Consider the following 230,686-nt stretch of genomic DNA (forward strand, 5'->3'; position numbering starts at 1 on the left):
GCTGGCCGGTAACAAAATAGGGGACGGAGAAATCTATTACCTGCGACCGCTCAGGCGTGATCGTGATATCCGCAACGATTAAATCGGCTTTACCAGATTGTAATAACGGAATTCGGTTTGCCGGATTGGTCGCCACCAGTTCCAGTTTTACACCAAGAGATTTAGCCAGCGCTTCGGCAAAATCGACGTCGTAGCCGACAATCTTATGCGTTTTGGCATCGATGGAGCCAAACGGCGGGTTCGCGTCAAATGTTGCGACTTTTACTACGCCTGCGGCTTTGATATCGGCCAGTTGGTCGGCCTGAGCCTGTGAGACGCTAATGCCTGATGCCAGCAGGATGCCGAGTGCCAGCAGTGTTTTTTTCGCGCTGTGAGTTTTTGTTACCATCATTTTGTAAGTCCCTGTCGTTTTTTTTGGTTTGTGCTTTTTACGCTCCCATAACTCAGGTTCAGGACAAAATAAGAAAAAATTCTTATCTATTTACAAAATGTTATTAGTGAAAAAGGTGTTAACAATGGGTAAACGCAATGCGATATGTAGCCAGGCGAGAGGGCATAGCCAGGAGGTAAAAAAAAACCGGCATTGCGCCGGTTCGGAAATCAGATTTTGCAGGCGTCACCGCAATCATTATCAGCAATAATTTCTTGCGCTTTCTTGTCTGCATCTTCCAGACGTTCAGCGTTACGCTCTTGCGCTTCTTCCAGTCCATCAAAGACCAGATTATCGAGATCAATTTCCATCATTCACCTGCTCAGGTTCAGCGTTTAACATCACGTTATTATATTGCAAAAATGTTGCTTAACAGCAGCGATTCTTGCTACTTAGCATCGAACGCAATCCGCTGTGCGTATTTATCCGCCAAAGTGGCCCACGGTTCGCAATTGCTAAAGAATTGTTGGTTGTAAATACCGCAAAATTCTCGCTCTCTCTACCGTTTTATTCCCACTTTTTCATTAACGTGATGCGCGATCATTTTTAACAAATCTGCGACAAAATCACTATACATATAACTTAATATCTTTTATACATTAATTGTTCAACCCTGCGACTATTCCACAAAAGAGAAAGCTATATGGAACAGACACCTGATAAGAAAAACAATAATTTTCAAAAAGATGGCAAAGAACAGTTCAATAGATCGATCGGTTTAATTTCAAACTTTGCGTTGGGTTTTACCTACCTGTCGCCGCTTACCGCCGTCTACTCGCTGTTTGCGCTGGCCGTAACGCTGGCGGGGCCGCCTGCAGTATGGTGGATTTTAATCGTCGCATGTGGGCAACTTTTGGTGGCGCTGGTGTTTGGTGAGGTCGCTTCCCAGTATCCGATAACCGGCGGGCTTTACCCTTGGGCCAGAAGGTTGTGGGGCAAGAAATATGCGTGGATCGCCGCCTGGATCTACCTGTGGGCACTGGTGGTCACCATTACGTCGATCGCGGAATATACATCAACGTTTGTTGAATCACTCTTCCATTATGGTCAGACTCCAGCCACGATGTTGGTGACTTCCGTTCTGCTGCTGCTGTTGATGATGGCGGTTAATATGTCCGGGACTAAAAATCTGGCCCGGGTGGCGAAAATTGGTTTCTGGTGTGAAATTGTTAGCGTGATCGCGCTGGGGATTTATCTGCTGATTTTCCACCGTTCGCAGCCGTTCTCTGTAATTTTTGACTCGATGGGTGTGCTGGCTCATGACGGCAGCTATTCCACCGCATTTATGTCTGCTGCGCTGATGGGACTGTTTATGTTCTTTGGCTTTGAGGCCTGCGGTAACGTTGCGGAAGAGGTGCAGAATCCCAGTAAAAAGATCCCAGTGGCGATGATTTTAAGCATCGTATTCGGCGCGATTTCCGCCATTATTTCTGTTATGGGTTATCTGCTGGCTTCACCGAATCTGGTCAGCATCGTGAATGGCAAAACGTCCGATCCGATCCCGGCAATCCTTAATGAAGCTCTGGGTGAAACCGGCGCGACTGTCTTTATCGTCGTCGCGATTATCGCCATGTTGTCGTGCATTTTGTCTCTCCAGGCTGCGTTAAGCCGTCTTATCTTTTCTTTCTCCCGCGACAGAATGCTGCCGGGAAGTGAATGGATGGCCAAAATCTCTAAAAATGGTGTTCCGGATAATGCCATGGTCGTCAGTTGCCTACTGCCAGTGATCATCTGTGTTTGGGTTTATTTCCAGCCAGATAACCTGTCGCGTATCACCGCGTTTGCTGTTATCGGGATTTACATCTCGTTCCAGATGGTTGTGCTGGCCGCGCTGCGTCAGCGCCTGAAAGGCTGGAAACCGGCGGGGGAGTGGACCATTGGCGGTTGGGGCGTAATCGTGAATGTGCTGGCGTTAGCTTACGGATTGTGCGGGATCTGGTTACTGGCGCAACCGGCAGACAGCAGCGACTTCATTGACCGTTGGACGGTCCTGTTCGGCCTGGCGATTGTCGTTGGCTCGGGACTTATTTATATGTTCCTGACCCGTCCGTTTGGTCGTTCAGCGGCGCCGGAAAACGACGCCATTGCGTACGCCAGTAAGCTCAATATGAGGCAGGATAACTAAAAACTAAGGGCCTTCGGGCCCTTAGTTTTGATAGTGATAAAGGATAAAGTAGTCGCTCTGATACACCACGGTACTATTTGCAGGTGCCAGCAATTCACCCACGCGAAAACGTGGCCAACTGGAGAAAATGATCCTGTTTTCCAGATTGGTCAGAATCACATAATCAGGATGAGCGCAGGAGAGCAGTTCGGCTTCTATCTGACTGACCAGCAAATCGACCGCGGCAACACCGAGAAACTGGTCGTTGTAGTAGACCGGGACGGCTGACGTTAGGGTATAGGAGGTATTGCAAATATAGTCGACGTAGGGACCGTGGATATAGGCTTTGCCAGCCGGAGGAGAATGCTTAAACCACTCAAAGGTTCTGAAATCCAGTCGTTGTTGTGTGGCCTGATCCAAATCCAGATGCGCCTGGCTCAAACCATTATCTTTCTTATACCACCACTCCAGCAACCAGTACTCTTTTGTGTTTGCGGTGCTCTCAATATGGCTGGCGAATCCCGCCCCTGAACAGTAATGGTTGTCACTGAGCGTGCGCTTGATGTGCTGTTGAACGGTGGATCTTACTGATGGGTCGAGAACGACCTCGGCTGAGGCCTTTTGTACCCCTGAAATCGCCTCATGGATGCTCCTCGCTAGCGCAACGGTAGAATCTACGGTAGAAACAGTAATGTCATCAATTTTACGGATTAATGCGCTTAGGGATGTCGAAGAGCTCATTGTCTGTCCTGCCTTCACTGATTGTCAGTTCGAGTTATATTTCAGCTTTTTTTCAATAAGGTAGTAGGTAAACGTGTCGATGATCCGTGTGGCAAACTGTACTGACTCTGCCTCGTTGTGAGCAGCCAGTGCATCGGCCAGCGCTGAATAAAGCGCGATAATTTCCGCATGAATACTGTCTGTGCGATAAAGTATCGCCACAAGTGATGCCCATTCAGCCTGAACTTGCAGCTCCTGATTGGCCAGTCGCGCTGAATGCGAACTGGCAGCAATCGCCAGCAGACAACGCATATCGGCCTGGGTCATCAGCTCAGGTGAGTTTGCCTTTCTGAGAACCTCGACAAACTCGCGAAATTTGGCGATATCCGCACCGGTCATCCGTCGGGAAGCCAGCCTCGCGCTATGGCTAATAATGGCGCAATGCATTTCACCCAGATCAGACAGATAATCCGTACTGATCGCTTTGAACGGGTGCAGGGCGCTATTTTTGCCATCGATATTTTCGCAAACGAAGCTCCCGCCATTACGACCGCGAACCGTATGGATAAGATTATTAGCCCGAAGCGTGTTTAGCGCTTCTCTGATAGTGATATGTGAGACACCCATCATTTTTGCCAAATCAGTTTCGTTGGGAAGCTGTTCTTTTGGCTCCAGCAACCCCGTGATAATGGCATTTGAAAGGCGCTGGACTATCTGGTCTGAACGACTGACCTGCCCGATAGGCGCAAATATGACCGCGTGAGTAATCATAATCTTTTCTGTACTCAATTCCCTGAAACAACGACCATTTTTAACACATGCCCGTCGGGCAAGGAAGGTAAGAATGGCCGAGTTATTTTACATGCCTGGGCGCAACGTCACTGCACAAGCGGATGTGTGTCCCGATAACCTCATGATGAGCTGAGCATAACGCGTCAGCTGGCAATGAAAAGCCTTACCTTGCAAATGTGAAAATTAAGTTAAAAATGCGAGGCTTATCATAGTGTCAATGTTGCGCATTTGAAAAAATTTTACAATATATATATTACATAAGATTCTTTATGTATTAATTGACAGGAGACAAGCATGAAAACCCTGAAGCATTTTATTAATGGGCACTATGTAGCAGGCAGCAGCGAAGATAGCTTCGAACTGGTGAGTCCGGTTGACGGTGAAACATACGCAATTTCTCCCAACGCTAACGAGGTGGAGGTAGAGCAAGCCTACTCAGCAGCGGAGGCGGCGTTTAGCATCTGGAGAAAATCGACGCCAGCACAGCGGCAAAAGGCGTTATTGCTGCTGGCCGACGAGATTGAACGCAACGTTGAGCGACTGGTAACCGCGCAGAGTCAGGAAACCGGTCAGCTTCGCCATTTTATTGAGAAAGAGGAGATTGCGGCATCCTGCGATGCCATCCGCTTTTTTGCTGGCGCGGCGCGCTGTCTTGAAGGGAAGGCGGCGGGAGAATATTCCGCCGGGTTTACATCGACCATCCGTCGTGAACCGCTGGGTATCGTTGGGCAAGTTACGCCGTGGAACTACCCGTTCATGATGGCGGTGTGGAAGATTGCACCAGCGCTGGCGGCAGGCAACACGATCGTGTTAAAGCCAAGCGACACCACACCAGTCAGTACGCTGCTGTTGGCTGAACTGGCAGCACCATTGTTCCCGAGAGGGGCGTTTAACGTCGTGTTGGGCAAAGCCAGCACCGGTTCGCTGGTGGTTTCAAATCCGAAGGCTTCACTGGTTTCGATTACCGGTTCGGTCCGCGCGGGCTTGCAGGTTGCGGCATCAGCAGCGGCGAATCTGACTAAAGCACATCTGGAATTGGGCGGGAAAGCGCCTGCAGTCGTGTTCGCCGATGCGGATATGGACAAGGCGATTGCGACAATCACTACGGCAGGCTTTTTCAATGCCGGGCAGGATTGCACAGCGGCTACGCGGATCCTGGTAGAGCAATCCATCTATGCTGAGTTTCTGGAAAAACTGATCCAGAAAACAAAAAGTATCAAATTTGGGCCGCCAGAAGATCAGAATGCGCTGTACGGCGCATTGAATAGCCGGAATCAACTGGAGCAGGTGAAAGGTTTTATTGAGCGTTTACCGGCACATGCAAAAATTGAAACCGGTGGGCGCGCCGGGCCAGGTCCGGGCTTCTATTTTGAGCCGACGATTGTCTCCGGATTGCATCAAAATGATGAAGCTATTCAGCATGAAGTATTTGGTCCGGTAATGACCATTCAGTCGTTTTCTACTGACGAAGAGGCACTACACAAAGCGAATGATGTGGAGTATGGTCTTGCCGCCAGCGTCTGGACCAGTAACCATGGTCGCGCGCAGCGCTTCAGCATTGACCTCGATTTTGGCACGGTGTGGATTAACAATCACATTCCTCTGTGCGCCGAAATGCCGCACGGCGGGTTCAAAAAATCGGGTTATGGCAAAGATCTCTCATCCTATTCGCTCGAAGAATACACTCGGGTGAAACATATCATGTGTGACATTTCTGAATAGAGAGGATTACGATGAAAACATTAAGAATTGCGGTTCTTTCATTAGTGATGCTCTCTGGCTATAGCCTTGCAGAAAGTACATCGCTGAATACCGTAAAAGAATATATGGCGGCGTGGAATGCGCATGATGTTTCACGAGCCGCTCAATATCTTGCGGATGATGCGGTTTATTATGATGCCGCCGCGGGTGAACCGGTAAACGGGAGAGAAAAAGCGGAAAAAGAGGTTATCGGCGCTTTTATTAAGGCGGTGCCAGATCTGAACTGGAAAATGGTTGGCAAACCCGTCTACGACGAAGACACCGTGGCATTCCGTTGGGAATTTTCAGGCAAAAATAGTGGTGAATGGGCAGGGAGTCCGCCGACAAATAATCCGATCAAATTTGAAGGCGTAAGCTATATTCATGTTAAAGCAGGAAAAATCACCTGGCAGGGTGATTATTATGATTCTAAAAAACTGGATGAAGAGTTAAAGCCAGTGAAGTAGTCGGTTGTACCCCTTTATAAATAAGAAGGGGGTATTTCTCTTATTTGTGTCGTATTAAAGGCAGTGTGTAGCAATAAGGAAAAAAGTTAATGGCAATTACCAGACGTGATTTTCTCAACGGCGTCGCGGTGACTATTGCGGCGGGACTTACCCCGCTGGAGTGGGTCAGGGCGACAGGAAAGGGAAACGCATTTATAGATGGAAATTATTATCCTCCTGCGCTGACAGGGCTGCGGGGTAATCATCCTGGATCATTTGAAATGGCGCATGCGCTAGGCCGCGAGCAGAAGCATTTTGATTTAAACGCTCTGCCCGTTGAGGAAGAGTACGATCTGGTGATTGTTGGGGGCGGGATTAGCGGGTTAGCTGCCGGTTGTTTTTGGCGTCAAGTTGCCGGGCAAAATAGCCGGATCCTGATCCTCGATAACCATGACGATTTTGGCGGACACGCCAAACGTAATGAATTTACCAGCTCGGGCAAGAAATTACTCGGTTATGGCGGCAGCGAAGCATTCCAGTCACCCGCGCATAATTTCAGCCCTGAAGTACAAAAACTGATGGAAACCGTGGGCGTCAGCGTCACGCGGTTAAAAGAGAGTTTTGACGTAAACTTCTACCCCGACTGGCAGCTCAGTCGCGGGGTTTTTTTCGACAAGAAGAATTTTGGCGTAACAAAAATCGTCAGCGGCGATCCGGGCCGCGCGGTATCTGATGATATTCCGCCGGACAGGCTCAATGGCCGTAAAATTGAAGACTTTATCAATGATTTTCCGCTAGGTGAGAACGACAGAAAAGCGCTGATCGACCTGCATGTACGCCCTGGCGATTACCTTCCGGGGATGACGGTCGATGAGAAAATGGAATGGCTGGATACCCACAGCTACAGTGAATTTTTAGCAACAAAAGTGGGTTTGAGCAAAATGGCGCTGCTCTATTTTCAGCAGCGTTCCAATGACTTCTTTGCCATCGGCATTGAAGGCATCTCCTGCAGCGATGCCAGGGCGTGCGCCTTACCCGGCATGGAAGGGATGGGGTTACCGCCGTTGGACGGAGAGTCGCTGGCCGACCTCGAAGAGCCGTATGTTTACCATTTCCCGGACGGTAACGCCGGTCTGGCCCGACTGTTAGTCAGGTATATGCTGCCGGATGCGCTACCGGGTAACACGATGGAAGACTCTGTTCTCGCCAGATTACATTATGAAAAGCTGGATCTACCAGAAAACACCACGCGCCTGCGCCTGAACAGCACAGTGATTAATGCGGCCAACGTGCAGGATGGCGTTGTGGTGACCTACCTGCGTGACGGTAAAATGCACCGTGTGCGCGGTAAGAACACCATCATGGCAGGCTATAACATGATGATCCCGTATCTGGTGCCTGAGATGCCGGAACAGCAGCAGGCGGATCTCAAACTGAACGTCAAGGCTCCGCTGGTGTACACCAACGTGGTGGTAAAAAACTGGCAGGCGTTCAAACAGCTTGGCGTACATGAAATTTATTCTCCAGCGGCACCTTACAGCCGGGTTAAGCTCGACTATCCGGTCAGTATTGGTGGGTATCAGCATCCGGCCTCCCCGGACGATCCGATGGTCATTCACATGGTCTATGTGCCGACCTACCCGGGCAGTAACCTATCGGCCAGAGAGCAGTTCCGCCTGGGACGAGCCTATTTGCTGGGGACCACTTTTGCGGCGCATGAGGAGATGATTCGCTCCCAGTTGCAGGAGATGTTTGGCTCAACAGGCTTTGATAATCAACGCGATATCTCCGCCATTACCGTTAACCGCTGGGCGCATGGCTATGCGTACTACGCCAATTCACTGTTCGATGATATGGATAAAATGCCAGAAATTATCGAGCGGGCGCGTCAGCCAGTCGGTCGCATTGCCATCGCTAACTCCGATTCTGACTGGAGTGCTTATGCCCACACGGCAATCGATCAGGCATGGCGTGCGGTTAATGAACTCAAGGATATGGGGTGATCTATGCGTAACGTAACCATTCTCGCCGCCTGTTTATTTACCGCTTCGGTAAGCGCTGCTGAATCTAACGGTGAATACATCGCGCGAATTTCAGACTGCGTCGCCTGTCATACCGCTGAAGGTGGTGCGGCGATGGCGGGGGGCAAAAAGTTTCCTACTCCGGTGGGGGATATTTATTCGACCAACATTACCCCGGACAAGGCACAGGGTATTGGTAATTACTCATACGAGGATTTTGAAAAGGCGGTACGCCAGGGAATTGCCAAAGACGGTCACCCGCTCTATCCGGCCATGCCTTATCCCTCTTATGCAAAACTTTCTGACGAGGATGTTCAGGCGCTGTATCGCTATTTTATGCATGATGTCACACCGTCTGCGCAACCCAATAAAGAGAATGCCATTCCGTGGCTACTCTCCGCCCGCTGGCCACTGCATATCTGGAACTGGCTGTTTACCGACGCGCCAGCGACGACAGTAGATAGCGCGAAACCAGATGACAACACAGCTCTGATAAAACGGGGCGCTTATCTGGTGGAAGGTCCCGGACACTGCGGTTCATGCCATACACCGAGAGGTATGGCGATGAATGAAAAAGCTTATACCCATGCTGATGCCGAGTACCTGAGTGGCGCGATGATTGACGGCTGGTATGCACCTTCGCTGCGGGGCAGCGGAATGTCTGAGCAGGCGTTAAAATCGCTGTTGCTGACCGGTAAGAGCAAGCATGCTGCGGTTTCAGGTTCGATGGCTGAAGTCGTCACGCAGAGTACACAGTATCTGACCGACGAAGATGCCACGGCGATCGCCCAATATCTGCTGAGTCTGAAAAGCGCGAAGCCTGAAACGGTGCGTGCTGCTGCGACTACAGCATCCTGGTCGAATTCACCTGAGGCGGGCAAAGTGACCTATAACCGTTACTGTTCAACTTGTCACGGTCTGGAAGGGAAAGGTACGGATGATAACGCACCTTCTTTGGTCAACAATCCGCTGGTCATGGTTGATGACCCGGCGCCGCTGTTCAGAGTGATTGCCCACGGCGCAGAAACACCGACAACGCGCGGCAGCGTCTCCTTCAAGATGCCCGCCTACGGAGGCATGTTAAGTGACAACGAAATGCGCGACGTGATTAATTACGTGCGTAAGACCTGGGGTGAAGGGAATGGCGAAGTAAGCCATGAAGATCTGGCTGGGATTAAAAAAGCGTCACATTAAACAGTATGCCGGATAAGGTGCTTGCACCACCATCCGGCAGTGCTTACACGGTGTTTACCCTGATAATATCCGCGAGTCGGGTAAACGCCGCCGGCATTTCATGCTCTTCAATACTTGCAAACCCCAGCAACAGGCCGCTGCGTTTCTCTTCATTCACGTAATAGCGTGATAACGGGCGCACCAACAACCCTTGCGCATTCGCTTGTTGGGCAATGACCGCGTCATCGCTCCCTGCGGGTAACTGTAAGATCATATGCAGCCCGGCGTTGCTGCTGAAGGAACCAAGATAATGTTCACCAAGCTGGCGGCTGATAAGCTCTACCAGCATCTGGCGACGACGACTGTATAGTTGGCGCATTTTCCGAATGTGCGCTGCGTAATAACCCTCGCGAATAAACTCCGCCAGCGCGGTCTGAATCAACAGATGTCCACCACGGTAGAGGTCGTTATGAACCTTTTTCAGCGGAGCGGCTAACGATTTAGGTAGCACGACATACCCGAGTCGAAGTGCGGGATAGAGTGTCTTACTGAATGTCCCGATGTAGATGACCGGTGTCTCTTCTTCCAGCCCCTGCAAAGAGGGGATCGGCTGGCCGGAAAAGCGGAACTCACTGTCGTAATCATCTTCCACTATCCAACTTCGCGTTTCACGTGCGCGAAAGATAAGTTGCCGGCGGCGATTGAGGCTCATCACCGAACCGAGAGGGTATTGATGTGACGGTGTCACAAAAATAAGTTTTGGCGGTGTTTCGCCTGCCTCCGGCGGGACCATACCTTGTTCATCAACAGGAATAGCCGAAAAATTCACCGCATTGATACGCAGAATATTTTTGATTCCCCAGTAGCCCGGCTCCTCAATCCAGGCGTGATCGCCCGGGTTGCATAACGTTCGGGTCACCAGATCCAGCGCCTGGTGAATACCTTCGGTAATCAGAATTTGCTCCGGCGAACACCGCACGCCGCGAGCGGTGCGCAGATAGTCTGCCAGCGCTTCTTTCAGCTCATTCACACCGCCTGCGGCATCGTAAGTGAGAAACTCCGGGCGCAATCGTCTTGCCAGCCTGTCCTGAATTTTTTTGAGCACCCGGTGCGGAAAATGCTCTACATCAGGTACGCCTGGAATAAACGCGCCCCACTGACAGGGACTGGCGCTGGCATTACCTAACAGCTCAAGGCAGCGGGCAGATAAGCGGGTGTGATCCTCCAGAGCGGCAGCAACAGGTTCTTTATTGGGACGCAGGTTGAGATTGTCCAGCACGCTGTCAGTGACAAATGTGCCGCTACTGGTACGCGCAGAAATATAACCTTCGGCCTGCAACTGCTCGTAAACCCGCAGGACGGTATTGCGCGATAGCATCAGCTCTCCTGCCAGGTCACGCGACGGAGGCATTCGGGTAGCCGGTTTCAGGCTACCTTCGAGGATGCAACTACAAATGGCGGCATACAGGCGGCGATGTAGTTTTTCGTCAGTCTGCTGACTAAATGCATGCTTGATCACATCTCCGGCAAGTGAACGCATTTGGATCCTTAAAATAAAACGATTTGGCTCTCGATTAAAGTACCAGACGGCGTCTAAATTTAAAGGGTAATTCAACCGAAATGTATTAATGGACAAGGTGTAGAGAATGAACAATAAAAACCTGCAACAACGTCGTCTGGATGCCACCCCGCGTGGCGTGGGTGTGATGTGTGATTTTTATGCCCAGTCGGCAGAAAACAGCACGATTACCGATATCGAAGGCAATCAGTACATTGATTTTGCCGCCGGGATTGCCGTGCTGAACACCGGACACCGCCATCCTCGCCTGGTGCAGGCAGTCGAAGCGCAACTTCAGGCTTTTACCCATACGGCTTATCAGATTGTCCCGTACGAAAGCTATGTGTCTTTGGCTGAGAAAATCAACGCCGTCGCGCCAATCGATGGCAAGCGTAAAACCACATTCTTCACCACCGGGGCTGAAGCGGTAGAAAACGCGGTGAAAATTGCACGCGCACATACCGGGCGTCCTGGCGTTATCGCATTTGGCGGTGGTTTTCATGGTCGTACTTACATGACGATGGCGTTAACCGGCAAGGTGGCACCCTATAAAAAAGGTTTCGGTCCGTTCCCTGGCTCTGTTTACCATGCTCCGTATCCTTCTGAATTGCAGGGTATTTCCACGGAGGATTCCCTAAAAGCGATTGAGCGTCTGTTTAAAGCCGATATCGATCCAACCCAGGTTGCGGCGATTATCTTCGAACCCGTCCAGGGCGAAGGGGGCTTCGTGGTGGCACCGCCGGAATTTGTGGCTGCCATCCGCCGTATTTGCGACGAGCATGGCATCGTGATGATCGCCGATGAAGTACAAAGCGGGTTTGCCCGTACGGGCCAGCTGTTTGCGATGGATCATTACGCCGATAAAGCGGACCTGATGACCATGGCGAAAAGCCTCGCGGGCGGTATGCCGCTGTCTGGCGTCGTGGGCAAAGCCGAAATCATGGATGCACCTGCGCCTGGTGGTCTGGGTGGAACTTACGCCGGGAACCCGCTGTCGATCGCGGCGGCCCATGCAGTACTGGACATTATTCATGATGAACAGCTGTGCCAGCGTGCGGCGGCCCTCGGCGAACAGCTGCGCGCCGCTCTGACAGATGCGCAAGCAGGGTGTCCTGAACTGGCCGAAGTGCGTGGTTTAGGTTCTATGATTGCTGCTGAATTCTGTGATCCAGTGACAGGGGAACCCAACGCTTCCGCCGCACAACGCGTGCAGAAGAAAGCCCTTGAGCAAGGGCTGCTGCTGCTGACCTGCGGTCAGTATGGCAACGTTATTCGTTTCCTTTACCCGCTTACGATTCCGCAGGATCAGTTCGCCAAAGCGCTTCAGGTCATCAAAGCGGCGACGAAATAGTCCCGTATACCGCAGAAAAGACATAAAGCCGACGGTTGTCATCACCGTCGGCTTTATTATTGCCGGCATAAATTGATCTTCCTCGTGTGTAGTGCGGTATTTATCGCGAATGGGTTGCCAGTTATTGCGTTATATAATTTAATGCATATCGTTTTTACTCCTCTATTCAGATGGTATCCCATGTTAACTTTCCGCTCTTTTGTGCTGGTATGCGCCAGCATGTTGTTTGCGTTTTCTGCTCAGGCTGACCGAACGATCACCGATCAGCTTGGTCGACAGGTCACGATTCCTGACCATGTGGACAAAGTCGTCGTGCTGCAACACCAGACGTTGAATATTCTGGTCCAGCTCAATGCCCAGCAGGACATTGTTGGCGTTATGTCGAGCTGGAAAAAACAGCTCGGGCCTGAATTTGCGCGCTTTATGCCGACGATTACTACATTGCCGACGCCGGGTGATCTCACCAGCGTGAACATCGAAAGCCTGCTGGCAATTCATCCACAGGTGGTGTTTGTCGCCAACTATGCGCCCGCGGAGATGATCCAGCAGATTCAGAACGCCGGTATTCCGGTCGTGGCTATCTCATTGCGCAAAGATGCCGACGGGCAACAGAATAAAATGAACCCGACTATGGCCAATGAAGAGCAGGTCTACAACGAAGGGTTGAAGCAGGGTATTCGCCTGATTGCGGATGTCGTGGGGCGTAAACCGCAGGCTGAAACGTTAATCGACTACGTTTTTGCGGCACGAGCAAAATTCAATGCGCCAGTCGCAAACATCCCGGATGCGCAAAAAGTCCGTATTTATATGGCTAACCCCGACCTGATGACTTACGGCTCCGGGAAGTACACAGGACTGATGATGCAGCACGCGGGGGGATTAAACGTGGCGGCTGCCAGTGTGAAAGGGGCCCGTCAGGTTGCGCTGGAGCAGGTATTAGCGTGGAACCCGCAGGTGATTTTTGTCCAGGATCGCTATCCGCAGGTGGTAACTCAGATCCAAAACGATCCGAACTGGCAGGGGATTGATGCGGTGAAAAATCATCGTGTCTGGTTGATGCCTGAATACGCCAAAGCCTGGGGCTATCCGATGCCGGAGGCGTTGGCGATCGGTGAACTGTGGATGGCCAAAAAACTGTATCCGGATGCCTATAAAGATGTGGACGTTGATGCGCAGGCGCAAGATTACTATCAGCGTTTTTATCGTGTGAACTGGCAGTCTGATGCAGCTAAGTAACCGTTTTTTGTCCCAGCAACCGCTCTTAATCGTTGTGGTCCTGTTGCTGGGCGTCAGTTCGCTATGCCTCGGACAATATCCGCTGTCGTTAAGTGAGGTATTTTACCACCTGACGCACTATAGCGACGCTGGGGGAATAGCCAGCCAGGTGATCTGGACGGTCAGATTACCGCGTATTCTGATGGCGCTGCTGGCGGGGGGCGCGCTGGGGTTATGCGGGGCGACGTTGCAAGGAGTATTTCATAATCCGCTGGTCGACCCGCATATTATCGGTGTGACGTCGGGGGCGGCCTTTGGAGGAACGCTGGCCATCCTGCTCGGTCTTTCACCCTTGCTGATGATGGGGTCAACGTTTTTCTTCGGTCTGACGGCATTGATCCTGGTGTATGTCATTGCTGCGTTACAGGGGCTGGAGAATACGCTGGTGTTGATCCTGTCAGGTATCATTTTGAGCGGCTTTTTTGCCGCGCTGGTGAGCCTGATCCAATATCAGGCTGATACCGAAGAGACGTTACCTAATATTGTGTTCTGGCTGCTGGGCAGCTTCGCGACGGCCAACTGGAATAAAGTACTGCTATTGGCGGTTCCGGTCGGTATCGCCGCGACGGTTTTGTTCCAGCTACGCTGGCGGATAAACCTGTTATCGCTCAATGACAAAGATGCCAGAGCACTGGGTGTGGCGGTGGTTCCTCTGCGACGCAGCGTTTTGGTGTGCTGCGCATTTTTGGTCGCCGCTCAGGTGGCGGTCAGCGGCAGTATTGCCTGGGTTGGGTTGGTTATTCCGCATCTGGCGCGTTTGCTGGTGGGCGTTGATCATCGTCGTCTACTGCCGTGTGCCTTCTGGTTGGGGGGCGGTTTTATGATTGTCGTGGATGATATTGCCCGCACCCTGATGCACGCGGAGATACCGCTGGGGATCATCACCGCATTGTTCGGTGCGCCGTTGTTTGCTTTCTTGCTCATTCGTACCAGCCGTCGGGAGAAATCATGATACCTGCCGCACTGCGCGTAAATCAGCTTTCTTATGGGTATCGCGCGCCGCTATTTGAGCCGCTAACGTTCTGTTGCCAGAAAGGTGATATCTGGGCCGTGCTTGGACGTAACGGTCTGGGTAAAAGTACGCTGCTTGATACGCTAACCGGCACGCTGCCTGCTTTAGGCGGGAGTATTGAAAATAACGGTGGGATAGGAATTGTGGCACAGCATAGCCATCTACCGTTTCCTTATACGGTCAGCGACGTGGTATTGATGGGGCGGGCACAGCACGTGAAGCTTTTTGCGCAACCCAGCCAGCAGGATCAACAAAGAGCAATGCAGGCATTAGAGCAGTTGAGTATTGCGCATCTTGCCTCCAGCTCATTTGGCTCACTTTCTGGCGGGCAGCAACAGTTAGTGATGATTGCCCGGGCTCTGGTGACTGAGTGTCAAACGTTGTTACTTGATGAACCGTGTTCCGCGCTGGATCTCGCCAATCAGCAGGTGGTGCTCCAGCTCATCAGCGATTTGGCCCATCAACAGGGATGCAGCATTCTCTTTTCGACCCACGATCCGCTTCATGCGTTACAGGTTGCTTCCCATACTTTGCTGCTACTCCCTGAAGGTAAATGGCGGGCAGGGCCAACGGACAGCATTGTGACCGAAGAGAATCTGTTTCTGGCCTATGGCTTACCGCTGCGAAAACTTAGCGTGGAGAATCACCCTACGCCATTTATCGCACCGTTGTTTTCTATTCGTCGTTAAGCGGTAAGAATCCTGCGGCGGTAAGGAACGCCTGACCGCTGCGGGAAAGTATGAATTCAACCAGCGCCATGACTTCTTTGGAGGCTTCAAGCACCGCCAGTTGGTATTCGCAGCGAATATTGTGCTCGTCCGGAATAGCCACGTAATGTACGTCGGTCATCGCGTGCAGCGCGTGTGCGTAATGCGCGTAACCGATAAACAGATCGGCCAGCCCCTGGCGCAGGATCCAGGCGCTCGCCAGTTCTCCTTGCGGGATTTTTATCGTATCACGGCCACCAACCAGTGGGATAGCGCGCGCCCGAAGTTGCCGCCCGAGTCCTGGTTCCAGTACATCCATATTGTCGAAAAATGCCCAGGTATAGTCTCCGGAAGGGTCGCAGCCGGGCGTTGATGTACCTGGTCGCAGCGTTGGGTCGCGGAGTAAATCCAGCCAGGTTCCGATTCGGTTGCTGACAAGGCTCAGTTTGTTCCAGCAAAAGGTGTGCGTTGAGACGGCTTTATTACGTACCAGCAGGTTTTGCGGATGTTCCCGGTTGGCGGAGGCAAAGAGCGCACACGGTTCACCCGCTTCAATACGCTCGCGCAGTAAACCGGCCGGACCATATTCAACCTTGACGTCTATTCCACTCATGCGCGTGAACTGGCTTATCAGCGGGGTAAATGCTGGGCGTAAACTGCCCGCGGCGAACAGGAGGATGGAAGAGGGCATGGTATCCGGGCTCTGACGAAAGACATTATACGAAGAATATGAATGATACGCGTTGAGCATGGAATTTAGAATGATTTAACGCATTGCTATTGTAGCAACGTAGGAAATGATAAAACCGAAGATAAAACGATAGTTTTGAAGTGAAATAGCACCAAATCGAAGAGATGATTTGGTGCGTCCGAGTGGACTCGAACCACCGACCCCCACCATGTCAAGGTGGTGCTCTAACCAACTGAGCTACGGACGCAAGATGGTGCGTTCAATTGGACTCGAACCAACGACCCCCACCATGTCAAGGTGGTGCTCTAACCAACTGAGCTATGAACGCAACGTTGTAGGTGACAACGGGGACGAATATTAGCGGCACAGACCGAATGAGGCAAGAGGGAAATGGCATTTTTCTTCCTGATCTCACGCGATTGCAGAGTAATTAAGCAAGTTGACTATATTTTGTTGATTTTGCAGCGTGTTTTTTATTCATGCAGCAGGCAGGGGCATAATGGGAACGGTTTGAATGACATGAGCACTCAGTCTTTTAGCGTTGCAAGGATCGTGGCTTCTATTTTCTCTTGAGTCGTGTAGGGGGCAAAACGCTTAAGCGGCTTACCGTCGCGCCCGATCAGGAATTTAGTGAAGTTCCACTTGATCCACCCAGCACGCCGGGTAATTCATCTTTCAGGAAACGAAACACCGGATGCGTCCCAGCGCCGTTGACGTCCACTTTCTCAAACATCGGGAAGCTCACACCGTAGTCGATGTGACAGGTTTGTGCGATTTCATCGGCTCCACCAGGTTCCTGTTTACCGAACTGGTTGCAGGGGAAACCCAGCACCGCCAGACCCTGTGCGGCGTACTTCTTATAGAGCACTTTGAGGCCTGCTATTGTGGCGTGAATCCACAATGACTGGCGGTATTAACCACCAGCACCAGTTTTCCAGCGTAATCGGCCATCGAGATGGGTTGGCCATTGAGACTGGTGGCAGTAAGTTGATGAAAGGTGGTCATACCGGAATCCTCAATTAAGTTCACATTACTCATATTGCCTGCGGGTTATAGGCTTCGCTTAGTGACTTTTTATTATGGTAGCAACCGTAAGATTAATAAAATGACTAAGTTGAGAGGAATTGCTCCGCCATCAAACTCACATTTAATCTGCCGTGGCAGAGTTAAAAAATCCACGCCAGGCGTGGATTTTAAGAGGGCGTGGGAAGCAGGAGTTAGCGCTCGTTTTTTGCCATTAACAGCGCCAGGTCGACGAGCCGATTGGAGAATCCCCATTCGTTATCGTACCAGGCGAGAATTTTGACCATATTGCCACCAATTAGCAACGTTGACAGGCCGTCGATAATGGATGAACGCGGGTCACCCTGGTAGTCGCTTGAAACGAGCGGTTCATCGCTATAGCCCAGGATCCCTTTCAGCGGCCCCGTCGCGGCGGCGTTACGAAATGCATTATTGACTTCTTCTTCCGTTACATCCCGCTCAAGCGTGACGGTCAGGTCGACAATTGACACTACCGGAACTGGTACGCGCAGCGAATAACCGGTTAAGCGACCATCCAGCTCAGGGATGACTTTGCCAAGCGCCTTTGCAGCACCGCTTGAGTAGGGCACTATCGACAATGCAGCGGCGCGGGCGCCACGAAGATCTTTTTCCGGTTGGTCGTGCAGCGCCTGGCTGTTGGTGTAGGCATGGGTGGTGTTCATCAGACCATGCTTAATACCGAAATGTTGGTGCAAAACCTGCGCGGCAGGTGCCAGACCGTTGGTGGTGCAGCTACCGTTGCTGACGACAAAGTGTTTATCCGCCGAGTAGAGATGATCGTTAACGCCCATCACGATGGTTAAATCATCGTTTTTACCTGGAGCAGAGATAATTACGCGCTTTGCGCCACCGCTGTGGATATGTACTGCCGCCTTGTCTCGTTCAGTGAAGAAGCCGGTTGCTTCAATGACAATATCGACTTCACGTTGACGCCAGGGGATTTTGGCTGGGTCGCGTTCGCTAAAAACAGTAATGGAATTACCGTTAACGACCAGTTGCCCCTCACTGGCGGCGACGTCGGCATCGAGTTTACCCAGCAGCGAATCGTATTTCAGCAGGTGCGCCAATGTTTTACTGTCGGTCAGATCGTTGATTGCCACAATCTGAATATCCGAGTTACCCAGTGCAGCACGCAGTACGTTACGTCCGATACGGCCAAAACCGTTAATACCGACCTTTACCATGATCAACTCCTTATCTGTTGTCTCTGGCATAAATTTAGGCCGATCACTGCTTGGCGTAAACGACAAAAAAGGATCACTTTAGGCCATTTTACGACAATGAAAACGCTGGCGATATTCGCCCGGGGTCAGGTGAAGCTGTTTTTCGAATAGTCGTCGCAGGTTGATGCTGCTGCCGAATCCCGTTTGTTCGGCAATACGCTCCAGCGTCTCGTTGGTCTGCTCCAGACGCTGCCGGGCGGCGGCCAGACGAGCTTCAGCTACATAGCGCGCCGGTGAAGCTCCTGTTTCCCGGGTAAACACGCGGGTGAAGTTACGTGGACTCATGGCGACTTTTTCCGCCAGTTTATCCACGCTGAGGTCGGCGGTGAGGTTCTCAAGCAGCCAGACCAGCAGATCGTTAATCGAGCCCAGAGTACTGGTATGCTGAAGGTTGTAGCGGCTAAACTGCAGCTGGCCCCCAGGACGGCGCAGGTACATGACGAAGTCTTGAGCGACGTCGCGCGCCAGACTGAAACCATAATCCTCTTCAACCAGCGCTAGCGTTAGATCAAAGCCGGAGCTCACGCCACCCGATGTCCAGATGTGTTCGTCCTGAATATAAAGCGGACCGCTTTCGACGCGCACCTGAGGGAATTCTGCCTGCATGGTTTCAAGTAGTTTCCAGTGGGTGGTGGCTCGTCTGCCGTCCAGCAGCCCGGTTTGTGCCAGCAGCATCGCACCGCCGCAAATGGATGCAATGCGGCGGGCATGGGGAGCGGCAAGGCGCAGCCAGTCAACCACAGCAATTCCTTCCTGCGGATTTTGACCTCTGCCGGTGATAATGATGGTATCGAGAGGTTCGCGAGGATCTATCTCATGCAGGCGATGATCTGCCAGTAGGTTCAGGCCGGACTGACCATGGATCACCTGATGTGGTTGCGTTGTGGCTAACTGAACCTGATAACAGGTTTCCGTAGCGCTTTTGGGATGCAGGCGGTTGGCCTGCATCATGATGTCGGCAATACCGGCGGATTCAAACAGCATGCCGCCATCGGGAACAATGATGAGTATCTTCTTCATGTCCTGAAAAGTAGTCTTTTTACAAAATAAGTCAACAGACATGTGTTGCGGGATACTATTCTTGTCCCAATATTACAAATAAATCAGGCTGATTGTGGCCTCGCCCTGTAACTCAGTCTCATCCTGTAAGCTCAGGCCATCGGAGGCAATGGCGGCAGAGATCCTGAGGGGGATTGTCAACTGACGAATTGCCACGGGATTATTTTTCGCATCCACCGGAGTCAGTCTCATGATGCCTGAAATCAGTGTTAGTGCTGTCCCGGCTGATTGCCACATGCTCCGTTCTTGTTCCCCCGTCTGATACCCCCATGACGCGATATCGCCTTCCACGGCGCTCTCCCCGGCTAATGCGGTTATCAGGTAACCACCAATCGGTTTTTGACCTGAGGTAACACCCAGTCCAAAGAGGGTGTCAGATGAATGCCGACCAGATGTCTTATCATCGTGAGAGTCAATTATCAGGTTACGGACCCGGGTTTCCGCTTTTTCATCATTGACCATCCATGCCACCTGTCGCAGGCTCTCGCACTGTATATGCAAGCCGATAACACGTGGCGTCAACAGATAGGGAGATGAAGAACGGATCGATGAGAGACTCAGCGTACCGTAATCCACAGTGCCGCCATTATCCAGCGATACCCGGCATGCCGCCGGGATCATTTCAGCTGAAAAGCTCACATCCACCGTATTTTCCGCATACGCCTTCGTAATCAACAGGCAAAATATCCCCCCGGCACAACAAAGCCACCGATGTATCCGGCTTTTAATAAGCGAAATCAGGCGCATCTTTCCTGTAACACTTGACTGGTGGTATATAACACGCTGAAAAATTTCCTTGAACCAAAATGAAATCATCGAGTTATTCTCTCTCTGGTACGGTCATACGTAATGACAATGTTGACGCCTGCTGATCTGAAACCTGAAAGCTGCGGGCCTGTACACGGGGAATAACCGTAAGCAGGAAAGTGGCCGACATCCCGTTCACGGGCTGATGATGCTGCTGGAGCTCAACTGTGTCTCCGTTGAGAACAGCAATAGGGGTCTGCGACTGTGATTCAGACGATTTATTAAGCTCGTGGTGAACAACGAACTGGCTGCTCTTATTATCGACAAACGCTTCACTGAACATCACCGTTGCCCGTCCCTCCTCACCGAAACTGAAGTCGAGTCCTCGACGGTCATTGTCATCAAACCGGATATGTATGGGTTGAGGAACATCACACCGCACCTGTACCTGTACCTGGCGGGCGGGCAACTGCTGCCATTGTACCTGCCCGGTGGGCTCAGTATCCTGAAACCGGACTTTGCCGTATTCGTGGCGCAACTGGCTGGCAATAATATTGCACTGCGCTTGAACGACCGGACTGACAATAAAAAAGATGCCGCAACACAATGATATTAAACGAATCATTCGCATACTCCCGTTAACTCTTCATATAAACCATCCTGAGGTGGTGTTGGGGGCAGGGAATACTGTAGCTGACACATGGGGCTACCGTTGTCATCCCCCACAAAGAACGACTCACCGGGCTGCAGGTTGCTAAAGAAAACCAGGCCTTTTTCCAGAGAATTCGTCACGTACTGCCCATCGCTGTCTACGATCCCTTTTCCTTTAGACAGAAGCTTTCCGTCAATACGTCTGACTGTCATGAGTACCCTGCGGGTGTCTGATACCCTGAATTGTGTGAATGCGACGGCTCCTCGCGAAACGGTAAGCTCCGCGGCACCATTGGTTAAGTCGACATGTCTGGGCAACGTTTTAACATCAATATTGAGACGAGAGGGCTGCCACGGTGTTAAGCCGGGAACCAGCGCTTTGCCGCGATAATCAGTCCAGACGGGGCCCTGCGGGGTAGATACTTTGATCCCGGAAAGCGGAGAATTTAATGAAAGCGTGCCGTATGATTCCTGAATCGCATAAGGTGAAAAAAGTATCCCTTCCTGATTAACGGAAATCCCACCGCTTAGCGAACCGCCATACCCCCAATAATTGGCGGTCTGGCTGGCATACCCACTCATCTGGGCATAATGCAAATTCTGCCCAAAACTGCCGCTGATGGTATTTTGGGCATTTTGCCAGTCCCGTCCTGCCGATAGCGAATATGACATATCGTCCCATTGTCCGCTGGTCTGAACATCGTTATAAGTCCGGGAGCCCTGTCGACGAAGGGACAGATTTACGCGCTCGTGTCCCAGAGGCAGCCCAAGTCGGATATAAAAAACATCATCGTCACGTTGCGTACTCGTCCGGGAGCCAGAAACACGTTGCCATGTGGCCGAAAGGTTAATCTGACCATGTCCAGCCCAGCGCCAGTTTTTTGACCATGAGGCATACCATGATTTCGGTGTGGCGGCATGGTCACGCGCGGAGGAGGTCGAGTAACTCAGCGAAAACAGACCTAAATGTTCATGAGCCCAGTTACCTCCCACATTGTAGTAACTGTTCGCGGTGGAAGTCGTATGATTTACAGCGTCGCTGAGCTCACGAAATCCCGCAGATGTTGTGGTCCAGGCCGCCTGAATACTGGCGGAAGGGTTAAGCTGGTAGCGGAGACTGAGGCTTTCCTTGCTGCCCGCATGATGCGTGTACTGTTCCTGTGCCATCGTGGTTTGCAGCGACAGTGACCATGCCGGTATCGGAATAAAACTCAGGGATGCCGCCGCGGATTGATACTGTGCTGAGGCCAGAGCGCTACCGCTTAGCGTTGCCTGTCGGGAAATCCGCATTCCCTGACTTCCGGTAATGAGCCAGGGGGCCGATTCATCGCTGGCAACTGTCTCGCGCACTTTACCGAGTGCCACAGAACCATAAAGGGGAGCGTCGGCCGGAGTTTGTAAGGCCGTGACAGGTACTGAAAACGTTGTTAACTGACCATCCTGTTCCGTCACTTTCACATCCAGCGGAAACTGCGTGCTGAGCATGGAAATGTTATCTAATGAAAACGGTCCTTCAGGAACCTGTGTTGCCTCGATTAACTGTCCGTTTTGATAAACCTCAACACGAGCCTGCGCGGAACGCGCTATTCCCTGAACAGAAACGCCGCTACGAGCAGGACGCAGTGCACTATCAGGAAACAGTTGAAGTCCCGTTAATCCAGGAATGGCGAGTAGCGTCTGACGAGCGTATATCTCTCCTGCCTGAAAGGTCTGTTGTAGCGACTGAAACGTCTTCTGGACATAAGTATATAGTCGCTGAGAACGACGTGTTCCGTCACTGTACGATACCGTATGACGACTGCGAAGCAGCCAGTCATTCAGATTCAGTCCTGATTCAAATAGTCCCAGTTGATAAGTTTCGTGCTTTCCGGACTGAACTGTGGTTGACGACTGCAGATTATAATTAAGCAGCCCCGATGTGCCTCCCTGAATAATATCCTTCCGTAATAAGATGCTTTCTGGCGTCAGCGCAGATGTCGGAACTGTAAAACTAATCTGATTTTTATACGGGTCTGCCGTTAACTGTGCTGTGGGATAAAGCGTCTGATAATCCAGACATCCTTGATTAAACTCATACGCAAGTCCGAGATTTCGGGATGTTTCAGGGGTTATACAGGGTTCGCCCTGCGCATTAAATCGCGTCATAAGCTGACGTTTATTGCGCCCGTTAATCACCCAACTAACAGGATATTCGCCTGGTGAAAAACGTGCGGCGTGAGAAAAATAATGACTCAGACCAGCATCCAGTCCACGGTTTTTTAATCTTCCGTCATCAAATAGTAAAGGTTCGGCGGATAACATCATACTGTAACTACCAAGTAGACCGAGAAATAAATAATATGCATACCTGTGAACAGGCAATGTTCTGATTAAATTAAAGGGCATTTATTAACCTTATAGCTATCCTTGCAGGAGCTCGGATATAAATCGTTCTGATGCGAAATAGGTTTTTATAATAAATATTCAGCGTTGAAACCTGACATCCGGTCTGGCGCTAAAGTTTCTTTCAATTTAGCGAAGCAATAAACTCCGACACCTGAACACCGTAACGGCTGACTGGAACAAAACGTACTTCGTTATCAGCCGTAAGCGAGGATGCTGATGATAAGGTTATATGCTGGCCCGGCAGTAAATACGTTCTCCCGAGGTCAAATTGTGTCTTCGACGGTAGTGTGACAAACTGCTGGGCCAGGCGGACGACATAGGGGCCTGGATTAGTAACTTTCAGCTGATTGCCTTCTTTATGCCATGTAAGTAACGTCCAGGGATCTTTTCGTTCCGGTAATCCTTCTGGATGAATAAGTACGGGTAAATTCTGACGTATCGTAATACCAATTTTGTTACTACCGGGGATTTTTGGGGGGATACCTTCGAAAATGACACGTTTAAGATGCTCAGTAATTAGCGGCTTTTTCGTTTTAAGAATAAATCGAACTTGCTGAGTCTTACCTCCTTCAACCCGGACTACCGGCTGAGTCGGCAGGAGTTTAATCGTGTCATCCTCACCGTCAACATTAATGACCTGTGTGTAAAGCAGGGAAGGGATATTGTCTGTATTGGTGACATTCATGCTGCCTCCACTTTCCTTTTCCTGGATCAGTAAAAGGGAACTGTCAGGCTGCATTCCGGTGGCCATACTGACCTGTGGGATGCAAATCAGGAAAAGTGAAAGAATGAAAAGAACTTTCCAGAAGAAAAATGGCTGACGCATTGTAGTTATTCCAGTATATTTACCGGACCATTAGAACATGGCCCGGTAATAAACAGAGTCGATAAAATTAATTTTTTCGTATTAATTTACGGGAGATTATCAGAGATAAACCAGAGAAATCGTTGCCTCACCGTCGAGATTCGTTTCATCCGTAATCTTAAGGTCTTCCCCTTTGCGAAGAACTCCTTTAATAGATAATGGAATTTTCAATTCAGAGAAAGCTGCCGGGGTTAATGTATCAGGATTTCCTAAGGTGTGTAATCTGGCCGCAACATCCACGCCGTTTACGGTGCTGCCAGAAGTCGTGCGTGACCAGTCGTCGCTGTTACCTTTACTTCCGATAAACACCAGATTGTCAGCGCTACCCGAATAAGTCATATCAGGGAACCAGTTAATAACAGTATATGCCCCCAGTCTTGCTTCACCGTCGTTCGTAAGCCCCAGACCAAATTGATTGCTGCTTGCGGGTATATCGCTGCCATCAACGGTGGCATTTTTAATCACACCATTATAAAGAGAATCTCTACGTTCATCATGAAGGGTATACGCAACAAGTCGTTCGGAATTGCATTTAATACCCATATTAATACGTTTTTCCGGCAGTTGATTGTCTTCAGTTGCAGACAGGTTCGTCATTAACATTGTTCCGTAGTCAACAATACCGGCGTTATCCAGATTGACGGCGCATGCGCCCGGCACTAATTTTCCTGTGACTTTAAGCGTGGCCGTGTCTCCACCTGCCGCAAGGACTGAGCCGGAAATAAAAGTAAGTGATAAAGCAACCAGTAGTTTATTTAATTTCATTTAAGTAATATTCCTAATTATGGATTTAAAAATACAACGCCTGTGCATCGCCATGTTCACTTTATTCAAGTAAACATGGCGATGCGGAGCATGACTTTCTTCACGTAGCAGGTTTTAGATATTCACACCTGGTAAAAATTAGAGAAATACAAAAGCAATATGTTGTATTTAGTTTCTCTTGAAGAATATTGTCCAGTAAATGCTGTTTTTAAAAAATCAAGCTCGTTAATTAATGGTCTTAGTCATTGAATTGTTTTGGATAATGTTTCTGGCCTTGCTAAATACCTGTGAATCCTCATAGAAAACTTCACTGACAAGATGACTCAGTCTTATGTTAAAAACGTTCAGAATTCGCAGAATAAACTCTAACGTAAAAGCGCACTGCCCCCGTTCAAACCGTGATACATGCTGCTGACATATATTTAACTCAACAGCTAACTCTTCTGCGCTCATATTCATTTTTTGTCGGTTGCTACGAACGAATCGACCGATTCTGGCGTTAACGTTAGATATATTGTATTTCAAGTGCATTAGCGACTCCGTTTACTATTTGTTTATGTTGATTTATTTGTTGACATATATTTCGGCCATAAAAGTATTGCAAACATCCTTTACTCTTAAAACAAGTTAATATCGATCGGTCAGTAAATCATCAATAGAATAAAGCTATCAAAACAGGTTAAACGATTGTTTCAATAAATTAAATGAATTTGAGGTTTGGTTGTATATTCATGAAATATAAAGATAATATATGATAACGATCTACTTATCTCACAGTCATGAATACACTAATAGTTTCACGCGCAATCATAATTGCTATTATTTGGTTACTCCGTGAAATATATAGTTACACGTTACACCAATAAGGAGTAAATTACAGATGTGTTCTATAAATATCAGCGGGTATCTGGTGCTGAAAATTAGAAATAAAGCCTGAAATGACCATTGTCAGGTCTCAACAATAATATTGATGATTAAAGGGGACTCATAATTTATAGTTCAGAGTAAAAATTGCGGTGATATCTGCCCGTTGCCTGAATTCACTCACACCCACAGCACGATATACTATCCGAACAGCTTTACGGATGTTTTGTAATGATGCTTTGCGGTTCCATGTCCACATCGCGCGATGCGTAAGGATATCCATAGTTGGCTCCAGTGTACCGCGCCTGAGTGGACATAGGACGGGCGGCTTTTCCGCTTCTTTCCGGATCGTGTCGTTGATTTCATCCCCCACAGATCCCCCGCAGTTGGTCGGAGTCCGTGGCCTTTCCGACACAGTATTGCCGGCGACAAAAGCGATGAATGGCTACAACCCACCTGCAATGAGATGAAATGTGTCCTCAAAACAGACGCACTGATGAACGCATTACGAACTTAGCGCGGTATCAGACCTTGGGGCAGTTCAACTTAGCCATCTACACTTGCTTTGTACTAAGATGCTTATCTAATAGATGCTTTAAGAAATCGTCTCAGGATCATGATGGATTTATCACTATGACTAGAACAGAAAGGCTTCTCGAATTACTACAGATATTAAGGGCACAAAGATATCCGATCACTGCATCCACACTCTCAGAAAGATTAGGGATAAGTGTGCGTTCCCTTTACAGAGATATAAAAACGCTACAGCATCAAGGGGTATGCATTGAAGGTGGTGCTGGAATTGGTTATATCGTTAAATCTGATTTTCATTTGCCACCCTTAAACCTGTCTCATGAAGAAGTCAATGCTATTACGCTTGGATTGAATTGGGTCTCTCATAATACGGACCATGATTTCAAAATTATCGCTAAGAATGCACTTGCCAAAATACATACCGTCATTTCCGGTGAGTTGAAAAATCTTATTGAAAGTCAATCCTATCTGATTGGTCCTTCAGAAAAAAATGAGATGTTTTTTGAAGATATTCGCAATGCTATTAAAAAGCGAAAGAGAATCAAAATAAAGTATTGTGATAAGAAAGACTCTTACTCTTCTCGAGTCATATGGCCCATTGGGTTGGTATACATGGAGTCATGTTGGCTTTTGGTTGCATGGTGTGAGATGAGAAACGATTTTCGCCACTTTAGGACTGACAAAATTAAGGAAATTGAGCAACTGGATTCCTTTTATAGTGAAAGCAGGGCGGTTTTATTGAAAAAATGGAGAGTAAAAGAAGGGATTAGCGAGGAGAAAGAGTACTGACAAAAACTGTCACAGCTCATTTGTATACTAACCCAGATGAAAGGTTCAATTCTACATCTTTGGGGGGAGTATGAATTTCCAAAATAAAATTGCTGTGATAACAGGAAGCACTACAGGAATAGGTGAGGCCGTCGCAAAGCAATTACACATACATGGTGCTAAGGTCATTATTGTCGCCCGTTCGTCAGAGCAGGCTAAACAAAAAGCGAAACAATTATCTTCACAGGGTCAACAAGCGATGGGGATCGGATGTGATGTATCACAGCCCGAACAAGTACGACAAATGATCGATGAGGTTATCGAACGCTTCGGCAGACTTGATTATGCTGTAAATAATGCAGGCTTAACAGGTGATCATGGTAAAAACATAACAGAGCAAACAGTTGAGAACTGGGATAAGGTTATTGCCACCTCATTGAGCGGAGTTTTTTACTGCCTAAAATATGAAATACCTCAGATGATGAAGTTTGGTGGCTCAATAGTGAATTTATCTGCCGTAAATGGCCTGGTTGGCATTCCTGGATTAGCGCCTTACACCGTGGCTAAGCATGGTATAATTGGTTTAACCCAAACCGCAGCGCTAGAATTTGCATGTCAAGGAATTCGAGTAAATGCAGTCGCTCCTGGTTATGTCCAGACCCCGCGAATGAGTGCACTTCCTGAAAATATCGTACATAGCTTCGCCAATAGCCACCCTATGAAAAGGATGGCAAAAATGCAAGAAATAGCAGACTTCATCTTGTTTTTGCTATCAGACAAATCCGCATTCTGTACCGGAGGAGTTTATCCAATTGATGGTGGATATTTAGCCGAGTAAATTTCTCTAACGTTTTAAACTATAAGCATTACCTAACCAAAGCGGTAGGTTCAATAGGAGCGTTATAATATATTTAATGCTCCTATTATAGGGGTAATGATAACAGCATCTCCAGTTTGAACTAATATGAGAATAAATGATCGACTTTCCATTGGTTTAACTCACATTGAAAAACGGGCATCTTTGTCTGTAGATACAGATGAAATGCTTCCTTTTGCCACTCGTTGAGTAGCATAGTCTCTTCGGCGACAATCCATGCCTTTTCTCAGAGGGGCCATCGCCTGAAATGAGGTTTTGATTTCGAAATAAAACATTAGTGCATTTTGCTGATAAAACGTGGGGAAGATTCTGAAAGCTCCCGGCGAAGGTAACTCGTTGGGAGCTGTCTTTATTTATTGGGCCGACTGTAATAGGTCGAGTTCAGAACACCGGCAAACCCAGCCCTTGCTTCACTTCTCTTAATGTCTGCTGCGTGATCTCGTGCGCCTGTTCGCTGCCTTTTTTGAGCATCGCCATCAGCATGCCTTTATCCTGAATGTAGGTGGCCCGCAGCTCGCGCATTGGGGCGATGAGTTCCTGCAAGCACACCTCCAGCTCGTTTTTGCATGTCCGGTCACCCAGTCCACCCCGTTGGTAATGCGCTTTCATCTCCGCCACTTTTGCTTTATCCGGATGAAAAGCGTCGAGGTAAGTGAATACCATATTGCCGTCGATTTGCCCCGGGTCGGATACTTTCAGATGATTGGGGTCGGTGTACATTGCGCTGACCGCGTGATGAATGGTTTCTTCGCTGGCTGACAGGAGCAATGTGTTACCAAGCGATTTTGACATTTTGGCATTCCCGTCGATCCCTGGTAGGCGGCTGGTTTCACTCAGCAGCGCTTTGCAGTGCGATAAGACGGGGGCCGATAACAGGCTATTCATCTTGTGCACGATTTCATTAGTCTGTTCAATCATTGGCAACTGATCGTCGCCGACGGGAACCACTTCGGCTTTGAAGGCCGTAATATCTGCCGCCTGACTGATGGGATAAACCAGAAAACCAACCGGTAACGAGCGGGCAAACCCTTTCTGCGCAATTTCGTTTTTAACCGTAGGATTACGCTCTACGCGAGCCACGGTGACGATATTCATATAAAGTGCGGTCAATTCCGCAAGGGCAGGCAGGGCCGATTGCAAACAAATAGTGGTCAGTGAAAGATCTATTCCTGCGGCAAGATAGTCGGCAAGTACCTCGGGAATATTGTCGCGGATCTTTTGCGGTGTGCTGCCGTTATCGGTTAGTCCTTGCAGGTCAGCCACCAATATAAACTGCCGATAATCATGTTGCAGCGCGGCGCGCTGGCGCAATGACCCCACATAATGGCCAAGATGCAGCGGGCCGGTGGGACGATCGCCAGTGAGGATGATGGTTTTATTGTTCATGTAAGACTCCTTAGTCATAAAACCGAAAGGGGTCTCTAAATGCAAATAACCGCCTTTCGGCGGTTATCTAAAAATGGGAAAAACACATTCTGACCGCCTTTAAGAAGGCAGCCACCACAGGTTGTAATTAAAAGCGGTGATATCGTGTTTTGTGTTCATTGAATTAACATATCACCGCCTGGCGTTGAGGTAAAGCCATGTTCAACTGGCCTCCAGCATGCCAAAGCTCACGATGCGCGAACGTCCCAGCTCTTTAGCGCGATACAGCGCCACGTCTGCAGCACGCAGCAGGTTGTCGCTCTGGGCGTGCTGCGGATAGCTGGCTACGCCAATAGAGACATCGACGTGACCAATTTCAGAGACGCCAAAGCGCAGCGACAGTTCGCGTACGCCGTTATAAATATCCGTCGCAAGGCGGTTGGCGGCCTGTTCATCCGTATTGGCCAGCAGCACCAGAAACTCCTCACCGCCATAGCGGAAGGCCATGCCGCTGTCGTGAACCACGCGCTGAATGGTGGCGGCGATACTTTTTATCACGCTGTCTCCCGCCTCGTGACCAAAGCGATCATTAATATTTTTAAAATGGTCAATATCGATCATCAGGCAACTGATCGGCTCCTTGTTGCGTACGGCCTGGCTCATCTGAGTGCGTAAGGTATCTTCCAGATGATGACGGTTACGCAGACCAGTTAGCGGATCGTAGAGCGCTTTCTCCAGCAGGGCGTCACGCAGACGCTGGTTGGCTAATGCGAGGCCGAGTGCTTCTGCCATTAGCTCCAGATACGCACGAGAAGGGGTGGAATCATCGCTAAGGTTCTGGAATGAGAGCAGACCGATGGCTTCTCCTTGGGCAATCAGCGGAACGCACAGGGTATGTTGCTGGCATGAATCCGGCAGATGGTAGCAGGCGATATCGGGTTCACCTTGTACCGGAGGGTGGCTCTGGCCGCGGCGCACAGCCCAGCATTCGTCCGGGTGGAACGCATCCGCTTTACCCTGCGGTGAGAGCCATTGTGCAACGCAGCGCATTTGCCAGGGTTCCCGGTCCAGTATGTAAAGCCGCCCGGCAATACCTGGGGCAATATTCGGTGCAAACAGTTCCGCCACATTGATGACATCGGCAAAATTCTCGCAGCCCTGCAGGCGCTGCGTCATACGTGCCAGCAGATCGCGGATTGCCCAGTCGGCATCTCGCTCCTTCTCCAGTCTCTGACGAGCCAGACCGTTCTCGCGGAAGATCCGGATCGCCTGTGCCATGTCGCCTATTTCGTCTATCTGGTTAAAGCTGGGCGTCTCAACGGCATAATCCTGCGATGCGAGACGGTTTACGACATCGCTCAAACGCACGACGGGGCGCAGGACACGACGCTTTAAAATGAAACCGAGAACGAATAAAAACAGCAGCGCCGTCAGACCGACCATCACTTCGGAAGCCGTCCGCAGCATGCGGGATGACTGGGTTGCATCTTCAATCGTGTTGCGTACGCGGCTATCGAGTAACTGGCGGAAATGATCTATACGGTCCTGGGCTCGCTCCAGTTCCTGTTCATAGGCTTTCCCGTACAGCAGGGTGATGGCCTGCGACTCTTCTCCACGCGCGACGCTGGCAAGCGCCTCGGCCTGCTCATCCTGCAGAGCATCCACAATCTGCAGCCCTTCGTGCAATAGCGCCAGCTCTTCATCCGTTGCACCAAGGTCTTTGAGCTTCGACAGACGATGCTCAACGGCTTTCATCGACGCTTCTTTCTGACGGTAGGCGTTGAGCACCTCAGGATCTTTTGCAATAACATAGTCGCGCGCCAAGTCGGACAGCGACCAGGCATCGAGTTCGACTTCTTCGGTAAGTTGATCGAATTGATAACGCTGCTCTACCACCTGGCGTTCGGTGTTATCGGCGCTGGATGCCATCAGCATGACAATACCGGAGGCGATGGTCAGACATACCGTCGCGCTATAGGCCCAGTTGGTGATTGTGGCAATTCGCACTAATTAGTTCCTTCTGCGACGATTAATGAATACGCATGATTGAAATTATAGAAAACGTATGATTTTGCGTGAAAATAAAAAAGGCGGTCCGAAGACCGCCTTTTGTTATCGTCCGGCCATCACAGATCTGGAGGATTTTTTCCTTCTTCCATAAAGGCTTCGTCAATTCCTTCCACGTTACCTTCATGGTCACGCCCGGAAAACAGGTTCCAGCAGGTAATGAATAGCGCGGCAATCAGTGGGCCAATCACAAAGCCGTTGATACCGTAGATCTCCATTCCACCGAGGGTGCTTATCAGGATCAGGTAATCAGGCATTTTGGTGTCTTTACCTACCAGCAGCGGGCGCAGGATATTGTCCACAAGCCCAACGATAATCACAAAGAAGCCAACGATAAACAGCCCTTGCCATAGCTGATGGGTGGCGAACAGAAATATTGCTGCTGGTACCCAGACGATCGCTGAACCGACGGCGGGCACGAGGGAGAGAAACGCCATCAACGCGCCCCACAGAACGCTACCGTCGATATCTACAATCGCAAACGCGATGCCGCCAAGAATACCCTGAACCAAAGCGACGACCGCCGTGCCCTTGACTGTTGCCCGCGTCACGCCGACGAATTTTGCAAACAGGTGCTGTTTGGCAAAATCAGAAAGCGGTAATGAGTCCAGAATCTGGCGCACCAGGTACGGTCCGTCCTTCAGTAAGAAGAACAGTAGATACAGCATGATGCCGAAGCTAATAGCAAAGCCGAATGTTCCTTTACCAATCAGGAACGCGCTGCCGGCGAGGTACTGTCCACCCTGCAGCACGACATCGGACAGTTTTTTCTGGATCTGCGCGACATCATCCAGATTGTGTTCTGCCAGAAAACCTCTGGCCCAGTCAGGAAGATACGAAAGAACAGAAGCGACGACCTCCGGGAACTGCGTGTCATTCTGTTGCAGTTTGGTGTACACCACGTTCAGTTCAATGGCCAGCGATGACAGGATTACCATCAGCGGGATAAAGACAATCAGACAGATAATGACGATGGTAATCAACGATGCCAGTCCGTTGCGTTCGCCAAGCGCGCTGCGCAGTCTGTTTTTTACCGGGTTAAAGATAGTCGTTAATATCGCGGCCCACAAAATGGCGGAAAAGTAGGGGGACAGCACATCGAAGAATGCCCAGGTCACGAGGGCAAGTATGAAAATGAAGAAACCTTTAGTCAGTCCGTTAAATCGCATTAGTAAACCCTGTAATGAAAAGCAGTCCCGACTATAGAACCGTTCAGAGGATTTACCAACTTTAGCTGAAGATTGCCGCTTATTTTGGCTAATACGGTGACTTACTGAAGATAAAAACCAATGAATATCCACAGTGTTAATGTGATATTTGAATGACAGCAACCATTAGATTTTTAGTGCATCAAAGATGACGGTTTCTATTTTTTCTGGAGTGGTGAAGGGGGCAAAACGCTTAAGCGGTTTTCCGTCGCGTCCGACCAGAAATTTAGTGAAGTTCCACTTGATCCTCCCACCCAGTATGCCGGGTAATTCATCTTTCAGGTAACGAAATACCGGGTGTGTAGCGGCACCGTTAACCTCCACTTTCTCAAACATTGGAAAACTCACGCCGTAGTTGACGTAGCAGGTCTGCGCGATTTCGTCGGCCCCACCGGGTTCCTGCTTACCAAACTGGTTGCAGGGGAAACCAAGCACCACCAGGCCCTGTGTGTCGTATTTCTTATACAGTGCTTCAAGGCCCGCATATTGTGGCGTAAAGCCACAATGGCTGGCGGTATTAACCACCAGTACCAGTTTGCCTGCATAGTCGGCCATTGAAATAAGCTGACCATTCAGGCTGGTGGCGGTAAGTTGATGAAAAATGTTCATTTTTTAAGCCTCAGGTCAGGGTGAGTTTAGCGTCGACATTGCCACTCAGCGCGTTACGGGCAGTTGAAGCCTGATAGAAAATCTTCATGGCATCGTTTTTCTGTTGTTTATTGGCACAACTTGACCATTTCTGATTTCCTCATTGACACAAGGTTGAGGTTTACCAAACAGATATCCTTGGGCGAAATCGCAGCCCAGCGCCTGAAGGCTTTTTAGTTGCTCCTGAGTTTCAACACCTTCAGCAACAGCCTTCATATTGAGTGATTTCGCCATGCCCGTGATCAGTTTGATGATATTAAGCGCATCTTCATGTGTGGATATTGAATGCACAAAAGATTTGTCTATTTTAATTTTATCGAAGGCAAGCTTGCTCAGGCGCGAAAGAGAAGAATATCCGGTACCAAAATCATCGATGGAGATTTTTACGCCCAGGGCTCTGAGTTTATTAAGCGTATTCATCGGTGTCGTACTCTCAGTGAAGAGAGAGGACTCTGTTACTTCCAGTTCAAGACGATCGGCTGGGAGTCCAGTTTCTTTCAGAATAGACAGTACGATACCGACAAAGGCTTTGCTGCTTAGCTGGACAGGAGAGACATTTACTGAAATTTTAGCAGGAACCGCCCAACAAGCCGCTTCCCTGCAGGCAATTTCAAGCACTGCTTTCCCCATCTCATTAATCATTCCGGTTTTTTCAGCAACAGGAATAAAGTTATCCGGCGACAGGAGGCCCTTCAGAGGATGGAGCCAACGAATTAGGGCTTCATAGCTATAAATTTCCTGGCTGAAGGAGTCAACAATGGGCTGGTAATAAACCACGAATTCTTTGTTCACTATTGCCAATGCCATATCATGCTCAAGCGTTCTGCTTTCTTGTAGCTTTTCTAACATTCGTTGTCGGAAGACTTTTATCTTACCTGAGCCTTCACCTTTGGCTTCATAAAGGGCCAGATCGGCAAATTTATAAAGATAGTCGGAACGACGTTCAGTGTCTGAGATAACAATGCCAACACAGGTGGTTATGTTGATAATCGTGTTATAAATAGTGTAGGGCTGGCTGATAAATTCACATATTTTCTGGGCCCGCGAAACGGCGTGGCTTTCTGTCAGGCCACTTGAGAGAAACGCAAATTCATCTCCACCCAGGCGATACAGCGTATCCGAAGTAAGACTCATTGAAACCAGTCGGTCTGATATCTGGCGTAGCAACATATCACCGGCATCATGACCATACGTATCATTTACCTCTTTGAATCGATCTAAATCAAACAACATCACAGTCACAGAATCGTGATTTTTTTCTGCTATCTCAATTGTTTTATTTAAATCGCTCCAGAATAGTTGACGATTATTCATCTCGGTAAGAGAGTCATGGTAGACGTCATATTCCAGTTTAGCATTCTGGATTTGCAGCTTTTCTTTAGATTTCTGCAGTTCTTCGGCAAGACTCTTGACCTGCAGGTGCGCCCGCAGAATATTTCTGTTTTGATAGAAAATGAGCACTCCCAGAATCGCACTCAGTATTATCAGCAGCACCGAGGTTGCTGAGTAAATATAGTACAGCGTTTGAATTTTTTGGTTGGCGTTATTGATCGAGTTAACATCTTTGTTTAACGCGCCAGATGAAAGACGACCCAGTGGCGCATCCAGAGTATGCATTTTTTTCAGATAAGCCTGGAGTGCTGAACGGTTCATTTTCTCTAGATTAACATCCAGAAAACTAAGGGTGTTTTCAAGTTTTACCGCCAGCTCACGGTGGGCTATATTGCTTTCTATGTAGCGCCCCAGGTCACCTTCTTTTATTAAATCACTCTGGCTGAGCATAATGTCGAGGCGCATGCGTACATCATCTAGATTCATCGTGTCATCGATAGTGTAAAGACCCAGCAATGACTCGAATCGGTAATATTGTGATACCAGCTGAGCAGCAGACCAGGAATCGGTGTAGTGAGTCAGTTTCTGTAACTCTTGTTGCCGTTCATGCACGAGGAAAGAGATATATCCGGTAGATATAAAAAGAAAAAAGATGATGCCAGCCAGTATTCTGTTCATGATGTTCCTCTGAACGTTTACTCAATATCCATACTACTGACCTGCCATGCAGACCTTGAATAATAAATCTGATTATTCAGTTCCGGCATGCTGTCATAGGGGTACACAATGAATAAAGGACCTTTATCACGGATGCGCATATATTTTCCGTTGATTTTTAACGCAAGGATGGCATTGTATTTTTTGAAATCACTGAGAGGGATTACGGTGGTGTAGTCATTGAGCGCAGTGACCTTTACAACCGAGCCGCTCGCGCCGACGTAATCCATGAGCTTTTGTAGTGGAATACCCGTAAAGGTAGTGCGTCCATTATACCAGGGGGAGGTGGTCTGGAAACTGACCATGCCCAGCTTCTCAAGGCTGGCGGTATCAAAAACGGCTTTCCCGTCTGCATTTGTATTTTCAATATTACCGGACAGCGTCAAAAGAACTGTACCGGAAGGCTGGGGAAGTTCACCCGCCCAGAGCTGGGTGGTGAGCACAAAGCTTACTAACATGACGATTAACCGCATTCTTACCTCACCAATCAGCCGGATGTAAAAGAATTATAATTTAGATATCACTCTATTTATATATATTGCATAGGTATTATTGACGCAATAAAATCAACTTTATTTTTATTCCTCTAAATCAATGGGTTAGATTTTGTTTGTTTTATTATGATGTTTAATCAATGCTGATGGTGTTATTTGAGGAAAACGTAATCTCACTATGTATGTACAAAAATAAATCATTTATTGACCCAGTGCCAATAAATACCTACGAAAATAAAGGTTTATTTTTTTCCCTGCGGCGGGCGTTGTTTACTGGTTGATGGCTATATCGGATACGAAGCGGGCCAAAGTATAGCGGGAGCGCTTCGTGTCGGTAATCAAGAACAGACTTTTTATACTGCGGCTGGTGCGGTTCAACAGAACCCGTTTATTCACCCGCCTGAACTGACTGGCGGGCATACAGGTAGGCGGTGGCCCTCGATACGCCCAGATGCTGCGCCACCGTATCCATAGATTTGCGTACGTTGAGCAAACCGTCCTGGCGTAATTGTTGAATCAGCAGCTTACGGTCTTGAGGTTTAAGGGCTCGGGCCGTCGTAGCGCGTTTAGCGGCAAAGTCATCAATACGCTGGCGGATGACTTCGTTACTGCCGGGATCGATATGTTCCTTAATGGGGGAGTTTTCGGTTTCAGTAAAACGCGCAAGAGCACTCTGCATACCACGAAACAGTGTCATATCTACATTCAGACAGAGAGCTGCTACGTATCTGCCTTCTTCGTCCTTGATGCCAATTGAGGTACTTTTCACCGGGCGACCATCGGCAAACTGATTACTGTAGTTCGCAATGATGCTGGGAAAGTCAGGCGATGCGATTCTCGCCAGGCCAAGCTCGGTTGCTGGCTGGCCGGGTTGACGTCCGGACAGATTATTATGGATGGATAAAATGGCATGTTCAGGATTTTTGAGGTCATGAACCACCACTTCGCAAAACGGAGAGAAGGTCTCACTCAATCCCCTGGCGATAGTATCAATTTGGCTGAGAAGCGAGTTATTGTCGGTTTTTGGCATGCCAGTCTCCTGCGGTGATGCCTGTTGCCATGATTGCGAGCAGTTTACAGTGACCTGGGATCGTTTTTCCAGACGGCAATGTACAGACAGTAACATTAGGGTATCTGCATGACAGATACCCTGTTTATCATCCGGCCAGAAATTCACTGTAGCGGCTGATATCCACGTTTCCGCCGCTGATGATAATGCCGACTTTTTTGCCGCGAAGTTCAGCTTTGCGCGCTCTGGCGGCAGCAAAACCCAAACACCCGGTCGGTTCTACGACGATTTTCATGCGTTCAGCGATAAATTTCATTGAGGTGATTAATTCAGCGTCTGAAACCGTCAGAATATCGTTCACGTTTTGCTGGATAATCTGAAACGTATAGTTCCCGAGATGTTGGGTCTGAGCACCGTCAGCAATGGTTTTGGGCGTATCGATATGAACAATTTTTCCGCTACGAAACGACTGTTGACCATCGTTACCCGCCTCAGGTTCAACACCATAGACGATGCAGTCAGGAGACAGATGTCTGGCCGCCAGAGCGGATCCTGAGAGCAGGCCGCCACCGCCCAGACAAACGAAAAGGGCGTCTAACTGACCCACTTCTTCAATCAGCTCTTTTGTGGCGGTGCCCTGGCCTGCAATCACGTGCGGATGGTCGTAAGGGGGGATCAGCGTTAACCCCTGTTTCTCTGCCAGGTCCCGACCAATTTTTTCACGATCTTCAGTATAGCGATCGTAAGTTACCACTTTTCCGCCATAGCCTTTTGTTGCTGCAACTTTAGCTACCGGAGCATCATGCGGCATGATAATTGTTGCTGGAATCCCCAATAATTTTGCCGACAGTGCAATGGCCTGCGCATGGTTACCGGAAGAAAACGTCACGACACCCGCAGCACGTTGTTGTGGTGTGAACTGGCGTAGCGCATTCATAGCGCCGCGAAATTTGAAGGCACCCATTCTCTGGAAGTTTTCGCACTTAAAGAAGACTTCCGCGCCAAATTCTTCATTAACCGTTCGGGATGTCATCACCGGCGTTTTGTTAGCATAATCTGCGATGCGCTCTGCCGCAGCGGCAACATCGTTATAATCAGGCAGTGTCATTTCAGTCATTGTTGTTCACCTGTATGTTGTTAAATGTCACGCTTGCGGGGCCAGCGCCATAGCTTCAACTTCCAGCGCAAAACCATAATGAAGTTCCGCAACACCGGCTACTGCACGGGATGGACGGAAATCACCGATCCACTCCCCATAGATTTTGTTAAACGTCGGCCACTGATTCATATCCGTCACATATACGCGAACTGACACCAGATGCTGGCGGGAAACTCCAGCACCTGCCAGACAAGCATCAATATTCTGTAGCACCAGCCGGGTTTGATCTTCAAAAGAGGCATCCGCTTTTTTCTCACCGTCGAAAGTGACCGGCAATTGCCCGGAAATGAAGACGAAACCGCCAGCCGTTGTACTGTGCGAGTAATGACCTGCTGGCGGGAAGCTTCCAGCAGATGAGTTCAGTGTAATGTCCGCGGACATAATAAACCTCCAGTAGCTGATGATTCATTTTGTATAAAATAATACGATTTGTATTATTTTATACGCCTTTATGCCACATTCGGCTAGAGATAATTTTCGCGGGTGATGATTTTGTGAACTATTGCAAATGTGGCTAACGTAAATAGCTAACCTGGGTAGGAACGAAGAGGGGAAGGCAGGAGAGTGAAGAAACGCCCCGGGCGGGGCGTCTAAGGCAAAATACTAGCCGATGTGACCGTGGTTAATTTTAGTTAACGGTTCATTGATATCGAAGATTTTGAACGTCACGTCTTCCACACCCAGATGCTTCAGACGGGCGGTATGCTTTTTGATATAGGCCTGAGCGGTGTCTTCGTCCCGGAACAGGTAGATGCCACCCGCTTCGTGATTTGCTTCGTTCTCGGTCCAGATTTTCCAGATGAACCCCGGCTCCTGGTTGATTGATTCGGCCAGTTCAACGAGCTGACTCGACATCTCAGCCCCAAACGGACCATGAAAATCAAAGTGTATCTGCACGAGTTTGTTCGACATAAATCCTCCATGGATTGGTTATTTCGGGTAAGGCTGCTAGCGCAGCAGCACTTTACCGGTCAGATAAGTTATTGCCTGTCCACTGATATAAACACGCGTTCCTGCTAACTGACAGCGTAAATCCCCGCCGCGCTCAGAGACCTGGCGCGCCAGCATCTGTGTTTTATTCAGTTTTGCAGCCCAGTAAGGGATCAGCATGCTATGTGCCGAGCCTGTGACCGGGTCTTCCGCGACGGCTTCACCCGGGCAGAAGAAACGGCTGACAAAATCGTATTCCCCGTCACCCGGCGCGGTGATGCATACCATTTTCCCCAGCGGAAGCATGGCGTGGATGTTTGGGCGAACAGCCTCAACCTGCTGTTGATTTTCCAACACCACCATGTAATCGCGTGCCACGCGCATCTCCTTGTATTCGGTGATGCCTAATGTTTCCAGCAGTAAAGTGGGCGGCATGGCAGATTCGCTTTGCCAGGCTGGAAAATCGAGCGTCAGCCATGCACCGCTGCGCGTGACCGTCAGCGGTCCCACAAAGCGGGTAGCAAAATGGATTTTTGTATCCGGGTAATCCAGATGTTCAAAGATGACATGCGCGGCGGCAAGCGTGGCATGCCCACACAGATTGATTTCACCCTGAGTGGTAAACCAACGCAGCTCAAAACCATTTTCATTGGCGACAAAAAAAGCGGTTTCTGACTGGTTATGCTGCTGCGCCATCTTTAATAATGTTTCATCGGGCAACCAGTCCGTGAGCGGACAGACTGCTGCGGCATTACCGCCAAACGTCGTGGTGGTAAAAGCATCCACCATGTAAAAATCGATTTGTTGCACAGAATAACCCTCTCATCGCACTCAGGATAAATCACACTCTACCATGCCAGCCATTGGGTCAGCGCTCCGATTCGCCACTGCGGTGAAAATTCGTTATCATCCGTCCCCACACCTCATTCTGGCCGCCTGATGTCTACGATCCTCGATACCTTTATTGCCCCGCCTTGTCATGACGAGATAGAGATCCTCTATCGGGACGAGCATCTGGTGCTAATCAATAAACCCAGCGGGTTACTTAGCTTGTCGGGCAAAAATCCGCAGAATCTCGATTCGGTACATCATCGGCTGGTACAGATTTACCCTGGCTGCACGCTGGTACATCGGCTTGATTTCGGCACTTCTGGACTGATGGTGGTCGCCCGTAACAAGGCTATCAACGCTGCGCTTTGCCAGCAGTTCAGCCAGCGTACGGTCACTAAGGTGTACAGCGCGCTGTTATGCGGGCATCTGGAAAACGACGAAGGAGTTATCGATGCAGCGATTGCCAAAGACCCGTCGCTGTTTCCATTAATGTCAATTTGTGCACTCAACGGCAAACCCGCACGTTCGCGCTATCAGGTTGTCGAGCGCTTTTATCATCGTCAGGAAAAGGGGGCGTTGCTCCCCTTGACGCGGGTACAACTGATGCCTGAAACCGGGCGGACCCACCAACTGCGGATCCACTGTCAGCTGTTGGGACATCCGATTTTAGGCTGTGATTTGTATGGCGGGCGTCTGCTGCCTGGCACTGAAAGGGTGCCGCGACTGATGCTGCATGCCAGTGAACTGCATTTCAGGCATCCCATTAGTGAAGCGTGGATGAACGCCCAAAACGCCAGCCCGTTCTGAGGATGTAAAAAAAGCCGCCAGACGGCGGCTATTTGGGCATTATCGTGCAGCTCGTTGCAATATAACCGCTGACGGCTGGCGTTGCAGAAAGCGCATCCGCAGCATCATCAGCACCGCCGCAGAGGTCAGGCCGATAATAAAGCCCATCCAGAATCCTGCTGGCCCCATTCGGTCAACCACCAGATCGGTCAGCGCCAGAATATAGCCGCTCGGCAGACCCAGCACCCAGTAGGCTGTAAAGGTTATAAAGAAAATGGAACGCGTATCTTTATAACCACGCAGGATCCCGCTGCCAATAACCTGGATAGAGTCCGATATTTGATACACCGCGGCCAGTAACATGAGCTGCGCGGCCAGGGCGACGACTTCCGGATTATTGTTGTAGAGCAGGGCAATATGCTCGCGGAATGTCACGGTGAAAATCGCCGTTACGACCGCCATGCAGACACCGACACCCAGACCCGTTCTGGCTGCAGTTTGTGCATCCAGCGTGGAGCCCTGGCCCAGACGATAACCGACACGAATGGTGACGGCAGCAGCCAGAGACATCGGCAGGACGAACATTAACGAACTGAAGTTCAGTGCGATCTGGTGTCCGGCCACGTCGACAATCCCCAGCGGGGAAACCAGCAGAGCGACCACCGCAAACAGCGTTACCTCGAAAAATAACGCCAGCGCGATAGGTAAACCCAGTTGCACCAGACGCTTCATTACTGCGGTGTCAGGTTTCTGGAAACCACGCTCATTACGGATATCGCGCATTGAGCGCGCACGTTTGATGTAAGAGAGCATGGCGATAAACATCACCCAGTAAACAGCCGCCGTAGCCACGCCGCAGCCTACGCCGCCCAGTTCCGGCATGCCTAAATGTCCATAAATGAATACGTAGTTCACCGGAATGTTCACCAGCAGGCCGAGAAAGCCCATCACCATCGCTGGTTTAGTTTTGGCTAATCCTTCGCACTGGTTACGGGCTACCTGGAAGAACAAATACCCCGGAGCGCCCCACAGCAAGGCACGCAGGTAGCCAACGGCTTTATCCGCCAGCGCCGGGTCAATGTTATGCATGGAGCGAATAATGTACCCTGCGTTCCATAGCACAACCATAATCAGCACGGAGACGCTGCCCGCCAGCCAGAATCCCTGACGTATTTGATGGGCGATACGGTCGCGGCGTCCGGAACCATTGAGTTGCGCAATGACAGGCGTCAAAGCCAGCAGTAGTCCATGACCAAACAGAATGGCAGGTAACCAGATGGAGGTACCAATGGCGACTGCCGCCATATCAGTAGCGCTGTATCCGCCCGCCATGACGGTATCAACGAATCCCATTGCGGTTTGAGCGATTTGCGCAAGAATCACCGGTATTGCCAGAGCTAATAACTGACGCGCTTCACTTACATACTTTTGCACGTGTACACCACTATATTGTTGTTATTTGAGAGACTAAAAAAGCCGCCTTATATGGCAGCAAGGAGAAAAAGCAGGGGAAATTTCAGTCTATTGTAGCGAGGAATACGTAATTCTCCAGTGAAAAAACAGGCAGGCGCGGCGCATTGCTGGCAACCTGAATTTCCACCTGCTATTGTGCTGTGCAGAGATGTCTTAATTGAGTTCAGGAGTAGGGAGTATGTTTACGGGTATTGTGCAGGGCACCGCAAAATTGGTGTCCATTGATGAAAAACCAAATTTTCGTACGCATGTTGTGGAGTTGCCTGAATATATGCTGGATGCGCTGGAGACCGGCGCATCGGTTGCCCACAATGGGTGCTGCCTGACGGTCACCGAAATTAACGGGAACCAGATAAGCTTTGACCTGATGAAAGAAACGCTGCGTATCACCAATCTGGGCGAACTGAAGGTCGGTGATTTGGTTAACGTTGAGCGTGCGGCAAAATTCAGTGATGAGATTGGCGGACATTTAATGTCGGGCCATATTATGACCACTGCCGAAGTGTCGAAAATTCTGACCTCGGAGAATAACCGCCAGGTATGGTTTAAAGTCCAGGACCCGTCGCTGATGAAATATATCCTGTACAAAGGATTTATTGGTATTGACGGTATCAGTCTGACGGTCGGTGAAGTGACGCCGACGCGTTTCTGTGTACACTTGATCCCGGAAACGCTGGAGCGTACGACGCTTGGCAAGAAAAAGCTGGGCGCAAGGGTTAATATCGAAATCGATCCCCAAACGCAGGCGGTGGTTGATACTGTTGAGCGTGTGCTGGCGGCGCGTGAAAGCGCCATCAGCAACATAACGGGAGAAGCGGGAGCCTAAGCCTGAGAGTTAAGCCCTCGTTGATACGGGGGCGATAACGATTAACGGGGAACGCGCAGGCCGTGTTCAACGCCGCGAGAAAATACCACCTGCCATAACTGAATATCGCGAGCTCGAAACGCTCCGGCACAGGCGTTCAGATAATAGCTGAACATCCGTTTGAAACGTTCGGTATAGTTATCGGCGATTTCAGGCCAGGAGTTAATGAAACGTTCGTGCCAGGCCATCAGCGTCGTGTCGTAATCCGCGCCAAAATTATGCCAGTCTTCCATTACAAAATGTGGCTCGCTGGCGTTGGCAATCTGGCGAACTGATGGTAAACAGCCGTTCGGGAAGATATATTTATTGATCCACGGATCAACGTTATTGTCGGTCTTTTTGGAGCCGATGCTATGCAGTAAAAAGAGACCATCCGGTTTTAAATTGCGATCGACCACGTCAAAATAGGTGGCGTAGTTTTTCGGCCCTACATGCTCAAACATGCCGACGGAAACAATACGATCGAATTTGTCATTCAGGTCACGATAATCCTGCAGCAAAATTGTGACATCAAGCCCCGCACACCGTGACTGCGCCATTTTCTGCTGTTCTGCCGAAATGGTTACACCCACCACGCTGACGCCATATTCTGATGCCATAAACTGGGATAAGCCGCCCCAGCCGCAGCCTATATCGAGCACCCGCATCCCTGGCTTCAACTGCAGCTTTTCAGCAATCATTTTTAGCTTCGCCTGCTGGGCAGATTCCAGGGTATCGGCATCTTTCCAGTAGGCGCAGGAATACTGCATATAGGGGTCCAGCATGCGAGTAAAGAGATCGTTGCCTAAATCGTAATGTTCTTTGCCGACAACCCATGCACGCTTTTTGGTCTGCAAATTGAACAAGCGAGCAGCGGCAATTCGTAACGTATCTTTGAAGTGGCGGGGGAGTTGGTTTTCAAGACCGGCGCGTAGGACTTTACTAAAAAACATATCCAGCCGGTCGCATTCCCACCAGCCATCCATATAACTTTCACCTAACCCTAACGATCCTTCCTGCAATACTCGTTTGAAAAAATCGGGGTTCTTTACGCGAATATCCGCCGGTGCCGGGCCATTAATGGTAATGCCTGCACGGCTCAATAATTCATTGGTGATGCGGTACCAGTCATCATCCGGTACTCTGACGTCTTCTATACACGATGAACTCATAGCTTCTCCATCACTGGTCGGTGATCAGAACCTTAAAACAGCGTAGACGCTTTTTTGGGCTTTGTGAGAAATCTCACGGAATTAATCCGTGAATCTATAATCCGACGTAGAACAGAGGAAGGGAGGAACCCTTGCCGAAAAGACCATCCGTGGGAATACGGGAACATTCTTGTTCCCGCTAACACATAAAAATTATCGTTTTTTTAACATCCGGAAATCAGTATAGGCCTGAACTTTTGACGATTCAACCGATAATTCTTAGCGGGCTAATTAATTGCCCGCGACAATTATTAGTGAGACTCTCCATGGGCAATTTGCGCGCGGTCATCTGTTTGCGGGGCGTCAGTTTTCTGCGATTGCATTTTGTAACCTACAGCAGCCAGCAATACCGTGGTCAGCATAACGCTGGTAGTGGTGAGCAGCGGGGTAGCAATCAACCAGGAAACGACAAGGCTTGCCAGGAAGCATAAACCCAGTTGCAGCGTATTCTGCAATGCGGCAGCGCGTCCAGTGGCCTGTGGGAAAGGGCGTAATGCCTGCGCGACAACGATAGGGTAGATTGCGCCGTTCGCAATCGCCATAACGCAGAATGGGATCAGGATTTCAGCCAATGCGACATGATGAATAAAGCCGGTCGCCCAGGTGCCTACAACGCTGAAGGCATACAGAATGAGTAACCAGGGCAGCAGCTGACGACCCTGCCATTTTTGCAGCGCAGCACGACAGCCGTAACCACCGATTAAAAAGGCGATAGTTTGCGGAACATAGCTCAGACCAATTACCGCTGGGCTATAACCCATTTCGCTAAGGATGAACGGGGAACCCGTCAGCCATGCAAAAAAGCTCGCGGAACAGGCGGCATAAATCAGCACGTTTCCACGGTAAGTTTTCGAGCGCAGCAAGGTGGTGAAAGTCAGTTTATCCTGGCTGTCATCGCGTGCTTTAGCTGTAGGCTTTAAACGCAGCGCCGGAAGCATCAGAATCAGAGTAATGGCGAATAGGGTGGCAAAAATGGCCTGCCAGGAAAAATGTACCAGGATCCAACTACCTAATAACGGGGCGAGGGCAGGTGATAACCCGACCAGCGGCATAATGGTGGCAAAGATGCGGTTTACTTTTTGTGAAGGATAATAGTCGGTAACCAGCGCTTGCCAGATAACCGATGCTGCACAGACGCCAACGGCCTGAACAAATCGCAGTACCAGCAGGCCTGTGGCGTTTTCAACCCACAGCATGCCCAGACTGCCCAGTGCGAAAATAGATAAACCCAGCAGCAAAATAGGCTTGCGACCATAGTGGTCAGAGAGCGGTCCCCACAGCAGTTGTGCGACGGCAAAACCGGCTAAGAACAAGCTCAGGCTAGCGCTGACGGCAGATGCAGGCGTTTGCAGATCGGACTGAATTGCGGCGAAGGCGGGCAGATACATATCTGTTGCCAGAAAGCCGAGCACGCTAAGGCCCGCTAGCCAGACTAAAAACCCTTTCCCAGGTTGCATCATTATTTCTCTTTTTTTAGCAATAGAACAATGCCGCTGAGTGTAGTGAGTGTAATTCTCGCTGTGAAACGCTAATATTTGCTTACTGATTTCAAAATTTTTGCAGGCAGAATATGTGGTCGGAATATTCACTTGAAGTGGTTGATGCGGTTGCGCGTAACGGTAGCTTTAGTTCAGCCGCACAGGAGCTACACCGTGTACCTTCGGCGGTAAGCTACACTGTGCGCCAACTGGAAGAGTGGCTGGCGGTACCACTTTTTGAGCGACGCCATCGGGATGTGGAATTAACGCCTGCCGGGGCATGGTTTTTAAAAGAAGGTCGCTCTGTTATCAAAAAAATGCAGATCACGCGCCAGCAATGCCAGCAAATTGCCAACGGCTGGCGCGGGCAGCTGGCGATCGCAGTCGATAACATTGTCCGCCCGGATCGTACCCGACAGATGATCGTGGATTTCTACCGTCACTTTGATGATGTGGAGTTGTTAGTTTTTCAGGAAGTGTTTAACGGCGTATGGGACGCGCTGTCCGATGGACGCGTGGAGCTGGCCATCGGCGCCACACAGGCGATTCCGGTAGGGGGACGCTATACCTTCCGCGATATGGGAATGCTGAGCTGGAGCTGCGTGGTAGCCAGCCATCATCCACTGGCGTCAATGCCCGGACCGCTAAGTGATGATACGTTGCGCAACTGGCCGTCACTGGTACGCGAAGATACCTCCCGTACGCTGCCAAAGCGTATTACCTGGCTGCTGGATAACCAAAAACGCGTCGTCGTGCCCGACTGGGAATCTTCTGCGACCTGTTTGTCCGCGGGATTATGCGTGGGCATGGTACCGACGCATTTTGCCAAGCCGTGGATCGATAGCGGCAAGTGGGTTGCGCTGCAACTGGAGAACCCCTTTCCTGATGCTGCATGCTGTCTGACATGGCAGCAGAACGATACGTCACCGGCATTGAGGTGGCTGCTGGACTATTTAGGGGATAGTGAAACGTTGAACAAGGAATGGCTGCGGGAGCCAGATGAGACTCCCGCACAACAGGCTTAACGGCGGTAATCGCGGAACGGACCGTCGGCAACGGAGCGACGCTCAACCAGACGTGGATGCACCTCGATAGACTGTGACTCTTCACGTTTATTCACGATACGGTCTAACAGCATGTTGAAGGCCGTTTCACCTAGTGAATCCTTCGGCTGGTGAATAGTCGTTAAGGCCGGCGTGAAGAAGCGGGCGTTGCGCACGTTGTCGTAGCCGATGAGTGAGACATCCTGTGGCACGCGCAGACCCATTTCGTCAGCGGCGCACAGCGCACCCATCGCCATAATATCGCCACCGCAGAAGACAGCGGTCGGACGATGCGACTGCGACAGAATTTGCTGCATGGCGCGATAGCCGGACTCAGGCTCGAAATCGCCCTGGACAATCCAGTTATCAGGCACTTTAATCAGCGCTTCTTCCATCGCTTTCATAAAGCCCGCCAGACGCCCGGCCCCGGTGTTACGTTCCATTGGACCTGGGATCACGCCAATTTCACGATGACCGCGTTCTACCAGATACCGACCCGCCATGTAACCGCCTTCGAAGGCGTTATCAATGACCGTATCGGTAAAGTCGGCTTTAGCTTCGCCCCAGTCCATGACGACCATCGGAATATGGCGATACTCTTCGAGCATCGAAAGCAGCGACTCCGGATACTCAGAACACATCACCAGCAGACCATCAACGCGCTTTTGCGCCATCATCGACAGATAGGCCTGCTGCTTTTCGAGACTGTTCCATGCGTTACCCAGAATCAGCGTATAGCCTTTCTGGAAACAGTTTTTCTCCACGGCTTCGATAATTTCTGCGAAATAGGCCGCTTCGCTGCTGGTCGCCAGCAAGCCAATAGACTTGGTGTGATTCACCTTCAGGCTGCGGGCAACTGCGCTCGGAGAATAGTGCAGTTCTTTGATCGCTGCCCAGACAGCATTACGCGTTTCTTCCGCGACAAAGCGCGTCTTGTTAATTACGTGTGATACGGTTGTAGTGGAAACGTTTGCTCGCTTCGCTACATCTTTAATTGTTGCCATTACATCTCACTCCAGACCATATCCTAAGCTCCTGAGAATACTCCAGGTAAACGTTTGCCTTTACACACCCTTAGCGCAACGTAAGGGTTGCGGCACGCCGGGAAAACGACACGGAACGTCAGGAAGGGGTCAATGGCCGGTACGCTAATCAAGTAAGCGTGGAATTTTGTCTGATCTTAACGAAAAGGGGAAGAGTTAAAAGCAGTTATCAATATAAATCGTGAGAGATTTTTGCTTTCAAGTGTGTAAAAATGCGCAATATCACTTTTTGTGTGGGAATAAAAAGGAGAAAACTTGATGAGCACCGATCTGAAATTTTCGTTAGTGACTACCATTATTGTTCTGGGTTTGATCGTCGCGGGTGGCCTGACCGCAGCGCTGCATTGATTTCCCCGAGGGAGTTAGCTCTCCCTCACTCTTTCCGCTCGTCTATCTCTTCTATTGTTTGCGAATAAGCAAAAGTCTTTTGCAATTTTGTTAACTTTATTAATTTTGCGATCAATGTCATGCTTTTGACTCTTATTTTATGTCGCGCCACGGCTCGACGTTACGGAGTCGCAATATGAAACTCAATTATCCTTTACTGGCGCTGGCGATCGGAGCGTTTGGCATAGGCACCACCGAATTTTCGCCAATGGGATTATTGCCCGTCATAGCCAAAGGTGTGGATGTCTCGATTCCGGCGGCCGGCATGCTGATCAGCGCCTATGCGGTAGGTGTGATGGTAGGTGCACCGCTGATGACATTGCTGCTGTCTCATCGCGCGCGACGTAATGCTTTGATATTCCTGATGGCGATTTTCACGCTGGGTAATGTGCTTTCGGCTATCTCGCCGGATTACACCACGCTAATGCTATCGCGTATTTTGACCAGTCTTAACCATGGGGCCTTTTTTGGTCTCGGTTCAGTGGTTGCTGCCAGTGTTGTACCCAAACATAAGCAGGCCAGCGCCGTAGCAACGATGTTTATGGGGTTAACCATCGCCAATATTGGTGGCGTTCCGGCGGCGACATGGCTTGGTGAAACCATCGGTTGGCGCATGTCATTTATGGCCACTGCGGGTCTGGGCGTCATTGCTATGGTCAGCCTGTTCTTCTCCTTACCCAAGGGTGGAGCCGGAGAGCGCCCGGATGTTCGCAGCGAACTGGCGGTACTTATGCGCCCACAGGTGTTGTCGGCGTTACTGACTACTGTACTGGGTGCTGGGGCGATGTTCACGCTTTATACCTACATCTCGCCAGTTCTGCATACTATCACTCATGCCACTCCGGCATTTGTTACCGGGATGCTGGTGTTGATAGGCATTGGTTTCTCGATCGGTAACTACTTTGGTGGCAAGTTTGCTGACCGTTCAGTCAACGGTACGTTGAAAGGCTTTTTACTGCTGCTGATGGTTATTATGCTGGCCATTCCTTTCCTTGCGCGTAATGAGCTGGGTGCGGCGATCAGTATGGTGGTCTGGGGCGCGGCGACGTTCGCGGTCGTTCCACCGTTGCAGATGCGTGTGATGCGCGTTGCCAGTGAAGCGCCTGGAATATCATCGTCAGTCAATATTGGCGCGTTTAATCTGGGGAACGCTCTGGGTGCAGCGGCCGGTGGGGCGGTGATATCAGGCGGCCTAGGCTACAGTTTTGTGCCAGTGATGGGGGCGATTGTGGCGGGTCTTGCGCTGCTGCTGGTGTTTATTTCCGCAAGAAGACAGCCAGAAGAGGCTTTCACGACCGCGAATTAATGCAAAAACGCAGAAGGAAGCCCTTCTGCGTTATCTTTTTTATGCTGCGAAGTTCTTCGCAACAAATTCCCAGTTCACCAGCGCCCAGAAATGTTCCAGGTAGCCAGGACGGGCATTGCGATAGTCGATGTAGTAGGCGTGTTCCCATACGTCAACGGTCATCAGCGGCGTCGCGTCGGTAGTCAGCGGAGTACCTGCGTTGGAGGTGGAGACGATAGCCAGTTTGCCATCAGTTCCTTTAACCAGCCAGGTCCAGCCAGAACCGAAGTTTTTGATAGCGGCATCGGTGAACTGCGCTTTGAAATCTGCAAAGCTGCCAAAGGAGGCGGCAATTGCATCGGCCAGTTTACCGGTTGGTTCGCCACCTGCGTTTGGTGCCAGGCAGTTCCAGTAGAACGTGTGGTTCCATACTTGTGCTGCGTTATTGAAAACACCGCCTTCAGAGCTACGAACGATCTCTTCCAGTGATTTGCCTTCAAACGCCGTGCCTTTAATCAGATTGTTCAGATTGGTCACGTAGGTTTGATGGTGTTTGCCATAGTGATATTCCAGCGTTTCGGCAGAAATGTGCGGTGCCAGAGCATCTTTGGCATACGGTAATGCAGGTAATTCAAACGACATTGCTTCTCTCCTTATTATTTATATTGAGTACACACAATAGCCTCATTGTGAGTAAGGATAGGGTAGCAAATTGAAAGGTTATGCAAAAGAAGAACTTACCCTACAGCATGTTCTGTAGGGTAAGTTTTTAGCGAATTGTTTTTGGCGTCATTACCCGACGAGCGCCCACATAGTGGCGCTGCCAGTAATCTTCGCTCAGAGAGGTGATTTGAATTTCCTGCCCGCTACGCGGTGACTGAATAAACTTACCGTTTCCGACGTAGACGCCGACGTGATCGGCTGTTCCGCGACCCTGGGTACGAAAGAAGACCAGATCGCCATTTTTCAGTTCGCCACGTTCAATCGGTGCGGCATCACGCAGATGATACATTTCGTTCGCGGTACGCGGAATGCGGAACTTCACCAGATCTTTATAGGCGTAATAAACCAGACCGCTGCAGTCAAACCCGGTTCTTGGCGAGGAGCCGCCCCAACGATAAGGTTTACCGATTTGGTTCATCAAGGTGGACATAGCGGTTTTAGTCGCTTTCTGCACTTTCACTTTATGGGCGTCAGCAAGCGTAGTTGGTGCAGTGGTTTTCACCTTCACGCAGCGTGGTTTATGACCTTTGCGCGGTGTGCATTTTTCAGTCCAGGTAACGGCTGCGGTTTGTGCTACGGCAGTTTTACCACGACGATTTGCAGTTTTAGTCGACTTTGCCGGAGTGGCAGTGCGTTTTTTAGAAGAGGAAGCGGTTTTGGTGCTGGTTTTATTGGTGGTTTTTGTCGCCGTTTTCTTGCTGGTCTTTGTTGTTTTTTGGCTGGTTGTTGCGCTTTTCTTTTTATCTACCGTTTTGATGGTGTGAGAATTGGTAGGTGTCGTCCTGGCCTGCTTGGAAGCATGAGCCATAGGCGTAAAGGGCAATGTAGTAAAAAGTAAAGCACAGAGCGTGATCGAGATTCGGTTTATCCGCGCCACTGAGCAGTCCTCTGGTAAGGCAGGTCTATCGTGCCTGCGTGTGATTTTCAAAACTTGACGATTCTAATCTATAGAAAGAGGGAAAGTTAATAGCTTTTTTTGTTTAAAACTATGTTTCGTAACCGACCGCAAAAAAAAACATCAATTAACGTTGGAGTTGGTGAACAGATAATCAAATCCACATGTTTGAAGGGGATAAATGAGATTATGAATGCAACTTTTAGCGTCAGGGGATAAAATAATAACGCGTAATGAAAATGTTATTTTCCGTTGCCTGTCTGACCCGTTACAATGTCAGACTACTGCCGTAAAAGAAGTTTAAGGAAGCAAGATAATGAGCACCACTATCGAAAAAATCCAGCGCCAGATCGCTGAAAACCCGATTCTCCTGTACATGAAAGGTTCTCCTAAACTGCCAAGCTGCGGTTTCTCCGCTCAGGCTGTGCAGGCGCTGTCAGCCTGTGGTGAACGCTTTGCTTACGTTGATATTCTGCAGAACCCGGATATTCGCGCCGAACTGCCGAAATACGCAAACTGGCCAACTTTCCCACAACTGTGGGTTGATGGTGAGCTGGTTGGTGGTTGTGACATTTTGATAGAAATGTACCAGCGCGGTGAGTTGCAGCAGCTGATTAAAGAAACAGCTGCGAAATACAAAACCGAAGAGCCGGACGCTGAGTAATATCAGCAGAAGTAAAAAAGCGACCTGAAATGGTCGCTTTTTTTATGTCGCCGTTATGCTTCTTCAGGCACGGGAAGAGGCCAACCACCGAGACGTTTCCAGCGGTTAACGATTTCGCAAAACAGCACGGCCGTACGTTCGGTGTCATACAGTGCCGAGTGTGCCTGATTCCCGTCAAACTCCATTCCCGCCGCCAGGCACGCTTTTGACAACACCGTTTGCCCCAATGACAGACCGCTTAATGCCGCTGTATCAAAGGTTACAAATGGATGAAACGGATTCCGTTTCAGCGAGGCGCGTTCTGCTGCTGCCATCATGAAACTGTGGTCGAACGTAGCGTTATGCGCCACCATGATTGCCCGATTGCAGCCGCTGTCTTTAATGCCTTTACGCACCATTTTGAAGATGGCATGCAGAGCGTCATATTCGCTGACCGCGCCGCGTAGCGGATTGTTCGGATCAATACCGTTAAAGGCGAGGGCCTCCGGCTGCAGATTCGCGCCTTCAAACGGCTCTACGTGGAAATGTAACGTCGTGTCCGGCATCAGCCAGCCTTGTTCATCCATTTTCAGTGTGATGGCTGCAATCTCAAGCAGCGCATCGGTTTTGGCATTGAACCCTGCGGTTTCGACATCAATGACGACAGGATAAAAACCACGAAAACGGTCACACAGACCGGAAAGTTGAGCGTTATCGGACATCTGGGTCTCTTAATACGGGAAAATTGCAGCGCGTATTATGGCAAAATGATGAGTATAAAACTACGGGCACAGACGATCTGCGCCCGAGGGGAGGTTAGTCGCCCAGGCCGCGCCCGGCGTCTTTCTCTTCGATCAGCTCAATTTTATAGCCGTCCGGATCTTCAACGAACGCAATCACTGTAGTGCCGCCTTTTACCGGACCCGCTTCACGCGTTACGTTACCGCCATTCTGGCGAATACGTTCACAGGCTTCAGCCGCGTTGTCTACGCTCAGGGCGATATGGCCATAGGCAGTACCCAGCTCATACTTGTCGACACCCCAGTTATAGGTCAGTTCGATTACGGCTTCACTGGTTTCAGGACCGTAGCCGACAAAAGCCAGAGAGTACTTGTATTCAGGGTTTTCGCTGGTACGCAGCAGCTTCATGCCCAGCACGTTGGTATAAAACTCGATGGAACGCTGCAGGTCACCCACGCGCAGCATGGTATGGAGTAAACGCATCTTTTTCCCCTTCGAAAATGGCTAATACATTCAAAATGTTGTTTTAGTATAGCGGCGTTGTTACGCCGCTATCAATGGCAGAACGGAGATTGTGACGTTAGAGGGTAGGATAGTCGGTGTAACCTTCCGCGCCGCCACCGTAGAAGCTCTCAGCACGTTGTGGATTCAGCTCCGCTTTGCGTTGCAGACGCGCCACCAGATCCGGGTTAGCAATATAGGCACGACCAAAAGCAACGGCGTCGATCAGACCTTTCTCGATCAACGCTTCTGCCTTTTCAGGGGTGTAGGCACCAGCACCAATGATAGGACCGTGGAAGCGCGCGCGAACTTTTTCGCGGAACGCATCGGAATACGGCTCGCCACCGGCCCAGTCCGGCTCAGACATGTGCAGGTAAGCGATTCCACGCTTGCCCAATTGTTCAATCAGATACAGCGCATCGGCTTCTTCGTTCGGACCGTTGTCAACGTTCTGGAATGAGCCAATCGGGGAGACGCGAATACCAATACGATCGGCACCCCATTCTTTAATACCGGCATCAACCACTTCCAGCACAAGACGCGCACGATTTTCGACGCTACCGCCGTACTGATCGGTACGCTGATTAGAGGTTGGCGACAGGAACTGGTGCAGCAGGTAGCCGTGGGCAGAGTGCAGTTCAACCATGTCGAAACCCGCTTCGCGCGCGTTGGCTATCGCCTGACGGAAGTCATTAACGATGCCCGGAATCTCTTCGGTTTCCAGCGCACGTGGCATTGAGGTATCGGCACGCGTTGCCAGACCATTTTCATCGCGCAGCGAGGTGCGGGTTCCAGCACTAATCGCGGAAGGTGCAACTGGAGCTTGACCATTTGGTTGCAGACTCGCGTGAGAGATGCGTCCGGTGTGCCACAACTGGACAGCAATATGACCTTGCTCAGCGTGTACGGCAGCGGTGATTTTCTTCCATGCGGCAATTTGCGCTTCGCTGTGTAAGCCGGGTGCTCCGGCATAGCCTTTCGCCTGTGCGGAAATCTGCGTCGCTTCGCTGATAATAAGACCCGCGCTGGCGCGTTGACGGTAATACTCGGCCATCAGCGGAGTAGGGATGTCGCCAGGCTCAATACTGCGCAGACGCGTCAGTGGCGCCATGAATACGCGGTTTGCTGCCGTAATGGCACCCACTTTCAGTGGGGAAAACAGTTTTTCAGATGACATGTGGCACTCCTGAATAGACCGGTCGTCTAGTGATAAAAGAAATAAAAACGCCTGTTAAACGGCAGGCGTTGTGATGATGTTTTTAACGTGCGCCAGCGCATTTTCCAGCGGAGTAGCGCTACGAGAAATCTTGGCCTGTAGGTTGGCGCCAAGCCACAGCGCATACAGTACTTGCGCCTGCTGTAACGGCTCGCCAACAAAGGACAGACAATGGCTGGCCTGACCTTTCTCCAGTGCCTGCGCTAACAGCACAATAATGTGCCGCGCGCCTTTATCCATCGCTGTGCGCATATCTTCTGACAGATCGCACACTTCGGCAGACAGTTTTACAGTTAAACAGCCGCTAATAATGCCGTGCTGGCTAAACTGGTTCAGGGTTTCCTGATAGTAGGCCAGAATGCGGTCGCGGTAGTTTCCCGCACCCGTATCAAAGTGCGTAGCCAGTCGCTGATGATAGGCCGCATAGTGGCGTTCCAGCATCGCGACACCGAACGCTTCTTTAGAGCGAAAATAATGATAAAACGAACCTTTGGGCACTTCAGCGGTTTTCAGTAGTTCGCTTAAACCCATGCCGGTGAAGCCGCGCTGCATACACAGCAGTTCGCCAGTCGCCAGTAGATGTTCGCGTGTATCGTGTTCAGTGATTTTGTTCATGAACAGGAGTGTAATAGACCAGTCGGTCTAATGCAATAGCGCTTGCGAGAAATTCAGTTAACGTCTTCAATAAGTATATCAATCTTACTAAAGGAGGGGATGTGGCCGAACAGCTGGAGTTTTTCCCCGTCCAGAGCCCATGCCGTGGAATATGTCAGTCTGACGAACGCGGATTTTGCCGTGGCTGTTTTCGCAGTCGGGATGAACGTTTTAACTGGCAAAAGATGAGTGATGCCCAAAAGCAGGAAGTGCTACGGCTTTGTCGTCAGCGCCTGATGCGTAAATTACGAGCGAACAAAGCCAACCCTTCGGAAGAACCGCAACAACCTTCACTCTTTTAAAAGCGTAATTGCGTATACTCGAGGCACATTCACTTAAAAGGAAGCTGCTATGGTTCAGCGTATTACTATTGCGCCGCAAGGCCCGGAATTTTCTCGCTTTGTGATGGGGTACTGGCGCCTGATGGACTGGAATATGTCCGCGCGCCAGCTAGTCAGCTTTATTGAAGAGCATCTGGATCTGGGCGTGACCACCGTCGATCACGCCGATATCTACGGTGGATACCAGTGTGAAGCGGCGTTTGGTGAGGCAATAAAACTGGCTCCGCATTTGCGTGAAAAAATGCAGATTGTGACCAAATGCGGGATCGCGACGACGGCGCGCGCGGAAAATGCGCTGGGCCATTACATCACCGACAGCGCGCATATTATTGCCAGTGCGGAAGAATCGCTGAAGCTGCTGGCGACCGATCATATTGATCTGTTGCTCATCCACCGTCCCGATCCGCTTATGGATGCTGACGACGTCGCCGACGCTTTCAAAAAATTGCACCACAGTGGCAAAGTGCGTCACTTTGGTGTCTCTAATTTCACCCCGGCACAGTTCTCATTGTTGCAATCGCGTCTGCCGTTTACGCTGGCGACCAACCAGGTTGAAATCTCTCCGGTACATCAGCCGCTCCTGCTGGATGGCACTTTAGATCAACTGCAACAGTTGCGTATTCGTCCAATGGCCTGGTCCTGCCTCGGCGGCGGTCGCTTGTTTAATGACGATGCGTTCCAGCCATTACGAAATGAACTTGCCGCGATCGCAGAAGAGTTAAACGCGCAGTCTATTGAGCAGGTGGTGTACGCCTGGATTTTACGTTTGCCGTCTCAGCCGCTGCCGATTATTGGCTCAGGAAAAATAGAGCGCGTACGCGCCGCCATTGAGTCTGAGACGCTGAACATGTCTCGCCAGCAATGGTTCCGCATTCGTAAAGCTGCACTGGGTTACGACGTACCTTAATCGTGTTTTTGGTGCATCTCCGTTCAAAATTGCGTCACTGGTTTACACTTAACAATCAGACACCTTTTGGACGGAGGTCTTATGAAGCGTTTGAGTTTGGCCATCATCACTCTACTCGCCTGTGCAGGTGCGCAGGCTGCCATTGAAGAAAAAGTGACGATGAATCTGGTCACGTCGCAAGGCGTTGGCCAGGCGATTGGTACGGTCACTATTGCTGAAACCGCAATGGGGCTGGAGTTTTCGCCCGATCTGAAAGCGTTGCCGCCGGGAGAACATGGCTTCCATGTGCATATGAACGGCAGCTGCCAACCGGCGATTAAAGAAGGGAAAGCCTCAGCCGCGGAATCGGCTGGAGGCCATTATGATCCGCACCAAACCGGCAAACACGAAGGCCCGGAAGGCGCAGGTCATATGGGTGACCTGCCGCTGCTGGTGGTGAATAACGACGGAAACGCCACAACACCGGTCATTGCGCCGCGCCTCAAAACCCTCGATGAGGTTAAAGGCAAAGCGCTGATGATCCATGTGGGCGGCGATAATATGTCCGATCAACCGAAACCGCTTGGCGGTGGCGGAGCGCGCTACGCCTGTGGTGTTATCAAATAATCAACTACTGAGAGTGCCCGGCGGTGGCGCCTGTTCGAGTTGTGAAAGCGAGCAGTGTAGCCGCCAGACCAATGCCGATAACTCCTGTGCAGCAGGTTGATGATGGTGGGCAAGCGTATCGCAGATGCGTTGTAGCTCACTCAGCGTGGCATTCAGTGGTCGTTGCTGGACGCCACGTTCGCTCATTACATCGCGCAGCAGAGAGATACACACGTCCCTGACGCGAGCCAGCGGATCCGAACGCGCCTCCCAGGTGCGCAGTTGCCACACCACGTGCGAGCAGTTCAGCAATACGACCCCCCAACGTAATAACCAGCGTCGAGCCAGCGCATCCTGACTGCTGCTGAGTTGGCTGACGTGATGATAGGTCAGCGATTCAAATTCGTTTTCACTGAGTGATGGGTGTCGGCTGAGCTGATCGACAAAATCCCGGCGCAGGGCGCGAATATGGCGGCGACTTTTCCGTGCATCCGATCCGGGCCGCAGAATGGCGAAGGCCAGCCATGACAGCGCCACACCAGTTATTTTCGCCATATTGTCATTCAGGAAATCAGCAAAATCATATACCGGCGGATTGGTCACCGCGATAAACGAACCCATAAATACAATCAGTTGCCCCCAAAGACCTGCCAGGGCTGGCATTTGCAGCTTTAACAGTTGCATGGTGGCGAGTAGCGGGAAGAGAAAAAGAATGAATTGCCAGAGGTCGGAAATTTGCACCATCAGGCCAAACTTAACCACAAAGCTAAACAGCGACAGCAGAACCAGTGTGCGCATCAGCAAAGAAAGCGACTTGAACGGCGTGGCAACGGCGGAATACAGCACGCTGCTGATGGCGGCGAGCGTGAGGGCGCCAGAGCCTGATTCCCATTGTGCGCCAATGCTCCATGCGCCGATAAGCATCAAAGTGCAGAACGTACGTAACCCGCTCCAGATAGCTTCCGCATTATCGGTATGACGGGCAAGCCCCGGCGTGCGGACGATATTAATACGCTCGGCGGTAACGCCATTTTCCAGTAAATGCAGATAATGACTGCTGCGCAGGTAGAGCCGACAAAAATAACGCAGTCGTTGCCAGAAGGCGACGTGTCGATAGTCGCGTGCATCGACGGGTCGCAGTGGGGCAATAATACGTGCAACGGTGTAGCTATTAGCATTGGATTTTATCAGTTCGCTGAGCAACTGCTCGATAATTTCCCGGGTATTGGAAGGGGGATTAGGCCAGTTCAACAGCATCCTGCGCAGACTGGAAATCACGCTGGTCATCCTTAACTGTTGATGCAACAGCGAATTGAGCAAAGCATTTTGTCGGCGAAAACGGTAGTGGCTCCAGAACGCCTGAATACGCAGCAGGTTCATGGTAAGAATCTGACCGATAACACCTTCATGGGCTGTGCGAATGGCGTCCGTGGTTTCTGGTTGCCAGAGTAGGCTGGCATGTTCCAGTAAACGTGAATGCATGTTTTTCAAAGCAGTCAGTAACGTGATGCCATCGGAGGTGCTGGGCAGGATCATCATCATCACACCGCCACACAAGATACCGACGATGACTTCACACACGCGTGCCTGCGCGATATCCCATAACTGCGTAATTTCCACGGTATTGACCATGGGAAACGCAATGATCGCCGCCGTATAACCCGCCAGTTGAAAGGCGTAGGCAACGTTATTGGTGAAATGCGCACAGGCCCAGGTACAAAAGCCGATCCACACCGACATGCTCAGCAAGAACAACCACGGCTCATTAAGGGTATGACCGGCAATAATCAATGCGGCGGTGGCACCCAGTAAGCTCCCCGCCACGCGACCCAGACTTTTGCTGATAACCCCGCCAACGGTGGGAAAACTGACCACCGCCGCAGAGGTCATCGCCCAATAGGGTTCGTCCAGATTCAGATAATAAGCAAAAGTTAACGCCAGACACATCGCAATGGTGTTACGCAGCGCATAACGCCACTGTGCCGCCGTGGCTTTAAACCACGGCAAATTGCCAGGTGTCAGGCGGGGTAGTTTCATTTACGCTGGCCGATGGATACGCTGCAGGTTGTACCTGATACCAGCGTGACATCCCGCGGCAGGGCGTCGAATTCGATGCGTACCGGGATACGCTGCGCCAGACGCACCCACGGCACGTTGGGCTTGATATCTGGAATCAGGCCGGAATCACTTTCCACACTTTGATCGTAGATAGCACGACCAATACTGGAAACGTGACCCTGTAACTTTATATCACCGCTGTAGAGCGTGATGAGGGCAGGTGCACCTTCGCGAATGTGGCGCAACTTAGTTTCTTCAAAATACCCCATTACATAAAAAGAGTGACTGTCGACGAGAGCAAACAGAGGTTTCCCGGTTGAAGCGTAGTCTCCGGGACGGGTTGAAAGATTGGTGACCCAGCCCGCTACGGGGGCTTTGACCACCGTTTGCGTCAATTGCCACTGTGCCTGACGCAGACTGGCCTCTGCTGCTTCAACACTCGCCTGCATGGCTTTCACGTTGAGATTTGCGGTATCCAGATCCTCGGCTGAGATGTAATTTTGCGATAAATGACGGCGGCGGTTGGCTTCGTTATTGGCTTTCGCCAGGTCAGACTGCGCTTTTGCAAGTTGCGCTTGCGCATTCAGTTCAGCAATGTGAAATGGTGTCTTGTCGATAATAAAAAGGACATCGCCTTTATTCACAAACTGGTTATCTTTTATATAGAGTTCGCTAATGCTACCTGACACCTGTGGCGTAATGCTGACCTGCTCAGCTCGCACTTTGCCATCACGTGTCCAGGGCGATTGCATATAGTAATTCCACATCCACCATCCGGCGAAAACTGCGATTGCAGCGACTATAATAGTGGAGAAGTATTTAACGGTTTTAAGCGACATAATCACCACGCTATCAGCATAACAAAGGCCAGACATACGCAAAGCGTAAAGAGTGACAGATCCATTAACAAGGGATGCCAGATTTCGCCAGAGTAAATCCAGTCGCGCAGTAGGCGATGAACAACCAACCAGAGAATAAAGCCTGCTACAATCGCCTTGAAAACAGGAGGGAAGTAGACAGATGCGCCGATCATTAAATCTTGTAGGGGCAATCCTGTTGCATTAAACATAAACTTCACGGGCAAAATCCTTGGCGGAAGAGAGCATTGCTATAGGTTTAGCAAAAAAGAGACAATGAGTCTCCGTAACGCATGATGTCTGAAAAAATGTCAGCCGGTAAGCAAATTTGGCAATACATTTGTTTTGGGAATACAAATGCTGCACACTATTCTAAAATCAGCACAATAACTTAGCAAGCTAATTATAAGGAGATGAAATTGGAATCGCCATTAGGTTCTGATCTGGCACGGTTGGTGCGCATTTGGCGTGCTCTGATTGACCATCGCCTGAAACCTCTGGAGTTGACGCAGACGCATTGGGTTACGCTGCACAACATTCATCAGTTGCCGCCGGATCAATCGCAGATTCAGTTGGCTAAAGCGATTGGCATCGAGCAACCTTCGTTGGTACGTACGCTTGACCAGTTAGAGGAAAAGGGACTCATTTCACGACAGACTTGCGCCAGCGATCGTCGGGCAAAGAGAATTAAACTGACAGAAAAAGCAGAGCCGCTGATCGCTGATATGGAAGCGGTTATCAACAAGACGCGTGGAGAAATTTTGGAAGGGATTTCAGCTGAGGAAATTGATCTGCTGATTAAACTGGTCGCCAGGCTGGAACACAATATTATTGAGCTGCAGTCACAGGGCTGAAGCAAAAAAATGACGTGTGGCCAGAGTCTGACCACACGTGAATTTGATTAGCGTGGAGACACGGTAACCTGGCTGCCGTTGTTAGCCATAACAACGCGCTGGCCGGCTGAAAACTTGGTCGCACCCTGTTTCTGAACCACCATGATGGTATTACCATCATCCTTACGGATTTCCAGTTCCACACCCTGGGTTTTATTCATCGCACCTTGTACGCCTTGACCCGCTACGCCACCGGCAACTGCGCCTGCAGCCGTCGCTAATGAACGACCCGTACCGCCGCCGACGGTGTTACCGAGGAACCCGCCGAGTACCGCACCACCAATAGCACCAATCACGTTTGCGTCATCGCCACCCTGGATTTGCACCGGACGAACATGAACAATCGTACCGTAGGTAACGTTCTGAACTTGTTTCGCTTCGGATGCGGTATACACGTCACCTGAAAGGCTATCATTGTTAACGCAACCCGCTAAAGATACGCCCATTAATGAAACAATCAGCACACGTTTAATCATTTACAAATCTCCTTTGTCACCACGAAACGCTAATAAAGCACCCTTCATGGTTAAATTATATGGCATTTGTGAGCCTAAGATCACATGTTCTACTGGAACAATATGAAAATCTTAACCGAAATCGGATCAACCGAGTATAAACGAATCATTCATGTAATTGATGTAATTAAACGATCATTGTAATGATTAGCCACCAAAAATCATTAAGGAAGCATGGCATTAGTCGACACTTTATGGTTGAGTGTCAAGGCTAATTTGCTTAAAAGGATGACCTATGAAATCGGGCCGTTTTATCGGTGTAATGTCTGGAACCAGCCTTGATGGCGTCGATGTTGTGCTGGCGACAATAGATGAAACGATGGTTGCGCAGCAGGCGAGTCTGACCTGGCCCATCCCCATTCATGTTAAACAAGCGATTCTGGATATCTGCCAGGGGCAGCAGCTTACACTTTCTCAGTTTGGTCAGTTGGACGCACAGCTCGGTTATTTATTTGCTGAGGCAGTGAATGCGTTATTGGCGCAAGAAAAATTGAAACCGCAGGATATCGTTGCGATTGGTTGCCATGGGCAAACCGTGTGGCATGAACCGAACGGTGCTGCGCCACACACGCTGCAAATTGGCGATAACAACCAGATTGTTGCGCGTACAGGGATAACCGTAGTCGGCGATTTTCGTCGACGTGATATTGCCCTTGGCGGGCAGGGTGCACCGCTCGTTCCCGCGTTTCATCAGGCACTGCTGGCACATCCAACGGAACGGCGGATGGTGTTAAACATCGGCGGGATTGCCAATCTCTCTCTGCTTATTCCGCAACAACCCGTTCGCGGATACGACACCGGGCCGGGCAATATGCTGATGGATGCCTGGATCTGGCGGCAATGCGGTCAACCTTACGACAAAGATGCGCAGTGGGCCATTTCGGGAATGGTTATCCTGCCGTTACTGCAAAATATGCTTAACGACCCTTATTTCTCCGCGCCTGCGCCGAAAAGCACTGGTCGTGAGTATTTTAATTATGGCTGGATAGAACGTCATCTGGTGCAGTTCCCGGGGATTAGTCCGCGGGATGTGCAGGCGACGCTTGCCGAACTGACCGCGGTGACCATTTCAGAGCAGGTCTTGCTAAGCGGCGGTTGTGAACGGCTCATGGTCTGCGGTGGAGGAAGCCGTAATCCGCTGCTGATGATGCGTCTGGCGGCACTATTGCCGGGAACAGAGGTCACCTCAACTGATGAAGCCGGGATCAGCGGCGATGATATGGAAGCGTTAGCCTTTGCCTGGCTTGCGTGGCGGACACTGGCTGGATTACCTGGAAATCTGCCTTCTGTGACTGGCGCATCAGAGCCGAGCGTTTTAGGGGCGATTTATCCTGCTAACCCACGAACTCAGAGTTAACTGAAATTATTCAGCACCGTATGCCGGTAAACTAGGGATATTAGGGAGGGTGCCATTACCCTCCGGGACCAGGAAAGTCTTCAGGATATGGCTATGAAAAAACTATTGTTAGTGTGTCTGCCGGTACTGCTTAGCGGGTGTAGCGTGTACAACCAATTTGTTGAGCGTATGCAAACGGATACGCTCGAATACCGCTGCGACGAAAAACCACTTACCGTCAAGCTGAACAATACCCGCCAGACGGCAAGCTTTGTTTATGATAATCAGCTATTGAACCTCAAACAGGGCATGTCGGCATCAGGTGCGCGCTATACCGATGGGATCTACGTTTTCTGGTCTAAAGGCGACGAGGCAACGGTCTATAAACGAGACAGAATTGTGCTAAATAACTGTCAGTTACAGAACCCGAAGCGTTGAGATTTTCACCTGGGCGGCGCACAATAGCGTCACCCACTGACAATCCGTAGCCCAACATCATGTCTGATAACGACGAATTGCAGCAAATCGCGCATCTGCGCCGTGAATACACGAAAGGCGGTCTTCGCCGCCGCGATCTTCCCGCCGAACCCCTTGCGCTGTTTGAGCGCTGGCTGGGGCAAGCCTGTGACGCCAAACTGGCCGATCCCACCGCGATGGTCGTTGCGACCGTCGATGAAAATGGCCAGCCGTATCAGCGTATCGTGTTACTCAAACATTTTGATGACAAAGGGCTGGTGTTCTATACCAACCTTGGCAGCCGTAAGGCGCATCAGATCGAGAAAAATCCACGCATCAGCCTTTTATTTCCCTGGCATACGCTGGAACGGCAGGTGATGGTGATCGGCAAGGCTGAGCGTCTCTCCACGTTAGAAGTAGTGAAATACTTCCACAGTCGCCCACGCGACAGCCAGATTGGCGCCTGGGTCTCTAAGCAATCCAGCAGGATCTCAGCTCGTGGTATTCTCGAAAGTAAATTTCTCGAACTGAAGCAGAAGTTTCAACAAGGAGAAGTTCCACTGCCCAGTTTCTGGGGCGGCTTTCGCGTGAGTATTGAGCAAATGGAGTTCTGGCAAGGTGGTGAAAACCGTTTACACGATCGTTTTTTATACCAACGCGAAGATAACGCGTGGAAAATTGATCGCCTGGCCCCCTAAAGATGCAAATTTCTTGTTTTAAGCGCTGGTGCTGATCAATCCGGCGCTTTATTCTATGTTTCTTTCGCATCAGGCGAAAAGTCGTGTACCGGCAAAGGTGCAGTCGTTTTATACATGGAGATTTTGATGGCAAGCAGTAACTTGATTAAACAATTGCAAGAGCGGGGGCTGGTGGCCCAGGTGACGGACGAGGAAGCGTTAGCAGAGCGACTGGCGCAAGGCCCGATCGCGCTCTATTGCGGCTTCGATCCTACCGCTGACAGCTTGCATTTGGGGCATCTGGTTCCATTGTTATGCCTGAAACGCTTCCAGCAGGCAGGCCATAAGCCTGTCGCACTGGTAGGTGGCGCAACCGGTCTGATTGGTGACCCGAGCTTTAAAGCCGCCGAGCGTAAACTGAATACCGAAGACACTGTGCAGGAGTGGGTGGATAAAATCCGCAAACAGGTTGCACCGTTCCTCGATTTCGACTGTGGCGACAACTCGGCGATTGCTGCGAACAACTACGACTGGTTTGGCAGTATGAACGTACTGACTTTCCTGCGTGATATCGGCAAACACTTCTCCGTCAACCAGATGATCAACAAAGAAGCGGTTAAGCAGCGTCTGAACCGTGACGATCAGGGGATCTCCTTTACCGAGTTTTCTTACAACCTGCTGCAAGGTTATGACTTTGCCTGCCTGAATAAGCTGCACGGCGTGGCACTGCAGATTGGTGGTTCTGACCAGTGGGGTAACATTACTTCGGGTATCGATTTGACCCGTCGTCTGCACCAGAATCAGGTGTTTGGTCTGACCGTTCCGCTGATTACTAAAGCTGATGGCACCAAGTTCGGTAAGACGGAAGGCGGCGCAGTGTGGCTGGATCCGAAGAAAACCAGTCCGTATAAATTCTACCAGTTCTGGATTAACACCGCAGATGCGGACGTTTATCGCTTCCTGAAATTCTTCACTTTCATGGACATTGAAGAGATCAATGCGCTGGAAGAAGAAGATAAAAACAGCGGTAAAGCGCCGCGTGCCCAGTATGTTCTGGCCGAACAGGTTACGCGTCTGGTTCACGGTGAAGAAGGTCTGGTCGCGGCAAAACGCATTACCGAAAGCTTGTTCAACGGCAATCTCAGCGATTTGAGTGAAGCAGATTTCGAACAGCTGGCGCAGGATGGCGTGCCGATGATCGAGATGGACAAAGGTGCCGATTTGATGCAGGCGCTGGTGGACTCCGAGCTGCAACCTTCTCGCGGTCAGGCCCGTAAGACCATTGCGTCTAACGCAGTGACCATCAACGGTGAGAAGCAGTCCGATCCGGAATATTTCTTCCAGGAGAGTGATATCCTGTTCGGGCGCTATACCTTACTGCGCCGTGGCAAGAAGAACTATTGTCTGATTTGCTGGAAGTAAGATTGAGTTAGCAGGGGCGTGGGAAACTACGCCCCTTTATTTTTTCAGGGTTGTGATAAGTAAAATGAAGAATATCCTCGCCATCCAGTCCCACGTTGTTTTTGGCCATGCGGGCAACAGTGCAGCAGAATTCCCGATGCGTCGTCTTGGCGCAAACGTCTGGCCGTTGAATACCGTCCAGTTTTCAAACCACACGCAGTATGGCAAATGGACCGGTTGCGTTATGCCGCCGAGCCACCTGACTGAAATTGTCCAGGGCATTGCTGATATTGATAAACTCCAGACCTGTGACGCAGTACTGAGCGGCTATCTTGGCTCCGCTGAACAGGGCGAGCATATTCTGGGTATTGTACGTAAAGTAAAAGCGGCCAACCCGCAGGCAAAATACTTTTGCGATCCGGTGATGGGACACCCTGAAAAGGGGTGTATCGTAGCTCCGGGTGTGGCGGAATTTCATGTACGTCATGCGCTTCCGGCTAGTGACATTATTGCCCCGAATTTGGTTGAGCTCGAAATTCTGTGCGAGCATGCGGTGAACAATGTTGATGAGGCTGTTGCGGCGGCGCGTGAACTGATCGCTCAGGGACCTGAAATTGTACTGGTGAAGCATCTGGCACGCGCAGGTATTAGCACCGACCGTTTCGAGATGCTGCTGGTCACCGCTGAACAGGCGTGGCATATCAGTCGCCCGCTGGTCGATTTTGGCGCACGTCAACCGGTTGGTGTGGGTGATGTTACCAGTGGCTTGTTGCTGGTGAAACTGTTGCAGGGCGCGTCTTTACAGCAGGCGCTTGAGCATGTGACTGCGGCAGTGTACGAAGTGATGATCGCCACTGAAGAGATGCACGAGTATGAGCTGCAGGTGGTGGCCGCGCAGGATCGCATCGCCAAGCCTGAACACTACTTCAGCGCAACGCAGCTGTAATCAATGCCCGATGGCGTTCACGCTTATCGGGCATATTTTTAGCTGTAGGCCGGGCAAGCGCAAGCACCACCCGGCAACAACAATTAATTTAACCCTTCTGCTTTAAGCGCCGCGGCAACCGCCGGGCGTTCAGCCATACGCGCCATATACGCGTCGATATGGCTTAATCCTGCCATATTCAGCTTAACCGCATAGGCCCAACGCAGTACGGTAAACAGGTAGGCATCGGCGATGCTGAAGCGCGGGCCGCAGATCCATTGGTTATCTTTTAGCGAGTCGTTCACATACTGCATTTTTTTCTCCAGCAGCGCGCGAACGGTTGGCTTGAAGTCTTCCGGCGTATCGGGACGGAACAGTGGCGTAAAGCCTTTATGCAGTTCTGTCGCAATGTAGTTAAGCCATTCGATGGTTTTGTAACGGGAGAGGCTGCTGGTAGGGGCAAGGAGCTGACGGTCTGGCACGCTGTCCGCCAGATATTGCATGATGGCGACACCCTCGGTAAGTAGCGTACCGTCATCCAGCAGCAGTGCGGGAACTTGCCCTTTTGGGTTTACCGCGAAAAAATCATCGCCATTTTCCAGACGTTTCTTCATCAGATCAACACCATCCAGCGTGAAATCTTTACCGCTCTCACGAAGTGTGATGTGGGAAGCAAGAGAACAAGCGCCCGGTTTGTAGAACAGTTTCATCGGTAACTCCTTTTGGCTGAGGTATATCGTATGGTAGTGCTACCTCATGCAAAAAAAAAGCCGCTAACAACAGTTAGCGGCCTGAAAATGAGTTTCCCTGAGAATTACGCTGTCGCGGCCTTAGCGGCTTTCTCATCGGCTTCGTCATCCTGAGTCATACGGTTCAGTTTCGGAGCCGTCAGCAGCATCAGAACAGCGATAACAGCCGTCGCAACACCAATCTGCAGGAACACACGACCGTAGACTTCAAGGGACATCAGCGGGTCAGTCACATTCTCTGGTACAGCCATCATGTTAGCGACGTAGCCACCGATGATGTTTGCACCGGCAGTGGTCAGGAACCAGCTACCCATGATGAAGCCCATCAGGCGTTGCGGAACCAGCTGTGCCACCATTGCCAGACCCAGACCGGAGATCATCAGCTCACCGATACTTTGCAGGCCATAGCAGATAATCAGCCAGTTAACGGAAACGATGCCCGCATCGGTAGCGAATTTCGCGCCCAGCGGCAGGATCAGGAATGCACCGGAACACAGAACCATACCAATCGCAAACTTGGTCGGCATCGGCAGGGTATCGCCCATCTTGTTATAGATAGCGGCGAGGATTGGGCTACCAATGATGATCCAGAACGGGTTCAGCGCCTGGTACTGTTCAGGTTCGAAAGCAATGCCAAGAATAGAGTGCTCAACGTTACGAATCGCAAAGAAGTTCAGTGAGGTCGGCATCTGGCTGTACAGCACGAAGAAGATAATCGCTTCCAGCATCAGAATGAAGGCGACGATCATTTTACGACGTGCAGCGCCTTTCATGGTGAAGGCTTCTTTACCGAAGATAAACACGATACCGATAGCAATTACACCCAGAACCATACGTGCGATCTGCTGGTTGTGCAGCAGCCAGGTCGCAATCGCGATCAGAACCACAACGCCAACGATAGTCAGCAGCAGGTTACGGAAGTTGATTGGTTCAAAGTCAGGTTTAGAACCGTATTGTTTAACCCAGCGCTGACAGAATGCGAAGTTAACAACGGTAATCAGCATACCCACGACGCTCAGCGCAAACGCGGTGCTCCAGCCGTAACGCGCAGCTAACCATGGCGTTGCCAGCATAGAGAAGAATGAACCGATGTTGACGGACATGTAGTACATGGTAAATGCACCATCAAGACGCGGGTCATCTTTGGCATAGCAGGTAGAGAGCAGGGAGGATGGGTTTGCTTTAAACAGGCCGTTACCGACCGCGATAGCCGCCATGCCCATATAAACGATACCCGCATCGTGACCGGACCATGCTACCAGCGCATAACCAATGGCCAGGACAACGGCACCCAGCATAATGACGCGTTTTGTACCCAGAACTTTATCACCTAACCAGCCGCCAATCGCAACCAGGCCATATACCAGGGCGCTAAAGGACGAGAAAAGGGTGATGGAATCCGCTTCTGACATGCCCAGTTGTTTAACCAGGTAGACGGCCATGATCCCTTGCAGGCCGTAATAACCAAAACGTTCCCACAGCTCAATAGAGAAAATGAGATAGAACGCTTTTGGTTGTTTGAAGGCGTTTAAACTTACGCTTTCTGTTGGTTTATTGTTTGCAGTAGACACTTTTACCTCTTTTTTTACATCCCATATCAACGGGGGTGTTCAGGTACGTGATGAGTCAAGTTCATCCGTCCGATTGTTATAGTGGGAGGGGAAACGGCAAGTAATGTTCACTATCTTGACCATTCAGACAAGTGGTTTGTAATAATCTGTTACATATATCATGACTGGTGAAATCGTCGGGGCTGCGAAATGTTATCTAGCGTTAAATTTCTTCATTTGTAAAATGGCAGATTTTTACACTGTTTAATCACCGCTAAAACCGGAATGTGGCGATATGTTCTGCTATTTAAGGTTGAATCCAGTGATATAGGCCATTATCTGAAAAATAGGCAGTGTAATGTTTTGTTTATAAACTGTGCAGTTAGGTCATCTAATTGTCACCTTAACTAAAAAATAAAAACTTATTAACATTGTGTTAGCTGGATGATCTGGATCACGTATAGATAGAAATTTCTTTTGCTAAAAAAACGATTAACCTGCTCAGGTGTTAATTAACAAGAATATTGCATTAGATTTGAGCAATTGAATGGCATCATTGTCGGGAAAAGAAACTTTGGGGGGTGCATAACTAAACGTTATGTATGTATGGGGCAAAGAGGATGCCCCGGCAGCATTAGATATCGACTTTCTCTTTGAATTCGCAGAGATCTTCGATGATACAGGAACCACAACGTGGCTTTCTGGCTATACAGGTGTAGCGGCCATGAAGAATTAACCAGTGGTGGCAATCGACTTTAAATTCACTGGGTACGACTTTCAGTAGCTTTTCTTCTACCTGCTCGACGTTTTTACCTGGGGCGAATTGTGTCCGGTTACATACCCGGAAAATGTGGGTATCTACGGCAATAGTGGGCCAGCCAAAGGCGGTATTTAACACCACATTAGCCGTCTTGCGCCCAACGCCGGGGAGAGCTTCTAACGCAGCACGGTCTTCAGGCACTTCACCATTATGTTGTTCCAGCAGAATGCGGCAGGTTTTAATTACGTTTTCCGCTTTGCTGTTAAACAAACCGATTGTCTTGATGTAGGACTTAACACCTTCAACTCCGAGCTCCAGCATCGCAGCAGGCGTATTGGCGACGGGGTATAGTTTAGCCGTCGCTTTATTGACGCTGACATCGGTGGCCTGAGCGGATAGCAAGACCGAAATCAGCAGTTCAAACGGCGATGTAAAATTAAGCTCGGTTGTCGGATGCGGGTTGTTATCCCGCAGGCGAGTCAGTATTTCCAGACGTTTTGCTTTGTTCATGAGACATTCCCTGTTTCACCAGCTGGACTGTCCGCAACAGCCGCTTCGGCACGACGTTTCTTCATTCTCTCATCAATCAGGTACTTAACTGCCAGCATCAAGCCCAGACCAATAAACGCGCCTGGTGGCAGCATGGCCAGCAGAAACGGCGTATCAGTATGGAAGATCTCAACGCGCAATACTTTGGCCCAGTTACCCAACAAACCGTCTGCGCCATCAAACAGTGTACCGTTACCAATTATTTCACGCAGCGAGCCCAGAACAAACATGGCGCCGGTCGCCCCCATACCGATGGAAAAACCATCGAGTGCGGATAATGCAGGGCCTTTTTTGGCGGCGAAGGCTTCTGCGCGGCCAACAACAATACAGTTGGTCACAATCAGCGGGATAAAGATGCCCAGAGACTGATACAGGCCAAAGGCATAGGCATTGATCAGCATCTGCACCGCACTCACCACGGAGGCGATGATCATGACATAAATTGGAATACGGATTTCAGGCGGAGTCCAGCGACGAAGGGCCGAAATCGTAAGGTTGGTCAGCGTCAGAACGAGCGTCGTCGCGAGCCCCAGTCCCAGCGCGTTAGTGGCGGTAGAGGTAACAGCCAACAGCGGACACATCCCGAGTAGCTGCACAAGCGCGGAGTTATTTTTCCATAACCCCTGGACTATAACGTCTTTAATTTCGCTCATGGTTTATTCTCCACAGGCGCTAAGTTGAGGAAGCTGCGCGGGTAGCGTCTGCGCATACAAACCGGCGCGTTTTACTGCGTTCACTACCGCCCGCGGCGTAATGGTTGCACCAGTAAACTGGTCAAAGTCGCCGCCGTCTTTTTTCACAGCCCAGTGGGCATCGTTACCCGTAGCGATCGTTTTGCCGCTAAAGTGGGTGATCCAGTCGGACAGTCGCAGTTCGATTTTATCGCCCAGTCCCGGGGTTTCATGATGTTCGGTTACCCGCGTACCCAACACGGTACCCGTAAAATCGACACCGACCAGCAGTTGAATCGCCCCGGAATACCCATCTGGCGCCGTAGCTTCAAGAATTGCTGCAACGGGACGGTCGTCCTGGCGGGCAATATACACGCGGTGAGTACCTTTGCCCAATGCCTGCGCATTGACCAGATAACAGCTCTCAGACAAGTTATTATTGTAGCGATCGCCAGGTAGCACCTGATCGAACAGTGCTTTTTGCTGCAGCGCGGCCTGTTCATCAATGGTGGACTTGGTTAATTGATTGATTGCCGCGGTTAATCCCGTTGAACCAGCAGCAAACAGTGCCAGCGTAATACCGTGTTTACGAATCGTTTTCAGCATTGGGAGTCCTTAGCGATGTCCGTACACGCGAGGGCGGGTGTAATAATCAATCAGGGGAACCGTGATATTTGCCAGTAATACAGCAAAGGCTACACCGTCAGGATAACCGCCAAAACTGCGAATCAACCATACTAACAACCCCGCAAGTGCGCCAAAAATCAGGCGGCCGCGGTTAGTTGTCGAGGCCGTAACGGGGTCGGTAAGAATAAAAAATGCACCCAGCATGGTTGCGCCGGAAAGCAGGTGTAACTGAGGAGACGCGAGTGACTCAGGTGAGAACAACCATCCCAGAGTGGCGCAAACGGCGAGCGACAGCAGGAAGCTAACCGGGATATGCCAGCGAATTGCCCCCTGCCATAACAGAACGATACCACCCGCCAACCAGGCAAGATTAACCCACTGCCAGCCCGCGCCTGCCAGCACACCGCTGTAAATCGGGTATTGCATCACCTGTTCAACGGTATGCCCGGCATGCAGTGATGTCTTAAAGGTATCGAGAGGCGTTGCCTGGCTGATACCATCAATGCCCATACGCAGTGTATTCATATCCCCACCGCTGACGGTATGGCCGCTAAGGATAACGTTCAGCGCGTCAAAGAACCCAGGCACTGTAGCCGCAATTTCGTGCGGCGGCAGCCAACTGGTCATCTGTACTGGAAATGAGATTAGCAGCACGACGTAACCAATCATGGCAGGGTTAAACGGGTTCTGACCGAGACCGCCATACAGCTGTTTCGCAATGATAACCGCGAATACCGTGCCCAATACCACCATCCACCAGGGGGCGAGCGGGGGAATACTCACGGCCAGCAGCAACCCGGTGAGTAACGCAGAGTTGTCTTTTAAAATCGGCACAATGGGTTGTTTACGCAGTTTAAGCACGCCCGCTTCGGCTGCGATAGCGCTGATGGCGGCCAGAATTATCTGGAACAACGTACCCCAGCCGAAGAACCACAGCTGTGCGGCGATTCCCGGCAATGCCGCAAGTAACACCAACATCATGATACGTGATGTCTGGCGCTGGTTATGGGTATAAGGGGAGCTTGCTATTCTGAATACCATTTATTCCTCGTTAACAACCTGCTGCTGTGCGGCTTTCTTTGCCTGAGCGCGTGCGATAGCGGCCGCGACGGCGGCTTTGCGTGGATCAACCGGCTCGGCTGTTTCCGGTACCGCCTGCTGTTCGAGCTTGCGGGCCTTGGCGCGGGCGATGGCCGCTTCCACGGCGGCTTTACGCGGATCAACCGATTCGGCTGTTTCCGGTACCTCCTGCTGCTCGAGCTTGCGGGCCTTGGCGCGGGCGATGGCCGCTTCCACGGCGGCTTTACGCGGATCAACCGATTCGGCTGTTTCCGGTACCACCTGCTGCTCGAGCTTGCGGGCCTTAGCGCGGGCGATGGCCGCTTCCACGGCGGCTTTGCGTGGATCAACCGGTTCGGATGTTTCCGGTACCGCCTGCTGCTCGAGCTTGCGGGCTTTGGCGCGAGCAATTGCCGCTTCGACGGCAGCTTTACGCGGATCTGTACCCGTGCTGCTGCCTTCACTTTGCGGCGAATTTTCCTTATGGGAAGCACGAGCTTGCGCCTTACGCGCCTCGCGTGCGGCAATCACTGCGCTATTGTCAGGTTTTTCACCTGCCTGAATTACTACCGGCTGCAGCGCCTGAGCCTGTTTTTCTTTTACGCGAGCCAGCGCGGCGGCAATGGCATCATGGTCTTTGGCCGCCGGTTGAGCAGCGGCGCTCTTATGGCGTTCAAGACGCGCTGCTTTTTCACGTTCAAGGCGCGCCTGTCGGGCTTCAAACCGTGCTTTCGCTTCAGCGGCTCGTTTTTCTTCCTGGCTAATGGCGTAAATCTCGGCTTTTTCCTGGCGGAAATACTGCACCAGCGGAATATTGCTTGGGCATACCCAGGCGCAGGCACCGCATTCAATGCAGTCGGCGATATTGTGGGCCGTTGCTTTGTCGTGCTGTTGCCCTTTACTGAACCAATAAAGCTGTTGTGGCAGGAGATCCGCCGGACAGGCATCGGCGCATGCGCTACAGCGAATGCAGCCTTTCTCTTCCGGCGTTTCACCCATTTCACTGGCAGAGGGGGCCAGAAGACAGTTGGTAATCTTCACCACCGGGACATCCAGCCATGGCAGCGTAAACCCCATCAGCGGTCCGCCCATAATCACCATCTGGTCGGCGGAAGGGCAGAAGCCCGCGTCGTTGAGCAGATGACGAACCGGCGTGCCCAAACGCGCCCAGACGTTGCCCGGACGGCTGACGGCTTCACCGGTAAGCGTCACGACACGTTCGGTGATCGGCTCACCGTCAATTACTGCACGTTTAATTGCATAGGCGGTACCGACGTTTTGCATCAATACCCCGATATCTGAGGAGCGTCCACCGTGGGGAACCTGCTTGCCAGTCAGGATTTGTGTTAACTGTTTAGCCCCGCCGGAAGGGTACTTGGTGGGGATCACGCGCAAACTGATGTCGTGTGAATCAGCCAGCACCGCGCGCAGCATAGATATTGCCTGCGGTTTGTTATCTTCTATGCCGAGGAGGATCTCGCGTGGCTGAAGAATGTGCGCCAGGATGCGGATTCCTTCGACGACCTGCGCCGCACAGTCCTGCATCAGGCGGTCATCTGCTGTAATGTACGGCTCGCATTCAGCGGCGTTAATGATCAGCGTTTCAATTTTATCTCCGCCGCCCTGCAGTTTAACGCCGGTGGGAAAACCTGCGCCACCCAGCCCGGCGACGCCGAACTGATGAATACGCGCAATCAGCTCTTCCCGGCTGTGGGAGCGGTAATCGGTCCAGCCGTCTCGCTCAATCCAGCGGTCTTCGCCATCGGCGTCTATGATAACGCTCAACTCAGCCAGTGCCGAAGGATGTGCGGTGGAGTGCGGGGCAATGGCAACCACGGTACCTGATGTTGGCGCATGGACTGGAAGCATTTTGCCACGCCCGCGGGTTAATGCCTGACCACGCAGCACGGTGTCACCCACGTTTACGCACAGTTCACCCTCCGCACCAATATGTTGTTTCAGCGGAATAACGAAACGCGGTGCCAGCGGAACCTGTCGCAACGGTGTTCCGTTTGACTGGGTTTTCATTTCTGGTGGATGAATGCCACCATCAAAGTCCCAGATTTTATTTTTTCTGAATGCAGAGAATAACTTAAACATGTTGTTCCACGGGAATGATGCGCACAGGGATGGTGTTTAAATCCCATTTCCAGCTATCGGGGGTCTCGGCTACCGGGCGTAATTCAATGCATTGCGTCGGGCACGGGTCAACACACAGGTTGCACCCAGTGCAGAGATCGCTCATTACCGTGTGCATGGCGCGGGTCGCGCCCACGATCGCATCGACCGGGCAGGCCTGAATACACTTAGTGCACCCGATACAGTTATTTTCATCAATGACCGCCAGCATACGCACCGGCGTAACGTCTTGTTCATCACCATCAATAGGCTGCGGATCGACGTTCAGCAGGGCGGCAATTTTTAACATCACCGCTTCGCCACCGGGGGCGCAACGGTTAATTTTTTCACCCTGAGAGCCGATCGCTTCAGCGTAAGGATGACAGCCCGGATAGCCGCACTGCCCACACTGGCTTTGCGGGAGAATTTCATCAATTTTCTCCACGACCGGATCATCTTCAACGGCAAAACGTCGTGAGGCGTACCCCAAAATAGCGCCGAACGCCAGACCCAGTACACTCACTGCGGCAACGGCAATCCAGATAGCATTCATTACAACTTCACCAAACCACTAAAGCCCATAAAGGCCAATGACATTAAACCAGCGGTAATCAGCGCAATCGCATTCCCGCGAAACGGCGCCGGGACGTCCGCCACAGCGAGGCGTTCGCGGATCGCGGCGAACAGTACCATCACCAGCGAGAAGCCGACGGCGGCGGAAAAACCGTATAGCGCCGACTGTAAAAAGTTATGGCCGAGGTTGATGTTCAGCAGCGCCACACCTAACACTGCGCAGTTAGTCGTAATCAGCGGTAGGAAGATCCCCAGCAGGCGGTACAGCGCAGGGCTGGTTTTGCGCACAACCATTTCGGTAAACTGCACGACGACGGCGATAACCAGAATAAAAGCCAGCGTGCGCAGATAGATGAGATTGAGCGGGATTAGGATCCAGGTATCAATCAGCCATGCGCAGATGGATGCCAGTGTCATGACAAACGTCGTGGCAAGGCCCATACCCATTGCGGTTTCCAGTTTTTTGGAAACGCCCATAAACGGGCAGAGGCCCAGAAACTTGACCAGTACAAAGTTATTGACCAGTACAGTTCCGACAAACAGCAGCAGGTAATCAGTCATTTTTCGGCCTGAAATAAAAAAGCCGCCTATTATCTGACAATCTACAACAGGCGACAACAGGTTAACTGTAGGGTTATTACGGGTTCACAAACGTCGATTTAACGCGCTGCGATCGCTTGAAGTAGGGCACCAACAGTGCTGCGGCCAGTAATGGGAACAGCAGTTGGCGCACCGCAAAAGCGTCTGGGACAGGTGAAAACGCAAACGCTTTAATCGCCAGCAACACGGAGATCAGCAGCCACAGAATGTAATGCTTGGGCACACAGGCTCTGCGTTTGAAAAACGCAATTGTCAGCCACAGTGTGTAATACCACATGGCGATCGCGGTAACAAAGGAGACGCCCCATAACAGCAAATTTGCTGTACTTTGCTCACCCAGCGTTTTGAAGGTTTGCGGTGTTGCCAGCGCAGTGACATAAAGTAATAACGCCAGCGAAGCGCTCAACAACGCGACTAACAGCCAGGCCAGTGGCCCAAGTAGCCAGCCTCCGATACGTTGTGCCGGTGTGGTAGTCATCTCTTCTCCAGTTTTACGCGCGCAATCAATCATGCCATTCATTTTGGGGCGATTATTATAAAGCTTTTAACGTTGAGCGCTACTTTCTTCTCTATTGCACGTAATGCCAGACTGATTTAGGTACCTGACCAACATCAAACAGACGGCCTCCGGATATAAGCTCCGCACGGCGATGGTCTGCGGCACGGTACATATTGATCATGTCGCTATCGTCGGTGAGCGTGTAGTTTAAATGGTCGAAAAGTTTTTCCAGACTTTCGAGTGAACTGATTTTGCGGAATTTTAATAAGTAATCCTGAACAGTCATAAATGCAGATCCATATTAATAAAATAATACCAACGGAGTAGAAAATATAAAAATAAACAACGTGCACAGGTAAAAGCGGATTTACGTGCAAATGTAAGAAGAGTGTTCATACCTGTGAAAAAGCAGGCGCTATGCGCGTCTTCGGCAAGGGTAACGCGCTTAGCGATCGCTGGCAATATGCAGCGGAGCGGGATGCGGCATAATTCGCTTTTTTTGACAGAAAGCGATCTTTTACCGGCAAACCCTGCAACTACCAATGTTAATTGCCGGGCAATAAAAGGTTGCGGATGCTTATTTCTTCTGCACTGCCGCAACGGGCTCTGGCGGCTGGTAATTGTCAATATGATTGGCAACACCCAGCAGGATCACGGAGACGGCGAGAACAATCCAACCTGTTAATTCAATAAGACGATTCATTACTGATGACATTTGCTTTGATTTATCCATAAACACAGGCTGCAAATGTTACTAATCTCTCATTAATACAGCAAGATGGTTGGGAACGATTTCTCCCTCTTTTTCGCTGCAAGTTAAGCATAAGTGGCATATGTTTGACTTAAGTTAAAAACAACCTTTGTAGCGCAAAGGTTATTAAACTATTGAGACGTTGCAAGGTATGGTGTGAAATAGGTCAGTCCTGAATTGAGAGGCAATAACATGAGTGACAACATCCGCGTTGGGCTAATTGGCTATGGTTATGCCAGTAAAACCTTCCATGCCCCCCTGATTGTGGGCACGCCGGGCCTGGAACTGGCTGCAGTTTCCAGTAGTGATGAAGCAAAAGTGAAGGCAGACTGGCCTACGGTGGCGGTTGTTGCTGAGCCTAAGCATCTTTTTAACGATCCAAATATCGACCTGATTGTGATCCCCACGCCTAATGACACACACTTTCCATTAGCGAAAGCTGCGCTGGAAGCGGGCAAACATGTGGTTGTTGATAAGCCTTTTACTGTGACACTGTCACAAGCTCGTGAGCTGGATACGCTGGCGCGCAGCCTCGGGCGCGTGCTGTCTGTGTTCCATAACCGTCGCTGGGACAGTGATTTTCTGACGCTGAAAGCTCTGCTGGCGGATGGTGTTTTGGGAGAGGTGGCGTATTTCGAATCCCATTTCGATCGTTTCCGCCCGCAGGTTCGTGACCGTTGGCGTGAACAGGGCGGTCCGGGAAGCGGTATCTGGTACGATTTAGCACCTCATCTTTTGGATCAGGCGATTAATCTGTTTGGTTTGCCCGTCAGCCTGACGGTAGACCTGGCCCAGTTGCGTCCAGGCGCGCAGGCGACGGATTACTTCCATGCCATCCTGACGTATCCGCAGCGTCGTGTGATCCTGCATGGCACCATGCTCGCTGCCGCAGAATCGGCCCGTTATATTGTGCACGGATCGCGTGGCAGCTATGTGAAGTATGGTCTTGACCCGCAGGAAGAGCGTCTGAAAAATGGCGAGCGACTACCACAGGAAGACTGGGGTTATGATATGCGCGATGGCGTTTTGACGCGAGTAGAAGGCGAAGAGCAGGTTGAAGAAACCTGGCTTACTGTACCAGGCAACTATCCGGCGTACTATGCTGGCATTCGTGATGCGCTAAACGGTAACGGTGAAAACCCGGTACCGGCGAGACAGGCTATCCAAATTATGGAGCTGATTGAGCTGGGTATCGAATCTGCGAAACATCGTTCGACGCTGTGCCTTGCTTGATTGGACTAATGCCGGATGGAGATGCTCAGGCATCTTATCCGGCCTACAATGAAAACCAACGTAGGCCGGATAAGCGTTAGCGCCATTCAGCACTTTACCCGTTACGCTGCGGCGACTTTCTCGCGCAAGGCTTGTTTTTCTTCGTTACTCAGGAATGCCATTTCCAGACCGTTGATTTGCGCCTGGCGGATCTGTTCGCGCGTTAGGCCTGCAGCTGGTGCGGCAATGGTGTACTCGTGAATAATATCCACACCCTGAACAGCCGGGTCGTCCGTATTCAAACTGGCAATAACGCCATGCTCAAGGAACGTTTTCAGCGGATGGTTCGCTAGTGAGGCAACGGTGCTGGTCTGAATGTTTGATGTCAGGCAGGATTCGATGCCGATACGATGCTCGGCGAGGTAATCCATCAACGCACGATCTTCAACGGCTTTAACGCCGTGACCAATACGCTCAGCGCCCAGCTCTTTAATGGCCTGCCAGATGCTTTCTGGTCCCGCGGCTTCGCCCGCATGCACGGTAATATGCCAGCCGGCGTCGCGTGCATGGTTGAAATGGGACAGGAACAGACTGCCAGGGAATCCCAGTTCGTCACCGGCTAGATCCAGTGCCGTAATATGTTCTCGGTGGGCTAACAGCGCATCCAGTTCCTGCAGACAGGCGGCTTCGCCAAAAGTACGGCTCATAATGCCAATTAAGCGTGCTTCGACGCCAAAGGTCTTGCAGCCCTCGCGCACGCCTGCGATGACGGCTTCAACCACACCTGCCACCGGGAGTTGATGCGCCATCGCCATATAGCCTGGTGAAAAACGTAATTCTACATAGTGCAGACCGTTACGTGCTGCATCCTCAATATTTTCAAATGCTACGCGGCGACAGGCATCCAGCGAGGCCAGTACCTTCACGCCCCAGTCGAGCTTGGATAAAAAACTCACTAAATCTGGCTCAGTGGATGTCACTTGCACATGAGGGATCAGCGTTTCCAACGTTTGTGCCGGGAGCGTTAAATTGAACTGACGACCCAGTTCCAGAATCGTTTGGGCACGGATGTTACCATCAAGGTGGCGATGGACGTCGGTCAATGGGAGGGAAGTATCAATCATGGTCGCACTCGTGTATTTAGGTAAAGTGCGTCGTATTATAAGAAAAAATCGGGATAAAAATCTATGTTGCGCAATGACTAATTTCATTGCGCAAACTTTATTAGCGTACAGAACGTATGCCGTTAATCAACCCCTGAACGCCTTTTTCAAGTTTGGATCGTGGACATCCGGCATTCAGGCGCACAAAACCGCGTCCTTCTTCGCCGTATGTGTATCCGGGCATGATGGCGACTTTCTGCTGGTGGATGAGCGCTTCCTGCAATGCGTGCTCATCAATGTTGAGCGGACGCAGGTCAATCCATGCCAGATAGGTGGATTGCGGAACCTGCCAGTTCAGTTCGGGGAATGCGGCATTAAGCTCGCGGGCGACGTAATGCAGATTGCTGGTAAGGTAATCCCGCAGCGCATCAAGCCAGCTTGCGCCCTGATGATAGGCGGCAATATGTGCGCTCAGCGCGAGAACTGCTGGTGAGGAAAGACCATCGCGACCTTTTAATGCGCTGAGATAATCGTTACGGCTTTGAGCGTCTTCAATAATTCCGTAAGCCCCGGTCAGTGCCGGAATATTAAAACTTTTTGAGCCGGAAGTGAGCAGCGCCCAGCTGTCACGCGCGACGTTACTCCAGGGGATATGTGGGTGATCCCCCCATACCATATCCATATGGATCTCATCGGAAATAACTTTTACACCATGGCGCTGACACAGTTCTGCCATGGTTTCCAGCTCATCACGCGTCCACACTTTGCCCGTCGGATTTTGTGGGCTACAGAGCAGAAGAATTTTGCTCTCTGGACGAGACAGGGCATTCTCCAGCGCGGCCATGTCGCAGTACCAACCGTCAGTGCGTTTTTCCAGTTCGACAGCACGCACCACGCGCTGATTACCTTCAATTGCTTTGTAAAACGCGTCGTACGCCGGCGTATGAATCACCACCGCATCACCCGCAGAAGACCACTGGCGGATCAGCTCCGATACCATATAGATAACCGAGGGGCCATAAACCAGCGACTGAGGATCGATTTGGGTATTATGACGCGATAGAAACCAGTGACTAATCGCCGCAAGAAATTCATCATTTTTCCAGCGACTGTAACCCAACACGCCATGTGACAGGCGCTGAGTCAGCGCCTCCAGAATACAGGGTGCGGTGGCAAAATCCATATCGGAGATGGTGAATGGCAGCAGGTCGGCTGAACCAAAACGGTCGGCAACGTAATCCCACTGAGTACACCAGGTACCATGCCTGTCCACAACCTTTGAAAAATCAAACATGTCATTGTCCTTAAGCTTGTACGGTGTTCATCAGAACTGCGATCTCGTCTTTCACTGACTGGACCTGTGGGCCAATAACGACCTGAAGATTATGCTGATTGAGTTGCACTACGCCAATGGCGCGATTGTCCTTCAGTGCCTGTACATTCACTAGAGACATATCCTTCACTGACAAACGCAGACGGGTAATACAGTTATCCAGGCTAACGATGTTTTCCGCACCGCCAAGCGCCGACAGAATGGCAGGGACGTTGTAACCGGATTTACCCGGCGCTCCAGCCATTACTTTTTCGATATTGCTGGCAATTTCGACGTCTCGACCTGGTGTCTTCAAATTGAAGCGTGTGATGGCGAAACGGAAGATGACGTAGTACACCGCGAACCAGATCGCCGCCACAACAGGGACCAGATACCACTTGGTAGAGAGTCCATGCAGGATGCCGAACACCACGAAGTCAATCAGGTTACCGTCGGTGTTACCGATGGTGACGCCAAGCACTGCCATCACAGTGAAGCCAAGACCGGTCAGCAGGGCGTGGATCACATACAGAACTGGGGCAACGAACAGGAATAAGAACTCAAGGGGCTCGGTGGTACCGCCGATCACACAGGCAATAAGACCGGAAATTAATAACCCTTTAATTTTATGACGATTTTCAGGGCGAGCACAGTGGTACATAGCGAGCGCTGCCCCCGGTAAACCACCAAGGAACGCAGGCATTTTGCCCTGCGACAGGAAGCGGGTTGCGCTTTCAGAGAAACCTTGTGTTGTCGGGCAGCTCAGTTGGGCCTGGAAAATAGTCAGTGCGCCGCTCACGCTGTGACCGCAGACTTCTTGCGTGCCGCCAGCCTCGGTGAAGCGAATGAGCGCCACCAGAATATGATGCAGACCAAACGGCAGCAGCAGACGTTCGCCGGTACCAAACAGCATTGGGCCAAATTCTCCCGCGCTGTTGATGATGTGGCCGAGCCCGGTAATGCCCATAGCGAAAACCGGCCAGATCAGGGGAATTACCAGCCCGACCAGCCCCATCACCACCGAGGAGATGATAGGCACAAAGCGGGTGCCGCCGAAGAAAGCCAGCGCATCCGGCAGACGAATGTTGTGGAAACGTTCATGCAGCATCCAGACGATGATCCCGGCAATAACAGCACCGAGGATCCCAGTGTCGATCGACTGGATCCCCAGGATATTCTGCACGTTGTTGGCCTTCAGGATCGCGGCATCCGTGGTAGGTAAGATACCTTTCGCGGTTAACCAGAAGTTGACGGCAAGGTTCATGACCGCATAACCAACAAAACCGGCAAATGCCGCTACGCCTTTGTTCTCGCGAGCAAGGCCGAGAGGTATGGCAATACAGAACATCACCGGTAAGAAACTAAACGCAAATGAGCCTACTTTGCTCATCCAGGTAAAGATGGCCTGCAGTACCGGATTACCCAATGCCGGGATCAGTGTTAAGACATCATGGCTGCTTAACGAGCTGCCGATCCCCAACATGATCCCGCAAAATGAGAGTAGCGCTACGGGGAGCATAAAGGTTTTGCCCAACTGCTGGAAAAATTCCCATAACGTTATTTTTGGTGTAGTTCTCGTCGTCATCAAACGACTCCTCGTAAAAGCTAGCTGACTAATGATGGCGAGAAGATAAAACGTTTTACCTAATTTTAGTGCGGTGTAAATCACATTATCGAACGATAATAGGGCGTATAAATATAAGTGATTGATAAAACGTTTTATCCGTCACGTTATCAGGGAGTTTTCCGTTTTTATGGCTATAGCCAAAAAAATAACCATCCATGATGTTGCGCTGGCCGCGGGCGTTTCGGTCAGTACTGTCTCATTGGTGCTTAGTGGAAAAGGTCGTATTTCATCCGCGACAGGCGAACGCGTGAATGCCGCTATTGAGCAACTCGGGTTTGTGCGTAATCGCCAGGCATCGGCGCTGCGTGGCGGGCAGAGCGGGGTCATTGGTTTGATTGTGCGCGATCTTTCTACGCCGTTTTACGCCGAGTTGACGGCGGGTCTGACGGAAGCATTAGAAACGCAGGGGCGCATGGTCTTTTTATTACATGGTGGCAAAGATGGCGAACAGCTCGCGCAGCGTTTCGCTATGTTGCTAAATCAAGGGGTTGATGGTGTGGTGATCGCCGGGGCTGCCGGCAGTAGCGACGACCTACAACAACTGGCCGCCGATAAGGGGATACCGGTGGTGTTTGCTTCTCGGGCAAGCTACCTGGATGATGTCGACACCGTCAGACCTGACAACATGCAGGCTTCGCAATTGCTGGTTGAACATCTTATCCGCCACGGACATCAGCGAATAGCGTGGTTGGGGGGGCAGAGTTCCTCATTGACTCGCGCAGAGCGTGTCGGCGGCTATTGTACGACGTTGCTAAAGTATGGTTTACCGTTTCATAGCGACTGGGTGCTGGAGTGTTCATCCAGCCAGAAGCAGGCCGCAGAGGAGGTAACCGCGCTGTTACGTCGTAACCCAACGATCAACGCAGTGGTGTGCTACAACGAAACCATTGCCGTTGGCGCCTGGTTTGGCCTGATGAGAGCGGGGCGTCAGAGTGGTGAAATTGGCGTAGATCGCTATTTCGAACAGCAGATCTCCTTAGCGGGATTTGCCGATGTAGCGGAAAATGCACTGGACGATATCCCCATTATTTGGGCCTGCACGCCTGCGCGTGAAATGGGATATACCCTTGCTGAGCGCATGCTGCAGCGCATTGGGCACGATGATGGTCATTCGCGTAACCTGACGCTTTCCGCCCGTCTGGTGGTGGCCAAATAAAAAAGGCCCGATAAACACACGGTTATCGGGCCTGTTGTCACGCGTATTTACTGTTGCGGGATAGCCGGGGCATCCGGTTCGCCGAGAGAAGGCATACCGAACATGCCAACAAACTCATCCAGCGGCATTTTTTGTCCGTTTAACGTAACCTGTCCGTTTGCGTATTGCAGGCTGGAGCCGATGACGTTGTCCTGCATCGTTGTAATACGGAACATCTGACCCATTGCCGCCAAGCCATTCACTTGTTGCTTCGCAAGATCGGCCGCTTGCTCCTGCTGATAGCCTTCAATTTTGGCGATCTGCGTCATGAACTCAGTCGCCATATCGACCGGAATCGTCAGCTTGGCATCCAGTGATTTGACCGAACGATCCACTTCCTGAGCCAGCGTTTGTGGTTCCTCAGTATTTGCTGTCGGATCTTTTAGCAGCAGTGACAGATTAAATGCGGTTTCACCTTTCGCATTTTTCCAGCTCAGCGGGGCAATGGTGATAACCGGCTCGCCTTTCATCAGTATCGGCAGCGCATTGAAGAAAGCTTCGGTGACTTTTTGCTGATAAAGCTCAGGATTTTGTACCACATCGATCTGCGCCATCAGCGCCTTGGTTTGGGCGCTATACTGCTGACTGAACTGATGCAGGGCTTCACCGTCAATCTGGGCAACTTTCAGCGTCAGCTTACCGCTACCCATATCCTGGCCCTGCAATTTAAGGCTGTTCAGCGTGTAATCCAGCTGACTGTTGACAGTTTTACCGTCGTTAACCAGATCGGATTTGCCATCGATACCCATGCCCTCCAGAACCGCCAACTCTTTACCCTCGACCGAGATCGACAGTTTTTCGAGTGACAATTTCTGGTCGCCGATGCGCTCACCAAAGCTGGCAATACTGCTGGAACCCTCAGTCTTCAGATTATTGAAAGTCATTTGTACTTTCTGGTCATACTCGTTGACCGCATTGACCACGCCGCTTTGCGCATTGCCTGTCAGCGAGACAGCGTTACCTTCTTTGTCTGCTGTAAACTGGAATTCCCCGCCGCTGAAGGCTACTTTTTCGTCGCCTTTCTCGTAGTTCAGTGGTTTAAGGGAAAGATCGGAACGGGTATCGCCGCTGTAGCTGATACGGGAGTTAATGACAAATGGCGACTCACCCTTGGCAATATCAAACAGCGGTTTGGTAACGTCGTTATTCACCAGCGTCGTTTTCACGGAGGCCATAGCCGGAACCAGATTCAGTGACTTCAGTTGGGCCAGTGGGAAGGGACCGTGATCCACCGTTTCATCCAGGACAATACTTTGCCCCGGTTTCAGCCAGGAATCTGCCTGCCCGGCTATTGGTTTCACCACCAATTGCAGTTGGCTATTGAACACCCCGCGCTGGTAGTTTTGATAACTCAGTTCAATACCCGCCTCAGGGGAGAAACGTTTTAACTGATCGTTTGCCTGCGTCACCATCTCGGCGAGATGCGTTTCGAGTTTCTTTCCTGTGTACCAGGCGCCGCCCGTCCAGACGATACCCAGCGCAACCACCACACCCGCAGCTACCAGCGATTTTTTCATTTTGATATCCATAAAATAAAACCAGGCGTTTGAAGACGCCTGGAGGAGTGACATGTCTTTAACTTACTACAGCTTAGCAAGAGTTGTTAAAAATATCAGTATCTTGCTAAAGCTTGTTATAAACCCGGGCTAAACGACCTGCGCCACTGATGTTAACCGGAGATTCATTCGCGCCAATAAAGGCCGATTCACCCGGTCGCAGAACCAGACGTTGCTCGCCTTTGCTCAGTACAGCTTCACCTTCTATGCAGAACAAAATGGCCGCACTTTGCTGGCTGATATCTGCGCCACTGGTAGTAAGCTCATGCAGGGAGAACGCAAAATCGTCAACCGGGATCGGGAAGTCCAGTTCGCCATCAGACTTAACCGGCGTGTTCAGTAACTGGTTTGCTGGCTTGGCGACAAACTGTACGTTGGCGACCAGTTCCGGGATATCAATATATTTTGGCGTCAGTCCGGCACGCAGCACGTTGTCCGAGTTAGCCATCACCTCAAGCGCCACACCTTGCAGGTAAGCATGCGGGGTTTCGGCAAATAAGAACATAGCTTCGCCTGGATTGAGTTTCACCACATTGAGCAGCAGCGGGGAGAAGAGCCCACTGTCGTTCGGGTAGACGTCGGCGATCAGACGGATGGTTTGCCAGGGTTCACCCTGCTGGCTGTTCAGCGCTGATTTCAGGATCGCCAACGCATGGGATTTCTCCTCAGCCTGCATATTCAGCAAGCTGGCGAAAAGATAGCTCAGACGTTCTGCACTCGGCTCTTCCAGGAAATGCGCAATAGCCGGATGTGCGGCGGAGACGGGTTGTAACAATGCAACAATGTCAGAGAACTCGCGGAATGCGTTCATCGCCAGGAAAGGCGTCAAAGCAAAAACCAGTTCCGGTTTGTGGTTAGGATCTTTGTAGTTGCGCTCAGCCGCATCCATCGGGATCCCTGCGGCGTTTTCTTTGGCAAATCCAATTTCAGAGTTGTGCTTGTTAGGATGAACCTGAATCGAAAGCGGTTGTGCAGCGCAGAGCACTTTAAACAGGAAGGGCAGCTCACCAAAACGCTGCGCAACGGCATCGCCCAGCAGGGCGGATTTATCGTGCTCGATAACGTCGCGCAGAGCAACCGTCTGGCCGTCAGCGCCCAGAACCTGCGAACTGCTTTTCGGATGCGCACCCATCCACAGCTCAGCCATCGGTTGCTGAGTGGGGTTGGCAATGCCATAGAGTTCCGTTAACGCCGTTTTACTTCCCCAGGCGTAGTTTTGCACTGAGTTGATGAGTTTTTGCATTATCAAGCCCTGTTTCAATGTTGAATTTTCTACGGCTATTAAACCAAGAAACCCTGAGGGAAGTAACCTGCACATGTAAAAAGTCGTACTTGTCTCAGTTTTTGTTAAAAAAATGTGTAGGATATGGAGACTCGCTTTTAATACCCTGAGTGATTCCGGTTGCAGAAAGCCCTTCCTTCTACAACCGGATCTGCGGCAGGGAAGCAGGGCAACGGAACATCTGCCCAGAGAATAACCAGACCGAGCAGTAAGTGAGAGCACAATGTCAAACAAACCCTTTCATTATCAGCATCCTTTCCCCCTCAAAAAGGATGATACCGAATACTATCTGCTGACCAGCGACTATGTCTCTGTTGCCGAATTTGAAGGGCAGGAGATTGTTAAAGTCGCGCCACAAGCTTTAACCCTGTTGGCTCGTCAGGCCTTTCATGATGCGTCGTTTATGCTGCGTCCCGCACATCAACAGCAGGTAGCCGATATTCTGCGCGACCCAGAGGCCAGCGAAAACGACAAGTATGTGGCCCTGCAATTTCTGCGTAACTCTGACATCGCGGCAAAAGGCATTTTGCCGACCTGTCAGGACACCGGAACCGCGATTATCGTGGGTAAAAAAGGTCAGCGTGTCTGGACCGGTGGTGGCGATGAGGAGGCGCTGGCTCGAGGCGTCTATAACACCTACATCGAAGACAACCTGCGCTATTCACAAAACGCAGCGCTGGATATGTATAAAGAGGTGAACACCGGCACCAACCTGCCAGCACAGATTGATTTGTATACCGTCGACGGCGATGAATACAAATTCCTGTGTATTGCCAAAGGTGGCGGTTCGGCGAACAAAACCTATCTGTACCAGGAAACCAAAGCGCTGCTCACGCCGGGCAAATTAAAAAATTACCTGGTTGAAAAGATGCGTACGCTGGGTACTGCGGCTTGTCCGCCGTATCACATTGCGTTTGTGATCGGCGGAACGTCAGCGGAAGCTACGCTGAAAACGGTGAAACTGGCTTCGGCTAAATACTACGATGAGCTGCCGACCGAAGGTAACGAACATGGGCAGGCATTCCGTGATGTGGAGCTGGAAAAAGAGCTGCTGATTGAAGCGCAGAATTTGGGGCTGGGCGCGCAGTTTGGCGGGAAGTACTTCGCGCATGATATCCGCGTGATCCGCCTGCCGCGTCACGGCGCGTCGTGTCCGGTTGGTATGGGCGTCTCTTGTTCTGCTGACCGTAATATCAAAGCCAAAATCAACCGTGAAGGTATCTGGATCGAAAAACTGGAACATAATCCAGGTAAGTACATTCCAGAAGAGTTGCGTCAGGCGGGAGAGGGCGAAGCGGTGCGCGTTGATCTCAATCGTCCGATGAAAGAGATCCTGGCCCAGCTGTCGCAGTATCCGGTCTCTACGCGTTTGTCACTCAACGGTACAATTATTGTTGGCCGTGATATTGCGCATGCGAAACTGAAAGAACGTCTGGATAACGGTGAAAGTTTGCCGCAGTATGTTAAAGATCACCCGATCTATTACGCCGGTCCGGCAAAAACGCCGGAAGGCTACGCCTCTGGTTCGCTTGGCCCAACCACGGCCGGACGTATGGACTCGTATGTTGACCAGCTTCAGGCCGCTGGTGGGAGCATGATTATGCTGGCGAAAGGCAACCGTAGCCAGCAGGTGACCGATGCTTGCCATAAACATGGCGGCTTCTATTTAGGCAGTATTGGCGGCCCTGCCGCGGTGCTGGCCCAGGGCAGTATCAAGAGTCTGGAGTGCGTGGAATACCCGGAACTCGGGATGGAAGCCATCTGGAAAATTGAAGTGGAAGATTTCCCGGCGTTTATCCTGGTGGATGACAAAGGCAATGATTTCTTCCAGCAAATTCAGACGTCGCAGTGCGCACGCTGCGTTAAGTAACGTCAACCGCCCTTCGGGGCGGTTTTTTTTACCGCACGAACCACCAAACGACAGTTTTATCCTCGTTAATACTCATAAGACCAACGCAAGTGGGCAATGTCGAAACATAACCTAATCAATTGTTAATGTAAGGAGCAGGTAATGGTAACGGTACGCCGCGAGAATGATTCAATGGGGGCGATTGATGTTCCTGCCGATAAGCTTTGGGGTGCGCAAACCCAACGTTCACTGGAGCATTTTCGTATCTCTACGGAGAAAATGCCGGTCTCGTTGATCCATGCGCTGGCGCTGACGAAACGCGCCGCAGCAAAGGTTAACCAGGATCTTGGGCTGCTGGCGGAGGATAAAGCCAGGGCTATTATGCAGGCTGCAGATGAGGTGTTGGCAGATAAACACCGCGATGAGTTCCCGCTGGCCATCTGGCAAACTGGGTCCGGCACGCAAAGCAATATGAACATGAACGAGGTGTTGGCAAACCGGGCCAGCGAGTTGCTGGGCGGCGTGCGGGGGATGGAGCGAAAAGTACATCCCAACGATGATGTCAATAAAAGCCAAAGCTCGAACGATGTCTTCCCGACTGCAATGCACGTTGCCGCACTGCTGGCGCTGCGTAAATCACTGATCCCTCAATTAAATGTGCTGACCAAAACGCTCAGTGATAAGTCCCACGCTTTCGCCGATATCGTTAAAATTGGTCGTACACATCTGCAAGATGCAACTCCACTTACGCTTGGCCAGGAGATTTCCGGCTGGGTAGCAATGCTAGAACATAACCTCAGACACATTGAAAACAGCTTACCGCACGTGGCAGAGCTGGCGTTGGGGGGAACCGCAGTAGGTACCGGACTGAACACTCATCCCGAATACGCCCGCCGGGTTGCGGATGAACTGCGGGTCATCACCTGTGCGCCGTTCGTTACCGCACCGAATAAATTTGAAGCGCTCGCCACCTGCGATGCCCTGGTTCATGCTCACGGCGCGCTAAAAGGACTGGCAGCGTCGCTGATGAAAATCGCCAACGATGTACGCTGGCTGGCATCCGGTCCCCGGTGTGGTATTGGCGAAATTTCAATTCCGGAAAACGAACCGGGCAGCTCGATCATGCCGGGCAAGGTCAATCCAACCCAGTGTGAAGCGCTGACTATGCTTTGCTGCCAGGTGATGGGCAACGATGTCGCCATCAACATGGGCGGGGCGTCAGGTAACTTTGAGCTCAACGTTTATCGACCAATGGTCATCCACAACTTCCTGCAATCGGTACGCCTGCTGGCGGACGGTATGGAAAGCTTCAATGAACATTGCGCGACGGGGATTGAGCCTAATCGTGAACGAATCGATCAACTGCTCAACGAGTCGCTAATGCTGGTGACCGCGCTCAATACCCATATCGGTTACGATAAAGCGGCTGAAATTGCCAAAAAAGCTCATAAAGAAGGGTTGACCTTAAAAGCCTCCGCTCTGGCGCTGGGATATCTAACCGAAGCGGAGTTCGACAGCTGGGTACGCCCGGAGCTGATGGTTGGCAGCATGCGGCCAGGCAGTTAATCCGCAACGTACAGGTGCAGCCGGGGAATAATCAATCTCAACGGCTGCGCCTGAGGTTTAAAACGATGCTGAACGTTTTCGGCATCATAATTCAGTAGCTCACCGATATCCGGTACGGTCATACCGTTGTCGTTATTAAGCAAAGCAATCAGCGGCGTCGGGCAGGCATATTGCACCTGTTTTTGCTCTCCTTTGTACCAGACACGGGCTATAGGCTGCACTTTTACCGGCCTTTTGATCTTCAGGCGGGCCTGCTGCGGTAAGGCGGCGATATCCTGATATTCGCGTTCAAGCTTCGCCTGCCATTCTTCACGTGTCCAGGGATGTACGCTGCGCGGTGACGTCAGGCTTTTTTCCAGTTGCTGCAGTACTTCATCGCGTTTCAGGTTTTTAATGATGTGCTTATTAGCCCAGCCAAATCGTAGGGTGGCAGGATCGCGGACTACGGTTAGCGTGCGATAGGCATTCAGAGTAATCAGCCCTGGCAGATGACGATGCACCCATTCGAAACGTGCTGCCGGCGCCAGCCCTGATTCCACTGTAACAATGCGCTCGAAGGTGGTTTTCAACTGGTTTATACGTTGGATTTGTTCTTCCAGAGTACATTGCGCCGCGTTATCAACCTGATAGCACAATACACCTGGTAGGCGGACGGCTGCTTTGCTGCTGCGGTTTTCGGACTGCTGCTGAATAAACAGGTGACGGTAATGGAGCAGTGCCAGCGCTTCAGCCTCTTTGCCTAAATGCTGCTTAACATTAATGCTCTGCAGAGGGGCATGCTCTGCCTCTTTAACCACTTCCGGTAACGAGAATACGCGCGCAATCAGCAGCGTCTGCTGCAACAGGTTTTCGTTCAAAAGTGCCAGTTCTTGTTCCATCTGGCGAAAGGTGCCGTTCAGGCGGTCAACAATATCGTAACGGGCCATAAGTTTACCATTTTAGTTACAACATACTTTTTTATAGCACAACCTCCACCGCCTGACCACCGAGCTGAAGAGGTCAGGCAGCTGAAATTTCGGGAATGTTATGCCAGACGGGCCAACGGAAAGTAAATCGGGCGCCGCCAAGTTCACTTTCATCACAGACGACCGTCCCCCCCATAGCCAAAGCAATTGAGTGGACGATGGCTAACCCAAGCCCACAACCCCCGGTTGCCCGGTCACGGCTGGGGTCAAGGCGTACAAACGGTTCAAAAACCTGTTCGCGAGCGTCTGGTGCAATACCGGGACCGTCGTCTTCCACTACCAGCGTGGCTTGATTGCCGTTCAGCAGCAGACTGGCTTGCACTGTAGACTGGCAATAGCGCAGGGCATTGTTCAGCAAATTATCCAGGACCCGCTCCATCAGGCGCATATCCAACGCGCCGTAGTCGCCAGTTTCGAGATGACGTAAGTGCACCGTACGGCCAGGATTCACGCTTTGCACATCCTCCAGATGGGTTGTCAACCAAACAGGCAGGTCAGGTACACTGAGCTTCAGTTCATTTTGCGGGCGATCCAGGCGGGCGTAGGTCAGTAACTCTTCGATCAACGCTTCCAGTTGGCCGATATCACGATTAAGCGCCTGAGATTCCTGCCCGGTGAGGTTATCACTCATTTCCAGCCGGTAACGTAAACGTACCAGCGGAGTACGAAGCTCATGGGCAATACCATCGATGAGCTGTTTTTTACTGGCGATCAGCGCATTGATATTGTCGGCCATTTGGTTAAACGCTACGCCCAGGCGCTCAAAGCTGGAACCGTTGTCAAAATGAAGGCGTTCACTCAGATGTCCTTCACCAAAACGTTGTGCGGCGGATTCGAGTCTTAGCATTTCTTGCCAGTGTGGACGCATCCAGATCAGTACCGGGAAGGCCAGTGAGATAGCAATAAACGCCATCAGCGCGATGTCCAGCAGGCGCATTTGATGAAGAAAATAAAGGTAAGGAACCGGGCCGACGGCCAACACATAATGGCTGCGAGGAATGCGTTGAATAAAGGTGTATTGATCGTCAAGAGCCACAATATCGCCTTCGCGCAAACGCTGCATGGTTGGGGCATCCAGTGTGTACTTATTCAGCGGTTCAACACGCAGGTCAAATGAGAGGTTTAAGTCCATCTCCTTCAGCGTCTTACCCCAATCGCGTGGCGGGATTTCGCGTAGTTCACTGCGCATCAGGTACAACGAGCTTTTCATCAAATCGTCGAGCGACTGTCTGCCTGCGCGTTCTGCGGTGAATTTGTATACCAGGCCGACCAACAGGGTCATCACCAAAAAGCAGACAAACAGCAGGAGGTAAAACTGCACAAACAGTTTCTTCATAAAAATCACCGAACGCTCAATAAGTTAGCGAGTTCTCGTGTCCCTCAGGGGAAAAGGGGCACAGCAGTATCCGCCGATGCGTCGGATCAGAAAGGTTATCTGATCACCATCTGGCGTGTTTATCCAGGCAGAGTACACTGTATAACTCTTTTCTGCATTCTTATGGCCCCTACGGGGGCGAAATGACCTTTCGCTTGATAACGCATTGCTTTGTACGCGGCAAGTTAATCAAAATCGGGATGGGGTTGTTCTGGCGTATGTTACGACCGCACCTAAAAGGTTACTTCGTTTCTCAACGTAGATTGTGTTGTTATATTCGTAGTTACCTTCGGGATAGCAAATTCTGATGTTAGTCCCGAGATCCGGATCGTCAACATCAGCCCCCGAACAGCTTTTAGAACTTCCTGTAGAGTAGGTGTATGGAGCGGTATAGGACGAGGGGACACCTGGAATGAACCAGGTTATCGCCATAACTGTGATCACTGAAAACAGCACCATGACAATGCTGATGCTACCAAATAATTTCAGATAAGTTTGGAAGGGACTTTTTTTCATTATCCCATTACCTACCAGAAATAAGGTAATTAAAAATGACACTGCCAGAGAAATAAGTATGAGGTATTTGGATGTGAGCGGGTAGAGAAAAGTCGCTCTGTATATCGTTACCTTCCACCAGTAAAAAAGAAAAATTGCGCCGAGAGATAATACGGTGACAAAAAACAAATATGGATATGAGTATTTTCTCATCCCTGCGACTCCAGAACAATTTTTCCATTTGGGTTTAATAAATTATCATTTGTTCAGAATAATGAAAACGGTTCTCTTGTTTGAATTGTTAGGTACGCCGCAGACCAGAGAATTTCCGCTATTTCTGGGGATGTAGGCATAATAATAAAAGGGGTATTCTCACCCGTGGCAGGGATGACTGACCTTGCGTATAATGCGTGACGAAACTTCCTGAAAAGTGCCGTGACTGAAAATATGAATCTCAATCGCTGTTGTTATTTGCTACTCATTTTTGCAGCGATCGGCTGCATTTTCACCGCTCACCCTCTTGTCATATGGTTTCTACTCGCCAACATACTGACGTTGCTGTTATACGGCGTGGACAAAATGGCGGCACGCAAGGACTGGCGTAGAGTGCCGGAATCCACATTGCTGGTGTTTGGCGTTGTGGGCGGATGGGGTGGCGCGATAGCGGGTCAACAAATCTTTCGCCATAAAACACAAAAGCAGCCTTTCAAAACCTACTTCATTATCAGTGTGATAGTGAGTATTTCTGTGATGGGCGTGGTTTATCAGTTCTATCCATTTTTACCTTCCTGAGTCTGGTTGGTGAATAAACTGCCGGTTTATCTGAGGCAGGAAATATACTTTTCACCTGAACGCCGCACAATTTCATCGGCATTTTGCGTAATATCTTTTCCTGCAAATGCGCCGTAAAGTTGCTTAAATTTCACTGTACTCAGTCTCTGGGTAATGTTGCTGACCGTTGCAGCTGGCAACGGTAGCATATTAGGGTAGCTCCACATAAAGGAGACGGCATGCGCACCTGGCGTAACCTGGACGATGTCGCCGGAAAGCACCACGCCTTCGTCACGCGCCCAGTGCAGGACGCAGCCTCCAGCAAAGTGTCCGCCGAGACGTATCACCGTGACGTCACGGGTTAACTCGATGGTATCGCCATCCCAGAATCTAATCCACGGGCTGTCGCGCATTACCCACCTTCTGTCGCTGGCATGAAGGTAAATCGGCGCGTTAAATTCTGCAGCCCAGTCCTGCATGGTGGTGTAGTAATGAGGATGCGATATCGCGATAGCCTTAAGCCCGCCAAGGGACGTTATTAGCGTTTTTGTGGCATCGTCGAGCGAGGCAATGCAGTCCCATAAAATATTGCCTTCAGAGGTACGCAGAATAAACGCGCGCTGATCAATTGCAAAATCAGGAACGGTGCGGATGCTGAGGAGAGTACTATCGTGTTGCTTCCACTTATTTGTATGCGATGCACACAGGGCGGTAAAATCGACCCATTCCTGTCCGCTCGCAGGGACATACTGGCGTTCATCCTGGCAGATATCGCACTGTTCCGGATGGGCGCCAGTTACCTCATAGGATGTTCCACAGGTTTTGCATAACGTGATCATCGTGTCCTCCTTATTTACCGAACACAGTCAGCATGGCACACAGATACACAAGGATGTGCCTGTTAGTGCTCTGCCCGATAAGTCAGTGATGAGGGAAGTGGGAGGTTGTAGCTCAACCAAAAGAAAACAGGAATAATGCCGACACGGATCCTTTTGGTTACCATTTTCCAGAGAAAAATGAGGATATTGTTTGGAAAGTCGCCTGTTCAACACCTGGCTCAACCGTTGGGGACTCACTCCAGATGGTGAACCGGTTGAAACACACACATCACAGCTTTTGCTTGTAGTGGTCATCAGGGACGGTCAGAAAGCCATACTTAAAATCACTGACGATGACAGTGAACGGATCGGTTATGAACTCATGGTCTGGTGGAACGGAAATGGCGCAGCGAAAGTACTTGCTCATGCAGCAGGGGCGATTCTGCTGGAACGTGCGACAGGGACAGGGTCTTTAGCGGACATGTCCTGGACTGGTAACGATGCGCAGGCTTGTCGCATTATTTGCCATGCTGCCAGTAGACTCCATTTCTCCCGGAATGCGTCTACGCCAGCGTTAACACCTCTGCACCATTGGTTTTGCGATCTGGCTCCTGCCGCGAAAAAGCATGGCGGTATCCTGACGCGTTGTGCAGCGGTGGCAAATGTACTGCTATCTTCACCCCATGATGAAGTCGTATTACACGGTGACCTACACCACGGCAATATTCTTGATTTCGGAACAAGAGGATGGCTGGCTATCGATCCCAAAGGGCTGCTAGGCGAGCGTGGCTTTGATTACGCCAATATTTTTACTAACCCTGATCTTGCCGAACCCACCAGACCTGTTGCCATTGAGCCGGAAACATTCACACAACGAGTCAACATTGTGTCTGAAATCGCAAGAATTGAACGGCAACGTTTGCTGATGTGGATTGTTGCCTGGTGTGGGTTGTCGTCCGTCTGGTTTCTGCAAGAGGGGACAGCGCAACGGTACCTCTGCGTATCGCGGAGCTAGCGATGGCGGAACTTGCTTCAGGTGATAATCAACTTTGATCTACGACACTGGGTTAGTAATTCTTAAGAGTTATCATTAGCCTGATCAACGTTATATTAATTAATCAGTGAGTGGTGGTGTGTTGTTTAGCTCAAATTTAATTGGCGGGAAACAATGAACGCATTGTTTTCATTATTTAAAAAACGCCCGAATATTCTTTTGTTGATGGTCTTACTCATCGGGGCAAACATCGTGGCGTGGCTGTGGGCTTTCACCGCGTTTAGTAACAACACGTCATTGCTTGCACTGAGTCTGATTGCGTGGTGCTACGGTTTGCGCCATGCTGTCGATGCCGATCATATCGCCGCGATAGACAGCGCTACACGTAAACTCATGCAGCAGAAAAAACGCGCCCTGACGACGGGAGCCTGGTTTTCTTTGGGGCACTCCACCATTGTGGTACTGGCAAGCATTGGCATTGCACTGACCACCAGCGTGTTTAAGCAACATATGGCATGGTTTCAGAATGTCGGCGGTCTGATAGGAACTACGGTTTCTGCCGTGTTTTTGCTGATTCTGGCTACCATTAATCTCATTATTTTCTGCCAGGTCTGGAAGGCATTCCGCCATCTTAAACGCACCGGTACTTACGATGGCACCACGGAAGACATTACAGTTTCAGGTCCTCTGAACTGGCTTTTCCGCTCAGCGTTTCGGTTGGTAGGCAAAGACTGGCATATGTATTTTGTCGGTTTTCTTTTTGGTCTGGGTTTTGATACCGCCACTGAAATTTCTTTGCTGGGAATTTCTGCTTCAAGCGCGTCCAGTGGCATGTCGGTTTGGTCAATTCTCGTGTTCCCGGCGCTGTTTACCTGCGGTATGGCGTTAATTGATTGTCTCGACAGTATTCTGATGGTTGAGGCCTACGGATGGGCGTTCAATAAGCCGCAACGCAAGCTCTATTACAATATGACCATTACCGGGACTTCCGTGATTGTAGCGCTATTTATTGGCGGACTGGAGGCGCTGGGGCTTCTCTCTGACGCGTTTTCGCTCCAGGGTGGTTTGTGGGATACCGTCAGCAATTTAAGTGACCATATGGGGAATGTCGGTTTTGCGATTATTGGCGTCTTTATCGGCTGCTGGATTATCTCTGCCGTAAATTACCGTTGGAAAAAATACGACGGGCTGACGTTTAGTTGACACAAAAGAAAGCCTTCCAGCAACAGGAAGGCTTTGATCTTTTTAGGGCTGACTAATTCGCGTTCACGGGTTGTGGTTTTTCAGCACTCTTTTTCAGGAGCCTGTTAGCCAGCACGCCAGACATCATCGAACCGTTCACGTTTAATGCCGTTCTGGCCATATCGACGACAGGCTCGATAGCAATGAAAATCCCCACCAGCGCGACCGGGAAGTTCAGTGTTGAAAGGACGATCAGCGCAGCAAATGTTCCGCCACCGCCTACACCCGCCACCCCAATAGAACCCAGCGCAATCGCAGGTAGCATAGCGAGCAAAAAATGTACTGATAGCGGATCAATCCCAATTGTTGGAGCAATCATCGCCACCATAATAGCCGGATAGATCCCGGCACAGCCATTTTGACCCATGCTGGAGCCGAATGAAGCCGCAATATTGGCAATGGTGTTTTGCACGCCAAATTTTTCTTGTGCGGAAATAGCTAGTGGAATAGATGCTGCACTGCTGCGTGAAACAAATGCAAAGGTTAAAACTGGCCAGACAGTTTTAAAATAGTGAACGGGATTATTACCGCTCAGAACCAGTATCAGTGCGTGGACGATAAACATCATCAGAATCGCAAGGTAACAGGCAGCAATAAAGCCTAACAGACTGGCAAATTGTTCAAATCGATACGCGGAAAATACGCCAGCCATTAATGCCATCACACCATAAGGGGTGAGAGCAATAACGATACGCACCATTTTCATCACCCAAATCTGGATAGCGTTAATGCCAGCACTTAATTTTTCACCTTCTTGCGGGGCGTCCTGTTTGACCTTTAATAATGCCACGCCGGCAAGTAGGGTGAAGATAACAATGCCAATGACGGAAACGCTTCTTGCCCCTGTTAGATCGAGGAAGATATTCGTGGGGATCAGAGATGTAACCAGTTTAGGCAGTGAAATGGCGGCTGTTTTATTTACATCGTCTGCCGTCAGCGTGGACTGCATATGAACAAACGCACTGGCGTCCAGGCCTAATACATGCGCAGTCAACAGCCCAATAAAACCGGCAACCATTACCAGACAGAGCATGCATCCGACGATGGTTAACGACATTTTCCCAATGCCAGCGCTGTTCTCGAGCTTATTAATGGCTGAGAGAATAGAGATGAAAATCAGCGGTACCGCAACCAGCTTCAGTAAATTTACATAGCCGTTGCCGATAACATTGTACCAGTCGATAACTGTTTTTCTTTCGTCAGCAGCAATGAGATGCAGGGATAAACCGATAACGGCACCCGTAAAAATAGCGATGAAGACGCTTTTTGAAAGAGAGTGACTTTTTTGGTTGATTCTGAAAATTGCCCATGAACAAACCAAAAAGAACGCGATATACGCGAGCGAAACGAACATATTGTAGCCTCTTGCCTCATTCAGCACCTGAAATGCCGGAAAGAGTTTTGTTAGTGCGAAAAAAAATGATGAACCATAAGGGTTCAGGACCGCGACGGATTATAGGGAGGGGGGAGGGTAACAGCCACACAAAAAGTGTGGAACGGCGTCGGATGGTGTTTGTATGCCTGTTCTGTAGACGATTTTAAGTGACAGTGTAACGTATTGTGAATAATCCAGCCGATCAATGAGATCGGCCCGATGGCATTACTTCTGTGGCTCGTCGTCCCAGGCGTGAGGTGCAAAGAGATAACCTTTGTTGCGCACTGTTTTGATTCGATAAGGTTCAGTCGCATTATCGAGCAGTTTTTTGCGTAACCGGGAAATCGCGACATCTACGCTGCGATCCATGCCGTCATAGCTTACGCCACGTAGGTTCTTAAGTAACGCATCGCGGTCCATAATCTGCCCGGCATGGGTTGCCAACTCCCACAGTAATTCAAAATCAGCGGTGGAAAGAGAAACTTGCTCGCCGCCGAGCAGCACGGAGCGGTTGGTTGGGTCGATAGTGAGTGTGCCGAAGCGCAGCGTTGTGTGCGGTGTGATGGTCGCCGATTGAATGCCTTTAGACTGGGTTGAGTGCTCATTCTGACGCAGGTGCAGACGCAGGCGAGCCAGCAGCACCGCTGGCGGCGTGGTTTTCAGAATATAGTCACAGGCGCCCATTTCCAGTGCCAGGATATGGTTCATGTCGCTATCCAGCGAGGTGAGCAGGACAATCGGGCCTTGCCAGCGTCCGCGTAAATCTCGGCAGATAGTCATCCCGTCTTTGCCCGGCAGCATGATATCTAATAACACCAGATCGGGTTGAACGTGCAGGATTTTCTCCTCGGCCAAATCACCACGAGGTTCAAGGATAACCTCAATATCATGCCGGGCCAAATAGGCTGCAATCAGTGAGCCAACTTCGGGATCATCTTCAACAAATACGATGGTGTTCATATCATTAATTTTTGAATATAAAACGCCAACATACACCGCCCTGGTTTTTCCTTCCATTAATCTTTTCTAAACAAGAACGCTTCCGTTATGCTAGGGGCTGATGTTATTGATGTGTTAAGGCAGAGTGATGGGACTCGTTATAAAAGCGGCGCTCGGTGCGCTGGTGGTGGTGTTGATTGGCTTGCTGGCGAAAACAAAGAATTACTACATTGCCGGATTAATTCCGTTATTCCCGACGTTTGCGTTGATTGCCCACTATATCGTGGCCAGTGAACGCGGGATCGAGGCCTTACGTACAACCATCATATTCAGCATGTGGTCGATTATTCCCTATTTTGTCTACCTCGTTTCACTGTGGTATTTCACCGGATTTATGCGCTTACCCGTTGCGCTCGGCGGATCAGTGGTGTGCTGGGGCCTGAGCGCGTGGTTGCTGATCTTTTGTTGGATCAAACTGCACTAACGCAGATGACGCCCACCATCAAGGGCAAAACTACGTCCGGTGACAAAACAGCTGGTTAACAGATAGTCAATTAAATCAATGACCTCTTTTTCACCTGGCGCGGTTTTCATCAGTGATTTGTTCAGTGCCTGCTGGCGATACTCTGCATCATCACCCTCGTTAAACAGGATAAGTGAAGGGGCAATCGCGTTCACTTTCACTTCCGGTGCCAGTTTGCGCGCGAACGAGCGGGTCATATTATCCAGCGCCGCTTTGCTGGCAGCATAAGCAATGTGCTTGTCGCTGCCGCGTTCCACAACATAATCAGTAAAATGGATTATATCGCTGGCCGCGTGTCCATGACCGCGTAGCAATCCTTCCAGTGCGTGGTTGAGCAGGTAGGGCGTATTGACATGAATCTGCATCATGGCTGACAGCACATCGGTCAGCGGTGTACCAGGCTTTTCTGCAAGCCAGGCACTGGCATTATGCACAATAGCGCGCAAGCCATCCGTCTGAGCTTTGACCTCATCAGCAAAGGCCAGCACGCCTTCATCCGTGGAAAAGTCAGCAGGGATACAAATCGCGCCCGCTTCTCGCAGGCCATCAATGGCAGGATAGTGCGTACGGTAGCTGACGATAACTGGCTGTTTTTGGTTCAGAAAGTGCCATGCGACGGCGAGGCCGATACGACGACCACCTCCGGTGATAAGAATTGGCAAAGGGTTTTTTTTACCCATCGTAATCTCCATATGTCGCGAACGATGGGTATAACGTTACCCCATCAGCATCCAGGTAGCCGGCACAGCAGCAACAAGCAGCAGGCCGATCAGCGCCATCTCCTGGCGTTTTAATACGTTTTCATGCGCGTGCGTTTTACGGGCATAAAGGAAAACCAGCAGTCCTGGCGCATACAGCACTACGGACAGCAGCAGGTGCATCGGACCTGACGCATACAATAACCATATGCCATAAATACTCGCCCCGATACCGACAGCCTTATGAATCGGACGGGTAGCAATTTTTAACAGAAATGCGCCGACCAGCAAATAGGGCACCAGAATCATCTCTGAGGCGATAGTCAATAACGTATTGTAGTCGGAACCAGTAAGCCAGATCAGCACCAGGCAGAGCTGTACGCAGATGTTGGTCAGCCATAGCGACGCCGATGGCGCGCCTTGCGCGTTCTGTCGCGCAAAAATGCGCGGAAACGCTTTGTGCGTGGAGGCGAGGAACGGCACTTCCGCCGCCATAATCGTCCAGCTTAGATAGGCACCACACACGGAAACAATCAGACCTGCGGCAATAATAATTTCGCCCCATGATCCCATCATTTTAACCATCAGACCGGCCATTGACGGGTTACGGATCTCCGCCAGTTCGGGACGTGCGACAACGCCCAGAGACAGCAGGGTGACCAGCAGGTAAACGCCCAGTGCGGCAAGTACCGCCAGCAGCGTGGCGCGTCCGACATCGCGTTTGTTTCTGGCACGGGCAGAAACCACCACCGCGCCTTCCACACCGATGAATACCCACAAGGTGATGAGCATGGTGTTTTTGACCTGCTCCCAGACGGGAACGCCCAATGCTACGCCGGTAAAATCGAGAGTAAAGGTGTCGAGCTTAAACAGCATGAACGCCAGCACGATAAACAGACCCAGCGGCAGTAATTTCGCCAGCGTCGCGACCAGGTTAATACTGGCTGCCGTTTGCACACCACGCAGCACAAGGAAGTGTACGATCCACAGCAGCATCGATGCGCCCACAATCGACTGCCAGGTATTACCGTCGCCAAACAGACGTAACTCAGGCGTGTCGGTAAAGAAGCTGAGTGCAGAGAAGACAATGACCAGATACGAAACGTTAGCGATAACGGCACACAGCCAGTATCCCCACGCGGAGCAGAAGCCAATCAGCTCGCCAAAACCTTCACGCGCATAGGTAAAAATACCGCCATCCAGTTCAGGACGGATACGCGTCAGGATCAGCATGGCAAAGGCGAGCAAAAGAATACCCGCACCGGTAATCGCCCAACCAATCAGTAATGCAGCCGGGCTGGCTACTGCCGCCATATTTTGTGGCAGGCTGAAAACGCCAGCGCCGAGCATTGAGCTTAAAACCAGCGCGGTCAGTGCGCTCAGACCCAATTTCTTTTCCATTTGTATCCAGTTACAAAAACGAGAGTGAGAGAATAATTATTTTGGCAAACCGCATAAAAATGGTGAAAGCCACTAAGGCGCGGGATTTTACGGAGAGAAGAGAATGCATGCAATGGGGATAGAAAGATTTGTGACTAATAGTGTGAAAAGTTGTCTTAATACTGCTGTTTTTGTTTTGTCTGGGAGCAGAACTGCGCGAAATTATCAGGTCTACAAGGACTGTAGACCTGATAATACATTGGGTATTACTTATACAGATCGGCGCTGATTGTCACGTTGTTACCACGTTCTGACCACTGGCGGGTGATGTGATAATACTTCGCGCCTTTTTTCGCTGCGCGTTTTGCTACCTGATAAGAAACTTCCGTCATGTTGCCGTAGTTACCGGTGAACTTGATGCTGTCGAACGGTACCATCATGGCGGCGGTCGCTTTGTTTAGTTCTTCAACTTTGGTTCCATCCGGTAGCGTGACAGTGTAACGTCCGCCTTTGGTGGATTGCGTTTCGAAGAAGCGACCGACTTCAGCACTCGGAGAAGCGGTAGTTGCAACGCCTGGGATCTCAACTTTCTTCGCGGCTTCGCCACCTGCTGCTAATGCGGCGCGTCCGGCATCAGAATCTGCTGGGATCGCATCAGGGCTTTGCACTACGCGTTTTTTCGCATCAGCTTTGTAGATGAATGCGGTAATACGCTGGTTGCCGCCCTGGTTGGCATCGACCTGGCGCACGATATAGAAGGAATATGCACCTTTCTCTCTCGCAGCTTTGGTGATTGCATCGTTTACTTCAGGCTGGCTACGGTAGAAACCCTGTACCGTAACGGTATCGTAAGGTTCAATCAGAACGGCCTGATCTTTAGGCAATTCCATAACGCCGTTAATGATACGGTTTTTTGACGCTTCCGCTTTTTCAGCGTCAGCTTTATAGACGTCGGCAACAACGCGCCAGTTACCGCCGCTGCCAAAATCTGAAGTATCAACAACATAAAAGGAGGCTGCACCGTCTTTATCTGCACGGCGTGATACGGCAGCAACTGCATCACCGATAGCATTAAAACGACCGGTGACCACAATGCGGTCATAGGGTTTCAGGGCAGCCGCTTGCTCCGGCGTCAATTCTGTCGCTGCATTGACAGAAAAAGCAGTCGCAGAAATAAGTGCGGACGCCAGGAGAGTGTTCTTAAGCTTCATAAAAATAATCCTTCGCCTTGCGCAAACCAGGTACTGGTATTGTTATTGACTAGAAACGTCGCTGATTATTGCATTTAAATTGCGTCAGTGTCTGCGTCATTTTTCACTCATCGTGCCACCTGGCTTAACAACATCGATAACATTTTGTGATATGCCGAAAAATTCGGCGTTTGGTGACCAAAACTGATAAAGCAGTTGAATTTCATAAGTTAATTTAATGTTAATTAATTGTTTTTTGCAGATACGTAATCATGTTTTGCCGCTTCGCTTAAGCGAATTATCAGCCTTTGTGGGCTATTTTTAGGGCATTTTATCTGTCTGAGGTTCGATTCATCTCTATTTTGCGAATTTCATAATAAATACTGTTTTTTGGCGCTAGATCACAGGCGTCATTTTCAGTAGGTTATACAGAGTTTGTTACTGTTTTATTTTATTGAGGTAACACTGACCTCTCTCGAGAGTGCGCGCATGCCTCGTGCGAACATTGATAAACCATCATCATAATTACAGATGGAAGGGAACATTATGCGAATTGGCATACCAAGAGAACGGTTAACCAATGAAACCCGCGTTGCAGCCACGCCGAAGACGGTTGAGCAGCTGCTTAAGTTAGGTTTCAGCGTCGTGGTTGAAAGCGGTGCAGGTCAACTGGCGAGTTTTGACGATAAGGCGTTTGTACAAGCAGGCGCAGAAATTGTTGATGGAAATGCAGTCTGGCAGTCAGAGATCATCCTGAAGGTCAATGCGCCGGAGGAGGCGGAAATTCCGTTACTCAATCCGGGCACGACGCTGGTGAGTTTTCTTTGGCCCGCGCAAAACCCTGAACTGTTGCAAAAGCTTGCAGAGCGAAACGTGACAGTTATGGCGATGGACTCCGTGCCGCGTATTTCGCGCGCACAGTCGCTGGATGCTTTGAGCTCAATGGCGAACATCGCCGGGTATCGCGCTATTGTTGAAGCTGCACATGAATTCGGTCGCTTCTTCACCGGCCAGATCACCGCCGCAGGCAAGGTTCCACCTGCCAAGGTCATGGTGATTGGTGCGGGTGTAGCAGGTCTTGCGGCGATCGGTGCGGCAAACAGCCTGGGCGCTATCGTGCGTGCTTTTGATACCCGTCCGGAAGTGAAGGAACAAGTGCAGAGTATGGGCGCCGAGTTCCTTGAACTGGACTTTAAAGAAGAAGCGGGCAGCGGTGATGGCTATGCCAAAGTGATGTCCGAGGCGTTCATCAAAGCCGAAATGGAACTTTTCGCTGCACAGGCGAAAGACGTCGACATTATTGTTACCACTGCGCTGATCCCGGGCAAACCGGCCCCGAAACTGATTACCCGTGAAATGGTCGATTCGATGAAAGCGGGCAGCGTAATTGTCGATCTTGCCGCGCAAAACGGCGGTAACTGCGAATATACCGTGCCTAATCAGGTGACAACCACCGAGAACGGGGTGAAGGTTATCGGCTATACCGACCTGCCTGGCCGTTTGCCAACGCAATCTTCCCAGCTTTACGGCACCAACCTCGTCAACCTGCTCAAACTGTTGTGCAAAGAGAAAGACGGCAATATCACCGTCGATTTTGACGACGTGGTTGTTCGCGGTGTCACGGTGGTTCGCGAGGGTGAAATCACCTGGCCTGCGCCACCTATCCAGGTTTCTGCTCAGCCGCAGGCTGCGCCAAAAGCCGCACCTGCACCAAAAGAAGAGAAAAAACCTGTCTCTCCGTGGCGCAAATATGCACTGATGGCGCTGGTGGTGATTTTGTTTGGCTGGCTCGCCGACGTTGCGCCGAAAGAGTTCCTTGGTCACTTTACGGTGTTCGCGCTTTCCTGCGTGGTGGGTTACTACGTGGTCTGGAATGTGTCACATGCGTTGCATACTCCGCTGATGTCTGTGACTAACGCTATCTCAGGGATTATCGTGGTTGGGGCGTTATTGCAAATTGGCCAGGGTGGCTGGGTGAGTTTCCTGAGCTTTATCGCGGTGCTTATTGCCAGCATTAATATTTTCGGTGGCTTCACCGTGACTCAGCGCATGCTGAAAATGTTCCGGAAAAACTAAGGGGTAACATATGTCTGGAGGATTAGTTACAGCTGCATACATTGTTGCCGCTATCCTGTTTATTTTTAGTCTGGCGGGGCTTTCGAAACACGAAACCTCTCAGCAGGGTAACAACTACGGTATCGCCGGGATGGCGATTGCGCTGATTGCCACGATTTTTGGCCCGGATACCGGCAACGTTGCGTGGATCCTGGTGGCGATGATCATCGGCGGCGCGATTGGTATTCGTCTGGCGAAGAAAGTTGAGATGACCGAGATGCCGGAGCTGGTGGCAATTCTGCACAGCTTCGTTGGTCTGGCAGCGGTACTGGTGGGCTTCAACAGCTACCTGTATCACGACACGGGCCTGGAGCCGATTCTGGTGAACATTCACCTGACGGAAGTGTTCCTCGGTATCTTCATCGGTGCGGTAACCTTTACTGGTTCTGTGGTGGCCTTTGGCAAACTGCGCGGCAAGATCTCCTCTAAACCGCTGATGCTGCCGAATCGTCACAAAATGAATCTGGCGGCGCTGGTTGTTTCTTTCCTGCTGCTGGTGGTATTTGTCCGTACCGAAAGCATGGGCCTGCAGGTTCTGGCGCTGCTGGTGATGACCATAATTGCACTGGCTTTTGGCTGGCATCTGGTGGCCTCCATTGGTGGTGCGGATATGCCGGTGGTCGTTTCAATGCTCAACTCCTATTCAGGATGGGCTGCGGCGGCGGCGGGCTTTATGCTGAGCAACGATCTGCTGATCGTTACCGGTGCGCTGGTCGGTTCTTCTGGTGCGATCCTGTCTTACATTATGTGTAAGGCGATGAACCGTTCATTTTTCAGCGTTATTGCAGGTGGCTTTGGTTCTGACGGTTCTTCTACTGGATCAGATGAAGAAGTCGGTGAGCACCGTGAGATTACTGCGGAAGACACAGCAGAAATGCTGAAGAACTCGCACTCCGTGATCATCACCCCGGGCTACGGCATGGCAGTGGCTCAGGCACAGTATCCGGTCGCGGAAATCACTGAGAAACTGCGCGCACGCGGCATCAAAGTGCGCTTCGGTATTCACCCAGTAGCAGGGCGTTTGCCCGGTCATATGAACGTACTGCTGGCGGAAGCCAAAGTCCCTTATGACATCGTGCTGGAAATGGACGAGATCAACGATGATTTCGCCGATACCGATACCGTGCTGGTGATTGGTGCCAACGATACGGTAAACCCGGCGGCGCAGGATGACCCGAACAGCCCGATCGCCGGTATGCCGGTGCTTGAAGTATGGAAAGCGCAGAACGTCATCGTGTTCAAACGTTCGATGAACACGGGCTATGCTGGTGTGCAGAACCCGCTGTTCTTTAAAGAAAACACTCATATGCTGTTTGGCGATGCCAAAGCCAGCGTGGATGCGATTCTGAAAGCGTTGTAATCGTCAGTGAAAACTAAGACGGCCTCTGCGGAGGCCGTTTTGCATTTTACTCTTTGTTGAGATCGCTCAGTAACACCGCAATGCTTTGACCGCCATTGGTCTGCTCTAGCGCGATTTTCACAATAATGGTTAGCGGAACAGAAAGCAGCATCCCAACAGGGCCGAGCAGCCAGCCCCAGAAGATTAACGACAAAAAAACCACCAGCGTAGACAGTCCAAGTCCACGCCCCATGATCCGCGGCTCGAGGATATTCCCGAATACCAGGTTGATGACCAGATAGCCTGCCAGAACCACCAGCGCATCGTAAAGGCCGCTAAATACCAGCACCTGAGCAATAGGGGGAATGGCCGCCAATACCGAACCGATATTAGGGATGTAGTTCAGGGCGAAGGCCAGTAATCCCCAGACAAAGGCAAAGCGCACATCCAATGCAGCAAGCATGCCCCAGGCGACCAACCCGGTCACAATGCTGATTGCCGTTTTAAGCACCAGATAGTGAGATACGCTGTCGATGGCGCGTTGAATGGCCGCCATACCTTCAATGGGGCGACTCATCATTTGTTTTAGTTTGTTGGGCAGTTGCGGTACTTCCAGCAGCGTAAAAACTACCGTCAGTAGCAGTAAAAAGATCGATGACATAGCATTCGAAAGCTGCGCCAGCAAATTGGTCACCAGCGTCATTGCCGCGTTTGGATCGATATATTTGACGAGCTCATCCACGGAAACGCCGATCCCTGCGCGTTGTAACCATGGTTCAAGATTTTTTAGTGGAATAACCAGTGAAGAGCGATATTGCGGTAGCGTACGCGCAAGCTCATTTAAGGATGTGCCTAAATACGCTAACAGCAGTACCATTAGCATTACAATAATAACGATGAGCAATGACACCGCAAATACGCGCGGTATGCGAAGCTTGACCATCCGCTGCACCACGGGGTTCAGCACAACGGCTATAAATAACGCCAGAATAAAGGGGACGATGATATCTGCGGCAAAGCGAATGCCGCTCAGGATGATAACCAGCATGCCCAGCATAATGACTATTTTTAGACCGTTAAGCGTGATGATCGGTTTCGCCATGTGTATTCCTGCGTTTTTGATTTTTGAATCTGAATAATAGTGTGATTTGCGTCGAGCCGTTATAACAAAAATCAAACGGGGCAGGTAAAGAAGTGAAAAGACTTTGAGTTCGTATTGAAGCTATGATACAAATCATCTGTGTTTAACTACCGAGGACAATTATCATCCGCGATGATGAGAAGCAACACTGCGGATAATTGTAATATTATGGACAATATGTTCAGGATGTTTTTGCGTTTACCTTCACTTCTTCGTACCTCTTCCACTTTCTTGCTTGCGGGTGAGCAACACTGGCGCAACGCGCTTTAGTCCCTTCTTCTGCCTGAGCTGGCGCTGTGCGCTGAGCTAACTAATTTTATTTTTTGGTTTACTGCATGCAGTAGGCCCAAAGGACTATATTCTCAAGCAGGAGAAGCATCATGTTTTACTGGATATTATTAGGTCTGGCCATCGCGGCTGAAATTACTGGTACGCTTTCAATGAAATGGGCAAGCGTCGGCCATGGTAATTCGGGCTTTATTTTAATGCTGGTAATGATCGCCTTATCGTATATTTTTCTCAGTTTTGCCGTTAAAAAAATTGCCCTTGGTGTGGCCTATGCCCTGTGGGAAGGGATCGGTATTTTATTTATTACGCTGTTTAGCGTGCTGTTATTTGACGAAACCTTGTCCACATTGAAGGTGGCAGGACTGGCTTCACTGGTGGTCGGCATTGTGCTGATTAAATCCGGCACCCGAAAGCCTGTTAAACCAGGCAAAGAGGTGACCCATGCAACAGTTTGAATGGGTTCACGGTGCCTGGCTGGGTATGGCCATCGTGCTGGAAATCGTCGCTAACGTCTTTTTGAAATTTTCCGATGGTTTTCGCCGCAAGATTTATGGCGTGCTGTCGTTAGCTGCCGTGTTAGCAGCCTTTAGCGCGCTGTCGCAAGCGGTAAAAGGTATCGATCTTTCGGTGGCTTATGCCCTGTGGGGCGGATTCGGTATTGCCGCGACGTTAGCGGCAGGTTGGGTGCTGTTTGGTCAGCGCCTGAATAACAAGGGCTGGATCGGCGTGATACTGCTGCTGGCCGGAATGATAATGATAAAACTTGCCTGATATCCATGCTGCCCGTTAATGCGGGCAGCATGTGTTATTCCTGCGCTAACGCTTCCAGCTTCTCGCGAAAACCGGTCACGGATATGGCGCGATTATCTGCCCGCCAGCGATCTTTGGCTGCTGGAGCGGAGCTTTGCACACCAATCAACTGCCAGCCAGACTCTGTCTGCAACATCAATGGCGAACCGCTGTCGCCCGGGAGCGTGTCGCACTGGTGTGACAAGACGGTATTCTGCGCCCAGCCGGTCACCACACAATCCTGATGTGTGTACAGGTCGTCCAGATGATCTTCAGGATAGCCCGACTGCGTGACTTTACGATCTGCAGTTTTTAGCGCCGCGGTTAACGCGTCCTTGTCGCCATCAAACAGTGGCAGCGGTGTGATGCCAGACGGCGGATTACGCAGCACCACCAGACCAAAATCCCACGGGGCTGCGGCAGGCGGCACTATCCAGCCATCACCATCGGCTTTTAAACGTTTGGCAAGTGAGGGCGCAACCCGGCCTTCAATGTCGTGGATTTCATAGCGCCAGAGACCCTTTTTAGACACGAAGCGCAATGCGACGGCTTTGTCCGGCTTACCTTTCGGGGGGGTGAGTAAACAGTGTCCGGCCGTCAGGGCCAGATGTGGCGAAATGAGCGTGGCGGTACACAGGTTACCGCTGGCGGTTTCCAGTTGCCCGATAGCGTCCCACGGCGATTGTGTAGGGTCAGTCACCTTTATGCGATCGTCATGACCAAAAAACAGCGTTTTTATATTTTCTGCTTCAGCGCTGTCCGTTGCAGGCTTGTCCGCATGCGCAACGACAGGAAGTAAACAAAGTGAACCCAGTAATACAGCAATGGTTTTATGCATATCACGCTCTGGTGGGGAATTATGATTATTAACAGCAAACCCTCAGTTAATACTATAGACGGGACGACGTGAAAGTGGGAGTAAAATCAGATAACTACATTCAGGCAAGATAAAAACGCATGGCGATGATGGCGCAAATTATCAGCGTAATAAGAATTAACTCAAAGCGGTAATGTGACACCATTTTACCCTCCGAAAGGCGGCGCTACATCAGGTCGATCTAGCGCCGTATGCTATGGCGTGGGGGACGCCATAGTGACTACAAATGCGTTATGCTGCAGGTTGAGCTGCTGGTTTAGCAGTGTCGTGTTTTACTGCTTTTTTGGTGTGTTTTTTAGCGGCCTGAGCTTTCTGCTCTGGCGCTTTTTGTTCTGCAGCTGGTTTGGTTGCCGCTTTTTTGGTGTGTTTTTTAGCAGCCTGAGCTTTCTGCTCTGGTGCTTTCTGTTCTACAGCCGGTTTTGTGGTGGATTTTTTAGCGTGTTTCTTGGCAGCCTGTGCTTTCTGCGGCGCTGCTTTGTGCTGTTTTTTATGATGCGTGGTTTTTGCCGGCGCAGCTTTAGTGGTTGCTGCAGCAGCCGGAGCGGTTGTAGCAGTTGTTTCAGCAGCAAATGCAGCAGAAGACAGACCCATAGCAGCGGCAACAACCAGAGCTAATACTTTTTTCATTCTCATACCCTCGATTTGGTTTTTCATTCAACCCCACTGCGGGGCCGTTGAAATAACTATATCGCTGTAATCACAGGGCTTCCGTGAGTCATTGGTATCGGCGTGTAACGATATGTACAATGACTCACGGTATGAGATTACAAATAGCGGGCTTCCAGGTGGGCGCGGAAATAACGGCTGCTAAGCGGCTCTCCGGTGGCCTGGGTAATAAGCTGTTCAGTGGTGAAACGACTGCCATGCTGCCAGATGTTCTGACGTAACCAGTCAAACAGGGGAGCAAACTCACCTTGCGCAATAGACTGATTCAAATCAGGTAATGCGCGGTTAGCGGCACTGAACAACTGCGCCGCATACATAGCGCCCAAGGTATAGGAAGGGAAGTAGCCAAAGCCGCCGTCGGTCCAGTGAATATCCTGCATACAACCGTTACGATAGTTTCCGATCGTTGACAGCCCCAGCCAGGCCTGCATTTTCTCATTCCACAATGCCGGGATATCATCCACTTCAATATCGCCATTAATGAGCGCACGTTCGATTTCATAACGCAGGATCACGTGAGCGGGATAGCTCACCTCGTCGGCATCAACACGGATAAACCCGGGTTTGACCTGCTGGTTCCAGGCGATGAAATTGCTTTCTTCAAAGGCAGCCTGATCGCCAAAGTAGCGCGTTACAGCAGGAATTAACCGTGTCAGAAAGGCTTTACTGCGTCCCAGTTGCATCTCAAAGAACAGACTCTGGGACTCATGAATGGCGGTGGAACGTGCCAGAGCGATAGGTTGCCCTGACCAGTTACGCGGAAGATTTTGCTCATAGCGGGCGTGACCGGTTTCATGGATCACGCCAAACAGCGCGCTGAGCAATTCGTTTTCATCATAGCGGGTGGTAATGCGAACATCTTCTGGTACGCCGCCACAGAAGGGATGTGCACTGATATCCAGCCGACCAGCGGTAAAGTCGAAACCTAGCTGTGCCATTGTTTCAAGACCCAACTCTCGCTGTACAGCTGTTGGGAAGGGGCCTACCGGGGCGATGAGCGACTGTTGAGATTGCTTTGCCACTACCTTGTTTAGCAGGTCGGGTAGCCAGCTTTTAACGTCCGCGAAAAGGTTGTCCAACTGCGCGCTGGTCATTCCCGGTTCAAAAATGTCCAGTAACGCGTCATACGGCGAACACCCTTTAGCTTCTGCGCGCAGTCGGGCTTCTTCGCGGCTATACTTCACAACCTCTTTCAGGTTTTCGGAAAATCCTTCCCAGTCATTTGCCGGTCGCTGGCTACGCCAGGCATGCTCGCAGCGGCTTCCCGCAAGTGATTTTGCTTCTACCAACGATTCCGGCAACAAGGATGCCTGGTGATGCAGTCGCGACATTTCGCGCAGGTTCGCCTGTTCTACATCGTTGAGGTCTTCCTGTTGCGCTGCGGAGATCCACCTTGCCACTTTCGGATCGGTTAACAGTTGGTGTTCAAGCACGCTCAGCTCGGCCAGCGCTTCGCCACGGGCTTTGCTTCCTCCTGAAGGCATCATGGTAAACATGTCCCAACTGGCGATTGCCGAGAGGTGGGAGAAGCGAGATAGCCGCTGGAACGTGCGGGTGAGCTGATGGTAATTATCATTGCTACTCATTTTTTGTTCTCGTTCTGTTTAGGTGTGGTTAAGAAGTTTACCGTGATTCACTCACTTTTCATAAACACACCTTTATACCTGGTTTTTCGTAAAAGCTTTTTATAGCGAAAAGCCAACAGAACCACAAAACAGATGGCGTAGATAATAGGAAGCGGTGATAACACTTTTACCGACCACAGGTAATGCAGCGGTAGCAAAATGGCGGCCAAGTAGACGTAGTTGTGCAATGTTTGCCAGCGTTTGCCCATTTTACGCTGCGCGGCTTGCGTGGAGGTCAACGTCAACAGGAATAAGATAATCCAACCGGTCATGCCCAGGGTTAGCCATGGGCGTGAAACCAGTTCACGACCCAACAATCCCAGATTTTGTATACCCAGTTCCAGCAGAGCATAGCTGGCCATATGCAGTGTGGCCCATGCAAAGCACCATAAACCTAACAACCGCCGGGTACGAAACAACAAAGGCTGCTTTGCATAGCGTGCAAGCGGGGATACCAGCAGAGTAGCAAGCAAAAACTTTAGCGCGGTAATGCCCGTAAAGTGCTGGATATCTTTTCCCGGGTCGGCACCCAACCCGCCATGCTGCGCGGCCCAAAAGAGCCATAGCAGGGGTAAAAAACCGGCGAGATGCAGCAGCACTTTCAGGCCGGTTATCTGTTTTGCGGTCAACCTCACTAAAAATACTCCCGAAGATCCATACCCCGATATAACGATGCCACCTCATCGGCATAACCATTAAAAGGTAACGTGGGCTGTCGCTGTACATCAAGAATGCCACCCGAACCGATAAACCGTTCAGTAGCCTGAGACCAACGGGGGTGATCGACCTGCGGATTTACGTTGGCGTAAAAACCGTATTCATTCGGTGCTGACATATTCCAGGTCGTCGGCGGCTGCTCACGCGTCAGCGTAATACTGACTATCGATTTAATGCCCTTAAAGCCGTACTTCCAGGGTACGGTCAAGCGTATCGGCGCCCCATTTTGCGGCGGCAATGCTTTGCCATATACGCCTACGGTCAGCAGTGTTAGCGGATGCATGGCTTCATCCAAACGCAGACCTTCAACATAGGGATATTTTAACCCACCGCCAATGAAGCGATCTTTCTGGCCGGGCATTTCATCAGGGGCGTAGCGAGTTTCAAAGGCGACGTATTTGGCGTGACTGGTTGGCTCAACCAGCGCCAATAATTTATGCAAAGGAAATCCGATCCACGGCACAACCATCGACCATGCTTCAACGCAACGCATCCGGTAAATACGCTCTTCTAACGGAAAGCGAGTGGTCAGCGCATCATGATCCAAGGTTAAAGGTTTGTTGACCTCTCCGTTGATCGTCAATGTCCAGGGATCGGTTTTCAGACTACCGGCATTGGCGGCAGGATCTGCTTTATCCAGACCAAATTCATAGAAATTGTTGTAGCCCGTCACCTTGTCTTCTGGCGTCAGAGACAGGCTGTTTTGCCAGCGCTCGGGCTTTGTAAATTCGAGCGCTTTGCCTGCGGGTGCTGGTAGACGATCGTTGCCTTTAAACCAATCCAACAAATTAGCCCGTGTAGGGGAAGACAGCGTGGCCGCCGCCGCGCCTATCCCAAGTGCTTTGAGGATTTGTCGTCGTTGCATAAAAAAAACTGATTCGGCTGTAACATCAGCTTCCCGAAGTGGACGTTTTTTCTGCATAACTTTTCCTTTTTATTTTCATGTTAAGGAAAACAAAGCGACGTTTCCCTGTTGATGCCTGGTGTGTCTATAACGACATACTGCGCGTATGCGTATCCCTGGATCCTCACGAAAAGTTAAAAATTTTGTGATAACTTCCGCCCCTTGCCTGAGGTAAGCTTTCAGCACGACGAGAGGGGGATGACACTGATGGCAGGCGCGAAAAAGATATTTTTGGTGGAAGATGACAGCGATATTGCCTCACTTTTGCAGCTTAGCCTGAAGGATGAGGGTTACGAGATAGTTCATGAAGCGGACGGCACGCGAGCGCTTGAACAACTGGAGAAACACGTTTGGGATGCCGTTATCCTCGATTTGATGCTGCCAGGTGTCGACGGGCTGGAGATTTGTCGTCGCATTCGCCAAATGAGTTTTTATTTGCCCGTTATTATTATCAGCGCCCGGACCAGCGAAACGCACCGTGTATTGGGGTTGGAAATGGGGGCCGATGATTATCTGGCCAAGCCTTTCTCGGTGCTGGAGTTGATGGCTCGGGTGAAGGCGTTGTTTCGCCGTCAGGAAGCGATGAGTCAGAACCTGCGTATGGAGGCGGGGATTATCACCGTTCATGGCGTAGAGATTGACCCTTTAGCCCGGGAAGTTCGGCTGCATGGTAAATCCCTCGATTTGACACCGCGAGAATTCGATCTGCTCTATTTTTTCGCCCGTCATCCAGGCGAGGTCTTTTCGCGCCAGGCGCTGTTAGATCAGGTGTGGGGCTACCAGCATGAAGGGTATGAGCATACGGTGAACAGTCATATTAATCGTCTGCGGACCAAAATTGAAAAGGATGCTGCGGAGCCGGAAATTATTCTCACGGTTTGGGGACGAGGCTATAAGCTTGCTGCGGTTAATGCGGAGCATCAGCCATGATTTATCGCCTGTCGCTGAGCCAGCGTCTGACTCTGGTCTTTACCGCCATTATGCTGATTTGTGCGGTTGCCGTCAGTGCTGTCCAGGTTCGCAGTAGCAAACAATATGGCGACGCGATGGTGCAAAGGCTCTCGCTGGAGCTGGCGAGCAAGATTGTCAAAAGTGAGTCGCTTATTGATGCCAGCGGGCAGGTTAATCGCCAGACCTTAAAAGGATTGTTTAATCACCTGATGACGCTCAACCCCAGCGTGGAGCTGTATCTGGTTTCACCATCAGGTGAAATACTCGCTGATGCCGCACCGCCGGGGCATATCCAGCGGCAGAAAATTAGCGTGCAGCCGATTCAGGATTTCCTTAACTCAGATGCGTTGCCCGTATATGGCAACGATCCGCGCAGCAGCCAGCAAAAGGTATTCAGCGCCGCGCCGGTTTTATATAACGGTGAGCTGCATGGCTATTTGTACATTATTCTGCAGGGCGAAGATCTGAATATGTTGGCAAATACCGCCTGGCAAAAAACGCTCTGGAATACCGTGGCCTGGACGTTAATACTGGTTTTATTAGCCGGCGGAATTGCAGGTTTTCTGGTGTGGCGATGGGTGACGAATCCAGTGAAAAGGTTGACTGGGCAGGTGGTCAAACTGGAACAGGACAGCATTAGCGTCATCAAACAGCTGGCGCAAAAAAATCCCGATCCGGCCCCGGCAAATGAAATTGCGTTGCTGAACAATGCGTTTATCGAGTTAGCGCAGAAAATTGCGCAGCAGTGGGATCTATTAGCGGACAGCGATCGTCAGCGCAGAGAGTTTATAGCCAATATTTCGCACGATTTACGCACGCCGCTGACTTCATTGCTGGGGTATCTGGAAATGCTGTCGCTGAAAGCCGATACGATGACGCCGGAGGAAAACCGGCATTATCTTAGTATCGCGCTGCGCCAGGGACATAAAGTTCGTCATCTGTCACAACAGCTGTTTGAGCTGGCAAGACTGGAGCATGGCGGTATAAAACCGCAGCGTGAACGTTTTGCTATTGGTGAATTGATCCAGGATGTGGCACAGAAATTTGATCTCCCTGTTGCCACGCGTCATTTGCAGTTGCACCTTGACGTAATGGGGCCGTTACCGCTGGTGAATGCCGATTTATCGATGATAGAAAGAGTTGTGACGAATCTGCTGGATAACGCTATCCGTCATACGCCTGACGGAGGTGAAGTGCGGCTAAAAGTCTGGCGTGATGCAGACCGTTTATTAGCCGAAGTGCAGGACAGCGGGCCTGGGGTAGAAGAAGCTGTGCGAGAAGTATTGTTTCAGCGCCCGACCGCGTTAGTTCCCCGTGAGCAGAGGGCTGAGCGCGGCGGCTTGGGCTTACTGATCGTGCGTAGAATGCTCGAGCTGCATGGAGGGGATATCAGCCTGGTTAGCTCAACGGCAGGGGCCTGCTTCCGTTTTTCGTTGCCGCTGGCGGATTCTCCCCTGAGTAGTTGACGGTGAAGTTCCGGAGTAAAGAGGGTTTTGGCATTGCCCCAATGGGCATTGCGTAAAAGTTGGTAGGTTGTCAGTGATAATGAGAATTTTTATCATGTATCAGTAATTCATCAACTTATCTTCGATGAGCGCAAGGAGATTGTATGTCACAGGATGCCGACAACCTGTATATCGCCAGGACCAAAGCAGTAGCTGGCTGCTTTTCAATGTTTTTACTGATGTTTGGCCTCACGTTTACCCCGTTGTTTTTCCCCGCGAGTCAGGACCTGCTTGCCAAAGGGCTACTTTTCCCGCTGTTGTTTGCATTGGAATTTGTTGTGCTGGTTCCGCTGTATTACTTCTTCTTCAGAAAAAGAGAGGGGCTGGGCAAAGGCATTTTCAACGCCAGGTGGTTTACCATTTTGTTCGCGGCGCTGCTGTTTATTCAGCTTATCCTGCCATTGATTTTGGGTCTCAGACAAACCGAAGCGTGGGTGACCAGCCAAATATCCTTAAGTAGTTACGCATTGTGGTTATCTACGTTGACTCTGATATTTATTGCGCCAGTTTATGAAGAAATTGTTTTCAGAGGCTGTTTATTCAACGCGTTCCAGTACTGGTTCAATAATAAAACTTGGCTGTCGTCAGTGGTGGTATCGGTCATTTTTGCCATCATGCATACGCAGTATGTGGATCTACGTACGTTGCTGATGTTGTTTCTTGTGTCGCAGGTTTTGATCATCGCCAGACTGAAAAGCAACGGCCTGTTGATGCCGATCATGCTGCATATAGTGATGAACGGGACGGTTATTGTTCTGCAAATTGGAGCCCAGACGTTACTGCCTGATTCATAAAGGCGATGCCCGGAATCCGGGCATCGGGGATTATACGTGCAGACGATGGTGCAAACGTGCGCCGACCAGCAACGCCAGCACCAGCATCAGGGCGATAAATCCGCCCACGCCGTTCCAGCCGTAGCTGTGCCAGAATACGCCGCCGAGCGTACCGGCAATACTGGATCCCAGATAATAGCTGAACAGATACAGGGAAGAAGCCTGGCCTTTAGCGCGTTTTGCCCGTGGTCCAATCCAGCTGCTTGCTACGGAGTGCGCGGCAAAAAAACCGGCTGAAAAGAGCAGCATCCCGGCGAAGATAAGCCATAGCGATGTGAACAGGGTCATCAACAGTCCAACCAGCATCACGCCAGTTGAAAAGAGCATTACCGGGCCACGGCCATAACGAGTGGTCATAGAACCTGCTTTTGGCGAACTCCAGGTCCCGGTTAGATACGCCACAGATAACAGACCGACAACCGCCTGGCTGAGCTCCCACGGAGAGAGCATCAGGCGATAGCCGATGTAGTTAAACAGCGTGACAAACGATCCCATCAGTAAAAAACCTTCCGCAAACAGCAGCGGCAAGCCTCTGTCGCGCCAGTGCAAGCGGAAGTTGATAAACAACGTTTTCGGGCGCAGCGACGTTGGTCTGAAATGACGAGATTCCGGCAGGATTTTCCAGAACATTAGCGCAGAGGCAAGGGCAAAACAGCCGATCGCCGCCAGCGCGATACGCCAGTTAAAAAAGTCGGTAAACACGCCGCTGATCAAGCGACCACTCATACCGCCAATCGAGTTACCGCTGATATACAAGCCCATTGAGAAGGCGACGAAACTGGGATGAATCTCTTCACTCAGATAGGTCATCCCTACCGCCGCGACGCCGCTCAGTGAAAGTCCTATCAGCGCCCGCATGATTAAAATACCGTGCCAGCTGGTCATCATTGTTGAAAGGAGCGTACAACAAGAGGCGAGCAGCAGCGCGGTAACCATCACCGGCTTGCGGCCAATAGCATCTGAAAGTGGGCCGGTAAACAGTAACCCTATCGCCAGCATCGCCGTTGAAATGGAGAGTGAAATACTACTGCTGGCAGGAGAGACACCAAACTCGTGCGAAAGCACAGGCAGTATGGGTTGTACACAATAGAGGAGGGCAAAAGTCGCCAGTCCGGCGGAAAACAGCGCCAGCGTGACGCGCATAAATGGGGATGTTCCGCGTTTGATAAAACCATCCGGCGGGGTAACTATCTGTTCATCAATATCGCTTGTTGGCGCGGTATCGACAGTTGTTGTACGGCTCACTTGAAATCCTTGCTCATCCAATTACGTCTACAGGACCAGCCTTAAGAGTATGAAAATCACAATATTCTGTCTAATATATTAATAATCTCAAATAATATTTTAAAAATATGAATATCGAACTGCGTCATTTACGTTACTTTGTGGCCGTTGCCGAAGAGTTGCATTTTGGTCGGGCGGCAGCGCGATTGAACATTTCGCAACCGCCGCTAAGCCAGCAGATCCAGATCCTTGAACAGCAGGTTGGCGCCCGGTTACTTGCCCGAACTAACCGTAGCGTGGCGCTGACCTCTGCTGGAAAGCAGTTTCTGGCAGACAGTCGGCAGATCCTCGGGCTGGTTAATGAAGCCGCCGCCAGGGCTGAGCGTTTGCATTTGGGAGAAGCAGGGGAATTGCGTATCGGTTTTACGTCGTCGGCGCCGTTTATCAAAGCCGTTTCAGATACGTTATCTCTGTTTCGCCAAAGCTACCCGGCAGTGCATATGCAAACCCGCGAAATGAACACACGTGAGCAAATTGCCCCGCTCAATGAAGGGACGTTGGATTTGGGACTTCTGCGCAATACGCAGCTTCCGGAAACGCTGGAGCGTGAAATCATTCTTCATGAACCACTGATGGCGATGATCCCACGCGCGCATCCGTTGGCGCAAAAACCCGTGGTCACGTTGGCCGAGCTGGCGAATGAGCCATTTGTCTTTTTTGACCCCCATGTGGGGACAGGGTTGTATGACGATATTCTTGGCCTGATGCGTCGCTATGGACTAAAACCGACGATTGCGCAGGAGGTTGGCGAAGCGATGACTATCATCGGGCTGGTGGCTGCAGGATTAGGGGTTTCTATACTTCCTGCTTCTTTTAAACGGGTGCAGCTATATGAAATGTGTTGGATCCCGATAGCGGAAGAAGATGCTGTCTCGGAAATGTGGTTAGTGTGGCCAAAGCATCATGAGCAAAGTCACGCCGCGCAACGCTTTCGTGAGCAGCTGCTGGCGGCCGTTCAGGCGATTAATTTAGTTTAAAAATGAGTGAAAATGTGCAGTAAATCACAAGGCTAAGTAAAAAGTTGACGGGAGCCATTGAAGTGCTTCACCATAGCCCGCAGATTATTTCGGAGCGCGAAAATAAAGGGAGTAAGTGGTGGTTGCTGATAGTCAGCCTGGGCATATCGATCAAATTAAGCAGACCAATGCTGGCGCGGTTTATCGCCTGATTGATCAGCTGGGTCCGGTATCGCGTATTGATCTCTCTCGCCTGGCGCAATTGGCGCCTGCCAGTATTACTAAAATTGTCCGCGAAATGCTCGAAGCGCACCTGGTGCAAGAGCTGGAAATCAAGGAAGCGGGCAGCCGTGGGCGTCCGGCAGTTGGGCTGGTTGTTGAAACGGAAGCCTGGCACTATTTATCCATCCGTATCAGTCGCGGCGAGATCTTTCTGGCACTGCGCGATCTGAGCAGCAAACTGGTGGTAGAAGATTGTCTTGAAATGGAGCTGGTCAGTGAAACACCGCTTCTGGAACGTGTTATTACCCAGGTCGACCAGTTTTTCATCCGCCATCAACAAAAGCTGGAACGCTTAACCTCCATCGCCATCACCTTACCCGGCATTATTGATACTGAAAACGGTATCGTGCATCGCATGCCATTTTACGAAGATGTCAAAGAGATGCCGCTGGGCCAGGCGCTTGAGAACCATACTGGCGTACCAGTCTATATTCAGCATGATATTAGCGCCTGGACCATGGCTGAGGCGCTTTTCGGCGCATCGCGTGGTGCGCGCGACGTCATTCAGGTGGTGATCGATCATAACGTGGGTGCCGGGGTGATCACTGACGGTCATTTACTGCATGCAGGCAGCAGTAGCCTGGTGGAAATTGGCCATACGCAGGTGGATCCGTACGGTAAACGCTGCTACTGCGGTAACCATGGTTGTCTGGAAACGATCGCCAGCGTCGACAGCGTGCTCGAACTGGCGCAGGTGCGCTTGAAGCAGTCAATGAGTTCTTCTTTACACGGACAACCGCTGACGGTAGACGCACTGTGTCTGGCGGCAATGCAGGGTGATTTATTGGCGAAAGATATCATTAGCGGCGTCGGGACCCACGTCGGCAGAATTCTTGCCATCATGGTGAATTTGTTCAACCCGCAAAAGATATTGATTGGGTCTCCGCTCAGTAAAGCGGCAGATATCTTGTTCCCTACCATCGCTGACAGCATTCGTCAGCAGGCACTTCCGGCTTACAGTCAGCATATAGTCGTCGAAAGTACGCAGTTTACCAATCAGGGGACGATGGCGGGGGCGGCGCTCGTTAAGGACGCGATGTATAACGGTTCTTTGTTGATTCGTCTATTACAGGGTTAACATTTTTTAACTGTCGTACGAAAAATTGCGCTATCTCAAGCTGATCCTGGTCGTCATACCTTAGACTTTCTCCACTGTTTTATTTTCCTGACTTATATTTTCAAAGCATAACGGTGGAGTTAGTGATGCTGAAGCGTTTCTTTATTACAGGTACAGACACTTCTGTTGGGAAGACCGTGGTTTCCCGCGCATTACTACAAGCGTTAGCGTCAGGGGGTAAAAGCGTTGCGGGTTACAAACCTGTAGCCAAAGGCAGCAAAGAGACGCCCGAAGGTCTGCGCAACAAAGATGCGCTGGTGCTGCAAAGCGTGTCCACTATCGAACTGCCTTACGAAGCGGTCAACCCGATTGCGCTCAGCGAAGACGAAAGTAGCGTAGCGCATAGTGGTCCGGTCAATTACACCCTGTTATCCAACGGTCTCGCAAGCCTCAGCGAAAAAGTCGATCACGTTGTCGTGGAAGGCACCGGAGGCTGGCGGAGCTTGATGAACGATCTGCGTCCGTTATCGGAATGGGTGGTGCAGGAACAACTGCCGGTGCTGATGGTGGTGGGTATCCAGGAAGGCTGTATTAATCATGCCATCCTCACCGCACAGGCGATTGCCAGCGACGGACTGCCGCTGATTGGCTGGGTCGCGAACCGAATCAACCCGGGGCTGGCGCATTATGCGGAAATCATTGATGTGCTGGGTAAAAAATTACCTGCCCCGCTTATCGGTGAACTGCCTTATCTGCCTCGTGCAGAGCAGCGTGAGCTGTCACAGTACATCCGTCTGTCAATGCTCGGCAGCGTGCTGTCGGTAGATAGAGTCGTGGCGTAACGTACGCGACAGCACCGACGCCAGGACACAGGCAATCAGTAATCCGGGGAGCAGGCGATACTCCCCGGTCATTTCACAAACCATCAAGGTCGACATTATTGGTGCATGCGTGGTAGCCGCCAGCAGCGTGGCCATCCCCGTTAAGCCCAGCAAAATAGCAATTTCATCCGAGCCCGGAAGCCATAATCCCCATACCTGACCCAGCAGCATGCCCACCGACAAGCCGACAAACAGCGTTGGCGTAAACACGCCACCTGGCGCACCGGATCCACTGCTGGCAAGCACCGCCAGTAATTTGCAGATAAAAATCCCGCTAACTACGGCCAGCAGCGGTGGCGAAAGTAAATATGACTGCACCACGCTGTAGCCATTACCCCAGACTGCAGGCGTGAGCAATGAAAGCAGGCCAACGATCAACCCACCAAGCGCCAGTTGCCACGGCGGCGAGAGTTTTAAGCGCAAAAAACCATTATGGCTGGTGGTCATCAGCCACATGAAGAGCGGTCCGCAGAAGCCAGCAGCCAGACCGGTGCTGACAATCATAACGTATTCCAGAGTATGCAATTCCCGAGACAGGTGAACGGTATACAGCAGCGCATTGCTGTCGCTAAGCAGATTGGTGGTGAGTAATGCGACTACGGCGGACACCACTACCGGTCCCAGTGATGCGAGGATCAGCGTGCCAAACAACACTTCGGCAATAAATAAACTGCCCGCCAGCGGGGCATGATAGGCTCCGGCCATACCCGCTGCGGCGCCGCAGGCAATCCATAACTTCCATTCTGTACGTGGGGTAAAGCGTTGAGCAAAGCAGGAAGCCGCCAGCGCCGCCAGTAAAATCATGGCACCTTCGCGTCCGATAGCGCTCCCGCTGGCGACAACCAGTAACGAGGCCAGCGATTTCACCAGGCTGGCACTGACGTCAAATTGTCCGTCGGTTTGTAGAGCTTCCATATAATCGGTGGGAGCCTGTGGGCGTAAACGGTTAAATTTTTGCCAGCCCCACAGTAGTAATCCAGCCGCCAGACCGCCGAGTGCAGGTGTCAGCATACGCCTTAAAGGCGAAAGGTTTGTCGCAGCGTTGACCAGACTCCCCGTGTTATTGCTCAGAAACAACCATTCGAGAAGCAGCATGGCATGACGAAATCCTGCGACGGCCAGCGCAGCAAGGACGCCAATCAACGCGGCGATCAGCAGACGGCGGAACATGGCGCGCAGGTCAGGATAAGCATGTAAATGATGCATGTGTGGCCAGAGAGGAAGTTTCAGACGTTTTATTTTGCGGCTATTTGACAACAGAAGCAAAAGCTCAGCGTGCGCAACAGGATGCACCACAGGCAGTATGCATCCTGCCTGTGACGAAATTAACGAAACAAAGGCTTATCGGCTACCGGGATCAATAACTGTGATTGCCACTGTGCCAGCGTCAGACGCGCCAGCTCACCCAGCGCCTGGTAGAAAGGGTGATCGGCTTTTTCGATAAACACATTAAGGAAGCGCGATGACCATGGGAACAGATGCCAGGCCAGCAGCTGTTCGCACTCGGTGTGGCGTTCGTTCTCAGCAAGCCAGGCCGTCAGCAACAGTAGTGAACCAAAGTGATCTTCCGGCTCATTTTGCTGCATAGCAAACTGGATACCGTTGTCACGCATCCACTGACGCAGAGCCAGCGTGGAGTCGCCAAACAACACGTTTTCACGATCCAGCCAGACAGATCCCCAGGGCGGAGAAGGGAGCGCATAAGGGCCAACAAACAGACGTTGCCAGGCTTGCGGGAGAGACTCATCGGCCTCAGCCTGAAACTGTGCAACTAACGGCGAAAGCGTTGTCTTTTCAAGCGGCCACTGCGCCTGCCAACCATCGTTGCTTAACGCACTGACCAGTGCCGAAGCTTCGGCACTGTCTGGGGCATAGTAAAACAGCGCGCCGAGCACACGCGCTGCGGTGGAAAAGTTGTCACGTTGTGAAAAATGGGTCATGCAAACAATCCTGAACAGTGCGGGTTGCCCCGCACCCGAAAATTAACCTGCGACAGCCATTCCGACTGTCATATGTAAACCGTAAAACAAGCCGCGGCCAATGATTTCACCGGCGAGGACGGACACTAAGCCCAGCGCCAGTCCGCCGACGGACGGTTCTTTGCGACGGACAAGCGGGCATATCCAGCAGCCCAGCCCCGCAACCAGCAGGAGGATGCGCCAGACCTGCAGGCTTGCGTAGTCGGGCACCAGCGCGCCAGCGTTTTGTACCGAACTGTGGATTTCGCCGAGCGACAGTCCCTGCAGCACAACAACAGCCACGGTCACCAGCAGGGCCAGCACGCTGATACCGGCGAATCTGGCAGGGCTGCAGGAAACACCCGCAGCCCGCAGCAGCAGGGCGGCAAACAGCGGACCGCTCAGCAGCATCGTCATGAAAAACGCCAGTGTAGTATAGCCATTATACCAGGTTGGGACGGTGTCTATCTGGTAGACGTTGGTCATCGCATAGACAAATACCAGGCCCAGCAACATGCTCAACAGCAGCCAGATTTTACCTAATGTTGCGGGCATTTTACCGAGAAACGCCACCAGCCACCACAGGCCACCGACGGCGAAAAACAGCGAACCGCTGGCAATTTCGTTACTCAGCGCCGATGCGCCAATTCGGTTCAGCGAGTTAAACGCGCGCAGCGGCGAACCTAAATGTATGACTGAGGCGAGAAAGGCGATGCCCATCACCAGCCACAGAAAAAACATGCTGCGCACAATACGCTGCTTTACCGCATCGTCTTTAGCGGTTAGCCAGCCGTAGCCACTTACGATCAGCGCCCCGGCTACGCACTGGCCCAGCACCGTGAACAGTACCAGCGGCCATTCATGCCATCCATTTCCCATTTTACACCTCCTTTGGATTAGCCAGAAAACCCGTGGTATCCCCGGTCGGGCGGCAATTGGCGTTTGGTTTGATCACAATACTCGGTCTGGTGAAGTGCGCACCCGGCAGCGGGGCGACGGCTGCCAGATCACCATGTTTTTTGCGCAGCTCATCAATGGGACCGAAGTCCAGCGCACGCAGCGGACAGGACTCGACGCAGACAGGCTTTTTGCCGTCTGCCACGCGGTCATGACAGCCATCGCACTTGGTCATATGCCCTTTGGCGGCATTGTACTGCGGTGCGCCGTACGGACAGGCCATGTGGCAGTAACGACAGCCAATACACACATCTTCATCAACGACCACAAAACCATCATCACGTTTATGCATAGCCCCGCTGGGGCAAACCTTGGTACAGGCCGGATCTTCACAGTGGTTACAGGCAATGGAGAGGTAGTAGGCGAAAACGTTCTGTCGCCAGACGCCGTTGTCTTCCTACCAGTCACCTCCGGCGTATTCGTAAATCCGGCGGAAACTGACGTCGGGCGTGAGATCCTTGTAGTCTTTGCAGGCCAGTTCGCAGGTTTTGCATCCGGTGCAACGACTGGAATCAATAAAAAATCCATACTGAGTTGTCATGGGTTAGTCCTTAAACCTTCTCGATCTCGACCAGATTAGTGTGCTGTGGGTTGCCTTTTGCCAGCGGTGAAGGGCGCTGTGTTGTCAGCGTATTTACGCAGGCGCCATGATCAATTTTGTCGCCGGTCATATCGGCATCGTGCCATGCACCCTGGCCCATTGCGCTGACGCCAGGCAGGATCCGCGGCGTCACTTTGGCCGCAATACGTACTTCACCGCGGTCGTTAAAGACCCGCACCATATCGCCATTTGCAATACCACGCTTTTGGGCATCGACAGGGTTGATCCACACTTCCTGACGGCAGGACGCCTGCAGAACATCGATATTGCCGTAGCTGGAGTGCGTACGGGATTTGTAATGGAAGCCAAACAACTGCAGCGGAAATGCGCTGCGTTTCGGATCATCCCACCCTTCAAACGTAGAGGCGTAGACGGGAAGCGGGCTAATTACTTCGTCCTTTTGCAACTCCCAGGTGTTGGCTATTTTCGCCAGTCGACTGGAATAAATTTCAATCTTTCCGGACGGTGTTTTGAGCGGATTGGCCTGCGGATCGTCGCGGAATTTTTTATAAGCGACAAAATGCCCGTTAGGGTCTTTACGTTTATAGATCCCCATTTTTTTCAGCTCGTCATAGGAAGGCAGCGCGGGGTCTTTGGCCAGCATTTTTGCATACAAATACTGGAGCCACTGTTCCTGAGTACGGCCTTCCGTAAAGCGTTGATAGATATCATTGCCAAGGCGTTTGGCGACTTCGCTCATTATCCAGTAGATCGGTTTACGCTCGAACTTCGGTGACGTCGCGGGTTGAATAAAAATGAGGTATCCCATGTTGCCGGCATAGTCGTTAGGAATAATGTCTTCCTGTTCGACGGTCATTAAGTCCGGCAGCAGAATATCGGCATATTTGGCCGAAGATGTCATGAAGTTTTCGATGACCACTATCATTTCGCATTTCGTGTCATCCTGAAGGATCTCATGCGTTTTATTGATATCTGAGTGCTGATTAGTAATGGTGTTGCCCGCGTAGTTCCAGATAAATTTAATCGGTACATCGAGCTTATCTTTCCCGCGCACGCCATCGCGGGTTGCGGTCATTTCCGGGCCACGAGCGATGGCGTCGGTCCAGCTAAAGCAGGATATCTGGGTCTTGATGGGATTCTCCGGCAGCGGCATGCGTTCAATCGTGATGGTGTAGGTTGATTCTCGTGCACCGCTATTGCCGCCGTTGATGCCAACGTTGCCGGTCAGGATAGGCAACATCGCGATCGCCCGTGAGGTCAGTTCGCCGTTAGCCTGACGTTGCGGCCCCCAGCCCTGACAAATATATGCCGGTTTTGTGCTGCCGATTTCCCGAGCCAGTTTGATAATGCGATCGGCGGGGATCCCGGTGACATGCGAGGCCCATTGGGGCGTTTTAGCGATACCGTCATCGCCGTTGCCAAGTATATAGGCCTTGTAATGTCCGTTAGCGGGGGCGTCGGCGGGTAGGGTTTTCTCGTCATAACCAATGCAATATGTGTCGAGGAACGCCTGATCGACAAGATTTTCGTTAATCATAACCCAGGCAAGTCCCGCCACGAGTGCGGCATCGGTTCCTGGGCGGATAGGGATCCACTCATCTTCACGACCCGCAGCGGTATCGGTATAGCGCGGATCAATGACGATCATCCGGGCATTAGATCGCTCCCGGGCCTGCTCAAGGAAGTACGTTATTCCGCCGCCGCTCATGCGCGTTTCGGCAGGATTATTGCCAAACATTACTACCAGTTTCGTGTTTTCGATGTCGGATGTGCTGTTGCCGTCATTTGAGCCGTAGGTATAGGGCATTGCTGCCGCGATTTGTGCGGTGCTGTAAGTGCCGTAATGACTCAGAAATCCGCCATAGCAGTTCATCAGGCGAGCGACCAGCGAGGCATAAGGAGAGGAGCGCGTAATGTTGCCGCCTACAATGCCTGAGGTGTAATTAATATAAACAGCTTCATTACCATATTTCTCCACGGTATTTTTTAAACTGTCACTGATGGTATCCAGCGCTTCCTGCCAGGTTATACGTTCGAATTTTCCCTCACCACGTTTGCCTACGCGCTTCATCGGATAGTTCAGGCGATCCGGATGATTGATCCGTCGGCGGATTGAACGCCCACGCAGACAGGCACGAACCTGGTGCTGACCATAAATATCGTCTCCGGTCGTATCGGACTCCACCCATACGACTTCGTCATCTTTGATGTGGAGTTGCAGGGCACAACGGCTGCCGCAGTTTACGGAACACGCGCCCCAAACCACTTTCTCTTCAGCCGGTTGCATCGCCTGTTGTACCGCAGCGGCGGCGGTGCGCATTCCAAAAGGTAATGACAGCCCGCCTGCGGCAAGCGCCAGCGAACCGATAGCCGAGGATTTCACTAACGTCCTGCGGCTGATGCCTCCATATTGCTCAGTATCAGACATAACTCACTCCATTATAGTTATCGCTATATATTAATCTCTACAGCGAAATTAATAGCATGCTAATAATGGAGTGAGTTTACCCATTTATGAGTATGTCATCTTAATGCATATCAAACTGGAGTAACCCTCCGCGCACGGAGGGTGAGATTTATTGCGGTTCGGCGACGTGTCCATCTTGTGCAGATGTGCTATTGGCGGGGGCGTTGCCGCTGTTGGTCCGGGTATAGAGAATTTTGTGCGTATCATTTGCACAATGTCCGACTACCAGTGAGTCAGGCTGATCGGCCTGATCGTTGGGGACAATATTCAGCGTGAAGCTGGATTCAGCAACACCATTATTGATGATGCGCTGTTCGATATCGCTTTTTACGCGTTCGCATGACGCGGGTGCCGCCAGAACCTGCGGGGAAGCGACTACCAATATGATCGCAGCAATTCCTGGTATGTATTTCATCATCAGCTCCTTTATGATCGACTTAAACTAAGATTAGCATTTCTGGTGTAAATAACTGTATTTGCTAATATGATTGAGAATTATCTTCTTATTCCGGTGAAAAATGTGAAGAAACAGACCCTGTTAGGTTTCCTGTGTGTCGTGCTGGTCGGGTGTGATAATGCCAAAGGACTGGTTTCCTTTACGCCGGAAATGGCCAGTTTTTCCAATGAATTTGATTTCGACCCGCTGCGTGGGCCGGTGAAAGATTTCAGCCAGACGCTGCTTAATGATAAAGGTGAGGTCACTAAGCGTGTCGTTGGTACGCTGTCACAGGAAGGGTGTTTCGATACGCTTGAACTGCACGATATTGAAAACAATACCGGTATGGCGCTGGTCCTGGATGCAAACTACTACCGGGATGCCGAAACGCTGGAAAAACGGATCCGTTTACAGGGCAAATGCCAATTGGCAGAACTGCCTGCGGCGGGCGTGGTGTGGGATACCGACGATAACGGTTTTGTCGTTTCCGCCACGGGGAAAGAGATGAAGGTGGAATATCGCTATGATGCGGAAGGCTACCCGCTGGGTAAAACAACCGTCAATAAGGACAATACCTTACAGGTTGATGCCAAACCGTCGGTCGACCCGTTGAAGAAGCTGGATTACACCGCGGTGAGCCTGCTCAACAATCATCCGGTAGGCAACGTCAAACAAACGTGCAAATACGATGAATACGCAAATCCGGTCAACTGCCAGCTCGTTATCGTTGACGAGAGCGTGAAGCCGGCAGTTGAACACCATTACTCAATTGAAAACACCATCGCGTACTATTAGTCAGGCTTTATTGAGCGGTAGGTTGCAGCAGGTTAGGACCTGACGTTTTATGTTCTGCCAGATACTGCTGCTGGAAGATACACATACGTATAGTGTTGCGGTATTGGCCGTTGATAAAGAATTCATGAATCAGCTCGCCTTCGACCATAAAGCCAAGTTTACGGTAGATGTGGATAGCTTTTTCGTTCTCTTTATCAACGATCAGATACAGCTTATATAAATTGAGTACGGTGAAGCCGTAATCCATCGCCAGCTTAGCAGCCCGGGAAGCCAGACCTTTGCCCTGATAATCAGGGGAAATAATGATCTGGAATTCCGCCCGTCGGTGCACATGGTTAATTTCAACCAGTTCCACGAGTCCGGCTTTTTCACCGTCGCATTCCACCACAAAGCGACGTTCGCTTTGGTCGTGAATGTGTTTGTCATACAGGTCTGACAGCTCAACAAACGCTTCGTAAGGTTCTTCAAACCAGTAACGCATTACGCTGGCGTTATTATCAAGCTGATGAACGAATCGTAAATCTTCACGCTCCAGCGGGCGCAACTTAACACTGAGGGCGCTAGTCATATCGTATCCTTTCAATATCCTTCAAAGTGCAATAATTATGGGGCAACGGTGCGGCCAGTACGGCGGTCAAGGCAGCGCAGTGTGTTAGGTTCCCAGTACGCATTAATATTAGCGCTCTGTTCGCATTTATCACGGCTATCAAAGGCTGTATCGGCTTTGTCCCACTCTTTCTCTGCACGTTTGTTGACTTTCTGGCGAAGCTGACGCGTATCGTTCCATTGTTCCTTTTCCATTGCTGCTTGTTGACGACTTTGCGCACTGTCCCCGGATTCAATGACCAGTTTACTGGTTTCAGCAAATGCGGAAGAGGTGTACACAGCCGCAGCCAGCGTCAGCATAGCCGTCAGGCACAGGCGTTTGGTCAGTGTAATTTTCATGGCGAATTCCTTTTATGGGAAAGGGTAAAAACGATAAAACAGGGTTAAATTCTACACTATTCCGGTTTGCGGGCATACCCACCCGGTGGATATGGATACGCTAACGAGATTCTGTCGTATCATAGTTAAACCGAAGGTAACTGAATAACATCAATGCTTAAGACCACATTTCTTTTTTTCGTCACCGCGTTATGCGAAATCATTGGCTGCTTTTTACCCTGGCTTTGGCTTAAGCGCGGGGCTACAGCCTGGTTGCTGATACCCGCCGGGATGTCACTGGCTTTATTCGTCTGGTTGCTGACACTGCATCCGGCAGCCAGCGGGCGTGTATACGCAGCCTATGGCGGTGTTTACGTGGTGACCGCGCTGCTATGGCTACGCATTGTCGATGGTGTAAAACTCAGTTTGTATGACTGGTCTGGCGCGCTGGTGGCGTTGTGCGGCATGTTGATCATTGTGGCTGGATGGGGGCGCGCATAGCGCCTTTTTTGTGATCAAGCAGAGTTTTTTTGATCTTTATACTTGTATGGTAGTAGTTTAGTTGAGTAAATTTCATGCATCACAAGAACAGATGTAGGGAATAAGAAATGAAGATTGTTGGGGCTGATGTTTTTGTTACCTGTCCTGGGCGTAATTTTGTAACGTTGAAAATTACGACAGAAGATGGGATCACCGGGCTGGGAGATGCCACGTTAAATGGACGCGAGCTGTCCGTGGCGTCGTATCTGAAAGATCACGTGTGTCCGCAGCTTATTGGTCGCGATGCGCATCGTATTGAGGATATCTGGCAGTTTTTCTACAAAGGCGCGTACTGGCGTCGTGGGCCGGTCACCATGTCGGCGATTTCCGCAGTGGATATGGCATTGTGGGACATCAAAGCGAAAGCAGCCAATATGCCGTTGTACCAGTTACTCGGCGGTGCTTCTCGTGAAGGAGTTATGGTTTATTGCCACACCACTGGCCATACTGTTGATGACGTACTGGAAGATTATGCGCGTCATAAAGAAATGGGTTTTAAAGCGATTCGCGTGCAGTGTGGCGTACCGGGCATGAAAACCACTTACGGTATGTCTAAAGGCAAAGGACTGGCCTATGAACCTGCCACTAAAGGGCAATGGCCGGAAGAACAGTTATGGTCAACGGAGAAATATCTCGATTTCACGCCAAAACTGTTTGAAGCCGTGCGCGATAAATTCGGTTTCAACGAACATCTCCTGCACGACATGCATCACCGTCTGACGCCAATTGAAGCGGCCCGTTTTGGCAAAAGCATTGAGCAATATCGTCTGTTCTGGATGGAAGACCCAACCCCAGCTGAAAACCAGGAGTGCTTCCGCCTGATCCGCCAGCATACCGTCACGCCGATTGCGGTAGGGGAAGTGTTCAATAGCATCTGGGACTGCAAACAGCTGATCGAAGAACAATTGATCGACTATATCCGCACCACCATCACCCATGCAGGTGGTATCACCGGTATGCGCCGGATTGCTGATTTCGCGTCGCTGTATCAGGTACGTACCGGTTCACATGGACCTTCCGATCTATCGCCTGTGTGCATGGCCGCCGCGCTGCATTTTGATCTGTGGGTGCCGAACTTCGGCGTACAGGAATATATGGGCTATTCCGAGCAGATGCTGGAAGTGTTCCCACATAACTGGACATTTGATAACGGCTATATGCACCCAGGAGACAAACCCGGCCTTGGGATCGAGTTTGACGAAAAACTGGCGGCGAAATATCCGTATGAACCTGCATATCTGCCTGTTGCTCGCCTGGAAGATGGCACGCTGTGGAACTGGTAAATATAAATTTTACGTACGAAAGATGTTGATTAACCCAATACCCTACAGAAGGTTAAACTTATGGTTAGTTCAGTCGATATTAAAAACAACGTAGATAATAAGCCCATTATTCGCCGAGTGGCTTCAGCATCCGCAATTGGTACTGCTGCTGAGTATTATGATTTTTTTGCATATGGCACAGCAGCTGTACTCTTTTTTGGCCATTTATTTTTCCCAAGTGATGATCCGTTAATTAGTACACTCGCGGCTTTTGCTACCTATGCTGTTGGTTTCCTCGCAAGACCATTAGGCGGAATTGTCTTTGGACATATTGGCGATAAAGTTGGACGCAAAAAAGCTCTGGTGATTACGATATTAATCGTTGGCTTAGGGACATTCTGTATTGGCTTGTTACCTACATACGAAAAAATAGGTGTATGGGCCCCAGCTTTACTTATTTTTATTCGTGTATTACAAGGCTTTGGTGTTGGAGGTGAACAAGCCGGTGCAGTACTGATGACTGCTGAATACTCTGAACCCAAGCATCGTGGTTTTTTCTCCAGTTGGGTTCAAATCGGCGCTCCGGTTGGCTTCCTTCTGCCTTTGGCACTCTTTGCGTTGTTGAATGCCACGCTTTCTCCAGAGGCAATGATGGATTATGGGTGGCGTATACCGTTCCTGTTAAGCCTGCTACTGGTTATTGTTGGGCTGTTTATCCGCTTAAAAATTGATGAGTCACCAGTCTTTGCTCAGATTAGGGAGACAAAAGCAGAAGAATCGCGACCATTAGTCGAAGTCATTCGTGATTTCCCTGGTATTGTTGTTAAGGGAGTGTGCGCTAAGCTTATTGAAGCTTGCACATTTGCTATGTTTACTGTGATTGTCCTTGCTTACGGTAAAGCAAATAATCTTGATGCAAATATCTTGATGGAGACAATGATTGTCGCAGTGATAATAGAAATTGTTGCCATACCTCTAATGGGATCGCTGTGTGACAGAATTGGGCGTAAACCCGTCTATATTATGGGTGCGCTTCTTCAGGTTGTTATGATTATTCCATTCTTCCTGGCAATTAATCAGGATAATTTCTGGCTAACACAGCTTGTGATGATTCTGGTTCTGAGTTTTGGACATAGTATGTGCTATGCGCCTCAGGCCTCTTATTTTCCGGAGCTTTTCCCTACGCACATTCGCTGTAGCGGTATTGCATTAATTTGGCAGTTAGGATCGCTGATAGGTAGTGGGATCCTGGGGCTGGTGGCTGTGAAGATTCTGCAGGTTACTGGTGGGCATTATTATGGACTGGCAACCTACGTGATTGTACTAGGCGTCATCTCAGTCATTGGTTTGTTAATGATGCCTGAAACCGCGCCGCAGAGACTAAAACGTGAATACCAGCAGTGGCAGAAACACTAATCTTCTTTGGCGGCAGTGTGCCGCCATATTCATCTTTCAGGTGGTATATAGCTTAGATATTGATGTCATACCAATCATAAAAAGCTTAATGCAAATCAAAACATACAACCATACAGGCGTTACTCTGGAACAGTCCTGATTTCATTTATAAGTAGGCCGTACCATGCAAAACAAGCTCTTAGCGGCAAAGGCTGCACTTCCTGACTACGATCGTACAAAACTGGTTCCGCGTATTGTTCATCTGGGGTTTGGCGCGTTTCACCGCGCACATCAGGGGGTTTACGCTGACATTTTGGCTGCAGACCACGGCAGTGACTGGGGCTACTGCGAAGTGAATCTGATTGGCGGCGAGCAGCAGATTTTCGATCTGAAACAGCAAGATAATCTGTATACCGTTGCAGAGATGTCTGCTGATGCCTGGACTGCGAGAGTCGTGGGCGTGGTGAAAAATGCATTGCATGCGCAGGTTGATGGTCTGGAAAGCGTACTGGCAGCGATGTGTGAACCACAAGTCGCGATCGTTTCCCTGACCATAACGGAGAAAGGATACTGCCATTCCCCGGCGACCGGTGAACTGATGTTAGACAATCCAATGATTGCCGCCGATCTGCAAAACCCAAAACAGCCAAAAACTGCGCCAGGCGTAGTGGTTGAGGCTTTGGCACGCCGCAAAGCGGCAGGTTTAGCCGCCTTTACTGTGATGTCCTGCGACAACATGCCTGAAAACGGTCATGTAATGCGTAATGTTGTCACCGCGTATGCCAGAGCGGTGGATGAAGAACTGGCTGCGTGGATCGAACAACATGTGACGTTCCCGTCGACTATGGTTGACCGAATTGTCCCGGCAGTTACCCCAGAGACTCTGGACAAAATTGAACACATCACTGGCGTACGCGACCCGGCAGGTGTGGCATGTGAGCCTTTCCGTCAGTGGGTTATCGAAGATAACTTTGTTTCCGGTCGTCCTGAATGGGAGAAGGCAGGAGCGGAGCTGGTAGCAGATGTCATTCCGTTTGAAGAGATGAAACTGCGTATGCTCAACGGCAGCCACTCTTTCCTGGCTTATCTTGGTTATCTGGCCGGTTATCAACACATTAATGATTGTATGGACGATGAAAACTATCGTCTTGCAGCTCGTGCGCTGATGTTGCAGGAACAAGCACCCACGCTGAAAGTAAAAGGTGTTGATCTACAGCGTTATGCCGATCTGTTAATTGAGCGTTACAGCAACCCGGCACTGCGTCATCGTACCTGGCAGATTGCTATGGACGGAAGCCAAAAATTGCCGCAGCGTATGCTTGATTCCGTTCGTTGGCACATTGTAAACGGCAGTCACTTTGATTTACTGGCGCTGGGCGTGGCCGGCTGGATGCGCTACGTCGGCGGTGTGGATGAGCAGGGCCAGGCGATTGAAATTAGCGATCCGCTGTTGCCCGTGATCCAGAATGCGGTGCGTAGCAGTAACGAGGGCGAAGAGCGCGTTCGGGCGCTGCTGGCGATCGATGCTATCTTTGGTCGTGAACTGCCGCAGGTTGAATTGTTCAAAAACCAGGTTACACAAGCATATCTTGCTTTACTGGCTGAAGGGGCGAAGGCGACGGTTGCGAAGTATGCAGCAAAACTGAAGTAACGAAGATTATGTTTTATGTCGCCATCTGGCTTTCAACGGGCCAGATGGCGCTGTTTTTTCTGGCATTCACACCAATTAGTTCATGCCTAAACGAATCAGCTCGAGGGGGGCATATTTGCCTTCACACCCTTCGATTTCCACTGTTTTTCCGCGGCGAATCTGCTCAGCGGTCAGGCCATCGGTATCTATCGCTGTAATGCGGCCTGTGAGCCCGGTGTCGCTGATCATGACGCGGCTGCCAGTGGTGATTGCGTTACGGTTACGATCGTATGTTTTCATGGTGTTTTCTCCTTTCCAACTTACCGTCAAAGCCCGTGGGCTTTTAGTCCCACGTAACGGGCGCAATATAAATACGCTTCTCGTTAAGGATTTTTTTTGTTTTCGATCAAAATCACAGCTTTTTTTATGCAGTTATGCAGGAGAGGGTAAAACGCAGGAGAAACTCACCCCGGTGTGAGGCGAGCGTAGTATTAATCTTCGCTGAACCAGTCGCTATTTTCCTGACGAATAAGCTGAACGGACTCACCAATTTCCTGGAGATGGAGCATCATTGCGCGCTCGACCGCATCGCCATCATGTTTCTCAAGGGCGGCAAAGATATCGTGATGCTGGCGTAACAGCATTTCAGGCGGGGAAATATGATCCAGGCTCATATAACGAACGCGGTCAATTGTAGCCTTTATATTCTCAACGGTATCCCAGGCGAGTTGGCACTCGGCGATTAAAGCCAGTTTCTGATGAAACTCATCATCAAGCTGGAAGAAATCATTGATCTGTTTTCGGTCAATTGCTATGCGCTGCTGATGCAAATTTTGTTCAAGCTGATAGCACTGTTGGTCGTTGATCAGCGATGCGGCGCGGCGTACCACGGCACATTCAATCGCCTGGCGGACAAAACAACCATTTTGCACCTGCGACAGCGAAATCTTGTTCACATAGCTGCCACGCTGTGGGCGGATCTGAATCAGACCGTTTTCTGCCAGTTTGATGAATGCTTCTCGTACCGGCTGGCGTGACACATTAAAGCGTACGGAAACCTCTTTCTCAGACAGCGGTGTACCGGGTGCTATCAGACAATGCACGATATCACGGCGAAGAATACGGTAAATCTGTTGATTTACTGGCTGTGTAGGGTTGAGCTGCGTTTCTACGGTCATTCATTCTTACTTTTTAGAGAGTTAACCCGGATATTTTATCACTTCTTTCAGGCTATCTATACCCGGCGCAAGGCCGGGCAGATAAATTAGCTCCGATGAATACTCAGCCCGGCAAAAGACTGTGTGACAGGCATCATTTCAAGGGTGTTGATATTGACATGAGCCGGTAAAGAAGCCACCCACCATACCGCTTCTGTGACATCTTGCGGGGTCAGCGCCGTGGTATTTTCGTAGGCTTTTTCAGCTTTGGCATCATCACCTTTGAAACGGACATTAGAGAATTCCGTACCGCCAACCAGACCCGGTTCGATGTCGGTAACGCGAATGGCAGTGCCGTGTAAATCAGTACGTAAATTCAGGCTAAACTGGCGAACAAATGCTTTGGTCGCACCGTAGACGTTACCGCCAGCGTATGGCCAACTGCCCGCTGTAGAACCGATATTGATAATATGACCGCGGTTGCGTTCAACCATGCCTGGCAGAACGGCACGGGTCATATAAACCAGCCCCTTGTTGTTGGTGTCGATCATATTTTCCCAGTCTTCAACGCTGGCCTTATGGGCAGGCTCAAGGCCCAGCGCCAGACCTGCGTTGTTGACCAGAACATCAATATTGCGCCATTCAGCAGGGAGGGCGTCCAGCATCTCTTCAATTGATGCACGATTACGTACGTCCAGTTGCGCGGTATAGAGGCGGTCACCCAATTCCTCTTTCAGTTCCTGCAGGCGCTCCTGGCGGCGTCCGGTGGCAATAACTTTATGCCCATTCTCAATAAAACGACGCGTAATGCACTCACCAAAACCTGCGGTTGCTCCGGTTACTAAAACGATCATCTCACTGTTCCTCAACGCTTTTTATGTAGTACTACCATAGCACGTCATTTCCGTTCAGAGCTATTCCTGCGTAACGCGATTGCGGTTGATTCCAGGGAAGTCTACTCTGGTAAACAAATCGTTTTCAGGAGTGAAAGATGTTGTTAACGAATCCTTTTTTAAGTCACAGCACGTTGCCGTATCAGGCCCCGCAGTTTGATCAGATAGAGGTGCAGCACTATCGCCCAGCGTTCGATGAAGGCGTGCGGCAAAAACGTGCAGAGATCGAGGCGATTGTGCAAAACCCGCTATCCCCTGATTTTGCCAATACGTTGCTGGCGCTTGAACAAAGCGGCGCTTTGTTGACACGCGTAACCAGCGTTTTCTTCGCGATGACGGCGGCGCACACCAACGATGAACTACAGCACCTTGACGAAGAGTTTTCCGCGGAACTGGCGAGCCTTGCCAATGATATCTATCTCAATGAATCACTCTTCTCGCGCGTTGACGCTGTCTGGCAACGGAGAGGTTCTCTGAGGCTGGAAAGCGAATCATTACGCTTGCTGGAGGTCATCCACCAGCGTTTTGTACTGGCCGGCGCATGTCTGAATGAGACTGATAAAGCGAACCTTAAAGCGCTCAATACAGAGTCCGCCACGCTGACCAGCCAGTTTAACCAACGGCTGCTGGCAGCGAACAAGTCCGGTGCTCTGGTGGTGGATGAAGCACGTTATCTGGAGGGACTCAGCGCTGAGGAAATTGCCGTTGCCGCTGAAGCTGCAAGGGAGAAAGGGCTCGACGCGCGTTGGGTTATCCCGCTATTGAACACGACTCAGCAACCGGCGCTTGCGGCGTTACGCGATCGCCATACCCGTGAAAGTCTGTTCACCCGCGCATGGAAGAGAGCAGAAAACAATGACGCTAACGATACTCGGGCTATTATTCAGCGACTGGTCGAGATCCGGATGCAGCAGGCGAAACTACTCGGTTTTGCCAATTACGCTGCATGGAAAATTGCCGACCAGATGGCAAAAACACCGGAAGCTGCACTGACTTTCATGCGGGCGATTGTTCCTGCCGCGCGAGCTCGGGCATTAGATGAACAGGCCGAAATCCAGAATGTTATCAATCACGAACAGGGGCAATTTAACGTCGAGGCCTGGGACTGGGCATTTTATGCTGAGCAGGTTCGTCGTGAGAAATATGCTCTGGATGAGGCGCAGCTCAAACCTTACTTTGCCCTTGATACGGTGCTGAACGAAGGCGTTTTCTGGACGGCCAATCAACTCTTTGGCATAAAATTTATAGAACGGTTCGACATTCCTGTTTATCACCCGGATGTTAGGGTATGGGAAATATTTGATCACGATGGCGTAGGTCTGGCGTTATTTTACGGCGATTTCTTTGCCCGGGAATCGAAAAGCGGTGGTGCCTGGATGGGCAATTTTGTTGAGCAATCGCAACTCAATGAAACCCGGCCGGTTATTTACAACGTGTGTAATTATCAAAAACCGGCAAAAGGTCAGCCTGCATTGTTATTGTGGGATGATGTTATTACGTTATTTCATGAGTTTGGGCACACGTTGCACGGTCTGTTCGCCACTCAGCGTTACGCCACGCTTTCAGGGACCAACACTCCGCGTGATTTTGTTGAATTTCCTTCGCAGATTAACGAACACTGGGCGAGTCATCCGCAGGTCTTTGCCCGTTTTGCTCGTCATGTTGTTACTGGGGAGCAAATGCCGCAGGCGTTGCGAGATAAAATGCAGCAGGCCAGCCTGTTTAACAAAGGTTACGACATGACCGAACTGCTCAGTGCTGCATTGCTGGATATGCGCTGGCACGGTCTGGAAAATAACGCGTTATCTCTTTCGGTCGATCAATTTGAACAACAGGCGCTGGCAGCAGAAGGTTTGGATCTCAAGGCCGTGCCACCACGTTATCGCAGCAGTTATTTTGCCCATATCTTCGGCGGCGGTTATGCCGCGGGTTATTACGCCTATCTGTGGACGCAAATGCTGGCCGATGACGGCTATCAGTGGTTTGTAGAGCAGGGCGGATTAACCCGTGAAAACGGGCAGAAATTCCGCGAAGCGATTTTGTCCCGCGGAAATAGCACTGATTTAGCTGAACTCTATCGCCAGTGGAGTGGACGAGAACCACGAATGGAGTCGATGCTGGAACATCGTGGTTTGAGCGCGTAAGGTTTGTTCAGAGGGGGAAAGTCCTCAATTCAGCTTAGTTAAACAGAATGATGCCGATAAATTCATCATTGTGATGAAAAGGGAATTACGCAGCAGGCCGGATAGCGAAGCGCCATCCGGCCTGCTGCTTACTGTCGCTTCGCGCATCAACAATCGGATGTGATGCCCGTTTATTTGAATTATCTAAGAAAAGAACCCTGCAATTTAACGTCCTTACCGGAAAAAGTTACTTTTACTCTGTGCGACAATCATTGTTCCAAAACATTGAACTTCATAGAGGTCTTAAACATGCCTGAACGTACAGAACTTGTTGATAAAATCGTCCTTAACAGTCTGCAAACCTACTTTGAGAATTGGCCACTGGCGACAGCAGAGGATATTGTAATTTTTATCCTGACCGTAACAACTCTGACGGTAGCATCACTGACACTGGACATTCATAGCTATAAAAAGCTTAAGGCATACACATCAGCTTTCTTATCGGTTTTTATCTATCCGCGAAAATAAAAGGCTCAATGAACCGCGACCAATTTGAGCCAGGTATGAACTGAGTCGGCGATACTCGCTATGCCGCGACCAGTGGCATAGCGCAATGCTATTGTTAATCGCGGCTTATTAATTACTATTAAAAAATTTACATAAATTTTCTTTTTTATCGTTAAGATAATTCCATCAGAAACGCTCGAACAGGGAGAGAGAACGTGATGATGAGAAATACGAAGGAAATAGATGCAATTTTGATTGAGTTGAACAAGTCCATTGATGCCCACTACAAATGGTTAGTGACAATGTTCCGCTGCGTGGTGTCTTCAGATGTTACACAGCCAGATATTGTGGGTGAAAACTCGCATTGTATTTGTCGATTTGGACAGTGGCTTAATAATCAATCGCGGTACAATGAGGATGATTGTAGTTACGTTAGCAAGATAAATGCCACCCACGAAAAGATGCATTTATTAGGCAAGGAGTTGCTATTGGCTATAGTGGAGAAACGTAGCCATCCATGGCATTTCGACAGTTTCCAGGACGCGCTGCTGGCATTTACCTCATCTGTAATGGACTACAAAATATATTTATTGAATATCCGCAGTAATATCGATGTATTAACAGGTTTACCTGGCAGAAGAATGCTCGATGAGTCTTTTGAGCGGCAGTTGCTCGATGCCGAACCGCTTAATCTCTATATATTGTTGTTAGATATCGATCGTTTTAAATACGTTAACGACACCTACGGCCATTTGGTTGGTGACGTTGTATTGCGGGCTCTGGCATCAAATTTATTGTCATGGACGCGATATGATGAGGTGGCGTACCGCTACGGTGGAGAAGAGTTCATTATCATCATCAGAACAAAAACGGACGAGCAGGCATGCCAGGCGGGTTTGAGACTTTGTCGTTTGATTGGTCAGAAAAAAATTCCCTACTCTGATGGAGAGATCGCTATCACGGTAACGGCTGGCATAACCCGGGTTCAACCGGGTGAAACGCTGGATACCGCGCTTGGTCGGGCTGACAGGGCGATGTATCAGGGGAAACAGACCGGCAGAAATCGCTGTATGTTTATGGATGAAAATGAGCAGATCGCGTTGGTGGACACCAATGACGGGACCTCGTATCCCCTCAGTGCGTGAGTTTTCGAAAACGCTTTGAGGTAGTTGCGTTTCGTTTAACTTTCATTGGGGTTGTTGATGATAGGTTAGCTGACTATCCGTTATCTTCGCAGGGAATTGCCAGATAGCGTATAAAAGCAAAACACAAATCTATCCATGCAAGCATTTACCGCTGGTTTATCCGGCGGTTTTTTTTATCTGTAAATCAGGAAAAAGGTACCACGAGCGCGATTTGGGCAAAAAAATGGCCCCTTGTGCAGCTACGCAACAAGGGGCCGGGTCGGTGCAGGACTATCTCCGTTCATCAATCATCCCATCTGTGGCTAAAATACGCGGCCAAGAAACCGGAAAATAAAATAATTCCCAGAACAGCCATAAAAATATTCATATTACCCAGCATAGTAAATGCTCCTTTATCTGTGAGTTTCCTCTCTTACCTTAAGTTCACCTCGCTTATGACTATAGTAGCAATTCAATCTTAAACAAAGGCTGAACTGTGTGATTATTTCGGCTGAAAAGTAAATTTTTGACATGAGCACGTCGAATAAAATAAATAATAGTGACGAGACACATTTATCTGCGCACAAATAATCCTGTTTTTAAACCCTGAGACGCTGCTATGACAGTGTGCTGCTGACACAGATTGTTGCACGTTTATAATGCAGAGTTGTCTCATGGTGGTTCAATTTTTCCTTTGATTAACCCGTTTGGTGGGAAAATGTAATACTGATTTTTGTGCGCGAGATGCTAATTTATTGATTTTATATGATGTTTTAATATCTGGCATCGTTTTTGCCTTATCACTTCTGAACACCTTTAATTTGCACCGTTTTGTCTGCCCGGCTGCACCGGAGCTTTCAGCAAGTTTAATTTCAGGAGTGAAACTATGCAGCGTCGTACATTTTTAAAAGCTTTTGCACTTTCTGCCTCTGTTGTAGCAATGGGCGTGAGTTTTAGCGTTCAGGCAGCCGACACCATCAAGGTTGGCATCATGCATTCTTTATCCGGCACGATGGCCATATCCGAAACGCCGCTAAAAGATGTGGCGTTGATGACCATCGATGAAATTAATGCTCAGGGCGGTGTGTTGGGTAAAAAGCTGGAACCGGTGGTGGTTGACCCAGCCTCGAACTGGCCCTTATTTGCTGAAAAAGCAAGGCAGTTGCTGAGTCAGGATAAGGTAGCGGCAGTTTTTGGCTGCTGGACATCGGTTTCGCGTAAATCGGTTCTACCAGTATTTGAAGAATTGAACGGTCTGCTGTTTTACCCAGTGCAATATGAAGGTGAGGAGATGTCGCCTAACGTCTTCTATACCGGCGCAGCGCCAAATCAACAGGCGATCCCGGCGGTTGAGTATCTGATGAGTGAGGACGGCGGCAGTGCGAAACGTTTCTTCCTGCTGGGCACGGATTATGTTTATCCGCGTACGACCAACAAAATTTTACGCGCCTTTTTGCACTCAAAAGGAGTTGCCGATAAAGACATCGAAGAGGTGTACACCCCTTTCGGACACAGCGATTACCAGACCATTGTCGCCAGTATTAAAAAATTCGCTGCAGGGGGAAAAACGGCGGTGGTATCAACCATCAACGGCGATTCTAACGTTCCATTCTATAAAGAGTTGGCCAACCAGGGCCTGAAAGCTACCGATGTTCCTGTGGTGGCATTCTCCGTGGGTGAGGAGGAGTTACGCGGTATTGATACCAAACCGCTGGTGGGCAACCTTGCAGCCTGGAACTACTTTGAGTCCGTCGATAACGCTGCCAACAAGAAGTTTGTCGCGGATTACCGGGCGTATGCCAAAGCGCACAAATTACCAAATGCTGAATCGGTGGTGACAAACGACCCCATGGAAGCTACGTATGTTGGCCTCCATATGTGGGCGCAGGCGGTAGAAAAAGCCGGAACGACCGATGTGGATAAAGTTCGCGCTGCAATGGCGGGGCAATCCTTCGCTGCGCCATCAGGCTTTACCCTGACCATGGATGCGACCAACCATCACCTGCATAAACCCGTCATGATTGGCGAGATTGAGGGCAATGGCCAGTTTAACGTGGTATGGCAAACCGATGAGCCGGTCCGCGCCCAGCCATGGAGTCCGTACATCGCTGGTAATGATAAAAAATCTGAACAGCCTGTTAAAACCGCCAGCAACTGATCGTGTGCCCTCCTGCGGGAGGGTAACGCTTTGGAGAATGCTCATGAAAGTTATGCGCTTTATTCGTGGTGTGTTGTTGCTGACGTGGTTTTTGCCGTGGATAGCGCAGGCATCAGATGCCGATACTTTTACAGCCGCAAATCGAACTCAGCAGGCCGCCTTGCTTGAACAATGGGCGGTGAATCCCGATGTTCAGCGCATCCCGCTGCTCAGCGCGTTGCGCGAGGAGAATCTGCTGACTGATAACGCGAAAAATACCTTCATCATGAACGGCTCGCACGCACAACCGTTAGGAACAGCGACAACCCCAAACGGCGAGCTAAAAAAAATTCGCCTGACTAACCGTCTGCGCAATCTGGTTGCCGGAACGCAGGCCGTTCATCAGCTTTTAAGTGACAGTGTCACATTAAGGTTAGAGGCAGCTCGTACATTACAGCGTGAGGCACAGCCGGGTATGCTGCCGTTTTTACAGCAACGACTGGCTCAGGAGTCAAATGGTGATGTGAAATCCGCGCTGGCTATTGCACTGGCAAATCTGCAGCTGAACAGTTCCTCGCCGGAGGTCAGACGTCAGGCAATCGAACTATTAGGGGCGTCAAATGATCCTGAAACTCAGGCGCGCCTGCAACCATTCACCCGGGCTGAACATGAACCCGATACCCGCGTGCGTGCTGCCGCTGGCGAAAGCCTGAATTCCATCGCACATCGTATGAAGGTTGGGGACCTTCTTGGACAGGCCTTTATGGGGCTATCGCTGGGTTCTATTTTGCTGCTGGCGGCATTGGGTCTGGCTATAACCTATGGATTACTTGGCGTCATTAATATGGCGCATGGCGAGATGTTAATGCTCGGGGCTTACTGTACCTGGATGGTACAACAACTGATGAGCCAGTTTTTCCCGCAATGGCTAGCCTGGTATCCGGTTATTGCGCTGCCGGTTGCCTTTTTACTTACCGCAGCGGTAGGAATGCTGCTTGAGCGCGGGGTGATCCGCCATTTATACGGGCGTCCTCTCGAAACGCTGCTGGCTACCTGGGGGATCAGCCTGATGCTCATCCAGTTGGTGCGTATGTCCTTCGGCGCGCAAAACCTGGAAGTCGCCAATCCGGCATGGCTTTCAGGGGGGATTCAGGTTTATGCCAATCTGATTTTACCGTGGAACCGAATTGTGGTGCTTGGCTTTGCCATTCTGGTGCTGTTTTTCACCTGGCTGTTGTTGAATAAAACGCGTCTGGGGCTGCGCGTACGTGCCGTGACGCAAAATCGCAATATGGCGGCCTGCTGCGGCGTACCTACCGGACGCGTCGATATGCTGGCCTTTGGCCTTGGTTCAGGCATTGCCGGGCTGGGGGGCGTAGCGCTCTCGCAGTTGGGCAACGTAGGACCCGAATTGGGGCAAAGCTACATTATCGATTCGTTTCTGGTTGTGGTGCTGGGCGGCGTGGGACAACTCGCCGGGAGCGTGGCCGCGGCGTTTGGACTGGGGATCTTCAATAAAATTCTGGAGCCTCAGGTGGGGGCGGTTCTAGGCAAAATCATGATTCTGGTGCTGATTATTCTGTTTATTCAGAAACGTCCGCAGGGGTTGTTCGCGCTAAAAGGGAGGGTTATTGACTGATGACGATGCCAATGACATTAACGCTGGCGCGTAAAGCGCCACGCGCGACGCGCATCCTGGGGCTGGGGTTATTGCTGGCGTTGATTACTCTGCCGTTTCTTGCGCTGTTACCTGCGGACCATCCGCTGGCTATATCGGTGTGGACGCTAACGCTGGCCGGGAAAATTCTCTGTTATGCCATTGTCGCGGTCGCGCTGGATCTGGTGTGGGGCTATGCCGGCATGCTCTCGCTGGGACACGGTATTTTCTTTGCGCTGGGAGGGTATGCGATGGGAATGTACCTGATGCGCCAGGCCTCTGGCGAAGGATTACCGGCCTTCATGTCATTCCTGTCGTGGAGCGAGCTGCCGTGGTTTTGGTGGGGGACGCAACATTTTATCTGGGCGCTACTGCTGGTTGTTCTGGTTCCTGGCCTGCTGGCGCTGGTATTTGGTTGGTTTGCCTTTCGGTCAAAAATCAAAGGGGTCTATTTCTCCATCATGACCCAGGCCCTGACTTTCGCAGGAATGCTGCTGTTTTTTCGCAACGAAACGGGTTTTGGGGGAAATAACGGTTTTACCGGCTTTACCACCATTCTGGGATTCCCGGTAACCGCCACCTCAACCCGTATCGCGCTGTTTCTGGCGACGGTCATGCTGCTGGTGCTGGCATTATGGCTAGGACTGGCGCTGGCCCGCAGTAAGTTCGGTCGTATTTTGACTGCCGTGCGGGATACAGAGAACCGTCTGATGTTCTGTGGTTACGATCCGAAAGGTTTCAAGTTACTGGTGTGGACGCTTTCCGCTGTACTGTGCGGCCTGGCAGGGGCGCTGTATGTTCCGCAGGTGGGGATCATTAACCCCAGCGAAATGTCGCCGACCAACTCGATTGAAGCGGCGATTTGGGTTGCCCTCGGCGGACGTGGAACCCTGATCGGCCCGGTATTCGGCGCCGTGTTGGTGAACGGTGCGAAAAGCCTGTTTACGGTGATTATGCCGGAATACTGGCAGCTGTTTCTTGGCCTGATCTTTATTGGCGTTACGCTGTTTTTACCCCGAGGGGTAATTGGTCTGTTTCGCAAGGGAGACAAATAATGCAACCAGATGAAGGGCTATTTACTCGCCAGATGCCGGGGGATCGGTTTCGCAACCAGACTGATCCGGTGCTACAGCTGGAAAAAATTAACGTTAACTTCGATGGATTTCAGGCGCTAACCGATCTCACGCTCAATATTGGGGTTGGGGAACTGCGTTGCATCATCGGGCCCAACGGCGCCGGAAAAACGACGTTAATGGATGTCATTACCGGCAAAACCAGGCCGCAAAGTGGTCGTGCGATATACGATCAGTCGACCGACTTAACGACGCTGGATCCCATTGCCATTGCGCGTCAGGGGATTGGACGGAAATTTCAAAAGCCCACGGTATTTGAAGCATTAACGGTGGAAGAGAACCTGGAGCTGGCGCTGAAAAATGATAAATCTGTCTGGGGTTCTCTACGGGCACGACTCTCAGGCGAACAGCGGGATCGTATTGATGAAGTACTGGCGCTGTTGCGGCTGGGTAATGAGCGGACCCGCCGCGCCGGTCTGCTTTCGCATGGGCAAAAACAGTTTCTCGAAATTGGCATGCTGCTGGTACAGGAGCCGCATTTACTGCTACTGGATGAACCCGCGGCGGGGATGACGGATGCGGAAACGGAATACACGGCGGAGCTGTTTCGCCAGCTTGCCGGTAAGCACTCTCTGATGGTTGTTGAGCACGATATGGGATTTGTCGAAACCATCGCAGATCGCGTCACAGTATTACATCAAGGACGTGTCCTGGCTCAGGGGAGTCTGCGTGAAGTGCAGGCCAACGAGCAGGTTATTGAAGTTTATCTCGGGCGTTAAGGAGTGCAGATGCTGCAGGTGAAAGAACTCAATCAATATTATGGTGGCAGCCATATTCTACGCGGGGTGAACTTTGAAGCGCGTATCGGTGAGGTGACATGTCTGCTGGGGCGTAACGGCGTGGGGAAAACAACGCTACTTAAGTGTCTGATGGGGCTTATTCCGGCCCGCAGCGGAAGTGTGCTCTGGCAGGAGAAAAATGTCACTCAATGGAAGCCGCATCAGCGGGTCAGGGCCGGTGTGGCATATGTCCCGCAGGGGCGTGATATTTTTCCGCGTTTGACGGTAGAAGAGAATCTGCTGCTCGGCCTTTCCCGTTTTTCAGCACCGGAGGCCCGACATGTGCCGGATGATATTTACGCGCTCTTTCCGGTTTTACAGGAAATGAAGCATCGGCGGGGCGGAGATTTGTCCGGCGGGCAGCAGCAGCAACTGGCGATTGGACGAGCACTGGCAAGTCGCCCACAATTGTTGATCCTTGATGAGCCTACCGAGGGGATCCAGCCGTCGGTGATTAAAGAGATTGGTCAGGTGATTTCCCAACTGGCGCATCGCGGCGATATGGCCATTTTGCTGGTGGAGCAGTTCTATGATTTTGCCGAGCAGCTCGCCGACAAATACCTGTTGATGTCGCGGGGCAGCATTATTCAAAGCGGCGACGGTAAAAATATGGAGGCCGAGGGCGTTCGGGGACTGGTTGCTATCTGAGGTATGCGACAGAGCGACTGTGGCTCTGTCGCGAACATAATAACTAGCAGACCGCCGTCTGGCCCCAGGGTTTGGCGCGCATGCCTTTTATCATTAGCGCCCAGGCAAGAATGATCGCCACTATCAGCGCCACAAACAGCGACCAGGGTGGCAATGTGGTTAAAATGACGCCGCTGACTAATGGGTTAACCGCTGCGCCAAGCCAGCCTAACGACTGGGCGGAAAAATAGCTGGCTTTCATACCTGCTGGCGCGATGTTGTCGATAAGCATGTATTCACCCGGCGCGTAGATGACTTCGCCGATAGTGAAAAAGGCAGCAGAAATTCCCCATAACAACAGACTGTTGCCGGAGAAAGCGAAACCAACCAGGCCAACGACAAAGAAGACTGTACCCAATGTCATTAACGGGCGGATATTCGTGGCGGTGAGCCTGCGACCAAGTGCGTATTGCAGTGATACTACGATGGCGGCGTTGACGGGCAGGACGACTGCCACCACTTTCTCGGCAAAATCGCCGTTTGCAACCACCATAACGTATTGCGAAATACAGGATGCAAAGGCACCGCCAACGAATGATGCCAAAAATGCTGACAGCGTAAACCAGAATAATGCTCTGTCGCGCAGCAGTACTGAAGGGGACCAAACAGCGGCATTTACACCTTCTGCGGTTGCCGGTGAACGTTTTACCCACGTCTGGATAAACACCAGAGGTAGCGCAGAACAGGCGGCAGCCAGCCAGAACGGCAGGTTAATGCTTTGCATAACCAGCAGCGTGCCCAGCGGCGGACCAACGGTCCAGCCGATGTTCAGCACGGTATAGTTAAGTGAGAAAATTTTCGTTTTGTTGGTCGCAGACAAGTTATCGGCAAACCAGGCTTTCAGCACCGTGGCGAAGACGGAGTAGGCGCAGTTGATCAGGGCAAAGAGCAAAACCACTATCACGACGTTATGCACCAGCGGAATAGCAATAAAGCCGGAGGCAAAGCCGCAGATAGCCAGCAACATATAGCGTTTTTTATCGAACTTGTCGGCCAGAATACCAAAGCCAAGGCTGAAGACGACGCCTATGGTCAGTGCAACCGTCATCGCATAACCGATCAGGTCGACGCTCAGTTGATACTGTCGACTGAGGTAAATCGTCATAAATGGCAGCGTGGCGCCACGACCAATGGTTAATAACAAAGATGACGCAAGTAACGCGAGAGTGGACCTTCTCAGAGAGATATTCATTTTCCTGCCCGACAATGCATGTTGTTATGTTTTTTTTAGATATCAGAAACAAATAGCATGCTAAAAGTGTGATGTACACCCAATAAGTTGTCCGAAAATGCCCTGTGTGGCCTACCTGAATTAATGATCTGTTACGGTACAACGATTTCCGTTACTTTAACTTGTTTACAAAAATTTAATATTTGCAGGGGCGGTGGTATGTCGCGTAAAGACGGGTTATTGGCGTTACTGGTCGTTGTGGTTTGGGGACTGAACTTTGTTGTCATTAAAGTGGGTTTGCACAATATGCCGCCGTTGATGTTGGCAGGGTTACGCTTTTTGTTGGTGGCGTTCCCGGCGATTTTTTTTGTTGCCCGCCCGAAAATTCCGCTTTCGCTTTTACTCGGCTACGGCCTGACAATTAGTTTTGGACAGTTCGCGTTTCTCTTCAGCGCCATCAAATTTGGTATGCCTGCCGGGTTAGCTTCTCTGGTATTACAGGCTCAGGCGTTTTTCACCATCATTCTGGGGGCATTCGCCTTTGGCGAACGTCTGCAGGGTAAACAGCTGGTAGGAATTGCGCTGGCGGTATTTGGTGTGCTGGTGCTGATTGAAGCCAGTCTGAACGGTCAGCATGTTGGCATGCTCGGTTTTATGCTGACGCTGGCGGCGGCGCTAAGCTGGGCCTGCGGCAATATCTTTAACAAAAAAATCATGCAGCATACATCGCGTCCGGCCGTGATGTCGTTGGTGGTATGGAGCGCGTTAATCCCCATTGTTCCATTTTTCCTTGCCTCATTACTTCTCGATGGCCCAACGCAAATAGCCCAAAGTCTGGTGGCGATAGATATGACAACCATTTTGTCACTGGTGTATCTGGCGTTTGTGGCGACTATTGTGGGTTATGGCATCTGGGGTTCGTTACTCGGACGCTATGAGACCTGGCGGGTAGCGCCGCTATCGCTGTTGGTGCCGGTTGTCGGTCTGGCGAGTGCGGCCGTACTGCTGGACGAAACGCTTAGCGGATTACAGCTACTTGGCGCGCTACTGATCATGGCTGGGCTGTATATCAATGTGTTTGGTTTTCGGTTGCGTAAAGTTGCGTCGGTGAGGGGCTAAAAAAAGCCCCGCAGTTGCGGGGCAATATAATTACAGGTTGCGCAGATTGTAATAAGGCACACCTAATTCGTCGGACTTGTCGCTGCCTGCACCCATATGATTAAAATCGAACGGGGACTGATCGTGCGCAGGGGGCATAATCATCGCGTCGCGACTGTTCTGTGTGGCAGGTTGCGCGGTCTGTTCCGCCATGCTCTGACCCGAAACAACAAACAGCAGGGCCAGCATCGCATAAGACAGAAGTTTCATGATTTCCTCGGTTACGTCGTTAACTGGCGATTAGCAATTACATTGATTGAGTGGAAGCAAATAGCGCGATTCGCCATGCATATTCGTCATACGGTATTTGTGCGGCGGAACATCAAAATAGTTTTTGAATGTCCGGGTCAGCGTCTGCTGAGACTCAAAACCGTAACGCTCTGCCAGATAAAGAATGGGCTCGTTACTCTCTTTTAATTTTTGCGCTATTTCAGTCATTTTACGGCTGCGAATGTATTGACCCAGTGAATGACCGGTTTCTTTTTTAAACATCCGTTGCAGGTGCCATTTGGAGTAACCTGAACGCTCAGACACTTTTTCCAGTGAGAGCGGCGATTCAAGGTTATTTTCGATCCAGTCCAAAATGCTATGAATAGTGATTGTGTCAGTATTGCGTCTGGACATCGTCATACCTCTTTCTGTTTACGGCAGGATTCTCTTAAGCAAGTGCTCAAGTGTGGCTACTTCATCCGCCGTTAAGTTTTTTGTTAGTTCCTGGTGCAGGTCTTGCCCTACTAATTGATGACACTGCTCGCAAATTGCTGCGCCATGATCGGTGAGTTTTACCAGCACGCCACGCTTATCATGTGGATTCGGAAGCCTTTCTATCCAGCCTTTACAGGCCAGTCTGTCCAGCATCCGCGTCAGGGCGCCAAGGTCGACAGACAGCACTTTTTTCAATTCGACAGGGGTGATGCACACCGCGCAACGGATGGAGCAGAGCACCTTGAACTGCGATGCCGTGATATCCAGCGGTGACAGATAGTCGTTTAGCAAACGATCTTTTTTCTGATTAACCATATAGATCAAACGACCCAGTGGGATGATTTCGTTAAACAGATCACTGGTGTTTTTCACAATGGTTGCCCTGGCAAGTAGTTAGTCACGGCTGATATTATTGCTTAGGCAAATATAAGTCAAACGAATGGATCCGCAAATGCCACGTTTTGCTAAATCATCAGACTAAATACCTGGCGAGTGGAATTTTAACGGTTTGATAATTATGGTTTATACGTGCGGATGAAAAATGAATCCTTACATCACGAAAATGGCTTATCTCGCGGATTTCACCGTATACTTGCCGCTGACGATTAACGCACAGGAAAGATGACATTATGATGGACTTGTTTAAAGCAATAGGACTGGGGCTGGTAGTCCTGTTACCGTTGGCAAACCCGTTAACCACCGTGGCGTTGTTCCTTGGCCTCGCCGGCAATATGAACAGCGCAGAGCGTAACCGTCAGTCACTCATGGCATCTGTCTATGTATTTGCCATTATGATGGTGGCGTACTACGCCGGGCAGGTGGTAATGAATACGTTCGGGATTTCGATTCCCGGGTTACGTATTGCGGGTGGGTTAATCGTTGCGTTTATCGGCTTTCGGATGCTGTTTCCACAGCAGAAGGCGCATGATTCTCCGGAAGCGAGAAGCAAGTCTGAAGAGCTGGAAGACGAACCGACGGCCAATATCGCCTTTGTACCGCTGGCCATGCCAAGCACTGCCGGCCCGGGGACGATTGCGATGATCATCAGCTCCGCGTCAACCGTGCGTCATGGCTCCGAATTTCCGGACTGGGTGATCATGATCGCGCCGCCGATTATTTTTGCGGTTGTCGGGATTATCCTGTGGGGCTGTTTGCGCAGTTCCGGGGGGATCATGCGGCTGGTCGGTAAAGGTGGTATCGAAGCGATTTCTCGTTTGATGGGCTTCCTGCTGGTGTGTATGGGCGTGCAGTTTATTATTAACGGCGTGCTGGAAATTATCAAAACCTACGCTTAAAATACTGTGCCCGGTAATATTTACCGGGCATATTTTTTATGAATGCTGAGGCTGTTCTTCCAGTGATACCGGCCATTTACGAAAGATAATCACCGACCATATCAACGCGGCAACGGCAGGCACTGCGCCGACGTAACCAATCGTAGACATTGACCAGTGCAAACTCACCTGATTGCCTACCAGCGCGCCAGCGCCAATACCGATATTAAAGATTCCTGAGAACAGCGCCATTGCGACGTCAGTCGCATCCGGAGCAAGCGCCAGAACTTTCACCTGCATACCCAGGCCTATCAGCATGATGGCGACGCCCCAGAAAATACTCAGGATGGCAAGGTGCATTTCGCTGTCAGCGGCGGGAAGTAACAGTACCAGGCATATCGTCAACAGGGCAATGGCACTGCTAATCAGTACGGACGCATGCAGATTACCCAGCTTACCGAAAATGACGCTACCGACAATTCCCGCACCACCCAGAACCAGCAACAGGACAGTAGCAAAGTTTGCGCTCAGGCCCGCGACGGTCTGCACGAACGGCTCGATATAGCTGTAGGCCGTATAGTGCGCGGTGACCACAATCACCGTCAGTAGATACAGACTCATCAATGCCGGGCGATGGAATAACACGGGCAGGCTTTTTAAAGAGCCGGAGTGCTCACTGGGTAGTTTGGGCAGGAGCTTAATCAGGCAAAGCAGGGTAACTAACGCCCCCATACCGATGGCGAAGAAGGTCGTGCGCCAGCCAAAATACTGACCGACGATACGCCCGATGGGCAGCCCCAATACCATCGCCAGCGCAGTGCCAGTGGCAATCAGGCTGAGAGCCTGTGCACGTTTCCCGGCAGGAGCCAGGCGAATTGCCAGCGATGCGGTGATCGACCAGAAAATAGCGTGCGCAAAGGCAATACCAATACGGCTAATTACCAACACGGTAAAATTCCATGCCAGGAAAGAGAGCACATGGCTGGCGATAAACACAACAAACAGACAGATCAGAAGTTTTCGGCGCTCTACCTGACTGGTAAGTAACATGAAGGGGAGCGACATCAGGGCAACAACCCAGGCGTAGATCGTCAGCATGATCCCGACCTGAGCGGTCTGCATATTAAAGCTTTGTGCGATGTCGGAAAGCAAACCGACAGGGACAAACTCTGTGGTATTGAAAATAAAACCGGCAATGGCAAGCGTAACTACCCGTAGCCACGCGACCTTGCGGGAAACAGTGTCTGTTGTCATATCAAATAAGAGGATTAGCTGCGAAAAGGTAAGGCCACGATCTTAAAACGTTTGCTGGCGAAAATACAATCATTTTGTGATGCGGATCTCATTTCATTGGCAGGGCGCTATAATTTGCTGCCGAACATTCCTCATATTTTTAACTATTTCAATAATAATGAAATTCCGGGCGTATGACTTCACCCGGATATACAGTTATTCATGTTCTTTGAGGATCGCCAGTTACTCCGGGCTCTGTGATAACTGAGGGTTCAACACCTCAATAAACGCTTCCAGTTGCCGCGTCATTGCACCTCTGCGCCAGACCAGCCATGTATTCAGCCAGCGCCAGTTCTCGCTTAGCGGCCAGGCGTTTACCTGATGATGCCCTGGCATGCTCTCCAGCATCGAACGCGGGATCAGTGCGATACCCGCTCCGGCAATGACGCAGGCCAGCATACCGTGATATGACTCCATTTCGTGAATGGTGCCGGGCATGGCGCGATCGGCATGAAACCAGCTTTCAAAATGGCGGCGATAGGAACAGTTGGCGCGAAAGGCGTAAATACTGCAACCGTTGACGTCGCTGGCCCGCTGAATGGGGGGATGACCGTTAGGAGTGACAATCATCATCTCTTCACGGTAGACCGGCATTCCTTCAAGGCCTGGATGGGTAATTGGGCCATCGACAAAGGCAGCGTTCAATGTACCGTCGAGCACGCCGTCCAGCATTGTGCCTGAAGGACCCGTCGCTAACGCGAACTGAATTTTGGGGTAACGCTGGTTATATTCAGCCAGCGTGGCGGGGATGCGTACTGCTGCTGTACTTTCAAGCGAGCCGAGAGAGAAGAGTCCTTGCGGCTCATCCCCGGCGACGACCATCCTGGCTTCCTCAACCAGCGCGAGGATCCGCTGGCTGTAGCGCAAAAAGTTGTGCCCGGATGGGGAAAGCCGCAGACGCTGGTTTTCACGAATAAACAGATCAACGCCCAGGTCGGCTTCAAGCTGACGTATACGGGTGGTGAGATTAGATGGCACGCGATGAACCTTCGCAGCGGCCTGCGTAATACTGCCAGTCTCCGCGACGGCATTAAACATTTCCAGCTGCGTCAGATCCATAATTTTCTCTATTCGTGAATGGTATGGTTAATATTATTCATTTTTCAGAAAGAGTAAATATGCTCATGATATAACCATACCCTGCGATAAAGAGAGGCACTTAATGACTATCACAGCAGCAACACATGCGATTTCTATTGACCCTACCAGCGGTGAAAGACTGACGGCGACGCCGTGGGCCAGCGTGGAAGAGATTGATCATGCGCTGAACCTTGCAGCGAATGGCTATAGCGAATGGAAACACACTTCCGTTGAGCACCGTGCGCAAACGCTGCGCCATATTGGGCAAGCTCTGCGCCATCGTGCGGAAGAGATGGCGCAGTGTATCTCACGTGAAATGGGTAAACCCATTAAGCAGGCGCGGGCTGAAGTCGCTAAGTCAGCTGCGTTGTGTGACTGGTACGCCGAGCATGGACCGGCGATGCTCAGTCCGGAACCCACGCTGGTGGAGAACAACCAGGCGGTGATTGAGTATCGTCCGGTAGGAACTATTCTGGCGATCATGCCGTGGAACTTCCCACTCTGGCAGGTAATGCGAGGTGCCGTCCCGATTCTGTTGGCCGGAAATGGTTACCTGTTAAAGCATGCGCCTAACGTAACCGGCTGTGCTGCAATTATTGCGCAGGTTTTCGCTGATGCGGGTGTACCGGCAGGGGTTTACGGTTGGGTGAATGCCGATAACGCAGGGGTCAGTCAGATGATCAATGACCCGCGTATCACGGCGGTAACGGTGACGGGTAGTGTTCGTGCTGGTGCGGCGATTGGTGCCCAGGCGGGGGCCGCGTTAAAAAAATGCGTTCTTGAACTGGGGGGCTCCGATCCGTTTATTGTCCTTAATGATGCAGACCTCGATCTGGCCGTTAAGGCGGCGGTCGCCGGGCGTTATCAGAATACCGGGCAGGTTTGTGCGGCAGCCAAACGCTTTATTATCGAAGAAGGGATAGCGGCAGAATTTACTTCACGCTTTGTGGCCGCTGCGAGCGCGCTCAAAATGGGCGATCCGCTGAACGAAGAAAACGATCTGGGGCCGATGGCGCGATTTGATCTGCGTGATGAGCTGCACCAGCAGGTTGAAGCCACCCTTGCCGAAGGGGCGCGGTTACTTCTCGGCGGGGAAAAAATTGCGGGTCATGGTAATTACTATGCCGTGACGGTACTGGGCGATGTTACTCCAGAGATGACGGCGTTCCGCCAGGAACTGTTTGGTCCGGTTGCGGCAATTACTGTGGCGAAGAATGCGGAACATGCCTTAGCGCTGGCGAATGACAGTGATTTCGGCTTATCTGCCACGGTGTTTACTGCGGATGAAGTGCTGGCGCAGAAGATGGCGTCACGCCTGGAGTGTGGTGGCGTATTCATCAATGGTTACAGTGCCAGCGATGCCCGCGTTGCGTTTGGCGGTGTGAAGAAAAGTGGTTTTGGCCGAGAGCTTTCGCACTTTGGTTTGCATGAGTTTTGTAACGTGCAGACCGTCTGGAAAAACCGCCTTTGATGGTGTAGGTGCCTCCGCTGGGGGCACCTGTCTTATTTCTGCAATTTTTCTGTCATTTACTCTCCGTACACTCGCGTCTAACGCTTTGATACAGATGAGTAATATGAACATAACGCAAATTTTCCGTCGTCTTATACCCCGTCAGTTTGGTCTGTTAACCGGCATTTTTTGCATTATTGCGCTGTTCTCTATTTTGCAGGTCGCGTCCTCCTTAATGCTTTCGGCCTCAGTCAGCGGCGCACAGCATAATGAAGGACGTAATCAACTCGCGCTTATACAGCAGGCGAAGGTTGATGAAGCGCGGGTGGCGTTATTATCTGCCAGCGATTTACTTAACCGTGCGGGAGTTTATTTTATGCAGGATGCCGCCACCGGTTCGGACGGGAGTTGGCGTCCGTTAATGGAAGAGGCGTACCGGGCGCTGGCGCAGTCAAAAAGTGCATGGGATACCTGGCGGGATATGAAACCGCAGCCGGAACCGGATCTAACGGAGAGCTATCAGCGTTTTTATAGCGGTATTCTGGAGCAGGCGGATGGGCTGATGCAGTCAGGTTCCATTGATGCGTTTTTTGCCGTACCCGTGCAGGCCTTTCAGACGGACTTTAACGCTAATTATGCGCGCTTTCAGCAGAACAGTGGGCGACATGCGGAAGCTGGGCGTCAGCAGCTGTTGACCAGTCTTGAGCGTTTACAGAATCTATTTTTGTTTATTCCTCTCGTGCTGGTGGTTATTGCCTTTCTGATCTGGCGCAGTATGTCCCGTTGGGTGATTATGCCACTGCGACGGCTGATCGATCATATCGATATTTTAGCAGCGGGTGACCTGTCTCGCCCGGCCCCGCAGGTGAGTCAGTTTAATCGGGAAGTGACGCAATTAAGTTCGCGTATTGCTGCAATGCAGCAAGGTCTCTGCGCGCTGGTGCAGCAGGTGAACGATGCCACCACTGCAATGGTAGGAAATATCAACGAACTTGCGCAGAACAATAAACAGCTATATCAGCAGTCGGCGAAACAAAGTGAAGAGTTAAGCAGCGTGACATCGCATATTTCGTTGCTGGAAATGCATGTTGAGGATAACAGTGGCTTTGCTGAACTGGCGAATCAACGCGCTGTGCAGGCGCGAGATGTTGCGGCAGGCGGGGACCGAATGATGGCGACGGTAAATACGTCAATGCAAGCGATTGTGACACGTTCGTCTGAAATGCGATGTATTACAACGCTTATCGATAATATTGCATTTCAGACAAATATCCTGGCTCTTAACGCGGCAATCGAGGCAGCACATGCCGGGGAGCAAGGGCGCGGGTTTGCCGTGGTTGCGAAAGAAGTTGGGCTGCTGGCGCGAAAAAGCGGTCAGTCTACGCAAAACATTCAGACACTGATTAAACACTCGTTACAGGGCATTGAAGAGGGCTTTCACGCGGTTAACGGACTGGATAAGAATTTGCAGCAGGTTATCGCACTGGTTGAGAATCTTGGTGCGTTGCTGAACGACATTTCGACTGCAACGTTAAATCAAGGGAACAATATTCACCAGTTGACTCGAAAGCTGCATGTCCTGAACGGCGAAGCCCGGCAAACCAGCGATCTGGTGAATGCTGCATCTGACTCTTCCTTGCAGCTACACCATGAATCCCGCCAGCTTATGCAGGCCGTGGCCAGATTCCGCCTTCCGGCCTGACGCTGCGTATTCAGCTCTGTTATACTCGCAGGCCTTTCATACCTGCGAGCAAGGAGCATGTTGTGGCCAGGGCCATGGACAATTCAATTTTAGAGACCATTGTGCAGCAGGTTCGTCCGCTGATTGGTCAGGGTAAAGTCGCTGATTATATTCCGGCATTAGCCTCTGTCGACGGTTCAAAACTGGGTATTGCTATCTGTACCGTTGATGGACAGCACTATCAGGCGGGAGATGCGCAGGAACGTTTTTCTATTCAGTCGATTTCAAAGGTGCTCAGCCTGGTCGTGGCAATGCGTCACTATCAGGAAGAGGAGATTTGGCAGCGTGTCGGTAAAGATCCTTCTGGGCATCCTTTTAACTCCCTGGTGCAGCTGGAAATGGAGCAGGGTATTCCTCGCAATCCCTTTATTAACGCCGGGGCGCTGGTGGTTTGCGATATGTTGCAAGGGCGTCTAAGCGCACCGCGTCAACGGATGCTGGAAGTGGTACGGGCGTTAAGCGGTGTTTCGGATATCGCTTATGATGCGACGGTCGCGCGATCAGAGTTTGAACACTCGGCGCGTAATGCCGCTATTGCCTGGCTGATGAAATCCTTCGGAAATTTTCACCATGACGTGACCACCGTTTTGCAAAATTACTTTCATTACTGCGCGCTGAAAATGAGCTGTGTGGAGTTGGCGCGAACCTTTGTCTTTTTGGCAAATCAAGGGCATGCCTTTCATCTTGCGGAACCCGTGGTGACGCCGATGCAGGCCAGGCAGATCAATGCGCTAATGGCGACCAGCGGCATGTATCAGAACGCAGGGGAGTTTGCCTGGCGGGTCGGGCTTCCGGCGAAATCTGGTGTGGGTGGCGGCATCGTGGCGATCGTGCCTCACGAGATGGCGATTGCTGTCTGGAGTCCGGAACTGGACCCGGCGGGAAATTCACTGGCCGGTATCGCCGTGCTGGAGCAATTAACACAACAGCTGGGGCGCTCGGTTTACTGATGAATACGCTCGATCCTCTTTTTGCCCGGCTGGCGAAATCAACGTTTCGCTCGCGGTTTCGTCTTGGTCAGAAAGAAAGGCAGTATTGTCTGGATAAAGGGGCGCCGGTTATCGAACAACATGCTGCGGATTTTATTGCTAAACGACTGGCACCTGCGTTTCCCGCCAATGATGGTAAACAGACTCCCATGCGTGGTCACCCGGTATTTATCGCTCAACATGCTACGGCAACGTGCTGTCGAGGGTGTCTGGCGAAATGGCATGATATACCTCAGGGCGTAGCGCTAAACGATGAACAAAAACGTTACGTTGTCACGGTTATTTATCACTGGTTAGTGCTTCAGATGAACAAGCCATAGATAACATTATCCTATGATATGACCCCTTGTGTTGTGTAATTGTTAAAAGCAGTATGAAGGGGTCAATCTAAGGAGAAACCATGGCTTCCGGTAAACCCTGCTTTGTGCTGAGCGCGGCACAGATTCTGTCGCGAATCGACGAGCTCAGCGATGTTCTTGAACGGTGCGTCAATGACGGTGCCTCCATCAGTTTTATGCTGCCCTTTAATCGCGAAAAATCAGAGCCTTTCTGGATGAACGTCGCGCAAAGTGTTTCTCGCGGAGAACGGATCGTTCTTGGTACGCAAAACGCGCAGGGGGCGCTTGTCGGTACCGTCCAACTCATTATCGATCAACCTGAAAATCAACCTCATCGTGCTGATGTTGCCAAACTGCTGGTTCACCCCTCAGCGCGACGCGGTGGCCTGGCTCGTGAATTGATGAACGAACTGGAAAGTTGCGCGCGTCAACAAGGTAAAACGCTGCTGGTGCTTGATACGGCGACGGGCAGTGGCGCGGAGTCGTTCTACCACAATTGCGGGTGGAAAAAGGTAGGGGTGATACCTGACTATGCCCAAATGCCCGATGGGACGCTGACCGGGACCACACTTTTCTATAAAACGCTCTAATTTGTCGCCGGGGATTGATCAAAACAGGGTTTCAATGTATTAAAGTTTGCTAACCTATTGGACCAATTCAATCAGGTTGTATGACTAATCATAAAGGGAACCCATTGTGCAAACACTAAATCGTCGCGATTTCCCCGGTGCTCAGTATCCTGAACGCATTATTCAGTTTGGTGAAGGAAACTTCCTGCGCGCCTTTGTAGACTGGCAGGTTGATCTGCTGAACGAACATACCGATCTGAACGCTGGTGTGGTCATTGTTCGTCCTATCGAAAGTACCTTCCCGCCATCGCTGAGTACGCAGGATGGCCTCTATACTACTATCATTCGTGGTTTGAATGAGAAGGGCGAGGCTGTCAGCGATGCTCGTCTAATTCGTTCAGTTAACCGTGAAATCAGCGTCTATAGCGAATACGATGAGTTCCTGAAGCTGGCACATAATCCTGATATGCGTTTTGTGTTCTCTAACACCACGGAAGCAGGTATCAGTTACCACGCGGGCGATAAGTTTGACGACGCGCCAGCGGTAAGTTATCCGGCTAAACTGACGCGTCTGCTGTTCGAACGCTTCAGCTATTTTAACGGCGCATTGGATAAAGGCTGGATTATCATCCCTTGCGAACTGATTGATTATAACGGTGATGCGCTGCGTGAACTGGTTCTGCGCTACGCTCAGGAATGGATGCTGCCGGAAGCGTTTATTCAGTGGCTGGATCAGGCCAATGCATTTTGCTCTACGCTGGTGGACCGTATTGTTACCGGCTATCCGCGTGATGAGGTAGCTAAGCTCGAAGCTGAACTGGGCTATCATGATGCTTTCCTCGACACGGCAGAACACTTCTATCTGTTTGTCATTCAGGGGCCGAAGTCATTAGCCGCAGAACTACATCTGGATAAGTATCCGCTGAATGTCCTGATTGTGGATGACATCAAACCGTACAAAGAGCGCAAAGTGGCGATTCTCAACGGTGCTCACACTGCGCTGGTTCCTGTTGCCTGGCAGGCAGGATTGGACACCGTGGGCGAGGCGATGAATGACGCAGAAATTTGCGCCTTCGTTGAAAAAGCTATTTATGAAGAAATCATTCCGGTACTGGATTTACCGCGCGATGAGCTGGCGTCCTTTGCCAGTGCGGTGACGGGGCGTTTCTGCAACCCGTACATCAAGCATCAGTTGTTGTCGATTGCCCTGAACGGCATGACTAAATTCCGTACCCGCATATTGCCGCAACTGCTGGCCGGGCAACAGGCCAGCGGTCAATTGCCCGCACGTCTGACGTTTGCGCTGGCGGCGTTGATTGCGTTCTACCGCGGGGAGCGTAACGGTGAGTCTTATCCGGTCCAGGATGATGCGCCCTGGATTGAACGTTTCCAACAACTGTGGAGCCAACATCGCGATCGCCAGATAAGTACTGAGGCGTTGGTGCGTACTGTACTGGCGCTCAAAGAACATTGGGAGCAAGACCTGACCCAGGTTTCTGGGCTGGTGGAGCAAGTTTCTGCCGATCTGGATGCCATCCTGGCAAAAGGCATGCGGGAAGCCGTTAAGCCACTGTGCTAAGACGACTACCGACAACCCGGCTCAGGCCGGGTTTTTTCTGGATATAGGTTAGTTACAACATACTGTGTTATTTATATCATTAACCCAGTCTGTAACTTCCGTGCGGCTTCGTTTTGAGCAGGGCAAAAGTTGTTTGGATAATGTTGCGATTAACTTGCAACATTGATCGCTATCGCGTCTAATGTGACGGATTTCACATTTTCCCGAAGATAACCATGATCGTTCGTCCCCAACAACACTGGATGCGCCTGATATTTGTCTGGCATGGCTCCGTATTATCAAAAATCTTTACCCGGCTGCTTCTTAATTTCCTTCTTTCTATTGTGGTTATTATCATCCTGCCATGGTATACGATGCTGGGTATCAAATTTACCCTGGCACCGTTCAGCATTCTCGGCGTGGCGATAGCTATTTTTCTGGGGTTTCGCAATAACGCCTGCTATTCACGTTACGTTGAGGCCCGACACCTGTGGGGGCAGTTGATGATAACTTCCCGCTCATTACTGCGAGAGGTTAAAACCACCTTACCGGACGACGCTGATCTGAGGTATTTTGTTCATCTGCAAATCGCATTTGCCCACTGTTTACGCATGACTTTACGCCGACAGCCTCAGGCAGAGCCGTTAGCGAAGTACCTGAGCGAGAAAGATATGCAGACGGTATTTGCCTCACAATCACCGGCAAACCGCATCTTGTTGCTGATGGGCGAGTGGTTGGCCGTACGCAGACGTAATGGTCAACTGTCTGACATATTATTTCACAGTTTAAACAATAGGTTAAATGATATGTCTGCAGTACTGGCCGGTTGTGAGCGGATTGCTAATACCCCGGTGCCGTTTGCTTATACCTTGATCCTTCATCGTACTGTGTACCTGTTTTGTATCATGTTGCCATTTGCATTGGTGGTCGATCTGCACTACATGACACCGTTTATTTCAGTGCTTATTTCCTATACTTTTATTTCGCTCGACACGCTTGCAGAAGAGCTTGAAGATCCGTTTGGCACTGAGAACAACGATCTGCCGCTGGATGCGATTTGCAATGCAATCGAAATCGATTTGCTGCAAATGAATGATGAAACAAATGTGCCAGCAAAGCATATGCCGGATAAGCACTATCAACTCACTTAGCGACGTTCGTTTTGCCACCACGCGGGCTGCATATCGGAAAACGAATGAAACTCCGGTGCAAGGTCTTCATCGTTAGGATCGTCAAAAGCACCGGCTAAAAGCGCAATGACCGGGGCGTCATCGATGGCGCCCACGGAGCTGCCGCACTGAGGGCAAAAGGCCCGACTGGTCGTTTCTGATGAGCGCCAGGTTTTTGGTTTTCCGGCTTTACCCGTCCATTCTACATTTTCTGCATCAAACTCAATCCAGACGACGGTAGGCGCGCCCGTATGTTTCCGGCATATATCGCAGGAGCAGGTATGGGAATTATTAGGACTGCTGGCAGTGAAACGGATCGAGCCACACAGACACCCACCAATGTAGACTTTAGACATAACAACTCCCCGTCAGAAACATATTGCAAGACACTAGCAGAAGCCAGACATAGCCACTAGATCCTTATGATAAAAAGGCGAGGGTACGCATGGCTGATAGTTTATTCCTGTGATCTGCCAGATGATAAACGCTTAACTATTGCGTCTGGCAACAATAAATAATCGCGGAAATGCCAGTAAAATTTTGCCGTTCTCCTGCAACGGATATTGTTCCTGGAGCAGTTCATGGTAGCGCGCCAGGTAATGACGTTGCTCGCTTTCGCTCAAATCCTGCAACCAGGGGCGCAGGCCCGTCGAGCTTACCCAGTCGATAATTGCCTGATGCGAATCCATAATGTGATAATACGTTGTACGCCAGATATCTACATCACAACCCGCTTCGGTCAAAATATCATAGTAGGCGTGAACGCCAGGAAGCGGAGCACGGCCACGGTCTGGGTAATCTTGTTCATAAGCCACTTCGCGCATCAATACATGCGTTGGCTCCAGCCAGTTATCTGGCATTTGCACGGCCAGAACGCCATTGTGACTCAGTTGTGAGACCAGGTGCGGGAATAACTCATAGTGATCGGGTACCCACTGTAACGATGCATTGGCATAAAGCAGATCCACCGGGTGCTCTGCCTGAAACGTACTGATATCCGCTTCAATAAAATGGCATTTTGGTAATGTGTTGCGCGCTTCATTCAGCATCGCGGGTGAGGTATCAACCCCAGTTATTTGAGCTGAAGGCCAGCGCTGATGCAGTAATGCTGTACTGTTTCCCGGGCCACAGCCAAGATCGACAACTGAACGAACACTTTCTAACGCCACTCTGCTAAGTAATTCCGCTGCGGGTCTTGAACGTTCAGTTTTATATTGCAAATAAAGCGAAGGGTTCCAGTCGGCCATGTATGAATCTCCAGTATAAGAAGAAAAGGCGGAAAGGGGGTTCATTAGTCCTTGCCGATAAGCAGCTTCTTTTAGAAGATTATATGAAAATGAATGATAAGGGCAGATTTATGCTGGAAACATCGAGACTGATTCTCCGTCAGTGGGAAGCGAAAGACAGAGCGCCATTCGCCGCGTTAAATACCGATTCCGATGTGATGCGTTTTTTTCCGGCTCCATTGCTACGGACGGAAAGCGACAATCTTGCCGCAAGATTCCAGGAAGGCATTACAGAGCGCGGCTGGGGATTTTGGGCCGTTGAACTACAAGAAACACACCAGTTTGTGGGCTGCGTAGGTTTACATCCACAACCTGATAAGTTTCATTTTTCACCCTGTACTGAAATAGGCTGGCGTCTTGCGAAATCATTCTGGCATCAGGGGTTAGCATTGGAAGCTGCCGAAGCCTGCCTGACTTTTGCTTTCGAGGAACTGGCGTTAACTGAGGTGGTTTCTTTTACTTCGGTGCTGAACAAACCGTCTGAGAACCTGATGATACGCCTTGGCATGAGTAAAGCAGAAGAGTTTGTGCATCCCGCGTTGCCGCCAGATCATCGATTAGCACAACATGTTCTGTATCGTCTGATACGCAGCAGCGCCGTTTAACACTATGTTTCAGCTGCACAAGGACGACCAAAAAAACTCAGGTTCTTTCTTACTCCATCTTTGTTATTGCAAGCTTAAAAAGTCACCTCCTTGTGCCAGTTTTAAATGTCACTTTTTAGTATTGGATTATCAGGGTAATGTATGGTTCTGTCCGTCTTTTAACGCGAATTAACTATGCATTTCTTTTGTGAGCTTATTGAAAGAAGTACCTCGTTTACACTCTACAGCCTTGAACAGGCAGAAAGTGAAGTGATTGAAAAGCTTCAAACAAGTTCAGCAACCGTACACATTAAACAGCTGCAGATGCTTCAACTTCAGAGGCCAATTTTTGCCGTGGGTATGTTTTCCATTTTTGAAGCGCATTTACAAAATGGATTGAGTTGTCAAAATGGATTTAAAGAACTCCGAACTATTCTTGATGCTGCAGGAAAGCATGAACTTAAAGAAAGGTTTGATAACTACTACCTTGCTATTAATGCGCTAAAACATGGAGATGGTGCAAGTTACAGGCAACTTATAACCAAGAACCATGATCTTGAATTTGATGTTGAAACACCCCACACTCCTGTTTACGAAGAAGGGGATGTTTCAGCAATAAGGTCTCTCATCAAAGCAGATGATGCTTTTATTCTTGGTTGTGCTGAACTGATCCGAGAAATTTCGGAAACAATTAGCGAACAGCATCCTGACTATTTCGCGTAGTTGAATAGAAGTTACAGTCCTTGTTATTGAAGCTTAAAAAGTCACCTCCTTGTGCCAGTTTCAAATGTCACCTGAAGTGACATGGGCAGGGGAAGGCTAAGTTCTGAAGGGAAAGGGTGATAAGAGATAAAATATCTGGCCTACCGTAGCAGACCAGATTTATTAGTTTGAAAGGGGGTCGTTGCTCTACACAGTAATCAATTCTGCAATTTTTGTTGCGACAACTGCCAGCGTATCTTCTCCCGTGTCAAGACCGCTTCGGGATGCGAGCAAGGGGCTGACATTACGGAGAGCTTCATACGTTGTGTTATGAACGATCGGGACGAGTTGGTTCCCGGCCAGTAAAGCTGAAAGCTCTTTATCAGCAACACCTTCTTTGGGCAGGCGGTTTAACAGCGCTGGAGTAACTAATACCAAACCGATTCGAGAATTCGCTAATCCTTTATCGATGGCACGCATCATAGGAACGCCAAGAGCAAGATCTTTTTCGCTAAACCATACTTTGACGCCTGCAGCCTCGAGTAAATCGTGCAGCTCTTTGGCTATGCCTTGTCGATCATCACAAGCGTGGCAAAGGAATACATCACGCAAATCAGGCTTCTCTGCGACAAGTTTCTCTACCGTTTGGCGAATCGGTGTGAGAGATTGCACTTGGGCGGTTGTGTAAGAAACGGAAGAACCCGATTTTGACCAGCGGGGCTTTGTACCGCTGCTGGATCCACCGCCACTGCTTCCATAACTTCCGCCAGAGCTGCCTGACGAGGAATAGGACGAATAACTATCGTAACTGTAGCTACTGCGGCGATAACCACTGCGATTGCGACAGGCTGGACAGGCAGCAGCGGCTGCTGCTGAGCTATGTCCACGTACAGGAGCCGTACATCTGGCCATGTTCTGATTTCCCCTTAATATTCTGGAAGATATCTGCTATGAGAGTAAAACCAGATACGTAATGGGGATTATTGGTTATAAACCCAACTGCCTTATTTTCAAAAGCTTGTACTTCATCACACTGTCACAACCGAACCACCCAAAAAATCCAAAAGAGCAGGGCGCTAGCGTTTCAGACTGGCCCTGAATTCCTTCGGGTTTACCAGGACCGGATTAATTGCCCTGAGTTGCTCCTGAACTCTGGCCTGAGCCCGTCGTTTGGGCATCTTTTTGCTCCGGCCACGCTTACCATCGCGTTCGAGTTCATCCATTTTGCTTTGCGCCAGCTTCAGAACTGCCCCTAGACGTTTGTTATCAACGATTTGCCCCTGGTCGACACATTCCAGTTTGTCGAACACCTGATATTTGAGTGAACGGTAACCGTATTTGAATGCCAGCGTGCCGTCTGGATAGTCGTAGACTGTTATTTTCTCGCCAGCGATACGAGTATTTTCTTCTGTAGGTTCAACCAGATATATCATTTTGTCATAGCGGAATGTCAGCGTTTTAGACAGCTTCCGCAGTTCCTGCCAGGCAAAGATGTCATCCAGCTCTTCGCTGCTTTCAGCCGCGGGTCGGTGCAGATCTTTGGGGTATTTTGCTGGTCGTGCGAAGCGACGATTGAAGTCAGCGATGAAGGTATCCAGCCAGGCGTTGGCTGCTTCAATACTGCTGATTCCCTCAAGACGCATCTCCTTGATAAGCCGATCCTGAAGTGTCTGATTGGCTCGCTCAACGCGGCCTTTAGCCTGCGGACTGATGGCACAAATCAATTCGATCCCCAGTTCAGAAAGCACACGGCCAAACTGGGTGACGCCGGTTGTGGTTGAACCACCATTATTGACCCTGAAAATACCGTGCTTGTCGCTGTAAAACGCAAGGGGCTTGCCGTGTTGCTCGAGATACTCGCGGGTGGCCATCATGTAATCAAAGGCTGATTCAGTCTCACCAAAGCGGAGATGCATCAGGCGACCAGTCGCGTCATCAATAAAAACGAGCAGGCAGCATTTTGGCGCACGTCCTTCAAACCAGTCATGCGGGGAACCATCGATCTGAACAAGTTCTCCAAGGCAGTCACGTCGGTATCTGGGCTGATGAACGCGGGGTCTTCGACGTGAATATGGGACCCAGAGTCCATCAGCCGTCATCCATTTTCTGAGCGTTTCAACAGACACCTTGATGTCGTGACGTTCGCGCAATTTTTCCGCGGCCAGAGTTGGTCCAAAGTCGTTGTAGTGATCGTGAAGCAACGAGAGAACACGCAGCTTCAGCGACTCAGAAAGCCTGTGATTACCGGGGCGTCCACGTCGAAGGTTTGTAAGGCCAGCAGCACCTGACTCGCGAAAGCGGTTCATTAAACGCTGAGTCTGACGTTCGGTCAGAGCAAGCTGGTGAGCTGCATCACGACGGCGCATGCGTTTTTCTACAACTGACTGAATGACGTTGATCCGGCTAAGTTCTTTATCTGACATGGTCACAAGCATCCTGATGTCTCCATGGCCTGAGGATTGGATCCTTTATGCCAGAAAAAGTGACATCACTAAATGGGTTAAAAGTGACATCAGAATATTGGAGTTACAATCTTAGTGCGCATAATGTATATTATGTTAAATTGAATTTGAACTGTATTAGGCTTCTAACCCCATGGACCTGTTCAGTCTTCGCCCCTTCTGATTTCTCTGTCGAATAACCAATCATGAAGGTCTGAGCAACAAAGTTCGCTCCTGCAGTTGAAATGCTTTGAGCACAAGCACTCTGTATGCAAACGCTATACAGAGTGCAATCTCAACGGTTTAACGCTGACAAAACACCGACGGCGAACGGCTGGTATAGAACTGTCATGTACTGCTATTGAGTCGCAATATGCTGAAATAAAATGGTTCTTTGGGTTTAAGGAAAAAATCTGGCAACGTTCTCGCTAACAATGGATGAATGTTAGTCCCACCGGAACTTGAAGCGACATTTCCGGACTCCATAAAGTAATCATCATCCTTGCGGGTAAAGGTAAACCAGACATTTTGATTTACCGCCAGCTTTTCACCGTTATTATCAGTGATTTTTCCGCGTAAAATAGCCACCCCATTGCTGCCATTAAAAACGTATCTGACTGAAATATCACCACGAATATCCGGATACTCCATTACTAATTCTCCGGAGCAATCAAAATGTGACCGCTGCCAGTTTTGTAACGTCATCGTGACTGCAATTGTTAACGCTACTGCTAAGATGATGCCAACACACCATTTTATATTACGTCCCCACATGTCTGGACTCCGCGAAATAATAATGGGTCACACAATCATTATCCTGCCAGCGGCTAAATTGCTTTCGACAAGTTAATGCGGAGATCCGCGGAAAATTAGGATACAGCGTGAGATAAACCCAGGGATAACTTTGACAATCCAGCGTATTTGTTTTGATAAACTGCTGGTGCAGATCAAATTTAAGCACATCCTGATTGACGTACCAGTGGCATCCCTCCCCTACGCCTAAAGACACATAGCGACTGAGTTTGGGATCAAACTGTGCCTCCCAGGTCACTATTGCGGCTATAACGCAGCACACAACACCCGCTAGAATCCAGCACAGTGAGCGCATACGCAGTGATTTTGTCACTGTATTTACCGGCGTTACCGATGGCGTGACAGAGAGATCGCTAAGCGGTTCTTCAATCTTCTGTTCCAGCACTTCCAGTTGTGGCTCCAGGCGGATCCCGACTTTCGGTACGGTTACGATAAGTTCTTCATTCAGGCCAAGTTCTTTAAACGCGCGACGCAGCAAGGAAATATTCTGATAGAACGTATTATTGGTGACCTGCGCACCGTTAATATACCAGACATGCTCAAAGAAATAATCACGTTCAATAACCTGCCCCTGTTGTTGAATTAATAATAGTAAACAACGGGTTGCCGGATTGCTTAATGTTATACGTTTGGTCTCATCTGATTTCGCGTAGAGTACGTTCCGCTCTGGCCAGAATACAACGGTACTGTTAAGCAAAAACACGTGTGCCATTATGTTCCCTGAATATGGATTTTTGTCAATTTAGCTAGAGCGAGCACTGCCAGCGTTAATTTACGACAGTTGAAAATCCCCAACGATTTCCTTCATCGTTAATCACAGTAAAGTTTATCTTATTATTCAGCATTTCAGGAGGTGCTGACTTAAAAATTACCTGCCGGGAACGCGGTGAAACCACTATTCCAGTTATGGAATAGTCTCCTGAATCTACATTAGCCAGAGATATGTTCCAGGAACTCTGATTAACAGCGTAAATCCCCCCGTTTTCATGGTGAAAACTCAGAAGATTGATGCTTTTTTCAGTCAACACGCCTATGTTTTTCGGTCTCCATAGGACTTTTAGCTGATTTCTTAACGTTAAGCGCACTTTTTCACCAGTTGGGATATTTTTCAACTCCGCTGGAACCTGGTACACGTTGAGCCAGAATAACGACTCATAATCGTTGGCAAGCCCCGCCCCAGTCGTCATCACCTTTATCTCGCGTTGTTCACCGGGGAGAATTTTTAGCACCGGGGGAAGCACGATAAAAGGCGAGCTGGCCTGAGATGGCCCTTTCTCTGGCGTGCCGTCATCTACCCAACTTTGAACCACCACGGGATAATTACCGTCGTTGACTAACATCACCGAGCGTTGAGTCTCTCCGTGGTTGAAGATGACCCGAGTAGTACTGATGTTAACCGCTGCCTGCACGCCAAATGCAAACATCCAGAGGCTACTGAATACGCAATAAAACTTGTACATGTGACTGGTAGCCCCCCGCCGTTAACGTATCTGCACCAAAACTTGCCAGACGAGCTTCGAAGCTTTCGCTGTAGTAATTGATGCCATCCTGGCTGCCATTTTGCTGCGTATTGCTGCCAATGACTGGCATCCAGCCGCCTTCGCTACCGCTGCCGACAGTTGACACCGCCATAAAATTCACCGGACTACCCGCACGGTAAACACGCACGCCAACGCCGCGAGCCCGCCCGGGGGCGCCATATTGCGTATCTAATAGCCAGGTTACGGTTTTACCAGTAATCAAATTAAAACCCCAGGCGCTGTTGACGCTGCTTTCCGGTGCAAGCAGCCCCATTGCGACATTGCTCTTCCCGGTCGCCACACCGGAAACCACCGTTGATTCGCAGGCAAATTCTATCTGGAAGGGCGCTGATGAATACTCCCCCTGCTTGAGCTGGACCACGGAAATTGGCGGCAGATGCACAACGGGCGTAAAATCGGTAACCTGACACATTGCTGCACGTTTGACGAAGATCCCGTTATTGTACAGGCTAATCACTGACGGCCAGTCATTCGCCCAGCCAGACCAATTTCCTCCACGGTGTGGCTGACCTATCTTGATACCCCACGAAGTCGTACCGGGCCCACGAAAAACCACGTAAGCATTGGGATTCACATAACTATTGTAAGTAGCAGACTGCGCCTGGTTGGCGTAGTAGCGTGTATCCAGCGTTTTAATCAACTCGGCGCTTATCGTCGAGAAGTTCTTGGCTTTAATCAGGAAGTTGCCATTGGTATCAAGATCCAGGTTTTCCAGTGGGCGTTGCTGCCAGCTGTCGGTAAAGACGCTGCCTGTCGCATCGTGCGTCAAGCGTAATGCGACGTTTTTCATGATGGTCAGATACGCGCCAGGTACATCCGTTGCTTCATACCAGCCAGCCACGGTGTCATCGCCGTTAGTTGACCAGGCTTCATAGAGTTGCCCGGCGGTGTCCGGTGTACAACGGAAAAATACCTGCTCAGGATCGTAACCGCCGCCTTTATGAGCATAAGTGGTAAAAGGGATCCCGCCGCTGGAGGTCAGGATCGTCCCTGCCGGCTGAAAACTGCTATTACTGGTGATATCGACAGACTTACTCAATCCCGGCAATAGCCCGTTCCAGGCATCGTTGCCGCCGCCGGAGCGCCAGTCATTGGCAATGCCGTCCGTACTTGCACTAAGCCTGTGCGTACCTTGTGCGCCACTACTTCCTGATTTATATGGATAAATAATGTATTCACAGGCGGCCTGTATCTGACAAGAAAACAGCGCCAGAACCAGAAAAAATAGTCTCATGAGCGCCCTTTTGTTACGCAAGCTACCGTTAATGCAATTAACGGTTCTGAACGTTGTTGTTGGTTAAGTTTCCACGGCAACGAACAATCACTGCTTTCCAGCATCAATAGTCCCTCTTCGTCTTCAACGCGGGCATATACCTGGTTCGCCTGGGCAACCATCCCGACTACACGACCTCGACCGTCGGTCACTGCCGCTCCCATCGGTAACGTCACGTCACTCTTCACAGTGATGAGTAACGGATAGCCAGAGAGCGTTGCAAAACGCAGTTTTACTGCGGCCCCCGCCATTGGCGCAATGCGCCGTTGACTCTCCTGAAGCTCTGCGTTGGAGTTCATTCCACTAGCGTCGAGAGTCACGTTGTTAAAGCGATAAGGTGTCAATGAGGGGACCAGCGCATAACCCCCGCTGTTGACGGTTGCACCCTGTCCGCCCCCGACTCTGGCTCCCGCAGCGCCTGGCGCTTCCACCAGGGCAAATGTGTCGCCAACCCACGGGCCGGCAACAATGCCATGGCGATGTACAACGAGCGCCCCGCGTACCCCTGCAGACCATTGCTGATAGTTTTGTGACTGTGAGACGCTGCCGTTTAGCGTGCCGAAAGCCGTATTTTTTTGCAGTGAACCACCCCAGTCGGTCACGCTGTTTGACTCACCTTGCCCCTGTTGCCAGCCAGTGGACAGCGCGTAATTAAGGGTTTCATCCTGATCAAGCGCACCAGATAATGCCAACTGCGCATTGCGCCCAGCCTGTTGAGCCTGACTCGCCGACAGCGCCAGCGTATGCTCACGTTCACCTATACCCAAAGGCATTGAGAGGGTAAGCGTTGCCATGTTTTCTTTTTGCACTTGTGAACGGTCGCCGTTACGCCACCAGGTGTCCTGTCGGCTGAATGACATACCTAACGTCATTCGTCCAAAGGTGGTGTTATACCCAGCCTGCAACTGAGTGCTGCTGCCACGGTCACTGTAGTAATCCATCATTGATCCCGACAGCCATAGGTTTCCGTAGCTGCTCAACGTTTGGTTCACCGTAACGGTAAACTGGTTTTTTTGACGCAGCGTATCCGAGCGCCATTGCGCATTGCTTCCGCTGACGCTTCGCTCACCCAGAACGTCACCGTAGTCACGATACCCTTCTGTGGAATAGCGATAACCCGCCAGCGCGACGTGAGTTCCTATCGGAGTGAACGTTTTGCTCCAGTTGGTTTGCAGCCGCCAGCCACTCATGGTTTGAGAAGCAATCCGGGCCCGCGAACCGGTAACATCGACACCAAAAGCGCCCATCGACGTTGCCAGAACGCCTCCCATCAGCAGTGCCTGATAGTCGTCGCCGATCCGCAAAGCGCCATTAGCGGTCAGGAGATTCGTCATCCCGCGCTCCAGCGTGAAATCGGTAAACAGACCATCGGCCGCGCTGTAATCCCGGGTCTTACCTGCCACCAGACCGTAGCGCCAGACGCCGGGACGCAGTGATAAAGGTACGCTGGCATATGGCACGGTATAGCTACTCTTTTTGTTATCGGCGCCGGTGATTTCAACTTGTAAATCACCGTCCCAGGCTGTATTCGGCAAATCATCGAGTACAAAAGGGCCTTGTGGTACGCTGGTTTCGTAAAGCGTTCGACCATTCTGCTTAACCACAACGCGTGAAGGTGTAGATGCCGTACCACGAATTTCTGGGGCGTAGCCGCGTCGCGACTGTGGCCACATTCGTTGATCGGTTTCCAGTTTGACACCTGTAAACGCCATGCTGCCAAGCAGATTTCCCGAGGTGTAGCTTTCGCCTACCGTCAGTAAACTTTCCAGAGATGCGACAGGGTGTTGAAGCCAGGTTTGCAGCGCATCCCAACGTTGGCTTTCTCGATCGCCATCGCGCCGCCAGTTGGCAGACGACTGTTGGCGAAATTGCCAACTCCCCATGTTGAAGCCGCTGCTCAGTCCCAGCCAACCATAATCACTTTGCTGACCGTTATTTTTATTGTGATAGGCGTGCAGATTGTAGTTACTGAACAACACGCTCTCGCCGCTTTGCCACTGCGACGGCGGTACATAATCCATGGGGGTACGTTTTAATGCCGCCTGAGGAACGCTGAGATTCAGACGCAATAAGCTCTGGTCAAAATCCCAGCGTCCACCGCTGATCCGAGCTTCAGGGGCGAAGCAATCCTGCGCTTGTTCCGACGCTGCTGTTACGCCCTGTTCATCCCAGAATTTCGCCGGAAGACAGGGTTCGGTACGCCCTGCTGTATTCTGGCGAAACAACACATCATCCCGCCCTACATACCGTCCATTGAGCCAGATATCCACGCTATAACGTCCCGCGACCACCGCATCCGGATCGTTGAGCATTGCCAGGCTTTTTTCGTAACCACTCCCAAGCAACAATGTTTCGTCAAAGGTGTAATTGCTGGCAAAAACAGGCATAGCTGCTGGCAAAAAAAGCCACCACCAGCGTGGATTAGTTTCGGACATTGTCCTGTTTCTCCAATGCCACGCGCCCGCTTAATGAGGCTCCCTGATCGTTAATCCAGCGCATTTGCGCGTCGTTCAATTGCGAAATTTTTGCAGGCCACGACATTGTCGCCCACGGTGCGATCGTTTCGCTCTGAATGCGCTGTTTTTTTCCCGCACCGCTGACGTCAAGTGACGAGAGCGCAAGATAGAAACCACTGTTATTGCGTAAATGCAGCTTGCCATTCTGCAGCCAGACCCGGCTGGTGTTCGCCATCTCCAGCGGCGAACCCACCAGCCCTTTGGGTCTTACCAATACTTTTACGCGACTACGTACCAGCACCAGAAGCTGGTTATCGTTTTGCGCATCCTTATTTATGGGCGGGATCTGAATGAAGTTAAACCACCATAGCGATTCCCTGTCCTGTGCAATGGGTTTGCCGATGTAACGCAGCCGCACAGTTTGCCCCGCGTGGGCCGCCATCCGAAAGACCGGTGGCGTAGTGACAAAAGGAGCGGCCGCAGTTTGTGGTACTGATTGTGCATCGCCATCATCAAGCCAAACCTGAACGACACCAGGGACGTCGCCGCGATTAGTTAATTGCACACTGACTTCCCGGCTGTCTGCCGGATAGATTATCCGGTTGCCGGTCATCACTATGCTTGCCTGCACGCAGAAGCACATCATCATTCCAACTAAACCAATAGCCAATCCTTTCATCACGCAGATCTCGCTTACAAATAGGAAATAGCGTATTGCACAGTGCCGACAACTGTCCCGGCGGTTGCTCCACCGTTCGGGCTAAAATACTGCACGGCAAAGTCGTGCTCACCGGACGTATTTCCGGCCGCAACGGTGATTCCTGCAACTGGAGTTCCAGTACGCAAATCAATCGGCGTAGTGCCCGCGCTATCGGTCAGCAGTTGTAATTCAACATTTTGCGCTGTACCCGTATTAGCCAGGTTTCCACGCTCGGTTATATTATTTGCAACGAAGACGGTTTTAATATCCAACGCATTAGAATCAACAGTACAACCAGTAACGCCGAGGGTGAATGTTGTCAGGCCTGCTGAAGATGCTGCTGCTGCGAGATCGCTTTTCGCAACCGACGGCAGTAATACTACCGGCCGTGCATTTACACCGTTAACCGTGACCTCGCAAGTTTGTTCGGTCACTTCGCCTTTAAAGGTGATGGTATTTGCTGAATCAGCATACGCTATCTGCGCTAACAATAACGCAAGGCCACCAGCTGCAAATATGTAACTGGTATGAGGATTATTGATTTTCATATTGTCTGTCCTTAATTAATAAATACATCGGTATCGTAATAAATAATTCAATAGTCCCTCTCCGCTGAGAGCGGAGTATTTATTGAGGGATGCAGCGACGCCAGTAATGTCTTATGACTTCGTAGGATTAACCCTACGATGACTGCTAGTTTAAGAATAATCCCAGAGATTAAAACCTTTGTTTTCTCAAATCATATTAGGTCGGTCTTAAATAAGATCTAAATCTCGATGCTATCGATATAACTCATTGTTTATATTAAATTTTATCTACAGGCATAATTTCCCTAAGAAAAATTTTCTTAACCCGAATTAAACACGATAAAGACCATATTCATCACAAGTTAATGCAGCCATAGCCAACCTTGTGACCGTTTAGTCTTAAAGTTAACCTTCGTTATTACCCGTGTTCGTACTGGTGTTAACATAACTTGCCCGGGTTAATTCAACCTGGCAAAGTAGCACATAATTTTAAGATGAGAGGAATGTTTAACCGAGATAACGTTATATTTTCCTCATAAATTGAAGCTTCAATGCAGTCTACTCAGCGTTGTCTTCGGTGTAAAAATAAATTGCCACCCCCCTAATGTAAAGAAATGAAAATACAATCTTATTCATAGAAAAGTATGAGTGAAGTCGGCAAAGGAAAAACCATAGTTATGATCATCACAGAAATGTAATGTGAGAAAAAAACAACACATCTAACCCTTACTACGCTCAAACTTGCGACGCAGCAGACCTTGAATATGCCTGATAATTCAAGAGAGCAAGTGTGTCTTTTGCACACAAATAGCAAACTTTTAAACCTGCGAACACATTATTTCGCGATATGAATATCCACGAAGATGACGCTAAATACGTCATTGATAATCTGAGCATTTTATTAAATGGAGTTGTACAAGCAATAACAACCAAGCACTAAATACGACTCATTCTCACATGTTTTTTTATAAACATGAGAACGAATGATGATAGCTAATACAAGTAAAGATAGGGGTAATGACTTATGGCCTCACAATATGACTTTACTGTCACCCTGCACGATCTTGCTTTTATTCTTAAGCAGATCAAAATATCCGAAGCGGCAACTAACCCAGACGGGAGCGTTAATGCTGAAATGCTTCGGGAATTAGTCTCCAGCCCACTCTTGCCCTATGGACTTCGCACGGTAGATGGCTCATGGAATAACCTTTTACCAGGTCAGGAATTATACGGCTCTGCCGATCAGACAATGCCGAGATTAACCGCATTAAACTGGCAGGATGCGGATCAAATGACCAGTTATATCCAAATTGGTGGCACTGTTATTGATGCCGACCCACGAATAATTAGCAATTTAATTTCAGACCAGACGGCCTCAAACCCGGCCGCGCTGGAGGCTTTTAACGCATTAAAAGATGCGCCCGGCGGCGGGACTGTTACTGGGGATGGCAGCTTATCCATTCCCAATCAGTCTCCCGATATCGGTCTCTCCCCTGCTTTTAACGGCTGGATGACCTTCTTTGGCCAGTTTTTCGACCATGGTCTGGATCTGATTCCGAAAGGAGGCAACGGTATCGTTTTCATTCCGCTCCAGCCCGATGACCCTTTATATGTTGAAGGGTCGTCGACAAACTTTATGCTATTAACCCGGGCAACGGTGGATGAAAATCGAGAGACAGTAAACCTGACGACCCCCTTCATCGACCAAAACCAAACCTACACCTCCCATCCTTCACATCAAATTTTCATCCGCGAATACGTCATTATTGATGGGAAACCTGAGCCTACCGGGAATTTATTGGGTGATGCGAACGGCGGACTGGCGACCTGGGCCGACGTTAAAAACCAGGCTGAAACCCTGCTTGGCATTAAACTCACCGATCAGGACGTGTTTAATGTTCCCCTGCTGGCAACGGATCGCTACGGTAATTTGATTTTAAGTGAAAACGGAAAGGTACAGATTGTTACCACCGGGGGGCTGGTTGAAGCCAACGGAGGCCTGTTACCCGCGGAGACGTTCCGCACCGGTCATGCGTTTCTGGATGACATCGCTCATACTGCCGTGCCAAAAGCTGGTCTGCTGGCAGATGATGACAGCGCCATCGGCGGAGAAGGACCGCAACCGGCAGGAACCTATGATAACGAACTGCTCGATCGCCACTTTATCACCGGTGACGGGCGCGGGAACGAAAATATAGGTTTAACCGCGGTGCACGCCGTTTTTCACAGCGAGCATAACCGCCTGGTTGAGCAGTATAAAACCACTCTGCTGGAAACCGGCGATATCGACCTCATTAACCAGTGGTTGATGCCCAACCACCAAATCACGGAATTACCTGCCGATACCAATACTCTGGTATGGAACGGTGAGTACTTATTCCAGGCAGGCCGCTTCTCCACGGAAATGCAATATCAGCACCTCGTATTCGAGGAGTTTGCCCGTACCGTACAACCTGCCGTCGATCCGTTTGTCTTCTCCAACACGGCGGATATTAACCCGCTGATCTTTGCAGAGTTTGCGCATGTTGTTTACCGTTTTGGGCATTCAATGCTGACAGAAACCGTGGCGCGTACCGACATTGATATGCAAAGCGGTGATATTGACCTGATTTCAGCATTCCTGAATCCGGTAGCATTTAATCAAATCAACGGGGCCACCGTCACGGACGATCAGGCTATCGGCGCAATAGTGCGTGGTATGACGCGTCAGGTGGGTAACGAAATTGATGAATTTATTACCGATGCTTTGCGTAATAATCTCATCGGCCTGCCCCTCGATTTAGGCGCGCTTAATATAGCCCGTGGCCGTGACACCGCAATGCCGACGCTGAACCAGGCCCGCGAGCAGTTTTTTGCTTTAAGCGGCGATAGCCAACTGAAGCCTTATACCAGTTGGGCTGACTTCACTACCTACCTGAAAAATCCCGCTTCAATCATTAACTTTATGGCCGCCTATGGTCAGCACGAACTGATCCTCAACGCTACCAGCCTTGAAGGTAAGCGCGCAGCGGTTAACTTCCTGTTATTTGGTGATGCTAACAATTCCCCGCCTGCGGATGCGATGGATTTCTTTAACAGTACCGGAGCGTGGGCAACCAAAGAGACCGGTCTGAATATGGTCGATTTCTGGATTGGCGGGCTGGCTGAGCGCAAAAATGAATTTGGCGGCATGCTCGGCTCAACCTTCAACTTCGTCTTTGAAACACAAATGGAAATGCTTCAGGACGGTGATCGTTTCTACTATCTGAGCCGCGTTCAGGGGCTGAACTTACTCAATGAACTGGAGGCCAACTCGTTTTCCGCGCTGGTAATGCGTAACAGCGATCTTGGTGATGAGGGTTCCTCCCACCTGCCCGCTAATCTGTTCCAGACACCGGACCATATTTTTGAAGTGAACCGCGTGCTGCAAACGGAAATCGATCCGAAATGGGGTAATCCGCTGAAAGATCTGCTCTCGCCGTTGTTGGTGCGTCGCGACCCAGGGGTGGATGTTGACGGCGATAGTTTTGCCGATGGTGGGTATCTGAAATATACCGGCGATGGGCATGTGGTGCTTGGTGGGACGGCAGGCAACGATACGTTAATCGGCGGTAAAGGGATCGACAGCCTGTGGGGCGATGGCGGAGATGACCGACTGGACGGCGGTGACGAAGCAGATGTGGTCCACGGCGGTGACGGTGATGACATTATTACCGATACCGGAACGCCTGTTGGTGATGCGGACTTCCTGCATGGCGATGCCGGACATGACGTTATCTTCTCTGGTAACGGAAACGATCTGGTCTTTGGTGGCAGCGGCAGCGACTTCGTGGTGGTCGGTGAAGATGCGCAGGAGGTCTTCTCGGGTCAGGATAACGACTTTGCGCTTGGCGGCTCGGGTGGTGATTTCCTGATGGGCAACGAAGGCAATGACTGGCTGGAAGGCGGCGACGGGTTTGACACGCTGGCGGGTGACAACTCTGAGTTGTTCTTCAACAGTACCATTATCGGTCACGATGTCCTCAACGGTCAGGGTAACGACACCGACTACGATGGCGAAGCCGGTGACGACATCATGGTTCAGGGCGCGGGGATCCAGCGCAATAATGGCATGGCCGGTTTCGACTGGGCTATCCATAAAGGCGACCCAAATGGCGCTAACTCTGACCTTGGGATCCCTATTTTCGTCAACCAGCAGGAGTTTATTCTACGCGACCGTTTTGATCTTGTTGAAGGGCTGTCGGGCTGGAAACACGACGATATCCTGATCGGAACAGAACAGCCGATAGGTACTGCGCCTGTTCAGGGCGTTCCCCTCTCTAACAACCTGACCCAGGAAGGTGCGGACCGGATCAACGGTCTACAGGCTATTCTCGGCGTAGAGCGTTCTACAAATCCGGACGCGGTGCTACTGAACCCTGATGATGGTAGCGATATTTTACTCGGCGGTGGTGGTAGCGACCGCATCATGGGTAAAGCTGGTAACGATATCATTGATGGTGATGCGTGGCTCAACGTTCGTATTGCCGTTACGGGTATGGCGGGACTCACCAGCGCCGAAGGTATGGCCGAACTGAAATCGTACATGCTGGCCGGCACGCTGAAACCGAATCAACTGTCGATTGTGCGCGAAATTCTGCATGAAGGTAACGGCACGGAAACTGACGTCGCGGTGTACCGTGATGTCAGCAGCAACTATGTCTTTACCCGTATGGCGGACGGTAGCCTGCGCGTCGATCACGCTACGCCGGATGCCACGCTGAACCTGAATGATGGCATCGATCGTCTGTTGAACATCGAAAAACTGGAGTTTGGCGATGGGAAGCAGCTGTGGGTGACGGGGCAACAAGCAACGGGCGATCTGACCATCAGCAATCCTAACCCTTCGGTGGGTGACCTGCTGCGCGTCAACGTGGCGAACTTGCTGGATGGTAACGGGCTGGCGGTGGATGTGGCCATCACTATGACCTGGCAGGCATTCGTCAACGGCCAATGGCGAGATCAGGCAACAGGCGTTGAGTTCAGAGTGCCTGGCGCTATTCAGGGCGCACCGTTGCGTGTGGTCGCCAGTTTTAACGACCGCATGGGTGACGCTGAAACCCTGGTGTCGGCACAAACTCAGGCAATCCTCCCGCGCAATCAGGCCACGACCGGTGTGCCAGTAATTAACGACCTCACCCCAACTGAAAGCCTGACGCTGACCGCGGTGGTTTCAGGCATTTCTGACGCTGATGGTCTGAGCGGCGGTAATTTCACTTATCAATGGAGAATGAGTTCGCCAACCGGATTCGTCAACATTAACGGTGCGACATCCGCTACCTATACGCCGGGCCAGGCTATGGTCGGCAGAACGTTGCAGGTGGTCGTTACCGTCGTCGACGATGAAGGCAACCCCCCTGTTGTCCTGACGTCGACCACCACCCAGCCTGTGGGCGATCTGATTGTTGGTACCAACGGGGCTAACACCCTCGTCGGTACTGCCTGGAGCGATATCCTGCGCGGTGAAGGCGGTAATGACACCTTACTTGGCGGTGCAGGTGACGATCTGCTCATCGGCGGTGCTGGAAACGACAGCCTCTCTGGTCAGGCGGGACAAGATATTCTGCAAGGTGATGCCGGTAACGACACGCTTGATGGCGGGCTTGGTGCCGACAGTATGACCGGCGGCGCGGGCGATGATACCTACATCGTTGATGATTTCGGTGATGTGGTTATCGAAGGTGTGAATAGCGGTACGGACGTTGTCCGAACCAGCCTCAGCAGCTACGACCTCACCGATAACGTGGAAGAACTGGTATTTACCGGCAACGGCAGTTTTATCGGTACCGGTAATGCCATTGCAAATACCATTACGGGCGGTTCTGGTAACGACTATCTGTTTGGTATGGGCGGTAACGACCAGTTGTTTGGTGGTATCGGGAATGACTTCCTCGATGGCGGAGATGGCGCTGATAACCTGCAAGGTGGTGTTGGCAACGACGTCATGATTGGCGGTGCGGGCGCGGATACCCTCTCCGGCGGTAGCGGGGACGATATTCTCAATGGTCAGGAAGGTAACGACATTCTGGACGGTGGTACCGGGAGCGATATCTTCGCCTTTGGGACCAACTTTGGGCAGGACCGAATTACCGGTTTTGACAGTAACCCCAACGGTGGACAGGACTTCCTTGATCTCGTCTTGTTAGGTATCAACGCGGGTAATTTTGCCAGCAGCGTGTCTATCACCGGAAACAATGGCAACACCATTGTGACTATCGGTACAGACACCATCACATTGGTGGGCGTCAATTCGACCACCGTGAATATTGGTGACTTTTATCTGGAAATGCCCACTACCCTTGCCAGCAACAATGGCAATAGTTCATTGATCGTATAAGGAGAAGACTATGTCGCGCCAGCATACGCCAACAGAACTGAATGATGCATTAAAGGGAACGAAACCCACTTTTCTGATGCTGTTGTTTTTTAGTTGTGTGATTAATATGCTTATGCTGGCGCCGGCAATTTATATGCTACAGGTTTACGACCGTGTGCTGGTCAGTAAAAATACCACCACACTGTTAATGTTAACCTTATTGATTGTCGGCTTGTACATCGTTATTGCCATGATTGAATCTGCCCGCGCACAGGTTATGGTCAGGCTTGGCAACAGGCTGGATATAAAGCTAAGTCAGTTGGTCTTTAACGCAGCCTTTAAAAGAAAGATGGTTACCGGTGATAACAACCCGGCGCAATCTTTAGCCGAACTGGATCAGATCCGTCAGTTTCTTTCCGGGAATAGTCTGTTCGCCTTACTGGATATTCCCTGGACGCCGATATATCTGTTCATCGCCTTTTTGGTCCATCCCCTGCTGGGATATCTTTCTCTCGGTGGAATAACGTTATTATTTATTCTGACGCTGGTATCTGAAATCTCCACCAAGCGCCCGATTCAGCAAGCGCACGCCTTAACCATTAACAATGCCAGCAAACTGAATAAACAGCTGCAAAACGCCGATGCCATTGAAGCGATGGGGATGCTTTCGACCCTGAAGTCCAACTGGCAGGAGCAACATAACAAAGTGCTGGTGCTACAAACGCAGATTGCCGACAAAACGGCCGGGTTAAGCAGTCTGAGCCGCTTTGTGCGGGTATTGCTGCAGTCGATTGCGCTGGGCGCCGGGGCTTTACTGGTGATCGGTGGCCATATTACCCCGGGCTTGATGATTGCCGCCTCGATCATTCTTGGACGCGTCCTCAACCCGGTAGAACAAGTCATTGGCAGCTGGAAGCAGTTCGTGCAGTTTCGTAGCGCGTGGCATCAGCTCTCCACCTTGCTGAAGGAGTATCCGGCGCCGAAAGAGGTACTGACCCTGCCGCGCCCGAATGGCAACATCAGCGTCGAAAGCGTCTTCGCTGCAGCCCCCGGCCAGCCTTCCCCGCTACTGCGTAATATCTCATTCCAGTTGGAGCAAGGTGAAGTGCTGGGGATTATCGGCCCTTCAGCCTCAGGAAAAACCTCGCTGGCAAAGGTTCTGGTTGGCGTCTGGAAACCGTTATCAGGGAAAGTCAGATTAGATGGCGCAGATATATGCCAGTGGGATAAAGCGCTGCTGGGCCCGTCTATTGGCTATCTGCCGCAGGATGTGGAACTGTTTGACGGTACCATCGCACAAAACATTGCCCGCTTCGCGCAGAATGACAGTGAGCTTATCGTTGCCGCCGCATTACTGGCAGGCGTTCATGAGATGATCCTGCGCTTGCCGCAAGGTTATGACACACTGCTGGGCGCAGGTGGATACCAGCTCTCCGGTGGGCAGCGGCAACGCATCGGGCTGGCGCGCGCCGTGTATAACAATCCTGCGTTTATCGTGCTTGATGAACCGAATGCCAATCTTGACGACGCGGGCGAATTTGCACTCGTTAAAGCCATTAATACCCTGCGTACCCAGGGACAAACCACAGTCATTATCTCACACCGCCCGACGCTGCTCGGCGTGGTCAATAAGGTTTTGCTGCTTAACGATGGCGCTATACAGGAGTTTGGTACCCGCGATCAGGTTTTTGCCCATTTGCGTCAGGCCAACGTATTGAAACCGGTGGCTACGCCTTCTCCATCCACGACTGAACAGCAACGTGAGGCTTGATGATGAAAAAGAATCCCCACAACACGGCCTCTGCTGGCGTAGATACCGATATCTGGTCGCCGATTATCCGGGGCGTGATCGTCATTGTGCTTGGTGTCGGTAGTTTTATCCTCTGGGCAGTGCAAGCTCCGTTAGATGCGGGCGTGGTCGCCGATGGTACGGTAACCGTATCGAGTAACCGCAAAACCATTCAGCATCTGAGCGGCGGTCGGGTAACCGATATCTTTATCAAAGAAGGCGACTTCGTGAAGAAAAATCAGGTCCTCGTCCGGTTGGATAAAATGCAGCTTGAAATGCGTTTCAGCGCGTTGAATGCCCAGTATATTTCTGCAAAAAGTATCGAAGATCGCCTGTTAGCAGAACGCGATGACCTGGATGTGATCCGCTTTAATACTACGCTGACGCAGCAATTCTCTGGCAATAAACGGCTATCAGAAGTCAGAAATCTGCAGGCTAAACTTTTCGATACCCGTCGCAAAACGATTCAGGATGAACTGTCGATGATTCAGGAGACGCTCGATGGTCTGGTTGGACAGACGGATAATCTCAATAAAATAAAAGGCTATCGCGACCACCAGTTTTCTCTGATTAACCGGGAGTTAGGGGCTATTCGGGCGCTGAGCGAAAAAAACTATTACCCCAAAGCACAATTACTGGTGCTGGAGCGCGAGGCAGCAGAAATATCTGGTAGCGTTTCAGAAGATATTCTTAACATTGCCAAACTGAAATCGCAGCAGAACGAATTAAAAATTAAAGCCTACCAGGTGCGTCATCAATATTTACGTGAAGTTGAGTCTGAACTGACGGAAAACCAAAAAGAAGTGGCAATGCTGGAGGATGAATTGGTATCAACGCGTCATGAGCTGGATAACACCGAGATCCGCTCACCGATTAACGGTATTGTGCTGGATGTTAAAGTCAGTACCGTGGGCGGCGTCATTCAGCCTGGAGAACATTTGATGGATATCGTCGCCGCCGGACAACCGATGCAAATTGATGCCAAAATACCCGTACATGCCATTGATAAACTGGTCCCCGGTTTAACCGTTGATGTGCTGTTCCCTGCCCTTAACCATGCGCTGTTACCTTCGGTTCCGGCCCAGGTTCTGACTATCTCTGCGGACCGTTTAATTGATGAAGCCACTCAGCAGCCTTACTACCTTGCGGAAGTACAGGTTTCAGCAGAGGGCGCGCGTTTGCTGGGCGATTACAAAATTAAAGCGGGAATGCCCGCCAGCGTGACGATCAAGACCGGTGAACGAACCCTGATGAGTTATCTGTTTAAACCGTTGATTGCCCGTCTGGAACTGGCTTTTAAAGAGTATTGATCCATCCATTGCCGGTATGACGTACGGCTTGTCGCGCCATACCGCTTTCTGCCGTTGCTGGCAGCTTTGCTTTCTTGTAACCTTCTTCCCGTCTCACTACTGACAAAATCTGGAACCACTGAACTGGACTTCATATGAATGCTCATAATTCTAAAGACCCTTTACATGGCGTGACGCTAGAAATGCAGGTCAATGCCCTGGTTGAACGTTATGGTTGGGCTGAGCTGGCGCAACGCATTAATATCAACTGCTTTAAAAATGAACCGAGCGTTAAATCCAGTTTGAAGTTTCTGCGCCGTACGCCGTGGGCGCGGGCAGAAGTAGAAGCACTGTACCTGGACTCTCTACATGACCAGGCCTCAAATAACACTCCCAAACCGGCCTTCGATCCCTGGGCTAACAGCCGCAATAAGAAGAAATAAGAGCAAAATCAGATGGCAGCATCCGGTTTCTTTTCAGGAAATTATCAGAAAAAACTGGCGAAGATTATCGCCCGTTCTCGTGCCAGACTACCGCTGACCAACATGAAATGGTTTGCTGTACTTGTGGGCAGTATGTTGTTACTTGGCAGCTGTTCTTCACAACCGCCCGGCCCCAAAACCACTCCGCAACCTCCGGTGAGCAAACATCAGCAGAGCAAGGAGCCAGTGCGTGGGATCTGGCTGGCGACGGTTTCACGTCTTGACTGGCCGCCGATCTCATCTGTGAACATCAGTTCACCTGCTGTACGCATCAGCCTGCAGCAAAAAGCGCTGACGGATAAGCTGGACAACCTGAAACGACTTGGTATTAACACCGTTTTTTTCCAGGTTAAGCCCGATGGGACCGCATTGTGGAAGTCAAAGATTCTGCCGTGGTCAGATACCCTGACCGGCACGATTGGCCAGGATCCGGGTTACGATCCGCTGCAGTTTATGCTCGATGAAGCGCATAAGCGCGGAATGAAAGTTCATGCCTGGCTTAACCCCTATCGCGTGTCTGTAAACACCAAACCTTCGACGGTCACTGAATTAAACAGCACGCTGTCACAAACACCGTCCAGCGTATACGTTCTGCATCGGGACTGGATCCGCACCGCGGGCGAGCGTTTTGTGTTAGACCCCGGTATTCCCGAAGTGCGTGACTGGATAACCAGCATCGTGGCGGAAGTGGTTGAGAATTACCCTGTTGACGGTGTGCAGTTTGATGATTACTTCTATACCGAGTCTCCCGGCTCTGCGCTCAATGACAGCCAGACGTTCAGAAGATACGGCCAGGGATTCGCTTCCAAAGCTGACTGGCGCCGCGATAACACGCAACGGCTGATTGCCCAGGTATCACGGACTATCAAGAAACTCAAGCCTGAGGTTGAATTCGGTGTCAGCCCTGCGGGCGTATGGCGCAACCGTTCGCACGATCCAGCGGGTTCCGACACGCGCGGTGCGGCAGCGTATGATGAGTCTTATGCCGACACCCGCCGTTGGGTGCAACAAGGCTTGCTGGATTACATCGCACCGCAACTCTACTGGCCTTTTGCCCGCGATGCAGCGCGCTACGATGTACTGGCAAAATGGTGGGCAGATGTCGTGAAATCAACCAACACTCGCCTCTACATTGGTGTAGCGCTGTATAAAGTTGGTGAACCATCGAGAAAAGAGCCAGACTGGACGGTCAAAGGCGGTGTGCCGGAACTGAAAAAGCAGCTCGATCTAAACGAGACCGAACCGTACATTAACGGCACGATCCTGTTTCGCGAAGATTACCTTAATCAACCGCAAACGCAGGAAGCTGTGACCTATATTCGCAATCGTTGGGGACGTTAATGGTTGTTCTGAGCGGGAAGCCTGAGCCAGACGCTCACGTAGCGGGTAAATTTCCCCACAAAAATTCCGGCGAACATGCCGCCAGTAATGATAGCCAGGGCGCTCATTGCGGGTTGACGTAAAACGTCGGGGGAAATGGCGTTAAGTACGCCAAGTACGTACTTAACGCCGAATGCCATCAGCATAAATGGCAATGCGGAATAATCTGCCGGACGGTGAATACTCCGTGGTGCGCTACTGCGGCTCAAACGGCCGGGGTTAATTAATATGTAGCCAATGATTGCGCCGCTGAGGATACCTATCGCCCACTGAATATACGTAATGAGGGTCGGGTCGCGATAAGTGATTAAATCGTAGATATCCCAGACTAAAAAAATAGCGGGGATCAGCGCCAGCTTTTCCAGCGTGACAGTGGCAGGTGTTCTGGCTTTAATCCCTCGATACAGTAGAAAGGCAAACAGCAGATACACCCAAACTGGCGTGTTTTTCAGCATATTCACGACAAATTCAGCCATAACGTTGCCTCGCTCAGATTTAATTCTTCGCTAAGTGTAGCGGCTGTCTCTGCATCACAGGGACATTAACCGGCGGACATTATCATTAATCTGTTTCTGTATCGTATTCAGCGTAGTTTGTGTTATCTGATCGGCGTATTTGTCTTTGGCTGTAACGCTTAACGCTGTTGCATGGTGGCAGATCTTGTCGATTATAGCGTTCACATGCTCAGCTGATAGCTCAGCTTCCTGTACGCCAAGCTGCTGCAGGTGCTTTCTTTCGATATCCAGCGCTTCTCCCAGCACGTCCATTTGATGATACCCGCCGGGTCCTTCGCACCAGGTCACGTCGTAAGCCGGAGCCAAAGTCCAGTTTCCTGCGGCTGACATTAAATAGGCAAAGTTTTTGGGATGGTCATCGCGGTTGTTAAATGCCACGTTGAAAACCACGCGTTCGAACGCTTTCGCTTTTTCTCTGACATCATTGGTACAAATCTGTGTGGCGCGCAGAAAATCCCGGTAATCTAAAGCACCGGGTATCTGGTAATTTGCACCGGTAAATGCCGCCAGGCTCTGCATAGGAATACGGACCGACTGGTCACGGTCGAAACGGCGGGTAGCAAATGCCGCCTGCCCGTCAGGCAGATTAAAATACGCGGTATCAGGCGTAGTGATCCCGCATTGCCGCAAACATTCAGCATACACCGCTTCGATGGCACATACCTCAGCATGCTCATGCCTGGCAGGAAATTTAATCAACCAGCTTTCGCTCTCCGGGAGGGGCGCAGTGGTGAACTTTGACGTGACACTGTCACGATAAAGTAACGCTTTTGGCCTGGCCCCTTGCGGTGAACCGCCCATCTGGAGCAGTTTTTGCAAGAATTCCCCGCCTTCGCCGCTCAGGACTTCCTGAACCTCAGATGCCAGTTGTTCGAGAGGAACATCCTCTTTTGAAAGCGTCTCGACATCTGACTGAACGGGCCGGAACGTCATGGCGCCCATTGCGTTATTGCCGACCCAGGTTAACCTCTCCAGAGGTCCTATGCGCGCTGCGTTGAGTCCACGGCGTTTAAATAAACGATCCATCAACAGCATACCCCAACCATCAGGTAGCGAATCGTACACGGGTCCTGGTAATCCCAACTGATGAGCCGGGAAATCCCTGCGTAAACGAGGACCGTTCAGCGGTAACCTTAACCGGGACAGCTCCAGCCCCTTACGTATAGCGTCTTCACTGTATTCAAAGGCGATCAACGGGCGTCCGGTCAGGGCTGAGGAAGACACCAGTTTTCCCCACAACCATTTTTCACCCCAGCCTTCATAAAAGACATCGACTTGCTCAAGCATCAGTATTTTTCCTTTTCACCCGCTGGCGTGCCGCGCTCTTCTCGTAACGCAAAATATCATCCAGACTGTCGATCCTGGGTTTGAATAAGCCCTCCAGCGCGTCACCATAGCCTAACACCATCGCGACTTTGACCAGATTCTCAAATCCTACATTTTTACCGGCCTCCAGATTCGAAACGGTATTCACACCGACACCTGAACGCGCGGCAACATCTGCCTGCGTCATTTGCTGCGCGAGCCGTTCCTTACGCAATCTGTCGCAAAGTAGTTTGACGATATCGGCTGCTGTATTGAGCGTTAAATCCATAACATTGGCTCTTATTGGAATAAAAACGACTTTACACCCAATATTATAGAGTTAAGAGGAGAATGATTCAAAGTTTTGTAAGACACAATAAAGAGGAGTTAAATCAATTAATCATGGTTAAGCACCATTATACTGGAATTATCCGGGCACAAGATCTGTACCCGGATAGGATGTGGTTATCAGGCAACGGAAGGCTCAGGTAATCTGAAAGAAGAGACCAGCAATGCCAGCTGTTCCGCCTCCTCTTTCAGCGCCTGCGTCCGTGCTGCGGCATCATCAATTAACGAGGCATTCTGCTGAACGGTGCTGTCCATTTCGGTAACGGCGAGCGTAACTTCGGAAACACCTTTACGCTGTTCTTCACCCGCAACGCGTATTTCCCCCATCAACTGGCGTACCTGACGCACATTGCTGACCAGTTCTCCCAGACGTTCGCCGGCAGTGTGAATTTGCTGACTTCCGCTACCAACATGAGAAACGGATTCATCAATCAACGCTTTAATTTCCTGGGCGGCGGTGGCACTGCGCTGAGCCAGCGTGCGCACTTCGGAGGCCACGACGGCAAACCCTCTGCCAGCATCACCCGCTCTGGCGGCTTCAACCGCGGCATTCAGGGCGAGAATATTGGTCTGGAACGCAATGCTGTCGATGACAGCGACAATTTCCACCATTCTGCCGGATGAGGCGCTGACATTATCCATCGTAGAGATAACGCCTTGCATCACATCACCGCAACGGTTGGCCGTTTGCGCTGTGTTATCGGATAGCTCATCCGCCAACTGTGTATTACTGGCGTTTTGATGAACGGTCGCATTTAACTGCTCCATAGCCGCTGAACTCTCTTCCAGCGCAGCGGCCTGCTGCGTTACGCGAGATGAAAGCTCCATATTACTGTCAGCCAGGCTAACGGCGTTATTCGCCACCACTGTGCTACTGCTTCTGACGGTGATCAGGATGGCCGAGATTTTATCGACGAACAGGTTAAACGCCTCGGCGATAGCCGAAATCTCATCTTTGCCGCGAACATCCAGGCGACGGGTAAGATCACCTTCTCCCTGCGCGATGTCATCAAGAGCCTGACGAGTATCATCGAGACGTGAAATTAGTCGACGAACCACCAGCCATGATCCCACCAGCAACAGCGTCATGATAGGGATCAATACCTCCAGAACGTCCTGCATCATCACTTTGGCAAGACCGACAATACGTGATTCTGGTGTCACAAGCCCTACGACCCAGCCGGTATCTGGCATCGGGAACAGCATGACCTGTGACGCTGTATTCAGGACGAGATCATTTTCCAGCGTTATGGTCTTCACCCCATCTGTCGGGCGCAAAGATTTCAGACCATTTTGCACCGGGATAAGCCACTGCGCGCTTTGCGCCAGATCGTTAATGGTTTTATGTTTGGCCAGGTCGGCCTGCGGGAAATAGAGAATTTGTCCCTGCTTGTCTACCACAAACGCGTAACCGCCAGTACTGTTGCCCTGCTGCTGCATGAAAGTTGCGACGTTATCCAGACGGATATCGGTGGTAGCGACACCGGCAAACTTGCCCGCCTGCTGATAAGGCACGCTGCATGTCACCATGTTGACGCCTGAACTGGCATCCTGGTAAACATCAGACCATAGGCAGTTGTTTTGTGATTGCCCTTTGGCGTGCTGATACCAGCTTTCATTGTGGTATCCGCTTGATCCTTCGACGTTATAATCGTTGGAATAGACAAGCTTCCCTTCGGCATTACGCGCCCAGAAAAAGCTTCTTTTCTCCACACCTGCGGTGAAGGCGTCTGGTTCTGGCCAGATGCCGCCGCCGGTAATAATCGAGTATTTACCTTCACCAATCAGATGCGGAACGACGCTTTGATACAGAGATTCATCGTTAGGCAACACTTCAGCCAGTCGCGACAGGCTGACAGTCTCACCTTCAATTCGGGACAATACGGTACTCAACTGACGGGTTAAACCTTGCCCTGTTTCTTCGATCAGGGCGGTGTTGATTTCAACGACGCGCGGCTGACCACGCCAGAGCATAATCACCACGATAACAATAGTCGTTACTGCAAGCAGCAGAATGCCGCCGATGGTTAAACGCGTTGAAATACGAGTAGGATACCAGGCCATACAAACTCCTTCTGCAAAAGGCTAACTTTTATCCAGTATCGGCACAGGCGTTTATATCTTTATAAAGATTTCTTAAGTATTGCAAAAGAAAAAAGTGACAATGTCACAAATAACAAAACCCAGCACTTTGGCTGGGTTTTAATAACGGCTTAATTTTATTTAGATAATTCTTTTTTGATTTCGTCTTTTATTTTACTTAATTCGCTCTGCGGATATTTCTTACAAAGTTCAACGGTCAGAGGAACTGCAGTCGTAACGGTTTCGTTATAGTCTACGTAATCGCCACCTTTGAAGTCTTCGTCTTCATTGAGCACCCAGAAGGCCACCGGAGCCATAGTTTGTGGGTTCAAATCAATAAACTCCTGACAGTTCATGCCTTTCGGAGTCACTTCAGTTTTAGCGTTATCAGTTGCTGCATTGACGCTGACACTGGTTAACAGCGCTGCGACCAGAATACCTGCTGTAGAAAGGGAGAATTTATTCATTGTAGTACTCCATGTATAATATAAATAATATCTACACTTGCGCTTAACACCGTTAATGTAGCTCGTGAAAAATAATACCCTTATAGTCATAAGAATAAAGATTGGTGTTATTGATATGGCTGAAATTTATATTTTCAATTACTGATTCTTATGTCTTAGGGATAAATGTTGCCCACAATGTGATCGTTCCGACGAAATCAGCAGATTCATACCCCGCTTCCTCTGCCGTTGCACCAAAACTGAACTACGCTGCACAAATGTTGATCATTAGTTAACGAATTCGAGCTGAATTTTAACAAAAACAGCCAGCATGCTGCTGTTACTGACATGGCACGCGTCGTGCATTGTTAATTCGCTAACAGAGATACGGAATCTGACAGACAACTAACAGCGAGAAGGTAATGACAGCCAAACCAGAGTTATTTACCCGCATAGAGCAAACCTTTAGCCAGCTGACGCCCAGCGAAAAGCGCGTGGCTGGGTGGCTGTTGGCCCATGCTGTGCAGATCCCATTTGAAACCGCGGATGGCATCGCGAAAGCAACCGGAACCAGCGGCATTACCGTCGGACGTTATCTGCGTAAACTGGGCTTTCGTAACCTGGAGGATGCAAAAGCCAGTCTGCGTGAGCTGCCTGTAGTTCCGTATCAGCCCTGGGGAATGAATGAACGACTGGATTCCTGGCACCAGCAACAAAGCCTGCCAGATCGGGCGCACCAGTCGCTGTTACTGGAAATCGACGCCATTACCCACGTCTACCAACTTGCTCAGGGTGAGACGTTTCTACGCATTGCACAGCAGTTGGCGCATGCGGAAGCCGTGTACATCCTCGGGATCCAGTCCACACGCGGGATCGCTAACGCCTTTTTTAGTCACCTGGAATATCTGCGACCTAAAGTCAGCTACTCCGAAGGCCTTTCCGGCAGTTGGGTAGAGTCGCTGAACTCGGGATTCAGCCAGCCTTACGTGGTTATTACCGATATGCGCGCCTACTCCGCTATTTCGCGACAATATTGCCGTGTCGCCACTGAACGCTGCATTCCGCTGGCGCTAATTACCGATGTGTGGTGCCCATGGGCCAGGGATTATTCCATTGATTTGCTTCAGGTAAAAACCGACACCGGACATTTCTGGGACTCACTGGCACCGGTGAGCTGTCTGTTCAACTTATTACTTTCTGCGGTGGTGGCGCAACTGGGTGACGCCCTCGCAGGACGCCTGCAAACTAATCGCCAGTTACAACAACAATTTGGTCAATTCGAACAATAAACAGGAAACGTGCTATGTCAGAACTCCCAGAACTGGTCGATCTGTCGGTGATATTTCCGTCGCTGCATATCGATCTTAAATACGCTACTGCCGACAACATTACCGGCGCACCTATCTACAGGGAAGCGCGTTGCCTGTTGCACACCGAGGCGGTAACCGCGCTGGCAAAAAGCATCAGCATTGCGCAACTGGCGGGCTTGTCGCTGGTGGTGTACGACGCGTATCGCCCCCAGCAGGCGCAGGCGATACTGTGGAATGCCTGTCCCGACCCGCAATATGTTGTCGATGTTGCCATTGGTTCCAATCACAGTCGGGGTACGGCAATTGACGTCACGTTGATGGACGATCGCGGCCATCTCCTTGATATGGGGGCCGGTTTTGATGAAATGCACGACCGTTCCCATGCCTGGCATCCGTCTGTTCCTCCGGCAGCGCAGCGTAACCGCCTGCTGCTCAATGCCATTATGTTTGGTGGTGGTTTTGTCGGTATTAACAGCGAATGGTGGCATTTTGAATTACCTGATGCCGCCCGTTACCCGCTGCTTGACGATCAAATAGATTGTTACACTGTCACGTCTATAACAACACAACATCCCCTTTAATTCTGGAGCCTGGTTATGAAGACTACACCTGCGTTAAACGCTTTTTTCCGCCCCGCTCTGATAGCCGTTGCGTTAGCGGTAGCCCTGCCCGCCGCGCAGGCTGCTGTTCCCAAAGATATGTTAGTGATTGGTAAAGCCGCCGATCCGCAGACGCTCGATCCCGCTGTGACCATAGATAACAATGACTGGACGGTCACCTATCCCTCTTACCAGCGGTTGGTTCAGTACAAAACAGATGGTGGTAAAGGTTCCACGGAAGTTGAAGGCGATTTAGCCAGCGGCTGGAAAGCCTCGGACGACCAGAAAGAGTGGACGTTTACCCTGAAAAACGATGCCAAATTCGCCGACGGAACACCGGTGACGGCTGATGCGGTAAAGCAATCCTTCGAACGATTGCTCAAGATTGGTCAGGGACCTGCGGAGGCTTTCCCGAAAGATCTGAAGGTTGAGGCCATTGATAACACCACGGTGAAGTTTACCCTCAGCCAGCCGTTTGCTCCGTTTCTGTATACGCTGGCAAATGACGGTGCCTCAATCATTAACCCGGCCATCTTAAAAGAGCATGCCGCAGACGATGCCCGCGGATTCCTGGCACAGAACACGGCAGGCTCTGGTCCCTTCATGCTGAAGAGTTGGCAAAAGGGACAACAACTGGTGCTGGTGCCTAACCCGCATTATGCCGGTACAAAACCGACGTTTAAGCGCGTCTCAGTCAAAATCATTGGCGAAAGCGCCTCCCGTCGCCTGCAACTGTCCCGTGGCGATATCGACATTGCCGATGCGCTTCCTGTTGACCAGCTTGCTGCTTTAAAACAGGAAGGCAAAGTGAACGTGGCGGATTATCCCTCATTGCGCGTGACTTATCTGTATCTCAACAACAGTAAGGCCCCGCTCAATCAGGTGGATTTACGCCGCGCTATCTCGTGGGCCACCGATTATAAAGGCATTGTCAACGGGATCCTGAGCGGCAATGGAAAGCAAATGCGTGGCCCAATCCCCGAAGGCATGTGGGGTTTTGACGATAAGGCCATGCAGTACAGCTTCGATGAAGCCAAAGCCAAAGCAGCGTGGGACAAAGTTGCCACCAAACCTGAAAGCCTGAGCTTCCTGTACTCAGATAATGATCCAAACTGGGAACCTATCGCGCTCGCTACCCAGGCAAGCCTTGGCAAACTGGGCATTAAGGTGAAGCTGGAAAAACTGGCGAACGCCACCATGCGTGACCGCGTGGGCAAAGGCGATTACGACATTGCCATTGGCAACTGGAGTCCGGATTTTGCCGACCCGTACATGTTTATGAACTACTGGTTTGAGTCAGATAAGAAAGGCTTGCCGGGTAACCGTTCGTTCTATGAAAACAGTGAGGTCGATAAGCTGCTACGTAGCGCGCTGGCTACGACCGATCAGGTGGCCAGAACCAATGACTACCAGCAGGCGCAAACCATCGTGATTGATGAAGCGGCCTACGTCTATTTATTCCAGAAAAACTATCAGTTGGCGATGAACAAAGACGTCAAAGGATTTGTATTCAACCCCATGCTGGAACAGGTCTTCAATATCTCCACCATGAGTAAATAAGCCACGTTTACGCGGAGCCGCTCTGGCTCCGCAAGGGGAAGCTAATGACGTTCTGGAGTATTTTACGCCAGCGATGCTGGGGACTTATTCTGGTGGTTATCGGTGTTTGCGTAATCACCTTTATTATTTCACATCTGATACCTGGCGACCCCGCACGGCTGCTGGCGGGCGACCGCGCCAGCGATGAAATTGTCGAAAATATTCGCCAACAGCTGGGGCTGAATCAACCGCTGTATGTCCAGTTTTTTCGCTATGTCAGCGACATTTTTCACGGCGATTTAGGCACCTCCATTCGCACCGGGCGTCCGGTACTGGATGAACTGCGCATTTTCTTCCCCGCTACCCTTGAGCTGGCTTTCTGCTCTTTGTTGCTGGCGCTGGTGATAGGTATCCCGCTGGGTATTTTATCTGCGGTCTGGCGTAACCGCTGGCTTGATCACCTTGTTCGGCTAATGGCAATTACCGGTATCTCCACGCCAGCATTCTGGCTGGGGCTGGGGGTTATCGTGCTGTTTTACGGTCATCTGCAAATTTTACCCGGCGGTGGACGTTTAGACGACTGGCTGGATCCACCTGCTCACGTCACCGGGTTCTACCTGATTGATGCACTGCTGGAAGGCAACGGCGAAGTCTTTTTCAATGCGCTTCAGCACCTGATTTTACCGTCGTTGACACTGGCTTTTGTACATCTTGGGATCGTTGCCCGCCAGATTCGTTCCGCCATGCTGGAGCAACTGAGTGAAGATTACATTCGTACCGCCCGCGCCAGCGGGTTACCGGGCTGGTACATCGTGCTGTGCTATGCATTGCCTAACGCTCTCATCCCATCAATCACCGTCCTCGGCCTGGCGCTGGGCGATCTGCTCTACGGTGCGGTATTGACCGAAACGGTCTTTGCCTGGCCAGGCATGGGCGCTTGGGTGGTGACCTCAATTCAGGCACTCGACTTCCCGGCGGTAATGGGATTTGCCGTGGTGGTCTCGTTCGCCTATGTGCTGGTCAACCTGGTGGTGGATTTGCTCTATTTGTGGGTAGATCCTCGAATTGGACGTGGAGGTGCTGAATGATGCTCACACAAGAAATGCCGACCGCCCCTCAGACAGCACGCCGCCGCACGGACTGGGCCAAACTGTTCTGGATGATGAAAAGTAGCCCGCTGACGCTGGTTGGCGGGGTCATCATCGTATTGATACTGCTGCTGATGGTGCTGTCGCCGTGGATAACGCCACACGATCCTAATGCCATCAATTTGAGTGCGCGCCTGCTGCCCCCGTCAGCCGCTCACTGGTTTGGTACCGATGAAGTTGGCCGCGATCTGTTCAGCCGCGTTCTGGTAGGAAGTCAGCAGTCGGTCGTTGCGGGTCTGGTGGTGGTGGGTATCGCCGGGGGATTGGGATCACTGCTGGGCTGCTTGTCGGGTGTCATGGGCGGCCGCGCCGACGCGATAATTATGCGGATGATGGACATTATGCTGTCCATTCCTTCGCTGGTGCTGACGATGGCGTTGGCCGCCGCGCTGGGCCCCAGCCTGTTTAACGCCATGCTGGCGATTGCCATCGTCCGTATCCCTTTCTATGTACGCCTCGCCCGCGGTCAGACGTTAGTGGTGCGCCAGTTTAGCTATGTACAGGCTGCCCGGACCTACGGCGCTTCACGCTGGCATCTGATTAGCTGGCACATTTTACGCAATTCTCTGCCGCCACTCATTGTGCAGGCATCGCTGGATATCGGCAGTGCGATCCTGATGGCTGCCACGCTCGGGTTTATCGGTCTGGGCGCGCAGCAACCCAGCGCTGAGTGGGGCGCGATGGTCGCAATTGGCCGCAATTACGTGCTTGATCAGTGGTGGTATTGTGCTTTTCCCGGCGCCGCCATTCTGATTACCGCCGTGGGCTTTAATCTCTTTGGCGATGGTATTCGCGATCTGCTTGATCCGAAAGCCGGAGGAAAACAGTCATGACACAACCCGTACTGGAAATCGAAGATTTACATCTGAGTTTCCCCGGCTATAAAGCTGATGTGCATGCGCTGAACCATGTATCACTGCACATCAACCGCGGAGAAATCGTTGGTGTGGTGGGTGAATCCGGTTCCGGTAAGTCCGTGACCGCCATGCTCACCATGCGTCTGCTTCCGGAGGGAAGCTATCGTATTCACCAGGGACGCGTTTCACTGCTGGGTGAAGATGTGCTCAACGCCAGTGAGAAACAAATGCGTCAATGGCGCGGCGCACGCGTCGCGATGATCTTTCAGGAGCCCATGACGGCACTGAATCCGACCCGGCGTATCGGCCAGCAAATGGTGGAGGTGATCCGCCATCACCAGGCGTTAAGCCGCACGGATGCCCGCCAGAAAGCCGTCGCTCTACTCGAAGAGATGCAAATCCCGGACGCGCCGGAGGTTATGAAACGATTTCCGTTTGAGCTTTCCGGCGGGATGCGCCAACGCGTGATGATTGCGCTGGCCTTTTCGTGCGAGCCGGAGCTTATTATTGCCGATGAACCGACCACCGCGCTGGACGTCACGGTGCAACTGCAGGTGCTGCGTTTGCTGAAGTTAAAAGCACGGGCCAGCGGAACAGCCGTGTTATTTATCAGTCATGATATGGCGGTGGTTTCACAGTTATGCGACCGGTTGTACGTCATGTATGCCGGGAGCGTGATTGAGAGTGGCCCGACGCAAACCGTTATTCAACGTCCGACGCATCCCTATTCCATCGGCTTGCTGAAATGCGCGCCGGAACACGGCGAACCACGCGCATTGTTACCTGCGATCCCCGGCACCGTACCGAATCTAACCTGCTTACCTGCCGGATGCGCATTTCGTGAGCGCTGTTTTGCCGCTGGTCCTCGTTGTGAAGAAACGCCTGCGTTAAGTAGTCAGGGAGGCGTAGATCAACAATCTGCCTGCTGGTATCCACAACTGGAGACAACACATGTCTGATTTTTTACTGGCGCTGCAGGATGTTCATGTCAACTTTCCTGCGCGTAAAAACTGGCTTGGCAAGGTTACGGAACGGGTGCATGCGCTCAACGGTCTAGATTTACAGATTCGCCAGGGTGAAACGCTGGGGATTGTTGGCGAATCCGGCTGTGGAAAAAGTACGCTGGCGCAACTGTTGATGGGCATGTTGAAACCCAGTCAGGGAAGTTATTCTCGCCGTGGTGATAAGCAGCATAACGGTATGCAAATGGTCTTTCAGGACCCGCTTTCATCACTGGATCCGCGCTTACCGGTGTGGCGGATAATTACCGAACCGGTGTGGATCCAAAAACGGAGCCCGGAGCGTGAACGACGCATGCTTGCCGAGGATTTGGCACGACAGGTGGGGATTCGTCCTGAATATCTCGACCGCTTGCCGCATGCGTTTTCCGGTGGACAACGCCAGCGTATCGCCATCGCCCGGGCACTATCGTCAGAGCCGGATGTTATCGTCCTCGATGAGCCCACTTCAGCACTGGATATCTCTGTGCAGGCGCAAATTCTCAATCTTCTGGTGTCACTTCAGGCGCGCAGAAATCTGACCTACGTATTGATATCGCATAACGTGTCGGTGGTCCGCCATATGAGCGACCGTGTGGCGGTGATGTACCTCGGGCAAATTGTTGAGCTGGGCGATGCGCAGCGGGTTCTCACTCAACCTGCACATCCTTACACGCGATTATTGCTGGACTCTGTCCCTAAAACGGGCGCGCCGCTGGCGGAAGATTTGGTGTTGCGGAAAACAGAACTCCCGGGGAATCGAACCCTGCCACAGGGCTGTTTTTTTCGTGACAGATGTCCGTTAGCGACCCGCGGTTGTGAGAAGAAACAGGCATTACTGAAAAGTGATACCGGATGTGACGTTCGCTGCTGGCGGGCGGTTACATGACCTGAGCCGTAGTGAAAAGTCAGGTGCGATACGCCTTTTTCAGTGAATCCACCAGCACCTCGGAAGCAGTAGATAATTTATGATGTGCCGAACGCAAAACCCCGATCCGACGCTGGATCACTGGAGTATCCAGATCGATACAGATTGCGCCTAACTCTGTCATTTGCGTGCGGCATAGTGCAGGTACGGCGCTACCGCCCAGACCGTTAGCCACCAGACGGCCAACGGTTACTAATTGATGGCTCTCCAGCGCTACTTCCAGCGTATGTCCGCTTTGCACCAGTTGTTCTTCCAGCATCAGCCGCACGGCTGACGGACGTTGCAAGGTGATGAAATCCAGCGTCAGCAGTTCGCGCCATGCAATACGATCCCTGTCTGCCAGCCGACAGGTTGGCGGCACAATCGCGATAAAACGATCCACGCCGAGCGGCGTGAAATGCAGATGTCCCGAATAGTCCGGCTCGAAGGCTATGCCCATCTCGACCCGCCCTTCACTGACCATTTCAATCACGTGTTCATTGATCACATCATGAACCGTTACGTTGATACCAGAATAAGAATCACGAAACGTTTTCAGTACCGATGGCAGGACGTTAGCGGCAAATGAGGGCATGGCGGCGATCGAGATTTTACCACGCTGCAGCGTAAAGCGTTGGCGCATGGCTTCTTCCGTATTCTCCCAGTCCGCCAGCAGCTGTCGCCCCATATTCAGCAACGTTTCTCCCTCCTGCGTCAGAGTCACTTTGCGGGTGGTTCTCAACAGTAACGCCCCGCCCAGCGAATCTTCCAGTCCTTTAATCGCCAGGCTTAATGCGGGTTGCGACATGTTCAGTCTTTCACTGGCATGAGCAAAATTCAGAGTGTGAGCTACCGCTAAAAACGCGCGTAACTGTTTGATGCTCATTCCCATTTCGCATTCTTTTAACCTGTTGAATACCTTTAATTAACATTAAATTGATAAAAAAACCCAATGAGTGAGTCACAAATTTAAAATTAACAAATCATTTTTCACCCCCAATGATGTCGGCAAGGACAACTGGGGAGGCAAGTGTATGGCTGGACTGGATAAACGTGTTGCCACTTATCAAGAGGCGCTGGAAGGACTGACCGACAACATGACGCTGCTGGCGGGCGGTTTTGGTTTATGTGGGATCCCTGAAAACCTGATTACCGAAGTACGCCGTCGAGAAGTACAGGGACTTACCGTTGTATCAAACAACTGTGGCGTGGATGGCTTTGGCCTAGGCGTACTGCTGGAAACGCGCCAGGTGCGCAAAGTGGTCGCGTCCTATGTAGGGGAAAACGCCCTGTTTGAGAAGCAGGTACTTAGCGGCGAACTGGAAGCCATTCTGACGCCACAGGGTACGCTGGCAGAGCAGTTGCGCGCGGGCGGCGCGGGGATCCCGGCATTTTTTACCGCGACCGGATATGGAACCCCCGTGGCGGAAGGGAAAGAGGTTCGCGAGTTTGCCGGACGCCCTTACATCCTTGAACAGGCGATAACTGGTGATTTTGCATTGGTTAAAGGCTGGAAAGCCGACTGGTACGGCAACGTCATCTATCGCCACACCGCACAGAACTTTAATCCGCTGATGGCCGCCGCCGGGCGCATTACCGTCGTGGAAGTCGAAGAGATTGTCCCTCCCGGAGAACTGGATCCTGCTGCGATTCACACTCCCGGAATTTTCGTAAACCGCATTATTCAGGGGCAGTTTGAAAAACGTATTGAACAACGCACCCTGCGCCAGAAAGGAGCCTGACCATGTTAACGCGTGAACAAATGGCGATGCGCGTCGCCCGCGAGCTGCGCGACGGTTATTACGTCAACCTTGGAATCGGCATTCCCACTCTGGTGGCAAATTATATCCCTGATGGCATGGACGTGATGCTGCAATCAGAGAACGGTTTGCTGGGTATGGGGCCGTTTCCCACAGAAGACGAAATTGATGCCGACATGATTAACGCCGGGAAACAGACCGTGACGGCGCGCAAAGGCGCGGCGATTTTCGACTCTGCGCAATCCTTCGCCATGATCCGCGGCGGCCACGTTGATCTGACGGTGCTCGGTGCGTTTGAAGTAGATGTTAACGGCAATATCGCCTCATGGATGATCCCCGGGAAAATGGTGAAAGGCATGGGCGGCGCGATGGACCTGGTTGCCGGAGCCGACAACATCATCGTGGTAATGACCCATGCTTCCAAAAGCGGTGAGTCCAAACTGCTTCCCGCCTGCACCCTGCCGTTGACCGGCGTGGCCTGCATCAAACGCGTGCTGACCGACCTGGCTCTGCTGGAAATTGCCGACGGGGCGTTCATTCTGCGTGAACGCGCCCCGGGTATCAGTGTGGATGAAATCGTCGCCAGAACCGCCGGCAAGCTGATCGTGCCCGAAACTGTCCCCGAAATGCAATTTAACTGAGGAGCTGACCATGCAGGATGTTGTAATTGTCGCGGCAACGCGCACCCCGATTGGCAGTTTTCATGGTGCGCTGGCACCACTTTCCGCCGTGGAGTTAGGAACAGCGGTAGTTCGTTCGCTGCTGGAAAAAACGGCTGTGGCGCCTGAACAAATTGATGAAGTGATTTTAGGTCAGGTGCTCACGACAGGCTGTGGCCAGAATCCGGCCAGACAAACGGCGTTACGCGCAGGACTGCCGTCAACCACACCGGCGTTAACTATTAATCTGGTGTGCGGTTCTGGCCTGAAGGCGGTGCATCAGGCGGTACAGGCAATTCGCTGTGGCGATGCGCAAATCGTGATTGCCGGAGGCCAGGAGAGCATGAGCAATGCGCCCTATTTTCTCGACGGCGCGCGGGACGGCCTGCGTTTGGGTCATGCCAGTATGAAAGACAGCGTGGTCCATGACGGCCTGTGGGATGCGTTCAACGACTATCACATGGGTATTACTGCCGAAAATCTGGCGGATAAGTTCGTAATCAGTCGTGAGCAGCAGGACGCTTTTGCCCTGCGCTCCCAGCAAAAAGCCGCCGCTGCCATTGAAGCGGGTCGTTTTAGCGCGGAAATCACGCCGGTTAGCGTCCCACAAGGCAAAAAGCCGCCACGTGTGGTGGACCGTGACGAACAGCCTCGCCCGGATACTCAGGCCGACAAGCTGGCGCAACTTAAACCAGCATTTCGGCCAGGAAACGGCACGGTGACCGCCGGAAATGCATCATCCATCAATGATGGTGCCGCCGCGGTGATGTTGATGAGCGCCGGCAAAGCCGCAGAACTCAATTTGCCAGTGCTTGCCCGGGTATCAGGCTACGCGGTTTCTGGTGTCGATCCCGCCATTATGGGCATTGGGCCGGTAGAAGCGTCACTCCAGTGCCTGAAGCGAGCGGGCTGGACGTTGAATGATGTCGATCTCATTGAGGCCAACGAAGCCTTTGCCGCACAAGCGCTGGCGGTTGGCGAATCCCTGAACTGGGACAGCGACCGGGTGAACGTAAATGGCGGCGCGATTGCACTGGGCCATCCCATCGGCGCATCTGGTTGCCGAATCCTGGTGACACTGCTGCACGAAATGGCCCGCAGTAACGCGACCAGAGGGCTGGCTACGCTGTGCGTAGGCGGCGGTCAGGGCGTAGCGCTGGCGGTAGAGCGTTTGCAGGAGGTCTCTCATGCAAAGTAAGCCTGTCTGCGTTCTGGGGGCGGGGTTAATGGGGGTCGGTATTGCCACCCACTTCGCCCGTTATGGTCACGATGTCTGGCTGTACGACACCGATAGCAGCCGAATTGCAGAAATTAGCGCCGTTGCCAGCGGTATTCTGGATGAGCTGATTACCGCCGAACAGTTTGCCGTAGACGAAAAAGACCAGGTTGTGAGTCGTCTGCACGGTACGACTTCGCTACCGGAGATTGCTGCGTGCGGGTTACTGATTGAAGCGATCCCGGAGCGGCTCGAGCTCAAGCACGCGTTGTATGCGCAACTGGAAGATCTGATCGCGCCTGAGGCCGTCATTGCCAGTAATACCAGCGGCCTGCCGCCGGATGCGTTGGCAGAAAAGCTTGTCCATCCTGAGCGGCTGCTCATCGCCCATTTCTGGCACCCGCCACATTTTATTCCGCTGGTCGAAATTGTCCCCGGCACCGCCACCAAAGCGGAATACCTGCGTGAGCTGCAACAGTTGCTGCTCTCGATGCAACTGGAAGCCGTCGTGCTCGATCGCGCCGCACCAGGGTTTGTCGGCAATCGACTGCAGTTTGCTTTGCTTCGTGAAGCGCTTCATATCGTTAAAAGCGGCATCGCCAGCGCAGAGGTGGTGGATCAGGTCATGCGCGCCTCGCTCGGACGTCGCTATGCGATGGTTGGTCCGCTGGAAGCGGCAGATATGACCGGACTCTCTACGGTGCAGGATATTTGTCGGCATCTGCTCCCGGAACTGGCAACCGGCAGCGAGATGATGTCGCTGGTCGCTGACAAGGTAGCCAACGGTGATACCGGTTTACGCAGCGGTCAGGGATTTTATCGCTGGGATGATTCGCGCAAGGATTACATCCAGCAACGCAGAGAGCATCAACTGCGTTTTGCCCTGAAACCATAACGTCTCTTTCTGTACCCCAATATAATAATAAGGAGTCATGATGAGTGTATTAATCGCCCTGGCAGCGCTGGGCCTGCTGATGCTTGCAGCCTATCGCGGATATAGCGTCATCCTGTTTGCCCCCATCGCGGCATTAGGTGCTGTATTACTCACTGAACCCAGCGCCGTCGGCCCTGCTTTCACCGGCCTGTTTATGGAAAAAATGGTCGGTTTTGTGAAGCTTTACTTCCCGGTGTTCTTGCTGGGTGCAGTGTTTGGCAAGTTAATCGAGTTATCTGGATTTTCACGTTCCATTGTTGCCGCCGCTATCAACATCCTCGGTCGTCGTCACGCCATCCCGGTGATCGTGCTGGTGTGTGCGCTGTTAACCTACGGCGGGGTTTCGCTGTTCGTCGTGGCGTTTGCGGTGTATCCATTTGCGGCGGAGCTGTTCCGCCAGAGTAATATTCCTAAGCGCCTGATCCCGGCCACCGTTGCGCTGGGCGCGTTCTCCTTCACGATGGACGCTCTGCCAGGCACGCCGCAGATCCAGAACATTATTCCGACCAGCTTCTTTGGGACTAACGCCTGGGCCGCGCCGTGGCTGGGGCTGATAGGCTCGCTGTTTATTATTTTCGTCGGTCTGGTTTATCTCGAACGTCAGCGTCGTAAAGCGCAGGTAAAGAATGAAGGCTATGGCACTGAACTGTTAAACGAGCCGGAAACGCCGGATAATATTAATCTGCCGAACCCGATCATCGCGATCTCTCCGCTGATCCTGGTTGGGGTATTTAACCTGCTGTTTACCCGCTGGATCCCACAGTGGTACGGCGCCACGCATCAACTTGAACTTCCGGGTCTTGCCAAACCGATTACCACCGAAGTCGGTAAAATCACCGCTATCTGGGCAGTGGAAGCGGCGCTGATTTCTGGGATCCTGCTGGTGGTGCTCTTCGGCTACCGCAACATTAAAGGTCGCCTGGCGGAAGGCAGCAGAACGGCGGTTGGTGGCGCGATCCTCGCGGCGATGAACACCGCGTCAGAGTACGGTTTTGGCGCAGTGATCGCCGCCCTGCCGGGCTTCCTTGTGCTGTCAAAAGCGCTGGCGGCTATTCCTGACCCGCTGCTCAATGAGGCTATCAGCATTACCACGCTTGCCGGGATCACCGGTTCGGCGTCTGGCGGGATGAGTATTGCGCTTGCCGCCATGTCTGACACTTTCATCGCTGCCGCACATGCCGCCAATATCCCACTTGAAGTCTTCCACCGCGTGGCATCTATGGCCAGCGGCGGTATGGACACCCTACCGCATAACGGCGCGGTCATTACCTTATTGGCTATCACCGGCCTTAGTCATCGTCAGGCGTATGGCGGAATTTTCGCTATTACCATCATTAAAAGTCTGGCCGTACTGTTTGTCATCGGCGTCTTCTACACCACCGGAATTGTTTAAGGAGAATCATCATGAACTTAACGGGAAAAACCGCCCTGGTTACCGGCTCGACCAGTGGTATCGGATTAGGTATCGCACAGGTGCTGGCGCAAGCTGGCGCCACTCTGATCCTCAACGGGTTTGGTGATGTTGATGCTGCCAAAGACGCTGTTGCGCAGTATGGCAAAACGCCAGGCTATCATGGCGCGGAGCTGAGCGATGAAGCGCAAATTGCCGACATGATGCGCTATGCAGAGAGCGAATTCGGCGGTGTGGATATTCTTATCAATAACGCCGGGATCCAGCATGTTTCACCGATAGAAACCTTCCCGGTTGATAAATGGAACGCGATTATCGCGATTAACCTCTCCTCCGTTTTTCACACCACGCGTCTGGCGCTTCCCGGTATGCGCGCGCGAAACTGGGGGCGCATCATTAATATCGCTTCTGTTCACGGCCTGGTGGCTTCAAAAGAGAAATCTGCCTACGTAGCAGCGAAGCACGGTGTGGTGGGATTAACCAAGACCATCGCGCTGGAAACCGCGCAGACGGAAATCACCTGCAATGCGCTGTGTCCCGGCTGGGTGCTAACGCCGCTGGTCCAGCAGCAGATCGATAAACGTATTGCCGAAGGCGCAGAGCCTGAGGCAGCCCGTGACGCCTTGCTGGCTGAAAAGCAGCCGTCGCGCGAATTCGTTACCCCAGAGCAGTTAGGGAATCTCGCGTTATTCTTATGTTCAGACGGTGCGGCGCAAGTGCGTGGCGTAGCGTGGAATATGGATGGCGGTTGGGTAGCGCAATAACATCATCAGGTGCCGGATAAGAACTGGTCACATCCGGCACGACTTTATTAAGACTTCAGTTTGTAATCCAGCGTTATTTCCGCTTTCAGAACCTGAGATACCGGGCATCCGGCTTTTGCTTTCTGGATGATGCCGTCAAACGTGGCGGCGTCTATCCCCGGCACGCTCACCTGACTATGCAACGCGACTTTAGTGATCGCAAACCCGGCATCTACCTTATCCAGAGAAACATCGGCAGTGGTATCAATGGCATCTGGGGTAAACCCTGCTTCGCCCAGCATCAGTGAAAGCGCCATCGAGAAGCAGGCTGCATGGGCCGCGCCAATCAACTCTTCAGGATTGGTGCCTTTCTCACCTTCAAATCGTGTATTAAACCCATACGGTTGCTGATTTAACACGCCACTTTCGGTCGACACAGTGCCTTTGCCGCGCTTAATGTCGCCTTCCCAGTGTGCCTGACCTTTCTTATGGATAGTCATTACCGCTCTCCTGTGTTGTCGTCGGAGTTACTAGTATAGGACGCCCGGGAAAAAGCATGTTACATACGGGATAGTTCTCATTTGCCGCTTAAGCATTGACCTTTCAGATAAAATGACCGACCATCCAGAAAGCCGTTATGTTGAACATCGGCTTTATATCAGGTTGTATTTCGTCCGTTCTCATACGGGCTCGCCCTTGAAACCAGTAACAGGATTAAGGAGTTAGAATGAAATCGAACCGTCAGGCCCGTCATATTCTCGGACTGGACCACAAAATCTCAAATCAACGTAAAATCGTGACCGAAGGTGACAAAACCAACGTGGTCAACAATCCTACTGGAAGAAAGCGCCGCGCTGACGGCAAGTAGCCTTTCGCACGTCTGACTGAGTAACGAGATAAACACCATTGCAACCGCAGTGGTGTTTTTGCTTATAAAACCCCTTAACCCATTCACAATGCTTTATACTTCGCCCGTTTCCCTGGCGGACAGGCCACATACGATCATAAAGAGCGCCAGGGACGGTTATTCAAAAAAGAGTGAGTGACATGGAAAACGAAACTAAAAAACTGCGTTCCCTTTACATCCCTTACGCTGGCCCGGTACTGCTGGAGTTCCCTTTACTGAATAAAGGGAGCGCCTTCAGTGTGGAAGAACGCCGTAACTTCAACCTGCTGGGGTTACTGCCGGAAGTCGTCGAAACGATTGAAGAACAGGCTGAACGCGCCTGGATCCAATATCAGGGCTTCAAAACCGAAATCGACAAACATATTTACCTGCGCAACATCCAGGACACCAACGAAACCCTGTTTTATCGACTGGTGCATAATCACCTGGATGAGATGATGCCAGTTATCTATACCCCAACGGTCGGCGCAGCCTGTGAGCGTTTCTCTGAGATTTATCGTCGTGCGCGCGGCGTGTTTATCTCTTATCAGAACCGCCACAATATGGACGATATCCTGCAAAACGTCCCTAACCACAATATCAAGGTCATCGTTGTCACCGATGGCGAACGTATTTTAGGTCTTGGCGATCAGGGGATCGGCGGGATGGGCATTCCAATTGGTAAACTGTCGCTGTATACCGCATGTGGCGGAATTAGCCCGGCCTATACACTTCCGGTGGTACTGGACGTGGGGACCAACAACCAGCAACTGCTGAACGATCCGCTGTATATGGGCTGGCGCAATCCGCGTATCACTGATGATGAATACTACGAATTCGTTGATGAATTCATCCAGGCCGTGAAGCATCGCTGGCCGGACGTGCTGTTGCAGTTTGAAGATTTCGCCCAGAAAAACGCTATGCCACTGCTGACCCGTTATCGCGATGAAATTTGCTCATTTAACGACGATATTCAGGGCACCGCGGCGGTTACCGTCGGTACGCTGATTGCGGCTAGCCGCGCGGCCGGAAGCCAGCTGAGCGAACAAAACATCGTCTTCCTCGGCGCGGGTTCCGCCGGATGCGGGATCGCCGAGCAGATCATTGCGCAAATCCAGCGAGAAGGTTTAAGCGAAGAAGCGGCGCGTCAACGCGTATTCATGGTCGATCGCTTCGGCCTGTTAACCGACAAAATGCCGAACCTGCTCTCCTTCCAGACCAAACTGGTGCAAAAACGCGAAAATCTGCAGCACTGGGATACACAAGAAGATGTCCTGTCGTTGCTCGATGTGGTCCGCAACGTTAAACCTGACATCCTGATCGGGGTTTCCGGACAGGTTGGTCTGTTTACCGAAGAGATCATTCGCGAAATGCACAAGCATTGTCCGCGTCCGATCGTCATGCCGCTGTCTAACCCGACTTCTCGTGTAGAAGCCACGCCGCAGGATATTATCGCCTGGACCGAAGGCAACGCGCTGGTTGCGACCGGTAGCCCGTTTGCACCGGTAGTGTGGAAAGAGAAAACTTACCCGATCGCCCAGTGTAATAACGCGTACATCTTCCCGGGTATTGGCCTTGGCGTGATTGCTTCTGGCGCGTCGCGCATCACTGATGAAATGCTGATGTCGGCCAGTGAAACGCTGGCACAGTATTCACCGCTGGTGCTCAACGGTGAAGGACTGGTGCTACCGGAACTGAAAGATATTCAGACGGTTTCTCGTGCCATTGCCTTTGCCGTCGGTAAAATGGCCCAGCAGCAAGGTGTGGCAGTGAAAACCTCCGCCGAAGCGCTGCAACAGGCTATTGACGATAATTTCTGGCAGGCGGAATATCGCGATTACCGTCGTACTTCTATCTGACGGTTTGCCCGGCGGCACATTGCTGCCGGGCGTGCAAAGTTTGCGCGAAAGTGTAATTTGCGATTACACTTTCGCTACCGATCAACACTCTGAAAAACAAAAGGAGGATACTTATGCTGTACTGTGAACGTTTTATCGTTTCACATGCTTTTGGCGATCGCCAGTGCTCAAGCGTTATCGGTATCGTGCTGCGATAACTTCTGCTTGAGCGAAGCTAACTTCTAAACCCCCTTCTCTCGGGCTTACCGGGTTATCGTCAGCGATGTTTGACGAGGCGTTTTCACGCCTGTAACTCTTGAGTAAGCAACAATGAGCACATTACTAACCGCACAATCCTTACACGTTGATACGGCATTCGGCACGCTATTCGACGATCTTTCCTTTACCCTGAAAAAAGGCGACCGCATCGGGCTTATCGGTTACAACGGCTGCGGCAAAAGCACGCTGTTAAAACTGCTCGATGGCACGATTTCGCCCACCAGTGGAGCAATCGCGCAAGCGAATCACTGCCATCTCGCGCGTGTAGAACAACATCTACCTGACGATATATTGCCTCTTACGCTGCAGGAAGCCGTTCTCGCTCAACTTCCTGAGCATGAGCGTGCGGGTCAACAATGGCGAGTTGAAGCGCTGCTTGCCGAAATGGGTTTCACGCCAGAGAATTTATCTCTGACAGCGCAAACGTTGAGCGGTGGCCAGCACACACGCTTGCTATTAGCGCGGGCATTGATGCGTAATCCTGACCTGCTGCTGCTGGATGAACCGGGTAATCATCTGGATTTGCCAACATTACTGTGGCTGGAGCAGTTCTTACAGAACTGGTCTGGCAGTTTTGTGGTGGTTTCCCACGACCCGCAGTTGCTGGACGCGGTGACTCACGGAACGTGGATCCTACGCGATCGCACTCTCCATGCCTTTGATCTACCCTGCAGCGCGGCACGTCAGGCGCTGGCAGAAAGAGACGTCAGCGATGCTCTGCGCCACAAGGCTGAGCAAAAAGAGATAGACCGGGTTACCGCCAGCGGCAAACGGCTGGCAACCTGGGGGCGGATCTACGACAACGAAGATCTCTCCCGCAAGGCCAAGCAGATGGAAAAACAGGTGCAGCGCCTGAAAGAGGTGCAGACAGAAGTGACGGCAGGAAGTCAGTGGACACTAACATTGCAGGGTGATTCCCTGCGTGCAGATCGTTTGCTGGAGATGACCAATCTGTCTGTAGCCCCTGCTCCCGACGCAGATACACTGTTTTCCATTGCCGGTATTCGGTTAAAAAGCGGCGATCGCGTGGCGATTGTCGGGCGTAACGGTTGTGGGAAATCATCGCTGTTAAGGCTTATCTGGCAACAGTTTCAATCACAGCTGGCATCGCCTTCACTGGTGTTACACCCGCGCGTTACGCTGGGCTATTACGATCAGACGCTGCATCAGCTTGCCGATAACGATTCATTGTTTGACGCGCTGGAAGCGTTTGCCCCGCAGCCAGAGATTCGCAAGATGGCGCTGATTAGCGCGGGTTTTCCGTGGATTCGTCATACGCAGAGGGTCAGTACATTAAGCGGCGGTGAGCGCTCCCGGCTGCTGTTTGTGGGGCTGACGCTTGCGCGCTACAGTCTGCTGATGCTCGATGAACCGACCAACCATCTGGATATGGAAGGTAAAGAGGCGCTGGCAGAAACGCTACAAAGCTATAACGGCGGCGTGTTGCTGGTCAGTCACGACCGGCAGCTTATCAGCCAAAGCTGTAACCGGTTCTGGTTAATCGACAATGGCGAACTCAGTGAATGGCACGATCTGGAGGCGGTCAATGCGCGTATTCGGGAAACGTCCGCGGAGATAACCGTTCCCAAAACGGTGGTCGAAGCGAAAGTTGAAATAAGCTGTGACAGCTATGGATTGCTGGAACAACTCCTCGATCTGGAACAGCGTCTGGCCGACGATCTCGCCCGCAAGCCGAAACATCAAAAACCGCTGTTACAGGCGCAATGGCGTAAAGAGATTGAGCGTCTGAACTCACAACTGAAGTAATCTTTATTGCCGGATGGCGCAAGCTTATCCGGCCTACACCAGCAAAATGCGCGTTTAGGCCTGCCATCCGGCAATTCTTGCGTGACGCTTTCCAGATATTCCCCTTCTCCCTTTTTCTTTTAGCGCATTCGCCGCACAATTTTAAAAATCGCAATCTTGGCGTTGCGCTTCACGGAACATTAATGGTAGTGTTCCTCTTGAAGGAACAAGGATGATACGGATGATCATGAACTTCAGACACAAGGGATTGCGAGATTTGTTTCTTCATGGAAGAACATCAGGCGTTATGGCGAAACATGTCCGACGATTACGACACAGGCTTGCCGTTATTGATGCGGCAAGCAAGGTTACAGATATCAATATGCCCGGTTATAAGCTACATCCTCTGGTAGGTGATCGTGATGGCATATGGGCAATAGCTGTTTCAGGTAACTGGCGTATTACGTTTGAATTCGTCAATGGCGACGCGTACATACTGGACTACGAGGACTATCATTGATGAAGATGGCAAATCATCCCCGTCCTGGGGATATCATTCAGGAAGCGCTGGAAGAACTCAATGTCAGCCTGCGCGAGTTTGCCAGAGCTATGGAGATTGCACCTTCAACGGCAAGTCGACTATTAACCGGGAAAGCAGCCCTAACGCCTGAGATGGCGATTAAACTCTCTGTGGTGATTGGCAGCTCACCCGAAATGTGGTTAAACCTGCAAACTACCTGGAGTCTGGCAGAGGCCCAAAAAAGCGTGGATATTTCACGCCTGCGTAAGCTGGCAGTACAGTGATAAAAGTAAATGCCGGATAAACTTTTGCTATCCGGCATACCATTTATTGCTGCGGTTTTTTCTCTTTCCAGTCATCCCAGGCCTGTTTGATCTCTTGCTTTGCCGTAGCGGCGTCGTTGAAACCGTTTAATTCGACCTTCTTGCGCCCTTCCGGCAGATCTTTGTACACGCGGAAGAAAGATTCCAGACGTTGAACTTCAATCTTGGGCAGATCGCTCAATTCTTTGATGTTGTCATAAGTGGGGTCAATTTTACTGGCCGGCACGGCGACAATTTTGTCGTCCTTTTCACCGCCGTCGATCATCTTCAGGACGCCTATTGCGCGCAGCTTAATCAACGTCCCCGGGGCCAGCGGCGCACGAGTATAAAAGATAACATCCAGCGGGTCGCCGTCACCGGCTAAAGACTGGGTTAGTGAACCGTAGTTGGCGGGATAGGCAACCGGCATTGACTGGAAGCGATCGGCAACGATAAACCCGGTTTTGGCGTCGGTTTCATATTTAATCATTCCACCTGCCGGGATTTCGGTTACGGCATAAAACTCTTCCGGGTTATTCTCCGGCTGAGGAAATTCGAGGATGTTCTGCGCCTGAGCTGAAGCACAAAGAAACACGCTGATTGCGAGTAGTTTTTTCACCAGATGCATTGTCTTTTAACTCTTCTATTATTGGAAAGACAACACCTTACGTTCAGCAGATGACAGAAACATGACGTTTTTTTGGCAAAAAAATGGCGCTACCGATGTAGCGCCATTGCGTAGAGGGAACATCAGGGATTAGTTAACCCCTTCCTCGCTCTCTTTTTTCGCTTCTTGTCTTTCAACTTCGCGATACCAACGTGGGTGATGTTTCTTCGCCCAGCGACGGCTCACCTTCCCTTCAACCATGCCTTTAATCGAACCTTTCACCCAGAATGCCATATACATATGGATGAGGATGGCGTGCATCAGGATAATCCCCGCCGCCGCATGGATCAGCAGGCTATAGCGCACGACCTGCATTGGGAAGAACTGTGCAAAGTATGGACGCCAGATAATAATACCGGTAATCAGCAGCACGAAAATCATGCTCATGATCGACCAGAACATCATTTTCTGCCCGGCGTTGTACTTGCCCACATCCGCCACTTTGTGTTCATTGCCTTTCAGCACTTCCACAATGTTTTTCAGCCACGGAATATCTTTTTTATCCGGGATGTTGTGGTGCACAAAGCGCACAAACATGAACATTAGCGCGACGAAGATCAGTATGCCGAAGAACGGGTGCAAAATGCGTCCCATCTGCGGCGTACCGAAGGTTTGCGTCAGCCATTGCAGAGTCGGGAAGAAGAACGAAATCCCCGACAGCGCCACCAGGAAGAAGCAGATCACCACCGTCCAGTGACAGGCGCGGTCGATAAACTTCGTGCGCACAATCATTTTCGACTTACTCATGATGTTCCTCCTCGTCGTCGTCCACTTCCTTATTCGGACCGATACCAATGTAGTGGTAAATCAGCCCGGCGAAGGTGGCGATAAATCCGGCAGCGGCCAGCGGTTTCAGCGCCCCTTTCCACAGATTGATAGAGGTATCGATCTGCGGATCTTTCGGCAGGCCGTGATACAGCTCCGGCTGGTTGGCATGATGCAGAACGTACATAACGTGCGTACCACCCACACCTTCCGGGTTGTAGAGACCGGCGTGTTCGAAACCGCGTGCTTTCAGTTTTGCCACACGCTGTTCGCCCATTTCCAGCATTTCCTGCTTGGTGCCGAAATGTATTGCCCCGGTCGGACAGGTCTTCACGCAGGCAGGTTCCTGCCCGACGCTGACCCGGTCGACACACAGCGTACATTTATACACGCGGTTATCCTCTTTATTGAGGCGCGGAATATTAAATGGACACCCGGCAATACAGTAGCCGCAGCCAATACAGTGTTCTGACTGGAAATCGACAATCCCGTTGGCGTACTGGATGATTGCCCCGGCAGACGGGCATGCCTTCAGGCAGCCCGGATCTTCACAGTGCATACAGCCGTCTTTACGAATCAGCCATTCCAGCTTGCCGTTCTGTTCGGTTTCGGTAAACCGCATCACCGTCCAGGACTTGGCGCTGAGATCGGCGGGGTTGTCATACACCCCGACGCAGTGGCCAACTTCATCGCGGATATCGTTCCACTCTGAGCATGCCACCTGACAGGCCTTGCAGCCTATACAGGTGGAAACGTCGATCAGCTTCGCGACCTCGGCTTTGTAATCACGGGCCTGAGGTGGCGGCGTGATGGAGTTTGTTGCGGACCGTTTGATGATGTCCTGCGTTTCCATAGACATATGTTCGCCTCCCTTACGCCTTCTCGATGTTAACTAAAAACGCTTTGTATTCCGGCGTTTGCGAGTTTGCATCACCGACATTCGGCGTCAGGGTGTTGGCGATAAAGCCTTTACGCGCGACTCCTTCAAAGCCCCAGTGGATTGGGATCCCAACCGTTTCAACCTGCTGACCGTTGACGTTCAGGGTACGCAGACGACGGGTCACCACGGCAACTGCGCGAATAAATCCACGTTTACTGCTAACTTTCACGTGATCGCCGTTGTTGATCCCTTTCGCTGCCGCCAGCGTTTCGCTGATTTCCACAAACTGCTCTGGCTGGGCAATCGCATTCAGCAACGCGTGCTTGGTCCAGGTATGGAAATGTTCGGTCAGACGATAGGTCGTCCCGACGTACGGGAAGTCCTGTTTCGTGCCCATACGGAGTTTATCCGCCTCGTACAGACGCGCTGCCGGGTTGGAGATCACATTCGGGTGCAGCGGGTTAGTACCCAGCGGCGTTTCCATCGGCTCGTAGTGTTCCGGGAACGGACCTTCCGCCATCTTATCGATAGCAAACAGACGCCCCAGCCCTTCCGGCTGCATGATAAATGGATTGGTGCCACTGCCCGGTGCCGCGGTATTGAAATCCGGGATATCGTTACCCGTCCACTTCGTACCGTTCCACTGGATAAGCATGCGTTTTGGATCCCACGGTTTACCCTGTGGATCCGCCGAAGCGCGGTTATACAGCACGCGACGATTCAGCGGCCATGCCCAGGCCCAGCCCAGCGTATTACCCAGGCCTGACGGATCGGCGTTATCGCGATTGGCCATCTGGTTGCCCTGCTCGGTCCAGCTACCGGTATAAATCCAGCAGGATGATGACGTAGAACCATCATCGCGCAGCAACGCAAAGCTGTTGAGCAACTGACCTTTCTTCGCAACCAGTACACCGTTGGCATCATAGAGATCTTCCAGCGCATAGCCGTTGTTCTCTTTCGCCACTTCCTCTGAGTGCGGTTCGTCCGGCTGCTTATAGTTCCAGCTCATTTTCAGAACGGGTTCTACAGCTTTACCGCCTTCAGTGCGATACATGTCTCGCAGACGGTGGTAAATACCGGCCAGAATTTCGCCGTCGTTGCGGGCTTCGCCCGGTGCGTCCTGACCTTTCCAGTGCCACTGCAGCCAACGGCCGGAGTTGGCGATGGAGCCGTCCTCTTCCGCAAAGCAGGTAGAAGGCAAACGGAAGACTTCGGTCTGAATCGACGCAGGATCAACGTCGTTTGACTCACCGTGGTTCTGCCAGAACGTTGAGGTCTCGGTCACCAGCGGATCGATAACCACCAGATACTTCAGTTTGCTGAGGCTCTGCACCACTTTGTTTTTGTCCGGGAAGGACGCAACCGGGTTAAAGCCCTGACAGATGTAGCCGGTGACTTTTCCGCTATCCATCATGTTGAAGTATTTGATTACGTCATAGGACTGATCCCACTTCGGCAGCCACTCAAAACCCCAGTCGTTTTCTTTCTGTGCAGCATTGCCGTAGAAAGATTTCATCAAGCTGACGAAGAACTTCGGATAGTTGCCCCAGTAGTTAACCTGATCGGCCAATGTCGCTTTTGGCGTGTTCGCGGCCAGATAGGTTTGCAGATCTGTCTGTTTCTCTGACGGCAGCGTCAGGTAGCCCGGCAGGCTGGTAGAGAGCAGACCTAAGTCGGTTAACCCTTGAATGTTGGAGTGACCGCGCAAGGCGTTGACACCGCCACCTGCCATCCCCATGTTGCCGAGCAGCAACTGGATCATCGCCATGGTGCGGATGTTCTGTGCCCCGACGGTATGCTGAGTCCAACCCAACGCATACAGGAACGTGGTGGTGCGATCGGCTGCGCTGGTGGAAGCCAGCACTTCGCAGACTTTCAGGAAGTCTTCTTTCGGCGTACCACAAATGTTTTCCACCACATCCGGCGTGTAGCGGGAAACGTGCTGTTTTAGCAGGTTCCAGACACAGCGAGGATGGCTTAACGTTTCATCGCGTTTCGCGTAGCCGTTTTCATCGAACTGGTAGTTCCAGGACGATTTATCATATTGGCGTTTGTTTGCGTCATAACCGCTGAACAGACCGTCTTCGAAAGCAAAGTCATCCCGCACCAGCAGGCTGGCGTTGGTGTAATGCTTAACGTATTCAGCGTTGATTTTGTTGTTTTCAATCAGGTACAGCAAGACGCCGGACAGGAACGTAATGTCCGTGCCGGAACGAATTGGCGCATAGATATCCGCCACCGAAGCTGTACGTGTAAAACGAGGGTCAACAACAATCAGCGTGGCATCATTGTTGTTTTTTGCTTCCATCGCCCAGCGGAATCCCACCGGATGTGCTTCAGCGGCGTTACCGCCCATCACCATCACGACGTTAGCGTTTTTAATATCAACCCAGTGGTTGGTCATCGCACCGCGACCAAATGTTGGAGCAAGACTTGCTACCGTTGGTCCGTGTCAGACGCGCGCCTGGTTGTCTACTGCCAGCATGCCGAGTGAGCGCACAAATTTTTGCGTCAGCATACCGGTTTCATTACTTGCCGCAGATGCACACAGCATCCCGGTTGAAAGCCAGCGGTTTACCGTTACGCCCTGCTCATTCTTCTCAATAAAGTTGGCGTCACGGTCAGTTTTCATCAGCTTCGCGATACGGGTGAATGCTTCATCCCAGCTGATACGCTGCCATTTGTCGGAACCAGGGGCGCGATATTCCGGGTAACGCAGACGGTTTTCACTGTGCACGTAATCCAGTAATCCAGCGCCCTTAGGACATAATGCCCCGCGGCTCACCGGATGATCCGGATCCCCTTCAATATGGTAAATCGACTCTTTGGCGTTTTTTGCTCCATCTCCCAGGCTATACATTAATAGCCCGCAACCTACGGAACAGTATGTGCAGGTGTTTCGGATCTCTTTGGCGCGTAACAGCTTATAGTTTCGCGCCTGAGCCAGTGCCATTTTGGGTGCAAAACCCAAAGCAGCCACTGTTGTTCCCGCCATACCGCCCGCGCAGATTTTAAAAAATTGTCTGCGGCTGACGTCCATTGCTTTCCTCTTTTTTGCAGGGGTTCGTACAGGAAATCTCTCAAATTGCGCCAGCGCGGCAATCTGAACGATGCCATGTACAACTTCGCGACGAAACTATCAGCTATATCCATATTTTTTTTGCGTCAAATCAATAACGAAACGGTTCCGCTACTAAATAGTGCACTTTGTTTAACTCTTGTACCCATAAGGGAGTATGGGAAAGGCAATTAATTAGCGCGCTACGGTATAAAAGTGCTATAAATTTCAGCTTAAATTTTTGCCAGTACCATGGACAGACAATCAGAATGACAAAACAAAAGGCAACGTTAATTGGGCTCATTGCCATCGTGCTCTGGAGCACGATGGTCGGACTCATGCGTGGGGTAAGTGAAGGACTGGGTCCTGCGGGCGGCGCAGCAATGATTTTTTCCTTAAGTGGTCTGTTGCTGATATTTACCGTCGGCTTTCCGAATATCAGAAAAATTCCTGTGCGTTATTTAATCGCTGGTAGCGTGCTTTTTGTTACCTATGAAATATGTTTAGCGCTGGCTCTCGGTTATGCGGCTACTCGTCACCAGGCTATTGAAGTCGGTATGGTCAATTATCTCTGGCCAAGTTTGACAATATTGTTTGCTATTTTATTTAATGGTCAAAAAACAACCTGGTTGGTAATCCCTGGATTAATTATCGCATTGACCGGGGTTTGTTGGGTATTGGGTGGTGAAAACGGTCTTAACCTTGATGAAATTATCAGCAATGTTGCCAGCAGTCCGCTGAGCTATTTTCTCGCCTTTCTCGGCGCTTTTATCTGGGCAACGTATTGCACGGTGACCAATAAATATGCAAAAGGCTTTAACGGCATCACCGTGTTCGTTTTACTAACAGCCGCAAGTTTGTGGATTTACTATTTTATGACTCCGCAACCAGAAATGATTTTCAGCACTTCGGTGACTATTAAAATGTTCTCAGCGGCATTAACGTTAGGATTTGCCTATGCGGCGTGGAATATTGGCATTTTGCATGGCAACGTGACCATCATGGCCGTAGGATCCTATTTTACCCCTGTGCTCTCTTCTGCACTGGCTGCTGTGTTACTCAGTGCACCGCTTTCGCTATCTTTCTGGCAGGGCGCACTGATGGTCTGCGCGGGTTCGCTACTTTGTTGGCTGGCAACGCGCCGCGCCTGAAAAAAACCGGGTTTTATCACAAACAAATAAAACCCGGCTATACTTTAGACAAATTGATGAATAATAATTGTTCATTCCACTTGCGATTTATGTTTTCATTTGTTTAATTAAATGTTAAATATATGGTAATTAGTTAACACACGAAAATATTATGCGGTTATCTATATCCATTCATATGCATATATTACACATGCGGAACTAACGCCATTTAAATCATAGCCCTGACAATAGTCCCCTACGTAAATATACCCATTCAGATTTGTCACATATAAAGATTAATACAATCAACCATATTATGTAGATCTGGATCACACAACTTCAAATATTTCGCAATATTATGAAACTTATTATTGAACTTATACCACTGCGTCATTTAAAAATAGTTTGCCATTGACGAACCCCTTCGTTTAGCAATGGTTTAGGAAACACACCAAGAAAAAATTATAAGGATTATTTAGAATGAAACTTAAATTAGTTGCAGTGGCAGTGACTAGCCTGTTGGCGGCAGGTGCGGTAAACGCAGCTGAGGTATATAACAAAGACGCAAACAAACTGGATATCTACGGAAAAGTTCACGCTCAGCACTACTTCTCTGACGACAACGGCAGCGATGGCGACAAAACCTACGCGCGTCTGGGCTTCAAAGGTGAAACTCAGATCAATGACCAGCTGGTTGGTTTTGGTCAGTGGGAATATGAATTCAAAGGCAACCGTTCTGAATCCCAGGGCTCTGAAGCAGACAAAACTCGTCTGGCATTCGCTGGTCTGAAATTCGCTGAATACGGTTCTTTCGACTACGGTCGTAACTACGGCGTGGCCTACGACATCGGCGCATGGACCGACGTCCTGCCTGAGTTCGGTGGTGATACCTGGACCCAGACTGACGTATTCATGACTGGCCGTACTACCGGCGTTGCAACCTACCGTAACACCGACTTCTTCGGTCTGGTTGAAGGTCTGAACTTTGCTGCTCAGTACCAGGGCAAAAATGACCGTGACAACCTGAAAGAAGCTAACGGTGACGGCTTCGGTCTGTCTACCACTTATGAGTATGAAGGCTTTGGCGTAGGTGCTACCTATGCGAAATCTGACCGTACCGACAAACAGTCTGTCGGTAACGGCGGTTTCATGGCTTCCGGTAAAAACGCTGAAGTATGGGCCGCTGGTCTGAAATATGATGCGAACAACATCTACCTGGCAACCACCTACTCTGAAACCCGCAACATGACCACCTATGGTGGCTCCGGTGTTACTGGTATTGCAGATAAAGCACAGAACTTTGAAGTAGTTGCTCAGTACCAGTTCGACTTCGGTCTGCGTCCGTCCGTTGCTTACCTGAAATCCAAAGGTAAAGACATCAACGGTTACGGCGACCAGGATCTGGTTGAATACGTAGACCTGGGTGCTACTTACTACTTCAACAAAAACATGTCCACCTTCGTTGATTACAAAATCAACCTGCTGGATGACAACAACTTCACCAATGCAGCGAAAGTGTCAACTGACAACATCGTGGCTGTTGGTCTGAACTACCAGTTCTAATTTTGTTGTAGTCAGAATACAAAGCCAGTCCTTCAAGGGCTGGCTTTTTCTCTTGATGTAGACTCGGTCATAAGGAGTATGCCGTGCAGACATTCACTGGTCGTTGTCTTTGCGGACAGAGTCATTTTACCGTCGACGTCGAAATGCTGGATGTCTATGCCTGCCATTGTACGCTGTGTCAGAAATGGTCTGGCGGCATCGCCATGTATCTGGAAGCCAGCGCTCACCCGCTGATGTCACCAGAATCGGTAGAACCTTCGCACTTTCCTTCCTCAAATCGTGGTGAACGGTTCTTCTGTTCCGGCTGCGGATGCCCACTGTGGTTTACGTTGACGGACAGCGATCGCTACTTTATTCCGTGGACACTTCTGGAGCTTAATGAGGTAGATCGCCGCCGCCTGATATTAGCAGCAGAAATCTATACGGAAACACAGCCTGCGTTCTGGAGATTGACGGGGCAATACGCTCGACTGAGTGGGAAAGAAGTCGAAGAGATGGATTACCCCTGTCATTTAGCTCACTAGTTATTAACGTTGTACCTTTGCCAGACTGAACCACATTCCTATCGCTAATACGATAAGCATGCTGCCGGCGCTGCTTAAGGCCACGCTATGTGACCAGGTGAACGCTTCTCTGGCAGCCGTCAGCAATGCCTCACTCAGTGACGACGGGAGCGAGTGCGCCAGTTGTACCGCCTCCCCCATTGACGATGAGGCACGTTCCATTTCCTGCGGATTAAGTCCGGCTGGCGGCAGAATCGATGCAGAAAAGCTACGGCTCAACAGCAAACCAAAGATAGCTATCCCAAGTCCGGCTCCCAGTTCATAAGCCATTGTCTCGATGGCACCCGCGGCCGCGGCTTTTTCCGCAGGTGCTGCTGCCATGATAGCCGCTGTTGAAGCCAGAAGCGCACTGGCGGCGCTGAAGCCGAGCAAAGCCATCAAAATCCAGGCTTGTACCTGTTGGCTACTGAAATCCGTCATCGCCAGGCCGTAAAAGCTAACAGCGCTCAGCGCCATACCCGCCGTCGCCACACATCGTAATCCCAGACGTGAAACCAACATACCGGCAATCGGTCCGCTGAAACCACTTGCCAGCATCACCGGCAGCATGAACAACCCTGCCTGATACGGTGTTAAGCCGTGGACAAACTGTAGCTCCTGAGCCATCAGTAACTCGAAACCCACCAGCGTTATCATCGCGGTCATCGCCATCACTACGCCACTTAAGATTATGCGATGTGTGAACAACCGCATATCAATCATCGGGCGGGCTGCCGCAAGCTGGATGCGGACAAACTGCCACAACAGCAAAGCGCCGGTTAACAGCGTCAGGGCGATGGCAACGGTCGCCGTATGCCCTTTCAGCGCGGTTTTGGCGCTGTAAACCAGCAGCAGAATGGCAACAATCAGCATTATCGCATGACCAAAATTTAACGATTGATCGCGACGTCCAGCCTGACGCGGCACTAAGCGTGCGGTTAAGGCCATTACCACCAGGACAATCGGTACATTAATTAAGAATACTGATCCCCAGTAGAAGTGCTCCAGTAGCATCCCGCCAACCAGTGGGCCAAACGCCGCACCGCCGGAACCAACCGCGGCCCAGACGCCGAGCGCCATATTACGATGCCGTTGCTCAGCGAACGTGGCGCGAATCCCCGCAAGCGTTGCCGGCACAATCATCGCCGCGCCAATCGCCAACACGGCCCGGGTGACAATCAGCCAGCTGGCGCTATGAGCAAAAGCGGCCGCCAGTGATGCCAGACCAAACAAGCCTCCACCTAACAGCAGCAGGCGTTTAAAGCCGATGCGATCGCCCAGCGCGCCCATTGGCAATACCATACCTGCCATTACCAGGGAATAAATATCAATGATCCACAGCAGCTCGTTGCCACTGGCACCCAGCGTCATACTCAGCGTGGGCGCGGCAACGTGCAGCACCGTTGCATCAATCGCAACAGGGATGTAGACCAGCACAATAATCACTAACGTTAACCACTGACGAAACATAAAACTCCCTTCAAAACTGAAACTGGACACACGTCCAGGTTCGGCGATCCTACGGAAATTTGAACGTATGTCCAACTTTTTGTTAGACTGCGTGCTAAACGGATATGGGAGGAACGATGAGCTATCTAAATCGGGATGAACGTCGGGAAGTGATTCTGCAGGCGGCAATGCGCGTCGCGCTTGAGGAAGGATTTACCGCCATGACGGTGCGGCGTATTGCCACGGAAGCTCAGGTGTCAACCGGCCAGGTGCATCATCACTTTACGTCTGCCGGCGAGTTAAAATCCCTCGCTTTTGTGCAACTGATCCGTACTCTTCTGGATGCCGAACTGGTCAGCGCAAACGCCAGCTTCCGTGAACGGCTGCATGCCATGCTGGGCAGCGAAGATGGCGGGTTCGAACCCTATATAAAACTATGGCGTGAAGCGCAGGTTCTGGCGGATAAAGATCCGGAAATCAAAAGCGCTTACCTGATGACCATGCGGATGTGGCACGAAGAAACCGCCGCTATCATCTCTCAGGGACAGAAAGCCGGTGAGTTTTCTTCACGCCCGGATGCTGCCGATGTGGCCTGGCGTTTAATTGCGTTGGTATGCGGTCTGGATGGCATCTATGTATTAGGCATTGAGGAAATGGCCGATCCTGCATTCGAACGCCACCTGGATAGTATGATTACGTTAGAGTTAGTTAATTGATGTTATAGATGAATTAATAATACATCTTTTATATTTACAATTGGTAACACTTAAGCAACGTGTAATTCCCTCATCACGCCGCGTTATTGCGCTTTTTTATCTATTCTTTCAGTCAATATTCCCAAAACTTTTCAATAGTTTCTAAAAGAACTCGCGCGGCGCTGTATGCGTTTATTTCTTTTTCATGAACGGCATGTGCATGGAGAATAATATGTCAGCATCAAATGAGAAAAATAATCGTTATCTTTTAACTGACTGGAAACCCGAAAATCCTGCCTTTTGGGAAAACAAAGGTAAGCACATTGCCCGAAGAAACCTCTGGATATCAGTGAGTTGCTTGCTGCTTGCGTTTTGCGTCTGGATGTTGTTCAGCGCTGTTGCTGTCAATCTGAATAAAATTGGTTTTAATTTTACCACCGATCAACTGTTTTTATTAACGGCATTACCTTCTCTTTCTGGTGCAATATTGCGCGTTCCCTACTCCTTTATGGTACCTATATTTGGGGGGCGACGCTGGACCATTTTTAGCACCGTCATTCTGGTTATTCCCTGCGTCTGGCTCGGTTTTGCCGTGCAAAATACGGCTACTCCGTTTGGCGTATTTATTATCATTGCGCTGATGTGTGGGTTTGCTGGCGCTAACTTTGCCTCCAGCATGGGCAATATCAGTTTTTTCTTCCCCAAAGCGAAGCAAGGTAGCGCACTAGGCATTAACGGTGGCCTCGGCAACCTCGGTGTCAGCGTGATGCAGTTGATCGCGCCGCTGGTGATCTTTCTCCCCATTTTTACCTTCCTGGGCGTGCAGGGCGTACCACAAGCTGATGGATCGTTACTGTCACTGGCCAATGCCGCATGGATTTGGGTGCCGTTACTGCTGATAGCGACCGTGGCAGCGGGCATAGGAATGAACGACATTGCCAGTTCGAAGGCCTCAATTGCCTCCCAACTACCGGTCCTCAAGCGTTTTCATTTGTGGTTATTAAGTCTGCTGTATCTCGCCACCTTCGGTTCGTTTATCGGTTTTTCAGCAGGCTTTGCCATGCTGGCGAAAACACAGTTCCCTGACGTGAATATTCTGCAACTGGCGTTCTTTGGGCCCTTCATCGGTGCGCTTGCGCGATCGGCGGGCGGCGTTATCTCTGACAAGTTTGGTGGTGTGCGTGTCACCTTAATTAACTTCATCTTTATGGCACTGTTCAGCGCCCTGCTGTTTCTCACTTTGCCCGGCTCGGGCGAAGGAAGCTTTATCGCGTTTTACCTGGTGTTTATGGGCTTGTTCCTGACCGCGGGTCTGGGAAGCGGTTCGACCTTCCAGATGATTGCGGTGATCTTTCGCAAAATCACCATTTACCGGGTGAAGCTGCACGGTGGTACTGAAGAACAGGCCCAGCGTGAGGCGGTAACCGATACCGCCGCCGCCCTGGGATTTATCTCCGCAATTGGCGCTGTCGGGGGCTTCTTCATCCCGAAAGCGTTTGGTTCATCGCTGGCGCTGACCGGATCTCCGGTAGGCGCCATGAAAATATTCCTTGTGTTCTACATCGTCTGCGTGCTGGTGACCTGGCTGGTTTACGGCCGTAAATCACAAAAAAAATAGTCATCTTTTGGCCTGTGTAGGCAACGTTATTCGAAGCAGGAGTTATGTCATGAGTAAACTGTTAGACCGCTTTCGCTACTTTAAACAAAAGGGCGATACGTTTGCCGAGGGGCATGGGCAAGTAATGCACACCAACCGGGACTGGGAAGACAGCTATCGTCAGCGCTGGCAGTTCGATAAAATTGTGCGATCTACCCACGGCGTTAACTGTACCGGCTCATGCAGCTGGAAAATCTACGTCAAAAACGGGCTGGTAACCTGGGAAACTCAGCAAACCGACTACCCGCGTACCCGCCCTGACCTGCCAAATCATGAGCCCCGTGGCTGCCCACGCGGCGCAAGTTACTCGTGGTATCTCTACAGCGCTAACCGCCTGAAATATCCACTGGTGCGTAAACGCTTAATCGAATTGTGGCGCGACGCCCTGTCCCGCCAGCCCGATCCGGTGCTGGCCTGGGAATCCATTATGAACGACCCGCAAAAATGCCAGAGCTACAAGCAGGTACGCGGGCGCGGTGGGTTTATCCGTTCCAACTGGAAAGAACTTAATCAACTGATTGCTGCTGCCAACGTCTGGACGGTGAAAACCTACGGCCCTGATCGTGTGGCCGGATTCTCTCCCATCCCCGCAATGTCGATGGTCTCCTATGCCGCAGGTACGCGCTATCTCTCGCTACTGGGCGGAACCTGTCTGAGCTTCTATGACTGGTACTGCGACTTACCGCCCGCGTCACCGATGACCTGGGGCGAGCAGACCGACGTTCCTGAATCCGCCGACTGGTATAACTCCAGCTATATCATCGCCTGGGGCTCTAACGTGCCGCAGACCCGTACCCCGGACGCGCACTTTTTTACTGAAGTTCGCTACAAAGGCACCAAGACAATTGCCATTACGCCAGACTACTCGGAAGTCGCCAAACTGTGCGACCAGTGGCTGGCACCGAAACAAGGGACAGACAGCGCGCTGGCAATGGCGATGGGCCACGTCATCCTGAAAGAGTTCCATCTCGACAATCCCAGCGATTATTTCCTCAATTACTGTCGTCGCTATACCGATATGCCGATGCTGGTGCTGCTGGATGCCCGCGAAGATGGCAGCTACGTGCCTGGGCGCATGATGCGCGCCTCAGACCTTGTCGATGGTCTGGGTGAAAGCAACAATCCAGAGTGGAAAACGGTGGCTTTCAACCGCGAGGGCGAACTGGTTGTCCCGAACGGATCTATCGGTTTTCGCTGGGGCGAGAAAGGCAAATGGAACCTGGAACCCCTGGCGGCTGGTGCTGAAACAGAGCTTTCCCTCTCGCTGCTTGGCCAGCATGATGACGTGACCGGCGTGGCATTCCCCTATTTTGGCGGCAACGAAAACCCACATTTTCGCAGTGTAAAACAAGAACCGGTGCTGATCCGTCGACTACCGGTAAAACATCTCACCCTCGCTGACGGTAGCCGTTGCCCGGTGGTGAGCGTCTATGATCTAGTGCTGGCGAATTACGGCCTCGACCGTGGTCTGGATGATGTTCATAGCGCACAAGATTACAGCGAAGTAAAAGCCTACACCCCGGCCTGGGGTGAGCAAATTACCGGCGTGCCACGCCGTCATATCGAACAAATCGCCCGTGAGTTTGCCGATACCGCGCACAAAACGCATGGCCGTTCGATGATCATCCTCGGGGCTGGCGTTAACCACTGGTATCACATGGACATGAACTACCGCGGGATGATTAACATCCTGGTATTCTGTGGTTGCGTGGGACAAAGCGGCGGCGGCTGGGCGCACTATGTGGGTCAGGAGAAACTGCGTCCGCAAACCGGTTGGTTGCCGCTGGCCTTTGCGCTGGACTGGAACCGCCCACCGCGTCAGATGAACAGCACCTCGTTTTTCTACAACCACTCCAGTCAGTGGCGTTATGAAAAACTCACCGCGCAAGAGCTCCTCTCTCCGCTGGCCGATGCGTCGAAGTTTAGCGGACATTTGATTGACTTTAACGTACGAGCTGAACGAATGGGCTGGCTGCCCTCTGCGCCGCAGCTTAACCTTAACCCATTGACCGTCAAAGCGAAGGCAGAACAGGCTGGGTTATCTCCTGCGCAATACACTGCCCAAGCGCTGAAGTCGGGTGATATTCGTTTTGCCTGCGAGCAGCCGGATAGCGGCAAAAACCACCCACGCAACCTCTTCGTCTGGCGCTCTAACCTGCTCGGTTCCTCAGGTAAAGGGCATGAATACATGCTCAAGTATTTACTGGGTACCGAAAGCGGGATCCAGGGGGAAGCGCTCGGTTCAAGTGAGGGTATTAAACCTGAAGAGGTTGAATGGCAGTCCGCGGCGATAGAGGGCAAGCTCGATCTGCTGGTCACGCTCGATTTCCGTATGTCCAGCACCTGTTTGTTCTCCGATATCGTTTTGCCAACCGCTACCTGGTATGAAAAAGACGATATGAACACCTCGGATATGCATCCGTTTATTCACCCGTTGTCCGCGGCGGTCGACCCGGCATGGGAATCGAAGAGTGACTGGGAAATTTATAAAGGCATCGCCAAAGTGTTCTCTGAGGTATGTGTCGGACACCTTGGACAAGAAACGGATGTGGTGTTGCAACCACTGCAACACGACTCTCCGGCAGAGCTGGCGCAGCCGTTTGACATTTTGGACTGGCGCAAAGGCGAATGCGATCTCCTCCCGGGGAAAACGGCACCGAATATCGCCGTTGTGGAACGTGACTACCCCGCTACCTACGAACGCTTTACTTCACTCGGTCCGCTCATGGACAAGCTTGGTAACGGTGGGAAAGGCATTGCGTGGAATACCCAGGCGGAAGTCGATTTCCTCGGCAAGCTGAACTACACCAAACGCGAAGGCCCGGCAAAAGGCCGACCGCTGATTGATACCGCGCTGGATGCCTCTGAGGTGATCCTCGCCCTGGCGCCGGAAACCAACGGTCAGGTGGCGGTGAAAGCCTGGGAAGCGCTGGGGGCGATGACCGGACGCGACCATACGCATCTGGCGTTGAACAAAGAAGACGAAAAGATTCGTTTTCGCGATATCCAGGCGCAGCCGCGCAAAATCATCTCCAGTCCTACCTGGTCCGGCCTTGAAAGCGAACATGTCTCCTATAACGCAGGCTATACCAACGTCCACGAGTTGATCCCATGGCGTACCCTGTCCGGTCGCCAGCAGCTGTACCAGGATCACGCGTGGATGCGAGCCTTCGGTGAAAGCCTGGTGGCGTATCGTCCGCCTATCGATACCCGCAGCGTCAGTGAAATGCGCGAGGTTCCGCCTAACGGCTTCCCGGAAAAAGCCCTCAACTTCCTGACGCCGCACCAGAAATGGGGGATCCACTCCACCTACAGCGAAAACCTACTGATGCTGACGCTTTCGCGCGGCGGCCCCATTGTCTGGATCAGCGAGACCGATGCCAAAGAGCTGGGCATTGAGGATAACGACTGGATTGAAGCCTTCAACGCCAACGGTGCGCTCACCGCGCGTGCAGTGGTGAGTCAACGCGTGCCGCCGGGAATGACCATGATGTATCACGCTCAGGAGCGAATCATGAATATCCCAGGCTCGGAAGTCACCGGGATGCGTGGCGGGATCCATAACTCGGTCACCCGCGTCTGCCCGAAACCCACGCACATGATCGGCGGCTATGCGCAACTGGCATACAGCTTCAACTATTACGGGACGGTCGGCTCTAACCGCGATGAGTTCATCATGATTAGAAAAATGAAAAACATTAACTGGCTGGATGATGAAGGTCGCGATCAGGTACAGGAGGCGAAAAAATGAAAATACGCTCACAGGTAGGCATGGTCCTTAATCTGGATAAGTGCATCGGCTGCCACACCTGCTCCGTCACCTGTAAAAACGTCTGGACCGGGCGTGAAGGGATGGAATATGCGTGGTTTAACAACGTCGAGACTAAACCGGGGATTGGTTATCCGAAAAACTGGGAAGATCAGGAAGAGTGGCAAGGCGGCTGGGTTCGCGATGTCAACGGCAAGATAAGACCGCGTCTGGGCGGTAAGATGGGCGTGATCACCAAAATTTTCGCCAACCCGGTGATCCCGCAAATCGATGATTACTATGAACCGTTTACCTACGATTATCAGCATCTGCATAGCGCGCCGGAGAGCAAGAATCAGCCCACCGCGCGTCCGCGTTCGCTGATAGATGGTAAACGGATGGACAAGATTATCTGGGGTCCAAACTGGGAAGAACTGCTTGGTGGCGAATTTTCAAAACGTGCCCGCGACCGTAACTTCGAGAAGATGCAAAAGGAGATGTACGGTCAGTTCGAAAACACCTTCATGATGTATTTACCGCGCCTGTGCGAGCACTGTCTGAACCCAAGCTGTGTCGCCACCTGCCCGAGCGGTGCTATCTATAAGCGTGAAGAAGACGGCATTGTGCTGATCGACCAGGACAAATGTCGCGGTTGGCGCTTGTGCATCAGCGGCTGTCCGTACAAAAAAATCTACTTTAACTGGAAGAGCGGTAAGTCAGAGAAGTGCATTTTCTGCTACCCGCGTATTGAGTCCGGCCAGCCGACGGTGTGTTCAGAAACCTGCGTTGGGCGTATCCGTTATCTCGGGGTATTGCTGTACGACGCCGACCGTATCGAGGAAGCAGCGAGCACCGAGCATGAAACCGATCTCTACGAGCGTCAGTGCGATGTGTTCCTCAACCCGAACGATCCAGCGGTGATTGAAGAGGCGCTAAAACAAGGTATTCCACACAACGTCATCGAAGCAGCTCAGCGCTCGCCGGTTTACAAAATGGCGATGGACTGGAAGCTGGCGCTACCGCTGCACCCGGAGTATCGCACCCTGCCGATGGTCTGGTATGTGCCGCCATTGTCACCGATACAGTCGGTCGCCGACGCGGGCGGACTGCCGCACAATGGCAACATTTTGCCTGCGGTTGAGTCGCTGCGAATTCCGGTTCAGTACCTCGCCAATATGCTCAGTGCGGGTGATACCGGTCCGGTGCTGAGGGCGCTCAAACGGATGATGGCCATGCGCCACTATATGCGTGCGCAAACCGTAGAAGGCGTCACGGACACCCGCGCGATTGAGGAAGTGGGTCTGAGCGTTGAGCAGGTCGAGGAGATGTATCGTTATCTGGCCATCGCCAACTATGAAGACCGCTTTGTGATCCCGACCAGTCACCGCGAAATGGCGCGTGATGCCTTCCCGGAGAAAAACGGCTGCGGATTTACCTTCGGCGACGGTTGTCATGGTTCCGACACCAAATTCAACCTGTTCAACAGCAGCCGTATTGATGCCATCGACATCACCGAAGTGCGCGATAAAGCGGAGGGTGAATAATGCAAATCCTGAAGGTTATCGGCCTGCTGATGGAGTACCCCGACGAGCTGCTATGGGAGTGTAAAGACGACGCGCTGGCGCTTGTGGCCAGCGATGCCCCCATGCTTAGTGATTTTAGCCAGGAGCTGCTCAATGCGCCGTTACTGGATAAACAAGCCGAATGGTGCGAAATCTTTGACCGGGGTCGGGCCACCTCTCTGCTGCTGTTTGAGCATGTGCACGCCGAGTCCCGTGACCGTGGTCAGGCAATGGTCGATCTGTTAGCGCAGTATGAAAAGGTCGGGCTGCAGCTAAACTGTCGCGAACTGCCGGATCACCTGCCTTTATATCTTGAGTACTTAAGCGTGTTACCGGAAGCGGAGGCCAAAGAAGGACTGCAGAACGTCGCACCGATTCTGGCGTTGCTTGGCGGGCGCTTAAAACAGCGCGATACGCCGTGGTATCAACTGTTTGATGCCCTGTTGCAGCTTGCCGGAAGTCCTCTTTCGAGTGACAGTGTCACTAAGCAGGTTGGCGCGGAAACGCGCGACGATACCCGACAGGCGCTGGATGCAGTCTGGGAAGAGGAACAGGTGAAGTTTATCGAAGATAATGCCACCGCCTGTGACAGTTCACCGTTACAAAACTATCAACGACGCTTTAGCCAGGACGTGGCACCTCAGTATGTCGACGTCAGCGCGGGAGGCCCGAAATGATACAGTACCTGAACGTCTTTTTTTACGATATCTATCCGTACCTGTGCGGTACGGTGTTTATCCTCGGCAATTGGCTCCGCTACGACTACGGGCAATACACCTGGCGCGCGTCTTCCAGCCAGATGCTGGACAAACGCGGCATGGTGTTGTGGTCAAACCTGTTCCACATCGGTATTCTGGGGATCTTTTTCGGGCACCTGTTTGGCATGTTAACGCCGCACTGGATGTATGCCTGGTTCCTGCCGATTGCGGTAAAGCAGCAGATGGCGATGATTGCCGGCGGACTTTGTGGCGTGCTCACACTGGTGGGTGGCGCTGGCCTGCTGGTGCGCCGGTTGACTAACCCGCGCATTCGCGCAACCTCCTCGACCGCCGATATTCTGATCCTCTGCGTTCTGCTGATTCAATGTATTCTCGGTTTAACCACTATCCCGTTCTCTGCACAGCACCCTGACGGCAGTGAAATGCTAAAACTGGTCGGTTGGGCGCAGTCGGTGGTGACCTTCCAGGGCGGTGCGTCTGCGCATCTGGATGGCGTGGCGTGGATTTTCCGTGTGCATCTGGTTCTGGGGATGACCATTTTTCTGCTGTTCCCGTTCACCCGACTGGTCCACGTGTGGAGTGCGCCGTTTGAGTACTTTACCCGCCGTTATCAGATAGTGCGTTCGCGTCGCTAATTTCCTCTGCTGCCCGGTAGCGCTAGCGCTTACCGGGCCTGGATCGCTATCCCGCTTTTTGTACGTTATGATGCTTCTCCATCCCAGGGAGAACGCTAATGAAACCACAGGTTTATCACGTCGATGCCTTTACTTCAGTACCCTTTCGCGGCAATTCAGCGGGAGTGGTGTTGCATGCTGACGGATTGAGCGAAGCACAGATGCAACTTATTGCTCGCGAGCTGCGTCATTCGGAAACCGCATTCCTGCTGACCAGTGACGACAGCGATGTTCGCATTCGTTATTTCACGCCGACGGTCGAAGTTCCTATCTGTGGACACGCTACCGTCGCCGCACATTATGTGCGCGCCAAGGTGCTGGGTCTGGGCAACAGCACCGTCTGGCAAACCTCGCTCGCCGGTCGTCATCGGGTCGATATTGAAGCGAGTGACAATGACTATCGCATTAGCCTTGAACAAGGCGTACCTGGATTCGAAGCTCCGCTGGAAGGTGCTGTACGTGCCGCGATAATCGATGCACTGCACCTGAGCGAAGACGATATGCTGCCCGGATTACCCATTCAGGTAGCCACCACCGGACACTCTAAAGTAATGATTGCGCTGAAGCCTGAGGTGGACCTCGACGCCCTTTCCCCGGATTTGCCTGCCCTGACCGCTATCAGCCAGCAAATTGGCTGTAACGGTTTCTTCCCTTTTCAAATTCGCAAGGGCGAAAACGCCACCGATGGCCGCATGTTCTCGCCTGCTATTGGTATTGTGGAAGATCCGGTTACCGGCAATGCCAACGGTCCAATGGGCGCGTGGCTGGTTCAACATGGGTTGATGCCGCATGACGGGAAAACGCTACGTGTTCAGGGACATCAGGGCCGCGCGCTCGGGCGTGACGGTATTGTTGATGTGACGGTGGCTATCCGTGAAAACCTGCCGGAAAAAGTGACCATTACCGGTTCGGCAGTGATCCTGTTTCACGCCGAATGGGCGATAGATTTTTAATTGTTCCCGTAGGCCGGATAAGGCCTACAATCAAAACAGACAAACTAAAGCGAACTTTAAAATCGACCATAGGCTTAAGTTCTTCTTATTGGGCAGAGCCAGTAAATATTTTTGCGAAAAAGAATTTAGAATCTGTATTCTCAATGCGCGACATAAGGAGAACATTTAAAACCTTGTCTGGAACGCTCCACTTCACAGAGAATGAAAAAGACATTGTTAATCAACATGCTAATAAAATCATCGAAAAAAACATTATGACAGATATGATTATATTATTGAGAAACGTGAAACCACGTTAAAATGGGAGAAGGCGTTACAGGTTCCACTGTCAAATGACGGGCTTAATGAGATTAATCTCATCATAGAAAAGAAAAAGAGTTTACGAGGCATTTATCTAATGAATTTCAATTAAACTGGTTATAAAAGGCCTGAATTATTTTAAAAAAGATTCAGGCTTTTTTATAATTTGCGATGGCAGTCACAATAATTAAATTACAAATAGTTTGATATCATACTTTCTTTAGTCTTGATATTTAAAATAAGGATTTGCCATATGAGTTTCTGGGATGCTAAGAAAGGATTTTTATTATCTCCGGGAGATAGAACAAGTTGTGGTGGTTATATTTTAGAAAATTCCGACCTTCCTGGTATTAGAGGAGTTAAAATAGCATGTGAGTGGGATGAGTATATATGTGGTTTTGATGGTCAACGATACCAAATTGAGGGTGGCGTACCAAATGACTCACATATAGAAGCAAGCAGGATTTTATATAGAGACACCTTCAAAAGTGCATTTGATAACGATATTGATCATGAAGGCCGAAAAATAACACCTTCTTCAGAAATATTCAGACAAATGCAAGAGGAAACCGGTTTACATAGACGCTCGCATGATTCACTTAGAGACTTCGATGAAAGATTTGAACACGATGATTTTATTGGTACGGCTGGAGGGATAATACTTGGACGGAAAAAAATCATTACTGGAGAAAAGAAAAATAAATTCTTAACTTCAAATTTTAGCACAGGTTTTCGAACAAGGATTCCCAAACATTTATTTGATATTTACTCAAGGATGGGGCGAGATTTATCAGATTATGAAACCGAAATAATATGTCTCCTTGCAGGTTCCGCACACAGCAGAGGTTCATGCAAATGTCATTGCAGGTTTACACCGCATTTTAATATAACATACAGATATGATGAATACCTTTTGTCCAGTTTTCAGTCAGTAAATAGTACCAGTAATTCAATACCTGATACACCACCTGTACGGCAGCAGCGCCCCCCAGAAGCAAGACAAACGGTAGAACCTGGTTTTTGTGTAGTACCAGATCAAACATCACCTAAGAAATATGAGTGTGAGTTAATAGTCAATCCGCCATCAGGAGTAAAAGAGTTATACCGCAAGCTAAATCCAGAAATGGAAAAAAAACCAGGCTCTATATTGATTGTTGTTGATCCTGAAAAGCAAGATCAAAAGCAGATTCAGACTCTGCAAAAAGCACGAGATAAAATTGACAAAGCTCTTGAACCATTATCAAATGAAGAAGCCAAACTATTACATGATAATAAAACATCAGTGGATATATTTTCATCTCAAATTCATAGTGGTGCTCTTGGAACATCAGGTGATGTAATGGGATATATTAAGGATATTGGTAGTGAGTATTATAATGAAATAAATAAAACACTTAAAGATATTGAGAAATTATATCAAGTTGCTTACTCACAAAATAATGGTCGTATCTCAGGCGAGGAATTTTTTGGACGAAGAAAAATGTTGTTTAATCAACTAGATGTCATCTTGAACCGTTTTAGTAAATCTCAATTAGGATTACCTCAATATGAAACATTGAAAAAAGCATTGGGTTTGTCTACACGGTCTATCACTCACAAATGGGATCAATCAGGTGTTGGTGCCATAGAGGGTTATGCTTCATATGTTGAGAAATCTGCAAAACTAATGCAGTTAATGAAAAAGATAGGATATATTGGTATTGGGCTAGATTTTGCAGGATACTCAGAGAACGTATATGAAGCATGTTCAAAGGGTCGGGAAGACGCATGCTACAAAACGGCTATAGTTGAATACAGTAAATTTGGTACTAAACAAGCTGCCGGAAATTTAGTTGGCCCTATTGCGGGAATTGCAGGACGCAGGGCTTGTATGTGGGTATTAGGAATATTAACTGAGGAAGTTGGAGGAGTTGGTGCAGCATTATGTCTTGTCACAGGAGTCACAACGGGTATCGCTGGTTCAAAAGTTGCGGAAAGCGTAGGTGAAGATATAGGAGAGGAATATAGTAAAGAATATGGAGAAGTTATATATGAAAAGCTTTTTAATAAATAATGCAAGTCTTATCCAGATGACGGTTCTTGTAGCTATGACTATATCCTATATTTTATTGTTTATATTTAGAATATATAATAAAATACAAGCAAGAAAGATAAATGATTTATTCATATTAAAAAACAAAATATCACTTAGAATTATAGAGGATTATTTAAATCAGTCTATTTTTTTCTCTCTTATGTCAGAGTAATGTTACCTTTTTGGAAAATGATTTTATCTACTGAATATGATAATGAAATAATAAACCCTGAGTACGTTTTTTTTAAAGAGCTGCCCACAAAATTAACTATCGGATTTAAAATTGAAGTATTAATGTGGGTAATTGGCTTGACCAGTTTTATAATTTTGATTATTAGTGGGCGAGCTTTATAAAAAAGGATTCCGATAAGGAGTCCTCATTAATTTTTATTTCAATGCCCCATAAATCTGATCAACAATCCAGCCATATGTAGCAACAGGTAGTAACCCGCTTACAAATACATTCGGATTTACTTTAGGGTCTGCCGGATAAGGCGATGACGCCGCATCCGGCACTATTCTCCCCCCCTATTTCCCCGCCTCTGGATGCGTATCAAACGCCGCCATGACCGTCGCCAGCTCATCTTCGGTAAACCCATGCTTCGCGTCATCCACGCCCAGTCCAAACTGTTCCTGCAGCAAGGCATACAGGCTGGCGACATCGGGCAGATTAATCTGCTCTATCGCCCGACCATCCTGATAACGGGTGAAATGAAAATTGGTCAACGTCAGCTTGCCGCCGTCCGGAAGATGACGACACATCAGCAAATGATGACGAAAATGCGATTGTGGCCAGTGCGCGGACCAGAAATTGCCCATCAGATAATCGCTCTGGTGCTGCACGACCAGGTCAAAACGGTACATTGATTGCCAGTGATCGTGATGGCGGAACTGCAGGATCCAATCGTCCCCCTCCTGAACCAGACGATATTCGCCGTGTGGCGTTTGCTGCTCAATGTCGGCCTGCAGACGAATCGGCGCCGTCAGCGTTTGCCCGCCGAAGCCAACGTCGGCGATCCACTGCTCTCCCTGTAATTCAACCAGCAACAGACGATGCGTGCGCGGCGG

At 50.9% G+C, this 230,686-nt stretch carries 215 protein-coding genes, 2 tRNA genes and 6 pseudogenes (2 of these 223 cut by a window edge); 104 read left to right on the top strand and 119 right to left on the bottom strand.

Annotated elements, in window-relative coordinates:
• Both G4551_RS10755 and G4551_RS10760 read right to left on the bottom strand, forming a co-directional pair.
• Nucleotides 1-391, bottom strand: partial view of an ABC transporter substrate-binding protein gene (locus G4551_RS10755; protein ID WP_003836534.1) — the 5' portion only. Its footprint begins 443 nt before the window's first position; the window shows 391 of its 834 coding nt (coding positions 1-391); the start codon lies at nucleotides 389-391; its stop codon lies beyond the left edge, outside the window.
• A gap of 209 nt (nucleotides 392-600) precedes the next feature.
• Complete coding sequence (locus tag G4551_RS10760; protein WP_003832695.1) at nucleotides 601-741, bottom strand: hypothetical protein; 141 nt, start codon at nucleotides 739-741, stop codon at nucleotides 601-603.
• Nucleotides 742-1,073: 332 nt separating this feature from the next.
• Here G4551_RS10760 and G4551_RS10765 point away from each other — a divergent pair, with 332 nt between their 5' ends.
• A complete protein-coding gene (locus tag G4551_RS10765) occupies nucleotides 1,074-2,555 on the top strand; it encodes an APC family permease (protein WP_003836532.1) in 1,482 nt (493 codons plus the stop codon).
• A 21-nt stretch (nucleotides 2,556-2,576) separates the two neighbouring features.
• On the opposite strand, the gene G4551_RS10770 is transcribed toward G4551_RS10765, so the two are convergent.
• Together G4551_RS10770 and G4551_RS10775 are read right to left on the bottom strand one after the other, a co-directional pair.
• On the bottom strand, nucleotides 2,577-3,275 hold the full coding sequence (locus G4551_RS10770; RefSeq protein WP_003836530.1) for a cache domain-containing protein: 699 nt from the start codon (nucleotides 3,273-3,275) through the stop codon (nucleotides 2,577-2,579).
• A gap of 24 nt (nucleotides 3,276-3,299) precedes the next feature.
• The gene (locus G4551_RS10775) at nucleotides 3,300-4,025 is read right to left on the bottom strand and encodes a FadR/GntR family transcriptional regulator (protein WP_003029304.1); all 726 of its coding nucleotides are present in this window, start codon (nucleotides 4,023-4,025) and stop codon (nucleotides 3,300-3,302) included.
• 315 nt (nucleotides 4,026-4,340) lie between these two features.
• Between G4551_RS10775 and G4551_RS10780 the strand changes: the two genes are divergently transcribed.
• The 4 genes from G4551_RS10780 (at nucleotide 4,341) to G4551_RS10795 (ending at nucleotide 9,447) form a co-directional block, all read left to right on the top strand.
• Complete coding sequence (locus G4551_RS10780) at nucleotides 4,341-5,768, top strand: gamma-aminobutyraldehyde dehydrogenase (RefSeq protein ID WP_003836527.1); 1,428 nt, start codon at nucleotides 4,341-4,343, stop codon at nucleotides 5,766-5,768.
• Nucleotides 5,769-5,779: 11 nt separating this feature from the next.
• Nucleotides 5,780-6,253 (top strand): ester cyclase, encoded by a 474-nt coding sequence (locus tag G4551_RS10785; RefSeq protein ID WP_003836525.1) that lies wholly within the window; start codon nucleotides 5,780-5,782, stop codon nucleotides 6,251-6,253.
• Nucleotides 6,254-6,342: 89 nt separating this feature from the next.
• Nucleotides 6,343-8,235 (top strand): NAD(P)-binding protein, encoded by a 1,893-nt coding sequence (locus tag G4551_RS10790; RefSeq protein WP_003836523.1) that lies wholly within the window; start codon nucleotides 6,343-6,345, stop codon nucleotides 8,233-8,235.
• 3 nt (nucleotides 8,236-8,238) lie between these two features.
• Nucleotides 8,239-9,447 carry a c-type cytochrome gene (locus G4551_RS10795; protein ID WP_003836521.1) on the top strand — a complete coding sequence of 403 codons (1,209 nt, stop codon included), beginning with the start codon at nucleotides 8,239-8,241 and terminating at the stop codon, nucleotides 9,445-9,447.
• A 43-nt stretch (nucleotides 9,448-9,490) separates the two neighbouring features.
• Here the strand turns inward: G4551_RS10795 and pdxR are convergent, their stop codons facing one another.
• On the bottom strand, nucleotides 9,491-10,966 hold the full coding sequence (gene pdxR, locus G4551_RS10800; RefSeq protein WP_003836519.1) for a MocR-like pyridoxine biosynthesis transcription factor PdxR: 1,476 nt from the start codon (nucleotides 10,964-10,966) through the stop codon (nucleotides 9,491-9,493).
• Between the two features lie 106 nt (nucleotides 10,967-11,072).
• Between pdxR and puuE the strand changes: the two genes are divergently transcribed.
• The 4 genes from puuE to G4551_RS10820 all read left to right on the top strand — a co-directional run bounded on the left by puuE (nucleotide 11,073) and on the right by G4551_RS10820 (nucleotide 15,311).
• Nucleotides 11,073-12,335 (top strand): 4-aminobutyrate transaminase, encoded by a 1,263-nt coding sequence (puuE, locus tag G4551_RS10805; protein WP_003836518.1) that lies wholly within the window; start codon nucleotides 11,073-11,075, stop codon nucleotides 12,333-12,335.
• 180 nt (nucleotides 12,336-12,515) lie between these two features.
• Entirely contained in the window at nucleotides 12,516-13,571 is a 1,056-nt protein-coding gene (locus G4551_RS10810) for an ABC transporter substrate-binding protein (protein WP_003836515.1), read from the top strand.
• Nucleotides 13,558-14,562, top strand: a complete 1,005-nt coding sequence (locus G4551_RS10815) for a FecCD family ABC transporter permease (RefSeq protein WP_003836513.1) — start codon at nucleotides 13,558-13,560, stop codon at nucleotides 14,560-14,562. Before G4551_RS10810 ends, G4551_RS10815 begins: the two co-directional genes overlap by 14 nt.
• Entirely contained in the window at nucleotides 14,559-15,311 is a 753-nt protein-coding gene (locus G4551_RS10820) for an ABC transporter ATP-binding protein (RefSeq protein WP_003836510.1), read from the top strand. Before G4551_RS10815 ends, G4551_RS10820 begins: the two co-directional genes overlap by 4 nt.
• On the opposite strand, the gene G4551_RS10825 is transcribed toward G4551_RS10820, so the two are convergent.
• The 12 genes and pseudogenes from G4551_RS10825 to G4551_RS10880 all read right to left on the bottom strand — a co-directional run bounded on the left by G4551_RS10825 (nucleotide 15,298) and on the right by G4551_RS10880 (nucleotide 25,290).
• A complete protein-coding gene (locus tag G4551_RS10825) occupies nucleotides 15,298-16,020 on the bottom strand; it encodes a substrate-binding domain-containing protein (RefSeq protein WP_003836508.1) in 723 nt (240 codons plus the stop codon). The two genes, G4551_RS10820 and G4551_RS10825, sit on opposite strands and share 14 nt — an antisense overlap.
• 170 nt (nucleotides 16,021-16,190) lie before the next feature.
• Nucleotides 16,191-16,267, bottom strand: a tRNA-Val gene (locus G4551_RS10830).
• A gap of 4 nt (nucleotides 16,268-16,271) precedes the next feature.
• A tRNA-Val gene (locus tag G4551_RS10835) sits at nucleotides 16,272-16,348 on the bottom strand.
• A 199-nt stretch (nucleotides 16,349-16,547) separates the two neighbouring features.
• Nucleotides 16,548-17,025: pseudogene (locus G4551_RS10840) on the bottom strand (glutathione peroxidase).
• 212 nt (nucleotides 17,026-17,237) lie between these two features.
• Complete coding sequence (gene gap / locus G4551_RS10845) at nucleotides 17,238-18,248, bottom strand: type I glyceraldehyde-3-phosphate dehydrogenase (RefSeq protein WP_003836503.1); 1,011 nt, start codon at nucleotides 18,246-18,248, stop codon at nucleotides 17,238-17,240.
• A 78-nt stretch (nucleotides 18,249-18,326) separates the two neighbouring features.
• Nucleotides 18,327-19,307 carry a GlxA family transcriptional regulator gene (locus G4551_RS10850; RefSeq protein WP_003836501.1) on the bottom strand — a complete coding sequence of 327 codons (981 nt, stop codon included), beginning with the start codon at nucleotides 19,305-19,307 and terminating at the stop codon, nucleotides 18,327-18,329.
• 72 nt (nucleotides 19,308-19,379) lie between these two features.
• On the bottom strand, nucleotides 19,380-20,162 hold the full coding sequence (locus tag G4551_RS10855; protein ID WP_032941311.1) for a DUF1120 domain-containing protein: 783 nt from the start codon (nucleotides 20,160-20,162) through the stop codon (nucleotides 19,380-19,382).
• A 4-nt stretch (nucleotides 20,163-20,166) separates the two neighbouring features.
• A complete protein-coding gene (locus G4551_RS10860) occupies nucleotides 20,167-20,718 on the bottom strand; it encodes a DUF1120 domain-containing protein (RefSeq protein WP_003836498.1) in 552 nt (183 codons plus the stop codon).
• A complete protein-coding gene (locus G4551_RS10865) occupies nucleotides 20,715-23,048 on the bottom strand; it encodes a fimbrial biogenesis usher protein (RefSeq protein WP_003836496.1) in 2,334 nt (777 codons plus the stop codon). Before G4551_RS10865 ends, G4551_RS10860 begins: the two co-directional genes overlap by 4 nt.
• 202 nt (nucleotides 23,049-23,250) lie before the next feature.
• Entirely contained in the window at nucleotides 23,251-23,955 is a 705-nt protein-coding gene (locus G4551_RS10870) for a fimbria/pilus chaperone family protein (protein WP_003836493.1), read from the bottom strand.
• Nucleotides 23,956-24,054: 99 nt separating this feature from the next.
• Nucleotides 24,055-24,759 (bottom strand): DUF1120 domain-containing protein, encoded by a 705-nt coding sequence (locus G4551_RS10875; protein WP_003836491.1) that lies wholly within the window; start codon nucleotides 24,757-24,759, stop codon nucleotides 24,055-24,057.
• Nucleotides 24,760-24,984: 225 nt separating this feature from the next.
• Nucleotides 24,985-25,290 (bottom strand): helix-turn-helix domain-containing protein, encoded by a 306-nt coding sequence (locus G4551_RS10880; protein WP_003836489.1) that lies wholly within the window; start codon nucleotides 25,288-25,290, stop codon nucleotides 24,985-24,987.
• A gap of 673 nt (nucleotides 25,291-25,963) precedes the next feature.
• Between G4551_RS10880 and G4551_RS24060 the strand changes: the two are divergent.
• From G4551_RS24060 to G4551_RS10890, 3 genes and pseudogenes are all read left to right on the top strand, one after another.
• Nucleotides 25,964-26,122, top strand: a pseudogene (locus G4551_RS24060) (DNA methylase); the annotation flags it as partial.
• A gap of 134 nt (nucleotides 26,123-26,256) precedes the next feature.
• Entirely contained in the window at nucleotides 26,257-26,946 is a 690-nt protein-coding gene (locus G4551_RS10885; RefSeq protein WP_003836487.1) for a helix-turn-helix transcriptional regulator, read from the top strand.
• A gap of 70 nt (nucleotides 26,947-27,016) precedes the next feature.
• On the top strand, nucleotides 27,017-27,763 hold the full coding sequence (locus G4551_RS10890) for an SDR family NAD(P)-dependent oxidoreductase (RefSeq protein WP_003029256.1): 747 nt from the start codon (nucleotides 27,017-27,019) through the stop codon (nucleotides 27,761-27,763).
• A gap of 420 nt (nucleotides 27,764-28,183) precedes the next feature.
• Here the strand turns inward: G4551_RS10890 and trpS are convergent, their stop codons facing one another.
• The 11 genes from trpS to G4551_RS10945 form a co-directional block, all read right to left on the bottom strand.
• Nucleotides 28,184-29,188, bottom strand: coding sequence for a tryptophan--tRNA ligase (trpS, locus tag G4551_RS10895; RefSeq protein ID WP_003836484.1), 1,005 nt, complete (start codon nucleotides 29,186-29,188; stop codon nucleotides 28,184-28,186).
• A gap of 201 nt (nucleotides 29,189-29,389) precedes the next feature.
• Complete coding sequence (locus G4551_RS10900; protein ID WP_003836481.1) at nucleotides 29,390-31,174, bottom strand: diguanylate cyclase; 1,785 nt, start codon at nucleotides 31,172-31,174, stop codon at nucleotides 29,390-29,392.
• 119 nt (nucleotides 31,175-31,293) lie between these two features.
• Entirely contained in the window at nucleotides 31,294-32,403 is a 1,110-nt protein-coding gene (locus tag G4551_RS10905) for an AI-2E family transporter (protein WP_003836479.1), read from the bottom strand.
• A 165-nt stretch (nucleotides 32,404-32,568) separates the two neighbouring features.
• On the bottom strand, nucleotides 32,569-33,051 hold the full coding sequence (locus G4551_RS10910; protein ID WP_003836477.1) for a glutathione peroxidase: 483 nt from the start codon (nucleotides 33,049-33,051) through the stop codon (nucleotides 32,569-32,571).
• Between the two features lie 84 nt (nucleotides 33,052-33,135).
• Complete coding sequence (locus G4551_RS10915; protein WP_003836475.1) at nucleotides 33,136-35,100, bottom strand: putative bifunctional diguanylate cyclase/phosphodiesterase; 1,965 nt, start codon at nucleotides 35,098-35,100, stop codon at nucleotides 33,136-33,138.
• Nucleotides 35,101-35,117: 17 nt separating this feature from the next.
• Entirely contained in the window at nucleotides 35,118-35,612 is a 495-nt protein-coding gene (locus tag G4551_RS10920; protein WP_003029241.1) for a putative pterin-binding protein, read from the bottom strand.
• Between the two features lie 409 nt (nucleotides 35,613-36,021).
• Entirely contained in the window at nucleotides 36,022-36,663 is a 642-nt protein-coding gene (locus tag G4551_RS10925) for a helix-turn-helix transcriptional regulator (protein WP_003029239.1), read from the bottom strand.
• Nucleotides 36,664-36,790: 127 nt separating this feature from the next.
• Nucleotides 36,791-37,759 carry a threo-3-hydroxy-L-aspartate ammonia-lyase gene (locus tag G4551_RS10930; protein ID WP_003029236.1) on the bottom strand — a complete coding sequence of 323 codons (969 nt, stop codon included), beginning with the start codon at nucleotides 37,757-37,759 and terminating at the stop codon, nucleotides 36,791-36,793.
• A 27-nt stretch (nucleotides 37,760-37,786) separates the two neighbouring features.
• A complete protein-coding gene (locus G4551_RS10935; protein ID WP_003029233.1) occupies nucleotides 37,787-38,182 on the bottom strand; it encodes a RidA family protein in 396 nt (131 codons plus the stop codon).
• Nucleotides 38,183-38,404: 222 nt separating this feature from the next.
• A complete protein-coding gene (locus G4551_RS10940) occupies nucleotides 38,405-38,713 on the bottom strand; it encodes a monooxygenase (RefSeq protein WP_003836470.1) in 309 nt (102 codons plus the stop codon).
• Between the two features lie 36 nt (nucleotides 38,714-38,749).
• Complete coding sequence (locus tag G4551_RS10945) at nucleotides 38,750-39,541, bottom strand: PhzF family phenazine biosynthesis protein (RefSeq protein WP_003836468.1); 792 nt, start codon at nucleotides 39,539-39,541, stop codon at nucleotides 38,750-38,752.
• A 129-nt stretch (nucleotides 39,542-39,670) separates the two neighbouring features.
• On the opposite strand from G4551_RS10945, the gene G4551_RS10950 reads away from it, so the two are divergent.
• Nucleotides 39,671-40,369, top strand: coding sequence for an RluA family pseudouridine synthase (locus G4551_RS10950; protein WP_003836466.1), 699 nt, complete (start codon nucleotides 39,671-39,673; stop codon nucleotides 40,367-40,369).
• Nucleotides 40,370-40,408: 39 nt separating this feature from the next.
• Here G4551_RS10950 and mdtK read toward each other — a convergent pair whose 3' ends face one another.
• A complete protein-coding gene (mdtK, locus tag G4551_RS10955) occupies nucleotides 40,409-41,782 on the bottom strand; it encodes a multidrug efflux MATE transporter MdtK (protein WP_003836464.1) in 1,374 nt (457 codons plus the stop codon).
• Nucleotides 41,783-41,999: 217 nt separating this feature from the next.
• Here mdtK and G4551_RS10960 point away from each other — a divergent pair, with 217 nt between their 5' ends.
• Nucleotides 42,000-42,647 carry a riboflavin synthase gene (locus G4551_RS10960; protein WP_003029220.1) on the top strand — a complete coding sequence of 216 codons (648 nt, stop codon included), beginning with the start codon at nucleotides 42,000-42,002 and terminating at the stop codon, nucleotides 42,645-42,647.
• Between the two features lie 41 nt (nucleotides 42,648-42,688).
• Here G4551_RS10960 and cfa read toward each other — a convergent pair whose 3' ends face one another.
• On the bottom strand, nucleotides 42,689-43,837 hold the full coding sequence (gene cfa / locus G4551_RS10965; protein ID WP_003836458.1) for a cyclopropane fatty acyl phospholipid synthase: 1,149 nt from the start codon (nucleotides 43,835-43,837) through the stop codon (nucleotides 42,689-42,691).
• Between the two features lie 290 nt (nucleotides 43,838-44,127).
• Entirely contained in the window at nucleotides 44,128-45,333 is a 1,206-nt protein-coding gene (gene punC / locus G4551_RS10970; protein ID WP_003836456.1) for a purine nucleoside transporter PunC, read from the bottom strand.
• A gap of 113 nt (nucleotides 45,334-45,446) precedes the next feature.
• On the opposite strand from punC, the gene punR reads away from it, so the two are divergent.
• Entirely contained in the window at nucleotides 45,447-46,379 is a 933-nt protein-coding gene (punR, locus tag G4551_RS10975; protein ID WP_003836454.1) for a DNA-binding transcriptional activator PunR, read from the top strand.
• Here the strand turns inward: punR and purR are convergent.
• Nucleotides 46,376-47,401, bottom strand: coding sequence for an HTH-type transcriptional repressor PurR (gene purR, locus G4551_RS10980; protein ID WP_003029211.1), 1,026 nt, complete (start codon nucleotides 47,399-47,401; stop codon nucleotides 46,376-46,378). The two genes, punR and purR, sit on opposite strands and share 4 nt — an antisense overlap.
• A 297-nt stretch (nucleotides 47,402-47,698) precedes the next feature.
• Here purR and cydH point away from each other — a divergent pair, with 297 nt between their 5' ends.
• Together cydH and G4551_RS10990 are read left to right on the top strand one after the other, a co-directional pair.
• Nucleotides 47,699-47,788, top strand: a complete 90-nt coding sequence (gene cydH, locus G4551_RS10985; RefSeq protein ID WP_003029209.1) for a cytochrome bd-I accessory subunit CydH — start codon at nucleotides 47,699-47,701, stop codon at nucleotides 47,786-47,788.
• 175 nt (nucleotides 47,789-47,963) lie between these two features.
• Nucleotides 47,964-49,133 carry an MFS transporter gene (locus tag G4551_RS10990; RefSeq protein ID WP_003836452.1) on the top strand — a complete coding sequence of 390 codons (1,170 nt, stop codon included), beginning with the start codon at nucleotides 47,964-47,966 and terminating at the stop codon, nucleotides 49,131-49,133.
• A gap of 39 nt (nucleotides 49,134-49,172) precedes the next feature.
• On the opposite strand, the gene sodB is transcribed toward G4551_RS10990, so the two are convergent.
• Entirely contained in the window at nucleotides 49,173-49,754 is a 582-nt protein-coding gene (sodB, locus tag G4551_RS10995) for a superoxide dismutase [Fe] (RefSeq protein WP_003029205.1), read from the bottom strand.
• 127 nt (nucleotides 49,755-49,881) lie between these two features.
• Nucleotides 49,882-50,712 carry a C40 family peptidase gene (locus G4551_RS11000; protein WP_003836450.1) on the bottom strand — a complete coding sequence of 277 codons (831 nt, stop codon included), beginning with the start codon at nucleotides 50,710-50,712 and terminating at the stop codon, nucleotides 49,882-49,884.
• Between the two features lie 334 nt (nucleotides 50,713-51,046).
• On the opposite strand from G4551_RS11000, the gene grxD reads away from it, so the two are divergent.
• Nucleotides 51,047-51,394, top strand: a complete 348-nt coding sequence (grxD, locus tag G4551_RS11005; protein WP_003832760.1) for a monothiol glutaredoxin 4 — start codon at nucleotides 51,047-51,049, stop codon at nucleotides 51,392-51,394.
• 53 nt (nucleotides 51,395-51,447) lie between these two features.
• Here the strand turns inward: grxD and rnt are convergent, their stop codons facing one another.
• The 4 genes from rnt to G4551_RS11025 form a co-directional block, all read right to left on the bottom strand.
• A complete protein-coding gene (gene rnt, locus G4551_RS11010) occupies nucleotides 51,448-52,095 on the bottom strand; it encodes a ribonuclease T (protein ID WP_003029200.1) in 648 nt (215 codons plus the stop codon).
• Nucleotides 52,096-52,189: 94 nt separating this feature from the next.
• Nucleotides 52,190-52,597 (bottom strand): lactoylglutathione lyase, encoded by a 408-nt coding sequence (gene gloA, locus G4551_RS11015; protein WP_003029198.1) that lies wholly within the window; start codon nucleotides 52,595-52,597, stop codon nucleotides 52,190-52,192.
• A 97-nt stretch (nucleotides 52,598-52,694) separates the two neighbouring features.
• Nucleotides 52,695-53,792 (bottom strand): alkene reductase, encoded by a 1,098-nt coding sequence (gene nemA / locus G4551_RS11020; protein WP_003029197.1) that lies wholly within the window; start codon nucleotides 53,790-53,792, stop codon nucleotides 52,695-52,697.
• 54 nt (nucleotides 53,793-53,846) lie between these two features.
• On the bottom strand, nucleotides 53,847-54,446 hold the full coding sequence (locus G4551_RS11025; protein ID WP_003836447.1) for a TetR/AcrR family transcriptional regulator: 600 nt from the start codon (nucleotides 54,444-54,446) through the stop codon (nucleotides 53,847-53,849).
• Nucleotides 54,447-54,547: 101 nt separating this feature from the next.
• On the opposite strand from G4551_RS11025, the gene G4551_RS11030 reads away from it, so the two are divergent.
• The 3 genes from G4551_RS11030 (at nucleotide 54,548) to sodC (ending at nucleotide 56,339) form a co-directional block, all read left to right on the top strand.
• Nucleotides 54,548-54,787: a DUF1289 domain-containing protein gene (locus tag G4551_RS11030; protein ID WP_003029191.1), complete on the top strand. Its 240-nt coding sequence runs from the start codon at nucleotides 54,548-54,550 to the stop codon at nucleotides 54,785-54,787.
• A 49-nt stretch (nucleotides 54,788-54,836) separates the two neighbouring features.
• On the top strand, nucleotides 54,837-55,733 hold the full coding sequence (locus G4551_RS11035; protein ID WP_003836445.1) for an aldo/keto reductase: 897 nt from the start codon (nucleotides 54,837-54,839) through the stop codon (nucleotides 55,731-55,733).
• Between the two features lie 81 nt (nucleotides 55,734-55,814).
• Nucleotides 55,815-56,339 (top strand): superoxide dismutase [Cu-Zn] SodC, encoded by a 525-nt coding sequence (gene sodC, locus G4551_RS11040; RefSeq protein ID WP_003836443.1) that lies wholly within the window; start codon nucleotides 55,815-55,817, stop codon nucleotides 56,337-56,339.
• On the opposite strand, the pseudogene G4551_RS11045 reads toward sodC, so the two are convergent.
• The 3 genes and pseudogenes from G4551_RS11045 to G4551_RS11055 all read right to left on the bottom strand — a co-directional run bounded on the left by G4551_RS11045 (nucleotide 56,315) and on the right by G4551_RS11055 (nucleotide 59,454).
• Nucleotides 56,315-58,355, bottom strand: a pseudogene (locus G4551_RS11045) (FUSC family protein). The gene sodC and the pseudogene G4551_RS11045 overlap by 25 nt on opposite strands.
• Nucleotides 58,352-59,215, bottom strand: coding sequence for an efflux RND transporter periplasmic adaptor subunit (locus G4551_RS11050; protein ID WP_003836440.1), 864 nt, complete (start codon nucleotides 59,213-59,215; stop codon nucleotides 58,352-58,354). Before G4551_RS11050 ends, G4551_RS11045 begins: the two are co-directional and overlap by 4 nt.
• A 2-nt stretch (nucleotides 59,216-59,217) precedes the next feature.
• Nucleotides 59,218-59,454, bottom strand: a complete 237-nt coding sequence (locus G4551_RS11055; protein ID WP_003029180.1) for a DUF1656 domain-containing protein — start codon at nucleotides 59,452-59,454, stop codon at nucleotides 59,218-59,220.
• A gap of 192 nt (nucleotides 59,455-59,646) precedes the next feature.
• On the opposite strand from G4551_RS11055, the gene slyA reads away from it, so the two are divergent.
• On the top strand, nucleotides 59,647-60,087 hold the full coding sequence (gene slyA, locus G4551_RS11060; protein WP_019076732.1) for a transcriptional regulator SlyA: 441 nt from the start codon (nucleotides 59,647-59,649) through the stop codon (nucleotides 60,085-60,087).
• A 47-nt stretch (nucleotides 60,088-60,134) separates the two neighbouring features.
• On the opposite strand, the gene slyB is transcribed toward slyA, so the two are convergent.
• Complete coding sequence (gene slyB / locus G4551_RS11065) at nucleotides 60,135-60,602, bottom strand: outer membrane lipoprotein SlyB (RefSeq protein ID WP_003029175.1); 468 nt, start codon at nucleotides 60,600-60,602, stop codon at nucleotides 60,135-60,137.
• A 274-nt stretch (nucleotides 60,603-60,876) separates the two neighbouring features.
• Between slyB and anmK the strand changes: the two genes are divergently transcribed.
• The 5 genes from anmK (at nucleotide 60,877) to pdxY (ending at nucleotide 65,457) form a co-directional block, all read left to right on the top strand.
• The gene (anmK, locus tag G4551_RS11070; RefSeq protein ID WP_003029171.1) at nucleotides 60,877-61,998 is read left to right on the top strand and encodes an anhydro-N-acetylmuramic acid kinase; all 1,122 of its coding nucleotides are present in this window, start codon (nucleotides 60,877-60,879) and stop codon (nucleotides 61,996-61,998) included.
• A gap of 87 nt (nucleotides 61,999-62,085) precedes the next feature.
• Nucleotides 62,086-62,415 (top strand): C-type lysozyme inhibitor, encoded by a 330-nt coding sequence (mliC, locus tag G4551_RS11075; protein ID WP_003836435.1) that lies wholly within the window; start codon nucleotides 62,086-62,088, stop codon nucleotides 62,413-62,415.
• Between the two features lie 59 nt (nucleotides 62,416-62,474).
• Entirely contained in the window at nucleotides 62,475-63,131 is a 657-nt protein-coding gene (gene pdxH / locus G4551_RS11080) for a pyridoxamine 5'-phosphate oxidase (RefSeq protein WP_003836433.1), read from the top strand.
• Between the two features lie 126 nt (nucleotides 63,132-63,257).
• Complete coding sequence (tyrS, locus tag G4551_RS11085; protein ID WP_003836431.1) at nucleotides 63,258-64,532, top strand: tyrosine--tRNA ligase; 1,275 nt, start codon at nucleotides 63,258-63,260, stop codon at nucleotides 64,530-64,532.
• Between the two features lie 64 nt (nucleotides 64,533-64,596).
• Entirely contained in the window at nucleotides 64,597-65,457 is an 861-nt protein-coding gene (gene pdxY, locus G4551_RS11090) for a pyridoxal kinase PdxY (protein ID WP_003836429.1), read from the top strand.
• 83 nt (nucleotides 65,458-65,540) lie between these two features.
• On the opposite strand, the gene gstA is transcribed toward pdxY, so the two are convergent.
• The 12 genes from gstA to blr form a co-directional block, all read right to left on the bottom strand.
• The gene (gene gstA, locus G4551_RS11095) at nucleotides 65,541-66,146 is read right to left on the bottom strand and encodes a glutathione transferase GstA (protein WP_003029164.1); all 606 of its coding nucleotides are present in this window, start codon (nucleotides 66,144-66,146) and stop codon (nucleotides 65,541-65,543) included.
• A gap of 104 nt (nucleotides 66,147-66,250) precedes the next feature.
• The gene (gene dtpA, locus G4551_RS11100; protein WP_003029162.1) at nucleotides 66,251-67,756 is read right to left on the bottom strand and encodes a dipeptide/tripeptide permease DtpA; all 1,506 of its coding nucleotides are present in this window, start codon (nucleotides 67,754-67,756) and stop codon (nucleotides 66,251-66,253) included.
• Between the two features lie 613 nt (nucleotides 67,757-68,369).
• On the bottom strand, nucleotides 68,370-69,005 hold the full coding sequence (gene nth, locus G4551_RS11105) for an endonuclease III (protein ID WP_003029161.1): 636 nt from the start codon (nucleotides 69,003-69,005) through the stop codon (nucleotides 68,370-68,372).
• Complete coding sequence (locus tag G4551_RS11110) at nucleotides 69,002-69,697, bottom strand: electron transport complex subunit E (RefSeq protein WP_003029158.1); 696 nt, start codon at nucleotides 69,695-69,697, stop codon at nucleotides 69,002-69,004. The genes nth and G4551_RS11110 overlap by 4 nt, the downstream gene beginning before the upstream one ends.
• A gap of 3 nt (nucleotides 69,698-69,700) precedes the next feature.
• On the bottom strand, nucleotides 69,701-70,321 hold the full coding sequence (gene rsxG / locus G4551_RS11115; RefSeq protein ID WP_003029155.1) for an electron transport complex subunit RsxG: 621 nt from the start codon (nucleotides 70,319-70,321) through the stop codon (nucleotides 69,701-69,703).
• 9 nt (nucleotides 70,322-70,330) lie between these two features.
• The gene (gene rsxD / locus G4551_RS11120) at nucleotides 70,331-71,383 is read right to left on the bottom strand and encodes an electron transport complex subunit RsxD (protein ID WP_003836424.1); all 1,053 of its coding nucleotides are present in this window, start codon (nucleotides 71,381-71,383) and stop codon (nucleotides 70,331-70,333) included.
• A complete protein-coding gene (rsxC, locus tag G4551_RS11125) occupies nucleotides 71,384-73,501 on the bottom strand; it encodes an electron transport complex subunit RsxC (protein WP_032941308.1) in 2,118 nt (705 codons plus the stop codon).
• Nucleotides 73,494-74,072 (bottom strand): electron transport complex subunit RsxB, encoded by a 579-nt coding sequence (gene rsxB, locus G4551_RS11130; protein WP_003029148.1) that lies wholly within the window; start codon nucleotides 74,070-74,072, stop codon nucleotides 73,494-73,496. The genes rsxC and rsxB overlap by 8 nt, the downstream gene beginning before the upstream one ends.
• Nucleotides 74,072-74,653: an electron transport complex subunit RsxA gene (gene rsxA, locus G4551_RS11135; protein WP_003029144.1), complete on the bottom strand. Its 582-nt coding sequence runs from the start codon at nucleotides 74,651-74,653 to the stop codon at nucleotides 74,072-74,074. Before rsxA ends, rsxB begins: the two co-directional genes overlap by 1 nt.
• 76 nt (nucleotides 74,654-74,729) lie before the next feature.
• Nucleotides 74,730-75,170 (bottom strand): DUF2569 domain-containing protein, encoded by a 441-nt coding sequence (locus G4551_RS11140; protein ID WP_003832803.1) that lies wholly within the window; start codon nucleotides 75,168-75,170, stop codon nucleotides 74,730-74,732.
• Nucleotides 75,171-75,261: 91 nt separating this feature from the next.
• Nucleotides 75,262-75,477 carry a transcription modulator YdgT gene (ydgT, locus tag G4551_RS11145; protein WP_003029138.1) on the bottom strand — a complete coding sequence of 72 codons (216 nt, stop codon included), beginning with the start codon at nucleotides 75,475-75,477 and terminating at the stop codon, nucleotides 75,262-75,264.
• Nucleotides 75,478-75,768: 291 nt separating this feature from the next.
• A complete protein-coding gene (gene blr / locus G4551_RS11150) occupies nucleotides 75,769-75,894 on the bottom strand; it encodes a division septum protein Blr (RefSeq protein WP_003029134.1) in 126 nt (41 codons plus the stop codon).
• Nucleotides 75,895-76,134: 240 nt separating this feature from the next.
• On the opposite strand from blr, the gene G4551_RS11155 reads away from it, so the two are divergent.
• Nucleotides 76,135-77,175: an oxidoreductase gene (locus G4551_RS11155; RefSeq protein WP_003836419.1), complete on the top strand. Its 1,041-nt coding sequence runs from the start codon at nucleotides 76,135-76,137 to the stop codon at nucleotides 77,173-77,175.
• 101 nt (nucleotides 77,176-77,276) lie between these two features.
• Here G4551_RS11155 and add read toward each other — a convergent pair whose 3' ends face one another.
• The 3 genes from add to malX all read right to left on the bottom strand — a co-directional run bounded on the left by add (nucleotide 77,277) and on the right by malX (nucleotide 81,154).
• A complete protein-coding gene (add, locus tag G4551_RS11160) occupies nucleotides 77,277-78,278 on the bottom strand; it encodes an adenosine deaminase (protein WP_003836417.1) in 1,002 nt (333 codons plus the stop codon).
• Between the two features lie 100 nt (nucleotides 78,279-78,378).
• The gene (locus G4551_RS11165; protein ID WP_003836414.1) at nucleotides 78,379-79,551 is read right to left on the bottom strand and encodes a MalY/PatB family protein; all 1,173 of its coding nucleotides are present in this window, start codon (nucleotides 79,549-79,551) and stop codon (nucleotides 78,379-78,381) included.
• A gap of 10 nt (nucleotides 79,552-79,561) precedes the next feature.
• The gene (gene malX / locus G4551_RS11170; RefSeq protein ID WP_003836411.1) at nucleotides 79,562-81,154 is read right to left on the bottom strand and encodes a maltose/glucose-specific PTS transporter subunit IIBC; all 1,593 of its coding nucleotides are present in this window, start codon (nucleotides 81,152-81,154) and stop codon (nucleotides 79,562-79,564) included.
• 169 nt (nucleotides 81,155-81,323) lie between these two features.
• Here malX and G4551_RS11175 point away from each other — a divergent pair, with 169 nt between their 5' ends.
• Nucleotides 81,324-82,352: a Mal regulon transcriptional regulator MalI gene (locus G4551_RS11175; protein ID WP_003836409.1), complete on the top strand. Its 1,029-nt coding sequence runs from the start codon at nucleotides 81,324-81,326 to the stop codon at nucleotides 82,350-82,352.
• A gap of 47 nt (nucleotides 82,353-82,399) precedes the next feature.
• Here the strand turns inward: G4551_RS11175 and G4551_RS11180 are convergent, their stop codons facing one another.
• On the bottom strand, nucleotides 82,400-83,908 hold the full coding sequence (locus G4551_RS11180) for a YdgA family protein (RefSeq protein WP_003028973.1): 1,509 nt from the start codon (nucleotides 83,906-83,908) through the stop codon (nucleotides 82,400-82,402).
• 106 nt (nucleotides 83,909-84,014) lie between these two features.
• Nucleotides 84,015-85,190 carry a mannose-6-phosphate isomerase gene (manA, locus tag G4551_RS11185; protein WP_003836406.1) on the bottom strand — a complete coding sequence of 392 codons (1,176 nt, stop codon included), beginning with the start codon at nucleotides 85,188-85,190 and terminating at the stop codon, nucleotides 84,015-84,017.
• Nucleotides 85,191-85,452: 262 nt separating this feature from the next.
• Here manA and fumB point away from each other — a divergent pair, with 262 nt between their 5' ends.
• Together fumB and fumC are read left to right on the top strand one after the other, a co-directional pair.
• On the top strand, nucleotides 85,453-87,099 hold the full coding sequence (gene fumB / locus G4551_RS11190; RefSeq protein ID WP_003028969.1) for a class I fumarate hydratase: 1,647 nt from the start codon (nucleotides 85,453-85,455) through the stop codon (nucleotides 87,097-87,099).
• 141 nt (nucleotides 87,100-87,240) lie between these two features.
• Nucleotides 87,241-88,644, top strand: coding sequence for a class II fumarate hydratase (gene fumC / locus G4551_RS11195; protein WP_003028966.1), 1,404 nt, complete (start codon nucleotides 87,241-87,243; stop codon nucleotides 88,642-88,644).
• On the opposite strand, the gene tus is transcribed toward fumC, so the two are convergent.
• The 3 genes from tus to G4551_RS23990 form a co-directional block, all read right to left on the bottom strand.
• Nucleotides 88,641-89,570 carry a DNA replication terminus site-binding protein gene (tus, locus tag G4551_RS11200; protein ID WP_003836402.1) on the bottom strand — a complete coding sequence of 310 codons (930 nt, stop codon included), beginning with the start codon at nucleotides 89,568-89,570 and terminating at the stop codon, nucleotides 88,641-88,643. The genes fumC and tus overlap by 4 nt on opposite strands.
• A gap of 73 nt (nucleotides 89,571-89,643) precedes the next feature.
• The gene (gene rstB, locus G4551_RS11205) at nucleotides 89,644-90,945 is read right to left on the bottom strand and encodes a two-component system sensor histidine kinase RstB (protein WP_003028962.1); all 1,302 of its coding nucleotides are present in this window, start codon (nucleotides 90,943-90,945) and stop codon (nucleotides 89,644-89,646) included.
• Nucleotides 90,946-91,173: 228 nt separating this feature from the next.
• A complete protein-coding gene (locus tag G4551_RS23990) occupies nucleotides 91,174-91,692 on the bottom strand; it encodes a hypothetical protein (protein ID WP_003836400.1) in 519 nt (172 codons plus the stop codon).
• 234 nt (nucleotides 91,693-91,926) lie between these two features.
• Between G4551_RS23990 and G4551_RS11215 the strand changes: the two genes are divergently transcribed.
• On the top strand, nucleotides 91,927-92,271 hold the full coding sequence (locus G4551_RS11215) for a DUF1294 domain-containing protein (RefSeq protein ID WP_003836397.1): 345 nt from the start codon (nucleotides 91,927-91,929) through the stop codon (nucleotides 92,269-92,271).
• Nucleotides 92,272-92,297: 26 nt separating this feature from the next.
• Here G4551_RS11215 and G4551_RS11220 read toward each other — a convergent pair whose 3' ends face one another.
• Nucleotides 92,298-93,089 (bottom strand): MBL fold metallo-hydrolase, encoded by a 792-nt coding sequence (locus G4551_RS11220; RefSeq protein WP_003028958.1) that lies wholly within the window; start codon nucleotides 93,087-93,089, stop codon nucleotides 92,298-92,300.
• 190 nt (nucleotides 93,090-93,279) lie between these two features.
• Between G4551_RS11220 and G4551_RS11225 the strand changes: the two are divergent.
• Nucleotides 93,280-94,121: pseudogene (locus tag G4551_RS11225) on the top strand (aminoglycoside phosphotransferase family protein).
• A 115-nt stretch (nucleotides 94,122-94,236) separates the two neighbouring features.
• Nucleotides 94,237-95,265, top strand: coding sequence for a HoxN/HupN/NixA family nickel/cobalt transporter (locus tag G4551_RS11230; protein ID WP_003836393.1), 1,029 nt, complete (start codon nucleotides 94,237-94,239; stop codon nucleotides 95,263-95,265).
• A 52-nt stretch (nucleotides 95,266-95,317) separates the two neighbouring features.
• Here the strand turns inward: G4551_RS11230 and G4551_RS11235 are convergent, their stop codons facing one another.
• A complete protein-coding gene (locus G4551_RS11235) occupies nucleotides 95,318-96,658 on the bottom strand; it encodes an L-cystine transporter (protein ID WP_003836391.1) in 1,341 nt (446 codons plus the stop codon).
• Nucleotides 96,659-96,904: 246 nt separating this feature from the next.
• A complete protein-coding gene (gene rstA, locus G4551_RS11240) occupies nucleotides 96,905-97,648 on the bottom strand; it encodes a two-component system response regulator RstA (RefSeq protein WP_170926231.1) in 744 nt (247 codons plus the stop codon).
• Nucleotides 97,649-97,766: 118 nt separating this feature from the next.
• Here rstA and G4551_RS11245 point away from each other — a divergent pair, with 118 nt between their 5' ends.
• Nucleotides 97,767-98,102: a GlpM family protein gene (locus tag G4551_RS11245; protein WP_003028950.1), complete on the top strand. Its 336-nt coding sequence runs from the start codon at nucleotides 97,767-97,769 to the stop codon at nucleotides 98,100-98,102.
• Here G4551_RS11245 and folM read toward each other — a convergent pair.
• From folM to ydgH, 3 genes are all read right to left on the bottom strand, one after another.
• Entirely contained in the window at nucleotides 98,099-98,821 is a 723-nt protein-coding gene (gene folM / locus G4551_RS11250) for a dihydromonapterin reductase (RefSeq protein ID WP_016150208.1), read from the bottom strand. The genes G4551_RS11245 and folM overlap by 4 nt on opposite strands.
• A gap of 36 nt (nucleotides 98,822-98,857) precedes the next feature.
• Nucleotides 98,858-100,240, bottom strand: a complete 1,383-nt coding sequence (locus G4551_RS11255) for an amino acid permease (protein ID WP_003836385.1) — start codon at nucleotides 100,238-100,240, stop codon at nucleotides 98,858-98,860.
• A 245-nt stretch (nucleotides 100,241-100,485) separates the two neighbouring features.
• Nucleotides 100,486-101,430: a DUF1471 family protein YdgH gene (gene ydgH / locus G4551_RS11260; protein WP_003028946.1), complete on the bottom strand. Its 945-nt coding sequence runs from the start codon at nucleotides 101,428-101,430 to the stop codon at nucleotides 100,486-100,488.
• Between the two features lie 525 nt (nucleotides 101,431-101,955).
• Here ydgH and pntA point away from each other — a divergent pair.
• Together pntA and pntB are read left to right on the top strand one after the other, a co-directional pair.
• Nucleotides 101,956-103,485, top strand: a complete 1,530-nt coding sequence (pntA, locus tag G4551_RS11265) for a Re/Si-specific NAD(P)(+) transhydrogenase subunit alpha (protein WP_003836382.1) — start codon at nucleotides 101,956-101,958, stop codon at nucleotides 103,483-103,485.
• A 10-nt stretch (nucleotides 103,486-103,495) separates the two neighbouring features.
• Nucleotides 103,496-104,884, top strand: coding sequence for a Re/Si-specific NAD(P)(+) transhydrogenase subunit beta (gene pntB / locus G4551_RS11270; protein ID WP_003836380.1), 1,389 nt, complete (start codon nucleotides 103,496-103,498; stop codon nucleotides 104,882-104,884).
• A gap of 46 nt (nucleotides 104,885-104,930) precedes the next feature.
• Here the strand turns inward: pntB and G4551_RS11275 are convergent, their stop codons facing one another.
• Nucleotides 104,931-105,965, bottom strand: coding sequence for an AI-2E family transporter (locus G4551_RS11275; RefSeq protein WP_003836378.1), 1,035 nt, complete (start codon nucleotides 105,963-105,965; stop codon nucleotides 104,931-104,933).
• Nucleotides 105,966-106,103: 138 nt separating this feature from the next.
• Here G4551_RS11275 and G4551_RS24105 point away from each other — a divergent pair, with 138 nt between their 5' ends.
• The 3 genes from G4551_RS24105 (at nucleotide 106,104) to mdtI (ending at nucleotide 107,063) form a co-directional block, all read left to right on the top strand.
• The gene (locus tag G4551_RS24105; protein ID WP_085951052.1) at nucleotides 106,104-106,274 is read left to right on the top strand and encodes a protein YdgV; all 171 of its coding nucleotides are present in this window, start codon (nucleotides 106,104-106,106) and stop codon (nucleotides 106,272-106,274) included.
• Nucleotides 106,275-106,381: 107 nt separating this feature from the next.
• Nucleotides 106,382-106,747: a multidrug/spermidine efflux SMR transporter subunit MdtJ gene (gene mdtJ, locus G4551_RS11280; RefSeq protein WP_161799268.1), complete on the top strand. Its 366-nt coding sequence runs from the start codon at nucleotides 106,382-106,384 to the stop codon at nucleotides 106,745-106,747.
• On the top strand, nucleotides 106,734-107,063 hold the full coding sequence (mdtI, locus tag G4551_RS11285; protein ID WP_003028939.1) for a multidrug/spermidine efflux SMR transporter subunit MdtI: 330 nt from the start codon (nucleotides 106,734-106,736) through the stop codon (nucleotides 107,061-107,063). Before mdtJ ends, mdtI begins: the two co-directional genes overlap by 14 nt.
• Before the next feature lie 34 nt (nucleotides 107,064-107,097).
• Here mdtI and G4551_RS11290 read toward each other — a convergent pair whose 3' ends face one another.
• From G4551_RS11290 to msrP, 6 genes are all read right to left on the bottom strand, one after another.
• Nucleotides 107,098-107,919 carry a trypsin-like serine peptidase gene (locus G4551_RS11290; RefSeq protein WP_003836367.1) on the bottom strand — a complete coding sequence of 274 codons (822 nt, stop codon included), beginning with the start codon at nucleotides 107,917-107,919 and terminating at the stop codon, nucleotides 107,098-107,100.
• A gap of 100 nt (nucleotides 107,920-108,019) precedes the next feature.
• Entirely contained in the window at nucleotides 108,020-108,103 is an 84-nt protein-coding gene (gene ydgU / locus G4551_RS24110) for a small membrane protein YdgU (protein WP_085954017.1), read from the bottom strand.
• 86 nt (nucleotides 108,104-108,189) lie between these two features.
• Nucleotides 108,190-108,585: an acid resistance repetitive basic protein Asr gene (asr, locus tag G4551_RS11295; protein WP_003028934.1), complete on the bottom strand. Its 396-nt coding sequence runs from the start codon at nucleotides 108,583-108,585 to the stop codon at nucleotides 108,190-108,192.
• Nucleotides 108,586-108,722: 137 nt separating this feature from the next.
• Entirely contained in the window at nucleotides 108,723-110,210 is a 1,488-nt protein-coding gene (locus G4551_RS11300) for a carboxypeptidase M32 (RefSeq protein ID WP_003836366.1), read from the bottom strand.
• A gap of 47 nt (nucleotides 110,211-110,257) precedes the next feature.
• Nucleotides 110,258-110,884, bottom strand: coding sequence for a protein-methionine-sulfoxide reductase heme-binding subunit MsrQ (gene msrQ, locus G4551_RS11305; protein ID WP_003836364.1), 627 nt, complete (start codon nucleotides 110,882-110,884; stop codon nucleotides 110,258-110,260).
• Nucleotides 110,884-111,888, bottom strand: coding sequence for a protein-methionine-sulfoxide reductase catalytic subunit MsrP (gene msrP, locus G4551_RS11310; protein ID WP_003836362.1), 1,005 nt, complete (start codon nucleotides 111,886-111,888; stop codon nucleotides 110,884-110,886). The genes msrQ and msrP overlap by 1 nt, the downstream gene beginning before the upstream one ends.
• A 189-nt stretch (nucleotides 111,889-112,077) precedes the next feature.
• Between msrP and G4551_RS11315 the strand changes: the two genes are divergently transcribed.
• From G4551_RS11315 to G4551_RS11325, 3 genes are all read left to right on the top strand, one after another.
• Complete coding sequence (locus G4551_RS11315; RefSeq protein ID WP_003028928.1) at nucleotides 112,078-112,800, top strand: response regulator transcription factor; 723 nt, start codon at nucleotides 112,078-112,080, stop codon at nucleotides 112,798-112,800.
• The gene (locus tag G4551_RS11320) at nucleotides 112,797-114,287 is read left to right on the top strand and encodes a sensor histidine kinase (RefSeq protein WP_003028927.1); all 1,491 of its coding nucleotides are present in this window, start codon (nucleotides 112,797-112,799) and stop codon (nucleotides 114,285-114,287) included. Before G4551_RS11315 ends, G4551_RS11320 begins: the two co-directional genes overlap by 4 nt.
• Nucleotides 114,288-114,430: 143 nt before the next feature.
• Nucleotides 114,431-115,120: a CPBP family intramembrane glutamic endopeptidase gene (locus tag G4551_RS11325; protein WP_003836359.1), complete on the top strand. Its 690-nt coding sequence runs from the start codon at nucleotides 114,431-114,433 to the stop codon at nucleotides 115,118-115,120.
• A gap of 30 nt (nucleotides 115,121-115,150) precedes the next feature.
• On the opposite strand, the gene G4551_RS11330 is transcribed toward G4551_RS11325, so the two are convergent.
• A complete protein-coding gene (locus tag G4551_RS11330) occupies nucleotides 115,151-116,404 on the bottom strand; it encodes an MFS transporter (protein WP_003836350.1) in 1,254 nt (417 codons plus the stop codon).
• A 107-nt stretch (nucleotides 116,405-116,511) separates the two neighbouring features.
• Here G4551_RS11330 and G4551_RS11335 point away from each other — a divergent pair, with 107 nt between their 5' ends.
• The 3 genes from G4551_RS11335 to bioD all read left to right on the top strand — a co-directional run bounded on the left by G4551_RS11335 (nucleotide 116,512) and on the right by bioD (nucleotide 119,580).
• Entirely contained in the window at nucleotides 116,512-117,420 is a 909-nt protein-coding gene (locus G4551_RS11335) for a LysR family transcriptional regulator (protein ID WP_003836337.1), read from the top strand.
• 118 nt (nucleotides 117,421-117,538) lie between these two features.
• Nucleotides 117,539-118,759: a sugar metabolism global transcriptional regulator Mlc gene (mlc, locus tag G4551_RS11340; protein WP_003028923.1), complete on the top strand. Its 1,221-nt coding sequence runs from the start codon at nucleotides 117,539-117,541 to the stop codon at nucleotides 118,757-118,759.
• 125 nt (nucleotides 118,760-118,884) lie between these two features.
• Entirely contained in the window at nucleotides 118,885-119,580 is a 696-nt protein-coding gene (gene bioD / locus G4551_RS11345; protein WP_003028922.1) for a dethiobiotin synthase, read from the top strand.
• On the opposite strand, the gene clcB is transcribed toward bioD, so the two are convergent.
• From clcB to G4551_RS11375, 6 genes and pseudogenes are all read right to left on the bottom strand, one after another.
• Nucleotides 119,536-120,825, bottom strand: coding sequence for a voltage-gated ClC-type chloride channel ClcB (clcB, locus tag G4551_RS11350; protein ID WP_032941314.1), 1,290 nt, complete (start codon nucleotides 120,823-120,825; stop codon nucleotides 119,536-119,538). The two genes, bioD and clcB, sit on opposite strands and share 45 nt — an antisense overlap.
• 119 nt (nucleotides 120,826-120,944) lie before the next feature.
• A complete protein-coding gene (gene dmsD, locus G4551_RS11355) occupies nucleotides 120,945-121,559 on the bottom strand; it encodes a Tat proofreading chaperone DmsD (protein ID WP_003028918.1) in 615 nt (204 codons plus the stop codon).
• A 42-nt stretch (nucleotides 121,560-121,601) separates the two neighbouring features.
• Nucleotides 121,602-122,456 carry a dimethyl sulfoxide reductase anchor subunit family protein gene (locus G4551_RS11360; RefSeq protein WP_003836332.1) on the bottom strand — a complete coding sequence of 285 codons (855 nt, stop codon included), beginning with the start codon at nucleotides 122,454-122,456 and terminating at the stop codon, nucleotides 121,602-121,604.
• Between the two features lies 1 nt (nucleotide 122,457).
• Nucleotides 122,458-123,075: pseudogene (locus G4551_RS11365) on the bottom strand (DMSO/selenate family reductase complex B subunit).
• A gap of 10 nt (nucleotides 123,076-123,085) precedes the next feature.
• Complete coding sequence (ynfE, locus tag G4551_RS11370; protein WP_003836329.1) at nucleotides 123,086-125,524, bottom strand: selenate/tellurate reductase subunit YnfE; 2,439 nt, start codon at nucleotides 125,522-125,524, stop codon at nucleotides 123,086-123,088.
• Nucleotides 125,525-125,672: 148 nt separating this feature from the next.
• Nucleotides 125,673-125,981 (bottom strand): DUF1161 domain-containing protein, encoded by a 309-nt coding sequence (locus G4551_RS11375; RefSeq protein WP_085951541.1) that lies wholly within the window; start codon nucleotides 125,979-125,981, stop codon nucleotides 125,673-125,675.
• A 102-nt stretch (nucleotides 125,982-126,083) separates the two neighbouring features.
• On the opposite strand from G4551_RS11375, the gene G4551_RS11380 reads away from it, so the two are divergent.
• Nucleotides 126,084-126,794 (top strand): YnfC family lipoprotein, encoded by a 711-nt coding sequence (locus G4551_RS11380; protein WP_003032377.1) that lies wholly within the window; start codon nucleotides 126,084-126,086, stop codon nucleotides 126,792-126,794.
• Between the two features lie 7 nt (nucleotides 126,795-126,801).
• Here the strand turns inward: G4551_RS11380 and speG are convergent, their stop codons facing one another.
• Nucleotides 126,802-127,362, bottom strand: coding sequence for a spermidine N1-acetyltransferase (speG, locus tag G4551_RS11385; RefSeq protein WP_003032379.1), 561 nt, complete (start codon nucleotides 127,360-127,362; stop codon nucleotides 126,802-126,804).
• Between the two features lie 35 nt (nucleotides 127,363-127,397).
• On the bottom strand, nucleotides 127,398-127,739 hold the full coding sequence (locus tag G4551_RS11390) for a DUF1283 family protein (protein WP_003032382.1): 342 nt from the start codon (nucleotides 127,737-127,739) through the stop codon (nucleotides 127,398-127,400).
• A 153-nt stretch (nucleotides 127,740-127,892) separates the two neighbouring features.
• Between G4551_RS11390 and G4551_RS11395 the strand changes: the two genes are divergently transcribed.
• From G4551_RS11395 to G4551_RS11410, 4 genes are all read left to right on the top strand, one after another.
• Nucleotides 127,893-128,219: a YnfA family protein gene (locus G4551_RS11395; RefSeq protein WP_003032384.1), complete on the top strand. Its 327-nt coding sequence runs from the start codon at nucleotides 127,893-127,895 to the stop codon at nucleotides 128,217-128,219.
• A gap of 107 nt (nucleotides 128,220-128,326) precedes the next feature.
• The gene (rspA, locus tag G4551_RS11400) at nucleotides 128,327-129,541 is read left to right on the top strand and encodes a starvation-sensing protein RspA (RefSeq protein WP_003836327.1); all 1,215 of its coding nucleotides are present in this window, start codon (nucleotides 128,327-128,329) and stop codon (nucleotides 129,539-129,541) included.
• A 60-nt stretch (nucleotides 129,542-129,601) separates the two neighbouring features.
• On the top strand, nucleotides 129,602-130,936 hold the full coding sequence (locus G4551_RS11405) for an MFS transporter (RefSeq protein WP_003836325.1): 1,335 nt from the start codon (nucleotides 129,602-129,604) through the stop codon (nucleotides 130,934-130,936).
• A 163-nt stretch (nucleotides 130,937-131,099) separates the two neighbouring features.
• Nucleotides 131,100-132,566: a mannitol dehydrogenase family protein gene (locus G4551_RS11410; RefSeq protein ID WP_003836323.1), complete on the top strand. Its 1,467-nt coding sequence runs from the start codon at nucleotides 131,100-131,102 to the stop codon at nucleotides 132,564-132,566.
• 75 nt (nucleotides 132,567-132,641) lie between these two features.
• Here the strand turns inward: G4551_RS11410 and ydfZ are convergent, their stop codons facing one another.
• The 3 genes from ydfZ to ydfG all read right to left on the bottom strand — a co-directional run bounded on the left by ydfZ (nucleotide 132,642) and on the right by ydfG (nucleotide 134,556).
• A complete protein-coding gene (ydfZ, locus tag G4551_RS11415) occupies nucleotides 132,642-132,845 on the bottom strand; it encodes a putative selenium delivery protein YdfZ (RefSeq protein WP_003032393.1) in 204 nt (67 codons plus the stop codon).
• Nucleotides 132,846-133,036: 191 nt separating this feature from the next.
• Nucleotides 133,037-133,723, bottom strand: a complete 687-nt coding sequence (locus tag G4551_RS11420) for a GntR family transcriptional regulator (protein WP_003032396.1) — start codon at nucleotides 133,721-133,723, stop codon at nucleotides 133,037-133,039.
• A gap of 86 nt (nucleotides 133,724-133,809) precedes the next feature.
• Nucleotides 133,810-134,556, bottom strand: a complete 747-nt coding sequence (ydfG, locus tag G4551_RS11425; RefSeq protein ID WP_003032398.1) for a bifunctional NADP-dependent 3-hydroxy acid dehydrogenase/3-hydroxypropionate dehydrogenase YdfG — start codon at nucleotides 134,554-134,556, stop codon at nucleotides 133,810-133,812.
• Nucleotides 134,557-134,696: 140 nt separating this feature from the next.
• On the opposite strand from ydfG, the gene dcp reads away from it, so the two are divergent.
• The 3 genes from dcp (at nucleotide 134,697) to G4551_RS11440 (ending at nucleotide 138,370) form a co-directional block, all read left to right on the top strand.
• On the top strand, nucleotides 134,697-136,739 hold the full coding sequence (gene dcp / locus G4551_RS11430; RefSeq protein WP_085951545.1) for a peptidyl-dipeptidase Dcp: 2,043 nt from the start codon (nucleotides 134,697-134,699) through the stop codon (nucleotides 136,737-136,739).
• Between the two features lie 288 nt (nucleotides 136,740-137,027).
• The gene (locus tag G4551_RS11435; protein ID WP_003836310.1) at nucleotides 137,028-137,246 is read left to right on the top strand and encodes a hypothetical protein; all 219 of its coding nucleotides are present in this window, start codon (nucleotides 137,028-137,030) and stop codon (nucleotides 137,244-137,246) included.
• A gap of 197 nt (nucleotides 137,247-137,443) precedes the next feature.
• Nucleotides 137,444-138,370 carry a diguanylate cyclase gene (locus tag G4551_RS11440; protein ID WP_003836309.1) on the top strand — a complete coding sequence of 309 codons (927 nt, stop codon included), beginning with the start codon at nucleotides 137,444-137,446 and terminating at the stop codon, nucleotides 138,368-138,370.
• Between the two features lie 283 nt (nucleotides 138,371-138,653).
• Here the strand turns inward: G4551_RS11440 and mgtS are convergent, their stop codons facing one another.
• A complete protein-coding gene (gene mgtS / locus G4551_RS11445; RefSeq protein WP_003032406.1) occupies nucleotides 138,654-138,749 on the bottom strand; it encodes a protein MgtS in 96 nt (31 codons plus the stop codon).
• Between the two features lie 486 nt (nucleotides 138,750-139,235).
• On the opposite strand from mgtS, the gene urtA reads away from it, so the two are divergent.
• The 5 genes from urtA to urtE are packed head-to-tail and all read left to right on the top strand — an operon-like array spanning nucleotide 139,236 to nucleotide 144,703.
• Complete coding sequence (gene urtA / locus G4551_RS11450; protein ID WP_003032408.1) at nucleotides 139,236-140,507, top strand: urea ABC transporter substrate-binding protein; 1,272 nt, start codon at nucleotides 139,236-139,238, stop codon at nucleotides 140,505-140,507.
• Nucleotides 140,508-140,550: 43 nt separating this feature from the next.
• A complete protein-coding gene (gene urtB, locus G4551_RS11455) occupies nucleotides 140,551-142,125 on the top strand; it encodes an urea ABC transporter permease subunit UrtB (RefSeq protein WP_003836308.1) in 1,575 nt (524 codons plus the stop codon).
• Nucleotides 142,125-143,198: an urea ABC transporter permease subunit UrtC gene (gene urtC, locus G4551_RS11460; protein ID WP_003836307.1), complete on the top strand. Its 1,074-nt coding sequence runs from the start codon at nucleotides 142,125-142,127 to the stop codon at nucleotides 143,196-143,198. The genes urtB and urtC overlap by 1 nt, the downstream gene beginning before the upstream one ends.
• Complete coding sequence (gene urtD, locus G4551_RS11465) at nucleotides 143,198-143,995, top strand: urea ABC transporter ATP-binding protein UrtD (RefSeq protein ID WP_003836306.1); 798 nt, start codon at nucleotides 143,198-143,200, stop codon at nucleotides 143,993-143,995. Before urtC ends, urtD begins: the two co-directional genes overlap by 1 nt.
• Before the next feature lie 9 nt (nucleotides 143,996-144,004).
• Nucleotides 144,005-144,703, top strand: a complete 699-nt coding sequence (urtE, locus tag G4551_RS11470; protein WP_003836305.1) for an urea ABC transporter ATP-binding subunit UrtE — start codon at nucleotides 144,005-144,007, stop codon at nucleotides 144,701-144,703.
• A 43-nt stretch (nucleotides 144,704-144,746) separates the two neighbouring features.
• Here the strand turns inward: urtE and ydeE are convergent, their stop codons facing one another.
• Nucleotides 144,747-145,934: an efflux MFS transporter YdeE gene (ydeE, locus tag G4551_RS11475; RefSeq protein ID WP_003836304.1), complete on the bottom strand. Its 1,188-nt coding sequence runs from the start codon at nucleotides 145,932-145,934 to the stop codon at nucleotides 144,747-144,749.
• Between the two features lie 198 nt (nucleotides 145,935-146,132).
• Here ydeE and eamA point away from each other — a divergent pair, with 198 nt between their 5' ends.
• Entirely contained in the window at nucleotides 146,133-147,032 is a 900-nt protein-coding gene (eamA, locus tag G4551_RS11480) for an O-acetylserine/cysteine exporter (RefSeq protein WP_003836303.1), read from the top strand.
• Nucleotides 147,033-147,062: 30 nt separating this feature from the next.
• Here eamA and marB read toward each other — a convergent pair whose 3' ends face one another.
• Genes marB through marR form a run of 3 tightly spaced genes read right to left on the bottom strand, consistent with a single transcriptional unit; the run spans nucleotide 147,063 to nucleotide 148,148 of the window.
• Entirely contained in the window at nucleotides 147,063-147,281 is a 219-nt protein-coding gene (marB, locus tag G4551_RS11485) for a multiple antibiotic resistance protein MarB (RefSeq protein WP_003032422.1), read from the bottom strand.
• A gap of 30 nt (nucleotides 147,282-147,311) precedes the next feature.
• Complete coding sequence (gene marA, locus G4551_RS11490) at nucleotides 147,312-147,695, bottom strand: MDR efflux pump AcrAB transcriptional activator MarA (protein WP_003032424.1); 384 nt, start codon at nucleotides 147,693-147,695, stop codon at nucleotides 147,312-147,314.
• Nucleotides 147,696-147,713: 18 nt separating this feature from the next.
• The gene (gene marR / locus G4551_RS11495; protein WP_003032426.1) at nucleotides 147,714-148,148 is read right to left on the bottom strand and encodes a multiple antibiotic resistance transcriptional regulator MarR; all 435 of its coding nucleotides are present in this window, start codon (nucleotides 148,146-148,148) and stop codon (nucleotides 147,714-147,716) included.
• Nucleotides 148,149-148,405: 257 nt separating this feature from the next.
• Here marR and G4551_RS11500 point away from each other — a divergent pair, with 257 nt between their 5' ends.
• Nucleotides 148,406-149,071 carry a MarC family NAAT transporter gene (locus G4551_RS11500; RefSeq protein ID WP_003032428.1) on the top strand — a complete coding sequence of 222 codons (666 nt, stop codon included), beginning with the start codon at nucleotides 148,406-148,408 and terminating at the stop codon, nucleotides 149,069-149,071.
• 36 nt (nucleotides 149,072-149,107) lie between these two features.
• On the opposite strand, the gene G4551_RS11505 is transcribed toward G4551_RS11500, so the two are convergent.
• Nucleotides 149,108-150,304: a sugar transporter gene (locus G4551_RS11505; RefSeq protein WP_003032430.1), complete on the bottom strand. Its 1,197-nt coding sequence runs from the start codon at nucleotides 150,302-150,304 to the stop codon at nucleotides 149,108-149,110.
• Between the two features lie 222 nt (nucleotides 150,305-150,526).
• Complete coding sequence (gene ptrR, locus G4551_RS11510) at nucleotides 150,527-151,402, bottom strand: putrescine utilization regulator PtrR (RefSeq protein ID WP_003032431.1); 876 nt, start codon at nucleotides 151,400-151,402, stop codon at nucleotides 150,527-150,529.
• Nucleotides 151,403-151,505: 103 nt separating this feature from the next.
• Between ptrR and sad the strand changes: the two genes are divergently transcribed.
• The 7 genes from sad to G4551_RS11545 all read left to right on the top strand — a co-directional run bounded on the left by sad (nucleotide 151,506) and on the right by G4551_RS11545 (nucleotide 159,219).
• The gene (gene sad, locus G4551_RS11515; RefSeq protein WP_003836302.1) at nucleotides 151,506-152,894 is read left to right on the top strand and encodes a succinate-semialdehyde dehydrogenase; all 1,389 of its coding nucleotides are present in this window, start codon (nucleotides 151,506-151,508) and stop codon (nucleotides 152,892-152,894) included.
• Nucleotides 152,895-152,997: 103 nt separating this feature from the next.
• Nucleotides 152,998-154,575 (top strand): methyl-accepting chemotaxis protein, encoded by a 1,578-nt coding sequence (locus tag G4551_RS11520; protein ID WP_003836301.1) that lies wholly within the window; start codon nucleotides 152,998-153,000, stop codon nucleotides 154,573-154,575.
• A gap of 62 nt (nucleotides 154,576-154,637) precedes the next feature.
• Complete coding sequence (gene glsB, locus G4551_RS11525) at nucleotides 154,638-155,564, top strand: glutaminase B (protein WP_003032436.1); 927 nt, start codon at nucleotides 154,638-154,640, stop codon at nucleotides 155,562-155,564.
• Nucleotides 155,564-155,923 carry a DUF4186 domain-containing protein gene (locus G4551_RS11530; protein WP_003836300.1) on the top strand — a complete coding sequence of 120 codons (360 nt, stop codon included), beginning with the start codon at nucleotides 155,564-155,566 and terminating at the stop codon, nucleotides 155,921-155,923. Before glsB ends, G4551_RS11530 begins: the two co-directional genes overlap by 1 nt.
• Nucleotides 155,924-156,003: 80 nt before the next feature.
• A complete protein-coding gene (locus tag G4551_RS11535; RefSeq protein WP_003836299.1) occupies nucleotides 156,004-156,531 on the top strand; it encodes a GNAT family N-acetyltransferase in 528 nt (175 codons plus the stop codon).
• A gap of 106 nt (nucleotides 156,532-156,637) precedes the next feature.
• Nucleotides 156,638-158,089 carry a tagaturonate reductase gene (locus tag G4551_RS11540; RefSeq protein ID WP_003836298.1) on the top strand — a complete coding sequence of 484 codons (1,452 nt, stop codon included), beginning with the start codon at nucleotides 156,638-156,640 and terminating at the stop codon, nucleotides 158,087-158,089.
• 215 nt (nucleotides 158,090-158,304) lie between these two features.
• Nucleotides 158,305-159,219 (top strand): bestrophin family protein, encoded by a 915-nt coding sequence (locus tag G4551_RS11545; protein WP_003836297.1) that lies wholly within the window; start codon nucleotides 158,305-158,307, stop codon nucleotides 159,217-159,219.
• On the opposite strand, the gene G4551_RS11550 is transcribed toward G4551_RS11545, so the two are convergent.
• Both G4551_RS11550 and tam read right to left on the bottom strand, forming a co-directional pair.
• Nucleotides 159,216-159,593, bottom strand: a complete 378-nt coding sequence (locus tag G4551_RS11550) for a GFA family protein (protein WP_003836296.1) — start codon at nucleotides 159,591-159,593, stop codon at nucleotides 159,216-159,218. The genes G4551_RS11545 and G4551_RS11550 overlap by 4 nt on opposite strands.
• A 132-nt stretch (nucleotides 159,594-159,725) precedes the next feature.
• Nucleotides 159,726-160,484, bottom strand: a complete 759-nt coding sequence (gene tam, locus G4551_RS11555) for a trans-aconitate 2-methyltransferase (RefSeq protein ID WP_003836295.1) — start codon at nucleotides 160,482-160,484, stop codon at nucleotides 159,726-159,728.
• Between the two features lie 110 nt (nucleotides 160,485-160,594).
• Between tam and G4551_RS11560 the strand changes: the two genes are divergently transcribed.
• Together G4551_RS11560 and G4551_RS11565 are read left to right on the top strand one after the other, a co-directional pair.
• On the top strand, nucleotides 160,595-161,128 hold the full coding sequence (locus tag G4551_RS11560; RefSeq protein ID WP_080602206.1) for a GNAT family N-acetyltransferase: 534 nt from the start codon (nucleotides 160,595-160,597) through the stop codon (nucleotides 161,126-161,128).
• Nucleotides 161,129-161,302: 174 nt separating this feature from the next.
• Complete coding sequence (locus G4551_RS11565; RefSeq protein ID WP_003836293.1) at nucleotides 161,303-161,830, top strand: hypothetical protein; 528 nt, start codon at nucleotides 161,303-161,305, stop codon at nucleotides 161,828-161,830.
• Between the two features lie 186 nt (nucleotides 161,831-162,016).
• Here the strand turns inward: G4551_RS11565 and G4551_RS23995 are convergent, their stop codons facing one another.
• The 9 genes from G4551_RS23995 to G4551_RS11610 all read right to left on the bottom strand — a co-directional run bounded on the left by G4551_RS23995 (nucleotide 162,017) and on the right by G4551_RS11610 (nucleotide 171,581).
• The gene (locus G4551_RS23995) at nucleotides 162,017-162,721 is read right to left on the bottom strand and encodes a toll/interleukin-1 receptor domain-containing protein (RefSeq protein ID WP_032941306.1); all 705 of its coding nucleotides are present in this window, start codon (nucleotides 162,719-162,721) and stop codon (nucleotides 162,017-162,019) included.
• A gap of 164 nt (nucleotides 162,722-162,885) precedes the next feature.
• Nucleotides 162,886-164,232 (bottom strand): ISNCY family transposase, encoded by a 1,347-nt coding sequence (locus tag G4551_RS11575; RefSeq protein WP_080602205.1) that lies wholly within the window; start codon nucleotides 164,230-164,232, stop codon nucleotides 162,886-162,888.
• Nucleotides 164,233-164,598: 366 nt separating this feature from the next.
• Nucleotides 164,599-165,024, bottom strand: a complete 426-nt coding sequence (locus G4551_RS11580) for a hypothetical protein (RefSeq protein ID WP_042269579.1) — start codon at nucleotides 165,022-165,024, stop codon at nucleotides 164,599-164,601.
• Nucleotides 165,011-165,775, bottom strand: a complete 765-nt coding sequence (locus G4551_RS11585; protein ID WP_003836278.1) for a winged helix-turn-helix domain-containing protein — start codon at nucleotides 165,773-165,775, stop codon at nucleotides 165,011-165,013. Before G4551_RS11585 ends, G4551_RS11580 begins: the two co-directional genes overlap by 14 nt.
• Before the next feature lie 55 nt (nucleotides 165,776-165,830).
• Nucleotides 165,831-166,487 carry a fimbrial biogenesis chaperone gene (locus G4551_RS11590; RefSeq protein WP_003836276.1) on the bottom strand — a complete coding sequence of 219 codons (657 nt, stop codon included), beginning with the start codon at nucleotides 166,485-166,487 and terminating at the stop codon, nucleotides 165,831-165,833.
• A 7-nt stretch (nucleotides 166,488-166,494) separates the two neighbouring features.
• Nucleotides 166,495-167,838, bottom strand: a complete 1,344-nt coding sequence (locus G4551_RS11595) for a fimbrial protein (protein WP_003836269.1) — start codon at nucleotides 167,836-167,838, stop codon at nucleotides 166,495-166,497.
• Nucleotides 167,835-170,312 (bottom strand): fimbria/pilus outer membrane usher protein, encoded by a 2,478-nt coding sequence (locus tag G4551_RS11600; RefSeq protein ID WP_003836268.1) that lies wholly within the window; start codon nucleotides 170,310-170,312, stop codon nucleotides 167,835-167,837. The genes G4551_RS11595 and G4551_RS11600 overlap by 4 nt, the downstream gene beginning before the upstream one ends.
• Complete coding sequence (locus G4551_RS11605) at nucleotides 170,299-171,012, bottom strand: fimbrial biogenesis chaperone (protein WP_016150242.1); 714 nt, start codon at nucleotides 171,010-171,012, stop codon at nucleotides 170,299-170,301. The genes G4551_RS11600 and G4551_RS11605 overlap by 14 nt, the downstream gene beginning before the upstream one ends.
• A gap of 14 nt (nucleotides 171,013-171,026) precedes the next feature.
• Entirely contained in the window at nucleotides 171,027-171,581 is a 555-nt protein-coding gene (locus tag G4551_RS11610; RefSeq protein WP_003836266.1) for a fimbrial protein, read from the bottom strand.
• 1,003 nt (nucleotides 171,582-172,584) lie between these two features.
• Here G4551_RS11610 and G4551_RS11615 point away from each other — a divergent pair.
• From G4551_RS11615 to G4551_RS11635, 5 genes are all read left to right on the top strand, one after another.
• Nucleotides 172,585-177,915 (top strand): peroxidase family protein, encoded by a 5,331-nt coding sequence (locus G4551_RS11615; protein WP_003836265.1) that lies wholly within the window; start codon nucleotides 172,585-172,587, stop codon nucleotides 177,913-177,915.
• 10 nt (nucleotides 177,916-177,925) lie between these two features.
• Nucleotides 177,926-179,665: a type I secretion system permease/ATPase gene (locus G4551_RS11620; protein WP_003836264.1), complete on the top strand. Its 1,740-nt coding sequence runs from the start codon at nucleotides 177,926-177,928 to the stop codon at nucleotides 179,663-179,665.
• A complete protein-coding gene (locus G4551_RS11625) occupies nucleotides 179,665-180,993 on the top strand; it encodes an HlyD family type I secretion periplasmic adaptor subunit (protein ID WP_003836263.1) in 1,329 nt (442 codons plus the stop codon). The genes G4551_RS11620 and G4551_RS11625 overlap by 1 nt, the downstream gene beginning before the upstream one ends.
• Before the next feature lie 134 nt (nucleotides 180,994-181,127).
• Nucleotides 181,128-181,415, top strand: a complete 288-nt coding sequence (locus G4551_RS11630) for a VF530 family protein (RefSeq protein ID WP_003836262.1) — start codon at nucleotides 181,128-181,130, stop codon at nucleotides 181,413-181,415.
• A 12-nt stretch (nucleotides 181,416-181,427) separates the two neighbouring features.
• Nucleotides 181,428-182,795 (top strand): glycoside hydrolase family 10 protein, encoded by a 1,368-nt coding sequence (locus tag G4551_RS11635; protein WP_003836261.1) that lies wholly within the window; start codon nucleotides 181,428-181,430, stop codon nucleotides 182,793-182,795.
• Here G4551_RS11635 and G4551_RS11640 read toward each other — a convergent pair.
• The 5 genes from G4551_RS11640 to hdeB all read right to left on the bottom strand — a co-directional run bounded on the left by G4551_RS11640 (nucleotide 182,792) and on the right by hdeB (nucleotide 187,551).
• Nucleotides 182,792-183,310, bottom strand: a complete 519-nt coding sequence (locus G4551_RS11640; protein WP_003836260.1) for a hypothetical protein — start codon at nucleotides 183,308-183,310, stop codon at nucleotides 182,792-182,794. The two genes, G4551_RS11635 and G4551_RS11640, sit on opposite strands and share 4 nt — an antisense overlap.
• A 54-nt stretch (nucleotides 183,311-183,364) precedes the next feature.
• Nucleotides 183,365-184,636: a type II toxin-antitoxin system HipA family toxin gene (locus G4551_RS11645; protein ID WP_003836259.1), complete on the bottom strand. Its 1,272-nt coding sequence runs from the start codon at nucleotides 184,634-184,636 to the stop codon at nucleotides 183,365-183,367.
• Nucleotides 184,629-184,943 carry a helix-turn-helix domain-containing protein gene (locus tag G4551_RS11650; protein ID WP_003836258.1) on the bottom strand — a complete coding sequence of 105 codons (315 nt, stop codon included), beginning with the start codon at nucleotides 184,941-184,943 and terminating at the stop codon, nucleotides 184,629-184,631. The genes G4551_RS11645 and G4551_RS11650 overlap by 8 nt, the downstream gene beginning before the upstream one ends.
• A gap of 179 nt (nucleotides 184,944-185,122) precedes the next feature.
• A complete protein-coding gene (locus G4551_RS11655; RefSeq protein WP_003836257.1) occupies nucleotides 185,123-187,066 on the bottom strand; it encodes a methyl-accepting chemotaxis protein in 1,944 nt (647 codons plus the stop codon).
• Nucleotides 187,067-187,221: 155 nt separating this feature from the next.
• On the bottom strand, nucleotides 187,222-187,551 hold the full coding sequence (gene hdeB / locus G4551_RS11660) for an acid-activated periplasmic chaperone HdeB (protein ID WP_003836256.1): 330 nt from the start codon (nucleotides 187,549-187,551) through the stop codon (nucleotides 187,222-187,224).
• A 401-nt stretch (nucleotides 187,552-187,952) separates the two neighbouring features.
• Between hdeB and G4551_RS11665 the strand changes: the two genes are divergently transcribed.
• The 7 genes from G4551_RS11665 to G4551_RS11695 are packed head-to-tail and all read left to right on the top strand — an operon-like array spanning nucleotide 187,953 to nucleotide 194,870.
• Nucleotides 187,953-188,819 carry a MurR/RpiR family transcriptional regulator gene (locus G4551_RS11665; RefSeq protein ID WP_003020002.1) on the top strand — a complete coding sequence of 289 codons (867 nt, stop codon included), beginning with the start codon at nucleotides 187,953-187,955 and terminating at the stop codon, nucleotides 188,817-188,819.
• Nucleotides 188,820-188,833: 14 nt separating this feature from the next.
• Nucleotides 188,834-189,421 carry a D-alanyl-D-alanine dipeptidase gene (gene ddpX / locus G4551_RS11670; protein WP_003020004.1) on the top strand — a complete coding sequence of 196 codons (588 nt, stop codon included), beginning with the start codon at nucleotides 188,834-188,836 and terminating at the stop codon, nucleotides 189,419-189,421.
• Nucleotides 189,422-189,436: 15 nt separating this feature from the next.
• On the top strand, nucleotides 189,437-190,999 hold the full coding sequence (locus G4551_RS11675; protein WP_003836255.1) for an ABC transporter substrate-binding protein: 1,563 nt from the start codon (nucleotides 189,437-189,439) through the stop codon (nucleotides 190,997-190,999).
• A 44-nt stretch (nucleotides 191,000-191,043) separates the two neighbouring features.
• Nucleotides 191,044-192,066, top strand: a complete 1,023-nt coding sequence (locus G4551_RS11680; RefSeq protein WP_003020008.1) for an ABC transporter permease — start codon at nucleotides 191,044-191,046, stop codon at nucleotides 192,064-192,066.
• Nucleotides 192,063-192,959, top strand: a complete 897-nt coding sequence (ddpC, locus tag G4551_RS11685; protein ID WP_003836253.1) for a D,D-dipeptide ABC transporter permease — start codon at nucleotides 192,063-192,065, stop codon at nucleotides 192,957-192,959. Before G4551_RS11680 ends, ddpC begins: the two co-directional genes overlap by 4 nt.
• Nucleotides 192,956-193,942, top strand: coding sequence for an ABC transporter ATP-binding protein (locus G4551_RS11690; protein WP_003836252.1), 987 nt, complete (start codon nucleotides 192,956-192,958; stop codon nucleotides 193,940-193,942). Before ddpC ends, G4551_RS11690 begins: the two co-directional genes overlap by 4 nt.
• Nucleotides 193,935-194,870: an ABC transporter ATP-binding protein gene (locus tag G4551_RS11695; RefSeq protein WP_003836251.1), complete on the top strand. Its 936-nt coding sequence runs from the start codon at nucleotides 193,935-193,937 to the stop codon at nucleotides 194,868-194,870. Before G4551_RS11690 ends, G4551_RS11695 begins: the two co-directional genes overlap by 8 nt.
• Before the next feature lie 19 nt (nucleotides 194,871-194,889).
• On the opposite strand, the gene G4551_RS11700 is transcribed toward G4551_RS11695, so the two are convergent.
• A complete protein-coding gene (locus G4551_RS11700; RefSeq protein ID WP_003836250.1) occupies nucleotides 194,890-195,780 on the bottom strand; it encodes a LysR family transcriptional regulator in 891 nt (296 codons plus the stop codon).
• 142 nt (nucleotides 195,781-195,922) lie between these two features.
• On the opposite strand from G4551_RS11700, the gene G4551_RS11705 reads away from it, so the two are divergent.
• Genes G4551_RS11705 through G4551_RS11730 form a run of 6 tightly spaced genes read left to right on the top strand, consistent with a single transcriptional unit; the run spans nucleotide 195,923 to nucleotide 201,632 of the window.
• Complete coding sequence (locus G4551_RS11705; RefSeq protein WP_003020020.1) at nucleotides 195,923-196,630, top strand: CoA transferase subunit A; 708 nt, start codon at nucleotides 195,923-195,925, stop codon at nucleotides 196,628-196,630.
• Nucleotides 196,631-196,632: 2 nt separating this feature from the next.
• Entirely contained in the window at nucleotides 196,633-197,289 is a 657-nt protein-coding gene (locus G4551_RS11710) for a CoA transferase subunit B (protein ID WP_003020022.1), read from the top strand.
• A 10-nt stretch (nucleotides 197,290-197,299) separates the two neighbouring features.
• Nucleotides 197,300-198,505 (top strand): acetyl-CoA C-acetyltransferase, encoded by a 1,206-nt coding sequence (locus G4551_RS11715; RefSeq protein WP_003836248.1) that lies wholly within the window; start codon nucleotides 197,300-197,302, stop codon nucleotides 198,503-198,505.
• Complete coding sequence (locus tag G4551_RS11720) at nucleotides 198,495-199,418, top strand: 3-hydroxyacyl-CoA dehydrogenase family protein (protein WP_003836246.1); 924 nt, start codon at nucleotides 198,495-198,497, stop codon at nucleotides 199,416-199,418. Before G4551_RS11715 ends, G4551_RS11720 begins: the two co-directional genes overlap by 11 nt.
• Before the next feature lie 37 nt (nucleotides 199,419-199,455).
• Nucleotides 199,456-200,850 (top strand): GntP family permease, encoded by a 1,395-nt coding sequence (locus tag G4551_RS11725; protein ID WP_197027407.1) that lies wholly within the window; start codon nucleotides 199,456-199,458, stop codon nucleotides 200,848-200,850.
• Between the two features lie 11 nt (nucleotides 200,851-200,861).
• Nucleotides 200,862-201,632, top strand: coding sequence for a 3-hydroxybutyrate dehydrogenase (locus G4551_RS11730; RefSeq protein WP_003836244.1), 771 nt, complete (start codon nucleotides 200,862-200,864; stop codon nucleotides 201,630-201,632).
• A gap of 47 nt (nucleotides 201,633-201,679) precedes the next feature.
• On the opposite strand, the gene osmC is transcribed toward G4551_RS11730, so the two are convergent.
• Nucleotides 201,680-202,111: a peroxiredoxin OsmC gene (gene osmC / locus G4551_RS11735; RefSeq protein ID WP_003020036.1), complete on the bottom strand. Its 432-nt coding sequence runs from the start codon at nucleotides 202,109-202,111 to the stop codon at nucleotides 201,680-201,682.
• Nucleotides 202,112-202,338: 227 nt separating this feature from the next.
• Between osmC and sra the strand changes: the two genes are divergently transcribed.
• From sra to G4551_RS11760, 5 genes are all read left to right on the top strand, one after another.
• Nucleotides 202,339-202,479 carry a stationary-phase-induced ribosome-associated protein gene (gene sra / locus G4551_RS11740; RefSeq protein ID WP_003020039.1) on the top strand — a complete coding sequence of 47 codons (141 nt, stop codon included), beginning with the start codon at nucleotides 202,339-202,341 and terminating at the stop codon, nucleotides 202,477-202,479.
• A 179-nt stretch (nucleotides 202,480-202,658) separates the two neighbouring features.
• Nucleotides 202,659-204,356, top strand: a complete 1,698-nt coding sequence (gene maeA / locus G4551_RS11745; RefSeq protein WP_003836239.1) for a malate dehydrogenase — start codon at nucleotides 202,659-202,661, stop codon at nucleotides 204,354-204,356.
• 309 nt (nucleotides 204,357-204,665) lie between these two features.
• Complete coding sequence (locus tag G4551_RS11750) at nucleotides 204,666-206,381, top strand: ABC-F family ATP-binding cassette domain-containing protein (RefSeq protein WP_003836236.1); 1,716 nt, start codon at nucleotides 204,666-204,668, stop codon at nucleotides 206,379-206,381.
• Between the two features lie 220 nt (nucleotides 206,382-206,601).
• A complete protein-coding gene (locus G4551_RS11755; protein ID WP_003836234.1) occupies nucleotides 206,602-206,880 on the top strand; it encodes a type II toxin-antitoxin system RelE/ParE family toxin in 279 nt (92 codons plus the stop codon).
• Nucleotides 206,880-207,164 (top strand): HigA family addiction module antitoxin, encoded by a 285-nt coding sequence (locus tag G4551_RS11760; protein ID WP_003836231.1) that lies wholly within the window; start codon nucleotides 206,880-206,882, stop codon nucleotides 207,162-207,164. Before G4551_RS11755 ends, G4551_RS11760 begins: the two co-directional genes overlap by 1 nt.
• 43 nt (nucleotides 207,165-207,207) lie before the next feature.
• Here the strand turns inward: G4551_RS11760 and G4551_RS11765 are convergent, their stop codons facing one another.
• The 4 genes from G4551_RS11765 to fdnG all read right to left on the bottom strand — a co-directional run bounded on the left by G4551_RS11765 (nucleotide 207,208) and on the right by fdnG (nucleotide 212,534).
• The gene (locus G4551_RS11765) at nucleotides 207,208-207,810 is read right to left on the bottom strand and encodes an inorganic diphosphatase (protein ID WP_003836229.1); all 603 of its coding nucleotides are present in this window, start codon (nucleotides 207,808-207,810) and stop codon (nucleotides 207,208-207,210) included.
• A gap of 129 nt (nucleotides 207,811-207,939) precedes the next feature.
• Nucleotides 207,940-208,596: a formate dehydrogenase-N subunit gamma gene (fdnI, locus tag G4551_RS11770; protein WP_003020054.1), complete on the bottom strand. Its 657-nt coding sequence runs from the start codon at nucleotides 208,594-208,596 to the stop codon at nucleotides 207,940-207,942.
• Nucleotides 208,589-209,473, bottom strand: coding sequence for a formate dehydrogenase N subunit beta (gene fdnH / locus G4551_RS11775; protein ID WP_003836226.1), 885 nt, complete (start codon nucleotides 209,471-209,473; stop codon nucleotides 208,589-208,591). Before fdnH ends, fdnI begins: the two co-directional genes overlap by 8 nt.
• A gap of 13 nt (nucleotides 209,474-209,486) precedes the next feature.
• Nucleotides 209,487-212,534 (bottom strand): formate dehydrogenase-N subunit alpha, encoded by a 3,048-nt coding sequence (fdnG, locus tag G4551_RS11780; RefSeq protein WP_096890184.1) that lies wholly within the window; start codon nucleotides 212,532-212,534, stop codon nucleotides 209,487-209,489.
• A 287-nt stretch (nucleotides 212,535-212,821) separates the two neighbouring features.
• On the opposite strand from fdnG, the gene yddG reads away from it, so the two are divergent.
• The 3 genes from yddG (at nucleotide 212,822) to G4551_RS11795 (ending at nucleotide 215,769) form a co-directional block, all read left to right on the top strand.
• Nucleotides 212,822-213,703 carry an aromatic amino acid efflux DMT transporter YddG gene (yddG, locus tag G4551_RS11785; RefSeq protein WP_003020082.1) on the top strand — a complete coding sequence of 294 codons (882 nt, stop codon included), beginning with the start codon at nucleotides 212,822-212,824 and terminating at the stop codon, nucleotides 213,701-213,703.
• Between the two features lie 459 nt (nucleotides 213,704-214,162).
• A complete protein-coding gene (gene ompD, locus G4551_RS11790) occupies nucleotides 214,163-215,245 on the top strand; it encodes a porin OmpD (protein ID WP_003836220.1) in 1,083 nt (360 codons plus the stop codon).
• A 143-nt stretch (nucleotides 215,246-215,388) separates the two neighbouring features.
• Nucleotides 215,389-215,769 (top strand): GFA family protein, encoded by a 381-nt coding sequence (locus tag G4551_RS11795; protein WP_085951544.1) that lies wholly within the window; start codon nucleotides 215,389-215,391, stop codon nucleotides 215,767-215,769.
• A 3-nt stretch (nucleotides 215,770-215,772) separates the two neighbouring features.
• On the opposite strand, the gene G4551_RS11800 is transcribed toward G4551_RS11795, so the two are convergent.
• Entirely contained in the window at nucleotides 215,773-217,257 is a 1,485-nt protein-coding gene (locus tag G4551_RS11800) for an MFS transporter (protein WP_003836218.1), read from the bottom strand.
• A gap of 116 nt (nucleotides 217,258-217,373) precedes the next feature.
• Here G4551_RS11800 and G4551_RS11805 point away from each other — a divergent pair, with 116 nt between their 5' ends.
• From G4551_RS11805 to G4551_RS11840, 8 genes are all read left to right on the top strand, one after another.
• On the top strand, nucleotides 217,374-217,952 hold the full coding sequence (locus G4551_RS11805) for a TetR family transcriptional regulator (protein ID WP_003836216.1): 579 nt from the start codon (nucleotides 217,374-217,376) through the stop codon (nucleotides 217,950-217,952).
• A gap of 211 nt (nucleotides 217,953-218,163) precedes the next feature.
• Nucleotides 218,164-219,549 carry a NarK family nitrate/nitrite MFS transporter gene (locus G4551_RS11810; RefSeq protein ID WP_003020098.1) on the top strand — a complete coding sequence of 462 codons (1,386 nt, stop codon included), beginning with the start codon at nucleotides 218,164-218,166 and terminating at the stop codon, nucleotides 219,547-219,549.
• A 49-nt stretch (nucleotides 219,550-219,598) separates the two neighbouring features.
• Nucleotides 219,599-223,339, top strand: coding sequence for a nitrate reductase subunit alpha (locus tag G4551_RS11815; protein WP_003836213.1), 3,741 nt, complete (start codon nucleotides 219,599-219,601; stop codon nucleotides 223,337-223,339).
• On the top strand, nucleotides 223,336-224,880 hold the full coding sequence (narH, locus tag G4551_RS11820) for a nitrate reductase subunit beta (protein WP_003020103.1): 1,545 nt from the start codon (nucleotides 223,336-223,338) through the stop codon (nucleotides 224,878-224,880). Before G4551_RS11815 ends, narH begins: the two co-directional genes overlap by 4 nt.
• Entirely contained in the window at nucleotides 224,880-225,575 is a 696-nt protein-coding gene (gene narW, locus G4551_RS11825; RefSeq protein WP_003836210.1) for a nitrate reductase molybdenum cofactor assembly chaperone, read from the top strand. Before narH ends, narW begins: the two co-directional genes overlap by 1 nt.
• The gene (gene narI / locus G4551_RS11830) at nucleotides 225,572-226,252 is read left to right on the top strand and encodes a respiratory nitrate reductase subunit gamma (protein ID WP_003836208.1); all 681 of its coding nucleotides are present in this window, start codon (nucleotides 225,572-225,574) and stop codon (nucleotides 226,250-226,252) included. The genes narW and narI overlap by 4 nt, the downstream gene beginning before the upstream one ends.
• Nucleotides 226,253-226,350: 98 nt before the next feature.
• Complete coding sequence (locus tag G4551_RS11835; RefSeq protein WP_003836206.1) at nucleotides 226,351-227,244, top strand: PhzF family isomerase; 894 nt, start codon at nucleotides 226,351-226,353, stop codon at nucleotides 227,242-227,244.
• Between the two features lie 553 nt (nucleotides 227,245-227,797).
• Nucleotides 227,798-229,597, top strand: coding sequence for a PAAR domain-containing protein (locus G4551_RS11840; RefSeq protein WP_100225765.1), 1,800 nt, complete (start codon nucleotides 227,798-227,800; stop codon nucleotides 229,595-229,597).
• A 408-nt stretch (nucleotides 229,598-230,005) separates the two neighbouring features.
• Here G4551_RS11840 and G4551_RS23850 read toward each other — a convergent pair.
• Nucleotides 230,006-230,104 (bottom strand): annotated as a pseudogene (locus tag G4551_RS23850) (hypothetical protein); the annotation flags it as partial.
• A 42-nt stretch (nucleotides 230,105-230,146) separates the two neighbouring features.
• Nucleotides 230,147-230,686, bottom strand: the 3' portion of a protein-coding gene (gene nhoA / locus G4551_RS11845) for an N-hydroxyarylamine O-acetyltransferase (RefSeq protein WP_003836200.1). The gene runs 306 nt beyond the window's last position; the window shows 540 of its 846 coding nt (coding positions 307-846); its start codon lies off the right edge, out of view — the gene reads right to left on this strand; its stop codon occupies nucleotides 230,147-230,149.

Source organism: Citrobacter freundii ATCC 8090 = MTCC 1658 = NBRC 12681, from assembly GCF_011064845.1.
GTDB classification, from domain to species: Bacteria; Pseudomonadota; Gammaproteobacteria; order Enterobacterales; family Enterobacteriaceae; genus Citrobacter; species Citrobacter freundii.

Coding starts and splice junctions, on each gene's coding strand:
- G4551_RS10760 (WP_003832695.1), bottom strand. CDS start 741: ATGGAAATTGATCTCGATAATCTGGTCTTTGATGGACTGGAAGAAGCG.
- G4551_RS10765 (WP_003836532.1), top strand. CDS start 1,074: ATGGAACAGACACCTGATAAGAAAAACAATAATTTTCAAAAAGATGGC.
- G4551_RS10770 (WP_003836530.1), bottom strand. CDS start 3,275: ATGAGCTCTTCGACATCCCTAAGCGCATTAATCCGTAAAATTGATGAC.
- G4551_RS10775 (WP_003029304.1), bottom strand. CDS start 4,025: ATGATTACTCACGCGGTCATATTTGCGCCTATCGGGCAGGTCAGTCGT.
- G4551_RS10780 (WP_003836527.1), top strand. CDS start 4,341: ATGAAAACCCTGAAGCATTTTATTAATGGGCACTATGTAGCAGGCAGC.
- G4551_RS10785 (WP_003836525.1), top strand. CDS start 5,780: ATGAAAACATTAAGAATTGCGGTTCTTTCATTAGTGATGCTCTCTGGC.
- G4551_RS10790 (WP_003836523.1), top strand. CDS start 6,343: ATGGCAATTACCAGACGTGATTTTCTCAACGGCGTCGCGGTGACTATT.
- G4551_RS10795 (WP_003836521.1), top strand. CDS start 8,239: ATGCGTAACGTAACCATTCTCGCCGCCTGTTTATTTACCGCTTCGGTA.
- pdxR (WP_003836519.1), bottom strand. CDS start 10,966: ATGCGTTCACTTGCCGGAGATGTGATCAAGCATGCATTTAGTCAGCAG.
- puuE (WP_003836518.1), top strand. CDS start 11,073: ATGAACAATAAAAACCTGCAACAACGTCGTCTGGATGCCACCCCGCGT.
- G4551_RS10810 (WP_003836515.1), top strand. CDS start 12,516: ATGTTAACTTTCCGCTCTTTTGTGCTGGTATGCGCCAGCATGTTGTTT.
- G4551_RS10815 (WP_003836513.1), top strand. CDS start 13,558: ATGCAGCTAAGTAACCGTTTTTTGTCCCAGCAACCGCTCTTAATCGTT.
- G4551_RS10820 (WP_003836510.1), top strand. CDS start 14,559: ATGATACCTGCCGCACTGCGCGTAAATCAGCTTTCTTATGGGTATCGC.
- G4551_RS10825 (WP_003836508.1), bottom strand. CDS start 16,020: ATGCCCTCTTCCATCCTCCTGTTCGCCGCGGGCAGTTTACGCCCAGCA.
- gap (WP_003836503.1), bottom strand. CDS start 18,248: ATGGTAAAGGTCGGTATTAACGGTTTTGGCCGTATCGGACGTAACGTA.
- G4551_RS10850 (WP_003836501.1), bottom strand. CDS start 19,307: ATGAAGAAGATACTCATCATTGTTCCCGATGGCGGCATGCTGTTTGAA.
- G4551_RS10855 (WP_032941311.1), bottom strand. CDS start 20,162: ATGATTTCATTTTGGTTCAAGGAAATTTTTCAGCGTGTTATATACCAC.
- G4551_RS10860 (WP_003836498.1), bottom strand. CDS start 20,718: ATGATTCGTTTAATATCATTGTGTTGCGGCATCTTTTTTATTGTCAGT.
- G4551_RS10865 (WP_003836496.1), bottom strand. CDS start 23,048: ATGATGTTATCCGCCGAACCTTTACTATTTGATGACGGAAGATTAAAA.
- G4551_RS10870 (WP_003836493.1), bottom strand. CDS start 23,955: ATGCGTCAGCCATTTTTCTTCTGGAAAGTTCTTTTCATTCTTTCACTT.
- G4551_RS10875 (WP_003836491.1), bottom strand. CDS start 24,759: ATGAAATTAAATAAACTACTGGTTGCTTTATCACTTACTTTTATTTCC.
- G4551_RS10880 (WP_003836489.1), bottom strand. CDS start 25,290: ATGCACTTGAAATACAATATATCTAACGTTAACGCCAGAATCGGTCGA.
- G4551_RS10885 (WP_003836487.1), top strand. CDS start 26,257: ATGACTAGAACAGAAAGGCTTCTCGAATTACTACAGATATTAAGGGCA.
- G4551_RS10890 (WP_003029256.1), top strand. CDS start 27,017: ATGAATTTCCAAAATAAAATTGCTGTGATAACAGGAAGCACTACAGGA.
- trpS (WP_003836484.1), bottom strand. CDS start 29,188: ATGAACAATAAAACCATCATCCTCACTGGCGATCGTCCCACCGGCCCG.
- G4551_RS10905 (WP_003836479.1), bottom strand. CDS start 32,403: ATGCGATTTAACGGACTGACTAAAGGTTTCTTCATTTTCATACTTGCC.
- G4551_RS10910 (WP_003836477.1), bottom strand. CDS start 33,051: ATGAACATTTTTCATCAACTTACCGCCACCAGCCTGAATGGTCAGCTT.
- G4551_RS10915 (WP_003836475.1), bottom strand. CDS start 35,100: ATGAACAGAATACTGGCTGGCATCATCTTTTTTCTTTTTATATCTACC.
- G4551_RS10920 (WP_003029241.1), bottom strand. CDS start 35,612: ATGCGGTTAATCGTCATGTTAGTAAGCTTTGTGCTCACCACCCAGCTC.
- G4551_RS10925 (WP_003029239.1), bottom strand. CDS start 36,663: ATGCCAAAAACCGACAATAACTCGCTTCTCAGCCAAATTGATACTATC.
- G4551_RS10930 (WP_003029236.1), bottom strand. CDS start 37,759: ATGACTGAAATGACACTGCCTGATTATAACGATGTTGCCGCTGCGGCA.
- G4551_RS10935 (WP_003029233.1), bottom strand. CDS start 38,182: ATGTCCGCGGACATTACACTGAACTCATCTGCTGGAAGCTTCCCGCCA.
- G4551_RS10940 (WP_003836470.1), bottom strand. CDS start 38,713: ATGTCGAACAAACTCGTGCAGATACACTTTGATTTTCATGGTCCGTTT.
- G4551_RS10950 (WP_003836466.1), top strand. CDS start 39,671: ATGTCTACGATCCTCGATACCTTTATTGCCCCGCCTTGTCATGACGAG.
- G4551_RS10960 (WP_003029220.1), top strand. CDS start 42,000: ATGTTTACGGGTATTGTGCAGGGCACCGCAAAATTGGTGTCCATTGAT.
- cfa (WP_003836458.1), bottom strand. CDS start 43,837: ATGAGTTCATCGTGTATAGAAGACGTCAGAGTACCGGATGATGACTGG.
- punC (WP_003836456.1), bottom strand. CDS start 45,333: ATGCAACCTGGGAAAGGGTTTTTAGTCTGGCTAGCGGGCCTTAGCGTG.
- punR (WP_003836454.1), top strand. CDS start 45,447: ATGTGGTCGGAATATTCACTTGAAGTGGTTGATGCGGTTGCGCGTAAC.
- purR (WP_003029211.1), bottom strand. CDS start 47,401: ATGGCAACAATTAAAGATGTAGCGAAGCGAGCAAACGTTTCCACTACA.
- cydH (WP_003029209.1), top strand. CDS start 47,699: ATGAGCACCGATCTGAAATTTTCGTTAGTGACTACCATTATTGTTCTG.
- G4551_RS10990 (WP_003836452.1), top strand. CDS start 47,964: ATGAAACTCAATTATCCTTTACTGGCGCTGGCGATCGGAGCGTTTGGC.
- sodB (WP_003029205.1), bottom strand. CDS start 49,754: ATGTCGTTTGAATTACCTGCATTACCGTATGCCAAAGATGCTCTGGCA.
- grxD (WP_003832760.1), top strand. CDS start 51,047: ATGAGCACCACTATCGAAAAAATCCAGCGCCAGATCGCTGAAAACCCG.
- rnt (WP_003029200.1), bottom strand. CDS start 52,095: ATGTCCGATAACGCTCAACTTTCCGGTCTGTGTGACCGTTTTCGTGGT.
- gloA (WP_003029198.1), bottom strand. CDS start 52,597: ATGCGTTTACTCCATACCATGCTGCGCGTGGGTGACCTGCAGCGTTCC.
- nemA (WP_003029197.1), bottom strand. CDS start 53,792: ATGTCATCTGAAAAACTGTTTTCCCCACTGAAAGTGGGTGCCATTACG.
- G4551_RS11025 (WP_003836447.1), bottom strand. CDS start 54,446: ATGAACAAAATCACTGAACACGATACACGCGAACATCTACTGGCGACT.
- G4551_RS11035 (WP_003836445.1), top strand. CDS start 54,837: ATGGTTCAGCGTATTACTATTGCGCCGCAAGGCCCGGAATTTTCTCGC.
- sodC (WP_003836443.1), top strand. CDS start 55,815: ATGAAGCGTTTGAGTTTGGCCATCATCACTCTACTCGCCTGTGCAGGT.
- G4551_RS11050 (WP_003836440.1), bottom strand. CDS start 59,215: ATGTCGCTTAAAACCGTTAAATACTTCTCCACTATTATAGTCGCTGCA.
- slyA (WP_019076732.1), top strand. CDS start 59,647: ATGAAATTGGAATCGCCATTAGGTTCTGATCTGGCACGGTTGGTGCGC.
- slyB (WP_003029175.1), bottom strand. CDS start 60,602: ATGATTAAACGTGTGCTGATTGTTTCATTAATGGGCGTATCTTTAGCG.
- anmK (WP_003029171.1), top strand. CDS start 60,877: ATGAAATCGGGCCGTTTTATCGGTGTAATGTCTGGAACCAGCCTTGAT.
- mliC (WP_003836435.1), top strand. CDS start 62,086: ATGGCTATGAAAAAACTATTGTTAGTGTGTCTGCCGGTACTGCTTAGC.
- pdxH (WP_003836433.1), top strand. CDS start 62,475: ATGTCTGATAACGACGAATTGCAGCAAATCGCGCATCTGCGCCGTGAA.
- tyrS (WP_003836431.1), top strand. CDS start 63,258: ATGGCAAGCAGTAACTTGATTAAACAATTGCAAGAGCGGGGGCTGGTG.
- pdxY (WP_003836429.1), top strand. CDS start 64,597: ATGAAGAATATCCTCGCCATCCAGTCCCACGTTGTTTTTGGCCATGCG.
- gstA (WP_003029164.1), bottom strand. CDS start 66,146: ATGAAACTGTTCTACAAACCGGGCGCTTGTTCTCTTGCTTCCCACATC.
- nth (WP_003029161.1), bottom strand. CDS start 69,005: ATGAACAAAGCAAAACGTCTGGAAATACTGACTCGCCTGCGGGATAAC.
- G4551_RS11110 (WP_003029158.1), bottom strand. CDS start 69,697: ATGAGCGAAATTAAAGACGTTATAGTCCAGGGGTTATGGAAAAATAAC.
- rsxG (WP_003029155.1), bottom strand. CDS start 70,321: ATGCTGAAAACGATTCGTAAACACGGTATTACGCTGGCACTGTTTGCT.
- rsxD (WP_003836424.1), bottom strand. CDS start 71,383: ATGGTATTCAGAATAGCAAGCTCCCCTTATACCCATAACCAGCGCCAG.
- rsxC (WP_032941308.1), bottom strand. CDS start 73,501: ATGTTTAAGTTATTCTCTGCATTCAGAAAAAATAAAATCTGGGACTTT.
- rsxB (WP_003029148.1), bottom strand. CDS start 74,072: ATGAATGCTATCTGGATTGCCGTTGCCGCAGTGAGTGTACTGGGTCTG.
- rsxA (WP_003029144.1), bottom strand. CDS start 74,653: ATGACTGATTACCTGCTGCTGTTTGTCGGAACTGTACTGGTCAATAAC.
- G4551_RS11140 (WP_003832803.1), bottom strand. CDS start 75,170: ATGACTACCACACCGGCACAACGTATCGGAGGCTGGCTACTTGGGCCA.
- ydgT (WP_003029138.1), bottom strand. CDS start 75,477: ATGACTGTTCAGGATTACTTATTAAAATTCCGCAAAATCAGTTCACTC.
- blr (WP_003029134.1), bottom strand. CDS start 75,894: ATGAATCGTCTTATTGAATTAACAGGTTGGATTGTTCTCGCCGTCTCC.
- G4551_RS11155 (WP_003836419.1), top strand. CDS start 76,135: ATGAGTGACAACATCCGCGTTGGGCTAATTGGCTATGGTTATGCCAGT.
- add (WP_003836417.1), bottom strand. CDS start 78,278: ATGATTGATACTTCCCTCCCATTGACCGACGTCCATCGCCACCTTGAT.
- G4551_RS11165 (WP_003836414.1), bottom strand. CDS start 79,551: ATGTTTGATTTTTCAAAGGTTGTGGACAGGCATGGTACCTGGTGTACT.
- malX (WP_003836411.1), bottom strand. CDS start 81,154: ATGACGACGAGAACTACACCAAAAATAACGTTATGGGAATTTTTCCAG.
- G4551_RS11175 (WP_003836409.1), top strand. CDS start 81,324: ATGGCTATAGCCAAAAAAATAACCATCCATGATGTTGCGCTGGCCGCG.
- G4551_RS11180 (WP_003028973.1), bottom strand. CDS start 83,908: ATGAAAAAATCGCTGGTAGCTGCGGGTGTGGTGGTTGCGCTGGGTATC.
- manA (WP_003836406.1), bottom strand. CDS start 85,190: ATGCAAAAACTCATCAACTCAGTGCAAAACTACGCCTGGGGAAGTAAA.
- fumB (WP_003028969.1), top strand. CDS start 85,453: ATGTCAAACAAACCCTTTCATTATCAGCATCCTTTCCCCCTCAAAAAG.
- fumC (WP_003028966.1), top strand. CDS start 87,241: ATGGTAACGGTACGCCGCGAGAATGATTCAATGGGGGCGATTGATGTT.
- tus (WP_003836402.1), bottom strand. CDS start 89,570: ATGGCCCGTTACGATATTGTTGACCGCCTGAACGGCACCTTTCGCCAG.
- rstB (WP_003028962.1), bottom strand. CDS start 90,945: ATGAAGAAACTGTTTGTGCAGTTTTACCTCCTGCTGTTTGTCTGCTTT.
- G4551_RS23990 (WP_003836400.1), bottom strand. CDS start 91,692: ATGAGAAAATACTCATATCCATATTTGTTTTTTGTCACCGTATTATCT.
- G4551_RS11215 (WP_003836397.1), top strand. CDS start 91,927: ATGAATCTCAATCGCTGTTGTTATTTGCTACTCATTTTTGCAGCGATC.
- G4551_RS11220 (WP_003028958.1), bottom strand. CDS start 93,089: ATGATCACGTTATGCAAAACCTGTGGAACATCCTATGAGGTAACTGGC.
- G4551_RS11230 (WP_003836393.1), top strand. CDS start 94,237: ATGAACGCATTGTTTTCATTATTTAAAAAACGCCCGAATATTCTTTTG.
- G4551_RS11235 (WP_003836391.1), bottom strand. CDS start 96,658: ATGTTCGTTTCGCTCGCGTATATCGCGTTCTTTTTGGTTTGTTCATGG.
- G4551_RS11245 (WP_003028950.1), top strand. CDS start 97,767: ATGGGACTCGTTATAAAAGCGGCGCTCGGTGCGCTGGTGGTGGTGTTG.
- folM (WP_016150208.1), bottom strand. CDS start 98,821: ATGGGTAAAAAAAACCCTTTGCCAATTCTTATCACCGGAGGTGGTCGT.
- G4551_RS11255 (WP_003836385.1), bottom strand. CDS start 100,240: ATGGAAAAGAAATTGGGTCTGAGCGCACTGACCGCGCTGGTTTTAAGC.
- ydgH (WP_003028946.1), bottom strand. CDS start 101,430: ATGAAGCTTAAGAACACTCTCCTGGCGTCCGCACTTATTTCTGCGACT.
- pntA (WP_003836382.1), top strand. CDS start 101,956: ATGCGAATTGGCATACCAAGAGAACGGTTAACCAATGAAACCCGCGTT.
- pntB (WP_003836380.1), top strand. CDS start 103,496: ATGTCTGGAGGATTAGTTACAGCTGCATACATTGTTGCCGCTATCCTG.
- G4551_RS11275 (WP_003836378.1), bottom strand. CDS start 105,965: ATGGCGAAACCGATCATCACGCTTAACGGTCTAAAAATAGTCATTATG.
- mdtI (WP_003028939.1), top strand. CDS start 106,734: ATGCAACAGTTTGAATGGGTTCACGGTGCCTGGCTGGGTATGGCCATC.
- G4551_RS11290 (WP_003836367.1), bottom strand. CDS start 107,919: ATGCATAAAACCATTGCTGTATTACTGGGTTCACTTTGTTTACTTCCT.
- ydgU (WP_085954017.1), bottom strand. CDS start 108,103: ATGGTGTCACATTACCGCTTTGAGTTAATTCTTATTACGCTGATAATT.
- asr (WP_003028934.1), bottom strand. CDS start 108,585: ATGAAAAAAGTATTAGCTCTGGTTGTTGCCGCTGCTATGGGTCTGTCT.
- G4551_RS11300 (WP_003836366.1), bottom strand. CDS start 110,210: ATGAGTAGCAATGATAATTACCATCAGCTCACCCGCACGTTCCAGCGG.
- msrP (WP_003836362.1), bottom strand. CDS start 111,888: ATGCAGAAAAAACGTCCACTTCGGGAAGCTGATGTTACAGCCGAATCA.
- G4551_RS11315 (WP_003028928.1), top strand. CDS start 112,078: ATGGCAGGCGCGAAAAAGATATTTTTGGTGGAAGATGACAGCGATATT.
- G4551_RS11320 (WP_003028927.1), top strand. CDS start 112,797: ATGATTTATCGCCTGTCGCTGAGCCAGCGTCTGACTCTGGTCTTTACC.
- G4551_RS11325 (WP_003836359.1), top strand. CDS start 114,431: ATGTCACAGGATGCCGACAACCTGTATATCGCCAGGACCAAAGCAGTA.
- G4551_RS11335 (WP_003836337.1), top strand. CDS start 116,512: ATGAATATCGAACTGCGTCATTTACGTTACTTTGTGGCCGTTGCCGAA.
- bioD (WP_003028922.1), top strand. CDS start 118,885: ATGCTGAAGCGTTTCTTTATTACAGGTACAGACACTTCTGTTGGGAAG.
- clcB (WP_032941314.1), bottom strand. CDS start 120,825: ATGCATCATTTACATGCTTATCCTGACCTGCGCGCCATGTTCCGCCGT.
- dmsD (WP_003028918.1), bottom strand. CDS start 121,559: ATGACCCATTTTTCACAACGTGACAACTTTTCCACCGCAGCGCGTGTG.
- G4551_RS11360 (WP_003836332.1), bottom strand. CDS start 122,456: ATGGGAAATGGATGGCATGAATGGCCGCTGGTACTGTTCACGGTGCTG.
- ynfE (WP_003836329.1), bottom strand. CDS start 125,524: ATGTCTGATACTGAGCAATATGGAGGCATCAGCCGCAGGACGTTAGTG.
- G4551_RS11375 (WP_085951541.1), bottom strand. CDS start 125,981: ATGATGAAATACATACCAGGAATTGCTGCGATCATATTGGTAGTCGCT.
- speG (WP_003032379.1), bottom strand. CDS start 127,362: ATGACTAGCGCCCTCAGTGTTAAGTTGCGCCCGCTGGAGCGTGAAGAT.
- G4551_RS11390 (WP_003032382.1), bottom strand. CDS start 127,739: ATGAAAATTACACTGACCAAACGCCTGTGCCTGACGGCTATGCTGACG.
- G4551_RS11395 (WP_003032384.1), top strand. CDS start 127,893: ATGCTTAAGACCACATTTCTTTTTTTCGTCACCGCGTTATGCGAAATC.
- rspA (WP_003836327.1), top strand. CDS start 128,327: ATGAAGATTGTTGGGGCTGATGTTTTTGTTACCTGTCCTGGGCGTAAT.
- G4551_RS11405 (WP_003836325.1), top strand. CDS start 129,602: ATGGTTAGTTCAGTCGATATTAAAAACAACGTAGATAATAAGCCCATT.
- G4551_RS11410 (WP_003836323.1), top strand. CDS start 131,100: ATGCAAAACAAGCTCTTAGCGGCAAAGGCTGCACTTCCTGACTACGAT.
- ydfZ (WP_003032393.1), bottom strand. CDS start 132,845: ATGAAAACATACGATCGTAACCGTAACGCAATCACCACTGGCAGCCGC.
- G4551_RS11420 (WP_003032396.1), bottom strand. CDS start 133,723: ATGACCGTAGAAACGCAGCTCAACCCTACACAGCCAGTAAATCAACAG.
- ydfG (WP_003032398.1), bottom strand. CDS start 134,556: ATGATCGTTTTAGTAACCGGAGCAACCGCAGGTTTTGGTGAGTGCATT.
- G4551_RS11435 (WP_003836310.1), top strand. CDS start 137,028: ATGCCTGAACGTACAGAACTTGTTGATAAAATCGTCCTTAACAGTCTG.
- G4551_RS11440 (WP_003836309.1), top strand. CDS start 137,444: ATGATGAGAAATACGAAGGAAATAGATGCAATTTTGATTGAGTTGAAC.
- mgtS (WP_003032406.1), bottom strand. CDS start 138,749: ATGCTGGGTAATATGAATATTTTTATGGCTGTTCTGGGAATTATTTTA.
- urtA (WP_003032408.1), top strand. CDS start 139,236: ATGCAGCGTCGTACATTTTTAAAAGCTTTTGCACTTTCTGCCTCTGTT.
- urtB (WP_003836308.1), top strand. CDS start 140,551: ATGAAAGTTATGCGCTTTATTCGTGGTGTGTTGTTGCTGACGTGGTTT.
- urtC (WP_003836307.1), top strand. CDS start 142,125: ATGACGATGCCAATGACATTAACGCTGGCGCGTAAAGCGCCACGCGCG.
- urtD (WP_003836306.1), top strand. CDS start 143,198: ATGCAACCAGATGAAGGGCTATTTACTCGCCAGATGCCGGGGGATCGG.
- urtE (WP_003836305.1), top strand. CDS start 144,005: ATGCTGCAGGTGAAAGAACTCAATCAATATTATGGTGGCAGCCATATT.
- ydeE (WP_003836304.1), bottom strand. CDS start 145,934: ATGAATATCTCTCTGAGAAGGTCCACTCTCGCGTTACTTGCGTCATCT.
- eamA (WP_003836303.1), top strand. CDS start 146,133: ATGTCGCGTAAAGACGGGTTATTGGCGTTACTGGTCGTTGTGGTTTGG.
- marB (WP_003032422.1), bottom strand. CDS start 147,281: ATGAAACTTCTGTCTTATGCGATGCTGGCCCTGCTGTTTGTTGTTTCG.
- marA (WP_003032424.1), bottom strand. CDS start 147,695: ATGTCCAGACGCAATACTGACACAATCACTATTCATAGCATTTTGGAC.
- G4551_RS11500 (WP_003032428.1), top strand. CDS start 148,406: ATGATGGACTTGTTTAAAGCAATAGGACTGGGGCTGGTAGTCCTGTTA.
- G4551_RS11505 (WP_003032430.1), bottom strand. CDS start 150,304: ATGACAACAGACACTGTTTCCCGCAAGGTCGCGTGGCTACGGGTAGTT.
- ptrR (WP_003032431.1), bottom strand. CDS start 151,402: ATGGATCTGACGCAGCTGGAAATGTTTAATGCCGTCGCGGAGACTGGC.
- sad (WP_003836302.1), top strand. CDS start 151,506: ATGACTATCACAGCAGCAACACATGCGATTTCTATTGACCCTACCAGC.
- G4551_RS11520 (WP_003836301.1), top strand. CDS start 152,998: ATGAACATAACGCAAATTTTCCGTCGTCTTATACCCCGTCAGTTTGGT.
- G4551_RS11530 (WP_003836300.1), top strand. CDS start 155,564: ATGAATACGCTCGATCCTCTTTTTGCCCGGCTGGCGAAATCAACGTTT.
- G4551_RS11535 (WP_003836299.1), top strand. CDS start 156,004: ATGGCTTCCGGTAAACCCTGCTTTGTGCTGAGCGCGGCACAGATTCTG.
- G4551_RS11545 (WP_003836297.1), top strand. CDS start 158,305: ATGATCGTTCGTCCCCAACAACACTGGATGCGCCTGATATTTGTCTGG.
- G4551_RS11550 (WP_003836296.1), bottom strand. CDS start 159,593: ATGTCTAAAGTCTACATTGGTGGGTGTCTGTGTGGCTCGATCCGTTTC.
- tam (WP_003836295.1), bottom strand. CDS start 160,484: ATGGCCGACTGGAACCCTTCGCTTTATTTGCAATATAAAACTGAACGT.
- G4551_RS11560 (WP_080602206.1), top strand. CDS start 160,595: ATGCTGGAAACATCGAGACTGATTCTCCGTCAGTGGGAAGCGAAAGAC.
- G4551_RS11565 (WP_003836293.1), top strand. CDS start 161,303: ATGCATTTCTTTTGTGAGCTTATTGAAAGAAGTACCTCGTTTACACTC.
- G4551_RS23995 (WP_032941306.1), bottom strand. CDS start 162,721: ATGGCCAGATGTACGGCTCCTGTACGTGGACATAGCTCAGCAGCAGCC.
- G4551_RS11575 (WP_080602205.1), bottom strand. CDS start 164,232: ATGTCAGATAAAGAACTTAGCCGGATCAACGTCATTCAGTCAGTTGTA.
- G4551_RS11580 (WP_042269579.1), bottom strand. CDS start 165,024: ATGTGGGGACGTAATATAAAATGGTGTGTTGGCATCATCTTAGCAGTA.
- G4551_RS11585 (WP_003836278.1), bottom strand. CDS start 165,775: ATGGCACACGTGTTTTTGCTTAACAGTACCGTTGTATTCTGGCCAGAG.
- G4551_RS11590 (WP_003836276.1), bottom strand. CDS start 166,487: ATGTTTGCATTTGGCGTGCAGGCAGCGGTTAACATCAGTACTACTCGG.
- G4551_RS11595 (WP_003836269.1), bottom strand. CDS start 167,838: ATGAGACTATTTTTTCTGGTTCTGGCGCTGTTTTCTTGTCAGATACAG.
- G4551_RS11600 (WP_003836268.1), bottom strand. CDS start 170,312: ATGTCCGAAACTAATCCACGCTGGTGGTGGCTTTTTTTGCCAGCAGCT.
- G4551_RS11605 (WP_016150242.1), bottom strand. CDS start 171,012: ATGAAAGGATTGGCTATTGGTTTAGTTGGAATGATGATGTGCTTCTGC.
- G4551_RS11610 (WP_003836266.1), bottom strand. CDS start 171,581: ATGAAAATCAATAATCCTCATACCAGTTACATATTTGCAGCTGGTGGC.
- G4551_RS11615 (WP_003836265.1), top strand. CDS start 172,585: ATGGCCTCACAATATGACTTTACTGTCACCCTGCACGATCTTGCTTTT.
- G4551_RS11620 (WP_003836264.1), top strand. CDS start 177,926: ATGTCGCGCCAGCATACGCCAACAGAACTGAATGATGCATTAAAGGGA.
- G4551_RS11625 (WP_003836263.1), top strand. CDS start 179,665: ATGATGAAAAAGAATCCCCACAACACGGCCTCTGCTGGCGTAGATACC.
- G4551_RS11630 (WP_003836262.1), top strand. CDS start 181,128: ATGAATGCTCATAATTCTAAAGACCCTTTACATGGCGTGACGCTAGAA.
- G4551_RS11635 (WP_003836261.1), top strand. CDS start 181,428: ATGGCAGCATCCGGTTTCTTTTCAGGAAATTATCAGAAAAAACTGGCG.
- G4551_RS11640 (WP_003836260.1), bottom strand. CDS start 183,310: ATGGCTGAATTTGTCGTGAATATGCTGAAAAACACGCCAGTTTGGGTG.
- G4551_RS11645 (WP_003836259.1), bottom strand. CDS start 184,636: ATGCTTGAGCAAGTCGATGTCTTTTATGAAGGCTGGGGTGAAAAATGG.
- G4551_RS11650 (WP_003836258.1), bottom strand. CDS start 184,943: ATGGATTTAACGCTCAATACAGCAGCCGATATCGTCAAACTACTTTGC.
- G4551_RS11655 (WP_003836257.1), bottom strand. CDS start 187,066: ATGGCCTGGTATCCTACTCGTATTTCAACGCGTTTAACCATCGGCGGC.
- hdeB (WP_003836256.1), bottom strand. CDS start 187,551: ATGAATAAATTCTCCCTTTCTACAGCAGGTATTCTGGTCGCAGCGCTG.
- G4551_RS11665 (WP_003020002.1), top strand. CDS start 187,953: ATGACAGCCAAACCAGAGTTATTTACCCGCATAGAGCAAACCTTTAGC.
- ddpX (WP_003020004.1), top strand. CDS start 188,834: ATGTCAGAACTCCCAGAACTGGTCGATCTGTCGGTGATATTTCCGTCG.
- G4551_RS11675 (WP_003836255.1), top strand. CDS start 189,437: ATGAAGACTACACCTGCGTTAAACGCTTTTTTCCGCCCCGCTCTGATA.
- G4551_RS11680 (WP_003020008.1), top strand. CDS start 191,044: ATGACGTTCTGGAGTATTTTACGCCAGCGATGCTGGGGACTTATTCTG.
- ddpC (WP_003836253.1), top strand. CDS start 192,063: ATGATGCTCACACAAGAAATGCCGACCGCCCCTCAGACAGCACGCCGC.
- G4551_RS11690 (WP_003836252.1), top strand. CDS start 192,956: ATGACACAACCCGTACTGGAAATCGAAGATTTACATCTGAGTTTCCCC.
- G4551_RS11695 (WP_003836251.1), top strand. CDS start 193,935: ATGTCTGATTTTTTACTGGCGCTGCAGGATGTTCATGTCAACTTTCCT.
- G4551_RS11700 (WP_003836250.1), bottom strand. CDS start 195,780: ATGGGAATGAGCATCAAACAGTTACGCGCGTTTTTAGCGGTAGCTCAC.
- G4551_RS11705 (WP_003020020.1), top strand. CDS start 195,923: ATGGCTGGACTGGATAAACGTGTTGCCACTTATCAAGAGGCGCTGGAA.
- G4551_RS11710 (WP_003020022.1), top strand. CDS start 196,633: ATGTTAACGCGTGAACAAATGGCGATGCGCGTCGCCCGCGAGCTGCGC.
- G4551_RS11715 (WP_003836248.1), top strand. CDS start 197,300: ATGCAGGATGTTGTAATTGTCGCGGCAACGCGCACCCCGATTGGCAGT.
- G4551_RS11720 (WP_003836246.1), top strand. CDS start 198,495: ATGCAAAGTAAGCCTGTCTGCGTTCTGGGGGCGGGGTTAATGGGGGTC.
- G4551_RS11725 (WP_197027407.1), top strand. CDS start 199,456: ATGATGAGTGTATTAATCGCCCTGGCAGCGCTGGGCCTGCTGATGCTT.
- G4551_RS11730 (WP_003836244.1), top strand. CDS start 200,862: ATGAACTTAACGGGAAAAACCGCCCTGGTTACCGGCTCGACCAGTGGT.
- osmC (WP_003020036.1), bottom strand. CDS start 202,111: ATGACTATCCATAAGAAAGGTCAGGCACACTGGGAAGGCGACATTAAG.
- sra (WP_003020039.1), top strand. CDS start 202,339: ATGAAATCGAACCGTCAGGCCCGTCATATTCTCGGACTGGACCACAAA.
- maeA (WP_003836239.1), top strand. CDS start 202,659: ATGGAAAACGAAACTAAAAAACTGCGTTCCCTTTACATCCCTTACGCT.
- G4551_RS11750 (WP_003836236.1), top strand. CDS start 204,666: ATGAGCACATTACTAACCGCACAATCCTTACACGTTGATACGGCATTC.
- G4551_RS11755 (WP_003836234.1), top strand. CDS start 206,602: ATGATCATGAACTTCAGACACAAGGGATTGCGAGATTTGTTTCTTCAT.
- G4551_RS11760 (WP_003836231.1), top strand. CDS start 206,880: ATGAAGATGGCAAATCATCCCCGTCCTGGGGATATCATTCAGGAAGCG.
- G4551_RS11765 (WP_003836229.1), bottom strand. CDS start 207,810: ATGCATCTGGTGAAAAAACTACTCGCAATCAGCGTGTTTCTTTGTGCT.
- fdnI (WP_003020054.1), bottom strand. CDS start 208,596: ATGAGTAAGTCGAAAATGATTGTGCGCACGAAGTTTATCGACCGCGCC.
- fdnH (WP_003836226.1), bottom strand. CDS start 209,473: ATGTCTATGGAAACGCAGGACATCATCAAACGGTCCGCAACAAACTCC.
- yddG (WP_003020082.1), top strand. CDS start 212,822: ATGACAAAACAAAAGGCAACGTTAATTGGGCTCATTGCCATCGTGCTC.
- ompD (WP_003836220.1), top strand. CDS start 214,163: ATGAAACTTAAATTAGTTGCAGTGGCAGTGACTAGCCTGTTGGCGGCA.
- G4551_RS11795 (WP_085951544.1), top strand. CDS start 215,389: ATGCTGGATGTCTATGCCTGCCATTGTACGCTGTGTCAGAAATGGTCT.
- G4551_RS11800 (WP_003836218.1), bottom strand. CDS start 217,257: ATGTTTCGTCAGTGGTTAACGTTAGTGATTATTGTGCTGGTCTACATC.
- G4551_RS11805 (WP_003836216.1), top strand. CDS start 217,374: ATGAGCTATCTAAATCGGGATGAACGTCGGGAAGTGATTCTGCAGGCG.
- G4551_RS11810 (WP_003020098.1), top strand. CDS start 218,164: ATGTCAGCATCAAATGAGAAAAATAATCGTTATCTTTTAACTGACTGG.
- G4551_RS11815 (WP_003836213.1), top strand. CDS start 219,599: ATGAGTAAACTGTTAGACCGCTTTCGCTACTTTAAACAAAAGGGCGAT.
- narH (WP_003020103.1), top strand. CDS start 223,336: ATGAAAATACGCTCACAGGTAGGCATGGTCCTTAATCTGGATAAGTGC.
- narW (WP_003836210.1), top strand. CDS start 224,880: ATGCAAATCCTGAAGGTTATCGGCCTGCTGATGGAGTACCCCGACGAG.
- narI (WP_003836208.1), top strand. CDS start 225,572: ATGATACAGTACCTGAACGTCTTTTTTTACGATATCTATCCGTACCTG.
- G4551_RS11835 (WP_003836206.1), top strand. CDS start 226,351: ATGAAACCACAGGTTTATCACGTCGATGCCTTTACTTCAGTACCCTTT.
- G4551_RS11840 (WP_100225765.1), top strand. CDS start 227,798: ATGAGTTTCTGGGATGCTAAGAAAGGATTTTTATTATCTCCGGGAGAT.